Origin of the sequence: Methyloferula stellata AR4 (assembly GCF_000385335.1) — a bacterium.
GTDB lineage: Bacteria > Pseudomonadota > Alphaproteobacteria > Rhizobiales > Beijerinckiaceae > Methyloferula > Methyloferula stellata.
Genome location: NZ_ARWA01000001.1, coordinates 1,560,159 through 1,788,925, shown reverse-complemented (window position 1 = coordinate 1,788,925; position 228,767 = coordinate 1,560,159). Strand labels below are relative to the sequence as shown.

The window sequence follows — 228,767 nt, the reverse complement described above, 5'->3', positions numbered from 1 at the left end:
TGCTTGCGATGTCCCAGGTGTGGAAAGCCGCCGGCGGAGGAGACTATATCATAGCCGCCAAGGGCGCTCCCGAGGCGGTCGCCGACCTGTGCCATGTGAGTGGCGACACGCTCGATAAGATCCGGCAGGACATCGCCGCTTTGGCCGCCGGAGGCTTGCGCGTGCTTGCGATCGCCGAAGCGCAGTTCTCTGGCTCCGCCTGGCCGGCAGAGCAGCACGGCTTCGATTTTACTTTCGTCGGATTGGTCGGCCTAGCCGATCCGCTGAGGCCTGGCGTCCCCGACGCCGTGGCCGCCTGCGCCGCCGCAGGCATTCGAGTCGTGATGATCACGGGAGACCATCCGACCACAGCATGTGCGATCGCTCATCAGGCAGGCATTGCAACCGGCAATGTCATCACGGGACAGGAGCTTGCCGAACTCGCCGATGAACCTTTACGCAGGAGCCTCGAAAACACGTCCGTCTTTGCACGCATCATGCCTGAACAGAAGCTTCGTCTCGTCCAGGCCTTCGTCGCCAATGGCGATGTGGTCGTGATGACGGGGGATGGCGTGAACGATGCGCCATCGCTGAAAGCCGCTCATATCGGTGTCGCAATGGGTGGCCGCGGCACGGATGTCGCCCGCGAAGCGGCCGCCTTGGTCCTGCTCGACGATGATTTCACCAACTTGGTCACTGCTATCCGCCTAGGCCGAAGGATCGATGACAATCTCCGGAAGGCGTTTGGCTATATCCTCGCCGTTCACGTGCCGATCGCCGGCATGTCGCTCCTGCCGGTGCTTTTCGGCCTGCCTCTCTTATTGGGGCCGATCCACGTGGTTTTTCTTGAGCTCATCATCGACCCAGTCTCCTCGATCGTGTTCGAGGCAGAGCCCGAAGAGAAAGATGTCATGGCGCGCCCGCCAAGAAATCCCAAAGAGCCGCTGTTCGACCGCTCTCTGCTATTTCGCGGCCTGTTACAGGGTGGCGTGGTGCTCGCCGCGGCGCTCGCTGTCTTCCTGATTGGAATCCGCGATCTCCACGGCGATCAGGTCGCGCGTGCCATGGCCTTTGTCACTTTGGTGCTGGGAAACCTCGGTCTTGTCATGACCAACCGCTCGGCCAGCAGAAGCGTCTTTCTTACGGCGTTTCGACCGAACAAGCCGCTTGCTTTCGTTGTCTGCATAACCTTGCTGGCACTTGTTCTTTCCTTATCTATTCCGCAACTGCGTGAGATTTTCGCTTTCGCGCCGCTGAGCATCACCCATCTTGCCGAAGCGACGGGCGCGGCCGTTGCCAGCGTGATCGTCATCGATGTATTTCAACTGGTCATGAGCTGGATACGGGCACGTGCGTGGATGCTCACGCGCAAACCGGCGTCGCTCTGATTTATGGGTGCAGCACCGGACAGGCAGCTTATTTGAAACCAATCGCGATCGCCACGACCCAGGCCGCCGCGATCGAGAGAATAAGACCAGGCACAAGGCGCAGAACGAAGCCGCGAGATCCGGCGCTGATCGCTACGACGATCTTCATCAGCGCATTGCTGCTCATGGCGGCTAAGATCGGCAAGATGGCGGCCTCGGGGCCAAGTTGCCCCGAGGCGACCAGCGACGCGACGGAGATCGCGGCGGAATGGGTATCGACCAGGCCCGAAACGGCCGCACCTATGACGATTCCGGCTTCGCCGAACCAGGTTTTCAAATAGGCGGTTGCAACCAGCATCACGGCCAATGTTGCCGCAAGCCCAAGGGCGGCGGCGGCGCTAAAGGCACGGCCCCCGCCCTCGGCGGTCGGAACCTCGCTCGATCGCAGCGAACGCAAGGTAAAGGCAAGCGCATAAAGTGCAGCGGCTAAGCCGCCTGCAATCAGCGCCGGGGCCATGACGCGCAGCACCGGCGTACTCGTGGCCAAGAGCAACAGGATCATTTGCACGAAGGTCGCGACCGTCGAAAGAGCCGCGCCGGCAACCGCCGCTGCCATCACTGCTATTTCCTTTGCCGCGCGGTTGGCCATCGCGCCGATTGTGGCCGTGCTAGAGACAAAGCCGGACGCGAGACCCGCAATCGGCAACCCGTACCTCGCTCCAAAGGCACGAATCGCGATGTGACCGCCAGCGCCGATCGCCGTCACCAAGACAACAAGTAACCACAAGCTATGCGGGTTCAGCGAATTGAGCGGCCCCATATAGCTATCGGGCAGTTGCGGCCAAATCACGAGCGTAACGACGGCGAAAATGAATCCGTCGTTCATCTCATTATCCGTCAATACGCCCCTTACGAATTGATGGAGCGGCGCTTTCGCGGCAAACACGACGGCGACCGTGACTCCCAGCGCCGATGCCAGCGGCGGATCCGACATGGCAAGGCCGCCAAGAAGAGGCGTGGCCAAAAGGCCGATGGCCGTGGTCAATCCCGGGTCGCCGCGATCTTCGCGCCCGTAGGACAAAGCTGCCAATATCGCAACGGCGCCCGTGACGATGGCGAGAAGCCATGTGCCTCCGACATGCACGGCGACAGCGCCCAACAAGGCAGTGAGCCCAAAGGTCCGAATCCCCGCCGGACGCCGATGCGGTCCCTCGCCTTTGCTGCGCTCGCGTTCCAGCCCGATGAGTAGGCCGATAGCCAGAGCGATCAAAAGTCTAAACCAAGGCGACGCGAGCATAATGCACCCCACTGAAAGCAACATGCCCAAACTGAAGGCGGCGGCGCGCGACTCTTACTGCGGATGACACCTTACCTGTTTTGATACCAATCAAGCGGCTCATATTGCGCGCGGCCTTGGCAGGGGCGAGCCGAGGTTCGTATATATGCCAGCGTGCCCATATGGAGGTCGATGCGTTGCGTGATCCTCACCACACGAACCGCCATGGAGGCTCATGAAGCGCGATCCTCAACTGGGCCGTTTCCTGCGTTCGCTGCCCCACTGGGTTCGTCGCTCATATCTTTGGTTGATCCACCCGCGGGCAAAATGGCTGCGCATCCTCCTTGGATGCGCGTTCATCGCAGGAGGCCTGTTCGGCTTTCTCCCGCTTCTCGGTTTTTGGATGCTGCCGCTTGGCGCTTTGCTGATTGGCAGGGACATCCCGCCGGTCCGGCGTAACATCTTGCACATGCTGGAGCATTTGAGGCACTGGTGCAACGCTCAAGATGGCAAGGAAAGATAAAGAAGCGTTTCCGTAATGGATCGACATATCGAATGATTGATCTGCAGCAAGGCGGCCCGGCGATCTGACGCGGATGCTTTGGTCCGCGTTTGGAGGATCTCATGGCATATCGAACTATTCAGCTGTGCCTCGTCGTCGACGATGAGCCGCTTTCGCAAGTGGTCGCCGATTACGCGCTATCCTTCTGCGACCGCGAAAAGGCACATGTAACGGCACAATTGGCCGTACCCATCCTGGATTTGCCGAGCGCGCGGCTGCTTCCCCTGGTCCACGCCGTCATTGATGAGGTGAATGAAAGGAGACTCAACAAGGCCACCGCTGAACGCGATCGGATCGAAGTGTCGGCGCGCCTCGCAGGCGTAACGATCGACTGCAATATTGTGCAGCAGCCCTATATCCAAATCCGGGACAATTTCGTTGCTGGCGCGCGGCTGAGCGATCTCATTATTCTGCCCAGGCCTACAGCTCTATTGTCGTCTGAACAGGGCATTATCGAGGCTATTCTCTTCGGCTCTGGCCGCCCGGTCCTGGTCGTGCCGCCGGACTGGACGCGGGGCCCCGTCTTTCGTCGGATTGTCGTCGCATGGGATGGTGGTCAGTACGCGGCGCGCGCGATCGGAGATGCGATGTCTTTGCTCGCCAAGGCAGACGAGGTCGAGATCGTTTGCATTGGCCCCGATGCCAACAAGAGTATGGCTGGCGCTGATCTCGCACAGCATCTCGCCCGTCACTGTAAGGTGCCGAAGCTCACCGAATTGCAAATCGAGTTCGGCGATGCTGGAAGAACACTGCGCGATCACCTTGCCACAGTTACACCCGACCTTTTGGTAATGGGTGCTTATGCTCATTCCCGTTTCTTGCAATTCATTTTAGGCGGGGTGACGAGTTCAATGTTGAGCGATGCGAGCCTTCCTGTGTTCTACTCGCATTGAAAAATTTCTTTTGCACCGGCTCGATGAATGATGCCGACGAATGTCGGCAATTGCATTATCGCACTCGCAAAGCGACCGAACCACTTTCGGCGCAAACCAGACCGAACGGAAGTGTTCAACTGGGATTGCCGTCCGCGCGCACCGGCCGCCGTTTCCAGACGCGATCGAAGACGCCTGCGATGCCGTCGCGGAAAAGCAAAACGCAGATGACGAAGATCGCCCCCTCAACGATGGTCACCCAGCCGCCGAGCGAGGCCAGATAGGTCTCCATCGTCTCGACAAGAAGCGCGCCGATGATCGGACCGAAGATGGTGCCAAGCCCGCCGACAAGCGTCATCAGAATCACTTCGCCCGACATCGCCCAATGAACGTCCGTCAGCGAGGCAAGCTGAAACACAAGCGCCTTGGTTGCGCCGGCCAGGCCCGCGAGCGTCGCGGAGAGCGTAAAGAGGATCAGCTTGAAACGCTCCGTCTGATAGCCGAGCGAGACCGCGCGGGGTTCGTTCTCCCGTATCGCTTTCATCACCTGCCCGAAGGGCGAATGGATGATGCGGTTGATCGCAAAGAGCCCGGCCAGAAAGATCACCGCGACCAGAACATAAAGCGCGCGGTCGTTCGTAAGATCGACGAGCCCGAAGAGCTTGCCGCGCGGCACGGATTGGATGCCGTCTTCGCCGCCGGTAAAGGGCGCCTGCAACGAGAAAAAATAGACCATCTGCGCCAGCGCCAGCGTGATCATCGCAAAATAAATGCCCTGCCTGCGGATCGCCAGCGCGCCGAAGACGAGGCCAAGCAAGCCAGCTGCCAATGTGCCGAGCACAATGGCAAGCTCCGGCGTCAGGTGCCAGGACTTGGCCGCATAGGCGCAGACATAGCTTGCCGTACCGAAATAGGCGGCATGCCCGAAAGACAAAAGCCCGCCATAGCCGAGCAGAAGATTAAAGGCGCAAGCGAAGAGCCCGAAGCACAAAACTTTCATCACGAAAACCGGATAGGCGACGAAAGGCGCGATGCAGAGAGCAGCGACGATGAACAGAAAGATCATCCAATCGCGCGAAGCCGCGGGAGCGGCGGCGGATTGCGACAGCGCCGCATCGACGCTCATGCGGCTCTCCCGAAGAGGCCGGCGGGCTTGAACAATAGGACGAGGATCATGATGAAGAAGATCACCGTCGAAGCTGCCTCGGGATAGAAGACCTTGGTCAGGCCTTCGATCAGCCCGAGACCGAAGCCGGTCAGCACGGCCCCGAAGATCGATCCCATCCCGCCGATCACGACAATGGCAAAAACGACAATGATGATGTCGGCGCCCATGATTGGGTTCACCGAATAGATCGGCGCCGCAAGCACGCCGGCGAAGGCCGCGAGCGCTACGCCAAATCCATAAGTCAGCGTCAGCAACAAAGGCACGTTGACGCCGAAAGCCTGGACGAGCGTCGGGTTTTCGGTGGCGGCGCGCAAATAGGCGCCGAGCTTGGTCTTTTCGATGATCAGCCAGGTCGCAAGGCAGACAAAGGCCGACAGAACGACGACGAAAGCGCGGTATTTCGGCAGGAACATGAAACCGAGATTCCAGCCGCCCGAGAGCTCCGGCGGTATCGCATAGGGCAGTCCGGAAACGCCGTAATAGTTGCGAAACAGGCCCTGGATGATGAGCGCAAGACCGAAGGTGAGCAGCAGCCCGTAGAGCGGATCGAGCCGATAGAGACGCGAAATGAACAGACGTTCGATGATGATCCCGAAGAGGCCGACTGCGAGCGGCGCCAGGATCAGCGCCCACCAGAAGCCGACGCCGGCATAATTCAACAGCATCCATGCCGCGAAGGCGCCCATCATATATTGCGCGCCATGGGCGAAATTGATGATGTTGAGAAGACCGAAGATGACCGCGAGGCCGAGGCTCAAAATGGCATAGAAGGAGCCGTTGATGAGGCCCAGCAGGAGCTGACCCAGCAAGGCCTGGAGCGGAACGCCGAACACCATCGCGGTCATAGCGGCACCTTCAGAGCATGATCCCGAAAAGTTGCAGACTTTCTGGATAAGATCATGCGTTTAAACAAACGCAAAGAGCGTGATAACGATTCAGCCAAAGCGATCACGCTCTATTGAGGCTACTTCACCAGCGGACAGGCGCTCTCGGACAGCGGCCTGAAAGCCTCTGCTCCAGGGATGGTTTCAAGCAGCGTGTAATAGTCCCAGGGGCCTTTCGATTCCTCCGGCTTCTTAACCTGGAACAAATACATATTGTGGATGGTGCGGCCGTCGGCGCGGATCTCACCCTTGCCGAAGAGCGGATCGTCGGTCGGCACCGCCTTCATCTTGGCCATCACCAGCGCCGTGTCCTTGCTTTGCAGGGCCTCCACCGCCTTCAGATAATGCAGCACGGCGGCATAGACGCCAGCATGCACCATGGTCGGTTCCTTACCGCCATATTTCGCGGCGAAGCGCTTCGACCACGCGCGGGTATTGTCGTTCAGGTCCCAATAAAAGGCTTCCGTCAGCACCAGCCCCTGCGCCACCGGCAGGCCGATCGCATGCACATCGCTTAGGAAGACGAGCAGACCGGCGAGGCTCTGTCCGCCTTGCGTGATGCCGAATTCCGACGCCTGCTTGATCGAGTTCGACGTATCGCCGCCGGCATTGGCAAGGCCGATGACTTTGGCGCCTGAGGCTTGCGCCTGAATCAGGAAGGAGGAAAAATCGCTCGATGGAAACGGCGATTTGACGGAGCCCAGCACCTTGCCGCCCGCCGCTTTGACGATCTGGGTCGTATCGGCTTCAAGCGTCTTGCCGAAGGCGTAATCGGCGGTGATGAAAAACCAGGTGTTGCCGCCGCGTTTCACCATGGCGCCGCCCGTGCCTTTGGCAAGCGCGAAAGTGTCATAGGTCCAGTGGATCGTATTGGGCGTGCATTGCGCCCCGGTCAGTTCGGTCGAGCCCGCGCCGGACACGATGAAGATCTTGTTCTTTTCCTTCGTGATCTGGCTGACCGCCAGAGCCACGGAAGAGGTCGGCACATCCAAAATCACGTCGACGCCATCCTGATCATACCATTGCCGGGCGATGCCCGCGCCGACGTCGGGCTTGTTTTGATGGTCGCCCGAAACGATCTGGACCTTGATCCCTTTCTCCGCCGCCTTGAAGTCATCGACGGCCATCTGCGCGGCGACGACCGAACCCTCGCCCGCGAAATCGGCATAGACGCCGGAGCGATCGTTGAGCACGCCGAGCTTCACCGCGATCTCGGCCCGCGCGACGCCTGAACCCGCCCCGACGCACGCCGCAACAAGCAATAAGTGTTTGAGCCTCATGCTGTCCTCCCCTTTCAATTTTTCTTCGGACCTCTTCGGATCCTCGATTTGCTTTTATACGCCGAGATAGGCTTGCAGCTTGGAGCCATTCGCCAAAAGATCGGCATTCGGCATCATGTCGATCACCCTCCCCTGCTCGACGATATAGTGCCGGTCCGCTACTTTCGACGCGAAGTGAAAGTCCTGCTCGACGAGGATAATGGTAAAGCCCTTCTGTTTCAGTTGGGCGATGGTCCGGCCGATCTGTTCGATGATCACCGGCGCCAGGCCTTCGTTCGGCTCATCCAGCAAAAGCAGATGCGCGCCGGTGCGCAGAATGCGTCCGATCGCCAGCATTTGCTGCTCGCCACCGGACAGCTTGGTGCCTTGGCTGGCAATCCGCTCTTTGAGATTTGGAAAAAGCGCGAAGATCTCCTCAACCGTCAGGCCGCCCGGCTTCACCCGCGGCGGCAGCATCAGGTTTTCTCCGACCGAAAGAGACGAGAAGATGCCGCGTTCCTCCGGGCAATAGCCGAGACCCAGACGCGCGATGGCTTGCGAGGAGAGCTTGATGGTCTCATGCCCGTCGAAGACCACCGATCCCCGGCGCTTGCCCATGATGCCGATCAGCGCCTTCATCGTGGTGGTCTTGCCGGCGCCATTGCGGCCGAGAAGCGTAACGACCTCGCCTTCCCGCACCTCGAAATCCATGCCGTGCAGAACATGCGACTCGCCGTACCATGCCTCGAGGCCGCGCACGCAGAGTACAGGCTTTGCGACCGATGCTTGTACGGGCGAGACCTCAGGCATGGCCGCCGCCGATATAGGCTTCGACCACGCGGGGGTCGGCAGATACCGTGGCGTAATCGCCCTCCGCCAGCACCTTGCCGCGCGCGAGCACGGTGATGCGATGGCAAAGCGAGGCGACCACCGAGAGATTATGCTCGACCATCAAAATGGTTCTTGTCTTGCCGATGTCGCGGATCAGCTCGGCAATGCGGCTGATATCTTCATGGCCCATGCCGGCCATAGGCTCATCGAGCAGCATCATCTCGGGGTCGAGCGCGAGTGTCGTTGCGATTTCGAGCGCGCGCTTGCGGCCATAGGATAATTCCGCCGCGGGCGTGTCGAGGAGATGCGCGAGATCGACCCGTTCGGCGAGCGCCGCGGCTTCACCGTTGAGATGATCCAGTACCTTTTGCGGCCGCCAAAAAGCATAGGAGTGGCCGGATCTCTTTTGCAGCGCCAGCCTTATGTTTTCGAGGACCGACAGGTGCGGGAATACGGCGGAGATCTGAAACGAGCGCACCAGACCAAGCCTCGCGACATCCGCCGGGTGCATGCCGGAAATATTGCGGCCATTATAAAGGATCGTGCCTGCCGACGGTGTCAGGAATTTGGTCAAGAGGTTGAAGCAAGTCGTCTTACCGGCGCCGTTCGGCCCGATCAAAGCGTGGATCTTGCCACGCTTTATGTTCAGCCGGACCCCATCGACGGCCTTAAAGCCTTTGAACTCTTTCGTCAGTCCATCCGTCCGCAAAATCGTATCGGCGTCGGTCCCCTCACCCCTTGGCGCGGATTCCAAGATCTGATCCATTGCCGGTTTTTGCCTGACGAGGAGGTCTCTAGAAAGCGAGCATCGGCCAGTTTCGGCTTTCCTGCAAGCTCCGCCAAACGTCGAAGCGCAGGCGTCTGCGCCAGCTCAGCCCTTTTGCTCGCTAGCGTCGAGAATCCAGGTCTGCTCACAAAACGAGACGTAAAGCCTCTCCTGGCCCAAGGCGGCGCCCAGTTCGATCGCCAGCTCGTTCAGCATGTCTTCGACATCCTTATCGGATAAATGTCCGAGATAGGCATGCACGGCCTCGCCGGTAAAGACGGCCACCGGCTCACGGTCGGAGCCGACGGTTCCGTCTTCGCGCGGCCAAGCGTAGGTCACTTCGGCGCGCGTGAACATGCCGGAGAGCGCCGGCAGGCCGGCGCTGACGCGCCGTCGCATCCAGGCATGCGCGGTGCGCACGGCCTCGGAAATATCATAGACCCGGCCTTCCGCGTCCCACCCCTCGCGCAGACCGACCGTGATCCTGAAATCGCGGCGCGGTCCATAGGAATTCGGCACCATGACATAATCATCATGCTGGAATCCCTCGCGCTGCACTTTATTGTCCGCCACGCCTCGCCCCTCACGCAGGATCTTTGCGCCAAACGCTTGCAAGCCACGGCTGCTGCTCGCGCGGTACGCCGTCCGGGCGATAATAATGCCCGCGCTCGGTGAAACCAGCCGCCGTCATATAGGTCCGCCAAGCGTCAAGATCGTGATAGGCGCCATAGCGCCCGGCGATCCAGCCTTCCTGGTTTTGCCCGCGCGGGTTCGACGAAAACAAAATGCCGCCCGGCTTCAACGTTGCCTGCAATTGCTTCAAAACGCGCGGCAGCTCCTGGCTCGGAACATGAAACAATGAGGCATTGGCGAAAACACCATCGAAATGGGAGTCCGGCAAGCTGAGCTGAAGGAAATCCTGGTGCCAGACGTCGCATCCGCTATGAGCACGCGCCATAGCGGCGAAATGCTCGGCGCCCTCAAGGCCGATCGCATGATGCCCGCGCTCGGCGAAAACTTTGAGATCGCGTCCGGGCCCGCAGCCGAAATCGAGAATTTTGAACGGATGCGCCGCTTCGATGGCACGCAGCAATGCGTCGATGTTCTGGCTGACATCGTGATCGCAGGTGCCCCGCCAGAATTCCTCGGCATGCTGATTATAATGCCCCAGCGTGACGGCGACCGCCTTTTCCAGATCCTGCGGATTGAGTTTCATGGCCGGCATTTAGTCTCGCGATTGACGGACAGGGTTGGCGCGGCTTTTATCACAGAACGCGCGTCCATGCGCCGTTTTCACCGTGCGGCGGCTCGGCTATGCTCGGCGGGAAGGCAAGATCGCCTTACCTCCTCAGAAAAGAGAGAGCCGATGACTCAAAAAGATTTGATGATCGTGTGGGCGCCGCGCCTGCTCAGTCTGTTGCGCATTGTCGCCGCTTTGCTCTTCATTGAACACGGAACGCAGAAGCTGTTTGGATTTCCACCGTCGTCGCATCCGGCGCCGGCCGTATTGTCACTCCTCTGGATCGCAGCGATCCTTGAAGTTTTCGGCGGCGTTTTGCTTTTGCTCGGGCTCTTCACACGCCCCGTGGCTTTTCTCCTCTCAGGAGAAATGGCCTTCGCCTACTGGCTCTATCATGCGCCGAATAATGTCTTTCCGGCCAATAACGGCGGCGACGCGGCCATTCTTTTTTGCTTCGTCTTTCTCTATATGGCAGCCGCCGGCGGCGGCGCCTTCAGCCTTGATGCGTTCCGAAAGAGTCCCTGACAAACCGCGCCCTGACGACCGGGCAAAGCCCGGTCTTAGAACTGGTAGCGCATACCGGCATTGAAGGCATAGCCGTTGATATTCGGACCGAAGCGATAATCGCCGCGCACGAAGCCGAGGAGGCCCGTGTTCAGGACCTGTGCCGCGACGCCGAGTCCAACCTGCTCGAAAGTCCCGATGCGCGACACCGTGATCGGCACATAGCCCCCCGCTGCCTGGAAGGTCGTCGTCGTATCGCCTTCGAACTCGCGCCACACGCTGCCCGTCAGGAACGGCTGGATCGCCACCGTCTCGAACGAATAATTCGTCCCCACACGTACGCCAAGGCGCCCGATCAGGCTGTTGATCGGATTGAAGCTCAATGTGCCGTACACATTATCCGCCGGATCGATGCCGACCCGCAGCTGCTGGACGCTCAGGTGCGAATAAAGAACCGCCACCGAGGGTTCGACGAAGAACTGACGCGTCACGTCGTAGCGATAGCCGATCGAACCATTGGCCGAAACGCCGTTGCCATTGAGGTTCTGCTGGCTGAGGAAGGCGACCGGATTCGACACCTTCATATTGTAGAAATCTTCGCGCACCTGGAAGTCGGCGAAGAAATTATGTCCGGTCAAAGCGCCGTAAACGCCGACGAAGGGCACGGTGGCCTCGTTCGTATTGGTGCCGCTTTGAAGTTCGGTCGCATCGAGTATGACCTGACCGCCGGTGACGCCGAAATGCAGGTTATATCCGGTGTTCTCGACGTTGAAGAGACCGAGATCCATACCGGTCTGGAAGCCGTTGAAGGTGGTGCGCACCAGCGAATTCGACGTCGTCGCGCCGCCGATATTTTGCGTCGTGCCGACCGAGTTCACGTCGTTGCGGCCGTCGGCGATGCGGATCCACGGACCGCCGCCCCATTGGTTGGGTTTGGGATCTGGCGGCGCCGAGATGAAGGCCGAGGCGTTTTGGAAGAAGCCAACGTTCACCGCCGCCAGCGACGCCGCGATGCTCGTCGCGAAGGCCGGCGCGGCGCCCGGGTTCAGGGTTGCGACGACGTCCCAATTATTGCCGATATGCTGCAGCGAATAATTGACGATGCCAGCCGAACCGAAGCCCGACCCTTGGCTGAAGGTGCCGGCACCGCCGCCCGTCGTCACGATCGGAATCGGCGTCGTGAAAAAGCCCTTGGAACCGACGTCGTTCAGATTGATGACCGTATTGCCGCTCGTCGTACCCGCGACACGAAGCTGATCGGCGGCGCCGCCGCTGACGAGCGTGGCATCGACGTTCAAGGTCGAAGCGCCGCTCGCAACATAATTGGCGGTCACGTTGACGACATTCGTGGGGCTGCCGTTCACCATATTGATGGTGCCGGAGTTGGTGAGCGTGCCGGTGACGTTATAAGTGCCGAAATTGTTCAGCGTGCCGGTATTCGTCAGATCGTCGTTGACGGTGCCGAAGTTCGTGATCGTGCCATTGTTGGTGATGCTGCCGGCATTGAGCGTGGCGCCGGAGTTGACCGTAACGAAACCATTGTTGGTGAAATCATTGGTGAATGAGATTGTGCCTGAGTCGGTGACGGTGCCGGTATTGGTGCTGCCCACGGCCGTGAAGGTCGCCGAGCCCCCTGCATCGACCTGGAACGTGCTGTTGTTGGTCAGCATCGAACTCGCGGCAATCGAGCCGCCGCTCGCCACATCCAACGTGCCGCCCGACACGGTCGTCGCACCCGTGTAGGTGTTTGCGCCAGAAAGTGTGACGGTGCCAGCCGTCGTTTTGTTTAAAGCAGCGGCGCCCGCAAGTATGCCGTTCACCGTGCCGCTTTGCATGTCATGCGTCGTCGATGCGGACACCGTCGCGCCAGCAGCCAGCGTACCGCCCGTCAGCTGATAGGTGCCGACATTCATAGTGCCGTTCTGGACCGTGCCGCCTGATTGGTTCAACGTCGCCTGTGTCTGTGCCGTCGTGCCCAGATCGAGAGTACCGGTGCCCGAAACAGTCGTCGTACCCGCCGCGGCACCGAGCGTGCCGGCGCCTGTCAGCGCAAGCGTGCCAGCTGAGACGTTACTGCCGCCAGTATAGGTGTTTGCGCCGGAAAGCGTGACGGTGCCAGCCGTCGTTTTGTTTAAAGCAGCGGCGCCCGCAAGTATGCCGTTCACCGTGCCACTTTGCATGTCATGCGTCGTCGTCGCGGACACCGTCGCGCCAGCGGCCAGCGTGCCGCCCGTCAGCTGATAGGTGCCGACATTCATCGTGCCGTTCTGGACCGTGCCGCCCGACTGGTTCAACGTCGCCTGTGTCTGTGCCGTCGTGCCCAGATCGAGAGTACCGGTGCCCGAAACAGTCGTCGTGCTCGCGGTGTTACCAAGCGTGCCAGCACCTGAGAGAGCGAGCGTGCCGGCTGAAACGTTCGTGCCGCCGGTGTAATTGTTTGCGCCAGAAAGCGTGACGGTGCCGGCTGTCGTCTTGCTCAGCGCGGCGGCGCCACTCAAGACGCCTGCCACCGTGCCCGCCTGCATGTCGAAGGCAGTGGTCGCGGACACTGTCGCGCCAGCGGCCAGTGTACCGCCCGTCAGCTGGTAGGTTCCGACATTCATCGTGCCGTTCTGGATCGTGCCGGCGGAGTGGTTCAACGTCGCCTGCGTCTGCGTCGTCGCGCCCAAATCGAGCGTGCCGCCCGAAACCGTGGTCGTACCTGTTGTAGCGCCGAGCGTGCCCGCACCGGTGATGTTCAAGACACCCGCCGAGAGATTTGTGCCGCCGGAATAAGTGTTCGCCCCCGTAAGATTCACCGTACCGGCGGTCGTTTTGTTCAAGGCACCCGCGCCGCCCAGCACGCCATTGACCGTGCCACTCTGCATGTCGAATGTGGTCGAGGCATTGACCGTCGCGGTCGAAGCCAAAGTGCCGCCCGTGAGCTGGTAGGTTCCGACATTCATCGTGCCGTTCTGAACCGTGCCAGCGGAATGGTTCAACGTCACCTGCGTTTGGGTCGTCGTGCCCAAATCGAGCGTGCCGCCCGAAACCGTGGTCGTACCCGCTGTAGCGCCGAGCGTGCCTGAGCCGCCCACATTCAACACGCCAGCCGAGAGATTTGTGCCGCCGGAATAAGTGTTTGCACCTGTGAGATTGACCGTGCCGGCGGTGGTTTTATTCAGAGTACCGGCGCCGCCCAGCACGCCGTTGACCGTGCCGCTCTGCATGTCGAATGTGGTCGAGGCATTGACCGTCGCGGTCGAAGCCAAAGTGCCGCCCGTGAGCTGGTAGGTTCCGACATTCATCGTGCCGTTTTGAACCGTGCCGGCGGAATGGTTCAACGTCGCCTGCGTTTGCGTCGTCGTGCCAAGATCAAGGGTGCCGCCTGAAACAGTGGTCGTCCCGGTTGATGCGCCGAGTGTGCCCACACCGGTAATGTTCAATGCGCCGCCGGTAAGCGTCGTGCCGCCGGTGTGAGAGTTCACACCGCTTAAGGTGACCGATTTGCCAACATCGGTCGTGACCGTAAGCGATCCCGGACCGGTGAAACTATTAGAATAGGTCGCGCTGCCCGCCGCACCGGCACCCGCAGTCTGGTTGAGGGTGAGCCCGCCCGTCACACCAATATTGCCGGTGTAAGTGCCACCATTCGTCGTCAGCGAGTTGGTACCGCCGGTGAAGGTGATAGCATTGGCGCTGCCCGCCCCGTTGATCGCGCCCGCATTGACGATGGTGAGACCGGAACCGACCACACCCGCACCGCCCGCCCCCGTGGCGCCAGTAGCGCCGGTGGAAGTGCCAGTGCCGCCCGTGCCCCCGGCGGCTCCAGTGCCGCCCTGGATCGTGCCTGAATTGTTGAGGATGAAATTATTGCCTTCAATACCGTTGCCGCCGGCGCCGCCGGCGCCGCCGGCGCCACCAGCGTTGGTGGTGCCATTACCGCCGTTGCCGCCTGTATTGCCGTTACCGCCAAGGACCGTCACGCCGGAATTAACGGTCAACGATGTTCCAGTATAAGAAAGGCCCGCTCCGCCGCCGCCACCACTACCGCCGCTGCCCCCGACGTTGCCAGGGCCCAACGCACCAGTGCCGCCCGTTCCGCCGTTGCCGCCTGTCGTGTTTACCGTGAGGGTGTCTGTGGGATTCGGGCTGGTGACCACCGCGCCGTAACCACCGGCACCGCCGCCGCCACCGCCACCGCCGAATTGGGTTCCGCTGGACGTCCCACCGGCCCCACCGGCACCGTTGTTTCCGGTGCTGGCCGTCCCGGGCAAGGACGTGCCCGTAAATCCGTTAAGGCCGCCAGCGCCACCGTTGCCGCCGGCTCCGGTAATTCCACTGCCTGGATCCCCTGAGCCACCGGCACCACCGCCGCCTGTGCCGCCGCTTGTGCCGCCCGTGCCCGAAGGACCGCCGCCGCCGCCGCCGCCGCCAACCGTGCCATTTCCGCCGGTCGGGCTGGCCAAGCTTCCGCCACTGCCCCCAGTGGTCCCGCCGCCAGTCTGGCCGCTAATCCCGCCATTGCCACCCACGGACTGTGCGAAAGCCGGGGTCGAGAGTGACAGTACGCCGGCCAAGGCCGTGCCAAGCAGCAGTTGCTTGCGGGCAAGCTGCGTCGTTTCGAAGAATTGCTCTCGCGTGCCCGGCTTTCCCGGTGTCGCGCTCGCGCCCACAAACCAATTCTTCATTGCCGCCCCAAACGTGATGAACAAATTGTAAATTCGTCAAACGCGGAAGTGATACCCGCTTCGCCGAGGCAGACAATATGGTTTCGGTGAGGCTTGGACGGTCCTAAGACGGTTAACAAATACTAAAGATCCGCGTGTCGATTCTAAAAGATACGCAATTTCACCTAGTTATCGCTGTGGTTTGCGCATGGTCTTAGGCGCCGGTGCAGTCTTACCGTCGCCGCTGGATACCGTAATTCCGAAGTCTGTGGCGCATGGGCCACAGAAAATGAGGATTGTCAGCGACGCAGAACTGCTCCGCTGGGCGAATCGAAACGCATCGCCCACGCACGCCCTCTACAAGCGGATGCCGCCGGCCGTAACGAACCGCAGTCGGAAAACGAAACGATAGCAGAACAGAGACACCGCGCGACAAGCGAGCCGATCGCATATTAAGGCGAAGGTATTCCTACAGCCTGTTCAAGCGGCGGCGTTCCGCGCCATGAATCCGCGACGCCTCGGGAGGAGCATATGCTGACGGCTTTTCTGGCATTCGCGCTTTTCGCCGCGGATATGCCGGCGTGCGGTGTGCAGGCGCATCACGCCCATGCAGCGTCCGCCGACATCGTTCTCGCGAACGACGCCGCCCCGGCCAAAGCCCTGCGCGACGCCCTGACGGCGCCGTTGATGAACAAAATCCATTCCATGAACGATGCGGGCGAAGGCATTTTTCAAGTGGATGTGACGTCGATCGTCGCGCCTTACTTTCCGGCTGGGCAAACTTTTGCCGAGACGCAAAAGGTTCTCAAGGAGCAGGATTTGGGCAGCCTGCGAAAATTCCAAGGCATGCAGGACCACCCGGGCACGACAATGTATGTCGCACGATTCAACTTAATGTATGGCGCCTTCACGCAAGTCTATGTCGTGCTCAACTTCGACTTCGCTGGCGGCAGCGAAAACAACATGGTGTTGACGAAGGCCGGCGGCCTTCTCCGCGCCGGCGGGATGTAGCGGGCGGAGACTCATGGAAACCATCACCGTCTACTATTCTCCGCTCGAGGCGACGCGGATCATCGAAACGGTCGGGCTCGGATTGGCGCATCACATAGGGATCGTTTACACGAACAATGCCGGACAGAGTTTCGGCGTGAGTTCGGGACCGTCCATCCAAACCACGCAGCAGACGCCGCCGAACGCGCTGCGCGCCATCCTCAGCATGTCGGAAAATGCACCCTCCGACTTCGGCACGCTCGTCTCCGATCCGCATAATAACACGCCCTTCATGAAGAGCCGGATGGACGATTATTATACGCAGGACTTCGAGGGAAAAGAATTTCCGCACGCACTCGTCACGAAAGGCCCCGACCTTTCGGCGAAATGGGCAACCATCGTGAAGACCTACGCCGCGATCGGCAAAATGCATCTGACCTATTCGCCGACCAGCCAGAATTCAAACAGCATGGCTGGCGAAGCTCTGCGCAGGGCCGGACTTCAAGTGCCTTTCTCAGTCAACGCCAAATTCGCGCCCGCCGAGTTTACCCACCTGCCGGCCTACAAATGCGAGATGGAGGCGCCGACGCCCGCGAGATGCCACGGTGCGAGCGAATGAGCCGAGGCAGGGCTCCATCGCTAAACCGTCATTGCGAGCGAAGCGAAGCAATCCAGACAATGGTTGCTCTGGATTGCTTCGCTTCGCTCGCAATGACGATGCTCAGAGCACCTTCAGATATTCGAGAAGCGCCTTCTTTTCATCCTCGGGCAATTGCGTGCCGTACTCGTGTCCGCAATTGCTATTGCCCGACATGCGATCCTCGCAACCGGTCGTCACGAGCGTAAAATTGCCGGCCTGATCTGGCGCGAGACCAACCGCTTGCGTGTCATAGGCAGGTCCGATCTTGAAGCTCTTGACGCGCTGGCCGGCCGGCTTCAAAAGCTCGGTGAGGCTCGGCACCGATCCGTTGTGAAGATAAGGCGCGGCGGCCCAAATCCCTTGCAGAACACGCGCTTCGTAGACGAATGTGCCCGGCGGGTGCGCCGCTGGATCGGCAGGCTTTTCGTCCGCCGTCTTTTGCACCTTCGGCGGCATGTCCGGCACCTGCATGGTGTTTTGCATGTCCTCATGCGTCATTGGCACCGTAGCGTCCGGGGCGGTCATGCCGCCTTTCGCCGCGTCGGCCTTCGCTTGATCGTCTTTCGCCTTGGCTTCCGGCGGGGCGGCAGCCGGTGCAGCGGCTTGGGCAGCCGCGGCCTGCGCCGCCTGCAGTTCCGCTATGGTCCCGGTGACTGCGGCCTTCAAAATATTCAGCGACAGATCGGTTGCCTGCAACGGTCCGACGACACCGGGCACAGTGGCACCTTCCAGCATTCCCGTCCGTGCCGAGCGAAGCACGATCTGCCATTGGTGGAGGTCGGTGCCCGCGTCCAAGCTCACCGTCCTCCACGAATGGGCATTTGGCGGCCGTGGCTCGCCTTCCGCCACGCCATGACATTCGACGCATCCGCCTTGCGCGGCAGGCCTGTTGAAGATCTCACGGCCGCGTTCCGCCAGTGCATGATCGACGGGAAACGGCCAAACCGGCGGCCCAAGCCGCGCGAGAATGGTCTCGGCCGCCGCGATCCCGGGGATGTTCGATGAATTGGTACTGAGATAGTCGTGGTCGAGCGGCGTCGCGCTTGTCTTGGGGCCCGGATGGAAAGTCGCGAACACGCCAAAGACTTGGCCGAGGTTGCGGGCAACGGCGAGCCCTTCATTGCCATTCGCCGCCCAGGCACCCCATTGCGTCTTGTCCTGACGCCCTGCGTTCCAGAGAAACGGATAACGGGTTGGCGCATCGGCGATGGCCATATTATCGGCGAGCATATAGGTCGGCGCCGGACCAAGATCGAGACCGTTGACGCGATTGTAGATCATGGCGATGGCATCGAGCCGCGAGGGGCCCCAAGGCCGATCGGTCGGGATCTGGCCGACCCAGGTGTGGAAGCGCAGCGACCAGAGCGCGACGGAATCGTGGAGCGCCATGACGGCCGCGGGCTTCGCCGCTTCGCCGCCCAAAACGCCTTCGGCAAAAGATTTGAAGCTGCTGTCGCTTGCCAAGGCCCGCCTGACGGCCGCGTCGAGATCGAGGACAAAGGATTGAAAGTCGGCGAAGGCCGGACCGCCATCGATCCGATAGGTGACCCCCGCGGCCTTGATATCGCGCGTATGGCAGGCCGCGCAGGTCATGCCAACCATCGGCCCCTGTTGCGAATCCGCCAATGAGAACCCGACGGGAAGACGGTCGCCATGCGCCGCTTGCGGGTTCGGCAGAAAGCCGAAGCGCGCAAGCGCGCCTTCAGTGAAGGGCTTGCCATCCGCCTGCGTCAAGGCTTCGAACCAGGCCAGCGGAATGAGCTGAGATCCCTGATCCTGCACATAAAGCGCGGCGCGCAATTGCGGCGTCCATTCACGGCCTTGGTCGGCAAAGACGAGCGGCTGATCCGGCTGCCCTGCGGCGGCGAACCCGCCGACAATCGCCGGAACGCCCAGCAAAACACCGAGCTTCGATAGTTTGAGCTTCATGGCAGCCTCTTCACAGATCCAAAGAGTGTTCGCCACAGACAGAATAAAAGTTACGAACTCAAGACAGCGGCCGGCATGATCGGCGCTCATTGCAGACTATCATGAGCACCCGTCGGGGCGAAGCCATCGACCGGACGAGAATGATTTTTCTTTTTGATCCTACCCGGTTTGAGGGTTGAGGCATGTTTCGTTTCAACCGAAAAGACGGCGCTGATTTTTGGTGTCAGCCCCCCACTTGCCCGCCAGCCCCCGCTGGCGGGCTTTTTATTCGTCTTATTCGTCCCGAGACGACAAACCCCGCCAGTTGGCTGGCGGGGTGAAATCATTCCAGAGCACTATGTGACGGCTCGAGCGGCGCGCGCTAGCGGACCGACACGGGTTGAACCCTGTGGTTCGCCCTGCTGGCTTTCGGCGAAATCTCATCGCCCGTCGCACTCGCGTCGGTAAAGAAGGCACGGCAGCTCGGATTAAGTTGCGCGCGTTTGGCGCTCATGCAAGCCGTGACACGCGCTTCATCCGGCACGGCGTCGCTGCAGAGACGAAACGCATCGCCCATGCAGGCTTCGGTTTCGCGCTGGCGCTGATCCTGCGCACTGGCACCTGCCGCCACCAAAACACTGAAGGCGGCAATCGCTAAAACATAAGGTCTGCGTTTCATGATGAAGAGTCCCCCGCGGCTAGATAACCGTGACATTTCTGCCCGCGCCTAAGATCTTCCCCGACCTCCTAACAAAAAGCCCCAAAAGGTCCCAACCGGCGGGGCATAGGTGTTTGGAAGACAGAAGATAGTAAGCGCTGATTTAACGCAGCCGGGGCCATTTGGTTGCATGGCGCAGCTTTCGCCCGCCTCTGTTAACGCATCTCCGCAGTTTCGCCGGTGGACGTGAAACCTAATCGGTGGTCGAGCGTTAACCGTCCGGAGGCGGCTGCGCGGCTTGGCGCGTCGTGACATGCCCGGAGGATCTTTCATGAAACATTGGCCGGAATATTTGGCGATAGGCATTTGGTGTCTTTTCGTCACCGCCATCGCCGTCGTGGATGACAAGACCCATGTGCCGGGGCCTCTCGTCGCTCAAAACGCGGCAGCGCTCGAGAAGATGGCCAATGCGACTTCAGGCGATCTGGTGACCGGCCGCAGTTCGGCCTATACGAAGACAAGCTCCAGCCCCTATGGCGAGCTCTTTTTCGACCCGTCTTTCCAGAATGAGCCTCCGGCCCTCGACGGACCGAAGCCGACGTCGGCCGATCTCACCGCCAAGTAAGTCTAAGTCTTGAGCGAATAATCTCGCTTCAAAATAAAAAGCCGCCCAAGGGGCGGCTTTTGTTTAAGGCCAGACCTAATCGCCAATAGCGCTTAGGTCAGATTGGCGGCGATGGCGTTGAACTTCGCCGAAAGCTTGGTGCCGACGGTCGTGATCGTCGCAATAATGACAACGGCAATCAAGCCAGCAATCAGACCATATTCGATGGCAGTCGCGCCGGATTGATCCTGCGAGAAGCGGGACAGAAGGTTCTTCATTAACTTACTCCAGATTCGGAAGTCGCGGCGCGCTTCCAATAGGTAACGTGACACCCGGAGATTGGTGCTGACCTCTTGCAAATAGGTAAATCTACTCACCAACTTGCCATTAAATCGCGCAATTAGGCAGTGTAGAGCCCGACGAAAGGCGGGGATGGATAATTGAGCGTTAAGTCCATGCGGCCGATCTGCGGCTCTTTGCCTGCGCGTCTGGCGGGAGAACTGTCTTCCTGGTCAAGACAAGCCTAGAAACTCGCGCCCGCGAGGTTTTTGTCTTTTCTGGTCAGAAACCTGGATCACCAGGCGATGAGACACGCAAAGTGGTCGGAGTGAGAGGATTCGAACCTCCGACCCCCTCGTCCCGAACGAGGTGCGCTACCAGGCTGCGCTACACTCCGACAATGCCGCCGAAATCCTCTCGGCTGCTCCTGGTCAAGACGCGCCTTATAGCTGTCCCCCGGCGGACCGACAAGGCCGGACTGTGCAAGAACCAGCAGGCGCGGCAATTATGTTTTGACGATAGGACGGGATACGGATTCAATCGGACAGGATGTCACGTCACAAAATCGCGCAAAATGAAAGGCGACGAAACGGTTGCAGCCCATGCGGTGGCGCATTATGGTCCGCCCGGCTTTGGGAACTCTGCAATATCCGACTCACGCCGCAGCCGCGAACGTGGAAGTGCCGCGTCCCGCGCGGCCGATATGAGGCGATAGCCTTGTTCTACAGCCGCAATTGGGGCGTCGCCAAGCGGTAAGGCAGCGGATTTTGATTCCGCCATGCGGAGGTTCGAATCCTCCCGCCCCAGCCACGCATCTCCTATTTCGGAGACGGAGCCGCACTTCTTGAAAAAGTCCCGGTATTTCCGGGGCTTTGCAGGAGCGGGTTTGGCACCAGAGATTTTGCTGGTCGAAAAATCGGGCTTTTGAGGCCGAAATCCGGCCGGATTCTCCGGCCGGATTTTCAAATGTCCCGAATTCCGCAGGCGCCGATGCCGAGATTTGGTTCGAACCGGTCCGAGACGGTTCGAAGAACCCTCGTATTGGGCCTGCCTCTCCGAATACGCCCCGGTGATGCACAGATTATGAGTGGATCCGGGCCGATCAGCCGCCGCGTTTCGAGCGGGTCTTTTTTAAGGACCATTCGCCGCCGGCCGTTTTGACGAGCCCACGCTTTTTAAGCGACTGCAGCGCGAAGGAGACGGACCGGTTATTGATGTCCTTGCCGGCGGCCACAACCTGCTCGGCGATCGCCGATGCGGATAGAGCACCATGTTGGGCCAGAACATCGGTGATGGCTGCACCGATCGTCTGCTTCGGAGCGGCTTCTTCAGACGCGGCCTTCTCTGCCGCGGACTCGATCGCCTGCGCTTTTGTCGCGCGCGGCGTCCTCGCCTTGCGAGTCGATGACTTCGACTTCGATACTGCCTTCGTTGATGGTGCCTCGAGCTCTAGCAGTTCGCGTTCCGCGATCTTGAGGCTGTCGAGCCTGGCTTCGAGCTCGGCGATCTTCGCCCGAATGCGGTCGAGTGATGTATCCATGAACTCCTCGTCGCCCGTTCGCGAGACGGCAACATGCCATCGCATCACCTGAATGAGCAGAAGGGAATAGATACGCTGCCATGATGCTAATTGACAACTGCCGGGTGAAGTAAGCTACAGGCAAAGCAACCCGTCAGGCGATGCCAACCACCTGCTCCTATTGCGTCCAGGCATAAGGAATGGACTGAGTCAGCCTGGAAACGGTCAGACCCGCGGGGGCCGAACTATTCTCGATCGCCTCAACGATCTTCGGCGAGAGGAAGGCAAGCTGGGCAAGACGACGCACATAGCGTTCGGCAAGGTGCTCTTCCATAGCGATCTCGTCAAAGGACGTCTTCGTTCCTGAGATAATGGTCTCCATCCAGGCCTGGGCCCGCCCGATGGCGAGGAGCGGCTTTCGCGGGTCTTTGCATCGATCGTAAGAGACGTGTTGCTTTCGTGCGCAATGCCTTTGCGCAATGGATGGTTTGGCGCGAAGGGCATGGATAGCTGAGCAGGCACGCTATCCTCTACCGAACCCTGATCCTCATCCAGGAGGTCGGCGCGGCTTCGATCACGCTGGCGTCCGTGGCAAATGTCTCGCCACTGACCAGCCCCTTACACAAGCATGTTTGCAATACACTCTCGAACACCAGACGAAACGCGTCGCTCTTGCGGAATCTGCCATGTCGGGTTTTGGAAAAGCTCGATCGCTCAGGCACCTCACCTGTGAGGCCCAGCCTGCAGAACCAGCGGTAGGCCAGATTGAGATGGACTTCCTCGACGAGCCGCCGCTCTGAGCGAATGCCATAGAGATAGCCGACAAATTTTGCACCACTGCGGCATGCTAACGAAATCAAGCAATTGCGGGATGCATATGTCTGGTGCGAATGTCTGCTTCATAATCCCAATGATTTTTAATCAGCCTATCTCCTTCCGGCCCATCTGCCGTTCATCACATCAGATCGATGCCGGCCCCTGGCACATTAGTCCACTAAGTTCCCTTCGAGACGGCTCCTGACCTGTGCGCTGCACCTTCTATTTGTGTCGAAAGGCTTCGCTCAACGCCGCTGCAAGAGCGCTTTGCGGTTTGTCGCTTCGGCTTGCCTGGGGCTTGTTATGAGTCCGGTGCGAAGAGTTTGCCGGCTCAGGTGCTTTCGTTGATTGCAGCGTGTCCTGCGCGCGCATGGAAAGGGCGATTCGTTTGCGTTTCACGTCGACCTCTACGACGCGCACTTTGACGATGTCGCCCGCTTTGACGACCGCGCCAGGGTCTTTCACATAGCGGTCCGCGAGCTGCGAAATATGCACAAGCCCATCCTGATGGACGCCAATATCGACAAAGGCGCCGAAGTTCGCGACATTAGTGACGACGCCCTCCAGCATCTGACCTGGAACCAGATCCTTAATGTCATTCACCCCGTCGGTGAAGGTTGCGGTCTTGAACGCCGGGCGCGGATCACGGCCCGGCTTTTCGAGTTCCGACAATATGTCCCTGACGGTCGGCAGGCCGAAGCGCTCATCGACGAATTGAGCCGGATTGAGAGCTTTCAAAGCCGCCGTATCGCCCATGAGCGAACGAAGATCCCGTCCGCAGGCCGCCGCTATCTTGCGGACGACACCATAGGCCTCCGGATGAACCGAGGCGGCATCCAAGGGCTCTGAACCATTCGGGATTCGCAGGAACCCTGCACAGAGTTCAAAGGTTCGCGGCCCAAGACGCGTGACATCCAAGAGTTCCTTGCGGTTCTTAAAGGCGCCTTTCTCGTCACGATGCACGATGATCGCGTCGGCCAGCGAGCTGCTGAGGCCCGAAATGCGGGAAAGCAGCGCCGCCGACGCGGTGTTTAGATCGACGCCGACCGCGTTGACCGCATCCTCGACCACGGCATCGAGAGATCGCGCGAGCCAGACCTGACTGACATCATGCTGATACTGCCCAACGCCAATTGATTTCGGATCAATCTTGACGAGTTCGGCAAGAGGATCTTGCAGCCGCCGCGCGATCGAGACTGCGCCTCGCAAGGAAACATCGAGATCCGGCATTTCGGCCGCGGCAGTCGCCGAGGCCGAATAGACAGATGCACCCGCCTCGCTGACCACCACCTTGATCGGCTTGGCGCCCGGCAAGGCGGCGATGACCTCTCCAGCCAAGCGATCGGTCTCGCGGCTCGCCGTTCCATTTCCGATGGCGATCAATTCGACTTTATGCCGCCGGATCAAGCGGCCAAGCTCAGCCATCGCGCCCGCGACATCATTGCGGGGCTGAAATGGATAGATGGTCGAAGTCTCCAGCAACTTGCCGGTCGCATCGACAACGGCAACCTTCACGCCAGTGCGAATGCCCGGATCAAGTCCCATCGTCGGACGCGAACCGGCGGGTGCCGCGAGCAGCAGATCCTTGAGGTTGCGGGCGAAGACCTCGATTGCCTCTTTTTCCGCGCGTTGCCGCAGCTCATTCATCAAATCGAGCGAGAGATGGAGCGAGAGCTTCACACGCCAGGTCCAACGTGCGGTTTCGAGAAGCCAACGATCTCCAGCTGCGCCTTGCAAAGGGATATCATGACTCTCTGCGACCATCCGCTCGACAGGTTTCAGCGGACTCGCATCCTCAGCATCGACTTCGATATTGAGGGAAAGCACGTCTTCGTTGCGCCCACGCAACATGGCAAGCGCACGATGGCTCGGAACCGCGGCCCAGCGCTCGCAGTGATCGAAGTAATCGGAAAACTTCTCGCCGGCCGTCTCCTTGCCTTCGATCACTTTGGCGCGCAGGATGGCGTGCTGCTGAAGATAGGTGCGCAAGCGCCCGACGAGATCGGCATTTTCGGCGAAGGTTTCGGTCAGAATATCCCTTGCACCTTCGAGCGCTGTTTTTACGTCCGGCACTGACTCGGAGACATAGGCTTGCGCCAATTCCGCGGGATCAGCCGTGCGATTGGCAAAAATCGTATCAGCGAGGCCGCCCAATCCCTTTTCACGTGCAATCTCCGCACGCGTGCGGCGCTTCGGACGGAAGGGCAAATAAATATCTTCGAGCTCGGCCTTTGTCTCGGCCCCTGCGATCTTTATCGCAAGCTGTTCAGTCAGTTTGCCTTGGCCGCCGATCGATTCACTGATGGCGAGGCGCCGGGTCTCAAGCTCGCGCAGATAGACAAGACGTTCATCAAGCTGCCGCAATTGCGTGTCGTCAAGACCGCCGGTCGCTTCCTTGCGATAGCGCGCAATAAACGGGACGGTCGAGCCCTCGTCAAGAAGGGCGATCGCCGCCTTCACTTGCTCAGATTTCGCTTGAATTTCAGACGCAATTATTTGGACTATGCGAGTCGTTTCAGAAGTCATTTTATCTCGTGGACTTTATGTCGGGACGTTCTTACAGCATCAAAGACAAAGACCCGAAAGTGGCATATTGTCCGCTCAACAAAATAAATTTAGCCTTGCGGCGCGCGACTTTCCAAACATGACAAAACGCAATTCAGTGATTCGCGGTCGCATTTGGTACTGAGCGGATAAAGAGCTGATGGTCGTGTGTTGCGGCGCCCCCCGGTGGCCATTGATGGATGAATGCTGATGGCGGCTTTGCTCCGATACTGTTGAATAGTGCCCGGGTCTTTGGTTATGGCCGCTTTATCCGTCGTTCTAACCGAGGTTTGGCTATTTGGCTGGTGCACAAGCAGGAGTGCAGGTCAGATGCTCGTCTCGGCCCTTTATCCGACCATTGCGATGGTCGCCGGCCTGAGCTTCGCGAGCTTTCTTAGATTTTGCGCTGTGGCTGCGAGGAGGAACTCATCCTTCACGCCGTATGGCCCGCGAAGCTGGAGACGTCCAAGCCGAAGGATGCGTTTGAGGTGGGCAAACAGCATCTCTACCTTCTTTCGACGCCGGCACGCTATGTCATACTCTGGTGTCAAGGCATGAGCCCGAGCTATGTCGCGGGCGTCTTCATGCAGATCGCGCGGGACCTTTCGAGCTGGCGCATTCGGGCAGCACCGCATTTTAAGATCGCAAGTGTCACAATACTTCTTGCTGGCACGATAAAGGTGTGTGCCATCGGCGGTGATGCCAGTTCTTGGTTTTGCATATGTTCGATGGAACTGGACGAGTTCCTTACCAACTGGACAGATGTACCGATCGCCCTCAGGATCAAACACGAAGTCGGCGCGTGAAAAAGTGCCGTCCGTACGGTTGGATTTGTCGAACACTGGAATGTGCGGCGTGATCTGCTTCTGCTTGACCAACCAGGCAAGATTCTCGGCCGAACCATATGCGCTGTCAGCGGTCAGATAATTGGGCTGATACCGAAACGATCCTCTGTCCGTTCAATCATGGTTCGAGCCGCGCCGACCTCGGCCTGACGAACGGCGCGGGTGGCTTCCACATCGACGATCACGCCATGGTCTGTATCGATCAGGTAATTGGTCGCGTAAGCAAAGAAGGCTGGCCTTTGTGAGCTCCGGTCCCTTGCGCAGCTGGGTCAGCCGGCGAGATGAACTTTGGCTGCACGGGTGACGCGGCGCCGAATGCTGCATCGTCGTGCCAACAAGCAAAGATCAATTCAAGCCGGCAAATGGAGGCTTGACGAACTGAAGGATAAGGCTGGCCACGCCGTTCGGGAGTATCTTGCGACACTCGCAAATCCGTACGATGCATCTTGTGCGCTGGAACGGACGGGCAGACAGCAGTCGGTCCACTTTGAATCACCGGTACGTCAAAAACGGACATTCGCGCGCGTAGAGTGGCCGATGCTTTTCTATGACGAAAGTTTCCTTATCGCCGATAAGATGCAGGTTGACGATGCCCCCTGAAGAAACACTTCAACTTTAAGTCTATGCCGATCGCCACTAAGTGGATCTAACCTGCAAAACCACTTAGCGCGCCCCAACGCTCACAAGACTATGCAGCGAAGTGTCCAACGTCTTTTGCAAGGTGAGATGGATTCTTGATTAGATAGCGGTCAAACCATTTGTGCTCGAGTTCCCGCAAGGATGCGTAGATCAGCCGATTGGAGCGATCGGCGCATTCTTTGAGCAACTTTGAACGGCTTGGGAACATCGCATATGTCTTTGCCGTTTTGCTGGTGAGGCCAGCCACGATCTCTTCGCAGGACATATGTTCTAATTGATCAATATTCGCATCGGTAATTTCCAAATCGAGCCTTAGCTTCCTCGGTTTGTCTGCGTCAATCTTGTCCTTATATTCTCCGATCCATTCACGCTCCGATAGCCATTGAGTGCCGGCACGCATAGAGATCTCGCCTAAACAGGCGGGCAATTGATCACGCATCGCTTCTGTAATGCGTTCTTCTTCAAGGCGAGTTGCCAGACCTTGGTAGACAAAAGTCGAAAGATACCGAAGAGCCTTAACTGGGATTTCATCGAGCTTATCAATCAAATCGGCGAGCACCGGTAACGTGCTTCTGACCACGAATAGTCTCTGATGGACCCGTAATCCAATTTCAGCCGCTGTCCTCATCGTCTGGAAAAGGAATTCGAAATCACCTTCGCGGCCGTTCCAACGATCATGAGTAGAACCACAACCCGCAAGCGACGCGTGAACGATCTTCAAATTTGCCATGTCGCGCCGTTCCGTAAGCCAGGTTCGCATGTCCGATTCAGAACGCCATTTAAGACCACCCAGTTTGATCCCATCGCTCCCCTCGTTTCGTCCAATCTTGCTTTGAAGCTCGAACAGGGCCTTGAGGATTTCGACGCTGAACTCGTATGAGTCCTCAACGCCCGCGAGAATAGAGAAATTCGATAAGCCGCTTTCGCTTCTCCACTCTATGAAACGCTCGACGATAGCGACAAAACGCGGAAATGCGACGTCAACTATTTTCTTCTGTCCTACTAAACAATAACGACAAGAGTGCGCGCAAGGTGCCGTCTTGGCGAAGATCCTTATGCCCTGAACATCGATCGCTCTCGTCATGTTTTTTTCCTCATAACAGACCATTCAATTCTGGGTTCCCGTCCCTTGGAGAGCGCTCCGTGTGAAACGCGCATAATTTACTGACGAACTGTTCTCTTTCAAAAAGATCGTGGGATCGAACTCGTCGTCGCCGATCGGGAAATTATAAACCTGCTGATATGTACTTTTGAAATCTTCGCGAAATTGACTATCGAGCTGATCGGGATAAAGAAGCTCCGCATACCATCGCAGCATGAGTGGCGTTTCGACAACGCCGTCCATACGGCCTCCTCCGACCGGCTCCTTGTAAATGCGATGTGTGCGCACGGCCTTGAGTGGCTGCATGGAAGGGTCGTCATAGAATGTTTGCGGAACATCATTCACTGCCACGCAGCACGACAAAAAAATGATGTCAGGGTCGAGTTCGAGCAGCTCTTCGCGCCCGATTTGCAGACTGCCGATAGAAATATGCTTTTCGAACGGCAAACGCGGCGGAATGTCGGCGCCAAGATCGACAAGATACTGCGCGTCGCGGTGAGCGCTACCGGCGATGTGCCAAACGTCCGGGCTATTGCGCCAAAGGATGAGCGCACGCTGGCCCTTGCCGCGCGGTAGATCGCCGACCATCTTAATCAGCGCAGCTTTGCTTTGCTCGGAAGAAGCAATCAAACGATCCGCGCGCTGCGGGTCATGGATGAAGCCGCCGAGCTGGCGCCATGATTCGAGCACATCCGTGGATGTGATGCGCTCGAACGAGATGCCAATCTTTTCTAAGCCACCTGTTGCCCATGACCAAACGAGAATGGCGTCCGGTGCAAGCAGAAGAATTTGTTCGGGATCGCCGGGGACTGAGGACTTACGGCCGAGGGTCGCAAGTTTTGGCAAGTCCTCAAGCACCGGAAACATATGGCCGAAAAGGCCGCTTGCGATAAATGACTGCTCGACTTCGGTTATTGCGGGAACATGGGGAGCCCGTCCCTCAACCGTAATGTAGGCTGTCAGAAGCGGGGGATAGATTGCGGGGCGCTGCGGAGCCGAAACAGCGGAATGGGCGGGCCCCTCCTTGAAGGTTGGCGACAAATGCGGAGGGCAGACGCCGATTGAGAAAGCGCCCACAGTCAGTATCGTCCACAACCGAAGAGACAAAAACGCGCCATGACGATTCATCACGCCGGTCTTCAAAAGGTCGTCTGAAACGAGAATGCAATACGACGAGGATCGCCGACGAAATTGGCGCTTTGCCAATAGCTTTTGTCCGCAACATTCGTGATATTGAGGCGTATGGTCAGAGGCAAATTGTTGATTTTGGTCACATAGCGTGCTCCGACATCGCCGATGAGAACCGCCGGCAGCGGCTTTGAATTGGCAGCATCCGCATAGAATGACCCGGTATAATATGCACCGCCAGTGAGCGTGAGACCCGGAATGAAAGGGATGTTATATTCTGCATATACTTTAACCATTTGATCGGCGACGTTCATCGGCCGTTTGCCGTTCAAAGACGTACTGCTGGCCTGTGTCACCTCAGAATTAAAGAAGGTCAGGCCGCCGACAATCGTAAGATCGTCAAAGACCTTACCGGTCGCGGTCAGTTCACCCCCTTTATGGACTTCGCGACCGTCTTGCACATCGGTTGAAGTGCCATTTCCATTGTTACTGGCAAATTGGTTGGCTTTATCGATCTGAAACAAAGCCGCAGTTAGCAACATGCCCCCGACTGTGGCTTTGGCGCCGATTTCATATTGCCTATCCACAACCGGTGCTAAGATTTGTCCCGCATTGGTGAATACGATTGCGCCCGTGCTTGGAACGATCGTGCCTTGTTCAAGTGATTCAATGTAACTTCCATAAGTCGTCAGCCAGGAAACCGGCTTGAAGAGCAACGAGGCTGTAGGGGTCGGCACCGACTTGTCATAGCGGGCCGACAGCGTGCCGTTCGTGGCGAAAGTGCTGAGACCTATATCGGCATAATTGGCACCAGCGATCACCGTAAAGTAATCGTTGATTTTAATAATATCGCCGAGGACGTAGTTCTTGTTGAACGTCGATTGGTCCTTATAGAGCGGCTTCGTTCCGGCAATGATAAGTGGTTGCGCGGCATAGATCGGCGATAGCAGGTTAAATTGACCTGTAACATTGGCGCTTGCCTGCTCGTCTGGATGCTCTTGAAAGACCGACGAATCTCCATAGAAGCCAAACGTCATTTTATGCTCGAGCGCCAAAGTATCGAAACGCGCATCCATAAAGGCGTAGCCATCATAATTAGCCAGCCTTCGAAAGGCTCGCGCCTGATCACTCTGCGTATAGGTATTATTGGTTTGAATGGTGTTGACGATTTCTTGATTCTGATCCGTGTAAGTCGCGTAGCGAAATGCCGAGCGGAAGCTGAAAATATCTGTCAAATCCCATTTTATTTTGACACCGACTTTGTCTGTCTCGACGGCCTGATAAGACCAGGGTTCCGACCAAAGCTGATCGGCGCTCGGAGCGGCTGGATATGACGTTACCTTAGACGCTGTCGACCAACTCGCCGGAAGACCGTTTTGCTTATAATCATAAGCCGTCGCCATCGCCTCGATCGTCAACCGATCATAGACGTGCCAATCGAGTACCCCGCTGACGAGATTGCGGCGCTGGGCCGTAAAATCTGGTCCTTGATCACCGTTCTGGCTCACGAGGTTGAGGCGATAGGCAAACAGTCCGTTTTTATCGATTGGTCCACCAAAGTCGCCGTGCACGTAGTAATTGCCATACCCGTCATTGCTGACCCCCGCATCACCAACGGTGACCGATGCAAAGGGAGTCGGTGTCGGGGTTTTGCTGACGAAATTGATCAGACCGCCTACATTTGCTGGGCCATAGAGAAACCCGGACAGGCCGGACAGAACTTCGACGCTCTGATATTCCTCCATAGCGATGCCCCAGCCATTGGAATCGCGCAAGCCATCCTCTTCGAAGTTCACGATGTTGAAGCCGCGAATGTTGAATGTGGCTCTTCCGTTGAACGAGGTCGGTTGCTGAATCTGGACGACAGGATTCATACGAAGGATCTGATCAGGCTGGGTCGCCTGAACATTTTCGATCAAAGCCTGCGGAACGACATTGATCGAATAAGGCGTATCTTGCAGCGGAAGGCTACCCCAGGGACCCGCTGTCGCTGTGTTCTGCGACCGATATCCGGCAGCAGCACTTCCATCGGCCGGCTGTGTTCCCGACGCGTCGACCGACACGTCTGGCACGGGCGTAAGGCCTTGCGCTTTGGCAATGCCCGCCAGACCGGTGGCGAGTACGAAAGAAAGGCCGCTTCGTACGGCAAAGACATTCAATGAATTGGATTTCGCCATCGTATTGTCCCCCATAATGACAATAAGATTCCGTCCTCCGCCCAGCCGACGGAGCCGTGTGTTTTACAAAGATGTGAGATTTGGCGTGGCGGCATTTTTAGATGACGCCATCATTGCCGCAGCGAATGAGTTCAGCCCGAATCGGCGTAACTGACCGCGCCCTGTCCGCGCGATAAAAGGACCATTACGCGGGCGTTCATTCCGACAGATCCAGCTGTGGAGAGACAGCCCCGATCTTCGATGCCGTCAGGCCGCGCCATGTCGCGTTCACGATGCGATCGATGTCGGCCGCAAAATCGGCAAATCCGCGAAAGCCCCAATAGCCGAAAGGCGCCTGCTTATAAGCGCGTGATGGTACCCAAGCGCAGTAACCTCGCTTGCGGGCTTCGAATTGGTCCCATCCCGTGCCGATCACAAGGTCGGGTTCAGCTTCACGCAGAAGCGCCAGCAAACCCTCATCAGACGGCATTGGGTAGGCGCAAGGCTTGCGGGGTGTCCTCCACGAGCCGTCTTTTTTGGTCCATCCTTTCGCATTTCCAAGCCGCATGCCGAGCATTTGCAAAGGTTCGAGTTCGTCCGCGCCGAGCCCGGAAAACTCGAGCACGAGCCTGCCTTCGAGCGCCGGGCGGTAGCGCGCGATCGTCGCTTCGACCAAAGCCGCATGGGCGCCGATGACATCTTCTGCTTTGGCTTCGATTTTTGCGTCGAAGCGCCGTGCAATGGCGCGCAGCGATTCCGCTGTCGCACGTGGCGAGACGAAGCAAGACCACATCCAGGGAATACCGAAACGCTTCTCCTGCGCGCTCGCAAAAGGATGCCGATCGTACATCGCCGTCATACCGAGCTTCTGTCCGAAGCCGAGCGCCAGTTTCACCTCTTTCAATCGGCCGGCAAAATCTTCAGATGCGCAATGACTTCCGCATGCGACCACGTTAAGGCCGATAGCTGTCAGCAACCGCCGGACCTCGGAGATGAGAGCTGGCCCCGGGCGCGTATAAATCAAAGCGACGTCATAAGGTGTACCCGGCTCCCTTGTGTCGAACATATCGGCGGCACGCCAGGTCGCGGCCTTGCTGTCGCGAAGATAATAGTCGAAGCCGCCTTGACGAAAATGCTCTGCCGGCAGAGCGACCGTCAATTTACGATCCTGCTCCATCTTCCGGTGCGTAACGGCTCGAATATCCGAGTCGAGCTGGATGACGGGATCGAGCGAGAGAACAATCATGCCGCGCGAGAGGGGAAAAAGTTCGTTCGCTTCGTCGATGCAGCGGTCGAGTTTGGCATCGCCACCGGACTCGATGTCATCGGTCGTGAAGTCGCTGGTGATGTTCAAGCTTTCGAAACGGGTCACCCCTGCATGGCCACGGGTGACCATACGGTCATCCAGAGCGAAATAACCGCAGCCTGCGGCCCCATGCGACAGGACAGCCAGATCATGAACCGTCCCCCAATGAGCGTGGATCACTTGCGGATGCTGCGGCCAGCTATGTTTGAGGCGGCCCGCATCGGTATTGGCTTGCGGCTTCCCGACCGGCAATTCTCCCGGCAGTCTCGGCAAAACATGTTGTTCAAGAGTGACTTTGGCGGGCCCTCGATTGCGGTGCCGGATCGGCTTTACCGGCACCAAATGAGCATGCTCATGTACCTTGTTCGCGGGCTTCACGCCTTTCGCGCCTGGACCCAAATCGTCGAACTGACTCACTTGAACGCTCTTGATTTTCCGCAGCCGGGACTGCGATGCATTTCGATATATATATAGTAAACATAGCGTATCTACCTACGTCAAGCGACATAAGTTATGTCTTGAACCCTACATTTGTGTTTTCAAAATAACAAAATTATATAGCGTGTTCCTTTGCTGCATTCTATGATCGGTGATCTCTCAGCCTCAAATGCTCATTACCGAGATAAGGATTGCCCCAGACCAAGTGGCACGGATCAGACAAAAGTTCGCGGCTCGGCGGATGATATGAAACGCGCTGGTTTGGCGCCTCGCACGCAAAGCAAAATTCCGTTGAGCGGGAAGCGACGCATTTGTTTTAGCGGGAATCCATGGGTCTGCTTCCGTCATAAGGACATAGAGTTGTGACCGTCGCCCTTTCTGTCTCGGCACAGCCGCGACACGCCCGCGCGCTTGACCTTTTGCCGCTCCTGCTCGTCGGAGCGCTTATCGTTCTCATCCTCTTTTCGCTGACACTCGGGCGCTATCCCGTGCCCTTCAGCGAAGTGGCGCGGATCGTCTTCACCACTTTCCCGATCAATGCCAAGGGCAACTATACGAATGCGCCTTGGGTCGTCGTCGAGATCGTGCGCATGCCGCGTATCCTGCTTGTCACCTTATGCGGCATGGGACTCGCGATGTCAGGCGCGGCCATGCAAGGCGTCTTCCGCAATCCGCTTGTCGGGCCAGAGATCGCTGGCGTGTCGTCCGGCGCAGCTCTCGGCGGTGTGACCGCGATCATGCTGTCTTGGCCGTCGCTCGGGATTGTGGGGCTTGCCTTCGGATGCGGGCTGCTCGCACTGTTCATTGCTTTCAGTCTTGCCAAGCTCGCCGGGCGCGCAAGCACGCTCGGCCTCGTGCTTTCCGGCGTAATTGTCGGCGGTTTTTGTGGTGCCCTCGTCGGCCTGATGCAGACGCTGGCCGATCCGACGCTCAAACTGCCATCCATCGTCTATTGGCTCCTCGGCAGTTTCGCTGGCGCGACCTACGACAAAGTCGCGATCGTCGCAGCCGCGACGCTCTTTGCCGGCACGCTTTTGATGGCATTGCGCTGGCGCATCAATCTGCTCTCGCTCGGCGAGGATGACGCGCAGGCGTTGGGCGTCAATGTCGAAGCCTTGCGCTGGGGTCTCATGGGCCTCGTGGCCCTATTGGTCGCCGCGCAAGTCTCGGTCAGTGGCGGTGTCGGCTGGGTCGGTCTTATCGTGCCGCATCTTGCCCGCATGCTGGTCGGGCCCGAGCACACGCGTCTCCTGCCGACCGCGGCCTTCCTCGGCGGCATCTATCTTCTCGGCATGGACGACATTGCCCGCAGCGCAACTGAGCAAGAGATCCCGATCGGGCTTCTCACAAGCGTCGTCGGCACGCCGATCTTCGCTTTGCTCTTTTGGAAGACGCAATCGAATGGCTGGGCGCGAGAATAACTAGCGGTAGGCGCTACATCGCCGGGCGCAATGCCTTTGCGCAATGGATGGTTTGGCGCGAAGGGCATGGAGAGCTGAGCAGGCACGCCGTCTTCCAGTAAACCCCGATCGCCCAGACCCTGGTCCGAGAAGTCCTGCTGCTGTTCGGCCGTCTTCAAGGCAATGTCGATCCGCGTCTCGTGGATGGTGATCCGGGCGACGGAGCGATGGACGAGGTCGTGATCGGAGGGAGTCGCCTCGTTGTCTCGATCGTGATGTGTTGGAATCATATGGCCGAGACTCGATTCCTGGTTGCGGCTCTCGTATTGTTGGAGAGCTTAGAGAACCAGCGCTACATCGGGCGCGGCAACCCGCGTGACGGAGCCTTCCTGATCCTTCCTTACCCCGTTTTCTTCCGCATCATGAAGAGCAACAAGGATCGCCCAGTCACCTCGTAGACATGTCCGACCTCGAGGATTTTATCGGATTTTTCGTCTGGAATATTCGTGTCGACGAGCAAATGCCATCCATCTCCCTCCGGCGCTTCCGGCAGCTTGAAGAGCACGACATCTTCCCAGCTATTCATGATGAGCAGCATCGTGGCGTCGAGGCCGCGCTTCTGGATTCCGGTCGACTGCGCTCGCCCATCCATCAACATTCCGAAACATTTGACGAGGCCGTTGCTCCATTCTGCGGCGGTCATTTCGCCGCCGGTAGCGCTGATCCAGGTGATAGCCTTGACGCCTGTCTCTTCGTTCAGGTCGGCGGTCAGAAATCGGCTGTGGCGTAGGATCGGAAATTTATGGCGCAACCCGATGAACTTCTGGGTGAACCGTATCAGCGCCGCGTTCTCGTCTTTGAGGCGCCAATCGACCCAGGAGATTTCGTTATCCTGGCAATAGGCGTTGTTGTTGCCACCCTGCGTTCGGCCAAACTCGTCGCCGGCGACGATCATCGGCGTGCCTTGTGATAGCAGCACGGTCGCCATCAGATTGCGCATTTGGCGCTGCCGGAGCGCGTTGATCTCTGCATCCTCGGTGGGACCTTCCTGACCACAGTTCCAGGATCGATTGTCCGAATTGCCGTCGCGATTGTCCTCTCCATTCGCCTCATTGTGTTTGTCGTTATAGGCAACCGTATCGTAGAGCGTGAATCCGTCATGCGCGGTGATAAAGTTCACGCAAGCATAGGCACGCCTGCCGCTATGATTGAACGAATCCGGTGAACCCAGAAGCCGCGGCGCCAGCGCCGTGATAGGCCCGGTACCGCGCCACGCGTCGCGGACCTCGTCACGAAACCTGTCCGTCCATTCCCACCAGCCCGGCGGGAAACTCCCGACCTGGTAGCCGCCGGGACCAATGTCCCAGGGCTCGGCGATGAGCTTAACTCCGTTCAACACCGGATCTTGGCCGACAGCCTTGAGAAAGCCGCTCTGCCTATTGAAGCCATCCGGCTCGCGCGCCAAGATCGTGCCGAGGTCAAAGCGAAAACCGTCGATGTGCATCTCCTGCGCCCAATAGCGCAGACTATCGGTCACGAGCTGAATCACGCGCGGATGCGAGAGATTGACGGTATTACCGGTGCCGGTATCGTTGATGTAATAGCGTTTCTGATCGGGCAGCAGCCGGTAATAGTTCACATTGTCGATGCCCTTGAAGGAGAGCGTCGGACCGCGTTCATTGCCTTCAGCCGTGTGATTATAGACGACGTCCAAAATCACCTCCAAGCCGGCGTCGTGCAATCCTGCTACCATCTCCTTGAATTCACGCAGGCTGTTTTGTGCATCCGCGGCGTAGCGCGGGTCAGGCGCGAAGAAGCCGATCGTATTATAGCCCCAGTAATTGGCGAGCCCTTTGTCCTCGAGCAAGCTATCATTCACGAATGTATGGATCGGAAGCAGCTCAACGGAGGTAACGCCGAGGCTCTTGATGTAATCGACAACCGCCTTCTGACCGAGCCCCGCGTAGGTGCCGCGCAGTTTTTCCGGAACCGCTGGATGCAGTTTGGTAAAGCCTTTGACATGCGTCTCATAGATGATCGCATCGTCCCAAGGAGCGGGCCTTCGCCCTGGCTCGCCCTTCCAGTCGAAGTCGGGATCGACGATGACGCATTTGGGCATGAAAGGCGCACTGTCGCGCTTGTCGAAACTCGTATCGTCGCCTGTTTCAAGCTTGTACCCGAAGACGGCGGGATTCCATGTGATCTTCCCTGCATGCGCCCTTGCATAAGGGTCAAGCAAAAGCTTGTTTGGATTGAACCGGTGACCTTCTTCAGGAGCGTAAGGGCCGGACACCCGATAGCCGTAAAGCTGACCGGGCATCGCGCCTTCGATATGCCCGTGAAAAATCTGGTCGGTATATTCCGGCAGCTCAACGCGTGCGGTCTCTTTCACGCCGTCTGAATCAAAGAAGCAGACTTCAACTTTCGTGGCGTTGGCCGAAAAGAGGGCGAAATTTGTACCGTAGCCTTCCCAACGCGCGCCACGCGGATGCGGAAAGCCCTCTTTGATGATCATTCTTAAGACCCCTTAAGGAACCGCGGGGATTCGGCGCAGATGCCTTCATCGCGGACGAGCTCAACTTTTCAGGTCGCACATTGTTCAGCCTGTGGAGCAGTTTTTTGCTCCGCTGCGGCGCCATGCTCTAGTCGATCTCGATCCAGACCGGCGCATGATCGCTCGCCTTGTCCCAACCGCGAACCTCGCGGTCGACGTTGGCGGCGACAAGCCGGTCGGCGATCGCAGGGCTGAGAAGCAAATGATCGATTCTTAAGCCGGCATTGCGGCTCCACGCATTCCGGAAATAATCCCAAAAACTATAGATAGGCTCTTTGGGATGAAGCAGACGCAGCGCATCGACCCAGCCACGCGCGATCAGGCGATGAAAGGCGTCTCGCACTTCGGGCCGGAACAAAGCATCGTCCCTCCAGCGCTCCGGCTTATAGACGTCGAGATCGCTGGGCATCACATTAAAATCGCCGGCGAGTACGACCGGTACGCCGAGAGCGAGCAGCTCGGCGGCATAGGCGTTGAGACGTTTGAACCACGCAAGCTTATAATCGAACTTCGGGCCGGGAGCCGGATTGCCGTTGGGGAGATAAAGGCAGCCGATTAAAATACCATCGACAACGGCTTCTATGTAACGGCTGTGGACATCGTCGGGATCACCCGGCAGACCCCGCCGGGCTTCAATCGGTATTTTGCCGCGTGCGAGTATGGCAACCCCATTCCAGCTTTTCTGGCCGTGCCAGATCGCGCCATAGCCAGCGCTATGGATTGCATCTTTTGGGAATTTGTCCTGCATCGCCTTCAGCTCTTGAAGGCAGACAACCTCTGGCTTTGCCTCGGCGAGCCAACGCAGCAGAACAGGCAAACGTCCATTGACGCCGTTGACATTGAACGTTGCGATTTTCATGCATCACCGCGCCAGGCTCACGAAATCAAGAGGCGAATGAACCAAAGCGTAGCTTCGACGTTTGATCTCCGCGGATAGGCCGCGGCATTTAACATGCAATTCACCTCAGGTAGCCTGACAATGGATATTCGAGCCAATCAGCCATGGCACGTCATTTATAAAGACGAAAATGGCAAGCTGCAGCGTACGAGAGATTTTTCGTCTCGCGAGGGCGTTCTCGCAAAAGCGCATTATCTCAGCCGGACCTGCGAAATCATCCAAATTCTTGATGCAGGCGGCGCCTCAATCGAGGTGTCCGAGGCGGCGGATTGGCGCAAACGCAATCTCGATATTTGGGTTCCAGCCTGAAGCTTCATGCGCAGCGGTGAAAGCGGAACCCCTCGCCAATCGGCTTGTAATTCTGCTTTGAGCATCCATATACCATCCATATAGCTGGTTTATGGATGGTAACATGGTCGGAAAACCTGAAGAGCTTCGACCGAAAATCTCAGACAGCGAAAAGATCACGATCAACCTTGGTTACGTCGATCTGGGACACATAGATCTCCTCGTGCAGGAAGGTTTCTACTCAAACCGCACCGATTTCATCCGTACGGCGATCCGTAATCAGCTCGATCGGCATAAAGACGCGCTCAGCCAATCTGTCGCGCGGCATCAACTCGACATCGGCTTACGGCGCTTTAATCGGGCAGATCTTGAGGCCACTGAAGCAGCCGGCGAAATGCTTCACATCCAGGTCCTCGGGCTAGCGATCATCGCAGCGGACGTTTCGCCCGACCTCGCATTGAAGACAATCGCCTCCCTTCATGTGCTGGGTGCTCTGCAAGCGAGCCCAGAGGTCAAAACTGCGCTGAGAGATCGAATTCAATAGGCCAAACCCTCGCCGAAGCTTTGGCAGTATGGCGCGCTCGCTCGAACCGAACAGGATCTGATTTAATGACGATACGATCGAAATTCGACATGATGGAAGCGACGCGCCTTACGCGCGAAGGCAAACTGCAAGAGGCGATGGCTGCTATACGCAAAATGCTCACAGGCAGCGGCCCGTCTTCAGCCTCATCCCACCGTAAGGCCGAGCCCGAAACCGACGGCGATGCGGAGCCTTTTATTGATATGCTGCCGCCATCCCGCGAGACCGGAAGCTCCTGGACCGCACCGCCTTCGGACGAAAGGTCTTTTACCGTCCCGGGCAGCCCGATTGCGGCTCAAAGGTTCAACGGGTTTGCCGACGGCTTGGGGGAACATGATTTTCCAGATTGGCTCGGCGGCCTAATCGACCGCGGCACGCAAACCACACCATCGCATCCGCGAGAAGGGGCCACATTCGAAGAGCATCGCTTTACCAATGCGGCCGGCACTAGGACCTACAAATTATACATTCCGGAGAGCTATGATGGCAGCCCTTTGCCGCTAATCGTCATGCTGCACGGATGCACTCAATCACCGGATGATTTCGCTGCGGGTACGCGGATGAACGAAATCGCCGAGGAACAGAATTTCATCGTTGCCTATCCAGCGCAAAGCCACGCCGCCAATTCTTCCAAATGCTGGAATTGGTTCAATGGAAGCGATCAACGGCGCGGACAGGGCGAGGCCTCGCTGATCGCCGAGATCACGCGTCAGATCATGAGTGTCCTCTCAATCGACGCTACACGCGTCTATGTTGCCGGCATGTCCGCTGGCGGCGCGGCTGCCGCGATTATGGGCAAGACTTATCCCGACCTTTACGCAGCGATCGGCATTCATTCTGGCCTGCCCTGCGGTGCGGCCAGCGATATCACCTCCGCATTCGCGGCGATGAAACACGGTAATAATCGGCTGAAGACGACGCCGGGTAGCGAGGGCGATATAGTCCCGACGATCGTCTTCCATGGCGATGCTGACAGGACCGTCAATTCCGTCAACGCCGACGATATCATTCTGCAATCGAAGCGCGGTCGAAAGTTCAAAACGACAGTCAATCGTGGCCATTCTGCAAAAGGCGTGAAGTACACGCGCATTCTTCAAACTGATACCGAGGGCCAGCCGATGCTGGAACAGTGGCGTTTGCACGGAGCCGGTCACGCGTGGTCCGGTGGCAGCTCAATGGGCTCTTTCACCAATCCGGCTGGACCTGACGCAAGCCGAGAGATGATCCGCTTTTTTTTGAGCACCGCCAATCGTCGCTAGGCATTTCCATCTTAAACTCTGAACTTGTGTCGCTGAATGATCTTCGCATCAATTTCAGCTTTCCCGCGGTCGATCGCAACGACGGCGAGCGCGGCTTCGGAACCTTGAGTCCGGCGCAATTCGATGGTTTGCTTGAGCTCCGCGAGTTCGGCATCGACATGCTGCTTCAGCGGCCCAATCCTGTTCTGCTGTTTTTGATTATCGCGCGTCAGCGGGGAGAGTTCATCGAGCTGCGAAGAAACCGCCTGCAAGGCTGCATTATATGGCTCGAGATAGCGCTCATTATCGGTTAGCAGGAAGCCGCGCTGTCCTGTTTCCGCGTCCTTCACGTTAGATAACAGGCCATCGAGCGTAGTGATGACCTCGTGCGAATGAATAATTTGCTGACTGTCTTCCCTCAGAGTTTGAATATTCCGGTAGGCTACCCAGCCGCTGGCGAGGAAGAAAACAAGCGCAGCTGCAAGACCAAGCCATACATAGGGGTCCATCCCAACTGTTAAGCTGCCTTTCCCCAGGCAGATACGCGATTGATGCCCCAGCGCATCTTGTAACAATTCCGTAACACGGATCTGAGTGATGTTGGAGTACAGCTTCAGAAAATTGAGGACCCGGCTCTTCTTCCCCGATCGTCCGAGAGGATGACAGCGGAAGATGAGCAAACTGCCCAGCGTGAAGGCCCCATGTCGTTAGCAGCAGCTCCCCAAAACCACCAAAGCAACCCGGACGACGCGTCAATCGTATTCTCGAAAAGTGAGCGCATGTTTCCCAATATGTCCTTCGATTTTCAAGACACCGGCGAGGACCGTTCGCTCACGGAGCGTATGATCGCTGACCACCAGATTACCCATCTCCTCATGCCCCACGTCATTGCCGATGCGGACGCCAAACGTGCCACCGCGCACGATTTACAGAATCGATTCAAGTTCGTCTGGCAACTCTCGGGCACGCACCATTTCGAGGATAGGCATCAGTCGCTAACGCTCTCGCCGGGTGAAATGATGATCGTATCTGTCGGCAGAACATATCGCTTGGAGATGGGGGAAAATTGTGAGGCCCTCTTGCTCTTCTTCGACCCGGCGAGCTTTCCGGCGTGGCAGGAGATTGTCCACAGGGATATGTCCAAGGTTATCGACGCGAGCGGCGCGGTCGCCGCGTCCGCGGCAGCTGCGTCAGCATTGCTACATCACGCGCGCGGTGGCAGAGCCGACGCCCTCGCCGTGCGGTCGGTCGTCGAACTCGCCCTTAGTTCTCTTGAAAGAGATGATGAAGCACCGCTGCGGCTACCACTGAGCCTACAGCGAGCCCGTCTGCTGATTGGCCGGAACATCGGAGACGCGACCTATGGACCGGACGCTCTCGCGAAAGATCTGGGCGTCTGCAGACGGTCCCTCTACAGCCTATTTGGTCGCCTCGGACTCTCGCCCGCCGCCTTCATCAAGCGTCAACGCCTCGAACATGCGCGAAATGAAATCCTGAGCGACCGGAACCACCAAATCAGCCTCAGCACGATCGCACTCGGGAATGGCTTTCCTGACAGTTCCAGCTTCAGCCATGCATTCAAGGCTGTTTACGGCGTCTCGCCTAGCGCTTTGCGCTCGCCCCGGAAGCTGATCTAAATCAGCGCACTTCACTTCGTCACCTGCAGATAAACAAATGCACGCCCCGGCAATCGTCTGCACGGGACGACAAGTATAATTGCGGCTTTTGCTTACCATCTTGCACCGATGCGGACAGCAGTTCGCGATCATGCCGCAAGAAAGGTTTGCAATGAGCGAAAGTGCCTATTCAAGACAATTCCCGCCTGGAGTCCGTGGTTCTTCGGACAGGCGACCCATGGGTAAGATGGTCGCCGCACCCCGCTCCGATGATCTCTCTCGCACCCAACAGTCGCATTGTGCGATGAGTCGCGGCAATCGGAAGATTGCTGAAGTAGGATTCTCGCCAATTTTCTCTGAGGAAAACATAGCGCATTCAAGTCCTCAGCCCGTCCGTGTTTTGGTTATTGACGATGATGAACCATCACGGCACTCGCTTGCGAGCTGCCTTGAGCAACATGCCATGCGCGTGGTCACCGCCTTGCAAAAGCGAGACGTGAGGAGAGAGCTCTCGGCCTACGAACCCAGCATCGTCATTTTGGGTCGCTATCAAGGGGGAGATGGTTTCGAACTGCTTCGCGAGATCCGCTTGCGATCCAATGTGCCGGTCATCATTGCAGACGGCCATGGAGGCAATGAGATCGACTGCGTTGTGGGATTGGAGCTCGGCGCAGACGATTATGTGCTCAAACCATTTAGCGGGCACGAACTTTTTGCGCGCATCCGTGCCGTATTGCGCGGACGCCAAAGGGGCAGCCTGGCGATACAAAAGGATCCGGCAAGCCGGCGCTATCGATTCGGCGGGTGGATGCTGGACCGCCGCGCGCGTCACCTAACCAACCCGGGTTGCATACCGGTCGATCTAACAAAAGGCGAATTCGCGCTGCTGATCGCATTCCTCGACGCGCCGCGGCGACCATTGAGCCGCGAATACCTCCTGCAAGCGACCCGCATTCAGCAAGAAGATGTATTCGATCGCTGCATCGATGTGCAGGTTCTTCGGTTACGGCGCAAACTCGAACCGGACCCGAGCGCGCCCCGTATCATCCAGACCGAACGTGGGGTCGGCTACACCTTTGCGCTGCCGGTCGAGACACTGTGAAGCTCCATTCGATCACCAGACAATTCCAACAGTCGCTATCCGAAGGCGATGAAGATCAACCTTTTCCATCGAGAGAGGCACGAATGACCACGCAAGACTTTATTGTGCAGAAGCTCGCCACTTTCGCCGTCGCGGACGGTGGAACTCACTTGCACATGAACTTCGTCTGCGAGGACGCCGGACAGGTTTCTCTTAGCCTTCCGACTGAATGTCTCCAAAGGCTCCTGATGACACTGCCGCTAATGATGGGTCAGGCACTCCAGGTCAGATACCATGACCAGAGCCTTCGCCTGGTCTATCCAGCAGAGAACATACGCATCGAACTTTCTTCCGATCTGAAGACCGTCATCGTGACGTTCGCAACACCAGACGGCTTCGAAGTGTCGTTCAGTCTCACGCTACAACAGATGAGACTATTCAATGCCGCCATGAACGATCTCGACCGCGAGGATTCCGGCACCAAGAAGCCGATTTCCAATTAGGACGCGGACCGGTGGCTTTTGGACGCTTAGAACGAAGAGCCGCTCTTCAGCCAAGCTCTGGAATAAGCCGTGTCGCCGCGCCTCGTCTGGATGCAGGCGACCTTTTGGCATTGATCGTCACACGCGACACCGAGCGGCGTAGCGCATGAGGTTACACGCCGAAAGGGAACTTTGAATTAGCTTTGCCGTTCCTTCCATCGACGAGAGCCTCTGGCGCCCTGCATAGCGATGCGGCCGCTTTCAGAGCAATGCGCGGGCGAGACTGGCATGCCGACTTCCGAAGCGGATTCTCCATTGACAGTGAAGAGCCCATTCAATGGCGCTCGTGCCGACCTCGGACGGCGTGCTCCCGCAACCGACACCATCATCATAATTGTGGCCGTAATCGCTGGTCTCTATTTCGGCCATGATGTCCTTGTCCCCATCACGCTCGCGGTCCTTTTGAGCTTCGTGCTCGCTCCTATCACGGGAATTTTCGAGAAATTATTTTTGGGGCGAGTGGCCTCTGTCTTGTTAGCCGTGACCTTGGCAGTTGCGATCCTCATCGGACTTGGAACAATAATCGGCAAGCAGGTTGCTCAACTTGCCGGCAATCTCCCAGCCTATCAGTTCGTGATCTCTAAAAAACTCCAGACGCTTCGAAGCTCCGATCTCGGGAAAGGCGTCATGGAAAAGGCCGCCAATGCGATTGAAGGGCTCGATTCCAACCTCAATAAACCTGCTGCGGCACCGGCCGAGCCGAACGCTTCGCAATCGAATTTACCGAGATCTCCCGTTGACGCTTACATTCCAGTCGAAGTGCACACGCCGGCGCCGGGACCCGTCCAAATTCTCGAAAGTGTCATCGCGGCCCTACTGCCCCCGCTGGCGACCGTGGGTGTCGTCGTTATTTTTGTCGTTTTTATTCTCTTGCAGCGCCAGGATCTCCGGGATCGCTTTATCGGGCTCACTGGCGCACATGACTTGCACCGGACCACGAGAGCGCTCGATGACGCAGCTTATCGCCTGAGCCGTTATTTCCTGGCGTTGACGGCGATTAATGCGGCATTCGGCGTGGTAATCACAATCGGATTAGCCTTTATCGGCGTGCCAAATCCCATTCTATGGGGCATAGCCGGGGGCGTCCTTCGCTTCATACCTTATATCGGTGCGATCATCGCCGTCGCCTTTCCGCTTGCGCTTGCCGCGGCGGTTGATCCAGGCTGGAGCATGGTCATCGAGACAGCTTTGCTCTTCCTGATCGTCGAAGGGGTCATGGGTCAGGTTATCGAACCGCAGCTCTTCGGACACACAACCGGAATGTCGCCACTGGCGATTATCATCGCGGCCGCCTTCTGGACTTTGATCTGGGGACCCGCGGGACTGCTTCTTTCAACGCCGATAACCGCTTGTCTTGTCGTGCTCGGCCGGCACGTTGAAAATCTCAATTTCATCGAACTCATCTTGGGCGATAAGCCAGGCCTGTCGCCGGTGCAGAGTTTTTACCAGCGTGTTCTAGCAGGTGATCCGGACGAAGTGGCGTTTCAAGCCGAGGGACTCCTCAAGAACATGTCGCTCCTCGACTATTACGAGGATGTCGCTTTGCCGGCGCTCGCTCTCGCCCAGGTCGACGCCACACGCGGTGTTTTGGATAGCAATCGGCAAGCCGAAGTTTGCGCGGCGATCGAGCATGTTGTCGACGATCTTTCCGATCATGTGGTGATAGCTGAATCGCGCGCCGAAGTAACTATTCCACCGGCCGCCGACTCTGCTCAACCTAGAGACGTCTTACAGGATAATGCTACGGCCGGATCGGTGATGTGCCTTGCAGGACAGAGCCTTCTCGATAAAGCCGCATGCGATATATCGGGGCAGGTTTTGGCTGAGAGCAACATACCATCGCGTATTGAAGGACCCAGCGCTCTTACGACAAGCGGAATATTCGGGCTCAATGCGGACGGAGCCAAAGCAATTTGCATTTTTTACATGGATCACCGAAGCAAGGCTGCAATTCGATATTCCGTGAGGCGCTTACGAAAGAAATTTCCGGGGATGCCGATCGCCGTCTGCCTTTGGGGCGCCACCGATCTCGCTTCCATGGTCGAAGTTGCCAAGGCGGACGCCAATCTCGGCTCTCTTAGAGAAGTCATCGATTTCTGCGAGAATGCCATGCATCCGGTCGAGATCACCATACCCACGCGCTCGCCTCCTATCGAAGCTGCCTTCACGCAAGGTTAATTGCCTGACATAGGCGGCGCGCCACACCGGTCCGATCATTTGGAAACAAAGGAGGCTGCCGAGTTGCTTTCGCAATCTACCGCTATCCCACAGCCTGAGACACCGAGGCCCGGAAACGCGACAGCGCCAAGGCAAAGAACAGGCCGCCGACCCCGACGATCACGGCGAGGTTCGGCCAGATGATGTCAACGCCGGCACCGCGGAATAGAATGGCCTGGGCGATCTTGACGAAATGCGTCGAGGGCACGGCTTGCATGGCAATCTGCAGACCCCGCGGCATGCTTTCGAGCGGCGTATAGCCGCCGGAGAGCAAAATCATCGGTAGCACTACGAGGATGAAGAGCAGGCCGAATTGCGGCATGGACCGCGCAACCGTCCCGAGAAGAAGACCCATCGCGGTTGCAAAGAAAAGGTAGAGCATCACGCTCGCCATGAAGAGTGTGAAGGATCCTCCGGCCGGCAGTCCCAGCACGCCGCGCACGATGATCAAGAGCGAAAGCCCGGCGGCGACCATGATAACCAGCCCATTGGCCCAGACCTTTGCCATGGCAATTTCGAAGGGGGACAAAGGCATGACCAGCAAATGGTCGAGCGTGCCGTGCTCGCGTTCGCGAATCACGGCCGCCCCAGAGAGCACAATGGCGAGCATGGTCACGATATTGATGAGCCATGCGACGCCCATGAACCAGGAAGATTCGAGATTGTCGTTAAAGGCGACGCGCGTGCGCAGCGAGACCGGCGGCTCCGGCTGCTTATCGGTACCATAGTAGAATGCATCGGCCTCGTTGGTTATGATTTGTTGAAGGTAACCGGCCCCGATTCCGGCCTGCAGCACAGCCGTGGCGTCGATATTGACCTGGATGGTGGGCGCACGGGCGGCCGAGACATCTGCCTGGAACTTGGGCGGAATATCGAGGACGAATGTATCGCGCCCGTCATCCATCCGCCGGTCGAGCTCTTTCAAGCCGATCTGTTGCGGCGGCTTGAAATAAGGCGGCAGCAGTGCCGCGGCGATATTGTCGGAAAGGCGCGAATGGTCTTCATCAACGATGGAAATCGAGGCGTTGCGCAGCTCATAGGACATGCCCGTCGCCAGGCTATAGATCGCGTAAGAGAAGGCAAATATGATCAGCGCGATCAGCACATGGTCATGGCCCAGGCTGCGGAGTTCCTTAATGCCGAGATTCCAAATGTTCCTGGCCTGGCGCATCAGCGTTCCTGCTTCGGCAAGAAGAAAAGGCTCAACCCGATCAGAACTGGAACAAAGACGGCAAGCTTTAAAAGGTTGGCAGTGAGGTCGGCGAAATCCAATCCCTTTGTGAAAGCCCCCACGCAGATCTTAAGGAAATAAGTCATCGGAAAGCCGTAGCCGATTGCCGCTGCGACGCCTGAGAGCGAAGAGACGGGCACGATCACGCCAGAGAATTGCAGCGCGGGCATGACGGTCAAGATGGCAGTGCCAAACAAAGCGGCGACCTGCGTGGTGGCAAAAGCGGAGATGAGGAGTCCGTAACCGGTCGTCGCGATGCAATAGATGAAGGCACCGAGCGTCAGCGCCAGAAGGCTGCCCTTGATCGGCACCTGGAACAGGAAAACGCCGAGCGCGACCATCGAGACGTAATTCACCATCGCGAGGCCAACATAGGGCAGTTGTTTGCCTAGCAGAAATTCGAGGCGGCTGACCGGCGTTACGTAGAGATTGACGATCGATCCCAGCTCCTTCTCACGCACGATGCTCAGAGACATAAGGGTGGCCGGGATAAAAAGCAGCAACAGCCCGATGACGACAGGCACCATGGTGTAGATGCTTTTAAAATCCTGATTGTAACGGTCACGCATCGCGATCTGAACCGGCTGCCAGATCGTCTGCGCACCGGTCAGGCGCAAATTGAGGTGCGTCAGATAGGTTTGATGGACGCCGTCGAGATAGCCGCGCACCGTTTCCGCGCGGAAAGGCATAGCCCCATCGATCCAGGCCGAGACTTCCGTCGGCGTGCGGCGCTTCACATCGCGGCCGAAGTCGGGCGGGATCTCGATCGCGAAGGAGAGTCTGCCGCTCTTCAGCCCGCGGTTCAGGGCCGCGTAATCGGCAAGAGGTGCTTGCTGGTCGAAGTAGCGCGCATCGGCGAATTCCTCGATATAATTGCGGCTCTCCGGCGTCTGATCGCGGTCGAGCACAGCATATGTCAGATGTTCGACATCCAAGGTAATGCCGTAACTGAAGACCAGCATCAGGAGAACGGTGCCGAAAAAGGAGATCGCAAGGCGGATCGGGTCGCGCAGGATCTGCAGCATCTCGCAACGGGCATAGGCGAAGAGATGCCGCGTGCTGAATCCGAAAGCCGGTTGTAGCGCCGGTTCAAACGTGCGGTTCGAGACGGGCGGCGGTGCGATGACTTCGATCGCCGGAGGAGTTTGCCCTGTCGCCTCCTCGAGATAGGCGATGAACGCGTCTTCGAGCGTGGCTGTTCCGCGTGCCGCGACCAGTGCCGCCGGCGCGGCCGTCGCAAGGATGCGCCCGGCATGCATCAGCGAGACCCGATCGCATCGCGCCGCCTCGTTCATGAAATGAGTGGATATGAAGATCGTGACGCCCTGATTGCGCGAGAGATCGGCCAGCAAGGCCCAGAACTCGTCCCGCGCGATCGGATCGACGCCGGAGGTCGGCTCGTCGAGAATCAACATCTCCGGTTCATGCACGACGGCGACCGCGAGCGAAAGCCGCTGGCGGATGCCGAGCGGCAGGCGATCCGATCGCCCTTCGAGATGCTCGGCCAAGTGGAACGTATCGATCAGCGTTGCGATGCGGGCCTTTGCCTGGTCGTCCGGGATCTGAAAGAGCCGCGCATGCAGTTCGAGATTCTGAAGGACCGTCAGTTCGCCATAGAGCGAAAAGGATTGCGACATATAGCCGACGCGCTGGCGCGTCTCGATATTATTGGCGTCGATCGGACGGCCGAAAAGCAGCGCTTGGCCTTCCGTTGCAGGCAAGAGGCCAGTGAGCATTTTCATCGTCGTCGTCTTGCCGCAGCCGTTGGAGCCGAGGAAGCCGAAAATCTCACCTCGCTCGATGGCGAGGTCGATATGGTCCACCGCGACGAAATCGCCGAATCGCTGGGTCAGGCCATGCGCCTCGATCGCCGGAGGCCCAGGTTGCGGATGCCGCGGCGGAATATCGACGGCGCGGTATCCTTCGCGCGCCGCCTCGGGCAGCAATGCGATAAAGGCCTCTTCAAGGGTCGTAGCGCCTGCCCGCGCCTTCAACGCCGCGGCATCGCCCGTCGCCAGCACGCGCCCGGCGCTCATGGCAACAAGCCAATCGAACCTTTCCGCCTCTTCCATATAGGCGGTCGCAACCAGCACGCTCATTCCGGTGTGCCTCGCGCGCATCACGTCGATCAGTTCCCAGAACTGCCGCCGCGACAAAGGGTCGACGCCGGTGGTCGGCTCATCAAGGATCAAAAGGTCGGGATCGTGGATCAGCGCACAGCACAGACCGAGCTTTTGCTTCATGCCGCCCGACAGTTTGCGCGCTTGCCGGTCGCGAAACGGTGCAAGCCCGGTGCTCTGCAGAAGTTCATCGATCCGCGCCGCGCGTTCTGCCGGGGCCTGGCCGAACAAGCGGCCGAAAAAGTCGATGTTCTCGGCGACGCTGAGCTCCGCATAGAGATTGCTGCCCAGGCCCTGGGGCATATAGGCAATGCGCGGGCAGATGAGGCGCCGGTGCCGCGCGTCGGCAATATCGCCGCCGAGCACGTCCATCGCACCGGTTTGAAACTTGCGCACGCCGGCAATAAGGCCGAGCAACGAGGACTTGCCGACGCCGTCCGGGCCGATCAGGCCGACCATCATACCAGCCGGCAGATCGAGCGAGACATTATCCAGCGCTCGCGTTTCGCCATAGCAATGGGTGACGCCGGTCAGCCGGGCGATGAAGCCGCCATCCGCGGTCATTGCGGCACTTTGACGTGCAGTTGCTCCGGCCACTCGACCTTTGGATCGAACCTTATATAGGCCACTCCGGGCAAGCCGGTCCGCACTTCGGAAATATGCCGTGCCAAAAGCTCGGGCTCGATCCTGACCTTGATGCGGAACATGAGCTTGTCGCGTTCCGAGCGCGTTTCGACCATCTTTGGCGTGAACTGCGACGTCGCCGATACGAAGGTGACATGCCCCGGCACGACCAGATCGGGCAGCGCGTCGAGCACGATTCGGCCTTCATCGCCAAGCGCGATCTTGCCGGTCTGCTCCGTCGGCAGGAACACGGTCATATAGACGTTCGACAGGTCGAGAAGGGTGAAGATTTTGGCGCCGGCGGCGATCACCTCACCGGTATTGACCAGCCGATATTGCACCCTTGCGTCACGCGGTGCCACGAGCACGCCTTCGGCGACAACGATCTTATTATAGGCAACGTCATGCGCCGTCGCCGCTATGGCCTGTTCCGCCTCGGCGATCCTGGCGGTCGCAGCTTTCAGAGCAGCATTGGAACCGTCCAATGCCTGGCGGCGCTGGTCGAGTTGCTCAGTGGTTGAGTAGCCTTTCTGGACTAGGGCCTGTGTGCGATCGAACTGCTGCTGGGCGAGCTTCTGCTGGGTCCTCTGCTGCACCAGGTTGGCAGAGGCTTCTTCCATATAATGCTCTGCCAGCTTCATCTGGGCTTCGGACTTTTGAAGTGTCGCCTCGGTATCGCGCGTATCCATGCGGGCGACGACCTGCCCCGCTTTGACGAGATCGCCTTCATCGACCAGAAGCTCTGCGACGCGCCCGGGATATTTCGGCGTTATGTCGATGTCGTCGGCCTCGACCCGGCCGTTGCCAAAGGCAATGCCCTCAGGGACCCGGAATTGGCGATGCTGCCACCAATACCAGCCGCCAATGCCGCCCAAGATGATGATGAACAGTCCGGCAAGGAAGAACCAACGCCGCGATCGCGACCGCATCACCGGAGTGATCGGCTGCGGCATGAGCGCCAGCGGTTTCGCCACTGGTTGCGCCGCAGAAGGAACCTCGACATTCGACGGCTGAGCCGGTGCGGCCGGATCCTCGCTGCCGGGTTTGACATCCTGCATGAGCGGAACTCCTCGGCTATCAGCTGTCGAAATCGGTCAGCGGGATATTTAGCGCTGCACTATGATGGTGTCTCCACCATGATAAACGGCAGCCCACATTAGCCTTTATGGACTTTTGTATAAGTAAACACATCAAAAACCCGCCGAATTGTTTGATCTATGTCAACGGTTTCTGAGCTGCGAACATAATAGTCGCCGCGATCTCTGTCTGCGAGATTCACTATCAGTCCTAACCGGCTGTAAGGGATGCCTGCATCGGCGGTCGTGAAAGGTAATATCGGTCGCGTTCCCGCACCGCTGCCTTGCTTATAACGCACAAAAAGGTGTCCCATACATAGTCATGGGACGATGATCACAATGCAAGGCGCGAGGCACGCGACTTTTTGCGAAACGCTCCCAAGGATGAGGCCTGCAAGGCGCCCCCGCCCGCGGCGCCCTATAACAACGGCGTCTATGTGCTCGCGCTTAATCGTCTCCAAGATCATATCGGCGGGGTCTCCCATATGCATCTCGGTCTTTATGTTCGTTATGCCGCATTCTCGTGCGCGCGTGCTCGCATGCAGCAATATCCGCCGACTGATGCCCTCAATGGCATCGCCCTCGGTTACGCCAATGATATCGAGTTCGCGCAGCTGATCTTGGGAGAGCCCGTCTTCACTCACCGTCAGGATAAGAAGCTCGCCGCTTTCGACCTTCGCCAATTCGGCTGCGGTAGCGATGACGCGATCAGTACTTTCCAAACCATCGATCGCTACTAAAAATCTTCGCATCCGCGCCTCGCCGACCCTATAACTATGGATCCGATTAATTTAATCGATGAAAGAAATCGTTGATATAAATCAAGCTTTCTAGCTTTCGTCGTGTAGCTTCTAAGCCGCTTCCCATTATTCGGCGGCGGTCTGCAATCGCCGGGCTGGCCCGGCCTTCCTCACACGCAATGCACGTTCGGCCGGCGACGCATTTGCTGCCGCACCAATGAAGAGCGCGGCTCTAGCCGAGCCGCGTCTTGAGCGTTTGAATGATGATTTCGGTATCGACGGGTTTGAGAAACACGCCCATTATACCCAGCTCATGCAAGCCGACTGAGCCCATGAGCGCGTCGCTTGCCGCGCTCACGACATAGCAAGGGATCTTGGCCCCCTTTGCCATCAGCCTCTCGGAAATCGTCGAGCCGGCATCAAGCCCTTCCGTGATCAATTCCGCAAGGATCGCATCGGGCTTGATCCGCAAAGCGGTCCGCTCGCCCTCCCGGTTGTTCGCTGCCTCTCCGACGGAGAAATTCTCGGCTTCCAATGCCTTTCGCAGAACCGTCCTGGCATGAGGGTCGCCATCGATCAGAAGGATCGTCTTGCGACGGTCGCCGAGCCCGATATTCATGATGCCACCTGCCGGTACAAAACCCGAAGTCTCTCGGTCAACATGGCGAGTGCGACACGCAAATTATTGCTCGCGCCCGTCGTGAGCTCTTCGATGAACTCGAATTCATAGCCGCGGATCGCCAACAGGAAGGCCTGTGGCGATCGGCCGAAATGGCGGCGCGCGATAGAAAGAATGACCTCCGGACGCACGACGTGGCTTGTAAACTCAAAGCTCGACGCCGGTGACAGCTCTTGCACGGCATAGGGCTCCGGCCCGGTCTTGGCCGCATCGACGAACCACACGATGTCATGCTCCGCGACATCTATCGCGTCTTCGATATTCAGCTGATAATTGTCTTGCACCTTGAGATGAGGCCATCCGAGCGCCTCTATCCCGGCGGCCGCCGCCGGACCAAGGCCATCATCCTGGCGGCCGGGATTTCCATACCCCAAGACGAGCACGCGTGGGCCGCCGCAGGACGATATCGCCTTCGGCACTGCGACGTTCATTGCTTCACCTTTTCCGCGATGACGGAACCGTCGGCATCTTCCAGAGTAACGATGAGCGGCATGTCGCCAAGCGCGTGGGTCGCGCAAGAAAGGCATGGGTCATAGGCGCGGATCGCGACCTCGATATGGTTCAGCAATCCTTCGGTGATGTCATGCCCCGTGAGATCGTCGATGGCGACCTTCGTCACCGAACGGTTCATGGCTTCATTATTGTTCGTCGTGGAAACGATCAGATTGGCGCCTGTCACCTGATCGTTCTTGTCGACCGTATAATGGTGGATCAGCGTGCCGCGTGGCGCTTCTATAATCGCCATTCCTTCCGGCCGCCGCTGACCCGTGACCAATAGATCTTTTCCTTGAAGCTCGTCGTCGAACAGCAGGTCCTTGATCGTCTCGGCGCAATGGATCATGCAAATCAACCTTGCCCAATGATAGGCAAGGGTCGCATGAACAAGGCCACCGTTTCCGATCGCCATGAACTCCTTCCGCGCGGCCTCGGCGATCGGCGTGCCGATGAAAGCGCAGCAATTCACCTGCGCCAAAGGACCTACACGATACCAGCCGTTCTCGCGCCCGAGCGACTTAATGTGCGGAAACTTCATATAGCTCCAAGGCCGTACTTCCTCGACGAGATAGTCGCGATAGTCGGCTGGGCGGACGCCCTCGAAGATCGGCTGTCCATCCGCGGCGACGGCGCGCAGCGGACCGTCATAGAGATCCATGCCGCCATCCTTGCCGGTGATGCTCATATAGCTTGACGGGAAGCTTGCGAAACTCTCGTGCAGCGCCTCATGGCCATGGACGAAGGATTTATGAAGTTCGAGAGCGTCGCAGCACCATGCGATGATCTGATCCACGTCTTTGCGCAGTGCATCCCTGTGTTCGACCGAAAGATTCTGGTTCACTCCTCCGGGAACGCATAATCTCGGATGAATGCGCCGCTCGCCGCAGGCCGCGATAACCTCCTGGCCGAATTTGCGAATGAAGATCGCCCATTTGCCGACCTCCGGGAAAGCTTCGATCACACCCAAAATGTTGCGCTGCGCGACCGGCGCTTCGAAGCCGAGCAGAAGATCGGGCGAAGCCAGATGAAAAAAATTCACGGCATTCGACTGCAGCACCTGCCCGTAATGCATCAGCCGCCGCATCTTGTCGGCGGTCGGCGTCACCTGATCGACGCCTGCGACAAGATCCATCGCTTTGGCGGCAGCAAGATGATGGCTCACCGGGCAGATGCCGCAGAGACGCTGAACGATGACGGGAACTTCCCAATACATCCGGCCCTGGATAAACCGCTCGAAGCCGCGAAACTCGACGATGTGGAACCGCGCCTGCTCGACTTCGCCGGCCGCGTTGAGACGGATCGTAACCTTGCCATGGCCTTCAACGCGCGTGACGTGATCGATGACGATCTTGCGCGGTTCGCTTTTAAGCGGTTCCTGGCCGGTCTGAACGTCGTTCATGGTCTATCCTTTTGTGCGACGCTCATCATTCGTATTTGAACATTTCGTAGGGAAGCTCCGGCTTCCGACCCATAAGAAGCGCTTTGAGCCCTTCCCAGATGGCGTCGCCAGAGGGTGGACAGCCCGGCAGGAAGTAATCGATCTTGACGACCTCATGCGCCGGATAGACGCGGTCGAGCAGCAATGGCAGGTCTTCGTCGTTTGGGATCACGCCGGCTCCTTCAAGAGTGGCGCCGTGCAGATAGACCGCTTCGAGGCACTCTTTCAGCCCGATCGTATTGCGCATCGCCGGGACGCCGCCATTGATCGCGCAGGCTCCGACAGACACCAGGATCCGGCAATGCTGTCTGAATTCCCGCAGCTCGCGCACATTATATTCGTTCGAGCATCCGCCTTCGACAAACCCCACATCGACCGGCCGGTCGAAGGCCTTCTTGTCGTCGAGAGGAGATATGTCGAGATCAACCAAATCGGCCAATTCAAGGATGCGCTCATCAATATCGAGCAGCGACATGTGGCAACCAAAGCAGCCAGTCAAAGCGCATGTTGCGAGCCTGGGTTTCGGCAATATTTCATTCATGGCTTGCGCTGCCCTCGCCTTGCTTCGATGTCGCTGCCGATCGGCGCTGTGTCGAAGCGGCGGCTGCCATTCGGAATCTGATAATTTTCGCGCTTGATCACGATGCAGGCGACCGGGCAAACACTCGCCGCCTTGTCGATCGCGGCCATTTGGGTTTCGCCGAGGCCACCTTCGGCATCGACATTGAGCCGCATGGCGATGCCGCGCCCTTCGAAACCGAATATGGTCTTTCCGTCCTCCATCCGCGACGCGCGAATGCAGCGCGAACAGAGAATACAGCGGTCGTGGTCGAGATAGATATCGGGGTGCGTCGCGTCGATCTTGCGGTCGGGCCATTGATAGGGTTGCGTGGGTGCGACCATGCCGAGCCGATAGCCGAGCGCCTGCAATTCGCAATCCCCGCTGGCCACACAGTAGGGGCACGGATGATTGCCTTCGACGAAGAGCATTTCAATGAGCATGCGCCGGTCGTCGTTGAGTTGCGGCGTATTGTTCTCGATCACCATGCCATGGGTGGCCGGGGTCACGCAGGCGGCAGCATTGCGGCCATTGATCTTGCATGTGCAAACCCGGCAATTCCCGGAAGGTTCGAGATCCGGATGGTGGCAAAGACGCGGGATATAGAATCCGGCGGCGTCGCAAGCCTCTATAACCGTCTGGCCTTCAAAGGCCTCGATCTCGATCCCGTCGATGGTAAACTGGAAGGTTTCAGCGCCCAAATCAGCTCTCCTGTCGCACGGGTTCGCGCCCCTGAACTTCGATGGCTTCGCGCAAAGCATCGTCGAGCGAGACACGAGGCACGAAGGCCTCGGGCGCCAGCCTTGCTTCATAAAGCTCGGGAAAGTTCTGCATAGTCGTCAGAATCGGGTTTGGCGCTGTCTGCCCCAATCCGCAGCGGCTCATACGCGCGACGGTATTGGCGAGCGCCTCGGTCGCGCGGATGTCCGCAAGGCTCGCACGGCCGCCTATAATTTTTTCCATTCCCTGCTTCAGCAGCGTTGTGCCGACCCGGCAGGGCGTACACCAGCCGCAGGATTCATCGACAAAGAAATCGGTAAATTGCAGGGCAATGTCGAGCACGTCGCGTTGCGGTCCAAAAATCATGACCGATCCGCCGGTCGAGAGGTCCTCATAGGCGATGCGCCGTCCGAAATCCTTTGGCGCGATCGCCTGACCGGAAGGGCCGCTCATCTGAACAAATGCCGCGCCGGACGCGCCAACAAGATCGAGCATTTCGTTGACCGTAATCCCGAACGGCACCTCGTAAACGCCAGGCCTCTCGCAATCGCCGGAAACAGAGATCAGTTTCGTGCCGGTCGATTGCTTGGTACCGTAACTCGCGAACCAGGGCGCACCTTTCTCCATGATCCGAGCCGCGCAAACGAAGGTCTCGACATTATCGACCGCGCTCGGCTCTTTAAGGTAGCCATGCTCGGTCGGAAAGGGCGGCCGGTCGCGCGGCGCTCCACGTTTGCCCTCAAGCGACTCGATCAGCGCGGATTCCTCGCCGCAAATATAAGCGCCGGCGCCAAGCTGGATCCTGATCTCGAAATCAAATCCCTCGCGGCCGCAAATATTGGCACCGAGCAGGCCGAGGCCGCGACGCGTTTCGAGGATGCGCTGAAGCTTCTCCCACAGATAAGCATATTCGCCCCGGAGATAGACGATGCCATGGCGCGCACCAAGCGCGTAGCCCGCAACCGTCATGCCGTCGAAGACAAGATCCGGGAAATCGGATAGCAGCATGCGATCTTTGAATGTCCCAGGTTCGCCTTCGTCCGCATTGCAGAGAACATAGTGCTCGTTGCCCGCCGACTTGCGAGTCAGACGCCATTTCATGGCGGTAGGAAAGCCAGCACCGCCCCGGCCCCGAAGCTTGGAAGCGGCGATCTCCTCGATCACTTTGTCCGGAGTCAAACTGAGAGCGGCTTTGATCCCCTCGGCTCGGCCTTTTAAATCCGTCAACAAGGGCCCTGGCTGAACGAGACCCGACCGCACCGAGGCTTTTGGCAGGCTCGCCGCTTGCGCCGCACGCGGCGGAAAGGGAGGCAGACTGTCCTTATTTCCAGATTGCCGCAGAGCAGCGACAATGCCGGGAACATCTTCCGGGGCAAGCACTGTCACAATCATGTCATTGACCAAGGCGGCGGGCTCTTGATCCGCCATGCCTATATCGCTCGTCCACTCGAGCGTGAACGCATGATCCGCCGATGTTTCGCCAAGCGATATTCCAAGCGCCTCTTCAAAAGCGCGTGCGACTTCTAGCGCGCCTTTCATCCGTGAAATGGGTGTGTTGGAGAGGCGTATGCGGTTGCGGCCGCGCGGTTCCCGGTCGAGGAACGCATAGAACGACACCATATCCTCGACTTCAACAGGATGAATTGCGAGCCCCGCTGCGATGAGCTGGATCGATTCATCGGAGATATGGCCTAAGCGGTGCTGGACCGCCAAAGCTATATCCATCAGACGGCTGCGATCAGCCGCGAATTCCATGACGATTTCGTTCACGGCCTCGGTGGAGCTATTGGTCATCGATTCATCTTAGCCCAAAAGAACTATCGCCGCGAAGATTTTACAGGCATCAAATCTTGTTTGGTCAAGCCTCATGAGATGCAGCTTGGTCGCGCGTTCATAAATGTTGCAACGAAGTGTCGGATTTTTCCGCTTGGACGATTGGAAATGCCGCCAGCGCTCATGTTGATCGAGAAGCGCCTCGAAAAGTGGTTTCGAATTTAAAGGATCCAAACGGGGGCTCGCCGCTCACCCCTCCCAGGGGCTCCCGGTCGAAATCGACGGCGCGTTTTAGCGGGTTACGGTAAAAATATAGCCCTTGCTGGTGGACACGGCCCAGCCATTGGCGTGCTTGGCGATTTCCGTGACACGTCCGGTTTCGCCTAAAGGCGATCCAATGAACACCAGAGACGCCCCGTAATCCGTTTTGAACATGGCTTTCTGGCCATCCGCATAGCTCAGCCTATAAGTCTTGCTGACATAATCCTGCTGCTCCAGGGACGGATGCGGCGGCTTTTCGGTCACGGAAATGAAGGCGCCATAGGCGACGACTCCGGCGGCCGGCAAAAGAGCGGCTATGGCGAGAAACTTGTTCGTCTGTATAAAAACGAGCGGATGCAATTTAGAGTCTCGGCCGGTAGTCAATCCGAGGCGTCATAATAGACAGTCCGGCTCTATCGTGCGAGCGGGTTTACGCCAAATGATGAACGAGCGGTAATAAATCCGCATCGCTTTTTAGCCGCGGCCGGGTGAAAACCGGGGAGCCGGCGAGAGGTGATACGTGACGAGGCAGAGCACCCGGCAAAGCCCAACGGAGACCAAGGCATGCCCCAGTCGCACGGCCGTTTTATCTGGTACGAGCTGATGACAACGGACATGGAAGCGGCGCGCGCCTTTTATGCCGATGTGTTGGGCTGGCGCGCACGAGACGCTTCCATACCCGGGTCGGCCTATCAAATATTGACCGCTGAAGATTCTCCCGTTGCGGGGCTGATGAGCCTGCCCGCGGAGGCAAGTCGCGCCGGTGTGCCGCCGCATTGGATCGGCTATGTCGGTGTCGACGATGTCGATGCCGCCGCCCTGCGGGTCAAGGCGCTTGGCGGAATGGTGCATGTTCCACCTACCGATGTCGCCGACATCAGTCGCTTCTCGATCATCGCCGATCCGCAAGGAACGACGCTCGCCTTGATCAAATGGCGGAAATCCGGCGAAACGCCTCTCGCCCCGCTAACCGCGCCGGGGCGCGTCGGCTGGCACGAATTGCTCGCCGCCAATTGGGAAAAGGCCTTAGCTTTCTACACCGCGCTCTTTGGATGGCAAAAGGCCGAGGCCCAAGAAGGTGCGATGGGCACCTATCAGCAATTCTCCGCCGCGGGCGAGACGAGCGGCGGCATGTTCACCAAGCCGCCGACCCTGCCCTATCCCTTCTGGCTCTATTATTTCAACGTCACCGACGTCGAGGCAGCGGCTCAGCGCGTCGAGGCGGGCGGCGGCGAAATCCTCTACGGTCCAATGGAAGTGCCGGGCGGCTCCCTGATCGTCCATTGCACCGATCCGCAAGGCGCAATATTCGCGCTGCTCGACAGGCGTGTGCGCAAGCCGGTCGGCTATTACGTCCCTGGCTATCCCGACCTGCGCAAATAAAGTCCGCTGCGTCGTGCCCTGCGCAACATCATTTCGCGCCGGCCGCTTGGCCCTGCCCGAAAGGCTTTGCGCCGCGGCCGAGGACGAACTGACCCACCGGACCTTCGACATGGAAGGCGATCCCCGTCATCTTCGCGAAGAGATCGATATCCGCGATCCCGAGTGCGCAGCCGCCGAGCTCCATATCCGTCGCCATCAGATAGAGCGTTTGAATCAAGACGCCGACGTCCTTCAGAATGAGCGAATAGGCTATCGAGCTATATTTCCATGACATGCGGGCGAAGCGCGCAGCAATGGTGATGAGGATTTGCGGCGGCGCTGGCGCCCCCATCGTATATTGCGATCCTGTGAGCAGCGTATCGAGATCGTGCTTCTGCACCGCGATCGGCACCAGCGCATGCATGCCGGCATCGTAATGATAGAAGCCTCGCGCAAGGCCTTCGCATTTATCGGCCGCCAGATAGAGTTCGAGCTCATAGGCGGCGCCCGCTGAGGGATAGGGTCTGACCGCATGGCCGCCGTCGTCGAGGTCGGGAGCGGCCTTCAAGACCGATAAAATACGCGCAGCGCCGTCGAGAAACTGCGAAAGCTCGGCGAGCGTGATCGGATTCGCAGTATCGAACGCGCGCGTCGAAACGCGCCGGCGCAGCAGCTTTGCCAGCGGCGACAGTGTTGTTTCGGACGCCGTCGTGGCTTTGCTCAAATCGATCTTTTTGCCGGGCCAGCGGGGCCGCACGGCCGGCAGCGGAGGAAGGACATCGGCAAAGGGATAGGTGCCGCCAAGCGGATTGGCGTGCCGGCCTTGCGTGCTGCGCGTGTGGAAGAGAAGATCGTGGAAGTCCCAAGGGACGAGGGTCTGATCGCCCTCCTCCATCCGCAGCCCGTTGCCCCCGGCATCGGGCTTGAAAAGAATTCCGCTATCCAGAAGTAGAGCGAAAAGCTCGAGGCCTGGAAAATCCGCCTTAAGGCGCAGATCCTTGATCTGTTGCGGCACCGAGAGCATGGCTAAAGCAGCAGCTATCTTCGGATCGCAGATCTTGAACAAGGCGCCGGCGCGTGGCGACTCAAGCACCAGCTCGCTGCCGCGCCGTCGCATATAGGCAAATCGCGAAAGGACGAGACGATCCGCGGCGCCGATTTGCGCCATGCACGGCCAGTAACCTTGGACCTGCGGCTCGATGACGAGAAGCTCCTCGCCCGTCGCAGTGCACGCGAGGCAATAATTTAATAGGCCGCTTTCGGCGAGACGTCTGACAAGAAGATCAACTTCCTTCTCGATCTTTCGGCCAGTCGCCGAAAAGGAGGCAAACGGCAGACCCTTGCGGAGCTCTTGTGCACGTTCCACGGCACCTGCGCCGAAGCGTCCTATGCTTATCGGATAGCCATCGACATAAGCGAAGAGTTCGCCGCTCGCATGCACTTCGAGTCTTGCATGAGCCTGCAACCGCGCGGCAAGATGCACCGGAACGGTCCGTCGCACTCTCTCTGGTTTGGGAGCGCGCAAGCTTGGACGGCTTTCAGGTATGCGGAAAAATCGGATTGAGATCCTGTTCCTGGATCGGCTTGTCGCGCAATCCGAGTTTCACCGGCACGTCATAAAGCCGGCCTTGCGCGAAACGGCGATAGAAATGCCGCAAGTGCGGGACGATCACGCGCACGACGGGCACTTCGATGTCAGGCCGCGTCTGATCGAGCACAAGGAAATCGAGGCCGGCCTCTTTCGTCAGCGCGACGCAGGCGGCAACCTGCTCATGCGTGTCGAGATGGCCGAACTTCGCGCCGAGGTCCGGCTGCACCAAAGGAACGCCTCCCGGGATCAAATAGGGATATTCCTCGAGGCGCAAAGGATTGATGCCGTCGAGGCTTGATTTCTCCCCAGTCCCACCGCCCAGGAAGCCCAAAGACAGAAATTGATTGAGTTCTGTCAGCGTCCGCATCAAGGCGATGCGTTTGTCGAAATGCGCGCCGGAGCCGAATTCGATGTTCTCCATCCCGTCTTGCATCCAATGCGTGATCGCGATGAAGGTTGGAATGCCGAGATCGTTGGTGAGGTCGAGCACCCAAAGCCTTCGGCCAGTCTGCGTGAGCTGCTTGCGCAGGGCGCGGATATAGGAGTCGTCGAACTGGTCGAGATCCACTTCCGGCCGCTGCAATCTATTGTACCACCAGATCGCATAGGCATCCCGCTCGACCAGTTCGAGAAAGCCTTGGACGATTGCCTCTTCACGCGTATTGCCGGCCGCGCAGCCATTCGAATCGGCGCCGAAGGAAGCTGGCCCGCGGTAGAAGAAATAGAGAATGCTCGTCGGAAGATATTTGAAACGCCCGTCCCGCAAGGACCAGACCGGCGACCAGTCGATCTTGGCCGAGGGATCGAAGAGTTCCGGGGTCGCTTCGGGCTCCATCGCATCGGGCGAACGGTCACGCTCCAATTGCTCTTCGCTGTATAACAAGACGTCGTTGGGGGCTATGGCCTCATCGGGCGCGAAATCGATGAAACGCTTCTTGGCTCTGATCTCGTCGCCCTGGAAAATGCCGGAATAGCGCTCGATCGCCTCCATGAGCGCTGAGGCTTCCGCTTGCTCGGCTGTGCTGCCCTTGCCGTAGCTGCCGCCGCTCAATCCCGCCCGCAGCTCGTGAACCGACTCGGTCGGCCCCGAAAAATTATGCGTGGCATGATAATTCGTGTTCAGGGGCACATCGGCTTGGATCCGCTCGAGGCGCGAGACGACACCCGTCAACGGGCTCACGTGACGCCGGAAGCGCGCAACCGTGGCCGCGGGCGAAACGCTGCGGAAGCCGCTGCTCGTCATCACGCCCTTACCGCCCTTGCCGATCTCGATCGGCGTGGGTGCGCGGCGCGGATCGCGCAGCTTCTTGCTGCCGCACTCCGGGCATTGCGGGCGGGCTGCCACATGATGTTTGACGATGGTCGAGCCGAGAAGATCGAGGCTTACAATGTTCGTGTTCAAATCCGTGCGGAAATCGCTGGCGATCGCTTTTGCGATCTCCAAAGCCGCGAGCTGGATCGCGCTTTGCCCGAAGGAATGCTGGGCCAAGGGAGAGACGGCGATACAATAGGCATCTCTGCGGTCGAGAAGCGCCTTTATCTCGCGGTTCCGTTTCATCCGCTCGGCAATGCAGGTCCAGCAGGCGCCGCTTCCAGGTCTGAGCACCGGCCCGACCAGCGGGAAAATCCCGGAGGGCTGGACGAGCAGCCAAGGTGTGCCCTCCGCCAAATGCTGCCGGTTCACCTCCACCAATTCGGCTTCGAGGTAATCATTGACCAAGGTGATCGTCATGTCGGGCGTGCGCTTGACCACGCGAACGCCGAGCTCTTTCAAAGCGGCTTCGAGTTCGCTTGCGCCATCGACCTCGATCGCTTGAATGCGGACACGGCATTTCTGGAGATTTTTCTCGACCGTCTCCGGCGAGAGGCCGAGGCTCACCCAATAGGCCGCTGCGACGGGAGTCAAAGCGCGCGGCGCGGTCAGGATATAGCGGCGCTCAATGAGCCGTTTTAAAGCTTCGCGAATCGGCTCGGCCGGAAAATGCTGTTCCAGCTCGCGGATGATGTCGCGAAAGCTTCTTCCGCCTTCGCCGATCGCGACGGCAAGCGCGCAATAGAGCTCACCGTGAAGCAGAAACTTGCGGTCTTCGGAATAGAGGCAGACCACATCGGGTGGCAGCAGATAGACGGTGAAATTCGGTGCGAATTGCGCAATAGCCCTGTCGTTGGGCAAAGCGAACCCGTTCTCGCGATCACCTGTCATGAAGTTCGCACGCGCACCGTGGTCTATCCCCCGACCGCCGGTGCAAGCGCAAGGCGGCGTTTCTCAATCGGAAGGAGCCGGGCCCGGCCAAGCGCCATTGGCGTGGCTGGCCCCGGTCATGTCATGCATCTGTCAGCAATCGGAAACCGCGCTGCCTAGCAAGCGTGGCAACCGCCGCGCGATATGCACCAGCCCCAACCGCAACCGCCGCAGCCGCCCCAGCCAATGCCGCAGCCTCTCCAGCCGCCGCCGCAGCCTCTGCAGCCGCCACAGCCTCTGCCGCCGCAGCCCCGGAAGCCGCCGCAGCCCCTGCCACCGCCATGCCCGCAGCCATGTCCACAGCCGCAGCCTCTAGCCATCTGTATCAGGCCGGACTGCGTTTTTGCGAGGCTCTCATTATCGTACAAATGGAAGGTCGCAAGGCTGACGTCAGAAATTTCCTCGTCATCGAGCGTGAAGAGGTGAGACGGCGTGGTGCTCACCGGCACGACACCCGCGACCGAGCCTTCGGCCGATGCAGCGAAAGACATGCCGGCGATTCCGAGCACGGATATGACTTTGCTTGGTTGCTTTCTTTTCGAAGGGCGAGTCGCTTGAGACATAACAGAATACCTCCTCAAATTTCCTTGGCCAGACGCGAAAAAAACTAACGTATAGGCGTATTTATAGCGCTTTTCGTTCTCCTGTATAGCGGGCCTCAGCACGATTTTTTTTAGAGCGAGTGCGATCGCCTGAAACACAAGCTTTAACTGAACAATACCGTCCCGCGCCGTGTGGTTCCTTCATCAAAACTGTCGCCGACCGATGTTCGGTCAGTGGCCGCTTCTGGCGCATGCAGAAGTGCGAAGCCAGAGCGAACCAGCCGCGACGTTGAATAAAATTGTCTAGATAATTTTCGAGGGATTCATCGGTGGGCTGCACGGCGTACGCGATGGGATCGCAGAACGCCGGCGGCATTGACCTCGAAGACGCGGTCGGACTGGTGAACAATCGCCACTTGCCTTCCGCCGTGATCGCCAGCAAAGAGCGAGACTCTGACAGTACGATTGTCGAGCGACATCACCATATATTGATCCTCAATCTCGGTAATGCGCCAGCCTCCAATGTCGTCGCCAAGCCGCGCGGGCGCAATCTTGCCGGAAGGATCAGAGCGCAATAGCGCGCGGGGTCCCTTCTCATCCACGACCACACCCGACAGCGACACTTGCGGCGGAGCCGCGGGCGGTGCGGGCGGGGGCGGCGGTGCATCGGCGACCTTGGGAGGCGCGGCCAGAGGCCGCCGATCCGGCCTGAAAAGCGGCCGCTCCCGCGTTATCGCGAGGCGATCCAAAGACGCGACCGCTGCCGGATTCTCCTTGTCGGGCCGTGGCGCTTGCATTTGCGGCGTGGAGCCGTCCGCCCAAGCGGCCGGCCCGCACACCATGCCGGCAGCAAGAAGAACGTATAATGGATGAAAATGCATCAAGTGGCTCTTCTTATTCATCAGTGCGAGGTGCCGCCTTTGGAGGCTCAATCCACACGTCGCTCTGCTTGACACGTTCGATCAATTCCTTCGGATCGAACTTTTCGTAATCGGCGGGGATTTCGAACAGGCGCTTGTCCTGCGGTCCGAGCTCGATGGTTTTGATATCGATGCCGCTTCCGTCTTGGCTGCGGAACCTCAACAAAAATTTGAGCGCCGGATCTATCCAGGCGGTGATCGATGCCCCTTTAGGCGAAACAGCCCGGTATTTGAACGTCGCACGCCCGTCGAGCACCTCGTCGCCGAGCCGCTCGCAACGCCATGCGGGGCTTGAATCCGGTATGTCCGCGACCTTCGCCATCATCTGCCACTGCGCGCAGGGCGCGTCAGGGTCGACCGGCACCAGAAGCTGTGTCAATTGCGAGGACTGCTTGGCGTCCATGAATACGAATTGCGACGGCCGGACGAAATAGGAAATTTTGAGAGAGGGTTCGAGAATGAAGAAGCCTTGAGGAAGCTCAGGCGCGTCGATACGGACCTTGCCGCTCTCCACAAGAACCTTTCCTGATTTTTCGTCCCGGCCATCGGCATTGACCGTGACCAGATCGGCGGAAAACGATTGCGCCTGAGCCTGCGTGATGCCGTTAAGCGCTCCGAGCAGCAGAACGGCGACAATCTCCATGTGTCTTAACATCGGTGAATCCTCTGATCTTTGCATCCTATTTTCATTGCAATCATATGACGCCGACCGGCTTGAGACGGCCGGTCGGCGCTTGCCGCTTGAGATCACGCGCATGCCCGAGCGCGATGCGCGATCACGCTGCTATTACTCCGTGTAGGACTGGAGATTTGGCGCGGCCGCGAAGTCGAATATTTCGAACAAATCGTCGAGCGCCGGCATATTCGTCGGCACGTAGGGATTTGCCTTCTTCGCGGTTGGGTTGGGAAGATTGTCGCGGCTGCGGTCGGTGAGCGGCTGGAGGCCCCAATTGCGCTCGATGAACTTCAGCAGCGAGACATGATCCGCATAGTTGTGATTGACCGTGCCGCCGGTTGAGTAAGGCGACAAGGCAATCAGCGGAATGCGGGGACCATCGCCGAAGAAATCGAGCGGCTGGATGAAGCCCGAGTCGTAATAGCCGCCGGCCTCGTCCCAAGTAATGAAGACGGCGGTCTCGGCCTTGAGATGCGGATTGGCCTCAAGAGCATCGAGAAGGTTTTGCACATAGGCTTCGAACAGATCGATTTTCGAGCTCTGCGGATGTCCGTCGAGAAGGCCGTCGGGCTTGCCGATGGAAACCGCGGGAAGCGTGTTGTTTTGGATATCGGCAACCAGGTCCTGCGTGTCCTTGATATGGGCCGCGCGCTGCGTGGCATTGCCCATGATCGAGGTTGAGTATTGGAACGGATTGCAGATCTGGCAGTAGGCGACGCCGATGGCATGCGCCGGATCGTTGACCGCCGCCGCCGAAAGATTGGTCGGATTGCTCGGGTTGGCCGCGACTTCATCGTTTGCCAAAGCGACGGCATCATTATAGGCGCCGCCGAAATAGGCCCACGAAATGTTCTTTTCGGTGAGGGAATCACCGATCGTACGCACCGGCGAGGGCGGAATCGACCCGTTGGCTGCCGGGTTTGGCACAACCGTCCCGTTCGGCAGATAGCCGGGGTTCGTATTGTCCAGCATATAGTAATGGCCTTCCTTGCAGTTCGGCTCTGCCGGATAGGGCAATTTTTCGAGATATTTGACGATCGGGAGCACGCCCGGTTGCGTCACGTCGGCGCAAGCGCTGAAGTTGTTGTCGGCTGTATATTGATTGACGGTGCCCGGCTTTGGATTCGGATTGGCGATGAGATTCGACGGAGGCGTCGTGGCGTTTCCGCTGCCGTCGCTCCAGAAGCCCGCATCGCCGGTGCCGAACATGAAGTGGTTGGCGCCCGTGCCGCCCAGAAACGACTGATGGAAATTGTCGCTGATGGCGAAACGGTCGGCAAGCGACTTCAACAAAGACGCTTCCTCTTCCTCGGCGTTGAGGAAACCCATTTCATTGCCTTGGCTTTGGTTGCTGGCCGAATAGGTCGCCATCACGAAGGGGAAAAGATCATTGAGACAGCCGGTCGGGTTATCCGACGTGGCATTGGCGAGGCTGCAGTCTTGTTGCTGGGCCGCCTGATAGAACCGGTGCGTCATGTCGCCGGTATAATCGTCGTCATTGAGGTTGGACCCGAGCAGAACGAAAGGTCCCGGCGGCAGCTTGCCGGCGCCCGGCACGCGCGTGTCGAGCGCACCATGCGGCAGTCCGCTCGCGCCGGTCGTCAGGAGCGCGAGATCGCCGGGCTCGATATCCTTTTCGACGCTCGCAATCGTGGTGCTCGTGAACGGAGCGCCCGTTGTGCTTTGAGCCGTCGGCGTGCCGTTCGTGTTCGGCTGAGGCATCAGGTTCGTTGTGGTATTGTACAGCGTTTTGGCCTTGTTCGGCGCACCGAAATACCAAGCCGGCTGCGCCGCGACCGAATATTGTTGCGCGAGAGAGAAATTGCGGCCGGGCGAACCGTCCGCCTTGACGATGCCCTTGGACAGATAGTTCGAAATCGTCTGGCCTTTTCCCTTCGGCTTGTAGACGCCGAACGTATGATCGAGACCGCGATTCTCGCCGATCAATATGATGACATGCTTGATCGGGCTCTTGGTCTTGAAGGCGTCGGCGGCGTCCTTCGAGGAGCCTCCGCCATTTTTGGAACCTGCGGCGCCTTTGATGTCGCCGACGACAGAATTAATCTCGCTTTGGACAGCGCTTTGAATCGTGGACTCGATACCGGCGGTATCGCCGGCCGTCGAAAACAAGGACAGAGACAATGCAAGCGTCGATGTGCTGAGCGCCGTCGTCAATGTCCATTTTATCGGAAGAGAATGTATGACGTTCATAAGTATCCCCCAGGATGTTGCTGAACGCATGCTCGATAAATTGCGAACATGACCGCCATTATTCGTTCATGTATCGCATCGAATAAAATTATGTGGCACCGCATGCAGTGCGTTGAATTTAAAGCAGCGGATATTTGACGCGTCGGAGTGTCTCATCATCGCCGAATACCACTTGCAAATGATTGGCGGTATTTAAATGTGCATATGCCAGTATCAGCCGCGAAGAAGCGATGAAAACACGTGTCCATAAGGATTCCGAATCGCAGCTTATGTTCTGAACACGCGCTTGGCTTCATATCGGTTTGGTAGTCCTGAAGCTCGCCGTTCGGTACATGGGTCTTGCGATCTCAGTGAGGCCGTTTGGTGCGCTGCTGCCCTGTCATGGCAACGCCCATGGACCGCAGGTCGCTCACCGAGAGCCAAACGATTTGATCCGGCGGTGTTCCGATAAGCTTTTTCGTGACGCTCCTCGGCACCCCGAGCTCTTCGCAAAAGCGCGCCATGGCCCTCGTCGCCGCTTCGGTTTCCTCGGTTATCCGGCCCTGCTTGTCGGCGACGGCATGAATCCCAACACGGCTTGCATAATCGACGAATTTCTGATGACCGGCCGCGAGAACCAGAAAACAAGCGGAGTTGCACGCGGCAGCGCGGCCGACTGCCGTCAGAACCGCATGACTGCGAACGACTCTGGCGAGACGAATACCACCAAGGAGATTTCCGCCGGGAGAATCCAGTTGCACGCCGCTTATTGAACGGCCATCCAAATCGGCTCTTTGAAGCATATTTTCGAGAGCATCCGCGTCCTCGCGTATGATGTCGCCCCTGATTGCGATCCAGACTCCTTTCTCTGTAAGAACGGTCGTGAGAGTCGCCGCGCTTGCGCCCGTACTTGAGATCAAAGCACCGGCTAAAATTATCGCAGCAGCACGGTTGGGCACGGCCTTCTCCGGAACGTCGAGCCATTAGGTCACAGCGGCAATGAACCTATAAAAAAGACAAGCCAAAGGGATGGACACAGAAAAGCACCGAATGGCAGTTTGAGCTTTCCGAATCCAGCCCCGCGCCATTTGAAGGCCAATGATAATAGAGCCGCAGTGGTCGCAAGGCTGAAACAAAAGGGGATGGCTCCCAATGGAAGCCAGGCTCCCACGGCTGCACCGAGTTTAACATCGCCGAGTCCGAGGCCTTCACGGCCTCGAAACCCATCATAAAATTTGCGCAATAAAGCGAGACAGAACGCCGTACCTGCCGCGCGCAGAATGGAAAATGCGATGCTCAGCCACGGATTTGTCGAGTCAAAAGGATCGGCCGATTCGACAAGCGGTGCGGCGAGGATTCCGAGAACGATTGCCCCATAAGTGACGACGTCCGGTAACAGAAACGTGCGCGCATCCACATCCGCGCCAGCTATCATCAGGATGGCGAGCATCGTCGAGGCGACGGGGAGCGGCCACGGAAGATAAATAAAGGAAAGAAGAGCGGCGGCCCCCGTGCCGACGACAAGGATCGTGAAATTCGGACGAAGACTTGCCTCGAGCTGTTCAGCCATGATGGACATCGGGCTACGCTCCGCCCATCATTTTGTGACGACGCGAGGCTTGTCCGGACCGCCAACGTCTCTGCCGCTTATGATCGTCGCGTTGCTGTGCATCGTCGAAAGACCGGCGCGGAAGTCTTCCGCCACGTTTTGAGCATCCAAACCATTTCGAATGACCCGCGGCCGGACGAATACGATAATCTCCGTCCGCTGCTTGCTTCCGTTCGTATTGCCGAACAAATCGCCAATACCTTGGATCTGCCGCAGGAAAGGAATTCCCGTCTGCGTCTTGTCGTCCTCCTCACTCATAAGGCCGCCAAGCAAGACGGTTTGCCCGCTGTTTACAGAGACCGTCGAATGAACGCGGCGTTCCGATATGGTCGGATTGAGATTGGTCGTTGTAGACGTGGTGCCGCCGACGACCGCGGAGACTTCCTGCTCTATTTCGAGGTCAACGACGCCGTTCGCATGCACATGCGGCCAGACCTTCAAAATAACGCCGGTATCCTGCATCGTGATCGTATTCACGATCGTATTCGATGAGGACAAAACGGTAGCGGAGCCGGTCGAGATCGGCACCGAATCGCCCACTTGCAGATAGGCCGGCTGGTTATCGGTTACCACGAGGGATGGCGCCGACAGAACTTTCACACTCGTCAGCGACGATAATGCGCTCAAGATCAGCTTCGGTGCCGCCTGCTGGCCGAGCAGGACGTTCAAGCCGGGAAGGACTTGTGACAGAACAGCACTTGTCGGAGAGGCGGAAAGCGAGATCGAGCCGTTGTTGACGCCGGCTCCGAGATCGGTGCTGCCTATATAATATTGTACGCCATATTGAAGACCATCCGTCAGCGTGACTTCTGCGATGGTGGCTTCGATTGCGACCTGCAATTGCGGACGATCGAGTTCGTGCAGAGAGCGCTCGATAACCTGGTAATCGTCCAGGTTCGAATAAATGACAATCGAATTGTTGCTCGAATCCGCCGTGATGCGAACGTTTTGAAAGACGCCACGCGGCAAGCTGCCGCTGTCTTGCTGGCCGCCTTGGTCTTTTTTATCTCTTCCCGTAAAATCGTCAAAAGAGGTCACAGTCCGGCCGCTTGAGCTGTTTGTAATCGAGCTACCGGATTGAGAGCTCGATTGCGAACTTGCGCTGCTATTCTGGTTGGCGCCATTGGATTGGGACTGGAAACTCCCCGCGCCAATCGAGTCGAGGCGCGATTGGCCGGCATTCGTTCCGGGCGCCACTTGATTGGCAGCGGCATCCGCTGTCGCGCCGCTCCCGCGCCCGACAAAAATGTCATTTAAGATTTTTGCGATCTTAGGCGCGTTACCATGCTCGAGGCGATAGATGCGAATTGTGGTTCCGCTCGCATCGGAATGATCCAGGCGTTTGACCCATTGCGTCGCCTGATCGAGCAATTTCCGGTTATGCGTTACCGCCATGATGGCGTTCATCCGTGCGATCGGCTGGAAATTGATCAGACCTTGTCCTTGCCCGCCTTCCGCGGTCTCAAAGACGCGCTCCAGCTCATGGATCATCGTATCCGGCGAGGTCGACTTCAACGGATAGATACCGACCGATTGGTTACGAAGCCATTCGACATCGAAGCTCGTCACGAGATCGACGGCGCTCCGGCGCTCCTCCAAGGTGCCCTGCACCATCAGCAGGTTCCGTGTCGTATCCGCACGCAAGGCGCCGGGCCTGGCGAGGAAATTTTCGGCCATTTTGACGATCGTCGCCGCTGACGTGTAGCGCAAGGGAACCACGGTCACGCCAAATCCCTGCTCGCTGTGAAGGGTGATCCGACCGGAGCCGCCAGCCTCCGACAACGGGACGATTTTTACGAGATTGCCTTCGCGTACGACCGCCGCGTTCGACATGCGCATCACGCTCTCGAAAGCTCCGAACAGGTCTTTCCGAGCAATAGGCGTGGCTGAGGCAATCGTTACGTTTCCCTGAATGCGCGGATCGATAACGACGTTGAATCCGAGCGTATCGCTGAGAATCGATTTGGCGACAGTCTGGATATCCGCATTGTCGAAATTGACCTCGATACCGCTATCATCATTGCGGCCGGACGAACCCGGAGTTCCGGCTTGAACATCACCCGCTGGAGAGTCGTCGGCCGACCGCATTGGAACGTTGAGTTTGGGGTCTGTCCCAGGAAAGATCTGCGGCCGTAGCGGCGAGCCGGTCAAGAGAGCCTGGCCGCCCGTGTTGGCCGGATAATGTGCGACGAGGTCGGCATTACGGATTGAGTCGGCCGCGTCACCTGGCCCCACTCCGGCCATCTGGAACGGCGAATTGAGAGGCGACATGCAACCACTCAAAGCGCCCAATACGATCGCCGCCACGCCAAACTTCCGCAAGGACTGAACACGCAGCCACACGACGGCAATACTTCGCACTTGCACTACTCCCGTGCCCAAAACGCGCAACCGTCGAGCCTGAACACATCAAGACAAGCGCAGTCGCATTCGGGCGAAAAACGGGCCGTGCTATGACACTGATAAATGACACCGACGCGACATCGCCTGCGTTCATGAGCAGCGCATTCGCAAAAAAAATTGGCCACCGCTGAAATGAACTTGCGTTTTAGAGGTATCGCTTTACGCCCGGTATTGAATCTTCCGACGGTATCGCAATTCGAAATTATAAATTCCTGAATACCATGCACGTGAATCGACAAGCGCATAGCGACATATATGGCAACGCAATTTGCAGTGCATGTCGTGAAACTGACATCTCTTTCGGTCTAGATCGCGCCTGCGCTTTTCCATGCAGAAGAACGTCAGCGTCTTCAGCGCATCGAGTCATCTAGCTCACCGAAGAAGAGCGCGATCAAAGAGACGCCGATCGCGTTCTGGTCATCGGGTAGCAGTGGTGCAAGGCAACAATCGGATCTGTCGTTTTGCAAAGCGATTTTATCGAGCATCTCACGAACAAGGGAATATTGCGCGGCGGGCAGGCGCGCGAAACCCATGTGAGCAGCCGGAGTCTCGACGCGGGCGGCGAGTCCGATTGGATCGGCCTGACAAAGCTATCACCGACTGCCTTCGCCGACGAGCTTGCATCATTCTATGCATGCAACCGCGTCCAACGTGCCGAGCTTATTGGCGATCGCTTTGCCGGAGCCGAATTGTCGCCGCGCTTTCTGCGGGAAGGCCGCCTGTTTCCATATAGCGATGCCGATGGACGGCTGATGGTGGCCGTCGCAACGCCGGTCGATACTGAAACATTGAATGCGATCGAGGTCGCTCTCGGCCGCAAGGTGACGATTGCCGTTGCGACCAATGACGATCTCGAAGCGGCTCTGGCGACCACACAAGATGCCAAATTCACGGCCGAGGAACCTTCAGAGACGATAGCCGCCGCGTCGGACAATCTGGACGATCTACGCGATCTGGCACGCGGGGCGCCTGTCGTTCGCGCGCTCGATGATCTCTTGCGCCTCGCTGTCGAGCAGCGCGCGACGGATCTTCATATCGAGCCTTTTACGGGTGCCTTGCAGATCCGTTTGCGTGTAGACGGCCTTTTGAAGGCGATTCCGGCACCGCCCTTAAGCATGGCCAAGGGTTTGCTCTCGCGGCTCAAAATCATGGCCGGCCTGAACATCACCGAACGGCGGCTGCCGCAAGACGGACGCACCTATATTAATGTCGGCGGGGCGGAAGTCGATCTCCGCGTCGCGACAATGCCGACAACGCACGGCGAAAGCGCGGTCATCCGTTTGCTCCGCAAAGGATCAGGACTCGTCACCTTAAGTCAGACCGGCCTCTTGCCGCGCGACGAGAAAATTTTGTGCGATGCTCTGCAGCTTCCTTTCGGCATGATTATCGTGACGGGCCCGACAGGCTCTGGCAAGACCACGACACTTGCCGCTTCGCTGGCCAATCTCAATCTGCCGACGCGCAAGATACTCACCATCGAAGACCCGGTCGAATATCAAATTCCCGGCATCAACCAGACCCAGGTCCATCCTTCCATCGGTTTGACCTTCGCGTCCGCGTTGCGATCTTTTCTGCGTCAAGATCCGGACGTGATCATGGTCGGCGAGATGCGAGACGCCGAGACCGCGCATATGGGCGTCCATGCGGCTCTGACGGGGCATCTTGTGCTGACGACGCTGCATACCAATACGGCCGCCGGCGCGATCACCCGTCTGATCGATATGGGGATCGAGAGCTTTCTTCTGGCCTCATCCGTTAAGGTGATCATCGGCCAACGCCTCGTGCGCACCCTTTGCGTGGATTGCAAACAATCGCACGAGCTCACGTTGAAGGACCTCGCCGCGGATCAGCGCTACGAGGCCTTGGGGTTTCAGAAGGGCGATGTCGTTCATCATCCGAAGGGCTGCGAATGGTGCGGATTCTCCGGCTTTCGCGGCCGTCAAGGCGTCTTCGAGGTCATGGAAGTATCGGCCGCGGTCAGACAGTCGATCGGTCCGAGATGCGATGCCGCGGAACTTGAAACCGTGGCACGCCGGGAAGGCATGACGACCATGGCCGAAGATGGAATCTCGAAATGCAGGACGGGCCTGACGACCATCGATGAAGTCTTCCGCGTGACGATGAGCCTTTAGAGACGAAGATGCCGCAATTCCGATTTCGTGCCATGACCACCTCCGGCGAAATCGTCTCGGGCGAAGTCGATGCGCCGTCGCGCGATGAAGTGATCAAGCGTGTTGAATATCTTGGTTATTTTTTGATCGACCATCGTCGCGGTCAGCCTCATCGTCGGCACCCTCATCGTTTCCATCATGAGTGCCCTCCTCAGCATCACGGAGCTCGCGTTATGACTACCATGCCTCGGACTGTTTCACCGCGGATCGACCGCATCTTCAGCCGGGCGAGTGCCGGCTATACGCTGATCGAAATGCTGGTGGTGCTCACGATCATCAGCTTGATCCTCGGGCTCGTCGGACCCAGGGTGCTTTCCTATCTGGGCGAGTCAAGGGTGAAGACGGCGAGATTGCAGATTGAGAGTTTCAGTTCGGCGCTTGATCTCTTCTATGTCGATGTCGGGCGCTATCCGACGGACTCGGAAGGCCTGGGCGCCCTTGCGGAGCGCCCCACGGGAGTCGAAATTTGGAATGGGCCTTATGTCAAAGGCGGCCGCGTCCCGATGGACCCTTGGGGCCACGCCTATCAATATCACCTGGCAAACGACCGCATGCCACCCTACGAGATCGTCTCGATGGGTCCCGATGGGCACGGGGGCGGCATGAACACGGCCGCGGACACGTCGCATGTCCAACGCTGAGGCCAGGGCCGGCTTCACCCTCATCGAAATGATGGCGGTGATGATGATCATCGCTTTGGTCGCCGCCCTCGTCGTGACATTTATTCCCGGCACAGGACGGCCCGGACTGAAGGCGGTCGTCATGAACACCGTCAGCCTGCTTCGCCGCGAGCGTCTCGTCGCCATTCTCACAGGCGGCGACCGGCATGTCGCGCTCGATGGCGAGCATCGCGTCCTGGTCGGCGACGGCGGCGATCAGGTCCTGATTCCAAGCGACGTATCGATCGACATCCTTGGTACGGCCGAGGTGTGGTCCGGACTTGTCGCGGTCGCTGTTTTCCATCCGGACGGTGCATCGTCGGGCGGTGCGCTCAAATTTTCCCGCGAGGGGGTCGCCTATGAAGTCCGCATCAATTGGTACACAGGCGGCGTCGCCATCAAGGCGCAATGATCGTGCGGAACGGCGGGCGGGCTTCACATTGATCGAGGCCCTCGTCTCCTTGTCTCTCCTGCTCGCCTTCGCAACCGTTTTGGGGCCGCTGATGTTTCAAAGCCGGCACATTCTGTTGCAGGGCGACGGCCAGGTCAGAGCAGAACTTCTTTTGCGGTCTCTGCTCGAGACGCCTTTCGATCGCGTCAACCCCGAACTGGGTCTGCGGCAAGGCGAAAGTGACGGCCTAAGATGGCGCGTCTTCATCGAACCGGTCACGGCAGAGGCCATGTCATTCGACACGCCGCACGCGGACCCGAAGAAAAAGGCCGAACATAATTGGTCTCTTCTTCGCGTAACGGCGCAAGTGTCCTGGAGCGCCGATAAGATCGTGACGGCGGAAACCAGGCGGCTCGGAGAATTCAACTGACATGAAGGCCGAAGCAAAAAGCACCGCCGGTTTCACGTTGATCGAGACGCTCGCTGCGCTTGCGATCGCGTCCGCGATCATTGTTTCGACGGGCGTACTCATGCATCAAAGCGTTTTTTTCTTCGATCGCGGGACACGCGCCGTCGATCAGAGCGAGCAGCTTGCGCTGGCCATCAATAGTCTCGCCCATGATTTCGGAGCGGCCCGCTTTGTACTGCAAAAGACCGCGAGCGGTCTCGAAGCCGCTTTTTCAGAAGCGCCAGCTGGCCAGAGCAGTGCGAGCGAAGTGGTTTTCGTTACTGGGGCCGGCCTGCACGGCGAAGAGGTCGTCAGCATCGCGGTGGAATTAGGCGACGGCTTTTCGCAAATCGTGCGGCGGCGCGCCGCTTGGCCCGGTCCGCGGCTGCTTTTACGGGATGCGCATCTCGAGGACCCCGTCATCTTGCTCAAGGGGCCGTTTGAAGCTTCCTTCAGCTTTTCAGAACTGACGGAAGACGATCAGCTTGTTTGGCATGGCGACTGGGATGGAAAAAATGGCCTTCCCCATTCCGTGCGATTGAATTTGCGAGACAGCACGGGGGCGGCAATCCTGACCGGCGCCATATTTCCGATTCGCGCCGATGCCCCCGCGACCTGCGCCGGCGGCGAGAAGGAATGTCTTTCGATCGCAACCAACGCGAACCCGGCATCGAAATCAAGAGATCCTCAGCCCAATCCGCGAGGTGCGCAATGAACGGCAGCGATTCGCGTAAAGGATTCATTCTCGTTACCGTGCTTTGGGCAATCGCTTTGATTTCCGCGCTCGCCATGGCTGCGTCGACGAATTTTCGCGGCCTTGCAAATATCGTCGCGCTCGACCGCGATAGAACCAGGGCCGACGCATTGCTCAACGCGGGTCTCGAACTTTCCGGCGGCATCGTCGCGAAATTGGATGACGCGGCTTTGACGGAACGAGACACCCAAATCATCGTCTCGACAGGCTCGGTGCAAATTCATCTCAGCGACGAAGGCGGCCGTATCGATATAAACAAGGCCCCCGTGAAGGTCCTGTCATCACTGCTGCGGTCGGCTGGTGCCGGTCAAGACGCAGACCTCATCGCAAAATCGATCGATGCTCTGCGCCTGCAAGATGCCGGAGGCAAATCGCCGGCCGCTCCGCAACAGACAAATGTTGCTCCCACATCTCCGGGTCAGCCGCCTCAAAGTTCAAGCGCGAAGAACGACAACAGCTTGCGGACTTTCACCGACATCCATCAACTGGCGCAGATCTCCGGAATGACGCCCGCCTATCTCTCGGCGATCATGCCTCTGGCGACAGTATTTGGAAGCGACAAGGTGAATGCGATCACGGCTTCCGCCGACGTCTTGGCGGCTTTGCCGGGTCTGAGCGAAACGCAGCTTTCGGCCTTTCTCGCAGCCCGCGGCAAGTCGTCTGCCGCCGGAGACTGGCTCCAACAGCTTTTGAGCGGCGCGAAAGACTATGTGAGCTGGCAAGGCCGGCCCGTTGCCTTGGCCGAACTGACAGTCACGCTTCCCGATGGTTACACGACAGGTGCCAAGGCGGTCATCGTTGCGGTGCCCGATGATCGGCAACCCTATCGCGTATTGTCCTGGACTCCCGTGCGCGGATCGGAAAGACGCATCGCCCGCATCGGCAACCAATTTTAAGGAAAATGATGCAGCTTCCCATTGTCCTCACACGATGGCTCGATACGCTCGCGGGGCTTGTCGTCGCGTGGCAAGATGTGTCGCGCGCTCGCAAATCCATAATCGTGACGCGGCAAGACACCGACTTTGTGCTTCGCCGCTCCAACGCGACACATGGCGAAATCATCGCCAAGATCGCAGCCGGGACAAAAATGCCGGCAGCGATCGCTCAGGCGTTGCGCAACCACTTCGTCATTTTCGAGATTGCTCCGAGCCAGATTATCCCCCGGCAACTCACGGTTCCAGCTCAGGCGCGCGAGTTTTTATCCGGCATCGTGCGCAATCAACTCGAACGCCTGTCGCCTTGGCCGCTGGCGCAAATATTTTATGGGGTCGATGCGAAGCCCGGCTCCAATGATGCGGGAACCCTTAATGTCACCGTGCTGATCGCCGCGCGCGCGACGCTCGAAACCCTGTGCGACGAATTGACGGCGAGCGGGCTTCCGCCAAATCGCATCGTGGCGCGAAAGGAAGATGGCGGCAAAGGCACCTTGATTACTTTGTGGACACGGCCGGCGGAGCGCGCGAAGGGACAGGCCTGGAGCCCGCAGAGCATGATCGGCGCCGGTCTTGCCGCGATCCTTTTGCTCGCCGCTGGCATAAGTCTATGGGCTCTCTATTCAGCGAATGCGATTTCGACTGAAAGCGCCGACGTCGTCGCGCAAACGCAATCGCTGCAACGGCAAGGTCAATCATCGCGAAAGCTGGATATGACGGGACTGAATCCCCCACAACGCGCCTGGGCCATGAAAGAGAACACGCCCGTCACAGTGCTGATCCTCGAATTTCTGGCGCGGGCGCTTCCAGATAGTGCTTATCTGACCGAGATCCATCTCGAAAACACGACGCTGCGAATCAATGGATTGGCGACGGACGCGCCATCTCTGGTCGGGGCGCTTGAGCGATCGGGCCGCTTTTCCGAAGTGCATTTTTTCGCACCGACGACCAAAGACCAAGGCAGCGCGCTTTTCAGATTTTATATCGAAGCGCGTGTCGATAACCATCCTCAGCCTATCGGGGACTGATCTATGCCGAAGATCGATCGTGAGCAAACTGTCGCGGTTGCCCTGCTTCTGCTTCTGCTTGTCACCGCCATTGCCGTACCCGCGCTGTCATTGACAACGCGATCGAATGCTCAACAGGAATTGGCCGACGCTCAAAATGTCTTTGCGCGGGTGGAAGCCGCGCATCAGCGCCTCGGCACCAAGGGCCGTACTGGCGACGCCATGACGGCCGCTCCCAGCAGCGCTTTTTTCGAGGCGCAAACGTCCGGGCTCGCAAGCGCCCAATTTGAAGCCTATCTCGCGCAGGTCGCGGCGGATCAGCAAGCCAGTCTCGTCTCATCGGCCGTTCAGCCGATCACACACACCGACACTCAAGACGTTGTGCGAATTCAAGCAGCCTTAGGTATCGGCTACGATGCCCTTCAAGAGTTGCTCTATAAACTCGAGACCGGAACACCCTATGTTTTCGTCGATTCTCTGGTTTTACAATCGCCCAATGCGGCGAACGCCCATGCGGCGTCCGCGCCGATGATGAAAGTCACATTGAATTTGAGAGCCCTGTGGCACCAAACGGCGCGTTGAGCTGTTCGTAAAGGCAGCATTTGCCAGCGGTCGAATGGGTTGGGGATTCCTGATGAATTCAAACCACCCTATTGAGCCGCGCCTGCGGTCTTGGGCCGCTCGATTTCATAGCCATCGGTCAGAGTTTTCAGGAAAGCGATGACATCGGCGATTTCCGCATCGTTGAGCGCCGGCTTGTCGCCTGCTTTGCGGTCGAAGGGCGCGTCTGCCACATCGACGTTTTGCTTATATTGCGGCGGAAGATCGTTGTAGACATCGAAGTTGCCGTTCGCGAGCTTCGGATACCATTTGCCCGGATTGGTTTCGCGCTCCACGTAAAAGTGCATGACCTCGTCGAGCGAATGAAAGACGCCATTGTGGAAGAATACTTTGCGTGTCGCCACATTGCGCAAAGTCGGCGTCTTGAACAAGCCGCAGTAAGCGGCGGCATCGGCATAGTCCGTGCGCAGCGGACCACACAGCCCGAGATCGTAATAATGCGAGTCGCTATTGGCTGGAATATTGCGATTGCGGGGCGCACCCAAGGACTCGAATTGGTAGTCGGTGAACGCGGGCTGGAACAATCCGTCGCGCGATGCCTTATCGATGTGGCAAGATGAGCAATTGCCCTTTTTCGGATCTTCAAAGAGCTTGAGACCGCGCGCTTCCGCCTCGTCGAGCACCATCTTTCCGGCGAGATAGGCATCATATTTGCTGCTGTAGGGATGGAAGCTCGGATCTTCCAGCTGGAAACGGACCAGCGCGAAAAGCGCTTCATCCAATGCAAGCGCTGGCTGGCTGAAAATCTGCGCCCCGAACAATTGCTTCATATCATCCGCATAAACGGCATGCTTGAGGCGGTCGAGCACTTCGTCGACATTGCGATTATTCATCTCGTTGGGATCGAGCAATGGCCCGCGCGCTTGGCTTTGGATCGTATCGGCCCGGCCGTCCCAATCGAGGCCGCCCTGCGGAATATTCGCTTCGGCGGCGGCGAGCACGGTGCTGTTGGGGTCAGCCTTGGCGACAGCGGCAACCTTCACGTCGGCGGCCGGCGCGACGGCCTGCTGCAGCTGATCGCTATCGGGCATCTGAGGGTTGGGACCGATCGTGAAATTCGGCGTGTGCTCAAGATAGGTAAGCGACGGCACCGCCCGTACGCCCGCGCTTTTCAGATCGGGGCCGCCAAGTTGCACGGCCAGTCCATTCGCCGGGGCGTAAGCGTTCGCAGGGCTATGGCACGATGCGCAGGCAAGCTGGCCGGAACCGGACAGCGACGGATCGAAAAACATTTTCCGGCCGAGTTGCGCGAGCGCCGAAAGCTCCGTGGATGGGCCGGGCGCCGCCGATGCCGCGCTGGCCGCGGGCCGTTCGATGGATTCTGCCTGACCTGAGGCAGCGGCGGGGGCTGCATGCCTTGCACCGTCGCACACTAAAATGACGCCAGCGAAAGGAATTGCGATGGCCGAGGACACCAAAAGAGCCCGCCGCAGAAACCAAGTGCGGAAGGAGGTCTGCAAGAATTCCGGGAAACGCGTCATCGGACACTTACTGATGATTGAGAGATGTAGGCCGCGACTTGGAGCAGATGGATTGCGCCATCTGCCCCAAGCCTTCATTTAAGACAGTGCGCTTAGCGGATCGTGCCCCAGAAGCGGTCGAGGAACAGTCTCGCGAGCGGGGACTGGTAGAAGTCGAACATATTGTCAAGCGGCCCTGCGATCTTATCATAGGAGCCCTGGCCGATCCGTTGACCGTCCAACCAATTGTCTTCGATGAAGCGCGTGATCGACGCCTGATCTGTCACAGTATGATCGACGAAGTTGTGCTTCGCGAAAGGCGAGATCACGAGCAGAGGCTGACGCGTGCCATAGCCGCAGCGGCCATTGACCGGCAAACCTTTGAGGCCGGGCAGAGCGCTCGCCGGGGGCGTGCCCGGGGTATATGTGGCGCTGCTGTCGAGCGGAGCACAGACGCCCGTTGATTCAAGGGTGTCCTGAGCACTGGTGGATGGGTTGATCACATGGTTGGCGTGATCATACCAGCCGTCGGAGTCGTCATAAGCGACGATGATCGCAGTGTCATCCCAGAACTTGCTCTGCTTGACGGCATTAACAGCGCTGACGATGAAATCCTGCTCATCGAGCGGATCCGAATAGCCGCCGTGCCCATCCTGGAAGGCCGGAGCCTTGAGGAAGGATACCGCGGGCATATTGCCAGCATTGAGGGCGTCGAAGAAGTCATGGCTGTCGTATTGATGGTTGGCGCCACCGTCATTCGACGTGCCGATGGCTGCGACCGAAGATGGCCGAGTATGGGCGAGATTTTGCGTTGACGCATAATATTGGAACGGCTGATGGTGCGGGATATAGTCGGCCGTGTAAGCGTTGTTGAGCGTAGCCGAGGTCGAGCTCCGCTTGCAGCCGGTCGTGCTGTTAGCGTTCGTCAGGGTCAGATCGAAGCCGCCTTCGAACCAACCCCACGTGATGTGCTTGGCATTCAGCAGATCACCGATGTTCTTTCCGGTCATCGAGGTCGTGGCGGCAGTGGTCGAGGAGCAGACGTCGCCGAAGGGATCGCTGTCACCATACATTGTATATCCACCTTGGCCGTCGGCCACGATGTTATTGATGGTGTTGGTCGAACTGCCATTGCTGGGAGCGTGACCCACGGCGCCATTGGTCTGGCCGGAGATGAGATTGATCGCACCGGGCGTGGATGGACCGAATTGCGAACTGTATGAATTATCGTTCATCGCGAAGTGCTGCGCATAGTTCCACAGCGCGGTGACGGTGTTGCCGTCATAATAGCCCATCACGAGGCCCTTCGTGTTAAAGGCGCCCGTGCCGCCGGTTCCGGCGTTACCAGTGTACTTCGGAAACAGATCCATCTTGCCGTCATCGAAGGCCTCTTCTTCAGGCCCGTAAGCGTGGTTCTGGTCTTGCGTGACGGCCTGCGAACGGTCGAGACGGAACGGATTGGCCGCTCCGGTGCCATTAGCGGTATTGGTCAAGTTCGGATTGTTGTTCAACAGCGCCTTGGTAAGCCCGTTGATCTTCGGCGTGGAAGGTTTGGCGGTGAACGTCGGTTCGCCAGCCGGATTTGTCGCGTTCGGGTAAGTGCCGAAATAATGATCGAAGGATATGTTCTCTCCAAAAATGACAACCACATGTTTGATGGGAGTCTTCGTTTGCGGCTTACCTTCATGGCCCGGGAAGCCACCGTCATGGCCGGGGAATCCACCCGGCGGTACAAATGAATCATCGGCGCTCAAAGCCGGGCTGCCGCCATTGGCGGTGAGCAGCATAGACAAAAAAAAGGCGAACGCCGCCTTGTTGGTGTGCCGTCGCATGGGAGTCTCTCAAGGAATGTGAAAGCGAACGAAACATTGCTGTCTGAAACAGAAACGGCATCCGCGAGCGGCGGCGTTTTAGGATTAAGCGGTGACATACGGATGACGATACATAGCGTTTGTCGACTAAAATGCTTTGGGTTCTCCGATATGCAAGTTTACGGTTTTGATCGACGCGCTTATGACACGATCGTCATCGCTCATCATGGCTGCGTCTGAGTTGTTCTCACTATGATTTCGATATCGATTAAACGTTCGCAGATATGGCGGACGGCACGAGATACCTCTTCAACATTGATTGATCAAAAACGGGAGGCCGCGTTCAAAAATCGATACGAAATTACACCGCGTGCGAGGTTTGCGGTATGGCGATACGCGAAGGTGCGGTCGCGAATTCTGCCGAAGGGATTTCCGGATGGGCCCAAAGTCGCGTGCTGGAAGTCTTGCGTCATCGCGTTGGTCCGTCACGACGCAGCCGGTCCTTTTAATCAGCTAGCAAGTCTTCGCGGTCGATCCTGCGCAAAGAGGCTTCCAGTCGCTGCTCGTCGCGGGTGATTTGTTCAACCGTCTCACAGGTAAATTGAATATGTTGAAAGGCGGCAGCTTCCGACCGTGCGCGATCGCCGGATAAAATAGCTTCGCCGATTTCCAGATGCTGCGCCATGAGTTGGTCCCTGACGCCCAAACGGCGATAAAGCTGTTCGCGATGATAGAAGATGCCATTGCGCAACATATCGCTGAACATCCGCATGATATGCAGCACGATGACGTTGTGGGCCGCTTCATAGATCACGAGATGCAAATTCGTGTCGGCTTGGGCTTCCGCATGCGCATCGTCGGATTGATGCGCGAGTTTGATCGCCTCAAGACATTGCGTGATTTGCGCCCGGTCGATTTGCGTTGCTCTGACGGCCGCAAGCCCGCAGGCATGAGCTTCGACCAATCGGCGATATTCGAAGTAATCAGCCGCGACCCTTTCGTCGCCGCTGAAAAGCTTCGATAGAGGATCGGAAAGCGGTGTCAAAAACGCGGTCACGACCGTGCCTGCCTTCGACGTGCTCACCAACCCCTTCTCCTCGAGCTGAGCCAGAGCGTCGCGCAGTGTCGGCCTTGAAACACCCAATTTCTCGGCCAACTCCCGTTCCGAGGTCAGTTTCTCTCCCGGCCTGATCACACCTTCGAGAATCATGGTTTGCAAATGCTGGGCAACAGCATCTGCAATACGCATAACCTTTATCTCCGCCATTCTAACCTCGTTGGATGCGGCAAGATTCCCGCAGGATATATTATTTTACCAGGAGCCGTCGAGGTTGTGCTTTTCAGCGCAATTTCGACCAGCTGGATCGCCTTGTCGCCCAGTGATGGCACTCAATCCCGCTCATCCACAATGATGATGTGAAGAAATCCAGGTCCATGCGCGCCGCGCACCAGCGAGCCCTCGATATCCGTCGTTCCACTCGGCCCTGTTATGAGGTTTGCGTTGCGGGGAACCGCCATATGGCCTGCTTCAATCGCATAGTCTTCAAGGTAAGCCACTATGCGCTTGGCCTCGAGAATGACGATGTGATGGAGCGGCAGAAAGGAAAACAGCGTCGCGCAGTTCGGCGCGGAATGGAAAACAAGCGTGCCTGTTTCGGCAATGCCCCAAAGAGCTTTTTGGATGGCGACCATTTGATCGGGCGAAATCGTGGACGTGAACGTCAAGCCGCCCCAATCGAGGCGCATCAGATCCTGATCTTGCTGCAGGGCAACCGGACCTTCGGCGCCATGTTCTGCGAGATAGGCGCGCACGGCCGCGGGCACCTCGCGAAAATCCTTCACCACGCAGACGGTCGCACCGATCTGGGGAAGCGTGACCCTCGACGCAAAAAGGCTGCGAAGATCGCCGTCAGGCATAGGCGGGCGTCCGAGCTCTGGTTCCAATAAAAGGGATTCGGCAATCGCCGTCACAGAATCGGGACTGACGCCGTCGCGATGCAACGCGCGCCGCACTCTTTCGAGAATGATGTCGCGACTTGTCATACGCGGTCGCGGCGTTGAGCCGCCTTGTATTGTTGCATGAAGGTTTGGGAGGCAGGTTTTGGAAAGTCGCGATAACTCGTCCAACCCTTGATCATTGGCATGGAGCTGATCCAACCGGCCCTTCCAAAAAGCCGCAGAACACGAACGGCCGCAGCCGTTGCCGTCCTGTAGATAGAAGGATGGCGGGCGACAAAGGCCCATAACCAAAGGGCCTGCCTGACGGATTGAGGCTCCAGTCCTTCATGCCAGCTTTTTTCTCTCCAACCGCGCAGAAGAGTCGGCAGCGGAATGTCGACAGGGCAGACTTGCTGGCAATTGCCGTTCAATGTGCAAGCGTGAACGAGATCGCGCGACTCTGCCAGTCCATCGAGTTCGGGCGTGAGCACGGATCCCATCGGACCAGGATAAGTGCCGCCATAGGCATGGCCGCCGATTTGGCGATAAACGACACAGTGATTCATGCAGGCACCGCACCGCAAGCATCGCAGCATGTCGTTTAAATCGCCACCCAGCATATTGGTGCGGCCGTTGTCGACGAGGACGATGTGGAACTCTTCAGGCCCATCCGCATCGCCCGGCCTTTTCGGTCCGCAATGAAACGTCGTGTATTGCGTGAAATCGGCCCCCGTCGCCGATCGCACGAGAAGACGCAAAAGAACCATCGCGTGCCGAAGCGAGGGAACCAGCTTTTCGATACCCGCTGTCACGATATGGACGCGCGGAATCGTCGTCGTTAATTCGGCATTGCCCTCATTCGTCACCGTACAGATGGCACCGCTGTCGGCTATCAGGAAATTTGCCCCGGAGATGCCGACATCGGCGCGCAAAAAAGCTTCGCGGAGCTGACGGCGCGCGCTTGAAACCATCGCCGGAATCTCGTCGCTGTTTTGCGGCGTGCGATGATGCTTGCGGAAAAGCTCGGCGACTTCCTCGCGCGTGCGGTGCAATGCCGGCCAGATGATGTGCGAGGGCCTGTCGCCCGCAAGTTGCACAATGTGCTCGGCGAGATCCGTCTCGACCCTGGTGATCCCGGCCTTTTCGAGGGCCAGCGGAAGGCCTATTTCTTCTCCAAGCATCGATTTCGAACGGGTGACGGATTTCGCATTGGCCGCCTGACAGATATCGACGACGATCTTGCAGGCTTCCTCGGAGGTCGAGGCCCAATGCACCTTCGCCCCGGACGCGAGCGCGTTGCGCTCGAACTCCATCAAATAATGATCGAGATTGGACGTGACGTGATCTTTGATGCGCCGGCCGAGATCCCGCGCGCCGGTGAAATTCGGCCATGTCGAGACGGCCGCCGCGCGTTTCAGCCGTGCCGTGCCGGTCGTTCGCTCAATGGCGACCTTCAAGGTCCGGTTCGCTAAAGCTTCCTCGACCCGCGTCTTGAAGGGCTTGAGGCTGATTTCCGCAGTCAAGACGGGGCTTCCTCGCCAAGCGCGGGACCATCGGCCATGCCAGCGATGACCTCGGCCGCATGGAAGGCGCGGACCTTCGATCCATTTCTATGAAGCTTGCCGGCCATATTCATGAGGCAGCCGAGATCGCCGCCGATCAGGAGATCGGCACCCGTCGCCTCGATATCGCGGGCTTTTTCGTCGACAATGGCATTGGAAATCGACGGATATTTCACACAAAACGTCCCGCCAAATCCGCAACAGACATCGTGCCCGGCCAAGGGCTTTATCGAAAGCCCTTGCACTGTCGAGAGCAGCTGCCGCGGCTGCTTTTCAATTCCAAGCTCCCGAAGGCCCGAACAGGAATCATGATAGGTGGCGACAGCATCGAGCGATAAGCCAGCCGGTTTGTAGGACCGCACGTCGGTCAGGAAACTGAGAAGTTCATAAGTTCGGTCGGCCAAGGCGGTCGCGCGATCGCGCCATGCGGGTTCGTTTTTGAAAAGCTCCTTGTAATGAATCTTGATCATGCCGGCGCAGGAGCCCGACGGTATGACGATATAATCGAACGGCTCAAAAGCTTTGATGAGATTTTTGGCAAGCGCACGGGCGTGATCGCTTGCACCGGAATTGAAGGCAGGCTGACCGCAGCATGTTTGAGCCTTTGGAACCGCGACCTCGCAACCCGCGCGCTCAAGCAGGGCAATCGCCGCGAAGCCTATCCGCGGGCGAATGAGATCGACGAGACAGGTGACGAACAACCCAACGCGCGGTCGCCCGGAAACGCCTGTCTGGGATGAAGGAGAAAACGACATAGGGTCCAGGCTCGGGTAAAGCCTTATTGGTAAAATATATTTACCAGACCATGTCAATTGGCTATAAAGGCAGAGTTGACGGCCTCGACGGACCCGGCAATCATAGCGGCAAGAGGCAAGTTTCTAGTGGTAATGTGATATAACCAAATAGGCGCGGACACCTATATCCACGCAAACGGAATTTGACCAAAGCTTACGGCAAAAGGCTCTGATCGTCTGACGAAGAAGCAGTCGAACAGAAAACAAAAGCCTGCCCACCGACTTCGAAGAAGCTGCACATAAAGCTTCGCGATAAATGCCATAGAGGAGGGATGATTGGCGTCCAAAAAGCCGCGCTCTTTGAGCCTCGTTAGCGATGTGCCTTGCTTCGCCCGGCGCGAGACATTGCAGCTCGCCATGGGGGCTGTCGCAGCCTCGGTCGTAAGGCCCGCGGCTGCCGCAGAGGCCCCCTTTCCCAATCTGGGAGATCACCTCGTTCGCGTAACGGACGAAGGCACCTACACGCCCCTGCGGGTCTCCGATATAGAAAAATCCGCCAAGCCCGTCATTGCCTATCCCTATGATGCGGCGACCAACACCGTTCATTCAGAGTCGCGCTTGAACAAGGTGTTATTGGTCTATTTCGATCCCGCGCAAATGGATGCGGAGACCCAGAAACGCGCCGCTGGCGGTGTTCTCGCCTTCTCCGCGATTTGCACGCATCAGGGCTGCGAAGTGAGCGAATGGGCGCCAGCGCCAGATAGTCGCGACCTTCTCTGCTTTTGCCATTTCTCCAAATATGCGCCGTTGAAAGCCGCCCGCGTCATCTCGGGTCCCGCACCGCGCAGTCTGCCGACGCTGCCGCTTGCATTGAAGGAAGACGAGCTTGTCGTCGCCGGCCATTTCAGCGCTTCTCCCGGAGCCGCGAGAGCCTGAACATCAGCATAATCATCAATGAGAAAATCAAGAGCAAAATAGCTCTGGTGGGAGGAAAGCATGAAACTCAAGCAGCTACTTATGACGGGAGCAATGCTCCTCCCGATGCCAATGACGGCGTGGGCGCAACTTGCCGCTTACACGCCCGTCACGGACGCACGGCTTGCGTCGCCAGAACCGCAAAATTGGCTGATGTATCGCGGCAATTATGAAGGCTGGGGCTATAGTCCGTTAAAGCAGATCACCGACAAGAATGTGTCGAAGCTCGAGGTAGCATGGGCCTATTCCACGGGAGAATTGGAAGGTCACGAAGCGCCGCCGATCGTGAACAACGGCTACATGTATGTTGCCACGCCGAACAATCAGGTCATCGCACTTGAAGCCACGACCGGCCGCGAACTATGGCACTATAAAAAACAGATTCCGCCGGAATTGAGCCAGTTGCATCCGACAAGCCGCGGCGTGTCTCTCTATGGCAATAAGCTCTATCTGCTGACCACCGACGCCAATTTGGTCGCTCTCGATGCGGTGACCGGCGAAGAGCTATGGGTCAAGCCGATCGCCGATTGGCACGATGGATATTACTCGACGCTGGCGCCTCTGATCGTGAAGGGCAAGGTCATGGTCGGCGCTTCCGGCGGCGAATATGGCGTTCGCGGCTTTATCGCCGCCTATGATCCAGATAGCGGCGAAAAGCTTTGGCAAACCTACACGGTCCCGGCGCCGGGCGAACCCGGCGGCGATACCTGGCCGCCGGAAAAATATGAACATGGCGGCGGTTCGATCTGGATCACAGGCTCCTACGACAAGGACACAGGACTTGCCTATTGGGGCACAGGAAACGCCGCCCCATGGCTGGCGGAAACCCGCCCCGGCGACAATCTCTATACAAGCTCGGTGATCGCGCTCGATGCGGAGACTGGGGCGATCAAAGGCTTTCACCAATATCATCCGAACGACGGCTGGGATTGGGACGAGGTCTCAGCGCCATTGCTGGTCAACGTCAAACGCAATGGCCATGATGTGAAGGCACTCGTCCATGCCGGCCGCGACGGCTATCTTTGGGTTCTCGGACGCTCGAAAGACGAAATCAGCTTCCTCGACGCTTGGCCTTACGTGAAACAGGATGTGTTCAAAAGCATCGATCCGAAGACCGGCCGGCCGACTTACGATCCGACGAAAATACCCGGCATCGGAAAGACGGTACATTTCTGTCCGTCGCTGTGGGGCGGCAAGGATTGGGTGCCCGAAGCCTATAGCCCGGACACCGGCCTCTATTATGTTCCGGCAAACAATAATCTCTGTTCGGAGCTCACCGGCGAGACCGCCAAATATACCAGGGGCGAGCTTTATATCGGCGTTTCGCTGCCCAATATTCTGACCAATGTTCGCATGACCGAAGAGTCGAAGACCCACATTGGAGAGGTTCAAGCCTGGGATCTGAACGCGAAAAAGCAGGCGTGGGTTCACACCTATCCCGAGATGAATTGGGGTCCCTTGATGACCACGGCTGGCAATCTCGTCTTTGGCGGCGGCACGAACGACCGCAAGTTCCACGCCTTCGATGCCACCAACGGCAAAATGCTTTGGGAGTTTCCGACGAATTCGGGTGTCGTCGGCGTTCCATCCTCCTTTGAGGTCGATGGCGTTCAATATATCGCAGTGCAAGCTGGATGGGGCGTCGATTCCCAACGCATGCAAGGCGCCTTCGACGCCGTGCTGAATCATAAGACAGTTGTGCCTGAGGGCGGTGTGGTCTGGGTGTTCAAACTTCCAAAAAGCTGATCTGCTCGATCACCTTCTTGCTTCTCGTGCGCCGCCCTTTCCTGACCGGTCAAGGCGGCGCACATTCTTTTTGAGGTCTTGGACCTGAGACTATGCTTAAGCCGGCACCCTCGCCGTCGCCTGGTCGAGCAGCGCCGTCGCTGCCGAGCCGGCCATATCGGCGAGCGCCAAATCACGCGTCACCATGACGGCAACGATCGCGCCGTCCATCAATAATCCGAGTTGATGCGCCACGGTCTCCGGATTGGCGGCCCCGGCGGCAGCCGCGAGGCTGGTGAATTTCTGCAGCACCTCTTTTTTGTGATGTATCGTCAGCGACCGGAGCCGATCGTCTTTCTTGTCATGCTCGCCGACGGCATTGATGAAGGGACAGCCGTAAAACTCATCCTCCGCGAACCATTTGCGCAGCATCGGAAAGATTCGATCGAGCTTGCGCCGCGGCGACTCGTTGCCAGCATCGAGGCCGGACAAAAACCAATCGCGCCATTTGCGCCCCTCCTCTTCGAGCACCGCTTCCACAAGCCGTTCTTTAGAACCAAAGAGCTTGTAGAGAGTCATCTTGGCGGTGCCCGCTTCGCGCAGCACGGCGTCGATGCCGGTCGCGTTGATGCCTTGCCGGCAAAAAAGACGCGTGGCCGCTTCGATCAGACGCGCCCTTGGCGGCTTATCGATCTCTTCGGCCGGTTTCACATTGGCCTTCATGCCTTTGCCCTTTTGAAAATGCTCAAACTCAACGTCGAAGGCGCCCGTGCCACGCAAGAAGCTCGCCGACGCTTGCGTGAACCTCCCGGTGCTTCATTGCCAGCACCGTCTCCCGCATCCGTCCGTCAAAGCGCTGGCAGAATGCCGCTCCCTTGAGCATTATTTCCTTGCCCTCACCGCGAAGCTTCTGACAGCCGAAAAGCTAGTCGTCTGAAATACAGCGTGTTTTACACTCGACGGATCCTGGCATAGCATCTGCTATAGACAGAACGTTCTGTATAGTGCATCAAATAGCGGAGCGGCGCAACTGGGCCGCTGTTTAGCTGGAGAGGGTCTATGTCGCAAAACCAGGAATCGATCGTTTTGACAGGCTGCCTTGCGCCCGAATCGGCCGATACGCCGGCAGGCACGCTTGCGCCTATCAATAAGGAAGGCCTCGACGCTCTGATTGCCACCGGCAAAGCCAATCCGAAAGCCATCAAGACGCTGAAGTGCAAAACCGTGGCCGAGGGCCGCTTCCGTCACGCCAATTATATTCGTAATCTGCCTGCCTATATTGTCGATGAACCGCCGGGCCTTCTCGGCGACGACACGGCGCCCAATCCCTCGGAAGCCTCGCTCGCCGCGCTCGGCTCCTGCATCGCGGTCGGACTGCATGCCAATGCGGTTCATCGCGGCTGGACGATCTCGAAGCTCGAGCTCAATCTCGAAGGCGATCTCAACATTACCGCGGTTTGGGGAACAGGCGACGTGAGCGAAAAGCCGGTTGGCTTCACCGATGTGCGCATCGCGGTGGATATGGAATGTCCTGGTGTGCCGAAAGCGGAGATCGAAAAGCTTGTCGCGCATGTCACCAAATGGTCGCCTGTTGCGAACACCTTCATCCGGCCGGTCAATCTCGCCGTGACTGCCGCCTGACATCGGCTTTCGCTCTTGCCTGATCGCCTTTCCGCAGCTTCATCATGGACAGATTCGCAATGGACGCGTCGAGCTTCTCAGTACAAGAGTCTACGCTGACAAAGGTCCGAACCGTCGCGGCCGAACTCTCTGGCGTCGCCGCGGCGATCGACAAGGGCGAGCTCTATCCAGAAGCGCTCATGCGCCGCTTCGGCGAGGCCGGCGCCTGGGCTTCACATCTGCCGCTAAGCGGCGAGGCAAACCTCTCGGTTGCGATCGAATCCATCGCAGCCATGGCGGAGCGATGCGGCGCGACAGGCTTTCTCGGCTGGTGCCAAAATGCTCTCGTCTGGTATCTCGCCAATACCGACAATGAAGCCTTGCGGGACATGTATCTCTCCGCGCTGGCATCAGGCAAACAACTTGGCGGCACGGGGCTTTCAAATCCCGTCAAGAGCTTTTCAGGCATTGAAGAGCTGAAACTCAAAAGCCGCAAGGTCGCCGGCGGCTATATCGTGCGCGGCGCCCTGCCTTGGGTTTCCAATCTCGGCGAGGATCATATCCTCGCTGCGATCTGCGAAGATCAAGACGTGCCGGGCGCAGCGATGATGTTCGTCGCCGACTGCGCCGCCCCCGATGTGCAACTCACGCCTTGCGCGCCTTTTCTCGCGATGGACGGGACCGCCACCTATTCGGTTCGATTCCGCGATTCCTTCATTCCGGATTCGATGGTGCTTGCGCAATCGGCAGCCCCCTTCGTCCGGAAGATCCGGGCCGGATTCATTTTGCTGCAGGTCGGCATGGCGATCGGACTGATCCGAGATTGCATCAAACTGATGCTGCAGGTCCGCGACGGGCTCGGTCACGTGAATAAATATCTCGAAGAGCAGCCCGAAGACATCGAGGAAGTGCTGACCGCGCTCGAAAAGGAAACGGCGGCTCTCGCCGCAACGCCTTACGATACGAGCGACGATTATTGGCGCCACGTGCTCACCTTGCGCCTGCGTGCCGGCGAAGCGAGCGTCGCGGCGGCTCACGCAGCGATGCTCCACTCCGGCGCGCGCGGCTATGTCATGACGCATCGCGCCCAGCGGCGGCTACGGGAAGCCTATTTCGTCGCCATCGTCACGCCCGCCACCAAACAATTACGCAAAATGCTGGCGGAAATGCCAAGCTGAACATTCATTCGCTTGTCGCCGCCGCGAGCCGGCCGATCGTGGAGTCCTATTGATGTCGATTTTCTCCGATCCTTTCGATTCCCGCTTTCGACTGCGAAAGACATGTTCTTGCGGCGCCCATTCAAACGAAGCCGAGCATCAGGCCGCCTTTAAGGCCGAAGCCGTGGACGCCGTCGCGGGCAGCGAAGAAAAGGCCTTGCGCCGGATCGTGGAAGCCGCGGTGATGCGGGCCATGTTCCCGCACGATCGGATGCGCCGGGCTTTTTTGAAAAGCGTGGGGAGCACCGCCGCGTCGGCCGCCATAGCCGCAGCCTTTCCCTTGGGCACCGCCACGGAAGTCTTTGCCGAGCCCGGCAAGCTTGAAAAGACCTCGCTCAAGATCGGCTTTCTGCCGATCACCTGCGCGACGCCGATCATCATGGGGTCGCCGCTCGGGTTTTATGCGAAGCAGGGCCTTGATGTGGAGTTGATCAAGACGGCCGGGTGGGCTGTGGTTCGCGACAAATCGCTCGATAAGGAATATGACGCCGCGCATATGCTCGCACCCATGCCGATAGCGATTTCTCTCGGCCTCGGTTCGACGGCGAGCCCCTTCCTCGTTCCGGCGATCGAAAATCTCAACGGCCAGGCCATCTGCCTCGCCATGAAACATAAAGACCGGCGCGATCCGAAGGATTGGAAGGGATTCAAATTCGCCATCCCCTTCAACTATTCGAACCATAATTATCTGCTGCGCTATTATCTCGCCGAACATGGGATCGACCCCGACACCGATGTCCAACTGCGTGTTCTCCCGCCGCCGGATATGGTCGCCAATATGCGGGCCGATAATATCGACGGCTTCCTCGCGCCCGACAATCTCGTGCAGCGCGCCGTCTATGACGGCATCGGCTTCATTCATCTTCTCTCAAAGGAAATATGGGACGGACATCCCTGCTGCGCCTTCGCGGTGAGCCGCGAATTCGTGACAGAGATGCCAAACAGTTATGCAGCCTTGCTCCGCGCGATTGTCGGCGCCGCCGCTTATGCCTCGAAACCGGAGAACCGCAAGGAGATCGCGGCGGCGATCGCGCCGGCCAATTACATCAACATGCCGGTTACCGTGCTCGAACAATGTCTGACCGGAACCTACGCCGATGGGCTCGGCAATGTGAAGGTCGATCCCAATCGGGTCACCTTCGATCCTTTCCCTTGGGAAAGTTTCGCAGTCTGGATTCTCACGCAAATGAAGCGCTGGGGCCAGATCAAGGAAGACATCGACTATCAGAGGGTCGCGCGCGAGGTGTTTCTCGCCACGGATGCCTCCAAGGCCATGAAAGACGCCGGGTTGACCCCGCCGGTCGCGACGTCGAAGAGCTTTTCCGTCATGGGCAAGCCCTTTGATCCGGCCAAAGCCGCCGAATATGCGGCGAGTTTCGCTATCAAAAGGAGCTGACATGCGCCTTTCGCTCAATATGCGAGCCGCGGTGCTCTCGACCTTTTTGCTGTTCGTCTTGCTGTGCGGCTGGCAGCTCGCGACGTCGGGCACAGGGCCCACGCAGAAGCTCGATCCGGAATATGCGAAGCTGATGGGCGTTTCGGCGACACAAGGCAAATCGGCCATTCCGAGCCCGCTTGAGGTCGGCGCCAAACTCGTCGCCGATCTGCGCGACCCTTTCTACGATCGCGGTCCAAACGACAAGGGCATCGGTATTCAGATCTCTTATTCGATCTGGCGTGTGGGGCTCGGCTATCTCGCGGCGGTGCTTGTCGCTATTCCGATCGGCTTCCTGATCGGCATGTCGCCACTCGCGAGCCGCGCGCTCCAGCCCTATATCCAGATCCTGAAACCCATCTCGCCGCTCGCCTGGATGCCGCTCGCGCTCTATGTCATCAAGGATTCCGGAGCTTCGTCGATTTTCGTCATCTTCATTTGTTCGCTCTGGCCGATGCTCATCAATACCGCCTTCGGCGTTGCCAGCGTGCGCAAGGAATGGCTCAATGTCGCACGGACGCTCGAAGTCGGTCCCTTGCGGCGTGCCTTCACGATTATTCTGCCGGCCGCCGCGCCGACGATCGTGACGGGCATGCGGATTTCGATCGGCATCGCATGGCTCGTGATCGTCGCGGCGGAGATGCTCGTGGGGGGCACTGGCATCGGCTATTTCGTCTGGAACGAATGGAACAATCTCTCGATCACCAGTGTCATCGTCGCAATCCTCATCATCGGCATTGTCGGAATGCTGCTCGATCTTCTGCTCGCGCGCGCCGCTCGCGCAGTCACCTATCCGGAGTAAGTCCTTGCAGGACAAATTCATCTCCTTCGAAAGCGTAAGCCGCCGCTTTTCCGGTGCCGACGGGAACAAGACCACGGTCTTCGAAGATCTCTGGTTCTCCATGGCGCGCGGCGAGTTCGTCTGCGTCATCGGCCATTCCGGCTGCGGCAAGACGAGCCTCCTCAACATTCTGGCCGGACTCGACCGGCCGGACGACGGAGTCGTCATCGTCGACGGCAGCGAGATCGACGGCCCGTCGCTCGACCGGGCCGTCATTTTCCAAAGCCATGCCTTGCTTCCCTGGCGCAGCGTACTGGGCAACGTCACCTATGCCGTCGCCTCGCGCTGGCGGCAATGGTCACGCGCCAAAATCCGCGCCCATGCAGAAGAGTTCATCGCGCTCGTCGGCCTTTCGGGCAGCGGCGGGAAGCGCCCGGCCGAACTCTCCGGCGGCATGAAACAAAGGGTCGGCATAGCGCGGGCGCTCGCCATCCAACCGAAGATCATGCTGATGGACGAACCCTTCTCGGCGCTCGATGCGCTTTCGCGCGGCACCCTCCAGGATGAAGTCCGCCGCATCTGCCTCCAGACGGGCCAGACCGTCTTCATGATCACGCATGATGTGGATGAGGCGATCTTTCTCGCCGATAAGATCGTGCTCATGACGAACGGGCCGAAGGCAATGATCGCGGAGGTGGTCCAAAACAATCTGCCGCGCGACCGGCAAAGGCATGAGATCCACAAACACCCGCATTTTTACGCACTGCGCAATCATCTGATCGATTTTCTCGTCGCGCGGTCGCGCAATTTCGAAGAAGCTATACCGGCGGATTACGACCGTCGGCACCCGCCGCTCGTCGATCCCGTCTCGCCGCCGCGGCCGGTCATGATCGACCACGCCGAGCCGCATAGGTTTGCTCAAATTTAGATCTATCACTGGAGGTGAAAATGACCCGCGAGCAACTGACCGAAAAGATCCTCGACATCAAGCGCGCCAAGGGCTGGACCTGGAAACACATCATCAACGAGATCGGCGGCGTATCCGAAGTCCTCGTCGTCGGCGCTCTCCTTGGACAGATGAAACTGGTGAAGCCGCTCGCGGCCAAGGCCGCCGCGCTCTTCGGCCTCGACCAGAGCGAGGAGCGCATGCTGAACGAAGTCCCCTATCGCGGCATGCCTATGCCGCCGACGGATCCGCTGATCTATCGCTTCTATGAGCTCGTAATGGTCAACGGCCCCGCCTGGAAGGCGCTCATCGAAGAAGAGTTCGGCGACGGCATCATGTCGGCGATCGATTTCGATATGCAGATGGAGCGCTTGCCCAATCCGAAGGGCGATCGCGTGAAGTTCACGATGAGCGGTAAATTCCTGCCCTATAAATATTACGGAGCCGAACAAGGGCTTCCGGAATATGGCTTCAAGGAGGAATGAAAAGGCCGGGTGCCCGCTGTCGACCCCAAGCAAGCCCTAACCGGCTTCCAGTAAATGGCTTGCCGGTTGCCGCGCGCGTCCGGCATTCTCGATCAGCAGCCCTCCTGCACCCATGCGTTTGATGTCGGCGCTGGTGACGTTCAACCCGGCGAGCATGCGTTGCAACACCCAGTCGAAGCCGCTCTCCTTGGGAGATCGCGCGCAGCCGGGCGCTCCAATCACGCATGTGCCGTCTTGCAACTGCCCGAGAAGCAGGAGATTGCCAGGATCGACAGGCATGCCAAAGTGAACAATGCGGCCGCCGCTCTGTTCGATCGCGGCCGGGATCACATCGCGCCGGTCGGTGATCGCCGAAGCGCCAAAGATGATGATTATATCGCTTAAAGGCGCAATGGCAGCGATCGCTTGCGCGAGCGCGGGAACATCGTGCATCACACGTTCGCTGCCGACGATCTTGGCCGGCGTCATGGCAATGCGCTCGGCGAGCACGTTCAATGTCTTCTCCACCACGCTCGCCTTCAGGCCAGGCAGCAAGGTCGAGACGACGCCAATGCGCAGCGGCCGATAAGCGGAGACCGCGAGCTTCGCTCCCTGCGCCGCATCGATTGCGCAAGCCAATGCATCCTCCGGCACCGAGAAAGGGATGATCTTGACGGTCGCGACCATATCGCCGGCAACGACAGGCTGCATCGGCGGAAGCGTCGCCAGAGTGATACGCTCGTCCACATCGTTGACGCGGTTGGCGAAGGCTTCATCCAAGCCGAAGACGCCATCCTGCATGGCGTAGATATTCACCCGGCCGGTGGCCGGAGCCTCGAGCGTGAGATTGTCCCCTGCGACCGCCTTAGCCAGCGCCAAGGCCGCGGCATTTTCCTCGATGTCGCCTTGTTCCAGTTCCGCGACGACGATCTTGTCGAAGCCGACTGCCTTCAAAGCACCGATATGGTCCAGCTCTATGATCTCGCCTTTCTTGAGAACGAGGCCTTTGTAGCGCACGCCATGGGCGACGATGCCGCCCAGGCTTTTCTCGACGGGAACGGGACCGAATTTCATAAGGCGAAGTCCTCCATGCCGCGCACGATCCAAAGGCTTTGGCTTTTTTAAATCTGGTGCCCGCCAAGCCATTCGCTAGAGCGGACATACCAAAGGCTGAGGCCTTCAATATTTCGCGACGAGCGGTGCCGGCGCGGACGGCGCCCACAAAGGCACGACGAGGCGGCCCCAGAACCGCGTGTCATAGCCGGTGTAATTCCGTTCGGCGACATCGCGGGTCACGTAAAATTGTGTGATCACCGATCCGAAATTATAGCCGACGAGTCCGCCGAGCGCGAATTGCTGCTGCGGATGGGCGAAGCCAAAAGCGTCCATATCCCGCGCGGCGCCGCCGAGATCGGTCGAGCCATAGCCGACAAGTCCGACTTCCCATTTGTCGATATGTTTCGTCGCGGCGAAGTCGACCTGCGCCGAGTCGGGCTGCGTATGGATGCCTGTGTTGTTGTCGTTGAAGCTGTGACCGTAGAAGAAATTGGCGCTTAAGGCCCAACCGTCGTGATTATAGGCGACCGATGCCGATTCGACGAAGGTCCAGAAATTCCCGCCGATGCCGACATTATTGCCGACATCCGTATCGACCGGACCGAAGAAGCCGACATGATCGGCGACGCTCCAGCCGCCGCCGAGATCCCAGGCGAGGCCAGCGAGACCGGCGTAATTATATATGTCGCGATGCCAGCTCGAACCGGCGGGTGAGTTGGGATTGATGCCAACGCCGATTTCCGGGATCGTCGCGATAAGTTCGAGCCTGCCGCCGAGCAATGTCGCGGGCGTCGACCAGATCATGACCGGCAGATTGATGACCGCATCGATCTTCGGCGAGCCGAAGGCTGAGTTCGACCGCTCGAAATAGGTGCCCGTATCGACGAAATAGAGGCCCTGCGGCAAAGGCGCGCCGAGCTGCAGTCCGGCCGTCCAGCCGGGCGGATTGACCGGCGTCGCGGAAGCACTTTCCATCATGATGGCAAGCGCTACCCCGATCGTCAAACTCGCGTATTTGATGGCAGTGAAATGGTTACTTACTTTCGACATTGGAGCCCCCTCCCTGGTTCAATGCCCGGCCTCGATGTCAAAGTGCTTCGCGTGCGGTTCTTTCTTTTAGACTTTGAGCCAGGCAGCAGCCGTCTCGGACTTCTCCTCGTGAAATCCGTGTTTCAGTTCCGTGCATATCGATGCGTTATTCGCAGCCGGCCCTGGCAAGTGTCATCCCTGCCCGGCCTTATGCCGTCCTCCGCAACTTTATTGTGTCAGGGCCGATCATCCGCCGCTTCGCGCCGCAGTAACAATGTGTTTTGATTTATGAACGGCGGATGCGCACCAAGTGGGAGTATCGCCGCACGAACTGCGTGCTTGGTCGATTGTGCTTCATGAATGGCGGCATGTGTCTCGCGCGATTCAGCTTCGCTGCAAGCCGCTTTCACGCGATGCCGCGTTGCATCAAGCCTGGGTTGGGGATGCGGTTTGCGAGGATCGCAACTTGCGGAAAACCTGCGTCAGCTTCCCATAGGACCGACGTATATCACCTGCGCAGACACGTTAGGAAAAATATTTACCAATCGGTATGACGCCGGATTGGTTTAAAAGAAAACGCGCCGATTTAGACGCCATACTGTTGCATCGTCCGATCGGCAGCTTGACGTTTGCTGGTGGAAGCTGCGCATTTTGGTCTTGGTCATGCACAATGACATGGCCGACGCATAAAGAAGACGCCGCATCGATTCGGCGTACAACCATGTACCAATGAGTCAGAAGAGCAAAAGCTCTCGCAAAATTTGGGAGGAAGCCATTGGGGTAACGCACGAACCATGGCTCGTGGCCCTATCGGTCGTGATGGCCGTCCAAGGCGGCTATGTCGGTCTGCAGCTCGCGGACGGCTTGAGGTCTGCGACCGGCGCAAGCCGCAGAGTGCTGCTGGCCGGCTCCGCCATCACGCTCGCGGTCGGCATCTGGTCGATGCATTTCGTCGGCATGCTGGCCGCGTCATTGCCGCATGACGTCGATTTTCTGGTCCTGCCGACGCTGATCTCCTTTCTCACCTGCGTGATCGTCGTCGGCATCGGCGTCGCCGCCGTCAGCCTGCCTGGGTCGCCATGGATGCGCATTACGATCGGGGCCTTCGGCATGGGTGCCGGCATTTGCCTCATGCATTACATCGGCATGAATGCCGTCCACGCGAACGCCTTTTTGGATTATAATTTCATATCCATATTCTTTGCCTTCCTGATCGCCGTTGTCACAAGCGGCGTCGCGCTCTGGATGCTCAATCGCACGACGCGGCCGCTGCCGATCTGGCTCGCGGCCGTCGTTCTCGGCATCGCCGTGTCCGGGATGCACTATACCGCCATGGCCGGGACAACATTCACTCTCTGCGACACGCCGCCGACGGGCGGCTCGCCGGCTTTGTCGCGCGACAATCTCGCGATCATCGTCGCCATCATCGCCTTCTCGGTCTCGGGAGGTTTTCTTCTCTCCGTCGTGCCCGACCGCGGCGCCGGAGCGAACAGCCGGGAAGATAAAGCGCGTCCCGCGTCCCAACCTATGTTCGCCGACGGGTCCAAAGCCGATGAAAGCGAATTCACGGATCACGGCATGCCGCACGTCGACGGCGCGCGTTATACCCCCGCTGCGGCTGGCGAAAACTCGGACAGTAAACGCTTCGCGAACGCGATTCCCGTTGAAAAAGAAGGCCGAGCCCGAAACCTGCGTGTCGACGACATACGCTCCGTGCGGGCCAATGCGCATTACACTTATATTTCCGACGGACAGCAGGAATTCTTCTGCAAATTGCCGATCAGCGCCGTCGAAGCCAATCTCGACCCGCAAAGCTTCATAAGAGTCCACCGCAGTTATATTGTCTCGATCGAACATGTCGAAAGCATCCGCCGTCACGGCGAAAACGGCATTGTCGAGCTCTCCGGCGCTTTGGTGCAATGCGACATACCCGTGGCGCGGGCGCGTCTCTCCGTTTTGCAAAGACGCGTCGCAGACCATATTCGTGCAGCACGAAGCGAGCCGCCGTCCGCCGTTCGTGAATAAGGCCAAGATTATTGACGCAATTCGTGCAGCCAATCCGTCATTGGTGCTGCCTGCCCGTCCCTAAGCCAAAATCCATTGTTGCTGCGCCGCGAAGCGGCCGATGATCCGAAATCATAAAAAGAACGATTTCGGAGGAACGCATGATCCCGGGCTCATTCGCCTATTACCGGCCGAAGACGATCAGCGAGGCCGCGACTCTTCTCGCCGATCTCAGCGACGATGCGCGGCCGCTGGCCGGCGGCCACAGCCTCATCCCGATGATGAAGCTTCGCATGGCAACGCCTCAGCACCTCGTCGATTTGGGCGGCATTCCCGATCTCAAGGGCATCCGTCAGGACGGCGAACGCATGCTGATCGGCGCGATGGCGACGCAAGCCGAGGTCGTCGCCTCGGATCTCCTCGCGGCAACGCTTCCGATCCTGCGCGAGGCCGCGCTTGTCATCGCCGATCCGCAAGTGCGCGCCTGCGGCACGATCGGCGGCAATGCCGCCAATGGCGATCCCGGCAATGACATGCCGGCGATCATGATGGCGCTCGATGCGAATTATGAGATCGCAGGCCGGAATGGCTTGCGCTCGATACCGGCGCGGCAATTCTATCAGGGCGCCTATTTCACCGCGCTAGGACCGGGCGAATTGCTGACGGGCATTTCCATCCCCGTCCCGCCGCAGAAGCATGGCTACGCCTACGAGAAGCTGAAACGCAAGATCGGCGATTATGCGACGGCGGCCGCCGCGGTTCTTCTGGTGATGGACCAGGGCGGGACCGTCACTTCCTGCGCGATCAGCCTCACCAATGTCGGCGAAACGGCGCTTTTGGCCGAGAAAGCCGCCGAGCTCGTGGTGGGCTCAAGCCTCGATACGGCGACCTTGGCGAAAGCCATGGCAGCGGCCGAAGAGATCACCAGCCCAGCAGCCGATGGACGCGGTAGTGCCGCCTATCGCACCAAGATGGCGGGCGTGATGGTCAAGCGCGCGCTGCAACGCGCGGCTGCGCGGGCCTAACACAAAGCCTGCGCGGCGAGGCTGCAACCACAGCCGCGCGAGACCCCGTGTCTGCCGAGGAGACATCATGTCGAAGATCCATGTCCAAATGACCGTGAACGGGGAGCCCGTGGAAGCACTGGTCGAACCGCGCACGCTTCTCATCCATTTCATCCGCGAGCAGCTCATGCTGACCGGTGCCCATATCGGCTGCGATACGACCCACTGCGGCGCCTGTACCGTCGATCTCGACGGCCGGTCGGTCAAATCCTGCACCATGTTCACGGTCCAGGCCGATGGCGCTTCGATCACGACGATCGAGGGCATGGCCGCGCCCGACGGCACATTGCATGCGCTGCAAGAAGGGTTTCGCATGACGCATGGGCTGCAATGCGGCTTTTGCACGCCCGGCATGATCCTGCGGGCGCATCGCCTGCTTCAGGAAAATCCAGATCCGACCGAGGCTGAAATCCGCTTCGGCATCGCAGGCAATATCTGCCGCTGCACCGGCTATCAGAACATCGTGAAAGCGATCCAATACGCGGCCGCGAAAATCAACGGAACACCCTATCAGGAGGCCGCGGAATGAATGAGATGACCCCTCCCCCGCTCACGAAAGAGCAGCGCGAAGCCAAGCTCGAGGGCATGGGCTGCAAGCGCAAACGCGTCGAAGACATCCGGTTTACCCAGGGCAAAGGCAATTATGTCGATGACATCAAATTGCCCGGCATGCTGTTTGGCGATTTCTTCCGCTCCTCCTATGCGCATGCGCGCATCAAAAGCATCGATACGTCTAAGGCCAAGGCCCTGCCCGGCGTGCGTGCTGTGCTGACCGCCGCCGATCTGAAGCCGCTCAATCTTCATTATATGCCGACGCTCGCCGGCGATGTGGCCGCTGTGCTGGCGGACGAGAAGGTCCTGTTTCAAAATGAGGAAGTCGTCTTCGTGGTCGCCGACGATCGCTATATCGCGGCCGATGCGGTCGAGCTGATAGAAGTGGACTACGAAGAGCTGCCGGTGATCATTGATCCGCATGAGGCCATGCTTCCGGATGCCCCACTTCTACGCGAAGACATCAAAGACAAAATGGACGGCGCACATGGGCCGCGCAGACATTATAACCACATCTTCAATTGGCAGATGGGCGACAAGGACGGCACGGACGAAGCCTTCGCCAAAGCGCCGGTGACGATCAAGGAAACCTTCTATTATCACCGCACCCATCCCTCGCCGCTCGAGACCTGCCAGAGCCTGGCCTCTTTCGACAAGATCAAGGGCGAGCTGACACTTTACGGCACCTTCCAGGCGCCGCATGTGGTGCGCACCGTCGCCTCGCTGATCTCGCATATTCCCGAGCATAAGATCCATGTGATCGCGCCCGATATCGGCGGCGGCTTCGGCAATAAGGTCGGCGTCTATCCTGGCTATGTCTGCTCGATCGTCGCCTCGATCGTGCTCGGCAAGCCGGTCAAATGGGTCGAAGACCGGATGGAGAATCTCTCGACCACATCCTTTGCGCGCGATTACCACATCACGTCCGAACTGGCCTCGACGGAAGACGGCCGCATCCTCGCCATGCGCTGCTATGTGCTGGCGGACCACGGCGCATTCGATGCTTGCGCCGACCCATCCAAATGGCCGGCTGGCTTTATGAATATCTGCACGGGCTCCTACGATATGCCCGTCGCGCATCTCGAAGTCGACGGTGTTTATACGAACAAAGCCTCGGGCGGCGTCGCCTACCGCTGCTCGTTCCGGGTGACGGAAGCCGTCTACGCGATCGAGCGCGCGATCGAATGCCTGGCGCAAAAGCTGGGCATGGATTCCGCCGATCTGCGGCTGAAGAACTTCATCAGGCGCGAGCAGTTTCCCTATAAGGCGCCGCTTGGCTGGGAATATGATTCAGGCGATTATCATCTTGCGATGAACAAGGCAATGGAGGCCATCGGCTATCGCCAGCTCCGCGAAGAGCAAGCGCAGAAGCGCGAAGCCTTCAAGCGCGGCGAGACCCGCGAGATCATGGGGATCGGCGTTTCCTTCTTCACCGAGATCGTCGGCGCGGGCCCTTCGAAGAATTGCGATATTCTCGGCATCGGCATGTTCGATTCCTGCGAGATCCGCATCCATCCGACGGGCTCCGTCATCGCCCGCATGGGCACGAAGAGCCAGGGTCAGGGTCACGAGACGACCTATGCGCAGATCCTCGCGACCGAGCTTGGTATCCCGGCCGACGATATTACAATCGAGGAAGGCAATACGGATACGGCGCCCTATGGGCTTGGCACCTATGGCTCGCGCTCCACGCCGACGGCGGGCGCCGCAATCGCCATGGCGGCGCGAAAAATCCGCGCCAAGGCGCAGATGATCGCCGCGCATCTTCTCGAAGTGCATCACAACGATCTCGAATGGGACATCGATGGCTTCCAGGTAAAGGGCCTGCCGGAAAAGCGCATCGGCATGGCGGCGATCGCCTGGGCCTCCTATCACCAGCCCATCCCCAATCTGGAGCCGGGCCTCGAGGCGGTGAATTATTACGATCCACCGAACATGACCTATCCGTTCGGCTCCTACTTCTGCGTGATGGATATCGATGTCGATACGGGCGTCTACAAGATCCGGCGCTTCTATGCACTCGACGATTGCGGCACGCGCATCAATCCGATGATCATCGAGGGCCAGGTGCACGGCGGCCTCACCGAAGCCTTCGCCGTCGCGATGGGTCAGGAGATCCGCTACGACGCGGCCGGCAATGTCATGGGCGCGTCCTTCATGGATTTCTTCCTGCCGACCGCCGTCGAGACCCCGCATTGGGAGACGGATTACACCGAGACGCCCTCGCCGCATCATCCGATCGGCGCGAAGGGCGTCGGCGAAAGCCCGCATGTCGGCGGCGTGCCGTGCTTCTCCAACGCGGTGAACGACGCCTTCTCGTTTCTCGGCACGACCCATATCAACATGCCGCACGACTATTGGCGCATCTGGGAAGTCGGCCAGAAGCTTGGCCTGCACGCTTAGAGCGTGATCAGCGATCACACTCTAAGCTTTTATTTCAACGCATGATCTTATCCGAAAAGTCGAACAACTTTTCGGGATCATGCTTTCAAGAAGCTGCATAGATCATGTCCACCATGTCGCTTGTCCGCACTGAAATCAGCGAGCGCCTCGCCGCGGTCGGCTATGTCGCCGACCGTGACCTCGCGACCGCGCTCTGGCTGATGGATCTGCTGAAGCGTCCGCTTCTGCTCGAAGGCGAAGCCGGCGTCGGCAAGACGGAGGTCGCGAAGGCGCTCGCCGCGCTGCATGGCGCGCCGTTGATCCGGCTGCAATGCTACGAAGGCCTCGATCAGAACGCAGCCCTCTACGAATGGAATTATCAGCGCCAGATCCTCGCGATCAAAGCGCATGAAGGCGAAAAGGCCGACCTCATCGAGGCGCAGATCTTTTCCGAACCCTACCTCCTCGAACGGCCCATATTGGCGGCGATCCGGGCCGAGACCCGCGCGGTCCTCCTCGTCGACGAAGTTGATCGCGCCGACGAGGAGTTCGAGGCTTTTCTTCTCGAAGTCCTCTCGGACTTCCAGGTCACGATTCCAGAACTTGGAACGATCGCTGCGCGATCGATTCCGCGCGTGGTTCTGACCTCCAACGGCACGCGCGAGATTTCCGACGCTTTGCGGCGGCGCTGCCTTTATTATTATGTCGATTTCCCGGATCAGGACCGCGAAGTCGCGATCATCCGGACGCGCTATCCCGGCATCGAAGTGGCGCTTGCCCTGCAGGTCGCACGGCTCATTCAGGCGATCCGCAAGGAAGATCTTCGCAAGGTTCCGGGCGTTGCGGAAACGCTCGACTTCGCCGCCGCCCTGATCGGCATTGGTCAAAGCGATCTCCAGCAAGATCCGGGGAGCGTACATGATCTGTTGATGACGCTGTTGAAGACGCATGAGGATCAGGCGCGTTTGACGAGCGAAGTCGTCGAACGTCTCATCGCGAAAGTGGCGTGAGGCGATGATGGCCCCTCTCGCGCTCGCAGCCCCTTCCTTCGATCTCGGCGAACCCGTGCGTTTGCGCTTCGCTGCTTTCGTGAGGTCGCTGCGCGCCAATGGCTTTACGGTCGGGCTCGCGGAAAGCCAGGATGCGCTGCGGATTTTCTGTGCGATCGAACCCACGAATAGAACGATCCTTTTGGCTGCGCTACGCTCGCTCTTTGCCTCGCGGCAAGCGGATTGGGAAAAATTCGACGCGATCTTCAATGCCTTTTGGTTTGCCTATGGAACCAAGGGTACGACCCGTTTCGAGGACCGGCGGCAGGCGCCGGCCCGATCTCTTCCTCCTGCCGGTCCAGAGGATGGCCCGCCTCAGTCCGGCGCTGGCGAGCGCCTGAAGCGGCCAGACTCGGCCGGTGATCCCGCATCGACTGAGGGCGGCCGTGACCGACAGGGGGGCGCCGCGGCGCAAGAGGCATTGAGTAAGAAGGACTTCCGCCACATCTTGAATCAGGAAGAGCTGAAGCGCGCCTATGCGCTCGCCGACCGGCTCGCCGCGAAAATGCGCACGAGGCTGACACGGCGCGATCGGGCCGCGAAGCACGGCCGCCGCCTCGATTTCCGCCGCGTGATTCATCGCAGCATCGCGCGCGGTGGCACGCCCATCGATCTGGTGTTCCGGCGCCGCAAGACGAAGCCGCTGCGGCTCGTCATGCTGCTCGATACATCGGGTTCGATGAGCGCCTATACGCCAGCCTTCGTGCGCTTCATGCATGGCATGCTCGGCTCGTTCAAATATGCCTCAACCTTTCTGTTTCACACGCGCCTCGTCGATGTGACGGGCGCCATGACAGAGAAAGACCCGCAGCGCGCGATCGACCGCTTCAGCCTCATGACCGAGGGGGTCGGCGGCGGCACGAAGATCGGCGAAAGCCTCGCGACCTTCAATGCGCGATATGCGGCGCGCAGCATCCGGTCGCGCACCGCCGTCATGATCATTTCGGACGGTTTCGAAACCGGCGATCCGGATCGTCTCGCAAAGGAGATGAGCGCTTTGCGGCGGCGCTGCCGCCGCATCGTCTGGCTCAACCCGATGGCCGGCTGGCAAGATTATGCGCCGGAGGCGGCGGGCATGAAGGCCGCTCTGCCCTTCGTCGATCTCTTCGCGCCCGCCCATAATCTCGAGAGCCTCGAAGCGCTCGAACCCTATCTCGCAAGGCTTTGAAAAACAGGATTTGGATGAACAGGATTTGGAAGAGGAGGTGATCATGACAGTCGCGTCCGACACATTAACGATGATGCAAAACATGCAGAGCCAGGAGCTTCCCTTCGCGGTGGCGACCGTCGTGCGCACGGTCTCCGTCACCGCGGCCAAAGCCGGTGCCAAAGCTTTGATCCTTGAAGACGGCACTGTCGTCGCCGGATGGATCGGCGGCGGCTGCGCCAGGGGCGCCACGCTGAAAGCCGCGCGGGACGCCATCGCTGACGGGCAGCCGCGTCTGATTTCCATCCAGCCGAAGGACTTGCTCGCCGATCTCGGCATTTCTGCAGGCGAGACGAAGGAGGGCATTCGCTACGCCAATAACATGTGCCCGAGCCAAGGCACGATGGACATATTCGTCGAACCCATACTGCCGCGCCCCGAACTCGTCGTGATGGGCGCGTCGCCCGTCGCGGTGGCCCTGACCGAGATCGCCGGCGCATTCGGTTTCGATGTGACGGCTGCGGCGCCAATCAAGGATCACGCCGCGCTGAACGATGCCGATCATCGGATCGACGGCTTCGATCTGCCGCCGGCCAAACGTCAGCGTTTCATCGTCGTCTCGACGCAAGGCTCGGGCGATGAGCTCGCACTCTCCGCCGCGCTCGCAGCGGAGGCCAATTACGTAACCTTCGTCGGGTCGCGCAAGAAGGCAGCCGCCTTGACCGCGGCGCTGCGCGAAAAAGGTGCAGACGAGGCGCGGCTCGCCGCGCTCAAGGCGCCAGCCGGGCTCGACATAGGCGCGATCACGCCGGAAGAGATCGCCCTCTCCATTCTGGCCGAACTGGTCCAAGTTCGGCGCAAATCCAAAGCCATGCCCAACCCATCAGTTTAAAAAGGAAGATCCAACATGGACATGAACGGCGAACAACGTATCGAGGCTCGGCGCGAAGCCGTGTGGGCCGCGCTGAACGATCCCGAAGTCTTGAAACAATGCATTCCCGGATGCGAAAGCATTGTCAAAACTTCCGATACGGAAATGGAGGCTGCATCGACCCTCAAGGTCGGCCCCATCAAGGCCTCGTTCAAAGGCAAAGTCACATTGTCCGAGATCGATCCGCCGAATGGCTATCGCATTTCAGGCGAAGGCGCGGGCGGCATGGCGGGCCACGCGAAAGGCGGCGCCAAAGTCACGTTGGAAGCAGACGGCGATGCCACGATTCTTCATTATGAAGTCAAAGCCGAGGTCGGCGGCAAACTGGCGCAACTCGGCTCGCGGTTGATCGATGTTACAGCCAAAAAATTGGCCGGTGAATTTTTCGAGAAATTCGGCAAAGTGGTCGCTCCAGAGCCGGAACCTGTTGCGGCGGAAGAGCCCTCCGCTGAGGGCGAAGCCAAGGAAAAGAAGGGTTGGCTTGGCGGGCTTTTTGGCAAGTCCACTGCAGCCCTGATTCTCGCTCTGGGGCTCGCCATGCCGACTTGCTGCCTCGATGGCTCCCATCATGCGGCGGGAGAGATTCTGTTTCCGATCTGCGCCGCTTTGCGCTGACGGTTCAAAGACGCAAGCTGCGCGGGGATCGCATCGACGCAAGATTGCTTGGCAATATCGTTCAAGTCTGTCGCCGACTTTCAGGATTTGGAGGAACCACTGGTTTTTTTCTGAGTTCGCGATCCAGGTGCCGCCCGCATAGGCGGGCTGGCGCGGCCAGAACGAAAGGAAACGGCATGAGTTGGTTTTCGAAGGACATCAAGACGATGGACGATCTCTTCGTGCATACGTTGCGGGATATCTATTATGCCGAAAATCAAATCGTCGACGCCTTGCCTGTGATGATCGATAAGGCGACGGACCCCCGGCTGAAGCAGGGCTTCCAACTGCATCTTATCGAGAGCAAGAATCAGATCAAACGGCTGGAACAGGTGTTCGACATGGTCGACGTAGACGTTCAGAGCGTCAATTGTCCGGCGATCGACGGCATCATCGATGAAGCCAATGATATAGCCGGCGATATCGCCGACAAGGCCGTGCTCGATGCAGCTCTGGTCGCGGCGGCGCAGGCGGTCGAACATTATGAGATCAGCCGTTATGGCACCTTGATCGCCTGGGCGAAGCTTCTCGGCCGGCCCGATTGCGCCGCAGTCTTGCAGCAGACGCTGACTGAGGAAAAAGAGACGGATGCCAAGCTGACATTGATGGCCGAAACCACCATCAATCGAAAGGCCGCGTAAAGCCTAAAGGGATACGTGGGCCGCCGATAGTTTCGCGGCCCACGCATATCAAGGCGTGTGGACAAGCTTGACCACTAAAAATCAATAATTTTATTGAGGGAACCAAAGCTACCGCCACGCTCTTTTAGTGCGAGTCCCTGGGAGCTTGTCGAGTCATGGAATGGAATAAAAGGCCTGCATGGCACGCTGCTGTCTTCATAGCGTCACTTTTTACTTCATCGGCATTTTTCAGCGCCCAGGCGCAGACGCCCCCTACCTTCACAAACACCAACGACGACAAAGAGTGGACGATGCCGGCGAAGAATGTCGCCAGCACGCGTTACAGTTCATTGGATCAAATCAATTCGAAAAATGTCAAAGATCTGAAAGTGGCCTTTACCTTTTCGACCGGCACTGACAAGGGCGCCGAAGGCGCGCCGCTGGTCGTCGGCGACACGATGTATGTCGTAACACCTTATCCAAATACTCTTTTCGCGTTGGATCTCAAAAACAGCGGCGCCTTGAAGTGGCGCTACGACCCGAAACCCAGCGCCGCGGCACAAGGCGAGGCCTGCTGCGACGTAGTCAATCGCGGCGCAGTCTTTGCTGACGGCAAGCTTATCTATAACACGCTCGATGATTATACCGTCGCCGTCGACGCCAACACCGGCAAGGAAGTGTGGCGCACGAAGATGGGCGAAATCAACATGGGCGAAACCATGACCATGGCGCCTTTGCTGATGAAGGACAAAGTTCTTGTCGGAGATTCGGGAGGCGAGATGGGCGTGCGCGGCTGGGCCGCCGCGCTCGACGTCAAGACCGGCAAAATCGTCTGGCGCGCTTATAGCACAGGCCCCGACAAGGATGTTTTGATCGGCACGGATTTTAAACCCTTCTATGACTCGGAAAAAGGCAAGGACCTCGGCGTCTCGACATGGCCAGCCGATATGTGGCGACACGGCGGAGGCACGGCCTGGGGCTGGGCCTCTTACGATCCCGATCTCAACCTTGTCTATTATGGAGTCTCAAACCCGGGACCGTGGAACGCGTCGATTCGGCCGGGCGACAATAAATGGACTGCCGGCATTTTCGCCCGCGATGCCGACACTGGGCAGGCGCGCTGGTTCTATCAATATAGTCCGCACGATCATGACGACTATGACGGCGTCAATGAAGAAATTCTCCTCGACATGGACTGGAAGGGCCAGCCGCGCAAAGTGCTGGTTCACCCGGACCGCAACGGCTACGTCTATGTGATCGACCGCACGAACGGCGAGGTTCTCTCGGCCAATCCGTTTCAAGATATTACAAGTTCGACCGGCGTCGATTTGAAAACAGGCCGCATCCAATATGTAGCTGCCAAGCTGCCAAAAGTCGGCGAGACCGTGACCGACATCTGCCCTGCCCCGCCAGGTGCGAAGGATTGGCAGCCATCGGCCTTTTCGAACAAGAGCAAGCTTCTCTATATCCCCCACAACAATCTTTGCTTCGACACAAAGGAGCAGGATGTCGGATATATCGAAGGCACACCCTATGTCGGGACCGAGATCCATATGCATGCGGGCCATGGCGGCAATCGCGGCGAATATGCGGCTTGGGACATTGCCAATGGCAAGAAGGTTTGGGCGATCAAGGAAAACTTTCCGGTCTGGAGCGGCACGGTCGTAACGGCCGGAGACGTCGCCTTCTACGGCACGATGGACGGCTGGTTCAAAGCGGTAGACGCCAATACGGGCGACCTCCTCTGGCAGTTCAAGACAGGCTCGGGAATCATCGGTCAGCCGGTCACCTACCTCGGCCCTGACGGCAAGCAATATGTCGCCATCCTTTCCGGTGTCGGCGGATGGTCGGGCGCCATCGTGTCCGGCAAAATCGACAAGCGCGATGGTACGGCGGCGCTCGGCTTCGTCAATGCCATGAAGGATCTGCCGGATGTCACAACCGCCGGAGGGACGCTCTATGTCTTCGCGCTCCCTTAGAACCGGCTTGCTCGCAGCCGCCGCGCTTATCGCCCTGCCGCTCGCGGCGGCGGCACGCGATCTCCGCGTCTGTGCCGACCCGAACAACATGCCCTTTTCCAATGCGAATGGAGATGGCTTCGAAAACAAGATCGCGGAATTGATCGCCGCCGATATGGGCGCCGAGGTCAAATATTACTGGTTCGCACAAAGGCGCGGCTTTCTTCGCAATACGCTGAATGCGCATAATTGCGACGTCGTCATCGGCATCCCCATTGACATACACATGCTGCACACGACGAAGCCCTATTACAGGTCCGGTTATGTGTTCGTTCAGCGCGCCGACGCGGCGCCGATCACCGGCTTTGACGATCCGAAGCTCACGCAGCTGAAAATCGGTGTTCAACTCACCGGCAATGACGGCGTCAACACGCCGCCCGCGCATGAACTCGCCGATCGCGGCATCGTCTCGAACGTGCACGGCTATATGGTCTATGGCGACTATGCGAAGCCCTCGCCTCTGAAAGATATCATCGACGGATTGGCGGCGGGCGACATCGATGTCGCCGCCGTCTGGGGGCCGGAGGCTGGCTGGTTCGCCGCCAATCAAAAAGTGCCGCTGCGTCTGACGCCTGTTACCAATGCGAGACTTCCACTTCCCATGAGCTTCGATATCGGGATGGGCGTGCGCAAGGACGATACGGCGCTGGCGCAGGAGCTCGAAGCCTCAATCGAGCGGCATCGCTCGGATATCGACTCCATTCTGACCGACTATCATGTGCCGCGCTTGCCCCTGCCGACACAAAAAGCGGAGACCGCGCAATGAAATATGTCGCCCTTTTGGCATTCTGCGCCGGCTTTATCCTGGCAGCCATGGCGCAGGCCCAGGAAACCAATCCGCCAAGCGGCACCGATAAATATGCTCTGCCGCCCGTCTCCTTAGTGCCGATCGCGCCCGGTGGCGGAACGCCGGTCGATCAGGCCAGCAAAATTGGCGAGGAATATGCCAAAAGCCCTGAACATATCGAAGCCGGCAAGCAACTCTTTTCGGCGATGAACTGTAATGGCTGCCATTCGAGCGGCGGCGGAGGCATGGGCGCCAACCTGATGGATAAGACCTGGATTTACGGCGGCAGCATCGAGAACATCGCGGCCTCGATTGTCGAAGGCCGGCCGAACGGTATGCCGACGTGGCGCGGGCTCATCCCGATGCAACAGGTCTGGGAGCTCGCAGCCTACGTCAAAACCCTGTCGGAGAATCCAACGGAGAAATAGGATGGCAAGTCATTATGTCCCCTATTGCGGGCTTCCGCCGGGGCCCGGCTCCGTCGCCTGGAACCTCGACCCGATCCTGATCTCGGTTCTCGCCGTGGGCGCCGGTCTTTATATCTTGGCGATGCGGCGCTGGCCTCTCTCGATGCGCGGCGAACCCGCACCCGGGCCTTTGGGTTTCGCCGCGGGCTGGCTGGTGCTCGCCGGCTCTTTCATTTCGCCGCTTTGCAATCTGAGCGTAGCGCTGTTTTCCGCACGCATTGGTCAACATATGATCCTGATCTTGGCGGCCGCGCCTTTGCTTGTGCTCGGCGGCGCCGATATTCTGTTTGCGCGCGCCTTCGGCTTCGATGCAAGCCGCCGCAATAAAGCGGAAACCTTCGCCGCGCCTTTGCTCTTTGCCTTCGTGCTCTGGTTCTGGCACATGCCTGAGCCTTACGATGCAACTCTGCAGAGCCACATCGTCTATTGGAGCATGGAAATCAGCCTGCTTGCCACGGGCGTGATGCTATGGCGCTGCCTGTTGCGTGACCTGTCCCGCAATCCTGGCCCTGCCATCGCAGCGAGCCTTTTCACGGGCTTGCAGATGACCGGCCTCGGCGCTTTGCTGGTCTTTATGCCGCGCGCGGTTTTCGCCGCGCATTTCACAACGACCGAAGTTTGGGGACTGTCGCCGCTGCAAGACCAGCAGCTCGGCGGCCTCATCATGTGGCTGCCCTTCGGCCTGATCCTGACCGTTCATCTGGTCGGCGCGGTCGGTGCCTTCATGCAGGCGCTGGAGCGCAAGGCGGAAGCGATTTAGAGGCGCTTACAACCCTCCCCGTGGGGAAAAGGTGGCTTGCGAAGCAAGCCGGGTGAGGGGGTACGCTCCCTCGATCCAAAGATCGTACCCCCTCATCCGACCCTGCGTCGCCGGGCCGCCTTCTCCCACAGGAAGAAGGTCCGCACACTCCCTAAAATGGTGAGTAGCTCACCGCAGCGTCTCCAGATAGGCCGCGATCTTCCCTGCGGAGGTATCGCTCATCGGTATGTCCGGCATGACGTTGCCCGGCACGACCTCTTGCGGATGCAAGATCCAATGCTGCAAATTCGTGGGGCTGTTGGGCAGCATGCCCGCGATATAGACCTGCGATCCGATATGTTCGAGCGAGGGTCCGACCTTGCCATCGGCGCCGGTCACGCCGGGTATCGAATGACAGGTCCCGCAGCCCAGGCTCGACATCGCAGCGATGGCCTCGCGCGCATCGGAGGATGCTATCGCCGGATGCGCACTATCGCAACCGGCAGAGGCCAACGCCAACCCACAAGCCGCAATCGCGGAAAAGAAGCGCATCATTTTCCGCATGCCGTCACCACGATCGCCGCGAATGTATCGAAGAGGATGGCCACGAAGAACACCGTGCTCATCATGATTCCGCCAAGTGCGACGAAGCGCGTGCGCCCTTCGCCCACTTCGGCTGCATGCTGCTCTGGCGTTGTGCCCGACGCCCGCGTGTCGGCACCTTCATGCCGCGTCGAGCGCCAGGTCTGCGTCGAGACGTAGAGAGCGGCGAGCGCGACCAATGCCGCAACAGCATCGATCACCAAAAGCGTCGCATGCGTCGACGCCGATGGACTCATCGCAGTAGACGCACAAGCCCGGCTGGCAATGGTCACATTCGCTAAAAAATGCACGCCCCAAATGACCGGCGCGCCCATGAGTCCAAAGGCAAGCAGGCCGATATCGACTTCGTGCCGCGCCGGGGCTGGATGTTCGGCATGAGAGCCTATGGTTTCATCTTGCGCCATATCTAACTCGCATAAGGTAGAAGGATCATGGTCGCGAAAATCGACAGCCAGACGATAACGACAAAGTGCCAGTAGGCGGCAACGATCAAAACGTAGGAGGTTCTGATCCCGACGATGCGGCCTTCGATGGTCCACGTGAGCAAAGCGACGAGCGCAATAACGCCTACGGCGACATGCAGAAAATCGAGACCTGCCAGCAGCACGTAAAAGGAATTATAGGTGCTGGCCGAGATCGCTGGAACTTTCTTGGCGAGGTCGAGCGCCTGGAGGCTCAGAAAGACTGCGCCGAAGATGACCGCGAGCCCGATGCCCGGGACGGGCCGAGGCTTGGCTTCCTTGAAAAAGCTCCATTGGCTCCATGCCAGAGCGATGCTGCTTGCTACCATGAGAAGCGTGCTGATCGCTGCCAGCGTAAGCGGCGGCGGGCCGCCGACCGGCCATTTCACGCCGGCCTGTGCGAGACAATAATAATAGCTGAACAGAAGGTAGGCGAAGAGCGAGCCTTCCGTCACAATAATGAACCTGACACCGTACCAGCCGGAGACGCGTCCAAGGTCGCCTGTTCTCCTACGCGCAGTCATCGCGGCAGGATCGGCCTCGGCTATTTTGAGTGCGGCGGCATCAGACATGCGCGGCCTCCTCGATCGGAATAAGCGGCGGCAACGAGTCCGGCTGCAACCAGAGAATTAGAACGATCGCGCAGGCGACGAGTGCGATGCCGGCAAGCCACCAGACATGGATCAGCATGCCGATGAAGATGAATGTCAACGCGAGGCCCAAAAGGAACGGCAGCCAGCTATCGCCAGGCATCCGCAGCACGGCATCTGGCTCGCTGTCGAGCATGCTGGTGCCGAGCGTCTCGCGGCCCTCGTCGAAGGCAAAGCCGCGCGCGACGGACGATGCACCGGGATCGCCGAGCCGGTCTTCCCAAAGCGGATGTCGGCTGCCGATTTCCGGAATGACTGTGAAATTATAAGGCGGCGGCGGCGAAGACGTCGCCCATTCGAGCGTGCCGGCATCCCAGGGATTGGGACCCGCGATGGCGCCGCGCCGCAAACTGACGGCAATATTCACGATGAACAGCAACACGCCGACGGCAAAGAGGAAGGACCCGAGCGTCGTGATGAGATTGAGCGTGGACCATCCCATGTCAGGCGAATAGGTATAGATGCGCCGCGGCATGCCGAGCAGACCGGAGATATGCATCGGGAAGAAACCGAGATTGAAGCCGATGAACATGAGCCAGAAATTCCATTTGCCCAGACGCTCGTCGAGCATGCGGCCGCTCATTTTCGGAAACCACGTGTAGAAAGCGCCGATCACCGGAAACACATTGATGCCGATCAGCACATAGTGGATATGCGCGACGACGAAATAGGTGTCGGTCAATTGCCAATCGACCGGCACGGAGGCCGTCATGAAACCGGAGACGCCGCCGATCACGAAAAGCGCAATCATGCCCGCGTAGAAATGAAAGGCCGCGGTCGCCACCGGCCGGCCAGCCCAGATCGTCGCGATCCAGCAGAAAACCGCGATGGCACTCGGCACTGTGATAACGAGCGATGCGCCGCTGAAGAAGGAGAGCGCGACGTCGGAAATGCCGGTCGCGAACATATGATGGACCCAGACGCCGAAACCGAGCGCCATGGTGGCGACGGTCGACAAGGCGACGAGCGTATAGCCGACCAACGGCCTTCGGCAGAAGATCGGCAGCCCGTCGGAGACGAATCCCATCGCCGGTAAAACGATCGCATAGACCCAAGGGTGGCCGAACATCCAAAAGAGATGCTGCCAGAGAATCGGTTGCCCGCCGTCGCCCACGGTGAAGAAATGCGTGCCGAAATTGCGATCGAGCCAAAGCATCAGAAAGGCAAGGCTGACCGAAGGCACGACGAGAATATTCGCAAGCGACGCGGTGAGCGTGCCCCACACCATCACCGGCATGCGATTGATCGACATGCCGGGCGCACGGGTGCGCATCAGCGTCACGACGAAATTGATCGAGCCGACCGTCGTCGAGATGCCGAGGAAAATCATGCCCAGCGCATAGAAGTCGATGTTAATGCCCGGGTTGGCGGCCTTGGCCGTATAAGGCACGTAGTTGAACCAGCCGGCATTCGGTGCCACGCCCATGATGAAGGCGGCATAAATAAACAGACCGGCGAAAAGAAAGGTCCAATAGGACAGCGCATTGACTCGCGGAAAAGCCATGTCGCGCGCGCCAAACAAAAGCGGCCAGAGATAATTGCTGAAGCCCGAGAGAACCGGCATGGCATAAAGAAAGATCATCGATATGCCGTGCATGGTGAAGAGCTCGTCATATTGCTCCGGGGTCAGGAGCCGCATGTTCGGCCCTGCCAATTGCAGGCGCATCAGCAAGGCCTCGCAACCGCCTAGAATCAGAAAGGCGAAGGCCGTGACGATGTAGCGGATGCCGATCTCCTTATGATCGACGCTCATGAAGAAGCCGCGCAAGCCCGGAGCCGTTTCCCACAGCGCCTGCAGCCGCGCCGCGAGCTCCGGCGACGGCGCGACCAGCGGCGGTAGTTCCGTTAAACTCTCCCGGGCCATCAGGTCTTGGTTTGCCATCGCGCTTTCCTGGGAGGTTTGTGGAGCCTTAGTTCAATGTTGCGAGATAGGTGGTGACTGCGTGGAGCTCCGGGCCCGAAATATCGAGAATGGGCATTTTGGCACCGGGCTTGACGTGTTGCGGATCCGCGATCCAACCGGCGAGCCAGCCGGGCTTATTCGGCAAAGTGCCTGCCGCGATGGTCGAGCGGCTCATGATATGAGTAAGATCGGGGCCGACGATGCCGCCGGCGCCCGTGCCACGGACCGTATGACAAGCGCCGCAATGAGTTGTGAAGGTCTGGCGGCCATCGGCTATGGGCGATGGATCGTTCGCTTGCGGTGCGTCGCCTCTGATTTGCGTCAACCGCCACGCTTCGAACTTTTGAGCCTCGTCGGCAATCACGGTGAAACCCATGTGGGCGTGCTGCTGGCCGCAATATTCCGTGCATTGGCCGCGATAGGTGCCGGGGCGGTCGGCCTGCAGCCAGATCGTATTCACCTGGCCCGGAATCATATCGGTTTTGCCGGAGAGCGCCGGCACCCAGAACGAATGGATGACGTCGGCCGACTTCAGATTGATGCGAATGGGCTTGCCGACCGGAATGTGAATTTCATTCGCTGTATTGAAGATATTCGACGGGTGATTCTTGTCGAGGTAGCGCACCTCCCACCACCATTGATGGCCGGTAACATCGAGTGAGAGTGCGGGCTCATCCTTGGGATTTACCACGGCGGCGACGGTGGTCATGGTCCAGACCAGAACGCCGAGCAAAACAGCGACCGTCAGCCCGGTGCCGATATAGATCCAGCGCAGCGGCGTCACATCCTGGACGAGATCCTGCGGGCCGCCGGCGGCCCTGCGGCGGAATATGGCCGTGAGGATCAAAGCGGCGATAATGACAATGACAACCAGCGAAATCGCGGTCACGCCTTTCGTCAGCGGCAAAATGGCGGCCGCCTTGGTCCCCTCACTTGTCACATAGTTTAGAGGGAACCCATGCATGCGATCGGCGCTCCGTCGGAAGGCGGGCTTGTAACGCCGCTATAGACGGTTGGTTCCGGCCAATGGCTCCGCTATGCGAAGCCGGATCAGAGGATGTTTGCGAGACTTCTCGCCCGTGGCGATCGATGCTGAGCCCTTGCAACGCTTCCGCGCTGATCTCGCCGCCCGTGGCTTTCAGCCTTATCCTCGCGGATGAGCGCCGTCAGCTCCCGAAGAAGGGCCGGAGAATGCAGCCAAGACCTCATCTCAGGCAGCGCGACCGCTCAGGCGGCACTTTGATTGATCGCCGCCTTCGGCATAAAACGGAGCCTTCCAACTCTGGAGGCGCCGGATCGTTTCATTGGCTTACCGCGTTTTGATCCAGACAGGTGCCGATACAGGCTTTCAGACGAACCAGCAGATCGGGTTCGGCGGCCGTAAAACGGCACGTCTCAACGCATGCACGGGCCGGAACATTCATGGCCGCTGCCGGCACGCAACGGTCCTGACATGGTTTGTCGGACTTGGCGCAGCCGGCCAAACATTGCGAAATCCCGCCAGCATCCTGAGCCCGAATCGGGCTTATCGAAAATGCAACCGCCAGCGTAGAGATCAAGACCAAAGACATTCCGCGCATATCGCTCTCCCTTCGACCGGTTACCGAAGATAGAGACTGGCGTCACGGGCGCTTTGATATGCCTCAAATTTTTCTATGAAAGATTCCCCTGCTCTCCTGTGGCAAAGCCCAGGAATCGTTGAAAAGAGCGCTTTCTGCCGTCGCAGCCATCACGCCGAGCTGGCCGGGTCTCGGCGATTGAGGGAAAGCCTATGAATTCGTGTTGGCGACTGCGAGCATGGAAGTGCTTTCACATTCGCGGCGCGACTTCTGGACCTGCCCCGGCTTGATCCATCCAGTGATCAGCTTCTTCACGCAGCCCCGGCCGTTGCAAATTCCTCGAAAGCGCTTTCGACCAAAGTCATATGATGCAGCATGGCGGCATGCGCCCCCGCTGCATGCCCGGCAAGGATCGCAGCAACGACGGCGCCGTGTTCCGCGTGCGAGCGCGGCAGCCGCCCGGGCGTGCGGAATTGCGCCCGGCGATAGGGCGCAAGCCTGCGGCGCAAGCCGGCCGTCATCTCGGCCAGAGCGCGATTATGCGTGCCCGCATAGATTTGCGTATGAAAATCGAGGTTTGATTCGGCGAATGCCTCGGGCAGATCGCCGGTGACGTAATCGGCCATTTTATCGTGCAGGGCATTCAGGCGGCGGCGTTCGATCGGCGTCATGCTCAGTGCCGCGAGACGTGCGCAAGCGGCTTCCAATTCGCCCATCGCGACAAACAGCATTTCGAGATCGTTTTTGTCGACGCTGGCCACCGCCGCGCCGCGCCGCGGCCTGATCTCGACAAGCCCGCTCGAGGCGACATGGCGTAGTGCCTCGCGTACCGGTGTGCGGGAAACGTTGAAACGCTGCGCCAGCATTTGCTCGTCGAGCTTTTGGCCCGACGCGAACTCGCCCGACAAAACCGCATCAGCGATCTCGATGGCGAGCTGTTGCGTCAGCGTCTTGTCTGTCCTCGTCGCCATTTATCGCTCCATCCGACGGCATGAGCGCTTTCGCCATCTCAGTCATGATCCCGCGTCAGTCGCGATCCCGGCCTCTGCGGCGGCCATCGGACCAAAGAGATTGTATGTATTCTCTCAAAATTGTATACAAAAATTGCTCATCGCATACAAGATGAATTGGCCATAGGCGTCTGAAGTTTGAAGGCAGGGATTCAGAACAGCTCAGCCGCCCTGGCTCATCAGGCTGGCATTGCCGCCGACCGCCGCTGTATTGATCGAGACCGTTTCTTCGAGCATGAAGCGCTTCAGGTAATTCGGACCTCCCGCCTTTGGTCCCGTGCCCGACAGGCCGAAGCCGCCGAAAGGCTGGGTGCCGACAACGGCGCCGATCATGCTGCGGTTGACATAGACATTCCCTGCCAGACGCCGCGCAATAATATGCTCGATCGTCGCGTCAATGCGCGAATGAATGCCGAGTGTCAGGCCGTAGCCTTTGGCCGCGATCGCATCGAGCAGCGCATCGAGTTCGGCAGCCTTGTAGCGCACGACATGGAGCACGGGGCCGAAGACTTCGCGCTCCAGTTCGGCCACCGAGGCCAGCTCGAAAATATGGGGAGCGACATAAAAGCCGCGCGCGGGCGCGCCCGCCGGCACGCTGCCCGCGAAATGCACGCGCGCCGATTGCTTCATCGCTGCGATATGGGTTTCAAGCGCGTCCCGCGCGGCCGCATCGATGACCGGGCCGACGTGAGTGGACAGATCGCGCGGATCGCCGACCACCAGTTCCGCCGCCGCGCCCGCGATCATGGTGATCACGCGATCGGCGACATCCTCCTGCACGCAAAGAAGCCGCAAGGCCGAGCAGCGCTGCCCGGCGGAACGAAAGGCAGACGCAATGACATCGTCGGTGACTTGCTCGGGCAAAGCCGTCGCATCCACGATCATCGCATTGATGCCGCCCGTCTCTGCGATGAAGGGCACGATCGGCCCATCTTTGGCGGCGAGCGCGCGATTGATCGCAAAGGCCGTCTCCGTCGAGCCGGTGAAGACGACGCCTGCGATATGCGGCGATGCGACGAGAGCGGCGCCAGTGGAGCCATCGCCCGGCAGGAGCTGCAAGACGGCGCCCGGCACGCTGCAGCGATGCAGAAGCAAAGCCGCTTCCGACGCGATGAGCGGGGTCTGTTCGGCAGGCTTTGCTATAACCGCATTGCCGGCAACGAGGGCGGCTGCGACCTGTCCGAGGAAAATCGAGAGAGGAAAATTCCACGGGCTGATGCAGATGAAAGTGCCGCGGCCGAAATGCGTCAGCCGATTCTCTTCACCTGTCGGCCCCGGCATGATCTCCGACGTAGAGAAAAGATGCCGCGCACACGCCGCGTAATAGCGGCAAAAATCCACCGCTTCGCGCAGCTCGCCCAGCGCATCATCGAGCGTCTTGCCCGCTTCACTTTGCAGAAGCGCGAGGAAGCGCGACCGCTCGGCTTCCAACCCATCGGCCATGCGATCGAGACAGAGAGCACGCTCTTCGACCGGACGCGCGGACCAGAGCTTGAAGGCGTCTTGAGCGGCCCGCATCGCGCGATCGATCAGATCGGGCGAGCTTTCGCCGACCTCGCCGATCATGCTGCCGTCGATCGGCGAAAGAACGGGCCGGGAAGGTCCTTGCTGCGTCGCGCCGCCCGCGACGATCGACGCGACGCTGTAGAATCCCGGCGCCTCGCCCACCGCCTTGCAAAGCGCATCGAGCTCCTGCCGCGCGCCAAACTCGAAACCTCGCGCGCTTTTGCGCGAAAGTCCGTGAATATCCTCCGGCAGCGGCAATGCGCGGAAAATCCCGGCACCGATTGCCGTCTGCGGATGTCGCAACAGTATATCGAGGGGAATCGAAGGATCGCCGACTTGCGCGACGAAGGACGAATTGGCGCCGTTCTCCAGGAGCCTGCGTACGAGATAAGCGAGGAGATCGCGATAGGTGCCGACCGGCGCATAGATGCGGCAGGCCGCATCGGGAAAGTCCAAGCGCAACGCTTTGAAGAGATCGGCACCCATGCCATGCAGGCGCTGAAACTCATAGCCATCGACGCCGCCCGCATATTCCACGATGCTCGCGACAGTCAGCGCATTATGCGTCGCAAATTGCGGGAAGATATGGCCGCGCGCGTCGAGAAGCTGGCGCGCGCATGACAGATAGTTGAGATCGGTCATCGGCTTGCGCGTAAAGACCGGATAATCGGTGAGACCCCGCTCCTGCGCGCGCTTGATCTCCGTATCCCAATAGGCGCCCTTCACGAGGCGCACCATCAAGCGCCGGTCATGGCGCCGCGCCAGATCGAAGACGTAGTCGAGCACCGCGCCTGCGCGCTTTTGATAGGCTTGCACGGCAAGGCCGAAACCGTCCCAGCCCGCCAAGGCAGGATCGGCGAGAACAGCGGCGAACACGTCCAGCGAAAGTTCGAGACGGTCGGCCTCTTCGGCATCGACCGTGAAACTCAGGTTGTGGTCCTTAGCAAGCCGCGCCAGGCTGCCTAGACGCGGCACAAGCTCGTCCATGACGCGCAGACGCGATAGAAGCTCGAACCTCGGATGCAAGGCCGAAAGCTTGACCGAAATGCCGGGGCGTTGCGGCAGAGACGCAGTACCTGACTCACGCCCGATCGTCTCGATCGCATGGCGGTATGCATCCATATAATGCACCGCATCGGCGCTCGTGCGCGCGCCTTCGCCAAGCATGTCGAACGAATAGCGATAAAGCCTGCCGTCGCCCGAGGCGCTATGCGCGAGCCCCTCCTCGATGTTGCGGCCGAGAATGAAATGCGCACCCAAAATCTGCATCGCCTGACGTGCCGCAGGGCGCAGCGCGCTCATTCCGATCCGCCGCACGAGCGAAGCCACGATGCCTTGTGCCGTCTCGCCCTTTTGCAACATGCGCGCGGTAACACCGAGCGCCCAGGCGGAAGCCGAGACGAGAAGCGCATCGGAAACGGCAGCGTGGCGTGCAAAGGTCGCATGCGTGAGCTTGTCTTCGATCAGCCGGTCGGCAGTCGTATCGTCCGGCACGCGCAGCAGCGCTTCGGCGAGCACCATCAGCGCCAGGCCTTCATCGGTCGAAAGCGAATATTCGCGCAAAAAATCTTCGAGCGCGCCGAGCCGTGGCGATTGAGACCGGATCGCCGAAACGAGCCGTGAAGCCAAAGCATCGACCCGCGCGAGTGCCGCGGCGTCCATATCCGTCGCCGCAAGGAGCCTCGGCGCAATGGCCTCATCCGCCTCGGCGTAAGGCGCGGCAAAAAGCGGCATCGCTCGATCGCGGTCAATCTCAAGCGGCTTCGACAAGGCGGCACTCCATTCGGGGCGCCTTGCGATCCTCAATCGAATCGTGCGCCCTGCGCAAGGCCATATGATCGGCCGCGGTCTGAGCCTATATTTAGATTGCGACAGGCCGGAATACACCGCCTGACAGCCACGGCACGCCCAAAACCCGATGACAGCACCTTATTGGGCCGTTGCGCTGATTTCAGCTATGATGGGCGATGCTCGATCGGCCCACTCGGCGCCGCTTTATCCATCGGAAGTGCAAATGCCCGTCATCAATCATCACGCACGCCTCTACGACGAGGCCGTACCGCGGATCTATTTTTATGTGACCACCAAAGAACTCCGAGAGGCGCAACTGCAACTCGATCGGCTCTGCCCGAATTTATGGAGCGCCAAACCGGTGAAGGACGAAGCGGCTGACGCACCGGAGGGAGATGCCAAGCGCTATGGATTTTGGATCGATCCGCAAATCGATTCAGGCTTGGTCGCAGACTGCCTCGATTCAATCGGAGCAACGCCTGAACCGAGGTAGACCGCAAGCCGTGGCAAGGCTGGAACCAAATCGCGTCTCATGAAATGGGACGTGATGGATGCATTACAGCAAATCAAAGCCGAGGTGGACGACAGGCAAAACGCGCGGCGAAGGCTGATTGCAAGAGCTTTGCGCGCCATTCGGCGCTTTGTCAGCGCCAGGACGAAAACCATGACAGCGTACCGAGACGGCCTGTGAAATCCCGGTCCGAGCGGCTCCCGGCCTCCCGGCTTGACCAGAACCTTCTCATCGGTCGCGCGTTAACCACTCAATCGCAACCGTAGTTAAAGAGTTCAAGGATCGAAATGATGGCTGTATCGAAAATCGCCTTAGCAGGTGCCGCCGCCCTCGCTCTCACCAGCGCCGCCGCCCTGCCGGCCTCGGCTCAACAGAGGTCCGCGGACCACCGCGCCGCCTCGATTCGGATAGCCGAGTTTGCCGGGCCGGCCGCGGTGGCGGCTGAAGCCAGGACATTGTCCACGGTCGTCGGCGTAGCCTATTGACCGGGCGGCCGGATCGCATCCGCCCGCGCTCCGTCGCCTCCGCAGAGTGGCTTCGACGGAAGACCGTTGCAACCTGATTTAAACTTTACAGGTTCGGTCGAGACAAATTTTGAGAATTTCTGCGCATTGATTCATGTGGTTCGTTCGGGAGGCTCACATGAATCGGCCGTTGCATCTTCGCATCATCGTTTTTTATAGCGAGGGCCGCTGGATGGCGCAGTGCTTGGAGCACGATATCTGCGTCGAAACGAAAGACTTCCACTCGCTGCAAAAACTCATGGAAGCAGCGCTTCGCGTCGAGCAGAACGCGCATCGCGCCAGCGGGCAGCATGGCTTGGACGGCCTGCCGCCCAGCCCTCAGCTTTTTCTCCAGATGTGGAACGAGCGCTCGATCTTCAATGAATTGGGCAAGGCCGCCGGCGTAAGTTACGAGATGGCTTTGTATGTGGAGCCCTCGTCTCCGGCGGATAACGCCATGTCGGCCTCGGTGTAAATCATTGGCTCAGCGCTGCATCTGCATCAACTGATCCATCGGCACCATGTTCTGGTTCAAATGCGCCATGATCCACAAGGAGCCTCCAATCACCAGAAAAACGATCAGGACACCGAAAAACAGCGCCATGACGTTGTTGGTGTTTTCCGGTCCCGTGGTGATGTGCAGGAAGAACACGAGATGCACGCCCATCTGCGCGATCGCGAGCACGACGAGCGCCACGGGTATGCTCGGCCCCCACACGAGATTGGTGCTTGCCACATAGAAAGAGGTGACGGTCAACAGGACCGCGAGCCCAAGTCCGACGAGATAAGTCCGCACGGCACCGGCAACGCTGCCGGCGTCGGCTTCGTCGTCGCCTGGGACAGTATTGAACCCTTCGCTCATCCCGTCACTCCCATCAGATAGACGACCGTAAACAGCGCCACCCAGATAATGTCGAGCGCATGCCAGAATAGCGCGAAACACAGGATGCGCCGCTCGATATCGGCGCGAAAGCCTTTGGCGAAGACTTGCGCCATCATTGTCAGAAGCCAGAGAATGCCAGCCGAGACGTGCAGGCCATGGCATCCGACGAGCGTAAAGAATGCCGACAGAAAGGCGCTTCGAGTCGGGCCCGCGCCTTGCTCGACAAAGTTTGCAAACTCCGTCACCTCAAGCACCAGGAAGCCCGCACCGAGCAGGCCCGTCACGGCCATCGCGCCGTAGAACCAGCTTTTGCTGCGGTGCTCCGCAGCGATGCTCGCGAGCCCGCATGTAAAGCTCGACGCCAGAAGAAATGCCGTTTCAACAGCGGCATTATTCAGATCGAAGAGCTCTTTTCCCGTCGGCCCGCCCGCCGTCTGATCGACCAGGACGGCATAGGCCGCGAAGAAGGCCGAGAACATGATGATGTCGCTGAGCAGGAAGATCCAGAACCCATAGCCCGTGACGACACGTTTGAAGGCCAGGCCACCATGGCCATGGCTCACCGCATGGCCGCCTTGATAGGGGCCACGCTCTGGGGCGGCGCGGTAGGGATCGGCGTCGCCGGATGCGTAAGGTACAGCGGTCATGACGTTGGGCTCAATTCGTGGGTCAAATCTTGGAATGCCGCGGCGCGGGCCTGCCGGTTGGGGCGATCGATCTCCGCGACGGTTTCGGCCGGGATCAGATATTCATCGTGATCGCGCCAGGCGAAGACCACGAAGGTTGCGTAAGCGCCGACCGCGCTTGCGATGACCAGCCACCAAATATGCCAGATCAGCGAGAAGCCCATGATCGTCGCGAAGAAAGCGCAGATAAATCCGGTCGCCGAGTTTCGCGGCATTTCAATCGCTTCGTAGATCGGCTCTTCGGCGGGCTGTGCCTGCTCGCGCTCAAGCTGCTTCATACGCCAGTAGGCGTCCTCGCCCGTGACCACCGGCAGGAAGGCGAAATTGAATACGGGCGGCGGCGAAGCCGTTGCCCATTCGAGGGTGCGGCCATCCCAGGGATCGCCGGTAACGTCGCGAAGCTCCTCGCGATGCTTGATGCTATAGGCAAGCTGGAGGATCTGGAAGATGATTCCCATCAAGATCAATAGCGCGCCGAACACGGCGACGATCGTCCAGGGATGCCATTCCGGCACGTCATAATGCTGCATCCGCCGCGTCATGCCGAGAAAGCCGAGCACATAGAGCGGCATGAAGGCGACGTAGAAGCCGACGATCCAGCACCAGAAGGCGGCATGGCCGAGGCGCTCGTCGAGCCTGAACCCGAAAGCCTTCGGGAACCAATAGGTGTAGCCCGCGAAGGCGCCGAACAAAACGCCGCCGATGATGACGTTATGAAAGTGAGCGACGAGGAACAGACTGTTGTGAAGCAGGAAATCGGCCGGCGGGACAGCGAGCAGCACGCCTGTCATGCCGCCCAGAATGAAGGTGATCATGAAACCGATGGACCACAGGATCGGCGTGGTGAAACGGACGCGGCCACCGTACATCGTGAACAGCCAGTTGAAAATCTTCACGCCGGTTGGAACCGCGATGATCATCGAGGCTATGCCGAAGATCGCATTGACATCGGCACCTGCGCCCATCGTGAAGAAATGATGCAGCCACACCGTGAAGGACAAGATGCAGATCACCATGGTCGCGGCGACCATCGAGCGATATCCAAACAGCGGCTTTCTGGAAAATGTCGCGATGACTTCGGAGAAGATTCCAAAGGCGGGCAGGATGAGAATATAGACCTCCGGGTGTCCCCAGGCCCAGATCAGATTCATGAACATCATCATGTTGCCGCCGGCTTCATTGGTGAAGAAATGGAAGCCGAGATAGCGGTCGAGGATGAGCATCGCCAAAGTGGCGGTCAGGATCGGGAAGGCCGCGACGATGAGAAGGTTCGAGGCAAGCGTCGTCCAGCAGAACATCGGCATGCGCAGATAATTCATGCCCGGCGCCCGCAATTTCAGTACGGTGGTGACGAGATTGATGCCTGCCACCAAAGTGCCGACGCCCGAGATTTCAAGCGACCACAGATAATAGTCGACGCCGACGCCGGGCGAATAAGTGAGTTCCGACAGCGGCGGATAGGGCAGCCACCCGGTACGCGCGAACTCGCCGATGCCGAGCGATATATTGACGAGCAGCGCGCCGGTTGCGGTCAGCCAGAAACCCACCGAATTCAGCGTCGGAAAGGCGACGTCGCGAACGCCGAGCTGCAACGGCACGACGAAGTTCATCAATCCGATCACGAAGGGCATCGCCACGAAGAAGATCATGATCGTGCCGTGCGCCGAAAAGACCTGATCATAGTGCTCCGGCGGAAGATAGCCCGGAGAATTGAAGGCCAGCGCCTGTTGCGACCGCATCATGATGGCGTCGGCGAAGCCGCGCAGCAGCATCACCATCGCCAGCAGCGTATACATGACGCCGATGCGCTTGTGATCGACGCTCGTGATCCACTCGCGCCACAGATAGGGCAGATAACCTTTGAGGGTGATCCAGGCCAGAATACCGATGATCCCGAACGCGATAACGGCCGATGTGATCATCGGGATCGGCTGATCCAAGGGAACCGCCGCCCAGCTCAACTTACCAAACATACTAGCCTCCGCTTCGCGGCGATACGGACGCCGTCGGCTGCTCAAGATCGGGGCCTGGCCCCGGCGGCAATGTCTGAGTCACGATCTCATGAAACAGATTGGGGTTCTCTAATCTGAACGTGAACGGCGTGACATGCATGGTCTGCTTCGACAGCTCTCCATAGCTCTGATCGTCGAGGGCGAGCATGCTGCCGGCGGCCTTTTGAGCCCAGACGGAAAACTCAGCCGCGCTCACGACGCGCGTGTCGAAGTGCATGTCCGAGAATCCGTCACCATTGTAATGCGCAGACAGGCCATGGAAGATGCCGATGCGATCGGCCTGCAGATTGAGCTGCGTCGTCATACCATTCATCGTGTAGATCATGCTGCCGAGCTGCGGGATGAAGAAGGCGCTCATCACGCTTGCGGACGTCAGGGAGAAATGAATGGGAGTGCCGACCGGCACGACGAGCTCGTTGACGCTCGCTATCTTCTGGTCCGGGTAGATAAAGAGCCATTTCCAATCGAGCGAGACGACCTGTATTTCGACAGGCTTCGTCGAGGAGGCGAGAGGTTTGGCAGGATCCAAATCATGCGATCCGATCCACGCCACGCCGCCGAGCAGCATGATGACAAGCAGAGGGATGCCCCAGACCACCATTTCGATGCGGCCGGAATATTCCCAATCCGGAAGGTAGCGGGCCCGCCCGTTGGAGGCACGATACCACCAGGCAAAAGCAATGATCGCAACAATCGTCGGCAGGACGATGGCCAGCATGATGCCGAGGGAGTCGATCAGGATCGATTTTTCAGCGGAACCAACGGGGCCGACCGGATCGAAAATGCCGGTGTTGCATCCCGAAAGGCCGATCGCACCGGCCGTGACGAAGGCGATGCGCCCGCACCGATTCCATATAATCCCAAAATGCGACCGAAGCGGATCTGGGGGAATGATTTTATAATTTCGCTCGCGCATTACGCCGGCCCGATGTTCCGTGACGATGTCCACAGATCATCTGAACTTTCAAAAGCTCAAATGTCAAAAGCTCTGCGATTGCGTAATTGGCACAATGCGGATTCCCACACAGTGAGGCAAACCGACGCGCGATAAATGCGCCTGGAGCATCTCGATGGCATGCCGCGCTCGAACGCGAATGCAAGCATCTGGTGAGAAATGGTTTGCCGGTCAGGAGAGATGCGGTCCGAAAGATCAACCGGCCTGAAGCGCGACGGATTGGCTCAAGTTCACAAAGACGTTTTAAAAAAATGTTTTCAAACGACGAACTGGACGGGCTCGACGCCCGTCCAGGCAAGAAGCCGCTACCAATAACCGCGGTAATAACCATAAGGATAGCGATAGCCGTAGGGATACGGGTATCCGTAGGGATAGCCATAGTAGTAGGGATAGGCCGGATAAGCGGCGCTGGCCGCTATGGCGCCGAGCGCGAGGCCGGCACCTAGTCCGCCCAAGCCCCAGCCCCAGCCGCCGCCCCAACCGCGGCCACCCCAACCACCGCCGTAAAAACCGCGGCCGTAAAAACCGCGGCCGCCCCAACCGCCACCCCAGCCGCCGCGGCCAAATGCATCGGCGGGAGTTGACATCGAGATCGTGCCTGCGGCGAGCATCAGCGCGGCAGCACTTACCAATCCGATTTTCTTCAGTGACGGTCTAATCATGCAACTCTCCTCTGATCAGTCCGATTTGCCAAACGATTCAAAACCGCGACAGTTCCCGATCGAGGATCCGCGTCGGCAGCATGAAAAAGCCCCGGTTAATTACACCAGGGCTTTTTAAATTATTTGCTGCACCGCAAGATTATGCACTTCTGTGCGTGAGCTGCATCAGCTCGACTTCTTAACCGCGTCGCGCGCAGCATCCTTCATGCCGCCGACAGCATTTTGCACCTTGCCAGCAGCCTTGTCGGCTTTGCCCTCGGCCTGAAGTTTGGCGTCGCCGGTCACCTTACCAGCGGCGTCCTTGACAGCGCCCTTGGTTTCCCGGGCCAAGCCTTCGATACGATCCTTGTCCATTGTGCGTTCCTTTTCAAAGTTGCGAATGCCAACGTCGCCGACGCGCGCTTGTTCCGCATTTAATCGAAGATCAAGCGCAGCGTTTAGGCATGCTGTCCGTGCAAGAACCACAGATAAATCACGCCCAAGGCGACGATGGCCAAGGACAGCGATATCCCGAGAACCCAACGCATATGGCCAGTGGTCTCGCCCTGTCTGGCTTCGACGAGATTTTTCGTTGGCTGCGGATGTGTTTCCGGCTGCGAATGTGTCTGCAAATGTGTCATGGCCTTCTCATCAGTTTGAGTTCCGCCGTGGGTGAACCGACGGGAGAACCGGACGCTTTGCTTGAAAGCGTCCGTCGCCATATCGGCGTCTTTATCGACGCCAATCGGATTCCCCCCGCACGGGTTCCCTGATTTGGGTGCGATGCTCTAGTGATGCAGAAATGCGAGAAGAATAATGATCGGAATCGGCACGCCAAGCAGCCAAAGCAAAATACCGCGACCCATGTTGACTCTCCTTCTTCGGTTAAAATGTAGGTCCATAACCTCGGCCATGACTCTAAGTTCCATTGAAACGAAGAATCGATTCTTCGCGTCTGCCAAACATCGTGAAACATGCGTAACACCTCGATTGCGCTGGAACTTCCGAAGACGGTCACGGTTGTGACGCGAGAACGTTCTCGCGTTCGAATCCGCGCGATGCGCAAACGGATTTGTTTATCCCACGACCTGAGGCAACAATGGCAGCACAAGCGAAAGACCTGAACGATCTTTTCCTCGAAACGCTCAAGGACATTTACTTCGCGGAGAAGCAGATTCTGAAAGCGCTTCCCAAAATGGCAAAGAAGGCACAGTCGGATGAATTGCGGCAGGCCTTCGAACTGCACCGCGAGCAGACCGAGGGTCAGATCGAGCGCCTCGACCAGGTGTTCGAACTGATCGGCAAGGCGCCACGCGGCAAGACCTGCGACGCCATCATGGGCATGCTCAATGAAGGCAAGGAAATCATGGAGGAGTTCGGCGGCACGGAGGCGCTCGATCCTGGCCTTATCGCCGCGGCTCAGGCCGTCGAGCATTACGAGATCAGCCGCTACGGCACGCTGAAGAAATGGGCGCAAGAGCTCGGGCACAGGGAGGCCGCACGGCTTCTCGATGCGACCCTGGCCGAAGAGAAGCAGACCGACACGCTGCTCTCCAAGCTTGCGAGCAACAAGATCAATCTGAAAGCCGCGTGAGCTAAGCGTCCAAATGTCGGGTGCGGTCGGTTCGAGAGCTGGCCGCACTCGCAACTATGGGAATAATGCGCAAGGAGCGGGATTAGCGCGGCGGATCTTCGTTGCGCCTAGCGGCTTATCGACCACGGTCTTTCATCGTTCCAAGGTCACTTCCATGCCCACGTCATTGCCGACGCAAGCAGCGCACAGGCAAGCCGCCGGATTGCCTCTCTACGAAATCGGTCAGCGCCTCGAGGCCCTTGGTCCCGCTTTCATTTCGACGGCTTTGGTCTTGCTTCCGCCGGCCTTCGCTCTTCTTTTCATGGCCGCCTTTTCCGGACATGGACATATTTCATTCGAGTCCATCGTTTCCGTCTTGAAGGCCGCCAGGGAGGCGGATTTTATATAGCTGAACCTGCCAGATCGGCGCTTGCTCGCCGCTTCGTCGAGACTCCTGAAATCTGATGGGCCGTGCCGCGAGAGCTCGATTTAAGCTCTCGCGGATCGTGGTCTCTTATGGGGTTGCGCTTCGATCTCAACCAAAGTTGGCGGAGGTGAAGGCGCCGACCTGTGTTGGCGTCAAGGCAGCGACCTGCGATGACGTCAATGCGCCGACCTGCGCGGATGTCAGGCTGGCGATCTGCGCGGTCGTCAGGCTGCGCACTTCGCTTGTCGTCAGAGCCTGGATATCCGTCGTCGTCAGACTTTGCACGGCACCGGTCGAGAGCACTGCGACCTGTGCCGTCGTCAGGATTTGGAGCTGGGCTGTCGACAAGGCCCCGACCTGAGTCGAAGTCAGGTTGTGGACCGCGGCGGTCGAGAGCGCGGCGAGGTCCGCCGTCGTCAGATTGGCGAGCTGTGCCGTCGTCAGGGCCGCGCCTTGTGTGCTCGTCAGGCTGTGCAGAGCCGCGGTGGAGAGAGCGTTCAGTTCCGTTGTCGTCAGGGCCTGGACCTGCGTCGTCGTCAGGGCGGCGACTTGCGTGCCCGTCAGATCCGCGAGCTGAGACGTCGTGAAGGTGCCGACCTGCGCCGTCGTCAGATTTTGCACGACGCCTGTGGAGAGCGCCGCGACCTGCGCCGAGCTCAAGAGCTGCACCTCGGTTGTCGTCAAGCCGCCGAACTGGGCAGAGGACAGGGCATGAACATCGGCGGTCGAAAGCGCCGCGAGACCGGCCGTCGTCAGATTGGCGAGCTGGGCTGTCGCCAAGGCCGCGGCCTGTGCCGTCGTCAGACTATGGAGAGCCGCTGTGGAGAGCCCATTCAGTTCCGCCGTCGTCAGACCTTGGACCTGCGTCGCCGTCAGGGCGCTGACCTGCGCCGTCGTCAGAGCCGCGAGCTGAGATGTCGACAGAGCACCGATTTGCGCCGTGGTCAGGGCCTGGACAGCCGCCGAGGAAAGCGCCACGAGACCCGCCGTCGTCAGATTTTGAATCTGCGCCGTCGTCAGGGCCGCTGCCTGTCCCGTCGTCCCGCCCGTCAGACTATGCAGAGCCGCCGCGGAAAGCGCGTTCAGTTCCGTCGTCGTCAGAGCTTGGACCTGCGCCGTCGTCAAGGCATTGATTTGCGTCGACGTCAGATCAGCAAGCTGAGACGTCGTGAAGGTGCCGACTTGAGCCGACGTCAGATTTTGCACGACTCCGGTCGAGAGCGCCGCGACCTGTGCCGCGCTCAAGAGCTGCACTTCGGTTGTCGTCAAGCCGCCGAACTGGGCCACGGACAGGGCATGGACATCGGCGGTCGAGAGCGCCGCGAGACCCGCCGTCGTGAGATTGGCAAGCTGCGCCGTCGACAAGGCCGCCGCCTGCGCCGTCGTCAGGTTGTGCAGCGCCGCTGTTGAGAGCGTATTCAGTTCCGCCGTCGTCAAGGCTTGGACCTGCGTCGTCGTCAGGGCACTGACCTGCGCCGTCGTCAGATCGGCGAGCTGAGATGACGTGAAGGTGCCGACCTGCGCCGTCGTCAGATTTTGCACGACGCTCGTCGAGAGAGCTGCGACCTGCGCCGAGCTCAAGAGCTGGACGCTGGCGGAGGTCAGGGCTCCGAACTGGGTCGAGGAGAGGGCATGGATATCAGCGGTTGCAAGCGCCACGAGACCAGCCGTTGCCAGATTGGCGAGCTGGGCTGTCGCCAAGGCCGCGGCCTGTGCCGTCGTCAGACTATGGAGAGCCGCTGTGGAGAGACCATTCAGTTCCGCCGTCGTCAGACCTTGGACCTGCGTCGCCGTCAGAGCGCTGACCTGCGCCGTCGTCAGAGCTGCCAGCTGGGATGTAGACAGAGCACCGATTTGCGCGGTGGTCAGGGCTTGGACAGCCGCTGAAGAGAGGGCCACGAGACCCGCCGTCGTCAGATTTTGAATCTGCGCCGTCGTCAGGGCTGATGCCTGTCCCGTCGTTCCGCCCGTTAGACTATGCAGAGCCGCCGTGGAAAGCGCGTTCAGTTCCGTCGTCGTTAGGGCATTGACCTGCGCTGTCGTCAGGGCACCGATTTGTGTCGACGTCAGATCAGCAAGCTGAGACGTCGTGAAGGTGCCAACCTGCGCCGTCGTCAGACTTTGCACGACGCCGGTCGAGAGCGCTGCGACCTGCGCCGAGCTCAGGAGCTGAACGTCGGCTGTGGTCAAAGCGCCGAACTGGGTCGAAGACAGGGCGTGGACATCGGCAGTCGAAAGTGCCGCGAGACCGGCTGTCGTCAGATTGGCGATCTGCGCCGTCGTAAGGGCAGCCGCCTCAGCCGTCGTCAGGCTGTGCAAAGCCGCCGTGGAGAGAGCGTTCAGTTCCGCCGTCGTCAAGGCTTGGACCTGCGTCGTCGTCAGGGCGCTGACCTGCGCCGTCGTCAGAGCCGCGAACTGCGATGTCGACAAAGCACCGATTTGCGCCGTCGTCAGGGCCTGGACGGCCCCCGAGGAGAGCGCTGCGACGCCCGCCGTCGTCAGATTTTGAATCTGCGCCGTCGTCAGGGCTGCTGCCTGTCCCGTCGCCCCGCCCGTCAGGTTGTGCAGGGCCGCCGTCGAGAGCGCGTTCAGTTCCGTCGTCGTCAGGGCTTGGACCTGCGCCGTCGTCAGGGCATTGACCTGCGCAGTGGTCAGATTAGCGAGCTGAGATGTCGTAAAGGTGCCGACCTGCGCCGACGTCAGATTTTGCACGACGCCGGTCGAGAGCGCCGCGATCTGTGTCGAGGATAGCAGCTGGACTTCGGCCGTCGTCAATCCGCCGAATTGAGCCGAGGACAGGGCGTGGACATCGGCGGTTGAAAGCGCCGCGAGACCCGCCGTCGTGAGATTGGCAAGCTGCGCCGTCGACAAGGCCGCCGCCTGTGCCGTCGTCAGGCTGTGCAGCGCCGCCGTGGAGAGAGAGTTCAGTTCAGCCGTCGTCAGCGTGGTGATTGGCAGGGCGCCGATCTGCGGCGACGTCAGAGCCGCAAGCTGAGAGGTTGTGAAGGTGCCGACCTGCGCCGACGTCAGATTTTGCAACACACTGGTCGAGAGCGCCGCGATCTGCGTTGAGGTCAAGAGCTGGACGCTGGCCGACGTTAAGGCTCCGAATTGAGTCGAAGACAAAGCATGGATGTCGACGGTCGAGAGCGCCCCGAGAGCTGTCGGCGTCAGATTGGCGAGCTGTGCCGTCGACAAGGCCCCGGTCTGTGCCGTCGTCAAACTATGCAGGGCGAACGTGGAGAGGCTGTTCAGTTCCGTCGTCGTCAGAGCTTGGATCTGCGCCGTCGTCAGGGCGCTGACTTGCGCCGTCGTCAGGAGCGGGAGCTGGCTCGAGGTCAAGGCGCCGATCTGGTCCGAAGACAGGTTCTTGACCGCGGCGGTCGAGAGCGCCACTAGGCCTGCCGTCGTCAGATTGGCAAGCTGCTGCGTGGACAAAGCCCCGCCCTGCGTGCTCGTCAGGCTATGCAGGGCCGCCGTCGAAAGCGCGTTCAATTCCGTTGTTGTCAGGGCTTGGACTTGCGTCGTTGACAGGGCATTCACCTGCGCCGTCGTCAGAGCGGCGAGCTGAGATGTCGTGAAGACGCCGACCTGTGTCGGGCCCAGATTCTGGATGACGCTCGTCGAGAGCGCCGCGACCTGGGCCGAGCTCAGGAGCTGTACGTCGGCTGTCGTCAAGGAGCCCAATTGGGTCCAAGACAGAGCGTGGACAGCGGCGGTCGAGAGCGCTGCGAGGCCGGCCGTCGTCAGATTGTTGAGCTGAGACGTCGTCAAGGCAGCCGCCTCTGCCGTCGTCAGGCTGTGCAGAGCCGCCGTGGAGAGCGCGTTGAATTCCGCTGTCGTCAGACCTTGGAGCTGCGTCGTCGTCAGGGCATCAACTTGCTTGGTCGTCAAAGCCGCGAGCTGAGATGTCGTCAAGGCCGCGAATTGAGCCGTCGTCAGGCTTTGAGCAGCGGTGGTCGAAAGGGCTGCGACTACACCGGTCGAAAGGCTCTGGAGCTGCGCCGTCGACAGGTTGGACACGACAAGCCCGAGAAGCGCCGTGACGGAAAGCGAATTCAGTTGCGTCGAGCCCAGTCCGTTGAGCTGCGCCGTCGAAAGGCCGCCGACTTGCGTCGAGGTCAGCTTGGAAACTTCCGCCGTCGTTAGATTGTCAACGTTTGTCGAGAGCGCGACGATCTGGCCGAGAGAAAGGCTGCTGATGACGTTCGGCGAAAAAGCCGCGACTTGGCTCGATGACAGGGCCGCCACATTCGCCGTGGAGAGGGCCTTGATCTCGTTGGATGTTAAGGCCGATGCCTGCGATGTGCTGATGGCGGCGATATCGGCTGTGGTGAGTCCCGCGATCACGTTCGTGGAGAGAGCTGCGATCTGAGTATTCGACAACGACGAAATAATGGAGGTCACAGTTTAACTCCTCACCAGGGGCATGTGGCGGACGATAACGTCATGGACGGTGTGGTTGCGTTTATGGACGTTGAAGCTGGTCCGGGACCGGCTTCAAAAGGCCATACACGCGTTGCTAATGCGTGCCGGACACCGTCGCGCCATACATGGCCGCTGGAGAGATCGTGTGATCTTCCAAGGTCATCGGCAGTAGATCATCTACCCCGATCTGTCGCGAATGCTCGATCGAACTAAGAGTCGACCTCACGTGACCTAGTCTCGCTCCATCTCTTTAACAAAACGTAAACTATCGGTCTTTTCGGGGGGATACCCTGCGGCGCCCCAGCTTCGGACCAGCTCCGTTTGAAAAATTCCGCTTGAGCCGAGTCGGACAGACTCCGGGGCAAGCTTCGTCGCGCCCAAAAGCTGGCGAAAGAGCGGATTGGTATGGCCAGATCTCAAGCAACGGCGCACCCGCGAAAGATCGCGCCGGCCGACAAGCTTTTCACCAAGGCGATCGATCATCATCGGGCCGGGCGCCTACGAGACGCCGAGAAGCTCTATCGACAGATCTGCGAGCTGCAACCATCCCATGCCGAGAGCTGGTCCAACCTCGGACTGGCGCTGCTCGCGCGCGGCGTTCCGGCCGAGGCCGCCTTCGCCTGCCGCCGCGCCATTTCGATTAACCCTCTCTACACCGACGCCCATCTCAATCTTGCGGCGGCCCTGCAAATGTCGCAGGCATTCGACGAAGCGGCGGACGTCTATCGTCAAGTCATCCCCTTGCTGCCCGCTCGCGCCGATCTGTGGAACAATTTCGGCCTGATCCTCACGACACAGGGGCGGCTGGCGCAATCCATCCTCGCATTTCGGGAAGCGCTCGTCCTCAAACCCGATTTCGCCGAAGCCTATTTCAACATGGCGCGCGCGCTCGCCACTTTGGGATGGACCGAGGAAGCCATCAGAAATTACCGGCATGCGGTCGCGTTGGACCAAAATCATGCCGCGGCTTTTTCCAATCTGGGGACTCTGCTCGCCGCCGCCGGACATTTCGCCGAAGCCGCCACGATGAGCCTGCGCGCCGCCGCTCTGGCGCCCGACAATGCGGAGATTCTTTGCAATCTCGGTGTCGTGCTGCAAAGGCAGGGCAAGGTCAACGAGGCCGTCGCCGCCTATGAGAAGGCGCTCGCGATCAAGCCCGACTATGCGGCGGCCCTGGGCAATCTCGCAGCCGGGCTGCAGGAGCAATTCAAGTTCGACGAAGCCGCCGCCGCCTTGAAACAGGCGATCGCGATCAAGCCCGATTTCGACAACGCCATCGTCGAACTCGTCAAGATAAGGCGGCATATCTGTGATTGGAGCGAGTATGACGCGGATCATCACAAGCTGATCGATTTCATCGCGCAGAAGAAAGAGGCAATCTTCATGCTGCTGTTGATGAGCTTTCCGTCGACACCGGCGCAGCAGCTCGATTGCGCAAAACTGGCGATGAAGCGTCTCAACGAGAGCAGCGGGCGAATCGGCACCGAGATCGAAGCCACGCCTGACGCCAAACCCTCGGGCAAGATCAGGGTCGGTTATCTCTCCACGGATTTTCGCGATCATCCCGTCGGCCGCCTCCTGCCGGAGCTCTTCGCCCGGCATGACCGCGCGAAGATCGAAGTCATCGGCTATGCGCTTGGCGTCGAGGATGCGGGCCTATTGCGCGGACGAATCCGGCAGGCTTGTGATTCCTTTGTCGACCTGCACCACATGCCGGACGCCGAGGCGGCGCGCCGCATCCAAGCGGACAGAATCGACATCCTGGTCGATCTGACCGGCCCGACGATCGGTTCGCGGCAAGAGATCCTGACACTCCGTCCGGCTCCCGTGCAGGTGAGTTTCCTCGGCTGGCCGGGAAGCATGGGCGCCGACTTCATCGATTACGTGATCGCCGATCCCTTCATCGTGCCGCGCGAGCAGCACATGTTCTACTCGGAGAAGGTCGTGCATCTGCCCGACTGCTACCAGCCGAGCGATCCGCAACGGCCGGTGCCCAGCGCCATACCGACGCGGGCCGAATGCGGCCTTCCGGAAGAGGCCTTCGTCTTCTGCAGTTTCAACAATCCGAACAAGATCACGCCGGAGATCTTCGATCTCTGGATGCGCCTGCTGCGTCGTGTCGAAAACAGCGTGCTCTGGCTCTACTGCAAATCGCAGCAGACGATCGCAAATCTCAACCTTCGGGCAAAAGCCCACGGCGTTGCGGCGGATCGGATTATTTTCGCTCCCGTTGCGCAATATGACGCCTATCTCGGCCGTCTGCGCCAGGCGGATCTGTTTCTGGACAGCCATCCCTATAATGCGGGTGCGACCTGCAACGATGCGCTCTGGGTCGGTCTGCCCGTCCTCACTTGCGCGGGCGAAACCTATGTGAGCCGCATGGCCGGCAGTCTGCTCCGAGCTGCGGGTCTGCCAGAATTGGTCACGCATTCGCTCGCGGACTATGAAGCGCTCGCCGTTCGTCTCGCGTCCGAACCGGACCTGCTTGCCGATTTGCAGCATCGGCTCATCAGAGGACGCGGCACCGCGCCTTTGTTCGACATGAGCCGGTTCGCGGCCAACCTCGAACGGGCCTATCGCGAGATTCAGGATATCCGGCTTGCCGGCGAGCCGCCACGATTCATCGCCGTCGAACCGCATGATCCGAACGCCAAACGAAACCGGAAAAACCGGCCCCCACGATCGATGAAGCAGCGAGCCACAGCCTGATGCCGATTTCAATCCAAGACGTCTACGACTCTTTTATCGGCTCGTTCAGGCTCGAGGTGAAGCTCCTCAAAGAATTCTGCAATGTCAGGAATGTGGAATTCCAGCCGAAGGAAGGAACCGGCTTGTTTATCCCGCCGCGCGTCGGCGAAGGGCTTTCAAATGAGGCGCGCGCTTGCGTCGTCCCGCTCGATTATGCGATCGCGCCTTCCGCGATCGCCACGCATAGCTGGGACTATTTCGAAATCGAATTTGCGCGGCGCGTCATCCCGCCTTCGCTCTCGGGCTTTACGCTCATCGATATAGGGGCGAACGTCGGCCTCTTCAGCCGTCAAATGCTTGCGGCTTTCGAACAGATACAAGATGTCTTTCTATACGAGCCGGATCCCGAGAATTTTGCCTATCTGACGCGCAACCTTCAAGCCTTTCCAAATCTGAAAAAGAACAATTATGGCTTGGGCTTGCGCGACGAAAAGCTCGAGTTCTATCGCGACCGGACGAACTCCGGAAATTATTCGCTAAACAAGTCGGCGATGCCGCAGGACGATAGCTTCGACAAAACGACGATCGAAGTCAAAGGGGCCAAGGCCGCGTGTAAAAAATGGGCGGCCTCCGGCCTGCCGATTTTTTACAAGTCGGATACGCAAGGGCACGATGAAGCCATCGCGACATCGACGGACCCAAAAATCTGGAAATCCGTCTTCGCTGGAATCTTCGAACTCTGGCGGATCGAAAAGCCAGAATTTTCTCTGGAGACGTTCCGCGCGATTCTAGATCAGTTTCCGAACAAGGTGTTTCTGCAGGAACCGGCCAGGATGCTGACCACGGACGAGGTGATCGTCTATATTCAAGGCCGCGATGGCCATTACCGGGATCTTGGCTTCTGGAAGTAGCGAAGCCTAGCGCTCTTTGAGCGTCAGATGAACCAGGCGTAGGACTGACGGCGCTCCTGCGGGATGCAGAGAACCAATTCCGGCGAGAGCGGAAACAGCGGCTCGAACGTATAGTTCATCTCGTCCATGACCTGTTTCACATTCTGACGCCGCGCATCATCCGTCCAAACCTCGATCAGAATCACCGGCCGGCTGGCATCGATGGTTTTCCGCGCGCCGCGCAGAACCGGGATTTCGAAGCCCTCGACATCGATCTTGAGCAGATCGACATCGCTCATGCCGCGATCATCCAGCACTTCGACCGGAACCGTATAGCGATCGATGATCGTATGCGCGGCGGCGACTTCGGGCGAAAGCGAGTTCAGCCCGCCTTCGTAACTCAATACGTTCAGCGTGGCTTCGCCGCGGGTGTCGCCCAGCGCGACATGCTCGCAGGCGACATGCGCGTAATCGTTCAAGGCGCGGTTGCGCGTGAGCCAGCCATATTGAAACTTCGACGGCTCGAAAGCGACGACTTTGTCGAAGCCCGGCGCGAGACCCATCGTGTAGAAGCCAATATGCGAGCCGACATCGACGAAGGTGCGGCCACGGCCTGCGAGCGTCCGGAGGAAATTGATCATCGGAAGCTCGGGGATTCCCGGAATGGGGTCCGGCACGTAAAGCAGGTGTTTGAGCGGGATCCGCGCACCCTGGCTGCCGCGATAATCATGGACAGCGCCCAGGATCTCCTGGCGCGGTGCCTGCAAACGCGCTTTGAGATCCGCCGTGGAGATGAAAAATGTGCCGATCTCGCCGTCATCGATGCCGCAAAGCAGATGATAGCCGTCGCGTGACGGCTCCGCGCCCATCGGAAAGATGACGCTGCCGGCAAAATGCCAGCCGAAGCGATGCGCTCCGTTTTTGTAAGGCGCCATCAAAAGCGGATCGAGCGTCATCGACACCGGCGCATAGGGCGGCTTGGCCGTAAACACGCATGCGCCGACGCTATAAAGACGCCGGCTGCCGATGACCTGAGCCGCATGAAAAAACGTAATCAGATGATCGCTATCGTAGGGCACAGGCGAGGTCCCGCCCCGGATCGTTCCGTCTTCCCAGGTGAGACCGGGACTGCGATGGACATTCTGCAGTTGCGGCATTTGCCCCGGTTCGGCGCCGAGCGTGATGACGTCCCAAGGGTCGTGCGAATAGATCAACCCCACATGCGTGTCGTCGATCGCAAAGGGAATCCAGTTCTTCTCCCAGTTCTCGTCCGAGTCCGCGGACTGGACGCCCTGAATGGGACGCTTTGGGAGGCTGAACATGTTTTTGCATGTCCACTGGTCGCGATCGACCGCATATTCCGCCATGGCAACTGAAGAACCAATTGGCTGGCCGGCGGAATCGCGCTCGATCATCGCGAAGAAGATCAAGAGCCGTTCGCCGAGCCTGATGATCCTGGGATCTATGCCTTGGGCGAGAAGAAGAACCGGCGTCCCCGATGGCTGCAGATCAGTGCCGACACGAACGGCCCAGATCGATCCCTGTCCCGGCTGCGGCGGAGTCGCGTAGCGGCAAAAGACGACCCAGGCTTCTTTTGGCCCTAGGCGGACCAGGCTCGGATTCATGTCGAGAAACCGGCCCGGATCGAAGGGCGGCCAAAGCTTGAAGGAGGCGTCGCGGTTCAGCGGCCTCAGCCAGCCGGGGACCAGCTCCACGACCGGAAGCTTCTTGCTTGAAGCGGGAGTCCGGCTCAGCCGGGCAGTAGACGAACGGGCCATCGATGATCCAGCCGAATCACTTTAGGCTACGCTACGATGGAGGCGGTTTGGTTTCCAGCCGTCTCAGCCGCGAAAGCACAATTTTGCTTTCGATGAGATTCGAATTCCACCAAGAGATGGAGCGATTTTGAATCAGTTCGTTTGTGTTGAAGACGGGAACGGGCGTCCGATCTCGTTTTGCAGCATTCCTGCCCCGCGCGCCTTGCTGGCAGCGTGCATCTCGCGGAACACGACGAGCCGGCGGTCTCTCTCATCCCAGAGAACCATGCGGACGGATTTGACGCTCTGCCACAAAGTCAGGCGTCCGATGGCCGCGAGCTGAGGATGATCGCGCAGCACTTGCTGCAAGCGGTAATAGGGAATCCGGCTGCAAAGGTGATGCACATGATGCACGCCTATATTGGCCGTGAACCAGCGCAGGACTGGGGGCAAGGCATAATGCGAGCTGCCGTAAAGCGCCGCCTCATGGAAAGTCCAAGAGCCCTCGCGCGCCCAAAACGTATCCTCGAACTGGTGCTGAACATAGAACAGCCAGACGCCAATCAAACCCGCGAGTAGCGTGATCGGCATCTGCACGAGCAGAAAGGGACCGACCCCGACGAGCCACATCATGATGGCAATCAGAGCGGCGATCGCCGCGTTCGTCCCCATCGTGCTCAGCCAGACAGGCCAGCCTCCGGGTCCGCTGAGCGGAAGGCGATGCCGCAAGACGAACAAATAGATGGGACCAATGCCAAACATCACAACCGGATGCCGGTAGAGGCGATAGAGAAGCCGGCGCCAGCGCGGAAGCGATTGAAACTCACGCACCGTCAGCGTGTCGACATCGCCGGTGCCGCGCTGATCGAGATTGCCGGAGGTCGCATGGTGACCGGCATGGCTGCGCGCCCAACCATCGTAGGGCGTCAGCGTCAGCACGCCGATGAAGCGCCCGACCCAATCATTCGCGAGGCGATGGCGGAAAAATGAGGTGTGGCCGCAATCGTGCTGGATCATGAAGAGGCGCACGAGGAAACCCGCAGCCGGTATGGCGAGCAGAAGACACAGCCAATAATGGCCGGTTTGGAGCGTCGCCCACATCAAAATCCAAATGAAAACGAGCGGCAGCGCGGTGATCGCGAGTTCGAAAATGCCCCGCGCGTAATTCGGCTCGCGGTAGCGGGCGACTATGCCCGCCCATCTGCGCGCATCCAGCGCGCGCTCACTGGGCTTTGCCTCTATAATAGGTTCGCTTTTCTGCATCGAAGACACCTAGACAAACCGCTGGAGCTGTCAATCCTGCGCGCTGTGGTACATGGCTTTATCCAGCCAATAGGACAATAAGTAATACGATTTATGTGGAGTAACGGCACCGAGGCCTAAGCCTTTTGGCAAATGCCAGCAGCTTTGACTCGTCGCAAAGCCTGCGCGCTATCACGTGCAACAATAAAGCCCCGCGACCTTGTTCAGGTGCAGGGCTCATTTTGAGATGTGCAGCCATGGCGCCGGAAGGCGCTCTGATATGCTGCCAACATCGCCACGATCTCTCTGCCGCCAGTTCATCCGTGGTCGACATTATTTGAGAACGAGACGATGCGGCGTGGCGGCGGTCTGCGAGAACGCTAAACCACCGTCAATTCGTCAGGCCAGGACCTTGAGATTGTCGGCCGTCATCTTGCCGCTTTTGCGGTCGGAGACGAGCTCGAAGTCAACCTTCTGACCTTCATGCAGATTGTTGAGGCCCGAGCGCTCCACGGCGCTGATATGAACGAAGGCATCCTTGCCGCCGTCATCCGGCTCGATGAAGCCGAAACCTTTTTCTGCGTTAAACCATTTCACAGTTCCCGTAGACAATGGGAAACCCTTTCACGAACGTAGTCTTGCTCGCCCACGAAGCCGCAGACGGTCGAAATCGCATTTTCAGGCAGGGGAATTCTTGGCAAACCGCGCGACCATGTCAGCGCAAAGCCAAATCATCTAACCGTCTATCGACATCTCTTATATGGCGCATCGCGACCATATTGCAAGCAGGGCAGTGATGAATTCATAGGCGCCTTGCCCTGCCCGGCGTTCGCGGATAGGTTTTTTAACCATGCACGAGATGTGAAGACGTTGTTCCAAAATGGATGAACGATATTTCCAGCCGGTTCTTTTACAGAACGAGGTCAGTGACTTAACCATCTTGCGTCAAGGCACGGATATAAGGACCATCACTCTGGTCAAAGCCGATCACATCGGCGATTTTTTTCTGGCCTATGATGCCTTCACAAGCATCCGCAATGCCTATCCTTCCGCCCATATCACGCTCATATGCGGCCCCTGGAACGAGGCTTTGGCGCGAGAGAGCCATCTCTTCGACGACATCGTCACCGTCAATTTCTTCCAGCAGCAATCGCAACCGGCGGCCAATGGTCTTTCCGGCACCGATGCAAGCAAAGTCGGAAAGCTCACATCGGATGTCGCCATAGATCTGCGCGTCGATCCCGATACGCGAGTGATCCTCGACCTTATTCAGACCGATATCAGGATCGGATATGAGAGCGATCGGAACCGGCTTCCGCTCACCATCTCGCTCACGCGTCCCAATCTCGGCGCCGCGGGCAATATTGCAGTCCACCAAAGCCTGATGATCCTGCAGCTCGCAACGGCTTTCATCGAACTCTGCAAGGCGGGCAAAGCCGAGCTGCCATTCAAGGCGCCTGCCGCCGGTATCGATTTGTCTTTCGCGCAATCGAAAATTCTAGTCGTCATGAACACATCGTCCGGCCGCGACATTAAAAACTGGCCGCTGGAGCGCTTTTGCGAGCTCGCGCGCTGGCTGGTGAAAGAGATGGATTGCTGCGTCGTCCTCGTCGGCGGAAAGGATCAGAGCGGCGATGCCGAGGCCGTCATGGCCGCCTGCGGCGAAGACAGCCGCATCCGCTCTTTTGTCGGAACCATATCGCTTCTTCAAAGTCTCACGGTCTTGGAAGCCGCCGATATTTTTATCGGCAACGATACCGGCCTCACGCATTACGCGGCGCAGAAACACATCAAGACGGTGGCAATTTTTTCAGGCATCGACCCGATCGAAGTCTGGATGCCGCGCGGCCCTGCGACCTCGATCATAAAAGTGCCTGTGCCATGTTCGCCATGCCGCATCGGCGCCCTGTCGCAATGCCCCAACGATCACGCCTGCATTCGTCTCATCACGTATAGCTTTGTGAGGCATGTGGTGCGCGACGCTCTGCTCGGCTGCATTCCGAAGGCGAGACCGGCGATCCAATAATCACGCCTGAGCTTTGGCCTTGTGCGTTCTATATTCGTCGCCAGCCATGATCTCATCGATGATCTCTTGCAGCGGACGTCCTTCAGCGAGTTGCGATCCGAACGATTTGCGCGCCGCATCATCGCAATCGCGGTCAAGCAATCCGCGATAGATCGTATCGAGATAGATTTTTATCTTTTCGCCATCCATCGGAACATGCGGCCGGCTTTCGATCGCAGAAACGCGGCTGGTAAGATCGCGCAACGCGTCTTCCGTCTTGATGCTCTGCTGCCGCCATTCGTTGACGAGCTTCACCGTCTTATCGATGAAAGACTCGCAACCTTCGACCTGCGCCTTTATGGCTTGCAAAGAGTCTTCTGCCGTCCCTATCGCGGGAGCAGCGAAGCGGTCAAAAAATTTTCCCAAAAATGTCTTTGAATTTGCCATTTTGCCGTCCGCGACAACCACGGTCATTTGACCGGCCTCATGCGCGGCTGTCAATCAAACCGCAGACGCCAATTCAATCATTCGTGCCGTAAAAGGCCTCGCCAGTTTCAAGCTTGCCCATGGCGCCCTTGAGAAACTCGAAACGGTTCGAAATCTCGGGCGGCTGCCCCGCCTTCGCCTCGCGCCGGCGCATCGCGATGATCGTGTCGATATCGCTTTCAGCCGCACCACGTTGGATGAACATCAATTCGGCCGCGGCATTGAAGGCGGACCCGTCGAACGCGGGCGCCATTGGCCTATAGCCGGGGCCGGCCTTGTTTTGCTCGTCCACCCGCTCCGCCATGCGCCGCAAGGCATCGATCACCTGCTCGCGCGTCACGACGCCGTGCTTCAGCCAATTGGCGACGCAAAGGCTCGAAAAGCGGACGGCGGAGCGATCCTCCATGCGAATGACACCCTGCGCGTCCGGCACGCGTGAACAGCCGACACCGCGATCGATGCACTGCACGAGATAGGCAAGAGTCCTATGGCAATGCGCCTCAAGCTCGCGCGTGATCTCCTCAGTGGATAGAGTCATTTTGTTTGCCGGCGCACCGAGCTGTTCCATGAAATGGGCACGCATCGCGTCGGCGGTGAGCGCAGCCGCCACATCCTTTTGCCGCTGCAAGACATCGATCTGATGATAGGCCATCGCATAGAGGCTCGCCGCGCGCGGTGACGGCATCGAGACCGTACTGGCGCCTTGGCGGAGATCGTCGGTTTTTTCGGACAACAGCCTTGCCAGATGTTCGGCTTCGGTCCAGCGGCCTTTGGCGATCTGCGCCATACCGCCGAGCCCGCAGACGAGCGCCGTCTCGACATTACCGGCCTCATAGGCTTTTACCCATGGAGCCGTGAGAAGCGCCGCAGCGCCGCCAATGGGGCCTGCTTCCAGCGCCGTGTCGATCTCGTCTCGCGCCCGCTCGAAGGGCGACGTGCCGAGCCAGGCAATACGATCGGCCACAGGATGAATGGATGCCGCGAGATTGAGACTCGTGCGGCGCTCTTCGTCGGTGAGGCCGAGCTTCACCGTGTTCTTCGGAAGATCGAGCATATCTTCGACGAGCGTGAAAATCTCATCGACAAGCGCCGCTTCGGCTGGCCCGTGCAATTTCGGCACGACGATATAGATCGACCCGGCCTCGCTGTTGCGCGGCGGCTTGCTTCGGCGCGTGTCATGCAAACCGGCCAGCGCTGCGACGGCGATGTCGAGAAGCATTTCCGGGATGGGCTCGCCCTCTGCATCGCGGATGATATCGGTCAGCCGCTGCGGTCCCGTCACGCGCACCATCGCAAGGCTGCGCCCGGCAAACAGCAGCGACGGCCCGCCATTCGGCGCCTGATAGCGGTAATCGGCCGAAAACAGCCGGTCGGTGATGCGGCCGTTCTTCTTGAATTGGACGCGCAGACTGCCTTTGACGGTGCCAAGCCAATTTCGATAGAGATTGATCTTGTCCGGCACATCGACGGCAACCACCGTATCTTCGAAATCGCAAATCGTGGTGACGGCCGATTCCAGGATAATATCGGCGAGACCGGCGCGATCCTCACGCCCGACCGGGCTTTTGCGATCGATCTTGAGCTCGATATGGAGGCCTTTGTCGCGCAGCAAAATCGACGACAGTCCCTCGCCTCTGCCCTGATAGGCGGCAAATTGCGAAGGGTCTTTCAAACCTATTCGCTCGCCTCCATCGATAGCCGCCATAAGGGCGCCATTCGCGACGACATAGGCCGTCACCGCGTGGTGGCTGCCGCTGGCGAGCGGCACGACTTCATCCAAAAAGGCGCGGCCGCGTTCGATCACAAGCGCGCCGCGGACCTTATTATAGCTTTGCCCGCGTTCGGCACCGCCCTCCTCGGGGATGACATCGGACGCATAAAGCGCATCGTAAAGGCTCGACCAGCGCGCGCTTATGGCCCGCGTCAGATAGCGCGGATTGGAGCATGGCACGGTGAATTGCGGCGCGGCTATGCGCGCAACGGCCTCATCCACATTCGCGGTCCGGATGGAAAAGGGCGCCGGCGCTTCGACGAGATAGCCGATCGCACGCAAATGCGCTTCATAGGCGGCGGCATCGAAGGGCGCCCCCGCATGGGCGCGATGATAGGCGTCGATCTCCGCCTGCAAGCGGGCACGTTCCTGTAGCAGCGCGCGCAGGCGCGGTGCATATTCCGCGACGATCCGCGCCAAACCCGTCCAGAATTGATGTGCGCCGACGCCAGTTCCGGCCAGAACCTCGAAGCTCATGAAGTCGTAGAGGTCGCCCGCGATGTTCAGTCCATCGATTTCTTTGTTCGGCATGATCTTGTCCTATTGCCACGGGCCCGTCCGACCCGAGGCAAAGAGCGCGAGCAAGATCGCTTAACAGGAAACCGGAACGGCGGGATGTTGGCTTTCGAGACATGATCTAACAGCGCCGGCGCGCAGCCGCAAGCACTGTGAAATGCCGTAGCGAATCATCGGTTTAGCCATACATGAGCTTGTCCGAAAACCGGCCTGACTTTTCGGGATCGTGCGCTTTTCATTCGACGCGTGATCTTGTCCGAAAAGTCTGCAGCTTTTCGGGGTCATCGGCCTTTTCGTTCGACGCATGATCTTATCCGAAAAGTCTGCAACTTTTCGGGATCATCGGCCTTTTCATTCGACGCATGACCTTATCCGAAAAGTCTGCAACTTTTCGGGATCATGCGTTACTCCGCCGCCTGCTTGACCGGCTTGACGCCGCCCTCGGTCTTGGCTTCGACCAGCCGCAAGTGATCGGCGACCGTGCGATCCGCATAAGCCATGGCGAAAGACGCTATTGCCTCGTCGAGCGCTTCGCTCTTGCCTGCATAACCGGCGATCATCGCCGCATCGCCGGTGCGCGCATGCGCGCGCGCCAAAGTGCGGCCGCAGATCCGCACATAATCGTCGAGCGCATCGCCTTCGACAAGCTCGCTGACGGAACCCAGGCGGCGGTTTTTGAGCTGGCGAATATAGAATTGCCGATGGGTTTTCGGGTCTTCCGTCCAGCCGAGGAACAGATCGGCCGCCGCCTGCATCATTCTTTGGCCTTCGACGACGCGCTCACCCTGATGACCAGGCCAGACGAGGTCCGGGCTCAGACGTTCGAGAGCGGAATGTAGCGCTTCCTTGATCTGCAAGAACAGGTGCTCGCCGTCGCCGCTCATGAAAAGACCGATGGCGCAAAAGGTCCCGACACTACCGACGCCGACCACTTTGAAGGCGAGATCCTTTAACTCGTAACGATCATAAAGCACGGCACGTTCGGGCGCGAGCCTCTGCCGATAGGCGTCGAAGACGGTTTTGGTATCCAATTCGTCTTGCGCATCGGCTTCCGGATCGAGATGATAGATCAGCGGCGGCTTGTCCTTGATTTTCGCATCCTTGCTATTGGCGAGATGCGGAAAATTATCGTCCTCTTCCTGCGTCCCGCGCACCTTGGCAACAATGTTCGACAAGTGCTTACGCAAGACGCGGTCCTTGATATGTTCGATCTCGTCTTCGAGCAAAATCTGGCTATGCCAGATTTCAAGCGGTGACAGAGCCGCGAGCTTGATCATATGCCGCCGGTAGGATTCGACCGCCGCGGCCGCGAGCGCATGCGCGGTTTTCTTCGAGGCACGCGACGCGAGCGCAGCGACGGCGGCGCTGGCTGCCAGCCGCTTCAGATCGACAGTGAAATCGACGCCCGGCAAGGTCTCGTCAAAATCGTTGATGTCGAAGAGGATGTTTTCTTCTGGCGTGACGAAGGCGCCGAAATTCATGACATGGCAATCGCCGCATGCCTGGACGGGAATGCCGACCTTCGGCTCCTGTGCGAGATCGACGGCCATGACCGCCGCCGCGCCGCGCAGAAAGGCGAAAGGGTTTTCCATCATCCGGGCATAGCGGACGGGCAAAAGTTTAGCGACGCGGAAAGGATCGCTTTCGGCAAGGATCGCAACCGGATCGCGTTCGGCATTGCTCTGAAGGTCGGCGAGCGATTCGCGCGGCGTTTCATGGCGCAGCGTCTTGCCCTTCTTGAAGCGTTCAGCGCGCGACAGCAATTCCTCGGTCATGAACACCTCCTGTACATTAGCTGCACACCGGAAAATCAAAGCATAACATCAAACTCAAAAATTCCGGCGGCGGAAAGGCACAAGCAGACGGCATCGGCCTCGCCAGCTGGAGCACCGCTTTGGTCTTAAAGCATCCGAACGGCACAATTTTTATAGATTTCATCTATGTCTCGATCCCCGGATGCATCGCATGGAATTATTCCAGAAAGCGCAGAGTTCTTTTTCGCGATCGGCGTCTTCGGCAGCGATGAAATAACCGTGCAAGCAAATGGAACGAGAACTTGGTTTCGGCGCCGGTCACGCTATATTTGAAGCGACATAGCTTTTAACTGTGTCGGCCATTTAGAAATCAGGAGAAAAACGTGAAAATTTCGGGACGAAATTTTATTGCTGGCAAAATCGTCGACGTTCACAAAGGCGCCACAACCGCGCATGTGTCGATCGAAGTCGCACCGGGCATCACCATCCTGGCTTCCATCACCAACGAGTCAGTCGACGAGCTCAAGCTCGAAAAAGGCAAGCCCGCGCACGCACTGATCAAATCCTCCGACGTCATGATCGCCATCGACTAGAGCATGATCCCAAAAAGTTGGAGACTTTTTGGACAAGATCATGCGTCAAAAAAGATTGGAACGTGACAAATGATTCAACTTGGAGCGATCACGTTCCACTAGCGAAAGCCTGCCGCCAGGAGAGCTTCAATCCGCGGCAAGGACGACATGCGAGGTCTTGAAAACCGCAAAGACCTCGGCCCCTTCCTTGGCCCCCACTTCATCCGCGCCCGCCTGGGTGATGACGGCGTCGATGGTCTTGCCGTGACCGATATCGAGTGTGATCTCGGAGTCGACGCCGCCATCAATGCGTTCGACAACCTTGCCTTTGATTCTATTGCGCGCGGAAATGCGCAGGGCCTGAGGGCCACTCGCCAGCATCACCGACGTGCTGTTCACCATGGCCATGACGTTGCTGCCGAGTTTCAGATCGAGCTCCACCAGACTGCGATTGGTCACAAGCGCGAAGATGAAAACGCCGGGCGAGACCTCGAGCTTGATCTCGACGTTCACGGGCGCCGGCTTGATCTCGACGATCTTGCAATGCAGCGCGTTACGGGCCGAGACACGCAATGCGACGCCCCAAAAGAGCATATCTTCCGCATGTTCGAGTCCCTCTTCCGCGATCGACGTCGAAATGCGCCCGAGCTTTTCTTCGAGCTTCCGGAAAGCCGCGATCAGCCGCAACCCTTCCTCGGTAATCTGGGCGCCGCCGCCGCTCGATCCGCCGGTCTTGGTCAGAAAGGCCGGGCGCGGGAGAAGATTATTGATCGCATTCACCGAGTCCCAGGCCGTTTTATAGCTGAAGCCGGCCGCTTCGGCGGCCTTGGTTATGCTGCCATGTTTCGCCACCGCCTCGAGCAGCGCTATGCGCTCACGCCCGACCAGGAGACGGCCATCAGACCTCAAGGCCAATAATGTATCGATTTTACCTTGAGCCTTGCGCGCCATCGTGATCCTGCGGTTGCTGTAATGCTTTGAATTTGAATTCAGTTATCGGGTCCTGCCGATAAGCTGGCCCCTGAAGGGATGTCCGCGTCGAACCTGTCGCAAACGCGACCGGCCCTCACGCAGATTGGGTGTCCAGCGCGAAACGGAAGAGTCTCTATATATCGAATTGCTGTTTCCCGGAAATGAGGGCGGGTCCAAGGCATGTCCGCGCGGCGTCGGAGCCGCCGCTATGGGGCTCGACGGGCGAGTCCGCGGCGTGTCATTGTCGCCCTGCTGCTTCGGGGTGAGTCGGCCCCCGAGGACCCGGCACCGATCTAACGGCGAATACGGATCGAACTTATGGTGGATAGCGACTTCGATAAGCCTTTAGGCCTCGACCGCGCGCCATTTTCGAGACGGCGACGGAGCCCGCCTTACCGGATGATCGCCTTTGCCGGCCTCGGACTGATCGCCGCCGGGCTTTTCGCCTTCATCAGTTTGACCGGCGATCCGATGGGCGGCGAGCCTTATGCCATAGCCGCCATCCACGAGGATATACAAGCCGCGCCGGCAGCTAAGCCGGCCAGCAGCCAGCCCGCAAGTCAAACGCCGCCGGATCCAGCCGCGACTGGCGGCACCCTCAAGGGGGTGACAAGCGCCGAGGATCTCGAACAGCAAAGCGGCGTCAAAGTCATGCGCGGCGGCGCGAGCGCACCTGGCGCGCTCATCATCACCGTGCCGCAGGATTTAGGCATCAGGCTTGCCCCTGCCCCCGACCCGCGTCTCGTCGAAAAGACGCACTTTGGTCCCATTCCCAGGATCGGCAGCGACGGCTCCCGTCCGGCCGAGGTTTATGCAAGGCCGCTGGTCACCTCTTCGAGCCTGAAGGCGGGCGCGCCCCGCATCGCGCTTCTCATCGGCGGGATGGGCCTCGACACATCCGCGACCGAGACGGCGATTGACTCTCTGCCAGGCGCCGTGACGCTCGGATTTGCGCCCTATGGCCGCGATCTCGAACGCGAGGCCGCCAGGGCACGCGAGCATGGCCATGAAATCGTCCTCCAGCTTCCGATGGAGCCTTTCGATTATCCGCAAAACAATCCGGGCCCGCATACGCTCCTGACCTCCGCAAGTGCGGCGGAAAACACCGAACACCTGCATTGGCTGATGAGCCGCTTCACTGGCTATGCCGGCGTTGCCAACTTCCTCGGCGCCAAATTCACCTCGGACGACCAGGCCTTGACTCCGGTCCTGCGCGAGATCGGCGGCCGCGGGCTTTATTATGCCGACGACGGCACCTCGGCCCAAAGCCTCGTGCCCGGGCTCGCACCGGGATTGGATCTCTCCGCCGGCAAAACCGATGTGATCTTGGAAGGAGGCGCGAAACCGGGCACCCTGGAGGCTGCTCTGGTCAAGCTTGAGACCCGGGCGCGCGATAAGGGTATTGCGGTTGGCGTCGCGAGCGGGCTACCTTTGTCCAACATCGATCGGATCGCCCGCTTTGCTCAGTCTCTCGAGGCAAAGGGCATTGCCCTTGTACCGCTGAGCGCCATACTCGGCAAAGACGGAGCGAGGCCGGTCGTCACACGCGAACCGTGAGCTCTGACAGAATGGACTTTGGAAATTACCGTCCCTGCGTCGGTATCATGCTTCTCAATCGCAATGGTCTCGTCTTTATCGGGCGGCGGCGGAACAAAAGACTGCAGGGGCATATCGCGACTGACCATGAATGGCAGATGCCGCAAGGCGGAATCGATGCCGGCGAAAACCCCTATGACGCCGCACTGCGCGAATTGCTCGAAGAAACCAATGTCTCCTCGGCAAGCTTCCTTGCCGAAGCGCAGGATTGGCTGACTTACGATCTGCCGGTGGAATTCGCCAAGAAATCCTGGAAGGGACGCTACCAGGGCCAAAGGCAAAAATGGTTCGCGCTTCGCTTCGAAGGCGACGACAGCGAGATCAACATCCATACGCCGGCCGGCGGCCAGAAACCGGAATTCGACGCCTGGCGCTGGGAGCCCATGCAGCATCTTTCCGAGCTCATCATTCCGTTCAAAAGGCCGGTCTACGAAAAGGTCGTCGAGAGTTTCCGCCATTTGTCGGAAAAGGTGTGAGCGGTTCTTCAGCGCGTCATGCGCGGTGCCCGGATCGAGTCCCGGCATGAGCCGGAAAAGCGCACGGTGACGCGCACAATGTAAGACGGATCTTGCGGAATTATTGGCTCATGCCGTCAAGGCGAAAACGCAACGCAGCCCTTAATGCCTGTCGGCCGCATTGGCTTCGTTGAAAGCGCGGTTGTTGCGCGCCAGCACGGTCTCGCCCGACTCGTCGCCATAGCAAATATGGAATTCCGAGCAGGAATCGCAGGTCGGCGACGGGCACATGCTGAAGCCTTCCGCCTCGCACAGCGAGCGGTACAAGAAGCGCTTCCAGCGCATGTTGCGTGTATTCTTCGTGGCGAGCGGGGCAAAATGCCGAAGCAGGAGTTTCGTCAGGTCCGGCCGTTCCGCGAGCCCTAGATCTTCCCAAAGGTGATTAGGCTCCATGCCGCGTCTGGCGACGACATAGGCGAGCCATTCGCTCACTTGCCGCGGGCCGGAACAGTTTTGCAATAAGATCTGCCGGACCATGACTTCTTCTTCGTCCTCTTCAGCCTGCGGCTCGTGGGAGGGATCAAGAAAAAGGTCCATATGAACGAATTGAGCCGCCGCACATAGGCGGTCGCGATCGAGGCCAAGACGGCGCTCGACAGGCTCGCCGAGGCGCTTCGCCTCGGCGACCGCATGAAGCAGCAGACGTCCGATGATATGGCGATCAAAGCTTTCATCCACGGCGGCGCCAGCGTGTAGCGCACCATCGGCGCCGCGCAAGAGATGAGCTTCGGTCGGCATAGCTGTCGCCATGTCTCAGAGCGCGCCTTCGAGCTCGTTGATCGGCGTATGCGTCTGGCAATCAGTCGGGCAGACGCGCGCACAAGCGCCGCAGCCGATGCAGGCACCAATGTCGTTCATCGCCATGACCTTCTTTTCGAAGTCGTCATCGTCCTCGTTGTCGAGAGGCACGATCTCCCCGTCTTCGGTGAGGCCTTTCAACGTCATGACTTCACGGCCGCAGACCTTGTAGCAGCGGCCGCAGCCGATGCAGGTATCCGGATCAATTGAAGTCAGGAACTCCGGGGTCCACATGCGGCCGTCGCGTGTGGGCTTCGACTTTTCCGTGATTTCCGCCATTTTCGATTCTCCATTGGCCGATCCTCGTCGATCGGCGCAAATGCGTCAGTCTCAACCCATCGCGCTCAATTGGGCCCTCTTGCTTTCAAGAGTCTCGAAAGCCGTGTGAGCGCGTTGGGCAACATCCAAAATCTGCTGCCAATTGATCGGCAATTCCTCGGAGAGGTCGTGCAAATCCATCTTGGCCTGCATAGCCTGCGCGGAGAGTTTCTTGATCTCCGCTTTCAATTTGTCCGCGTCTTCGCTCATGCTCCTCCCCGTCGTGTCAATATTTGGCAACTTCGGGATATTTGTTGATCATCTCGACGCCAGCGGCAACGGCTTTCGTGCCTTCTTCCGCGAGCTTGTCGAGGCTGTCGTAACCATAGCGATGCACGTCGCGGAGCATCTTGTTCACGACGATCAGGCGGCCGGCCATGAGGACCAGACGGCCGAAGCCTTCGTGCGACATCTTCATCATCGGAGACACCATGCAGCCCGTCTCCTTTTCGATCGAAAGGCCGACCGCATTGTAGAAGAGCTCCAAGCGCCAAAGGGTTTCCGGATCGGGATCGCCGATCATCGGGATTTCTTTGCGGCGCTTCTTATCGACGATGTAGGGATCGATCAGGTCGAGATCGGTCTTGCTGTCCCACGCACCGTGCATATCCTGGGCGCGCCATTGCTTAATCAGTTCCTTCACGAAAGGCACATCGACGGCTGCCGGTTTAATCGCTTCTGCCACATCAGACATGGTTCACCTCAATCTTCGAAATCGAATTCTTTTGCTTCGCCGGCTTTTTGCATCGCTTTGCGCAGCCAGGGCGGCGGCGCGGGCGCCTTCAGCACATCTTGCAACTTGACGAGAAGCTCGGCAATCGGCTCCGGCTCCTTCACCTTCATCGGAAAGATGTTATTCGCGACGACGCGGGCCGCGCCCGAACCGCCGATCGCGGCGACATAGAGAATCGCGCAATCCTTCACGGCGTTGATCTTTGGCTCGAGCTTGTCCTCGTTGCCGTCTTCCTGGAGATCGCCGTTGAATTCGATCGTCTCCAGAAATTGATAGCCGTCGGGCTGCACGTCATACAGCATCAGGTTTTTCGCCCAGCCGAAATGCGCGTCCACTCTTTCGAGATCCTGGGTGGCAAATGCTACTTTCATGCAGCCTCCGTTTTTATCTGTTGTGCAGGCATCATTTGCCTCAATGAGTGGTGTGCGGCGTCGCCTGATGGTCACCGTGGGCGTCGCCATGCTGGGCGCCGACCAGTTCAGGATACCACGTGTCCGGCTTAATCGCATGGCCGGTCGAAAACAGCATATTCGCGATATCGAAGATCAGATCGCGAGCGCCGCGATAGCCGACCGCCGTGATATGTCCAGCACCCAGCCGATCGAAGATCGGCAAGCCCATCCTGAACAGCGGGATTCCCGTGCGCTCTGAGGCTTGGCGGCCATGCGCATGGGTGATCATGAGATCGCAGCCCGGCGCCAAGCGTTCAAGGTCTTCAAGATCGCCGATTAGCACGGTCTCGCACTGGACCTTTTCGAGGATCGGCGAATTATTGGTCGAGACCGCCGCAGTGATATGGCAGCCCATTTCGACGAGGAAGCTCGAGAGGTCGTAGAAGAAGTCGGGCTCGAGCCCCATGGCGATCTTCTTGCCGCCGGTGTGGAAATGCCCGTCGAGCATCGCATCGACCAATTGGCTGCGCTGGCGCTTGATCCGCGTCGGCACCGGCTTGCCGCTGATCTCCATCAGATGCGCAATGAAGGCATCGGTAGGTAGAAGGCCGATCATCCGTTCGAAGAGCTTGTAAGGGATGCCGGCCTTTTTCTGCAGAGTGTCCGCCGCCAGCTTCATATGCGAGCCGAGCGCGATGCAATGGGAGGCATTGCCGAGATCGGCGATTTCCTCGAGCGAAATCCCACCGAGCGAGGTCGGCGTGAAATCGTCCGGGATATGGCCGTCGAGCGAGGCGGCAAGATCGGGCAGAAACAAAGGCTCGAAACCGAAGCCCTCGATAATGTCCCGCAATTCGTCGAGATCGCCCGGCGTATATTGGGAGCCTGGCAGCACGACGAGCTTCTTCGGGTCGCGAACGACGTCGGGCTCCGGCGCTTTCACCAGCTTGTCGATGATCTTCGCGACGGTCTTTTCCCAGCCGTCCTGGAAGGCATCCTTGAAGTCGGGCGTCGAGACGTAGACGAGCGCGACATCATCCAGTTCCGGATGCTGCTGGCGCACGAGCGAAATATAGGCGTCGACGTCGTCGCCCTTGGTTTCGGTCACGCCGGTCGAACAGATGCCGATCAAGCGGGCCTTCTGCTTCGTCGAAATATTGACGATCGCCTGCTCGACGTTTTCATAGCCGCCGAGCACGGTCGCCACTTCGCTCATCGCCGTCGTCTGAAGCGGAATGGCTTCCTTGAAATGGCGCACGAAGAGCACGAGCCCGAAGGACGTGCAGCCTTGCGAGCCGTGGAAAAGCGGCATGCTGTCCCTGATCCCCATGAAGGCGAGCGCGCCGCCGACCGGCTGGCTCATCTTCAAGGGATTGACGGTGCAGGCCTTCTTACCGATTTCGATGACTGCCATGGGATCACCTCACTCGGCTGCGACGGCGATGGGCGCCACGATTTCCGACAAAATGTCGTCGATCGTATCGCAGCAGCTTTCGCAACCGCCGCCGGCTTCCGTGGCTTCGGTCACTTCGGCAACCGTCGTCAGACCCTTCGCATGGACGGCGTCTTCGATCATGCCGCGCGTGACGTCTTTGCAATTGCAGATCTTGACGGCCCGGCGCTCTTCCGGCGTCAGTTCCACGGCAGGAGCGCCAGACAGCGTTTCCAAGATACCGCCGATCGTGCCGCGGCAGCTCGTGCAGCCCGAACCCGCATGGGTAATGTCGACGACCTGCTCGACCGTGGTCAGCGAACCGGCTGCGATCGCGTCCTCGATCGTGCCGAGATCGACCGTCTTGCACTTGCAGATCTTCTTCGAGCGGCGCTTGGCCTCGGCCTTCGCCGGATCGGCTGCGAGCTCGGCGGCCTCGCGAGCCGCTTCGGCATCGGCCTTCGCCTGCCAGCTATCGGCCGCGTTCTGCCAGGGTGCAATGGTGCGCACCTGCTCCCAGATCGGGTTGTAGAGCGCCTTGTCGATCTCCTTCACGAGGTCGACCATGCCCTTATAGCCCGAATAGGCGTGGTGACGTTCCTGGTTGATGTCGAGCCAGGGCATATTGGCCTTGAGCGCGATGAACTGCGAACGGCCGCCCGACAGCATGATATCGGCGCGCGCGTCCTTCAGCATCTTGTACATTTCGCGCGGCGACATGTCGTCGAAGGCATGCGCGTCTTCGCCCATCAATTCCTTGATGCGCTCTTTATCTTCCTTGGTCGATTTCTTGACCGAGGTGCCGACGATTTCCATGCCGACTTCCTGCAGCGCCGCGACCACCGACCAGGACTTCACACCGCCGGTGATGAGCAGAACCTTCTTGCCCTTGAGACGAGGCAGATAGGACATGATTTCGTCCCAGGCCAGCTTCTCTTCGCGTTCGATCACGGCCTCGACGCGATCCATGAATTCCGCCGGCGCGCCGCGGTCGATGCAGAGCTGCGCGAGCTGACGGACCGAGTCGCTCATGTCGCCAATGCCGTAGAACGAACCTTCGAAATAGGGGATGCTGTAGAGGTCTTCGAGCTTGCGGGTGATGTTGATCATCGCCTTGGAGCAGACCATCATCGTGGCGCGGGCCCGGTGCGACCGGGCGACCTCGTGATATTTGGCGTCGCCCGAAATGCACGACAGGATGCGGAAGCCGATCTCCTTCAGGAGCGGCTCGACCTGCCACATCTCGCCGGCGAGGTTATATTCGCCGATGATGTTGACGTCGTAGGGCGTCGTGTAGTCTGGCTCTTCGGTGCCGATGACATGGGCAAGGAGCGCCTCGCCAGCGAGCTTGTTGCCGAGATTCTTCGGCCCGACGAAACCAGGCGAATTGACGGGGACGATCGGCTTGCCGAATTTCTTCGTCGCCGCCTTGCAGACCGCGTCGATATCGTCGCCGATCATGGCCGGCACGCAGGTCTGGTAGACGAACACGGACGGCGGGTTGTATTTCTCGATGATCTCTTTGATGGCTTTGTAGAGCCGCTTCTCGCCGCCAAAGACGACGTCCGTCTCGTTCATATCTGTGGTGAAGCCGGTGCGATAAAGCGACGAGCCCGAGGAATAAGCGCCGCGGTTATCCCAGCTATTGCCCTCGCAGGCGATCGGGCCGTGCACGAGATGGGCAACATCGGTAATGGGCTGGAGAGCGATCTTGGCGCCGTCGAAAGCGCAGCCGCCAGCGGCACCGCCGGGCTGCAATTGTTTCGTACAGCCTTTCTTACGTTCCTTTTCCGACTTTGCCGCGTTTTTCGGGCACGCCGGCTCATTGAAAACGTTTTGAATTGTAGCCGAAACTTCGCTCATCCGAACCTCCTCGCCTCAGCCCCATCGGGTCGCTGGGCTCATCATCGCCAGGCAGTTTTAACGCAAATACAGCGCGCTGCCGTGACATGCTTTCTTCATGACAACCTATGAAGCGAAATTCACGCCAATCTAAATTTCGCCACCTTAGCAAAACGGCGGACATTGAACTTTAAGTCCAATGCCCGCCGCCTTATTCACAGCACCATCAATCGGGTATTAGCGAATGATGTCGTAGCTGAAGTCGCTATAGGCAGGAACGATCGTGTTCTTGTCGATTTCCTCGAAGATACGATCGAGGATCCACACGAGGCAGTTCAGACCGCCCTGGTAACCCCACACCGGGTAACGGTGATGGTGATGGCGATCGAAGATCGGGAAGCCGATACGGATCAGCGGGGTGCCCGTGTCACGCTCCAGATACTTGCCGTAGGTGTTGCCGATGAAGAAGTCGACCGGCTCCGTGAACAGCAGCGAACGCATGTGCCACAGATCGCGCAGCGGATAGACGTGGCAGTTGGCGCCGAACGGGCTCGAGTCGAGCAGTTCCTGCACCTTTTCAGCCCACTTCGGCGTGCCGTTCGTCGAGAGAATGTGCGTGGGTTCGCCACCGCATTCCAGGATGAACTGAGCGAGACCGATGCAGAGATCGGGATCGCCATAGATGCCGAATTTCTTGCCATGGATATGGGCGCTCGAGTCAGCCAGGGCGTCGACGAGACGGCCGCGCTCCAGACGGATTTGATCCGGAACAGCCTTACCGGTGAGCTCCGAGATCTTCAGCAGGAACTCGTCGGTCCCCTTCACGCCAACCGGGTGGTTGAAGTAAACGCACTCTTGCTGCCATTCGGTAGCAATGTACTTGAGCGTCTTTTCCGTGCAATATTCCTGCATGGAGATGGTCGCCTTGGCGTTGACCGCCGCTTCCATCTGCTCGATGGTCGTGCCGCCGTCGAACATGCGGAACGTACCGTCGGTGGGCGTGTCCCACACATCGCTATTGTCGGCGATGATCGTGTATTCGAAGCCCATCATGTCGAAGATGCGCTTGATTTCACGCAGGTTGCCGACCGTGTAGGGGTCGAAGCCGCCGATGAAGTTGATGCTCTCGTTCGGGACGCGCTCAAGCTTCTCGGTCGTGCCCGACTTGCCGCCCCAGAAGTGCTCGAAGATGCCCTTGAGGACGTTGTCGTAACCGGTGATGTGGCTGCCAACGAACGCCGGGGTGTGAGCGAACGGGACGTCGTATGCCATCGGCACCGAGCCCTTGTCTTTCGCGGTCTTGATGAAGGCGTTCAGATCGTCACCGATAACTTCCGCCATGCAGGTCGTCGAGACCGAGATCATACGGGGCTTGTAGAGGTTATAGGTGTTGGCGAGGCCGTCGATCATGTTGTTCAGGCCGCCGAACACAGCCGCGTCTTCGGTCATCGAGGACGACACGCAGGAGCTCGGCTCCTTGAAGTGACGCGAGAAGTGCGAGCGATAGTAGGCGACGCAGCCCTGCGAACCATGGACGAAGGGGATGGTCCCTTCGAAGCCGACGCCAGCGAAGACGGCGCCCAACGGCTGGCAAGCCTTAGCAGGGTTCACGGTCAGCGCTTCGCGGGCGAAATTCTTTTCGCGGTATTCCCAGGTCTTGGTCCACTCGACGACGCGCTGCAGCTCTGCATCGGCGACAGGATTTTCGAAATTCTTTTTCTTGTTCGCGAGCATCTCACGATATTCCGGCTGACGGAACAGGTCGAAGTGGTCGAGAACGTAGTCGGCGTTCTGAGGCATGCTGAAGGATCCTTTATAAGTTTGTCTCGGTACACCCCGACAAATGCCCTCCCCTTCGCAGGGGAGGGCACATGAGAGGTTTAGAAGGGAGCCTTGGTGAGACCCCAGACCGGCGAGTTGATCGCCATGTCCATGTCGCGGGCGAAGATGGCGAAGCCATCATAGCCATGATACGGGCCCGAGTAATCCCACGAGTGCATCTGACGGAAGGGGACGCCCATCTTCTGGAAGACGTACTTTTCCTTGATGCCCGAACCAACCAGGTCAGGCTGGATCTTCTCGACGAACTTCTCGAATTCGAAGCCGGTCACGTCGTCATAGATCAGCGTGCCGTCCTTCACGTAGTGAGTCGTGCGCTGATAGTCGTCGTTGTGGCCGAACTCGTAACCCGTGCCGACAACCTCCATGCCGAGGTCTTCGTAGGCGCCGATCACGTGGCGGGGGCGAAGGCCGCCGACGAACAGCATGACCTTGCGGCCGTGCAGACGCGGACGATACTTCTCGATGACGGCGTCCGAAAGGGCGCGGTACTTCTCGATGACGCGCTCAGCGCCTTCCTTGATCTTGTCGTCGAAGTGGCTGGCGATCGTGCGAAGCGATTCAGCAATCTTGGACGGGCCAAAGAAGTTATATTCCACCCACGGAACACCGTACTTTTCTTCCATGTGGCGGGAGATGTAGTTCATCGAGCGGTAGCAGTGAAGGACGTTGAGCTTTGCCTTCGGGGTCGCCTCGAGCTCAGCGATCGTGCCGTCACCCGACCATTGCGCAACAACGCGGAGGCCCATTTCCTCGAGAAGGATACGGGACGACCAAGCGTCACCACCGATGTTGTAGTCACCGATGATCGCAACGTCGTAAGCCGACTGTTCGAAAGTGGCGGGCTTGCCTTCCATCTTATCGAACACCCAGTCACGAATCGAGTCGTTCGCGATGTGATGGCCGAGGGACTGAGACACGCCACGGAAGCCTTCGCAGCGGACCGGAACGATGGTCTTGCCACCATATTCCTTGGACTTCTGCTTGGAAACCGCCTCGATGTCGTCGCCGATGAGGCCGATCGGGCACTCAGACTGAACCGTAACACCATGGTTCAGCGGGAAGATTTCCATGATTTCGTCCATGATCTTGGCAAGCTTCTTATCGCCGCCGAAGACAATGTCCTTCTCTTGGAAGTCCGAGGTGAACTGCATCGTGACGAACGTGTCAACGCCCGTGGTGCCGATGTAGTAGTTACGACGGGCGGCCCAGGAATACTGGCCGCAGCCGACCGGACCATGGCTGATGTGGATCATGTCCTTGATCGGGCCCCAAACCACGCCCTTCGAACCGGCGTAGGCGCAGCCACGGATCGTCATCACGCCGGGGACCGACTTGATGTTCGACTTGGTCGAGCAGTCCTTGGCACCCGTGTTGAACTGGTTCAGGTGCTTGGCGCGGTTCTTTTTGCTCTTCTCGGGATAAGCCTTGAGGGTTTCCTCGATGAGCTCTTTATTCCGTAGCTTAATCTCTTCAATTGTTTCCGGTGCTGACAGGCTCATGCCCTCATCTCCTGAAAATGTTATTCCGAGCAGGGACCGGCCCCTCAGAGCGAGGGGCCGGCGACTTCTTTATATATTATTACGCGGTCAGCTGCGAAGCAGTGAGGCCAACCTGGCTCTCATCGACCTGCTTCATGATGCCGAAGGACATCAGGATGTCCTCGAGCTCGTCCATGGTGATCGGGGTCGGGATGATGCCGTTGCCCTTGTTCGCATGGATCTTGGTCGACAGGGTGCGGTACTCGTCAGCCTGCTTGGAATCGGGAGCGTACTCCACAACCGTCATACGACGGAGTTCGGCGTGCTGCACGATATTGTCGCGGGGAACGAAGTGGATGAGCTTGGTGCCGAGGCGCTTGGCAAGCTCTTCAGCCAGCTCGAGCTCCTTGTCGGTCTGACGCTCGTTGCAAACGAGACCGCCGAGACGGACGCCGCCCGAATTGGCATACTTGAGAATGCCCTTCGAGATGTTGTTGCCGGCATACATGGCCATCATTTCGCCAGACATGACGATGTAGATTTCCTGAGCCTTGTTCTCACGGATCGGCATGGCGAAACCGCCGCAGACCACGTCGCCGAGCACGTCGTAGGAGACGTAATCAACGTCTTCGTAAGCGCCGTTCTCTTCGAGGAAGTTGATCGAGGTGATAACACCGCGACCCGCGCAGCCGACGCCCGGCTCCGGACCACCCGACTCGACGCACTTGATGTCGAGGTAACCGATCTTCATGACGTCTTCGATTTCGAGGTCTTCGACCGAACCGGCGGCAGCGGCGAGGCTGAGGATGGTGTCCTGGGCCTTGCTGTGCAGGATGAGACGGGTCGAGTCAGCCTTGGGATCGCAGCCGACGATGAGGATCTTGTGACCCGCCTGAGCGAGGCAGGCGAGGGTGTTTTGCGAGGTCGTGGACTTGCCAATACCTCCCTTACCATAGAATGCGATCTGGCGCATATATTGATCTCCTTAAGTGCCGTTTTCAGTTTAAACCGTGACCCTTGGCGCTCAAGCGTATGTTCGAGACACCGTGGCGGCGCGGGACACGACACGTCACATACCTTCGCATCGGCGACGTATCCCCGCGCTCTTCTCAGCAATGCTCGTGCCAACCCCCAGTGCCGTCATAAACCATTGATTTATAAGACCTCGGGTTTGGCGCCATCGGCCCGTTCCAGCTTGTTCTGAATCCGACAGGGTGTTTCTGGCTGTCAGGAACTAAACAGCTGGGAGCGACCAAATGACCGCATTTGCCGGCCACCCCGCTTGTGAGGTGCAAATCCATCAGCTAAATCTGGGCCAGCAAGCAGGTCCGCCCGAAAGGTCGGAACAAATTTTGCTTCTTCACGCGCAGCTCACTTGAGCCGCCACGCGCCAGCACTTCATTGCGAGGTCAAAATGCAAATCGGTGTCGATAATGACCGGAGGGTTGAAAACAAGCGCGTTTTCATCATCGACAATGACGGAATGACGGGCTCGATCCTACAGTTCATGCTGGAGGATGATAACGAGACCCATGAGTTCGCCACGGCCGAAGAGGCCTATGCCGCTTCGGAAAAGCAGGTTTACCAAAAGACCGAGATGAGCATTCCCCAGATGGTCATCGTCGGGACGAATGTGCTCCAGGAGAAGGGCATCGATCACCTTAAGGAGATCGCGGCCAAGTTCCCGGATGCCAAAATCGTGGTGGTCGCGGAAAACCCCGACGACAAAATCGGCAAGCAGTGCCTTGCCAAGGGTGGCGGCGCCCACGGCGCCCTGATCAAGCCGCTGACGGTCGAGGTCGTCCGCCGCAAGGTCGACATGCTGCTCGGCCGGCTCAAGGCGGAGTTCGTTCAGCTCGGCGATTTCGGCTGAGGCCTGTCGAGAGCTGCAAAGTTACGGCGACCGTCGCCTCCCGGGAGGCGACGGTCGTTTGATGTGGACGGTACGAATACCGGATGGCGGCTTTCCGACATTGACGTGAAGCGCTTCTAAAGCGCGATACGCAGTAAAAGTTGAATAAATAGCGGGGTTCCCGCGCACAAGATCACGATGATTTTGAATCGGTTCGACCCAAAATCATAACGTGATCGATTTTAATAGCTTAGAGCGGGATGCGGGCGGAAAACCGGTGCCCACTTTTCCTCATCCCGCTCTTGCCCGAATACTTTGCTGTCCGAGAGGTCCGATGACCCAAGTCATCTTCTACGAGAAGCCCGGCTGTTCGAACAATGCGCGGCAAAAGCAGCTTCTGACCGCGGCGGGCCACGAGCTTGAAATCCGCGATCTTCTGACCGAAGCCTGGACCGCCGATCTCCTGCGCAGTTACTTCGCCGGCAAGCCAGTCGCGGACTGGTTCAACAAGGCCGCACCCAAGGTCAAATCCGGCGAGATCAAGCCGGGTGGCGTCGATGCCGACACCGCGCTCGCCTTGATGCTCGCCGAACCGATCCTGATCCGGCGCCCACTGATGGAAGCCGCCGGACGCCGCAATGTCGGATTCGATCCCGCCGAAGTCGAAGCCTGGATCGGGCTTGAAAAGGCCCATGCGGCGCCGGCCGATCTCGAAACCTGCAGGCGCAAGCCCCAAGCCTCGCCCGATTCCCCCACACCTTCCGTCAGCGAAACGACCCCCTCATGACCATAGCGCCAGATCAAGCGGCAAGCGCCGCGGAAACGATCCTCGCCTATCATCAGCGCACCAAACATTCGCTGCAGCGTTATGCGGCGGGTCCCGAAACGCTCGATTGGGATTCGCAGCCCAATCCCTTCCGCGAATATGCCGATGCGCCGCGCATGCTTTTGCCGCTCAGCGCGGCCGCGATCAAAACCACATTCGCCGAGATCTATTCGGGCGAGAACGTCACGCCCGCCGCCATCTCGGCCGATTCTGTCGGCGCCTTGTTGCAACTGTCCATGGGCCTGACCGCCTGGAAGCAATATGGTCCCGACCGCTGGGCTTTACGCGCCAATCCGTCGAGCGGCAATCTGCATCCGACCGAGGCCTATGTCCTGGCGGAGGGGATCGAAGGGATCGCCGACGGCGTCCACCATTACGTCAGCCGCGATCATAGCCTCGAGCAAAGATGCCGGATCGCCGATGGTGCGGCGAAAAAAGCGGCACCCCGCCTCTGGATCGGGCTCTCGTCCATCCATTGGCGAGAGGCCTGGAAATATGGCGAGCGCGCCTTCCGCTATTGTCAGATGGATGTCGGTCACGCGATCGGCGCTTTGCGCTACGCGGCCGGCGCGCTCGGCTGGAAAGTGGACATGGTCGAAGGGCTCACCGCGCGGGATATCGCGGCATTGCTCGGCATCGATCGCGCCGATGATTTCATCGGCAAGGCCGAACATGAGGCCCCCGATCTCATCCTCTCGATCAGCACCGGCGCCACGGTGACGCCATTGTCGCAAACCGATCAAAGCTTCGTCGCGGATCGTCTCGCCGATTGGGCGGGGAAGGCCAATGTGCTCGACAAGCACCCGATGTATCGCTGGCCGGTCATCGACGAAGCCTCGCTCGCCACGCGCAAGACCGGCACCGTCGCGGAAGCGCCCTATCGCGCCAATCATCCGGGCATCGGCGAAGGCTCAAACGAACTCGCAACCAGCGTGATCTTGAACCGGCGCAGCGCCCAGGCCTTCGACCGCAGCGCGCGGATGGGCTCCGGCGCCTTCTATCATTTGATCGATCGCCTGCTGCCGCGCCCGGTCGCGCCTTGGGATGTCTGGACCTTTCAGCCGCGCATCCATCCGGTGTTCTTCATCCATCGCGTCGATGGGATCGAGCCCGGCATCTATATTCTGGTGCGCAATCCCGAAGCCGAAATGCCGCTGCGGCAAGCGATCAATCCCGAGTTCAAATGGCGCGTGCCCGACCATGTGCCGCCGCAACTCGCCTTCTATCAATTGCTCGCCGGCGACATGACCAAAATGGCGCGCACGATTTTCTGCGGTCAGGCGATCGCATCGGACGCCTGTTTCGGCATGGGCATGATCGCCGAATTCGAAGGCCTCGTGCGGGCCGAGCCATGGCGCTACAAGCAATTGCATTGGGAAGCCGGCCTCATCGGCCAAGTGCTTTATCTGGAATCCGAAGCCCTCGGTTTCCGCGGCACGGGCGTCGGCTGCTATTTCGACGATTCCATGCACGAAGTGCTGGGTTTGAAGGATGCGAGTTTCGCCTCGCTCTATCATTTCACCGTCGGCGCAGGGCTGGTCGACACGCGCATTCAGACCGAACCGCCCTATGGCGACCGGACCAAACCAGAGACACAAGACTCAGACAAAAAAGGACCCGCAGCCATGGCAGAAGACACAGGCTTTGAACGCGTGGATGTCGCGTTTGCACGCACGCTCATCAAGGATGCCGATCCCCTCATTCTCGATTCGCGCGACATGGGATCTTACGAGCAAGGCCATATCGAAGGCGCGGAATTCGTGAACGATTCCAACATTTCGAATTTTTTGATGACGACGCCGAAGGACAAGCCCGTGCTCATCTATTGCTATCATGGCAATGCGAGCCAGATCCGGGCGCAGACCTTCACCGATTTCCGCTTCAAGAAGGTCTATAGTCTCGACGGTGGCTTCGAAGCCTGGGTCAAAGGGTAGTAATTGAGCGAACCGCTGACCACCACTCAGCAGACGGGAAAAGATCATGGCACAGGCAGCGGGCTTTCAAAGGATCGATGTCGCCACGGCGCGCGGCATCATGGGCCGCGGCGACGCGCTTGTGCTCGACGTGCGCGACGCAGATTCCTACCGGCGCGGCCACATCGAGGGGTCGGCACTCGCGACGAAAGAGAATTTTCAAACATTCCTGACGAATACGCCGAAAGACAAGCCGCTCATCATCTGCTGCTATCACGGTAATTCGAGCCAGGCCTATGCAAAGCATTTCGCCGATCATGGCTTTGCCGACGTCTACAGCCTCGACGGCGGCTATGAGGCCTGGGCGCATGCCGAAAGCATGGCGCCGAAGCCTGGCGCCGCCGCGTCCGTGACGCTGAGCAAAGAGCTGCAGGCTTTTCTTGCGGAGCACGGTTTTGCGCCGAATGACGTGAATACACATAACAAGGATCAGGCGACGCCTTTGATGCTCGCGGTGCGGCTCGCGCCGCCCGCCTTCGTCAAGGAGCTATTGGCGGCAGGTGCCGATATTCATGCCGTCAATGCCGACGGCAATCAGGCTTTATGGCTCGCCTGCGTCGGCGAAATCACCGAGAACATGCAGCTTCTCATCGATGCGGGCATCAATGTGCAGCACATTAACGTAAATGCTGCGACACCCTTGATGTTCGCGGCCTCTTCCGGCCGCGCGAATGCCGTCGCCACGCTGCTCGCGGCTGGCGCCGACCCGCTTTTCGACACGGATCTCGGCCTCACGGCGCTCGATATGGCATCCTCGGTCGAGTGTCTCAATCTGATGCGCGACGCGATCAAGCGCAAGAAAGCCTCTTAACCTGCTGGAAACATGAGGTTTGAGCTGCCGACTGTAACGAAGTCCAGCGGCTTTCCGAATTGCGGATCGAGGATAGATTTCCACGATCATTCTGCAACCTTTGCAAGATTATTCCGTTTAAGTGACCGTGGCCGCAGCTATTGTTTCGCGGCCTCTAAAGCCCACATTCTAACCGCGCAACTCTCAAATGCCCGTGGCCTTAGGGAAGACCCTCGAGGCGGTTGGAAACGACGCTTACGCCCCCACTATCCTAGACAAGCATCCAACGTTCCCGTCGGAGTTCTCATGGCAAGCCCGTCGAACGCAAAGCCCAAAACCCATGGCCTTCGCGCGGTTCCGGTCGATCTGGACCAAAATCTCCTCACCACACGAAGACTGACGCTGGATCTCGCCGCGCCACTCACCGACGAAGATCAAACCGTTCAAGCCTTTCCGGACGCAAGTCCGACGAAATGGCATCTCGCGCATACGAGCTGGTTCTTCGAGACCTTCGTGCTGCAGCCCTTCCTATCCGGGTACCGGATTTTCGATCCGCACTATAATTACTGCTTCAATTCCTATTACGAGGCACAAGGCGCGCGTCATCCAAGACCAGCACGCGGGCTTCTTTCGCGGCCGAGCGCCGCCGATGTGCGGAGCTATCGCGCGCATGTCGATGCCGGCCTCGCGCAGCTTTTTGCGAGCGGGCAAGCCCATGAACCGCAGATCGCGTACCTTCTTGAGGTCGGCTTGAACCATGAACAACAGCATCAGGAATTGCTGCTGACCGATATTCTGAGCCTGTTCGGTTCCAACCCTTTGCGGCCTGCCTATCGCGAAACGCCATTTGCGGTGTCGGCACAAGATACGCGGCCGTTACGCTGGATCTCGTTCGGCGGCGGTCTCTATACGATCGGGCATGCGGAGCCGGTCTTTGCCTATGACAATGAATCGCCGCCGCATCGGGTATTCGTCAATCCCTTCAAGCTCGCCGACCGCCTCGTCACCAATGGCGAATGGCAAGAATTCATGCGCGACGGCGGCTATGACACCCATCAGCATTGGCTCGCCGACGGATGGGCTAAGATCCATGAAGACAATTGGCGGGCACCAGCCTATTGGGAAGAGCAAGATGGCGTCTGGCATCAGATGACTCTCTATGGTCTCGCCCCCGTCGATCCTGCGGCGCCCGTGAGTCATGTCAGTTTTTACGAGGCCGATGCATACGCCCGTTGGACCGGTAAGCGCCTACCGACGGAGTTCGAATGGGAGATCGCCGCATCGAGCGTTGCCGTCGAAGGCAATATGCTGAATAGCGGCGCCTTGCGGCCTTTGCCCGCCAAGACATCGACCGACATGATGCTGTCGCAAATCTTTGGCGATGTATGGGAGTGGACACAGAGCGCCTATGCGCCCTACCCCGGCTATCGTCCGGCGGAAGGCGCGATCGGCGAATATAACGGCAAGTTCATGTGCTCCGAGCAGGTGTTGCGCGGCGCCTCATGCGTCACGCCCGATTCACACGCGCGTCGAACCTATCGCAATTTCTTCTATCCCCATCAGCGCTGGCAGTTTTGCGGTCTGCGCCTAGCCGACGAGGCCTGAATGTCGCCTGCCATTTCCGCGAAGACCGCCCCCGCCCTGGCGCCGGACGATGAATTTGCTAGCGCTCTGATCGACGGATTGTCGGCGCCGCAAAAATCGCTTCCCTGTCGCTTCTTCTACGATGCGCAAGGCAGCGAACTCTTCGAGCAGATCACGCAACTGCCGGAATATTATCCGACGCGTTCGGAGATCGCGATCCTCGAAGCGCAGGCGAAAAGCATAGCCGCGCATACACCGCCCGGCAGCGTGCTGATCGAATTCGGTTCGGGCTCAAGCCGCAAGACCGAGATCGTCCTTACCGCGATGGCAAGTCTTGCGGCCTATGTCCCGATCGATGTGTCGGGCGATGCGCTTGCTGAAGCAAAGCTGCGTCTGCATGCGCGGTTTCCGACATTACGTGTGCTGCCGGTGATTGGTGACTTCCGCGCGGATCTGACTTTGCCGAGCGAGCTTGCACGGCGCCCGCGTCTCGGGTTTTTTCCCGGCTCGACGATCGGCAATTTCATTCCCGACGAAGCGCGCGCCTTGCTCGCCGCCATGGCGCATACGTTGAAAAATGGCGGACGGCTTTTGATCGGCATCGATCTGCGCAAGGACATTACGAGGCTCGAAGCCGCCTATGACGATGCGCAAGGCGTCACCGCCGCTTTCAACCTCAATATTCTGGCCCGCGCGAACCGCGATCTCGGCGCCAATTTCGATCTCGATGCTTTCGCGCATCAAGCGAAGTTCAACGACGCGGAGAGCCGCGTCGAAATTCACATCGTGTCGAAGCGCGCGCAGACGGTCGACGTACGCGGCAAGAGCTTCGCCTTCGAAGAAGGCGAGAAGATCCACACCGAGAATTCCTACAAATATACGATCGAAGGTTTTCAGGATCTCGCGCGGCAAGCGGGCTGGACGCCGCGTCAGGCTTGGACCGATCCCGACGGCCTGTTCAGCCTGCATGAATTGGTGATTGTCGAAAACTGAAATTAGTCTGCGACCTAACGAGCAAATGGCTTGTGCTTGGACGGCAAGGGTCTTCAATGTCGCCGGCAAATTCTGTTACGACCTTTCTCAACGTCGACTTACTCGTGAGATCCTCTGGAGGTCTGGAAAAGCTTCTTGAGTTTCTTGAGCCGTCCATGTTGGTCCTTAACAACAACGGGCAAGAAGCGGCTCTGGAATTGGGGAAAGATTATAAGTCTCTCGAAGAGACGCTATTCAATTTCATTGGAGTCATTCGATCGCTTGCGCCCGAAGGGAAAATTCTGTGGGACCGATGCGATTTTCGAAGGCTGGACATAGGCATTCAAGGAGGTCGTGAACCTCACGAAGCATCCTTTTCAATATCCAATGAGACGCTTTCCTCGCTCGCAAGTATTCAATGCGAGATCACTTTTACAGTTTATGCATCTCCTTAAAAGGTCATGCGCGTTCAGGTCGGGCAACCGGCATGAATTGGTGAGGTGGAAGGATAATCCCGAAACGTTGGGCGCGTCCTGCGCGGACTTGATCCGCGCATCCAGGCGCACGCAAGATGTTAGGCAATCGCCGCTTACGAGAAGCAACGTTGTTGGATGCGCGGATCAAGTCCGCGCATGACGGCATCGACGGTCGGGATTATTACCGCGGCGCGCGTTTCGCCAGAATGCGCTGCAAGGTACGCCGGTGCATGTTCAACCGCCGCGCGGTCTCCGAAACATTACGGCCGCAGAGCTCGTAGATGCGCTGAATATGCTCCCAGCGCACGCGATCGGCCGACATCGGGTTTTCCGGCAGTTCGGCCTTGTCGTGCCGCGTCGCCATCAATGCATTGAAGATCTCGTCGGCATCGGCCGGTTTTGCCAGATAGTCGAAGGCGCCGAGCTTCACCGCCGTCACCGCCGTGACGATATTGCCATAGCCGGTGAGGATGATGCCGCGCGCATCCGGGCGCTTCGCCTTCAATTCGGAAATCACGTCGAGGCCGTTGCCGTCGGCGAGCCGCATGTCGATCACGGCGAATGCCGGCGGCGCTTTGGCGATCGCGGCCAGCCCCTCGGCCACGGACGAAGCCTGCGAGACGATGAACCCGCGGGTTTCCATGGCGCGCGCGACGCGGGTCAGAAACGGCTTGTCGTCATCGACGATAAGAAGCGATTTCTCCGCGTCGGAGAGCGGCGGGAGCATGGCTTCGCTGGTTTTTGCCTCTGGTGGCGGGTCGGCAATGTCATTTTTCATCGGTTGGCGCCTTTCTTAATTCTATTCTAGCCGTCTGTAGCGGCTTTTGGCACAAAATATGAGCATGATCTGAGGTTTTGGCTAACGGCTTGATGCCAAACCAAAATAGACTTTTACCGCCAAGCCGCCTGAAGCTCCTCCCTCGTCGGAATGCTGCGCCCTCCCTCGAAAACAGCGCGCGGCCAGCGAATCGTGATCTTTGCCCCGCTTTTCGGCGGCGTAACATTGTCCATCTCGACCTTGGCTCCGGAGCGTTCCAAGAGTGTTTTGGCGATAAAAAGCCCAAGCCCAAGCCCGGAGCCCTCCTCGATCTTGGCGCGGCGGTCGGTCTTCGTCGTTACATAGGGTTCGCCGAGCCGCGAGATAACGTCCGGCGAAAAGCCGGGGCCATCGTCCTCGATGACCACCTTCACAGTGCTATTGGTCCATTGCCCGATAATGCGAACCTCGGATTTCGCAAAATCGATGGCATTTTCAATGAGATTGCCGAGGCCGTAAATAAGCCCCGGATTGCGCCGGGAGACCGGCGCGGAGCCTGGGCCATCGCACGAGATCGTGATCGCCACACCGAAATCCCGCTGCGGACCGACCACCTCCTCGAGCAGAAGCCGCAGGCTCATATCGCCGAGAATTGAGGTGGAATCATCGCCGAGAGAGGTGAGCTTGCCTAAAATCGTCCGGCACCGGGCGACTTCCTGGGTCAGCAGAGCCATATCCTCGCGATAGGTCGGGTTGGACGCAAGCTGCTTTTCGAGATCCCTGGCAACGAGCGTGATGGTCGCGAGCGGCGTGCCGAGTTCGTGGGCGGCCGCGGCGGCGAGCCCGTCAAGCTGGGTCAGATGCTGTTCGCGCGCAATGACGAGTTCGGTCGCCGCCAAGGCGTCGGCGAGCTTTCGGGCTTCCTCGGCGACGCGTGAGGCATAGACCGCCGTGAAAGCCGCGCCGAGCACGATCGCCGTCCAAATGCCTGCGAGATAGAGAAATGGCAGGTCGAGCGTCTCGCCCGGAAACCAGGGCAAGGGATAATGATGGAAGGTCAGAGCCGTCGCGGCGGCGATCATCAGCAGGGTCAGCCCGAATGTGCTGCGGCCCGACAAGGATGCCGCCGAGATCATGATCGGCGCGAGGAAGAGAAGCGAAAACGGGTTCTCGATGCCGCCCGTCAGATAAAGAAGCGCCGATAATTGCAACAGGTCATAGGCGAGCATGGCGGCGGCCGGCCCCTCCTGAAACCGGTCGCTGCGGCCGAACCTTAAGCGCAGTCCGACATTGAGCCAGGTGGAAGCCGCTATGACGAGCAGACATAACCCGAACGGCAAGGGAAAGCCCAAGCCGAAATGCGTGATAAACACCGCCATCGTCTGGCCGAAGACCGCGAGCCAGCGCAGCCGGACCGGCGTATCGACGCGCAGACGCCTCGATTTACGGCCGAGATCAATGTCGAGATCATGTGCCATGAATAAAGTGTTCCTTGAGCGGTGTTGCGATGATCCCCGCTTTTGACCCCATCTTGGAACATGGCGGCGCCGCAAAAGTCCATCATCTTTTCGAACGCGCAATGGAGGCAGGATGGAAGGCGCCTTGATGAAACCGGCCGACACCCTGCCTGCGATCAAAGTCGAGGCTTTGTCGAAGCACTTCAAATCCGTCGCCGCGGTGGACAAGATCTCGTTTGCGATCGAGCAAGGCTCGATCACCGGACTGCTGGGCGGCAATGGCGCCGGCAAGACCACGACGATCGGGATGATCATGGGCCTCATCCTGCCGACCTCCGGCAGCGTGCGCGTCCTCGGCCACGACATGACGCGCGACCGCCACAGCGTTCTGGCGCGGATGAATTTCGAAAGCCCCTATGTGGACATGCCGCATCGCCTTACCGTGCGCCAGAACCTGCATGTCTTCGCGCAGCTTTACGGGATGCGCGACATCGAAGCCCGCATTGCGGAACTCGCAAGCTCGCTCGCGCTCGAAGAGCTTCTCGACCGGCAATCGGGCAAGCTTTCGGCCGGACAGAAGACGCGTGTCGCGCTCGCCAAGGCGCTCATCAACGAGCCCGAGATTCTTCTGCTCGACGAACCGACCGCCTCGCTCGACCCGGACACAGCCGACTGGATCCGCACCCATCTCGAAGAGTATAGGCACGCGCATCAAGCGACGATCCTCTTGGCCTCGCATAATATGGCCGAGGTCGAACGGCTCTGCGACCGCATCATCATGCTGAAGAAAGGCAAGATCGTCGGCGATGGATCGCCCGCCGAATTCCTTGAGCGCTTCGGCCGCGATACGCTTGAAGACGTGTTTCTCGACGTCGCCCGCGAACGCGGGCATGCGGCATCGCAGCAAGCCGATACGAAAGTCGATTGATGCCGTCCTCCTATTCTTCTCAGTCTTTCTCGCTGCGGCGCGTCGGCGCCATGATCCGGCGCTATACCTATCTGTTGCGCTCGTCCTGGTCGCGCATTCTCGATCTCATGTATTGGCCCGCGGTCCAAATGGTGACATGGGGCTTTTTGCAGACCTATCTCGCGCATCTGCCGCAGACGCAAACCCTCGCCTCGCGCGCGACGCTGGCCGCCGGAACCTTGATCGGCGCGATCATGCTCTGGGACATATTGTTTCGCGGCCAGCTTGGTTTTTCGCTCTCCTTTCTTGAAGAGATCTGGTCGCGCAACATCGGCAATCTGATGATGAGCCCCTTGCGCTCGTCGGAACTTATCGTCTCCTTGATGGCGATGAGCCTCATCCGCCTCGCGCTCGGGCTCGTGCCCGTCACACTTCTCGCGATCTGGTTCTTCGGCTTCAATCTTTGGAGCCTTGGGGTCGGGCTCGCGCTTTTCTTCGTCAATCTGATCCTGACGAGCTGGTCGATCGGTCTCATCACGGCCGGCCTCGTGCTGCGCAACGGACTCGGCGCCGAAAACCTCATGTGGACCGTGATGTTTTTGATTCTGCCTCTGGCCTGCGTCTATTACCCGGTTTCCGTGCTGCCGGCTTGGCTGCAGCCGATCGCGTGGTGCCTGCCGCCGGCCTATGTCTTCGAAGGCATGCGCGCGCTTTTGCTCGAGCAGCAGCTTCGCCTCGACCTTATGGCGGAAGCCTTTTGTCTGAACATCGTGCTGTTCGGCATCTCGATCGGCGTGTTTTTCGCGCTGATGCAGAGCGCAAGACGGATCGGCAGCCTGCTTCAGACAGGCGAGTGAGCCAATTTGGCAACGCTTTCCTAAGAATGAGTCGATTCACGCAAAAGATGGATTTCCATTCATCGTTTTTGTTTCAGAATTGTTGCAGTTTGAATGCGACAACAAGAACCCTTCGGTTCTGTTGATTTAGAGGTGATTGACCCCATCTATTGTGCAGTGCATGATTTTGCTGCAATGCGGTAAGCGGGTTGCGTGATATCGGAATACCTCGCGGGACTTTTCCCGCGGATTCATAGGTCTCAACCATGACTCCTTATTCTTATCAGCTGCATGAAATTGCCTATCTGGCCCTGGCGCCGGCCCGCGCCATGTCGGATGCGACGCGTCTTTGGTACAAAAACCCGCTCAATCCGATGGCCCATACTCATATCGGGCGCAATCTCGCCGCCTCAGCGGAAATTTTCGAGCGCCTGACCCGCCGTTACGGCAAGCCTGCTTTCGGACTGGACGTCACGACCGTCGCCGGCGAGCCGGTCGAGATCCTGGAACGCATCGTCTGGGAAAAGCCCTTTTGCAAACTCATCCGCTTCGAGCGGCAATGGACGAGCCCGGCGCCGCGCCAGGACAAACTGCTGATCGTCGCCCCCATGTCGGGCCATCACGCTACGCTGCTGCGCGGAACGGTCGAAGCCTTCCTGCCCTATTATGACGTCTACATCACGGATTGGGCCGATGCGCGCCTGGTGCCGCCCAGCGCCGGCCATTTCGATCTCGACGATTATGTCGATTATCTCATCGATATGTGCGGGGCGCTGAGCCGCGAAAACGACGGCATCCCCCTGCATACGCTCGGCGTCTGCCAGCCGGCCGTGCCGCTCATCGCGGCGGTCGCCCTGATGGAAGCCGCCGGCAATCCGCATGTGCCCGCTTCGATGACATTGATGGGCGGCCCAATCGACACGCGCCGCAGCCCGACCGCCGTCAATCTGCTCGCCCAGAAACGCGGCAGCGCCTGGTTCCGCGCCAATTGCGTGCACCCTGTTCCGTTTCCGTTGCCTGGCTTCGGCCGCACCGTCTATCCTGGCTTTTTCCAATTGTCCGGCTTCATGGCGATGAATTTCGACCGGCATGTTTCGGCCCATATCGACATGTTCAAACATCTGATCCAAGGCGACGAGGATTCGATGGACAAGCAGCGCGAGTTTTATGACGAATATCTGGCCGTCATGGATCTCACCGCGGAATTCTACCTGCAGACCGTGGATACGGTCTTCGTCGAGCATCTTCTGCCCAGAGGCGAAATGATGCATCGCGGCACGAGGGTCGATCTCTCGGCCGTCAAGCGCGTCGCCTTGATGACGGTCGAGGGCGAGAAGGACGATATTTCGGGCATTGGCCAGACCTTGGCCGCGCAGGACCTCTGCGAGAACATCCCGGACAAGCGGAAGATGCATTACGAACAGGCCAATGTCGGCCATTACGGCGTCTTCAACGGCTCGCGCTATCGCGCTGAAGTGGCGCCGCGCATCCGCGCCTTCCACGCGGGATTGGTGTGACTCGACGGCGGCCCCCTTCTCCCTGAGGGAGAAGGTGCCGAGCGGATGCGAGGCGGATGAGGGGTTACCGCCCCTCAAGTCTAAGACCGTAACCCCTCACCCGGCTTGCTCTGCAAGCCACCCTCTCCCACCGGGAGAGGGCTGCCGCCCTCCCCAACAGCCGAGCTTAAGCCTACCTACCCTCCCCGAAAAGACATTGCGCCAGCCTGACTATGTCCGGCCGTTTCCCCTTGGCGACTCGGGGTTTGTCTCGTTAATCTCAAGCTATGCTAGGCCTCAAACCCAGACACGCGCCGCGCATCACCGAAGTGAGCTTCATCGATGTCTCACATGCGGGATCGTCCTATCGCGTTTTATTGAAGCGCGTCGCAACCGCGCGGCGTTTCACGCTGCGCGTGCGCGCGGCGACGCGCGATGTGATTCTCACAATGCCGCCGCGCTCGTCGCTCATCAGCGCCAAGACTTTTGCCGAACGTCACGCCGCCTGGATCGGCGCGCGTCTCGATCGTCTGCCCGCGCCGAAACATTTTGGTGCAGGCGAACATGTGCCGCTGCGCGGAACCTTGCACAAGATCGTGCATCGGCCGGCCGTGCGGGGAACAGTATGGATCGAGCCCGCCAAGACGCCCGACACGGTGCCTTTGCTTTGCGTCAGCGGAGAGGCGCCGCATCTCCCGCGCCGCGTGCATGATTATCTGGTGCGCGAAGCCAAGCGCGATATCGAACATGCGGTGATGCGCCATAGCGCGAAGATCGGCGTCAGTCCGCGCAAGATCACGTTGCGCGATACGACGAGCCGCTGGGGCTCGTGTTCATCAACTGGCTCTTTGAATTTTTCCTGGCGGCTCATCATGGCGCCGGGCTTTGTGTTGAACTATCTCGCCGCGCATGAAGTGGCGCATCTGATGCACATGGATCATTCGCCGCCGTTCTGGAAAGTGGCCAGCAAGCTCACGCCCGACGTCGATCGCGCCGAAGCCTGGTTGAAGGCCAATGGCACGAGCCTGTTGCGGTTTTCACCGCCGGGGTGAGGTTGGACACAAGATAGGCAGCATTCCATTTTACCCACAGCCCAGAATCAATTTCCGGCTCTATGTTTGGTCCATCGTCATGGCTCGGACGGCCTGCAGCGGATAAATAGTTGATACCTACGCGAACCAGTTGACACATCGTGTTTCGATACTCATCGTATGTTTTAAGAGGTATCGATTCATGCAGCTCGCGCTTTCAAATGATAATACAGAGCAGCTATTTCGTGATCTTTATTATCATCTGTACTCAAATAGTACGGTATCTCGAAGTGAAAGAATATTATCAGACTTATCTAAGTTAATACTGATATCAATAGGCTATGCCAAACGAAGCATACTTTTAGAGGTTTCACTTTTTACAGCTGGAACCGCCTCTGCAAACTTAATACTATTACCAGCATTAGCTCGGCTGTACCCTACATCTATAACATTAGACGACCGTTTCACCCTCGATGACAGCGCCTTGCGCCATGCTTTCAGCTTACTACAGAAAATCGATCTAGTTTCCTCGCCATCCCATACATTTGGTGATGCATTTCAAGCTCTCATGGGACCTCGACTTAGGGGTGACAAAGGGCAGTTCTTCACGCCGCGGTCAGTCGTCCGATCAATGGTCGATATTCTTGCACCGGAAGCAGGGAGCAGAGTCATCGACCCCGCGTGTGGGACCGGTGGCTTTTTGTCTGCTGTTCTCGATAATTGGAAGCGCAATGGTTCATCTGGGACGGTGATTGGTATCGACAAGGACCATGACCTTTCGCTGCTTGCGTCGGCTCTCTCGACCATTCATGACCAATCCGGGGATGTCCGCGTTCACAACGCCAATTCACTTTCTTTCGATCAGATAAGCGCGAAAAATGTATCATTGGAAAGTTTCGATTACGTTCTGACCAATCCACCGTTTGGAGCAAAAATCGGCGTCACAGATAAGGCGACACTTGAACAATTCGCTCTTGGTCATGTCTGGGACCATACGGCTGATGGATGGCAACAAGCTTCTGTAGTCCGCGCTTCGCAGGACCCGCAAGTGCTCTTCATCGAACTTTGCATTCGGCTCCTTAAGAAAGGTGGCCGCATGGCAATAGTATTACCGGAGGGCATTTTCGGGAATGCTGGAGCCGGATACATCTGGGACTACATCCGGGCCAATGGCCAAATTGAAGGTCTGATTGATTGCCCGCGCACGACCTTTCAGCCAGGTACGGATACAAAGACGAACATTCTTCTTTTCAAGCGCACCCCAGTGCAACAAAAGAACAATAACTGCTGGGTTGCCGTTGCTTACACATGCGGCCACGATAAACGCGGCCGAAGTGTGAAGCTAGACGGACGGCTTGTACAAGATGATTTCGCCGTAATTGCGAATGACTGGCGCGCAGCAGACAAGTATCGCAAAGTATGGAACTTGGCTACGCTTAAAGATCCTTATTATCTTGTACCGCGTTATTACGACCAACGCTTGTCGGAGGATGTTGAGCGCGACGCAGAACAATTGTCGGCTGGCGTAGTGTCTCTTGGCGAACTCGTAGACCTAAAACTTCTCTCGATTCGTAAAGGTCATGAGGTCGGCTCCGATGCTTATGGTACAGGAGATATCCCGTTTGTACGGACGTCTGACATCCATAATTTTGAAGTCTCTTATGATCCTACGAATTGTGTAAGCGAAGAGTTTTTCCTTCAATACGCCAATCAACAAAAGCTCAAATCTGGCGACATTCTTATGGTCGTCGACGGTCGCTACAAAATTGGTCGCTGCGCAATTCTTCACGAATGGTCTGTGCGCTGCATCATCCAAAGTCACCTGCGAATAATCTCCATATCTGCAAAGGCTAAATTTTCACCTATGGCACTTTTGTATAGCCTCTCCCTCCCGAGCGTTCAGCGCGAAATTCGTCGGCTGGTTTTTATCCAGTCAACATTGGGAGGATTGGGCCGCCGCATTAACGAAATTAGAATTCCGGACCCACGCGCGAGCAGCCTTTGGGGCGATACTCTTTCGCGCTTCCAAGAAGCCGTTGCGGAACGCGCTCGCCATTCAGCATATCTTCAAGGCTTCGGTTATGAAGTCGAGCTATGACTTCCCGGGGCCTCAACTTTCGCGTCCGCTCCCGCATCAACTCGGGCGATGATGGTGCGTATCCAATCGTAAAATTGGGAGAGCGAAAGTCCACCTTGGGCTATATTACATTCGCGATGCGCAAAGCCTACATTTTCGGGGTTATGTAAGCGCGGGTTCGAATGCGCGGTTTCAATCAGAGCTCTGCCTCGCTGCGCTCCTTCGAAGCTATTGAAATCAAGGAAATCGCGGCAAACTATACAGCGCGTACTTCCCGGTTCCATTTTACCGAAACGGCCGACTAAATAAGTCTCGATTTCAGGTGGAGGCATGGGCGCATTTAACATTTGGTAGGCAGCCCAAGTCAGTTTAGCGGATACATCCATACAATCTTCATAGGTGGCCGCCTTCTCACGAAGCTTTGCCTGTACCGCTGGTTTCATGGCGACCAAGTCGATAAGAAAATCTTTCTTCAGCGTAGCATCTGGAAGGAGCATTACCCAACGATCGATGCGATTGGGACCGGCGTCTACACTTTTCCATGCCGCCCCGGTCGTTTTGGTTGCATCGCGTTTGATTTTCGCGGCCACACGGGGCGCGACTTTTTCGAAGTGAGACAAATATGCGTACTCAGCGCAAGGACCATTATGGCCGACTTCGCGAGCGCAACATCTTTGGATCAACGCCTCGTATTTGGAACGCCCAGAAATGGGCTTGTTACAAAGCGTCATTTTTGATTACTTAGCTTGGGCAAAATATCGATTGGCTCACACTTGAGAGCACGGGCGATGGTAAAAACTATATCGATAGTTGGATTTCTATCGCCACGCTCGATACCGCTTATATACGTGCGATGAAGACCGGAAATATCCGCAAACACCTCTTGGGTTATACCCAGTTCTGTTCGGCGACGTTTGACCTCAAGACCAAACTGTCTGACGAGTTCATGATTTTTCACGAAGAAATTGTGGTGCGATGTAGTGTATGAGTCGACAGACAATGAGTAACATTTTGCCGCAAATAGACCGCTCTGCGATAGAACCCCAGCGACCAGCGCGGGCGAACTCGTGAGACTCGTCCCTTGAGAGGGTGGCTACTCAGGATGAGGTCTTTGACGGATCACGTCTTTGCGTGTGAAGACCCCGCTCTCACCACGCTTGCACCCCAATCCCGCCTGCTCCGCACTTCCCCCACCCGCTTTCAACAATCATCCGTACAGGCGTCGGGCCATCTATCGTTGAGAGCATTCACGAAATCGGCGACCACGTCGACATATTTCGCAAGCGCCGGGTCGTCTTTCACCAACGCCAGCTTCCCGTGCTCGGTCGTTCAGGGGTTGCCCGTGAATCGCCCGAAACAGACGTTTGATCCGGCAAATTTCAGTTTGTTCGAGCAACCGGGACTTCGTCCCATGGTCGTCATGGAACCGCGCGCCCTGCCGCGTAACGCCGGCCAACGCCGCATCGATGTTGGCCGCCGTTTCGTTGCCTGCGTTCATTAGATCACGTAGGTTGGAGCGGGATAGCAGATAAGTTTACGCAATCTGCGTAACCTTGATTGCTGGGCGGAAAACCGCTCACACTTTTCCACATCCCGCTCTAGCAGATAGGCGATCATGCAAGCTCTATGCGGTCTTGCCGAGCAGCGGATCGAGCAAGCCTTTTTTGTCCATCGCACGCATATCGTCGTAGCCCCCGATATGTTTGCCATCGATGAAGATTTGCGGGACCGTGTCGCCGCCATTGGCGCGCTTGGTCATCTCCTTGCGCAGCTCCTTCGACCCGGTCACGTCGATTTCCTTATAGGTCACGCCTTTCTTTTTGAATAAGGTTCTCGCGTCCGCGCAATAGTCGCAGGTCTGCGTCGCATACATTTCAATTTCAGCCATCACTTGCTCCTGGCTCTCCAGATCGGGGTTCCACCCCCTTTATAAAGCTCCGCCTCCGCCGGGCCAAGCTCCGGCGCGTGTACCGCGGGCCGCGGTTGGGACAACGACGCGGACGTGCATGCAAACGCCATGCGCTTCGTGATCACGTCGCAAGAGATCGCGATGGCCGCAGCCCCATGTCAGATCTCGCCATTCATCCGGCGGCGGAGATTTTCGGCGAGGCGGATCGCTTTGCTCGCCGCCAAGAGATGAATGGCGGGTTTTGAGTTAGCGAGGCACACGCCTCTCAGCCGTCATGCGCGGATTTGATCCGCGCATCCAGGCGCAATGCATGTTTGACAGGGCTTGTCCCGGCCATCCAGGCGTAGATCGCAGGCGTTGGCGCCTTTCGGCGACCCGCGTTCCTGGATGCGCGGATCAAGTCCGCGCATGACCACTCCGGCGAGACCGCGTGGACCTTACCGCTTGGCGCTGAGCCATCCGCGCCCATATGGCCGAGGTCAAGCCCGCCATGCCCCGCCGAAGTTTATGTCCATCCGGCACATCCGCGACGCTCCAGTCACCGAGGCCACCCCGCCCGGACGGGGCCGCATCGCTGGAGGCCCCGGCGGCGTCCCAAAGGCGCCGCTTCGCCTCGTGCCACGCCTCAAAGTCGACACGTCCACGTGACCTAACAGCCACACGTCGCGCTGCATCGAAACGATCATGAAGGCCCAAACTTGCCAATTGGGCCCTGTGACGGCAATCTCAGCTCAGCAAGACGTTCAGTGTATGTGTGAGTATGATCATGGACCATGGAATTGCCGATGCCGGCGAGAATGACGAGGGAGCTCGGCTTCAGCTTCGGTCGGGGCTTCTGAACCGCCGGTCGTTTCTGATCGGTTCCGCAGCCAGTCTCGGCACGCTCGGGCTCGCCGGTTGCGTGTCAGATGATGATCGGCTCCGTGCCGAGGCGGCCAAGCTCTACGGGCCGGTGCCCACCGAGAAATTCCCGATCCCGGCGGCCGATCTCAGCAAGGTCGATCCGAAATATTTTCGGCAGACCGTGCGCTACGCCAGCAATGAAGCGCCCGGTACGATTATCGTCGATCCCAGCCATTATTATGTTTACCGCATCGAAGGCGACGGAAACGCCACCCGCTATGGCGCCAATGTCGGCCGCTCGGGGTTCCTGTGGAGCGGCGAGGCTTATGTCGGGCGCAAGTCCGAATGGCCCATCTGGACGCCGCCTAAGGAGATGATCGCGCGCCAGCCGGAGGCGCGCCAATATGCCGGCGGGATGCCGCCAGGTCTCGACAATCCGCTCGGCGCCCGCACGCTCCACCTCTATCAGAACGGCGTTTACACGCTCTACACGATCTACAGCACCAGCGATCCCGAGACGATCGGGACCAATATTACGAGCGGCTGTACCGGCCTCCTCACGCAGGACATGCTCGACCTCTATCCCCGAACGCCAGTCAAGACGAAAGTGATCGTCCTGCCGGCATAGGCAAGGGCGTCAGCTCGCTGTCCAGGCGCCTCGCGCCTGCGCCACGCTTCCCGCTGCCGCTTTCAACAATCATCCGTGCAGGCGTCAGGCCATCTATCGTTTAGAGGATTGACGAAATCGGCGACCAATAGCTCTCCACTGCGCTTCAACGCGTAGCTTTTCACGCCCGACACGCCAACGGCGATCACGTCGACATATTTTGCAAGCGCCGGATCTTTCACCAACACCATCTTGGCCTGCCGAACATCCGGGGGGTATTTCCCCAAAACCACAACCGTGCCGTCTTTCATCAAAATGACGGCCTGGTAGTAACCAAAAGCCGATGTCTTCATCAACGCAACATTCAAATGGTACATCCGTATTTGGTCAGCCGAGAGTACGCCCGATAGGATGGGATCAGCCGGCGTGAAGCTTTGAATCAAGTCGTTGGCAAGCTTGGTGTCGACATGCAGTTTTTTGTCGACGCTGGCACTCGCCACCAGTTTGAACTGATCGACCGATAGTGTCTTGAATCGATTCCCGAGGCTCGATTGAACGCGCCAAAGTCCAACCAGTTTTTCCGCAAGCTCCGGCTGAAACGTGGCATTGGAATCGTAACTGGCCCGGGCGATCGATTTGACATGATCGGCCGTAAGCGCCGCGTCGATCCAGCTCATATCGGTGAGACGATCGATCCCGCTTTCGTCAATGTCGTTGCGGATGATCGTCATCGCAACCCAATTCACATAAGAACTGACCCGCGTATAGACGTCATATTCATGCGGCCGGGCGCATCCCGTACCGAAAGACGTAATGCCGATCTGGACTTTGCGAGACGTGCCGTCCGCTTGGCGTTGGGTCTGGACAAGCGGGCCGCCGCTGTCTCCCTGGCAGGTGCCTACGCCACCTGCGTCGCGGCCCGCACATAGCATTTCATCGGTGATCGTCTCGTTTTTCTCCGTTTTGCGGCAGATGCTGTTCGAGACGAGCGGCAGTGTGACCTTCATCAGAAGATCGGAGTCTGTCCCATGCTCAGTTGTTCTACCCCATCCTGTAGCAATCGCCTCCCCCGAGAGATCCGCTTGGGAATTGAGCGCGACCGGAGTTTCGGAGGTCAGTGGTTCGGCCAGTTTGATCAAAGCGATATCGTTTTCGTGAAAGACGATAGTGGCGTCGGCCGGATCGTAATCCTCGCTCGGCAGCACTTTGCTGACTGCCGGGTGTATCGCGTTGGGCGAATGAAAGTCATTGGCGCCCATCCTGACGAGGACAAGACTGGGATCGGTCCAAGCAATGCTATGATGACTGGTGAAGTCGTAATCGACGAAGCAATGCGCCGCCGTCAGGATCCAACGGCTCGATATGAGGGATGCGCCACATCTGTAATAGTGATCGCCTTTATCGTCATGTCTCGGACCAAGCGACAGACCGGCTTGGTAGGGAAAGTCGGCGATCTCGGCCGTGGTGCCGCCGACAATCTGCGGCGCGGCTTGCGCTTCCAGGACCGCTCCGCCCGACATAAGCGATGCGATCGTCAGAGCATAAAATAGATTGCCACAGCGAAAATTTTTAAGAAAGCCGTCCCGAACCCTGGCGGCGCTGCCGGTCATCTGGGTCATCAAGCCTCTCCCGTGCGGCCTCTATCCGTCGATCGGAGTAAAGCGCGCGACGCGAAGATTGTCGATCCGATTGTATCGAACCGCCCCAGCAAAGGTCGGAGCGCGATACCCCACGCCCCTCTATTTCAGCACCGTGTTCTTGTTCTCGCCCTCGGTCATGTCGATCACCAGGAGTTTGACGGGCTCTTGTCCGATATTCGCGCCCTGGTGCCATTGATCGACCGATTCCACGATGAAATCGCCGGTCTTATATTCATCGACCTTGCCATTCTCGGTGTTGACCACTTGCAAGGTCCCGGACAGGACATAGCCGTAGCGCGGAAAGGGATGCAGGTGCTCTGGCAGCACCGCGCCCGCCGCGATGTCGTAGACCGACACGCTGATATGCGCATCTTTCTGCGGCAGCACGATCTTTTGCCCGCTCGACGTCTCGGAGGTCGACAGCACCGGATGTATCGTGACGGGGCTGTTCTCCAACGCCCCGCTCGGCGGCGCGAGGAGGATGAGGCCAAGGGTCAGGGCAAACGGCAATTGCTTCATATGTTTCATGAGCGTTCTCCTTGGCCGCGACCATAGAACCGCTACGCTGTCAGACTGTTTCAACCGTCCGCTAAGATGTTACGAATGACATGGCCAAGATGGTAACGGCGCCCGCGCTCGCCCGTCATGCGCATGCAACAAATACCACGCGCGCAGCTCCGCTTTGACCGGGACGCAAAACAAAATTAGATAGGCCGTTCGTTCCCTGAGCCGAGAAGAGGCCTTTTATGCGCTTCAATATTTTTCCCGCTGCGACCGCGTTGAGCACCATGATCTTATTGACAGTTTCTGTTCCAGCCTTCGCGCAAGGCCGGCCGCCGGCTGCGCCGCCGCCCGCCGCCGGGCCGCAAGGCGGACCGCCCCCCGGTGCGCAACCCGAACAACCCGCGGTGAAGCAGATCGCGCTCACCGACAAGCAGATCGAAGATTCGCTCGCAGCCAACGCGGAAATCAGCCCGATCATCGATAAATTGCCTGAGGATGCGGCGCCCGATCCGAAGGTCCTTGCACAGCTCGAAGTCATCGCCAAAAAACATGGCTTCGCCAGCTTCGCCGACTATGACAATGTCACCGCCAACATCAATATGGTGCTCGCCGGCTTCGATCCCGAGACAAAGAAATATGTCGGCCAGGACGTCGTCCTCAAAAAGGAAATCGCCGACGTGCAAGCCGATAAGAAGATGGCTCCCGCTGAGAAAAAAGAAACGCTGTCCGAATTGAACGCGGCGTTGAAATCGGTCACGCCGCTGCAGTTCCAGGGCAATACCGCGGTGGTCAGCAAATATTACGACAAGCTCAGCGAAGTCATGGGTCAGGGTCAAGACAAGCAGTAGATTTCAAACGCCAATCCATATTCCAGGGCCGCGGCGGTCAGTGCCGCGGCCTTAATTTTGACCGAGACAAAAGCCGATGTAGCGGCATGATGAACCGCACAGGCGCCGGTGCGTGGAGCGAAAGACGCCTGAGCATGAACGCAAGCCTCTCGCTCGTACAGATTTTGACCTGGGTCATTGCCGGCGCGGCCACGCTCGGCGTCATCCTTCGGCCCTGGAACCTGCCCGAAGCTTTGTGGGCGGTTCTCGGCGCGGTGCTTCTGCTTGTCTTTGGCCTATTGCCGGCGGAAGCTGCGCTGACCGGTATCGCGAAGGGCACGGACGTCTATCTCTTCTTGACCGGCATGATGCTGCTTGCCGAAGTCGCCCGGCAGGAAGGCCTGTTCGATTGGCTCGCCGCCATTGCGGCGCGAAGCGCCAAGGGCTCGGCGCATCGGCTCTTCTTTTTCATTTACGTGGTCGGAGCGTTCGTCACGGCCTTTCTGTCGAATGACGCGACGGCCGTCGTCTTGACGCCCGCGGTAGCCGCGGCGGTCAAGACCGCCAAAGCCGAAGAGCCCCTGCCCTATCTGTTGATCTGCGCCTTTATCGCCAATGCGGCCTCTTTCGTCTTGCCCATTTCCAACCCCGCCAATCTCGTCATCTATGGAAACCATATGCCGCCGCTGATGGCGTGGCTGACGCATTATGGGCTCGCCTCGTGCCTTTCGATTGCCGCGACTTTCGCGGTCCTGCGCTGGACGCAGAGCAAAAATTTGAAACAGAAGATCGCCACGGATGTTTCCCTGCCGGATCTGTCGCGCGCGGGGAAAATAGCCGCCGTCGGCATCGCGATGACCGCGGCGGTCTTGCTCGCCGCTTCCGCCTTCGACATTCAGCTCGGCCTGCCGACGGCGATCGCGGGCGCGGCGACGGCGGCGGTCGTTCTGATCGGCGAACGAAAAGCCCCTTGGCAGATGATTAAAGACATCTCATGGGGCGTGCTGCCGCTCGTCGCAGGTCTCTTCGTGCTCGTCGAAGCGCTCGACCATACGGGTCTCATTCATGCGCTGAGTACATTTCTGAGTGAGCAAAGCGCGCGCTCCGCCGAGGCTACAGCCTGGGGCTCAGGCATCGCCATCGCCTTCATCAGCAATCTGATGAACAATCTGTCTGCGGGCCTCATCGCCGGCGGCGCAATTCAAAGCGCGCACGTGCCCGATCAGATCACGCGTGCGATTTTGATCGGCGTCGATCTCGGCCCGAATCTTTCGGTGACAGGATCGCTTGCGACAATCCTCTGGCTCACCGCCTTGCGGCGCGAAGGCCAGAACGTCAACGCGATCACATTTCTGAAACTGGGCGTCCTCGTCATGCCGCCCGCGCTCCTCCTCGCACTCGCAGGCGCGATCACTTTTCGTTGAAGCCGCCGGCCGAGGCCTACCTGTTCCCGTCGACAATGTCGCCGAAGAGGCCCTTTACCCCATGCGGCGGCGCGCGCCAATATTGCGGCGGCGCATCGACGGTACCTCCAAGCGCGGCTGCCGCATGCCAGGCCCAACGCGGATCGTAGAGCATGCCGCGCGCCAGCGAGACGAGATCGGCCTTGCCGCTTGCGACGATCTCTTCCGCCTGCTTGGGCTCGGTGATCAATCCGACCGAGAATGTCGTAAGGCCCGTTGCCGCCTTCACGCCTTCCGCCAAGGGCACCTGATAGCCAGGCCCGATCGGGATTTTCTGCAAGGGCGATACGCCGCCTGACGAGACATCGATCCAATCGACGCCGCGCTTTTGCAGCTCCTTGGCAAGGGCGATGGTTTGTTCGAGATCCCAGCCGCCCTCGACCCAATCGGTTCCCGAGACGCGGAAGCCGACCGGCTTCTCGGCCGGGAAAACGGCGCGCACGGCCTCGAACACTTCAAGCGCGAGCCGCATGCGGTTTTCAAGCGAGCCGCCATAGCCGTCGGTGCGATGATTAGCGATGGGCGAGAGAAATTCATGGATGAGATAGCCATGCGCGCCATGGATCTCGAGCGCATCTATGCCGAGCCGCGCGGCACGTTGCGCCGTTGCAACGAAGGCGTCGCGCACCCGTTTGATCCCGGCCGCGTCGAGCGCTTGCGGCAGCAGCTCGCCCTCGCGATGCGGAACGGCGGAAGGCGCATAGGTCACCCAGCCGCCGTCATCGAGCGGGATCTGCTTGCCGCCTTCCCAGGGCTTGTAGCTCGAGCCCTTACGGCCAGCATGTGCGATCTGCATCGCGACAGCGGCCTTGGAGTGCTTGCGGATCGCGGCCAGGATCGGCCGCAGCGCGTCTTCCGTGGCATCATTGTAAAGACCGAGGCAACCGGGCGTGATGCGGCCCTCCGGTTCGACATGCGTCGCCTCGATGCAGAACATGGCGGCGCCCGAAAGCGCCATCGTGTTCATATGAACCATATGCCATGAATTGGCCTCGCCGTTTTCGGCCGAATATTGGCACATGGGCGAGACGGTGACGCGGTTGCGGAGCGTCAGGCTCCGCAACGTGATGGGGGAGAACAATGCGCTCATGACAGCTTCCGTATCGAGGATCGGTCACCCGGATATAGAGCGGCGTTCCGGTTAAGCCACAGGCTCTTCGACAATCAGGACGCGATCGGCATAAAAAGCCAGATGGCCCTTGATCGCCGCGACGGACTCGTAAGGTTGCTCATAGGTCCAGACCGCATTGGCGGCCTTGTCCCCGCCGATCTGCGGGAGGCTGTAATAGGAGGCATCGCCTTTATAGGGGCAATAGGTGGAAAGATCCGTCCGCTCCAGGAGCGACATGTCGGCGTCCTTGCGCGGAATGTAGATAACCGCCGGATAGGTGGATTCGCGCAAAATCAAAGCCTCTTTCGTATCGGCGATCACTTTGCCTGCGACGGAGACGGTCACATGCGCGGGATTGCGCTCGATCGTGATCGGATGATCCGCTCCAGGAAGTTTCATGGTGTTCACCGTCATGCTTTGCCCTCCTTCAACTTAAGATATGAGCGAGCTTTGCCGTGACTTAATATGGCCACCGCTATGAGACGATCAAGCAACCGAGCGGCGTGTCCCGATTCCGGCCGCATTTCGACCTAAACATTCGATCGGGTTTTGCAGGCGTTGCGGCACCAGATACCGCGCGGGGGATCATCAATGAGTTACGGACGTACATGGGTTCTATCAGCTTTCATCGCGCTCTCATTCAGTTCGCCGGCGTATGCGAATAACCCGCTTAACAGCGGGCCCTTGGCCGACTTCCTCAACATCTTTCATCAGCAGGCCATACCGCCGCAGGTCGTCGTCTGGAAACATCCGCAATTCAAGAAAGGCGATATCGTCATCTCGACCACGGAGCGCCGGCTCTATTATGTGCTCGGCGATGGCCAAGCCATCGAATATGGCGTCGGCGTGGGGCGCGAAGGCTTCAGCTGGTCGGGCACGAAGACGGTCTCGCGCAAGCGCGAATGGCCGGATTGGACGCCGCCCGCCGCCATGCTGAAGCGCCGCCCCGATCTGCCGCGCCATATGGCGGGCGGCATGGACAATCCGCTCGGCGCGCGCGCACTTTATCTCGGCTCGTCCGAGTACCGCATTCATGGTTCGAACGAAGAGGACACGATCGGCGCCGCCGTTTCGTCCGGCTGCATCAGAATGACGAACCGCGACGTCATCGATCTCTACAACAAGGTCAAGGTCGGCACCAAGGTCGTTGTGCTGAAGTGATCTCGCGCACACTGAACCGGAGGCATCGCTCATACGACTACCCTGACGGAGACATTGGCTCAGGCCAAACCGTCAGGGAGAAAAGTCATGGCCGGGTTATATGAGGGTGTCGAAGAGATCCCGTTCAAAAAGATCGATGGCGGCTACGTGTTCCAGGCGAACAACGCCTGGTTCTTCGGCCCCAAGCAACGGTTTTTCGTAAGCGAAACACAAAAGCTCGAGATCGCCGCATGTATCAAGGAAACCATGCGGCGGATCAAACCCTTCGTATTTGTCGCGATGGTTTTGATTCCACTCCTGCTGCTCGGCGGAACCTTGTGGTTTGCCCTCCAGGGCGGCACGTTGAACGTCACTCTCACGGATGCAAGCGGCAAGGTCACGAGCTATAGCCAATCGATCGGTTCGACCGGCAGCTCCGGCAGCGTGGCAGGGCCTACCGGCACCTCCGTTCTCTTTCACGTCAATGCACCGCCCGGCAACAACACCACGATCACTTATGCACGTGTCGATGCGAGCGGCAAAATCGGCGTTCCCAGCACCGTCGCCTTTGCCTCTGGCAGTACGAAGCTTAACCTGACCGATTCAAAAGGCGGCATCTTCAACAGCGCCACTTTCGTTGGACGCATCGGCGCGACACCCGGCACCATCATGCTTGACGCGATGCTGCTCGGGCTCGCGCTTTTTGTGCCCTATATAGGCGCGATACACGTCTACAGCATGAGACGGCTGCGCCCCTTGATCGCCGAGCTTCCGCTGACCGATGCGCGCATCACATTGGCAGAAGGAACCAAGAGCTTCGCTGCCAAAATATCGGTGAAGCTGCTCGCCGTTATGGGGCTCGGCGGCGCGCTGGCCTTTGCCGCAAATGCGATCAATTTGATCGAAGGGCTTCTGGCCAATCGCCCTCTCGCCGGCATGGAGATGGTTCTGTTCGGCTTGGGCATGTCGGGCCTTGCGATGGTCTATCCGGCCTGCCTCATCATCCTGAGAATGAGGGCAAAGCGCGCCGCCGCATAATATGGAGCGGCGCTTTAAGCCAATATCATTCAAAGCTTGGACAGACCTGAATATGGTATCGTACCGGCATCTCCACTGACATGCGCCGGAGGATGCTTAATGTCGCGCCAGATCATAAGCCCGCCCAAAGCCATGCCCGCGGCAAGCCTTTTGGCGCTTGCGCTGGGCGCCGCCGCCTTCGGTGCTGTCGCCATAGGCGCGGTGGCGATTGGCCGCCTCGCTATCGGCGGCCTCGTCATCAGGAAAGCGCGGTTCCGCTCGCTCGAGGTCGACGAATTGACCGTGCGCAAGTTGCGCGTCGTCGAAGATGATGGATCGAAGGCGTGAGGCTGCCTAAGGTTGGATCATTCCTCCGAGGTGTGCGCCGGGTGTGAACGAGGCCGGCATTGGCAGCGCCCACGCCCTTCGAGACGGCCCTTAAAGGGCCTCCTCAGGGTGAGGGCTTGGGGCTGGGATGCGCACACCGAAACCCTCATCCTGAGGAGCGTGCGAAGCGCGCGTCCCGAAGGACGAGGGTTTCTCCTTCAGTTGGAGCATCACACTTCGCCATTCATCCAACGGCAGACATTTTCGGCGAGGCGGCATCGCTTTTGTCAATGACGATCCTTCGGATCGCCGCCGGAGGCGGTCGCGAAGCGATCGTTGACAAAAGCGAACCGCTCGCCATGCTCGCCGCCAAGAGATGAACGGCTTACGATATGAATGAGAAGCGGCACGCTGATGGATCGGAGGCGCACGAAATGGTCGCTGGCATTTTTATCGAACGACGGTATGAGCTCAGAGGCTCGGCCGAAGTGATTGTACGTTTCCGGCAGCCAGTGCCTCATGATGACGACTTCCAATGTGATTAGGTCATTTGGCCGGATCGAATTCGCACTTTCCAAGCCATCGGTATTGATGAGGTGCAGGCGCTGATCCTTGCGTTGAAGATGGTGCATGCCGAACTGCTCTATTCACAGGAAGGGAGGCTCGACGAATTACGATGGCTCGGTTCGAAAGATTTAGGATTACCTAACCCACACAATCCGACTTCGGTAGAAGGCTTATAGATTAGTCTCCATCATCCTCGACCTGCACGCCCTCACCATAATCAACCTGCGTCAAATAAAGCCCGTCCGGCGGCGCGACGGGACCGCAGCGGCGGCGATCATGAGCATCGAGCGCCGCTTTCATATCGCGCGCCTTCCATTTGCCGGAACCGACATTTTCGAGCGAGCCGACCATGGAGCGCACCTGGCGATGCAGGAAGGAGCGCGCGCTGAGGCGGAACTGAATCTCCTCGCCATATTTCGACACGTCAAAACGTTCGAGCGTGCGCACCGGGCTCGTTGCCTGACATTGCGAATCGCGGAAGGTCGAGAAATCATGCTCTCCCAAGAGAAGCTGCGCGGCATCGTGCATCGCCTCCGCATTCAGTTTGCGCTTCAGATGCCAGGCGCGGCCGGCATCGACGGTCAAGGGCGCGCGGCGATTGACGATGCGATAGAGATAATGCCGCCGGATCGCCGAGAAGCGCGCGTCGAATGTGTCGGGCACTTCCTCGGCCAAGAGGATGGCGATGGGGTTCGGCCGCATATGGGCGTTCAGCGCCTCGCGCAAGACATCCGGGCGCCATGCGCGAGCAAGATCGGCATGCACCACCTGCCCCAGCGCATGAACGCCCGTGTCGGTGCGGCCGGCCCCGCGCAGACGGATCTCCTCGCCGGTCAGCGCAAGGAAGGCCGCCTCCATGACTTCCTGCACGGAGAGGCCATTCTTCTGCGTCTGCCATCCGACGAAGGGCGTGCCGTCATATTCGACGACGAATTTATAGCGGGGCATCAGAGCGGCATCGCTTCAATTTGAATCATGGCCCCGCCCTGCCTGCAGCTCATTCACATCAGGCCATTCATCTCTTGGCGGCGAGTATGGCGAGCGGATCGCTTTGGTCAATGACGGCCCTCCGGGCCGCCGCCGAAGGCGGTCGCGAAGCGATCATTGACCAAAGCGATACCATCTCGCCGATGATGTCCGCCGTTGGATGAACGGGGAATTGCGAAGTTGGCCATCACTTAAACGCTGTCCCCGCGCTGACCTTCGTGCCACGCAGAAAATCCTCAGCCAGCATCGGCGCTTTGCCGGAGCGCTGCACTTCGATCAATCGCACAGCGCCTTCGCCGCAGGCGATCGTAAGAGCGTCGTCAAGCGCCGTGCCCGGCGTGCCGTGGCCTTCGGCAAGCGTGCTGCGCAGGACTTTCACGCGCTCGATGCCCTTGCCGAAATCGGCCTCGAAAAAAGCACCTGGAAAAGGCGAAAGTCCGCGAATGATATTGTGCACCTCATACGCTGGCTTCGCCCAGTCGATGCGCGCTTCGGCCTTGTCGATCTTATGCGCGTAAGTCACGCCCTCTTCGGCCTGCGGCGTGAAGGTGAGCTTGCCGTCCGCCAGAGCCGAAAGCGCCCGCACCATCAGCTCCGCGCCCAGCGGCGATAATTGATCGTGCAACTCTCCAGCCGTCATGTCAGGCGCTATAGGAATGCGTGCAGTCATACCGACAGGCCCCGTGTCGAGGCCTTCTTCCATGCGCATGACCATGACACCCGTCTCGCTGTCGCCGGCCATGATGGCGCGTTGGATCGGCGCTGCGCCGCGCCAGCGCGGCAGCAGCGAGCCATGAAGATTGAGACAGCCTTTCGCAGGCGCATCGAGGATCGCTTTCGGCAGGATCAATCCATAGGCGACGACGACCGCGACATCGGCCGCATGCTCACGAAAGGCCGCAGCCTCTTCATCCGTGCGCAGCGTCTTCGGCGAGAAAACCTTGAGTCCATGTTTTTCGGCGCAGACCTGCACCGGCGAGGGCGTCAGATCGAGCCCGCGCCGTCCGCCGGGCTTCGGCGCACGCGTATAGACGGCAACGACCTCATGCCCGGCGGCTAAGATCGCCGCGAGCACAGGCACTGAAAAATCCGGCGTCCCCATGAAGATGATGCGCAAAGAAACTGCTCTCAGGAGGCCGGGCGGGTCGCCCTTTGAAGTCTATCTTATAAACGGTTCGGCGCTTTCCGGCAGCCACGCCCCGCGCCATATCTCGCGCGCGCGCTCGATCTCGTCTTGCGGCCGCGACCGCGTTGCATTCATGACCCTCGCGCGCACCGCTTCATCGACCAGCTCGTCATGCCCTTGCGCATCGCAACCGGCACCCGCCGCGCAGAGAAGCGCTGCGGCTTCGCCGACCGCATCCGTTCCGTAGACGGATGTCGCAGCCGGAGCGTAGCGCGAAGGTGTGAGGATCAATCCACAGCCAAACCCATCCTCCACTTCGGCGAGTGCCGGACATGGGCCGGGGCGAGGCCCGAAGACCTTTTTCGCAAGAGCGCAGAGTTCGTCCTGGCAGCATCGCCCGCACGAATTGCAAGGCTGTCCGTAGGCCGGCTTTTCGAGCATGAGGCAAGGTCCAATAATTTCGCGGCCTTGGCCACAAAAATTCGGCCGCATTCCTTCTCCCCTTGCGGGAGAAGGTGCCGAGCGAATGCGAGGCGGATGAGGGGTCAGGGCCATTCTAAGATCACCCCTCACCCGGTCAGCTCCGCTGACCACCCTCTCCCGCAAGAGGAGAGGGTTGAAGTCCCGGCCTTAAGCCGCCGGCATGTCCTTGGGAAGGCCGGGCTTCCTGTCCGGCTTCTCGGACCCGTCGCGCTTCGCCGCCTTCTGGAACTTCTTGATGACGCGATCGCGCTTCAGCTTCGAAATATGATCGATGAAGAGCACGCCATTCAGATGGTCGATCTCATGCTGGAGGCAGGTGGCCAGAATGCCGTCCGCCTCGATCTCGTGACGCTTGTTGTCACGATCGAGATAGCCGACCCGGACACGGGCCGGACGGATCACTTCCTCATAATATTCCGGAATGGAGAGACAACCCTCTTCATAAGAAGACGTCTCTTCCGAGGCCCAGAGAATTTCAGGATTGGCGAAGACCATAGGGTCTGCCGAGGCCGAATCGTCCTTACGCTTGGCGACATCGATGACGATGATGCGTTTGGGAATGGCGATCTGCGCCGCGGCAAGGCCGATGCCCGGCGCGTCATACATCGTCTCCAACATATCGGTCATGAGCGCCCTGACGGCGGAATCGACCTCGGGGACGGGCTCGCAGATGTTGCGAAGCCGTGGATCTGGAAGGGTGATGATCGTGCGCAGTGCCATGCGCTAGGAAATAATCATCAATCCGCGTCAGGTCAATTTCCTTGGAGATTGTCAGGCCCGAAGGCCTCAGGCAGCAGCGCGCCAAGCGTGAATGTCGCCTTGAGACCCGAGGGCCCGGCGACATGGATTTTGGCGTCAGGCCCAGCGAATTCCCGGATTCGCTGGCGGCAGGCTCCGCAGGGCGTCGTCAGCGCGGCCCCATCGCCCAGAACCAGCATTTCGGCGATTTGGCGCTCGCCCGACGCGATCATGGCCGAGATTGCGCCTGCCTCGGCGCAAATCCCCGTCGGATAGGCCGCATTCTCGACATTGGCACCGGAAAATATGGCGCCTGATGGCGTCAACAGAGCCGCACCGACCGCAAAACCCGAATAAGGCGCATAGGCGTGGCGCCGCACGGCGCTCGCCGCCTCGAACAGAGCTTGAACCTTGTCCATGCGTCCTCTACTTCGGGTCTTCTGGAACTTGCTGCTCTATCCTTCTAGAACCAGCGGCAAAAGCGACAATCCCCGCTTCGCAATAGGATCTCGATGAAATTCACCCTTTCATGGCTCAAGGACCATCTTGAGACCGAGGCCTCGCTCGATGAGATCACAGCCACGCTGACGCGCGTCGGGCTCGAGGTCGAACATGTGGAAAATCCGGCTGAGGCTTTGCGGGATTTCACAATCGCCACTGTGATCGGGGCAAAGCCGCATCCCAATGCCGACCGGTTGCAGGTCTGTATGGTCGACACGGGCGCGGGTGCGCCGGTGCAAGTCGTCTGCGGTGCGCCCAATGCGCGGACCGGGCTAAAATCGGTCTTCTCAGCCCCCGGCACCTATATCCCGGGCAAGAAGATCACTTTGGGCAAAGGCGTGATCCGCGGCGTCGAATCGCTCGGCATGCTTTGTTCGGGCGCCGAACTCGGCCTCTCCGAGGATCACGACGGCATTCTGGAACTGCCCGAAGACGCGCCGCTCGGACAGGCCTATGCGGCTTGGATCGGCCTCGACGATCCGATGATCGAAATCAACCTTACGCCGAACCGGCCGGACGCCATGGGCGTCGAAGGCATAGCCCGCGATCTGGCTGCGGCCGGCCTCGGCAAATTGAAGACCCATAAGATCGCGCCGACGCCGGGGCATTTCCCCTGCCCTGTCGCGGTGAAGCTCGACTTCGCACCCGAAGACGCGCATCTCGCGCCGGCCTTCGCGCTGCGCCTCGTGAAGGCTGTGAAAAACGGGCCGAGCCCCGACTGGCTGCAGAAGCGCCTGAAAGCAATTGGTCTGCGGCCGATCAACGCGCTCGTCGATATCACCAATTATCTCGCCTTCGATCGCGCCAGGCCGCTGCATGTCTTCGACGCGAAGAAGGTGCATGGCGATCTTGTCGTGCGCCGCGCCAAGGACGGCGAAGAGATTCTGGCACTCGACGGCAAGACCTATAGGCTCGACGACAGCATGGTCGTCATCGCCGACGATCGCGGCGTCGAATCGATTGCCGGGATCATGGGCGGCGAGGCCTCCGGCTGCGACGAGACGACGACGGAAGTCCTGATCGAATCGGCTTTGTGGGACCCGACCAATATCGCCCGTTCGGGCCGCAAGCTCGGCATCACGTCGGACGCCCGCTATAGGTTCGAGCGCGGCATCGATCCGGCTTTTTGTCCGCCGGGCGAGGAACTTGCGACCCATCTCGTGCTTCAGTTTTGCGGCGGCGAGGCGTCCGAGATCACGCTCGCCGGAAAGATCCCCGAGCCCGATCACCGCATCGATTTCCCCTGGAGCGAGGTCAAGCGCCTCACCGGCCTTGACCTGCCGATTTCCGACATGGCGGCGATCCTCGAAAGGCTCGGCTTCGAGCTTGCGCTTGCCGATGGCAATAGCGACCGCGTAATGGTCAAAGTGCCGTCCTGGCGGCCGGATGTCGAAGGCAAGGCCGATCTTGTCGAAGAGATCGTGCGGATCGCGGGCATAGACAATATCACTTCGGTGCCTTTGCCCCGGCTCGATCAAAAGATCGCCGAGCCTGTTCTGACTTTGTTGCAAAAGCGCACCCGCGCGGCCAAGCGCGCACTGGCATCGCAGGGCCTGGTCGAGGCCGTCACATGGTCCTTCGTCGCCAAGGAACGCGCCCTTCTGTTTGGCGCGGCGCCTCCCGTCGAACTCGCCAATCCGATCGCGGCGGAACTATCCGCCATGCGCCCGAGCCTGCTGCCGGGTCTTGTCGCGGCAGCGCAACGCAATGCCGATCGCGGCCTCGGCGATGTGGCTTTGTTCGAAGTCGGCCAAATCTTCAAAGGGCAGGATGAAAAGGACCAGTTCGTCGCGGCGGCGGGCGTCAGGCGCGGCACGGCGAAGCCGCAAGGCGCCGGGCGTCATTGGGCGGCGCCGGCATCGAATGTCGATACATTCGATGCCAAGAACGATGCCTTGAGTCTTCTTGCCTCTTTGGGCGTGGCTTTGGGCGGTTTGCAGGTCGTATCCGGCGCGCCGGACTGGCTTCATCCGGGCCGCTCGGCTACGCTGCAATTCGGACCCAAAAACATCATCGGCTGGTTTGGCGAATTCAATCCCCGCCTTCTGGCCGCGATCGATGTCGAAGGTCCCCTGGTTGGCTTCGAAATCCTGCTGGACGACATACCAGCGCCGAAATTGAAGCCGACCAAAGCGAAGCCAAAGCTTGACCTGTCGGAGTTCATGCCGCTGCAACGCGATTTCGCCTTTATCGTCGACCGAGCCGTGAAGGCCGGAGATATCGTCAAGGCGGCGCAGGCCGGCGAACGCAATCTCGTCACGCAAGTGACGGTCTTCGATGTTTACGAAGGGCAAGGGGTTCCGGAAGGCAAGAAATCCGTCGCTATCGGCGTTACGCTGCAACCCCGCGACAAGACGTTGACCGAGGCCGAGATCGATGCCGCCGCGGGCAAGATCATCGCCGAAGTCGAAAAGAAAACCGGCGCCAACCTGCGAGGATAGACTCTGTGAGAGATGACGTATTTTCCGGCGAAGCCCTAGATCACGATGACTTTGGATTGAATCAATCCAAAGTCACGAACGCGATCGATTCTAATAGATTAGAGCGGGATGCAAGCGGAAAACCGCTACACACTTTTCCTCATCCCGCTCTGACGTTTTCAACAGCTCAAAATGCCGGCCCGGCAAGCCGGACAAAAAGGCGGCCTTGTTTCGGGCGTACCCCCGTCGCTCTGACTTTGATGTTTGCCATTTTTGCAGCGCTCCCGGTCGCCGCCGAACCACGCACGATCGCGGATTGCGAGAAGATTCAGGCAGCGGACGCCTATAATCAATGTCTCGCCAGCTTCGGCCCCGTCGCGCACAAGCATGGCGTTTCGGCCGATCCGGAAGGTGGAGGCAATGGCGGCGGTGGCGGGGGCGCTTCGACCGCGGCGCATGCGGCCCGACGCGGCCATGGCGCACACGCGGCCCATGCTTCACCACATGGATCACATGGGCGAGGCCGCCATTATCATGCCTCGCGGCCAGGACGCCACGCGACAGGGCATTATGCGGCAAGACATCAGTATGGACATCAATCGTCGAAGCACATGTCTTCGAAGCATCAAGCGTCGGGACATCGAGCTGCGCCCACGCATGCCGGTCGTCATCATATGGAATTCAAGGTCAAGCGCTGAGCCGGACACGACGGCAGGCTCAGGCTTTTATTGAACGCATGACCTTGGTCGGAAAAGTCGAGCCAACTTTTCGGGATCATGACTTTGTCTCAACGCATGATCTTATCCGAAAAGTCTGCAACTTTTCGGGATCATGCTTGTGCGGGAAGCGCGCTCTTTACTTTCTCGACGATCGCCTTGAAGGCATCCGGCTCACGGATCGCGAGTTCCGATAAAACCTTGCGGTCGATCTCGATGCCCGCCTTGCTGAGGCCGTCGATAAAGCGCGAATAGGTGAGACCCAGTTCCCGCACGGCAGCATTGAGGCGCTGAATCCACAAGGCGCGGAAGGTACGCTTCTTCACGCGGCGGTCGCGCGTCGCATATTGCATCGAGTGATCGACGGCCGCTTTCGCGGTGCGGATCGTATTCTTGCGCCGGCCATAAAAACCTTTGGCGGCGTCGAGGGTTTTCTTATGCTTGGCGTGCGAGGTGACGCCGCGCTTTACGCGAGCCATGGCAGAACTCCAAATTCGAGGGAACAGACTAAAAGATCAGACGCGCGTCATCAGCCGTTGGGCAAAAAGTACTTGATGATGTTGTCACCATCGCTCTTGAACAGAACATTGGTGCCGCGCAGATTGCGGATCTGCTTGTTTGTTCTCTTGATCATTCCATGGCGCTTGCCGGCCTGCGCATAGATCACTTTACCTGTGCCGGTGATCTTGAAGCGCTTCTTGGCGCCGGATTTCGTTTTCAACTTGGGCATTTGCTCGTCTCCGTCTGGCGGATGCGACGCGGTTTGCCAGAGGCAACTGCGTCTTAATTATTCGTTCGTTTCCGAACGAGCGAAAGAACCGCCACGGCAGCCCTGAATGGCCGGACGGTTCGGAAGGCGGGTTTATAAGCGCAATGGCGGCACAAAAGCAAGCTTGCGCCAAGCTTAATCCAGGAACGCCAAACTGCAGCGCCCTAGCAAAGAATTAACACCGGAGCACCATTCTGACCCTGCGGCAACACGGCCGCTGGAGTCTTCTAATGTCCATATCTCCCGTCAATTCAGCTAGCCCAACACCGACAACCACCCCTGCTCCAGTAACAACAAATACCCGCGCCGCGGACGGAGATTATAAGGTTCGCAACGCCTCTACTACGCAAGTCAAAGATTCCGATGGCGATTATGCATCACTGCCGAAATCGCCGGCGGCGACAAGTTCAAGCGCGGTCCAGGCCGCTCTGACCAATTTGAAGCCAGGCGGCTAAACCGCGCCATGGCGTAAAAGCACGTGCTTGGATCATGCGCCTCAGGCCTGCCCCAAGCACCCTCTAATAAAGAATTAACGCGAGGGCGCTTACCCTGCCCGTGGCAATAAAGCCCTGGGGTCGCCCATGTTCGTTTCCGCCATCAATTCCATCCGCGGGACCGCTCCCGTCAGAAAGACGGCCAGGATCGCCAAGGTCGGCAAGCGCGCTGCGGCGGAGGCCGAAGATAAGGTTGGCAAAGTTGCGCGGCTGCCAGCGAAGGATACCGGGCGCAATCGCCAGGCGGCGCCAAAATCCGCCGCCGCCATGAGTTCGGCCGCCGTCCAGGCCGCTTTGACCTTTTTGAAACCCGGTGTCTGATTATAAAAAGAAAAGAGCATGATGCGGTGAGGCGATCATGCTCTAACGATTGAACGCAGGTGAAGCTTGAGCTTAACGCGGCGCGAGCACCATCACCATCTGGCGGCCTTCCATCGAAGGCTCGAGTTCGACCTTGGCGGTGCCAAGCGTCTCGGCCTTGACCTTTTCGAGCAGGCGGAAGCCTAGATCCTGGTGGGCCATTTCACGGCCGCGGAAGCGCAAGGTGACCTTGACCTTATCGCCCTCCTCAAAAAAGCGGCGCATGGACTTCAGTTTGGTATCGTAATCATGCTCGTCGATTCCGGGACGGAGCTTGATTTCTTTGATTTCGACGATTTTCTGCTTTTTACGGGCCTCGGCGGCCTTTTTCTGCTCAAGAAAACGGTATTTGCCGTAATCGAGTATTTTGCAGACCGGCGGTTCCGCGGTCGGAACGATCTCGACGAGATCGAGCGAGGCCTCATCGGCCAATGCTTGCGCTTCCGAAATTTGCACGACGCCGCGATTATGACCTTCGGCGTCGATTAATTGGACTTCACGGGCGCGTATTTCACGATTGATGCGCGGCCCCTCTTTCTGCGGGGCCGTAGGGGCTTTCATTGGGCGGCGAATGGCATGCTCTCCTTATGTTGATGATCGAACCCGAAGCGTCCCGCCTGATGTAGCAATTGCAGGCGACATATCCGGACCCGATTAAAAGATCGGTTGTATGGGGCCGGAAGTCAATCAACGCTGAGGTTTTTAGGACGCTCTTTAATATTCGGCCTGTGTTTTCAGACTCTCTGTGCAAGTAAAGCCACATAGGCGGCCAGGGTTTCACTGCACATCCGGTCGACCGAAAAATAGGTCTGCACGAAGGTGCGGCTGCGAAACGCCAGCATATCGCGTGCCGAAGCGCCATAATTTAAGGCCTCGCCGATTACATCGGCAAGCGCGCGCGCATCGTGCGGCGGCACCCGCCAGCCGGTGCGCCCGGACGCCTCGACTTCGGGCGGCGCCAGGACCGTTTCCGATGCGGCACCGAGATCGGTGACGACAACCGGCGTGCCCATCGCCTGCGCTTCGACCGTCACGCGGCCGAAAGCCTCGGGCTCCGTCGATGGCACGACCACGACGGCGGCGGCGAGATGCGCCGCAGGCATGTCGCTCCAATGCCCGACGCGGCGCACGATATTTTGCAGATGCGCCTTTTCGATCTCCTGGTCGATCTCGCGCACATAGGCATTGCGGCCCTGCGGATCGCCCGCGAAAATGAATTTCGTATCGCTGAGACCCGATTCGACAAGCTGCTTGGCCGCCGCGATCAGAAGCTTGTGGCCCTTCCACGGACTGAGGCGCGCTGCGAGCAGCACTATCCTTTCATCTGGCGCTACGCCCCATTCGCGCCGCACCGCCTGAACCCGCATCGGATCGATGGCCGAGGGCGAAAAGGCTCGAAGATCGATGCCGCGATAGATGATCTTGGTCTTCGGCACGGCCTCTGGATAGAGTTTCGCGATGAGATCGGCCGTATAATGCGAATTGGCAATCACCATATCGCCTTGCGCCATGATCGAATTATAGCGCTGCTTCAAGGCCGCTTTGCCGGAATAGCTGCCGTGGAACGTGGTCACGAAAGGGGTTTTGGTCAGCCGCGTCGCGCCATGCGCGACCCAGGCCGGAGCACGCGAGCGCGCATGAACGATATCGACATGCTCCGCCCTGATCAGCTTCGCGAGACGGCGGACGTGAAGGGCCATGGCGATCGGGTTTTTGGTCTTGGCGGGAAACGGCACCCAGATTCCGCCCTTCGCCTGCAATTCGCTGACAAGCCGGCCGCTCTCACTTGCGACGAGCGCCCGGGCGCCGGCTTCGGCAAGCGCGGCGGCTATGTCGATCGTCGTCTGCTCGGCACCGCCAGCCGAGAGTTCCGGCAGGATTTGAAGAATGGTAAAGCCCGCGAGTTGATGCGCGGATCTGTCTGCGAAGGAACTTGAACCTTCGTGCATCGTGTCAGGCCGCGTTCGATGAAAAGCGATGCATAGACCCGCGGTGGGTGGACATCATGAGGCGACCATAAGAATGAACGGGCAAGATCCGCAATTTGAGATCGCCGCAAAGAGCAGTCTTCCACAGTTCATCCGCGTCGGGAAGGCACCGTCCGAACGTCGGATCGCCTATCTGAGCCGTACCGCGCGCAAAGGCCGCAAGAAGCGTCCGGGCGTCATCTGGCTTGGCGGCTTGAAATCCGACATGCGCTCGCTGAAGGCTTCGGCGCTCGATGCCTGGGCCGAGGAGCAGGGCCGCGCTTTTCTCAGATTCGACTATTCGGGACATGGCGACTCCGATGGCCGGTTCGAAGACGCAACTATCGGCGATTGGCTTGAAGAAAGCCTTGCCGTCTTGCGTTCGCAATCGAGCGGACCGCAGATTCTCGTCGGCTCGTCGATGGGTGGCTGGCTGGCGCTTCTTGTCGCGCGCGCCTTGCAGACTGCGGGCGACGAAAAGCGCCTCGCCGGATTGGTGCTCATCGCGCCCGCCGTCGATTTCACCGAACGGCTGATCTGGGCAAGGCTTTCGCCGGAGGCCAAAGCCGATATGGAGACCAAGGGCGTCTGGCTGCGGCAGTCCGCCTATTCGGCCGAGCCCTATCCGATCACACGCAAGCTCATCGAGGAGGGCCGCAAGCATCTGCTCTTCGATTCAATCATCCGGACCTATTGCCCCGTTCATATTTTGCAGGGTCTCAAGGATGAGGACGTGCCGCCATCGCATGCGATGGCGCTGGTCGAACATCTTGTCGGCGACGAAGTCGTGCTGACCTCGATCAAGGACGGCGATCACCGGCTGTCGCGGCCAGAGGATATCGCCCGCCTCATCGCCGCGATCGAGGCGATCGCTTAGCGCGATCGCTGCGGGGCGGTGAGAAGAGGCCGCACCCTTCGCGTCTCGACAACCCGCCGATCCGCGTGTATAGAACCCGGCTTCAACTTAAAACAGCGTGCCGAAACGCCTGCCCGGCCAGAAGGTCAGGGCAAAACGGCAAGGATGACGAAAATGAACATTATCGAGACGCTCGAGGCCGAACAGGTCGCGAAATTCAACGCCATCAAGACCATTCCGGACTTTCAGCCGGGCGATACCCTGATCGTCAACGTGAAAGTGAAAGAAGGCGAGCGCACCCGCGTGCAAGCCTATGAAGGCGTCTGCATCGCCCGCACCGGCGGCGGCCTCAACGAGAGCTTCACCGTTCGCAAGATTTCCTATGGCGAAGGCGTCGAGCGCGTTTTCCCGGTCTTCTCGCCCAATATAGATTCGATCAAGGTCGTGCGCCGCGGCAAGGTCCGCCGCGCCAAGCTCTATTATCTGCGTGACCGGCGCGGCAAGGCCGCCCGTATCGCCGAGAAGAAGGAGACGCCCGCGGCAAAGGCTGCGCGCGAGGCCGCCAAGAAGGAAGCCAAGGCTGAGGCCAAGGCCAAACTGGCAGCCAGCAAGGCATAAGCGCCCGGCGGCGTTTGAGCGCCGGGTCCATTCAGCCGCAAGCGCCATTTGGAGAATGCGGGATGGCGGACAAAGAGGGTGATACCGGCCCAGAAGCCAGTTACACGGGTCCCGAAAGCGAATGGGACTTCGATTTTGCCCGCCGCCTGATGGGCAAATATGTGATGGCTTCATTCAATTATCTGGAGCCCGACGGCGTCACCGTGCGGATGCACGAGCAGGTTCATGGCGTCGTGATCGATGCCACGCGGGACGAGGGATTCACCTTGGCCCTGCGCGGCACGCGCAAGGGCGAGACCGTTGTCCTGCCGCCGAACCCCTCGGCCTTCGTCAAACTCGCACCGGGAAATTATCGTCTGTCGACGACGGACGAGCGGGTGGTCAATCCGGACTATACGAGCCTTTGGAAGATCGTCGACGCCGAACATAAGTCGGATTGAGACCAGGCCCGGGCGCGCCACAGCTCAATGCCGTCGCTGCGCTCGGGAGGCTACTTCAATGGAACGGCTTACGGGCTACCGAGAATGCGGCGCGGCGCTCACGGGTATGCCGCCGCCGCTGCTGAAAAGCTTATAGGGCCACACGCCGTCAGGATCCGGCTTTTCCTGAACGATGATTTCCGTGCCTGGGCTCCATTCAGCCGCGATCTCCAATTGATCCGGCGCTATTTGAAACATGGATTCATCGGCAAGCTTGGCTATTCCGTCCTTACCCAGTTTCACAAGAAGGCTTATACGAGACATCCGCGGCTCCTAAAGGTTTCGACCTTTTTTCAACGCCCTTTCTCGCGTCGAAGAAGCCTCAAAATAATATCGCCGCGCGCCGCCGACAACCGGTTTTGAACGCTAGAGCATGCTGCGAAAAAGTGTCCGCGGTTTTTCGCGCAAAGCATGCTCCAAATGTTAGAATCTAGAGCATCTTGTCTGCTTTTAGGGGAACCACCTAAAGCAGGATGCTCTAGGCGCTCAGCGGCGCATTCAAGATCCAGCGGTGGCCGAAGGGATCGCGGAAGGTCGCGACGCGGGTGCCCCAAAATGAATTCGTCGGATTGGTTTCGCCCTTGGCGCCGAGCTGCGTGGCTTTGGCGAAAATCTCGTCGACCTCTTGCGGCTGCGTATATTCGAGACTGACGGAAGTGGTCGCGAGTTCGCCCGGCAGCGGGATGCGGGTCTGGCCGAATTCCGGAAAGGCATCGGAGAGCATGACCGTGCCGCCATTGATCGCCAGTTCGCAATGCAGGACCCGGAGGCCGTCAAGCGCCGGCATGAAGGCCTTCTGCTCCGCCTTGAACACGGCGGCGTAGAAACCAATTGCCCCGAGCGCGGGCGAAACCGTCAAATAAGGTGCGACCGGCGGGCGCATGCAAGGCTCCTTCGTCTCGATAAACCTGGATAAAGACTACTTTTCTCCCGCGATTCGAGCGAGTAAGAAACCGGATACATACATATATTCTCGTCAGACACCTGTTTTTGCCCGAAAGAGACCCGTAATCCATGACAACGCCTCGGACGCTATATGACAAGATTTGGGACGACCATCTCGTCGATGTGCATGACGATGGGACCTGCCTTCTCTACATAGACCGTCACCTCATCCACGAGGTCACGAGCCCGCAGGCTTTCGAAGGGCTGCGGCTCGCAGGCCGCAAATTGCGCGCGCCGGAAAAGACGCTGGCCGTCGTCGACCATAATGTGCCGACGACCGATCGTTCGGCCGGAATCGCCGATCCCGAAAGCCGTCTGCAGGTCGAGCAACTGGCCGCCAATGCGGCCGAGTTCGGCGTCGATTATTTTCACGAGCTCGATCCGCGTCAGGGCGTCGTCCATATCATCGGGCCCGAACAAGGCTTCACCCTGCCCGGTACGACGATCGTCTGCGGCGACAGCCATACCTCGACGCATGGCGCTTTCGGCGCGCTCGCGCATGGCATCGGCACGTCCGAGGTCGAGCATGTGCTCGCAACCCAGACGCTGATCCAATCCAAAGCCAAGAATATGCGCGTCACCGTCGATGGCATTTTGCCCGAAGGCGTTTCGGCGAAGGACATCGTGCTCGCGATCATCGGCCAGATCGGCACAGCGGGCGGCACCGGGCATGTCATCGAATATGCCGGCGAAGCGATCCGCGCGCTGTCGATGGAAGGCCGCATGACCGTCTGCAACATGACGATCGAAGGCGGTGCCAGAGCCGGGCTCATCGCGCCGGACGAAAAGACCTTCGCCTATCTCGAAGGCCGTCCCCGCGCCCCCAAGGGGGAGGCCTGGAAAGACGCGGTGCGCTATTGGGAAACGCTTCGTTCCGACGAAGGCGCCGTCTTCGACACGGAAATCCACCTCGATGCCGGCAAGCTGACGCCGACCGTGACCTGGGGCACGAGTCCCGAGGACGTCGCCGCGATCAACGGCCATGTGCCGCGCCTCGACGATGTCGAAGGCGAAGCGCAAAAGGCCAAGATCGCCCGCGCGCTCGACTATATGGGCCTCAAGGGCGGCGAGAAGATCACCGATATCGCGATCGATCGCGTCTTCATCGGCTCATGCACCAATGGCCGTATCGAAGATCTGCGTGCCGCCGCCTCCGTCATCGAGGGCAAGCAGGTTTCTCCCAAGGTCAATGCCATGGTCGTGCCGGGCTCCGGTCTCGTGAAACTGCAAGCCGAAGAAGAAGGCCTCGACAAGATCTTCAAGGCGGCGGGGTTCGAATGGCGCGAGCCCGGATGTTCCATGTGCCTTGCGATGAACCCGGACCGCCTCGCGCCCGGCGAGCGCTGCGCCTCGACGTCGAACCGCAATTTCGAAGGGCGGCAAGGCTATAAGGGCCGCACGCATCTCGTCTCGCCGGCCATGGCGGCGGCGGCGGCGATCGCTGGCCATTTCGTCGATATCCGGGAGTGGGCGAAAGCTTGATTCCGAAAAGTGGGAAGCGGACCTGATCTCGGCTTTGGCCGAGATCAGCTTTTGAATGAGGTCCTAACCGGGATCTATTGATGGATCGGGTGCCAGAAGAACCACGACCCGATCGATGAACTGTGCTGCGCTGTCGATCGCCGCCGCAGCTTCTGCCTCCGTCATCACGGCCGTGGCCGATGCCATAATCTCCGAGCTCCTTATATTTGTAGGCCTGCGCCAGAAAGGTCAGCAAAGCTTTGTCGGCATCAGAGCTGTCTTTGAGAAGACGCGCGAATTCCGTGCGGACACCCGAATGCGTCTTGGCGATCTTGCCAGTGCGCTCAATGATAAAAGCCTCCGCCGCGTGAAACGCTGCATAATAGGCCAAACGCGCCGAGACTTTGGCGAGTTGGATCGTCATGATCTTGCGCGCATCGGCCAGATCGCCCCGTGCCTTATCAAGGTAGTTACTGGCTTCCGGCGTCACAGATCGACGCCCTCGCGGCGCAGCTCCTGCATCAGCCCGGTCCGCTCAAGATAGGAACCTGCCTGCAAGGGTAGAGCGTTGATGATGGCGCCAGTATCGAGGAGAATCTTAGTTTCAATCTCAGCGATCTTGCCTGCTTCCGTGCCAAACCCGTGAAGGTCTTTGAGGAACACCGCCACGTCGTAATCCGAATCAGGGCGCGCGTCGCCGCGCGCGCGCGAGCCAAACAGCACGACGCGCTCGATCCGCTCGCCATAGACTTCATTGAGCGCGTCGCGGAAACGGCTCAAAATTGGGTCAGCCCTCATTGCCATAGGAGAATTGTAGCACAGCTCAAAGGGAAAGCTCATCTGAGGCTGTCGTTCATGCGGGTAAACAAAAAGCCAGCCGAAAGGCTGGCTTTTTACATTTGTGCCGGGCGGCTTTTTCAGCAGGCGCGATCGATATGATATCCGTTCGGTCCCGCCGTCCCGCGGATTTGGCAGCCGCCATAGGTCCCTTCAAATCCATAGGAGTTGCGGCCGGTCTTCCAGGTCGAGCCCTCGCCATTGTGATATTTGGCATGGTGTTCATCGACCCTCTTTTGCACTGGCGCGGGCTTTTCATTGGTCAAGAGCTTGTCTTCGGTCTTGGCCTTGTCGTCCGGCATTGAGACCGCCGCGGCCGGAGCCGGAGCCGCCTCTTCCTTGCCGTCGGGCGTCGAAGCCGTCGTCGCCGGAGCCGCGATGGCGGCGGGAGCTGGCTGCATATTCGGGTCCGTGTTCGGCATTTCGCCAGCCAGGGCGGCGGTGACGAAAGCGGCTGAAGCGGCAAGAGCGATCAGATAGGTCTTCATGGCTCGGTCTCTCCTTTAAAGGGCAAGGCCCCAAGTTCTTTAGGGCAGGTCTAAGGTCTTCCTCGTGACTCGCGGCGCCTTGCCGCAACAAGCAGGATCAACCTAGCTCCCGCCGCCTGCAGTTTCTGTGATGGATGTCACAAGTTCTAAAAGGCTGTTCTCAAGCGTGTTTTCCGCGCTCGTTTTGGCCGCGCCGAGGTAAAAAGAAGGGGTTTCCGGCTGGACCGTAAAATTCATGCCGGCTCATGGGGATTGCCCTGCGAAAGCAAGCTTCAACACTGGACTTGCCGCTGAAGTTCATGGCAGAAACCCGGTCTCCAAGCCCCACCGGCAAAATGCGGTGAGGCCCGCCGCGGGCGTGGTGGAACTGGTAGACGCGCCGGACTCAAAATCCGGTTCTGGAGACAGAGTGTCGGTTCGATTCCGACCGCCCGCACCACCTTAAATCTCATTTTAAATAATATGAGGCTGGAGAAGCCTCCTGGCTTGCCTTTCTCCCCAGCGCTGAAATCCCCAGGAAAACAAAGAGGCCTGAGCACGGCTGCACCGGCCTCTCGACAGCAGCCTTTCCCCCCGCGCTACAAGCCATTGTGATCCCTGGCCACCGCCGGTTGGGATACCAGTCGCAACTACCAATAACCCAAGAGTCACAACAGCTTCACCGCCATTCCGACGAGGAAAAGGAGCGGCGGTGAAGGGCTGACTCACACCTATTTCGAGGAGAGTCGAAATGGCGAGAGACTACGCATTTCACGACCTGACGCGGCGGCACCTGCTCGGCGCGGCAGGCATGGGCGGCCTCAGCATGCTGACTGCGCCAGCCTTCGCGCAGAGAATGATCGATCTGCATGCTACGGGCGGCCTCAGCACACGCCCGCTTACCACCGATTTCCCGCAAAAAGGACCGATGATTTTGCAGCGGACGAGCCCGCCCTGGCTCGAAACGCCGTTCGATACGTTCGACAAGGGCGTGTTCACCCCCAACGACCGGCATTTCGTGAGCTGGCACTGGGCGGATTTTCCGAGCGAGCCCGATCTTAATGCCTATCGTCTGACCGTGCGGGGCCATGTCAATCAGCCATTGTCGCTGACCATCCATGAGATCTTGAACGATTTCCCGCGCGTCGAACTCGCCGCCGTCGCGCAATGCGCCGGAAATTCGCGCATCTACATGCAGCCGCGCGTCGCTGGCGCGCAATGGGCGAATGGTTCGATGAGCAATGCGATGTGGACCGGCATTCCGCTGAAGGCCGTGCTCGACCGCGCGGGCGTGAAGGCGGGCGCTCTGCAGGTCCGTTTCGGCGGCATGGACAAGGTGATCCTGCCCGAGTCGCCGGCCTTCTTGAAGTCGATCGACATCGATCACGCCCGCGACGGCGAGCTGATGCTGGCTTTCGGTATGAACGGCGAACAGCTCCCTTTGTTGAACGGCTTTCCGCTGAAGCTTATCGTCCCTGGCTGGTGCGCAGTCTATTGGATCAAGATGCTGAACGACATCGAGGTGCTGGATCAGCCCGACACCAATTATTGGACGGCGAAAGGCTATCGCCTTCCCGATACGCCGTTCGGCAATGTCAAACCCGGCGACAGCAACTTCAAACTGATCCCGGTTACACGCAACGTCCCGCGCTCCTTCATTACCAATATCCGCTCGGGCGATACGATAAAGGCCGGCACGCCGACCGAGGCTCGCGGCATCGCCTTCGGCGGCGATTGCGGCGTGGCGCGTGTGGATCTGTCGCTCGATGGCGGCAAGAACTGGCTTCCGACACAACTTGGAAAAGACGAAGGCAAATACAGCTTCCGGCAATGGCAGACGAGCTTCGCGCTGCCCGCGCGCGGCGCTTACGACTTGATGATCCGCTGCACCAACACGAAGGGCGAGGCGCAGCCTGCTTTCCCGATCTGGAATCCGGCGGGCTACATGTCGAATACGATCGAAACGACCCATGTGTCGGCGGCTTGAGGGAGACAGACGATGCTGCGCGGAGTGCTGTTTCCCCTTGCCCTATCCGTCACGCTTCTGCTGCCGCTTGCCGGCAGCGCCAAGCCGATCACGGATCTGAAGTCGTTCAAGCTTGATATGCCCATTCCCGACCAAATGTTTCCGGAGGGTCCCGGCGCCGATGCGATCAATGCCAATTGTCTCGTCTGCCATTCGGAAGACCACGTGATGAACCAGCCCTCGCTCACGAAGGAAGGCTGGACAGAGGTCGTCGAAAAGATGATCAAGGCCTATAAGGCGCCGATCAGCGAAGCAGATGCCTCAGCGATCGTCGATTATCTGGTCCGCATCAAGGGCAGGAAATAGCGATCCTCTCGGGGAAGCCCGCGGCCCTGGCTTTGTAGACTTGACGTGATGCCACCATATAGGGCCCATCATGCTTAGAGGCGGAGGCGGATAGGCCTCCGCCCTTTGCGGCGATGTCTTCTGTCCTCGCCTCCCGTAAGAAGAGATTTGAATATGCGTAAAGTGATGGCCGCGAAACTGCACGGAATCCGTGTCACCGCGGCGGACCTCGACTATCACGGTTCGATCACGCTCGATCCCGACCATTGCGAAGCGGCGGGCATTTTTCCGCTCGAATTCGTCGATATCTGGAACAAGAACTCCGGCGCTCGCATATCGACTTATGTCATCCTCGGCGAGCGTGGCTCGCGCTGCTGCGTTTTAAACGGCGCCGCGGCGCGAACCTGTCAGGTCGGCGATGAGATCATCATCTGCAGCTCGCATTACCTTGAGGCGGAGCACATTGCCGATTTCCAGCCGAAGATCCTGACCTTCGATCAAGCCAATAATATCGTCGAACGGCTCTCTTACGTCGTCGAACGCGATCAAGACGGCACTCATCGGTTCAGCATCAAGAACGACAGCGGGAACGTCTTGCCCATTCCGTTGAAGACAAAACACAGCTGATGCTTCATCGGCTTTTTTGAGTGCCTGACGGGAAGCCGGAGGCTTCATCGACGAGGCGATAGAGTTCCTGCTCGGCCTTGGTCAGATAGCGTTCCTTGTGCCGCAGCGCCAGGAATTGCCGCTTCGGCAAGGCAAGGTCGAGCGCGACAAGCGCCCCCGATTTGAGCGAAGATCCGACGACCAGTTTCGAGAGGATTGCGGCGCCCGCGCCGTCTTCGACGGCGGTGCGCACGGCCTCGTTCGACGGCATTTCAAGAACGATATTGAGATCCGCGAGGCGCAAACCGAGGTCCGTCATCGCCGCCTCGAAAATCGCGCGGGTCCCCGAGCCCTGCTCGCGCACCACCCAGGCCAAGGCTTTGAGCTCCGCCGATGACACCGCCGCTTTTTTCTCTTGCCAATAGCCGGGAGCAACGACGAGAACCAATTCATCATCGCCGACCGGCTTGATTGCGAGAACGGGGTCGTCGATCGCGCCTTCCACGAAGCCGAGATCGGCAAGACCATCATGCACCATGGACGCGACGGCTTCCGTATTGCCGATGATCAGACGCAGCTCGATCCCGGGATAGATCCCGCGATAGCGATGCATCAGCGCGGGCAGCCAATAATTCGCGACAGTCTGGCTCGCGGCGAGAGTCAGCGATCCACGTTTGAGGCCGGCAAGATCCGCCAGCACCGTCTCCGCCGCGCGTGCCCTGGCAAGCACGGCCCGCGCCTCGGAAAGGAAGGTGCGCCCGGCCTCGGTCAATTCGATGCGCCGCCCCACCCGGTCGAAAAGCTTGGTCGCATAGCGATTTTCAAGCGCCGAAACCGCCGCGCTTACGGCCGATTGCGTCAAATTGAGATCGCCCGCGGCCTTGGTCACGTGCTCGCGCTCGGCCACCGCCACGAAGATCCGGAGCTGTTCCAGGGTCATCGCTTTTCCGTCATATCCTTACCTTGACCGTCCAGACTGGACCTTGCGGGCTCGAACATCAACGTTGCGGCTCCTTGATACGGATCAACGCCGCCCGACTTGAGAAGCTTAGGGTCCGCGTCCTCGCGCAACAACCCGACGCAGGAGCAGGCTATGGCAAATCACCAAGGCAGCGCGAAGCCCGATCGCAGCGAAACCAAAGCCTATCTCGTCGGCGGCGGCATAGCCTCGCTGGCGGCCGCGGCATTTCTGATCCGCGACGGCCATGTGCTGGGCCAGAACATCACGATCTTCGAAGAGCTCGACCGGATCGGCGGCAGTCTCGACGGCGCCGGCTCGCCCGAGACGGGATATGTCTTGCGCGGCGGGCGTATGTTCGAACGCGAATACCGCTGCACCTTCGGTCTCTTCTCGGACATCCCGACGCTCGACAAAAAGCAGACCGTGACGCAGGAAATTCTCGAATGGAACGAGATCATCAAGACCGGATCGAAATCGCGGCTCGTGCGCGCGGGACGGAAGATCGACACGCCCGAGTTCGGCTTGAGCGAGCGGCATATTCTGACCCTCGAACGTCTGGCGATAGAGCCCGAAGCATTGCTCGGCACCAGCAGCATCGAGGATCAATTCGACGCCTCTTTCTTCGAGACGAATTTCTGGCTCATGTGGTGCACGACCTTTGCCTTCCAGCCCTGGCATAGCGCGGTCGAGTTCAAGCGCTATCTCGTCCGCTTCGTGCATATGGTCGACGGCTTCAACCAGCTCAAAGGCATCATGCGCACGGTCTATAATCAATATGACTCGCTGGTCCGGCCGCTGAAGGCCTGGCTCGACGAGCGCGGTGTCGTATTCGTCATGAATGCCAGGGTCACCGATCTCATGTTCAACGAAGAAAGCGCCAGCAAGACCGTCGAGCGCATCTTCCTCCAACAAGGCAATATGACCGAGGAGATCGTTTTAGGGGCCGACGATATCGTGATCGTCACGCTCGGCTCGATGACGGAAGCATCCAGCCTCGGTAGCTCTTCTCGCGCCCCGGAGCTCAGAGGCAAACGTGACGGCGGCGCTTGGGCCTTGTGGGAGAGGATCGCGTTAGGCCGGCCGGAATTCGGCGAGCCATCCGCCTTTACCGACCATATCGAAGAGTCGAAATGGATCTCTTTCACTTCGACGCAGCGCGATCCGGCTTTCTTCAATCTGATGCGGGATTTCACCGGCAATGTTCCGGGCGAAGGCGGCCTCGTCACATTCGCCGATTCGAACTGGCTGATGTCGATCGTCTTGCCGTATCAGCCGCATTTCATCGGCCAGCCCGCGGATGTGAATGTCTTCTGGGGTTATGGCCTTTATGTCGACAGGCCCGGCAATTTCGTCAAGAAGCCGATGGCGCAATGTTCGGGCGATGAGATCATGACCGAAGTTTTGGGCCATCTGCGGATCGAGGTCGAGGCGAAGCGCATCCTCGACACCACGATCACCATTCCCTGCATGATGCCCTTCATCACCAGCCAGTTTCTGCGGCGTGCCAAGGGCGATCGTCCGTCAGTCGTGCCATCCGGCTGGCGCAATCTCGGCTTCGCCGGGCAATTCGTCGAAGTGCCTGACGATGTGGTGTTCACGGTCGAATATTCGATCCGAACGGCGCAGGCGGCAGTCTGCGAACTGCTCGATCTCCCGACCACGCCACCACCGGTCTATAAGGGGGAATTCAATCCCCGCGTTCTGTTCAAAGCCTTCGCCGCGCTGCATGATCTGCGTGGATGAAAGACACAGCCGTATGGGGTTTATTGCGTCATCTCCACCAGCATCAGGCTGAAACAGGCGATGAAGGCAAAGGCGGCGGAGCCAAGGATCAAAGGCCGCAACCCTTTAGCCTTGAGCTTGCGGATATCGGTTTCAAGGCCCATAGCCGCGAGCGCCATGGAAAGCAGGAAGGTCGTCAGCAGAACGAGTCCTGATTGGAGACCGGCTGGCACGGTGATGACGCTGTTCAATCCGACGAGCGCAACGAAGCCGAGCACGAACCAGGGCATGGGTGCTTTTGCCGGCGCATGGCCATGGCTGTCCTTCCGGGCGCTTGCCATGAGGCCAAGCGCGATCACGACTGGCGCCAGCATCGCGACGCGCGAGAGTTTGGCGATGGTGCCGAAATCACCTGCCTGCTGGCCATCCTGATAGGCCGCCGCCACGACCTGCGCGATCTCATGGATCGACGCACCAGCCCAAAGCCCGAAGGCATGCGGCGTCAAATGCAGAAGCCCCGGCAAGAGAGGATAGACGAACATGGCGATCGAGCCGAACACGGTGACGCAGGCAACCGCATAAGCGACATCCTCGTCATGCGCACGCGTGACGGTATTGGTCGCGATCACCGCCGAGGCGCCGCAGATCGACGTGCCCGCCGCGATCAGCTCGGCGAGCTTGCGATCGACGCCGAGCATATGACCGAGCCATTTGGTGAAAACAAAGGTACTGACGAGCGTCAGCGCGATGACGGCGATTCCCGTCGCGCCGACCTCGATCACTTGCGCCGCCGTCAATTGCAGACCGAGCAGAATGATCGCGAGCCGCAGGATCTTGCGCAGCGAGAACATCACGCCGGCTTTGGCCCGCACCGGCGTGCCGATGAGATTATGAAAGGCGATGCCCATGACGATCGCCAATATCATCGGGCTGAAGGTCGCAACGCCCGGCACTTGGCGCAGCGCGAAAGAGGCCGCCGCGATCGACGCTGTGAGAAATATCCCCGGCACAAGGCCCCAAACGGAGGCTTTGCGTGCGGCAGAGTTATGACCGGCCGCCTGCGACGTTAATGGCGTTTGATGGGTTTCTTGCGGGACGATCGCGTGCACTGAGTCGGCTCCTTAAATCATTGAGCCGAATGTGGTTCTGAGCGATCAATCAATCCAATTCATTATACTGCACGAACCGTTCTTATTTTAAGAATGGTTGTGCTGGGCAGGCCCCGGCCCTCCCGTCATTGCGAGGAGCGAAGCGACGAAGCAATCCAGGCCGCTTGCTTAAGCGGTTGCCCTGGATTGCTTCGCTACGCTGGCAATGACAATCGAGTCTCGGAAAAACTCCTGTTGTCACTCCGCCGCGACGGCGCGCCAGCCCAATTGGCGCAGCGACCGGTCGATCCACATCTTGGTCAGCTTCTCTTGCACGCCGTTTTGCGAGAGGCGCTGGCGCAGGCTGGCGAAATCGACCTTGTCCAGCGGCTGATCCTGGTTGAAGCAGGAGAAGACCACCGTCTCGGCGCCCGTTTCCGGATCTCTGTGAAGCTGCAGGCATTGACCGCAGATTTCCTTCATCGCGCATTGCATCGGCGAGTTGATCGATCCGATGGCGCAATGCGACGGCTTCAACAGAGGCTTCAAGACGCCGTGCCGCGCCTTCGCGACGGCATTCATCATGCCGTCCGAGCCGATGGCGATGATGCGATCGACCTGATCGAGGGGGATCGACGGCTTACCGAGCTTGCCCGATCCATAGGCCTCGATCGCTTCCACGATATTGCAGACCGTGGACATATCCTGCGGCCGTGTCGGCTTGAACCCGGGCGCTTCGTCCGAGCACCAGACGATGACATCGGCGGCGCGCTCGATTTCCTCGATCTTGTAGCGGTCGATCAGCCGCTTATAGCCTGCGATATAGATCACTTTCGAACCGCTGGCGCGCAGCGCCTGCCCGATCGAGAACAAGACCGCATTGCCGAGACCGCCGCCGACGAGCAGCACGGTTTCTTCATGCGGCGTTTCGGTCGGCTCGCCGGTCGGCCCCATCAAGATGACGGGTTCGCCCGGCTGCAGATGCGCGCAGAGATCCGACGAGCCGCCCATTTCCAGCACGATCGTCGAGAGCAGGCCCTGATATTTGTCGACGGATGCGCCGGTGAGCGCCAAGCCTTCCATCATCAAGGTCGTGCCGTCGGCGCGCGGCGCCAAAGCCTCGAAATTCTGCAAGCGATAGAATTGGCCGGGCATGAAAGCCCGCGCTGCGAAGGGCGCATGGACGGTAACTTCGACAATGGTCGGAGTCAGCCGCTCGACCGAGCGCACGGTGGCGCGCAGCCCCTCGTTCATCGTCGCGGCGAGAGCCTCCGGCGTCACGGGCGTATGCGCAGTCGCCGCCATCTGCCGGCTGACGACGGGATAGCCGAGTTTCGCGCTCGCCATTGCCTTCACGACATTGCCGGCGAAGCTCGGATGCAGATCGCCGAAGAAGCTGACGGATCGTCCATCCGGCCGCGCGCTCATCAGCACATGGACCGTGTTCGGCTTGCAGGATTTTTCCGGATGGACCGGCGTGCCATCCTCGCCATAGGCCTGGAAGTAACGGCCATCGAGCACGACGTTGAGCGGATCTTCGCGGCCGAGCACCGTGTTCGGCTGAGTGCCCGCCGCCACGATGACGGAGCGCGCGGGCAGCGTCAGTTTCTCGACGACGGCCTCGCCGGTCGCCGCGTCCTTCGAATGACGCGAGACGACCAATGCCTCAGCGACACCATAATGATCAACCTTGACCTCTTCAGGCGTCAGGCCTTCGGCGAAGCGAATGCCTTCCTGCATCGCCAGGGCCACTTCTTCGTGGTTCAGCGTATAGCTCGGCGCATCGATCAGACGGCGGCGATAAGCGATCACCACGCCGCCCCATTGGTCCAGCAGATCGGCGATGCGCGGCTTCAGTCCGGCCGCATGTGCGAGCTTGCGCTCGTCACGGATGGCCTTCGCATGGGCGATGAATTCGTCGGCGACTTCCTGCTCGTGCGGCGTCCAGATTCCGCGCACCCCTGCCTCGCCATGTTCGGCGATGAGCGTCTCGTAGCGGGTGACGAATTTCTCGACCTGCACGGGATAATAGGCGAGCGCCTCCGTCGCTGCGTCGATCGCGGTGAGGCCGCCACCGATCACCACGACGGGCAGGCGGATCTGCAAATTCGCAATCGAGTCAGCTTTGGCGGCTCCGGTCAATTGCAGCGCCATCAGGAAGTCCGAGGCCTGACGCACGCCGGGCGCCAAGCCGTTCTTCATCGGAATGACGGTCGGGCGTCCCGCGCCCGCGCAAAGCGCGATATGATCGAAGCCAAGCTCGAAAGCCTTGTCGATGCCGATCGTGCCGCCGAAGCGAACACCGCCGATCATGGTGAACTGGCTGCGGCGTTCCAGCAGCAGCCGGATCATCTTCAGGAAGTTTTTGTCCCAGCGGACCGTGATGCCATATTCCGCGACGCCGCCGAAGCCGGCGCTGGTGCGGCTCTCCAAAGGTTCGATCAGGCTCTTGACGTCAAAGACGGGCTCGAACGGGACGCGGCTGCCGTATTTGTCGACGCCCGACAAAGCCGGATCGAGCGGTTCAATCTTCAATCCGTCGACCGCGATGACGGTATGACCGTCGTTCATCAGATGATGCGAGAGCGTATAGCCCGCCGGCCCGAGCCCGACGACGAGCACCTTATAGCCGGTTGAAACCTTCGGCACCGGGCGGCGCAGATTGAGCGGGCTCCAGCGGGTGAAAAGCGAATAGATCTCGAAGCCCCAAGGCAGGGACAGAAGATCCTTCAGCGTCTCGGTCTCGATCTGCGGAATATCGACCGGCTCCTGCTTTTGATAGATGCAGGACTTCATGCAATCGTTGCAGATGCGGTGGCCGGTGCCGGCGCACATCGGATTATCGACGGTGGCGATCGCAATCGCGCCGACCACGAAGCCGCGCGTCTTCGTCAGATTCATCTCGGAGATTTTTTCTTCGAGCGGACATCCGTTAAGCGGCACGCCGAAGGCGCTGCCCTTGAACGCGCCCGTCTCCTTATCCTTCAAGCCGGTGGAGCAGCTATCCTTGCCCTGCGGATGGCACCAGATGCAGTAGTTCGCCTGATCGAGCGCGCCGCGCATATCCATGCCGTGATCGGTCAGCGCGAAGCCTTCGCGATGGCGCCAGCGATCCTTCGGCAGACGCGCCTGCGCGACGCCGTCGATGACCTCCGTCTCGATCGGAACGAGATGCGACGCGTCGAGCTTATGCGGCACGCGGAAGAGGACCCAGGATTTATGCGAAGCCTTGCCGGCCTGCGAGAGCGTCGCCCAGGCGGCATAGCGCGCCGCGAGGTCGAGCGCGGCTTCGTCGCCGTCATTGTCGAGCCAGTTCTGGACATGCTTGGCGTAGCTCAATTCGGTGATCGGCTCGCCGAACAGTTTTTCGAGTTCCGCCGTGACCACGGCCCCATCGATTTCCTCGGCCTCTTCGGCCGAGACGCCCTTGATCGCGCGGCGCTGCACGAAGAGCCGCTTCACCGTATAGATCGCAGCCAGCTCATTGTGGCGCGCCTGCATCGCCGAAATCTCGCCGGAGATTCCAAAGAGACGCCCGATGAAATCCTCGACATGCGGCGCCGCATCGACGATCAGCGCGGATTCTTCTTTGTGCTCGAGCGCCGACGGATCGGCACGTCCGGTCACGAGACGATTGTGCAGGGCTGCATCAGCTTCGGCCAGATAGGCGATGAACGCCTGATCGATCGCGGCCAGTCCGTCGACCTTATAGAGCTGCTCAAATGTGAAGCCCATTCCGAGTTGAAGCTTATGCGCCATTTATGATGCCCGTTTTCAAAGAGAGACCGTTCGGTGCGAGACCGAAGGTCCGAAATGCTTCATGGAAGGGGATTTGCGACAAATAGCCCCGTGCTAGGTTGGAATGTATCAAACTCAGTGGTTTCGGTACAAGCCACAAGCACATATGGATTAGGAGATAGCCAGGAATCCGGCCATCTGCACGATTTTTAATCGCCATAGCCATCATGCGGCGCGCTGGGCGCGCGCAGATTGGCGAGAAAGGCGAGACTTGTTGCCGCAAGGCCGAGCAGGCAGACCCCGAGCCATCCGGAGTGGGCCCAGAGAATGGTCGTCAGCAACGACAGGATTCCACCGCTGAAGAACATGCCTATACTATAGACAGCCATGAGCCGCGTCCGGATATCGGGATGCAAGCGAAACAGGATCGTCCGGTTCGAGACATCACTCGCCGTGGCGCCGAGATCGACGAGAATGATCCCGGCGACGATCCCGATCATGTTCGGCAGAAGCGCCATGACCACCCATGCGATGACCGTCAGCGCCAGCGCGAAGCGCAAGGTCACCTGCGGGCCTTTGCGGTCGACGAACCGTCCGGCGAGCGGTGCGGCAAGCGCCGCCGCCGCGCCCAAAAGGCCGAACATGCCGACGCTGTCGCTATGGAGACCGAAAGCCGGACTTTCGAGATAGAGGCTGAGACCAAGCCATAAACTATTGAAAGATCCGAAGTTCAGCGCCTGTGTAAAGACCGTCCGTCGCACCGCCGGCTCGTTGCGGACGAGCTTGACCAAAGACAGAAGCAGATGGTGATAGGGCGTCGTCGTCGGGCGCGCGAGCGGCACCATATAGCGGCGCAACAGCCAAAGCAGCGCCAGCATCGCCAGCGCCGCGAGGAGATAGACGGAACGCCAGCCGATGTAAAAGCCGATGAGGCCGCTGACCGTGCGCGCCAGAAGAATGCCGATGATCCCGCCGCGCGCCAGAAGCCCGATGACGCGGCCGCGCTCGGCGGCAGGCGCGAGATGCGCGACATAAGGCGCCAGCAGATAAGAGGTGATGCCGGTAAACCCCATCACCATGGCGGCGCCGAAAAAAAGGATGAGGTTCGACGCCGTGGCCATCACGAGGAGAGCCACAGCCTGCAAGGCGATGGCGCAAGAGACAAGGCGCCGGTTGTCGATCACATCGCCCAGGGGCAGCAGCAAAAGCACGCCCAATCCAAGGCCGAACTGCGTCAAAGTCGGCACGAGGCCCATGACGGCTTCATTGAGGCCGAAGCTTTTGCCGATATCGACGAGGAGCGGCTGCACATAATAGAAATTGGCAACCGATACGCCCGCCGCGAAAGCGAATGTCCGTAGCGCAGCCGGCGCCAAACTCATATTTTAACCCTCTCGGAGCACCCCCGCCCGCTTATCGCCGCTTTGAACCACGGTTGGCGGGAAAAATCGCGTCAAGCTTTCGCGAAATCGGCTCGACCTCTGGCGTTTGAGCGGCTTTCTCCTTAAGTAGACTGGCGCAGGGTTCAGAGTCCCTCAGCACCTCAGCAGAAGGATCGGAATGACGGACGACCAAACGATGGCGGCGGCAGACGACGGCTGGGCCGACCCGATTGCCACCGCGCTTTTGATTCTCGCCGATGGGACCGTGATCGAAGGCATGGGTTTCGGCTTTATCGGCGAAGCGGTCGGCGAGGTCTGTTTCAACACCGCAATGACCGGCTATCAGGAAATCCTGACAGACCCGTCCTATACCGGCCAAATCGTCACCTTCACCTTTCCGCACATCGGCAATGTCGGCGCCAATGAGGAAGATGTCGAAGGTCTTGTATCGTCCGGCGCCTGTGGCGTCATCGTCCATGCGCCGGTCACAGGGCCGTCCAATCATCGCTCGCGCGAGCATTTCAACGATTGGCTGAAGCGGCGCGGCATCATCGGGCTTTCCGGCATCGATACGCGCGCGCTCACCGCCTTCATTCGCGAGAAAGGCATGCCCAATGCCGTCATCGCGCATTCGCCCGATGGCGCCTTCGATCTTGAAGGTTTGAAGGCCAAAGCCGCCGGATGGCCCGGCCTCGTCGGGATGGATCTGGTGCCCGAGGCCTCGGCCCCCGAACGGCGCGAATGGGAAGGCACCACCTGGCTGCCTGAGATCGGCTATGGACAGAGCGGCCACAACAAATTTCGCGTCGTCGCGGTCGATTACGGCATCAAGAGCAATATTTTGCGGCTGCTCGCAGATGTCGGCTGCGCCGTGACCGTCGTGCCCGCGACGACCTCGGCTGAAGAGATTCTGGCCCTGAAGCCGGACGGCGTTTTTCTCTCGAACGGACCTGGCGATCCTGCCGCGACCGGCGCTTATGCCGTGCCGGTGATCCAAGCGCTGATCGCGCAAAAAATTCCGACCTTCGGCATTTGCCTCGGCCATCAGATGCTGGCGCTCGCCGTCGGCGCGAAGACCATGAAAATGCATCAAGGCCATCATGGCGCCAATCATCCAGTGATGGATTTCACCACCGGCAAGGTCGAGATCGTGTCGATGAACCATGGTTTCGCGGTCGATCCCGCGAGCCTGCCGTCGAACGCAAAGGAAACCCATCGCTCGCTTTTCGACGGATCGAATTGCGGCTTCGAGCTGACGGATCGCCCGGCCTTCGCCGTGCAATATCATCCGGAGGCTTCGCCCGGCCCGCGCGATAGCCATTATCTCTTTGCGCGCTTCGCGGCACTGATGGAAGCGAAGGGCGCGTAGCCGCCCCTCGCCCTTCGAGGCTCGCCAAGCGTGTTGCTTGCGACGGGCGTCGCTTCGCAACACCCTATTGCTCGCACCTCAGGGTGAGGGCAGCTGTGTGCTCGACCCTCAAACCCTCATGCTGAGGAGAGGCCCAAAGGGCCTCGCCTCGAAGCACGAGGGTTTTGCTTTTTCAAGCAAGCTTATGACGCGCCAGCACCTCTTGCACGGCCTCAACGAGTCTCTCCTCCGTCACCGTGAATTGCGCCTTGGCGCGGAGCTCGAGATAATCCGCGCGGTCCTTGGTCGAAGCGGCGAGCTCGGCGCCGAGCACAAGATCGCGGATCGAGACCTCGCCCTTCTCGCGCTCGTTCGAGCCTTGGATGACGGCGCAAATCGATGAACGCTTGTCGGCATATTTCAATTGCGCATTCATGCCCGACGCGCCGAGATAAAGTTCGGACCTTATGCCTGCCGCGCGGAGTTTCGAGACGAAACCCTGGTAGCGCGCGATCTCGGGCTGATCGAGCACCAGCACAATCACCGGCCCCGTCGCAGCCTCGCTCGTGACAATGGGCGAATTGATCGCCCGAAGTGCCGCGAAGAGTCGCGACACGCCGATGGAAAATCCCGTCGCCGGCACATTCTCGCCGCGAAAGCGTCCGACGAGCCCGTCGTAGCGGCCACCGCCGCCGACCGAACCGAAACGGATCGGCTTGCCGTCCTCGCCTTGCACTTCGAACGTGAGTTCCGCCTCGAAGACGGGACCCGTGTAATATTCGAGCCCGCGCACGACGGAAGGGTCGACCATAATCTGGCCTTCGCCAAAGCCGCTCGCCTTGGTGAGATCGATGATGGCTTCGAGTTCGTCGATACCTTGGGCACAGATGGCGTTGTCGCCGAATTTCTCGCGCAACGTCTTCAGCGTGCGCCTGTGATCCGGCTTCGCATAAAAAACCGCGCCGTCCTTCCAGCGATTGAAGACGATATAGTCTTTGATCTCGCCTTCCGGAATTTTATCCGCGGCGATGCTTTCGACTTCCGATGGCGATTCCATCATCGTCAACACGCCTTCGATCTGCTCACCATTGAGCCCGGCGCCCTTGGTGAAATCGCCGCTCTCGTCCTTTCGGCCGGTGCCAAGCAGGAGCCTGACGCCCTCGACGCCGAACTTGTCGAACTTGTCGATGGCGCGCAGCACGGTGAGCCTGCGTCCGGCATTCTCCTCGCCGCCAAGCCCGATCGATTCCAGCACGCCATCGAGCACTTTGCGGTTGTTGACCTTGATGACGTAATCGCCACGCTTAATGCCAAGCTTCTCCAGCGTATCCGCCGCCATCATGCAGATCTCGGCGTCCGCCGCGACGGAGCCGGCGCCAACCGTATCGGCATCGAATTGCATGAATTGCCGGAAACGGCCCGGCCCCGGCTTCTCGTTTCGAAACACATAGCCGGCGCGATAGCTGCGGTAAGGCTTCGGCAATTTATCGAAATTTTCGGCCACATAACGCGCGAGCGGCGCGGTCAGGTCATAGCGCAGCGACAGCCATTGCTCGTCATCGTCCTTGAACGAAAACACGCCTTCGTTCGGCCGGTCCTGATCCGGCAGGAATTTACCGAGCGCTTCGGTATATTCGATAAACGGCGTCTCGACCGCCTCGAAGCCATAAAGCTCGTAGGAGGCCTTGATCACATTCAGCATCTTCTGGGTCGCGGCGAGCTCGGCCGGACCGCGATCGGCGAGGCCGCGCGGCAGTTTTGCGCTGGCGCGCGGATTTATCTTTTTTTGTTCGGTCATGTCATGAAGCCTTGATTTGGCAGATGTCTTAGGGGGGCTTGGCCCCGCCGACAAGTAATCATCACCCTGGCGGGCCTTGGAGCCGCCCAGATCGCTCCCCATATTTTTTCGCGGCGGAATCTCTCCGCCTCTTTAACCGGGAGAATCCCATGTCACCCGAAGAACGGCAGTTGCTGATCGGCCTGTTTGACCGCGTGCGCGGCGCTGCCGCCAATCCACGCGACCGCGAAGCCGAAGCTCTCATCGATGACGCTGTCCGCGCCCAGCCTTATGCGCCTTATCTTTTGGCGCAGACAGTCCTTGTACAGGAACAGGCTTTGCGCGCGGCGAATGACCGCTTGCAGCAGCTCGAAGCGGAAGTACGCGACCTCCAGCAGCAGGCGAGCCAGCCCGCGGGCGGCGGCGGCTTTTTGAGCGGTTTGGGTTCGCTTTTCGGCGGCGGCAACCCGCCGCCGCGGTCGAGCGTGCCGCCATCCGGCAGTCCTTGGCAGCAGTCGCAGGGCTATAATGCGCCTCCTCCCCCACCTCCGCAAAGCCCGTGGGGCCAGCAGCAGCAGCCGCAAGGCGGCTTTGGCGCGCCGCCGGCCGGGCCTTGGGGCGGCCAGCCTCAGGGCGGCTTTGGAGCGCCGCAAAGCGGCGGCTTCCTGAAGGGTGCCTTGGGCGCCGCGGCGGGTGTCGCCGGCGGTGTGCTCTTGGCCGATTCGATCCGGGGTCTGATGGGCGGCCATAATAACAGCCTCGGCATCGCCGATGGGTTGGGCGGTCTCGGCGGCGGTTTAGGCGGCAGCCGCGAGACCGTGGTCAATAATTATTACAACGATGACGGCTCAGCGTTGCGCGCCCAGGATGCGCAGCAGGACGCCGATCAGGATCAAGACGACCAGCAGGACGCCGGAGACTATTCCGACGATTATTCCAGCGACGCTTGATCGCAAAGTGCGGGTGTCCCTTCTCCCGCTTGCGGGAGAAGGTGGCCCTCGTGTCAGCGAGGGTCGGATGAGGGGTCGAGAAGCTCCCACATCCTATATCGTCATAGACCAGCACCCAAAAAACGAGGCGAGGAACGACGTTTTGCGCCTCGCCCCAGCCTACCCTCATCCACATGCTTCGCATGACACCTTCTCCCGCAAGCGGGAGAAGGGGCGCCCCGCGGCCGCTTACATCACGATGACTTTGGTGCCGATCTTCACGCGCGTGTAAAGGTCTTCGACGTCCTGGTTCATCATGCGGATGCAGCCTGACGACACATTGGTGCCGATCGTATAGGGCTCATTGGTGCCGTGAATGCGATAGAGCGACGAGCCGAGATAAAGCGCACGGGCACCGAGCGGATTCTCTGGACCGCCCGCCATATGGGTCGGCAGGTCGGGACGGCGCAGCAGCATTTCGGAAGGCGGCGTCCAATCCGGCCATTCGGCCTTGCGGCTGATCGTCTTGATGCCCGACCATTCAAATCCGGGACGTCCGACGCCGATCCCGTAGCGCAAGGCGCGGCCGCCCGGCTCCACGTAGAATAAGAACTTGTTCGGCGTGTCGATGACGATCGTGCCCGGCCGTTCCTTGCCGGAATAATCGACTTCCTGGCGCTGATAGACCGGATCGATCTCGCGGCGCGGCGCACCGCCTTGCGGATCGGCATAGGCCGTCATCTGCGAGGCCGACCCCGCGGGCGCATTCATCGAACGCGGCCCCGGCATATAGCCCGGCGACGGATTGCGGCCGGTCATCAGCAATTCGAGAAAGCCGCCGCCATAATTGCCGGGCGCGCTTTGCTGAGGCGGCGCGGCCATCTCCGCGGAGGGATCGTTATAAGGCTGGGCCTGACGCGGCCCGAGGCCGGAAATCACATGCGGATCGGCATGAGCCGCAAAGGGCGCCGCCACGAGCGACAGCCCGATGAGAGAGGCAAAAGGGAATCGAGAGAACATGAGACGCTTCCACGCTGTTACGCGAGGCATGGCGTTGAACCGATGCCTCAACTCAAGACGTGGTAACCTTAAGGGAGTAACGTTATCAGGGCCTGACGAGACGTGGTTAGCATCGCCCTAACGTGTTGTTTAAGGTATAGATTTCGACAATTTACAGGGTAAACGCCTGACTTCGAAACGCGGTTAAGGCAAGGTTTTCGCGCGCCAGATCTCGTCCGCATATTCGCGGATCGTGCGGTCGGATGAGAACCATGCCATCCGCGCAATATTGAGGGTCGCCGCGCGCCACCAATGCTCGGGCTCGTTCCAAAGCGCATCGACCTTGCGCTGCGCGTCCCAATAGGCGTCAAAATCCGCCACCACCATGAAAGGATCATAGCCCAGCACTGCATCGAGCAATGGCTTGAACCTGCCTTTGTCGTCGGGCGAGAAAACACCCGCCGCGATCGCATCGAGCGCGCGCGCCAAACGCGGGGAAGCCGCTTTGGCCTCCGCGCCCGTGAATCCCGACTTACGCTTTTGCGCGATCTCTTCGGTCACCGCGCCGAAGATGAAGATATTGTCGGCGGCGACATGCTCGCGGATTTCGACATTGGCGCCGTCGAGCGTGCCGATCGTCAAGGCACCATTCAAGGCAAGCTTCATATTGCCCGTGCCGGACGCTTCCATCCCGGCGGTCGAGATCTGCTCGGAGAGATCAGTGGCAGGAATGATCGCTTCCGCGATGCTCACATTATAATTCGGGACGAAGACGAGTTTCAGCCTGTCGCCGATGCGCGGATCTTTGTTGACGACATCGGCGACGGCATTGGCAAGCTTGATGATCAATTTCGCATGCCAATAGCTTGCCGCCGCCTTGCCCGCGAAAATCTTCACTCTCGGCACAGCAGCGAAGCCGGGCTTATCGAGGATCTCCAGATAGAGCGCGATCGCTTCGATGATGTTGAGAAGCTGGCGCTTATATTCATGGATGCGCTTGATATGCACGTCGAAGAGCGCCTGCGGATCGAGGTGAATATCGAGCCGCGCGCCAATGCGTTTTGCAAGAGCCTCCTTGTTCGCCAGTCGCGTCGCGCGCAATTTTGCATGAAAAGCCGGATCGTCCGCGAAAGCCTCGAGCTTGCGCAAGAGCGAAGGATCGTCGAGGATCGTCGGCGACACGGTCTCGACGAGCAGCTTCGTCAGCGCCGGATTGGCTTCATGCAGCCAGCGGCGAAACGAAATGCCGTTCGTCTTATTGACGATGCGCCCCGGGTAGGCCCGATCTAGATCGTGAAAGACCGTGCGGCGCAGAAGATCGGTGTGCAGAGCCGAGACGCCATTGATCCGGCGCGACCCCACAAACGCGAGATGACCCATACGGACGCGCCGCTCGCCTCTCTCTTCGATGAGGGATAAAGCCGCGATGGACTCCGGCGCCTTCAAACCGTCGGGCAGAGATTTCAGATGATCGTAATTGATCGTGTAAATAATCTGGAGATGGCGCGGCAGCAGGCGCGCCAGAAGCGCGACCGGCCACGTCTCCAAGGCTTCCGGCAAAAGCGTATGATTGGTGTAATTCAGCGTCTGCGACGTGATGCGCCAGGCCTCTTCCCAAGCCACATGATGCTCGTCGAGCAAAAGCCGCATCAGCTCGGCGACGGCGAGCGCTGGATGCGTATCGTTGAGATGAATGGCTGCCTTGTCGGGAAGGCTTGCGATGTCACCGAAAGTCGCGATGTGCCTCTGCAAAAGATCCTGCAACGAGGCCGAGGTGAAGAAGAACTCCTGGCGCAGGCGCAGTTCCTCGCCGGCCGGATTGTCGTCGCTCGGGTAAAGCACATCCGAGATGGCTTCGGCCGTGTCGCGCGCGGCCATGGCGCCTAAATGATCGCCCTGGTTGAAAGTCGCAAGCGCGATCGGCTCTTCTGCCAGCGCCGACCAGAGCCGCAGCGTATTGGCATGTTTGCCGCGCCAACCGACGATCGGCGTATCATAGGCCATGGCGAGGATCGTCTCCGCATAATACCAAGCCCCGGGCTTGGCATGTTCCGCTTCGATCGCTTCGGCCGTGCCGCCGAAATGAATCGGATAGACGATCTCCGGCCGCTTGAACTCCCAAGGATTGCCGAAATCGAGCCAGCGGTCCGGGGCTTCCGTCTGCCATCCGTCTTCGATGATCTGCTTGAACAATCCGAATTGGTAGCGAATGCCGTAACCGAAGGTGGGCAGCGCCAGGCTTGCCATCGAATCCATGAAACAGGCGGCAAGCCTGCCAAGGCCGCCATTGCCGAGCGCGGCATCGGGTTCGAGCGCGCGCAATTCATCGAGATCGACGCCAAGGCTGGAAAGCGCCTCGCGGACCGGCTCGGTGAGACCGAGATTTCCCAGTCCATCGAACAAGAGGCGGCCGATCAGAAATTCAATCGAGAGATAATAGACGCGTTTGCCGCCAGCCTCATCGGTGCGCTGCTCTGATGCCACCCAGCTATCGACGATATGATTGCGAACGGCCAGCGCTGTCGCGAAGAGCCAGTCATGCGGGGTCGCCGAAGCGACGTCCTTGCCGAGCGCATAAGCGAGTTTATCGAGAATTGCCTGCCGGAGCGCCTCCGGCCGCGGCACGACCACGGGGCGGCGCTCAACAGACGGTGGCGCTTTCTCGCGGGTTTTCCTTATCGGTGTCACATCCAATCTCTCAAACCTCTTCATTCCTTGTGGAAGAATAAGCGAGACGCATCAAACGAAATTCAGCGTCGCTGCGGCTCATGGACTTACATCTCATGGCCAAGGCTCTTTATTGGGCTTGTTTTACATGGCCCGCACGGGCCGCCCTGCAAGTGGCATATACTGACTTGACGTCGCAGCTTGATCCAAATCAAACGGCGGCATGGTATTATAATAAAAAGTGATAAAGATTGAGGCTTGGATCGCGTCCTTCTAGAACGATCTGCCACAATCCGTAGTTCTAAGCGAATACAATTGGATAGACATCGCTTACGGTAAAAATGCGATGATAAAATGTCTTCTATTTTAGCACTCCGCGGCCGATGTGCTAAATTGAATGCCAAATGCAAGGCCTCCCGACGAAGGTGGATAGAACCCGATGAGCCAGACCGGAACTCGTGAACAAGATATGCTCAGCGCTTCGCCGCGGCTTTTTGAAAACGACTTGCTCGACAAGTTCTCCCGCGTGCATTGGTCGATGCCGCTTCTCGTCTATACGCCCATCGTGGTTTTGCTCTCTTATCTGAGCGTCCGAGTGCTGTCCGTACCGGTCGCAGCCGGCGCGGTGCTGCTCGGTTATCTGATCTGGACCCTCACCGAATATCTAGGCCACCGTTACCTTTTTCATTATGAGTTTCCGGGAAAGTTCGGCGCGCGCATCCATTTTCTCATTCATGGCGTGCATCACGTTCATCCGAACGATCCGCTGCGGCTTGTCATGCCGCCGCTGCTCAGCGGCCCGATCATGGCAATAGCCTTCGTCATCACCACGCTGGTGTTCGGCTGGCCCTTCGCCTATCCGGTTCTGACCGGCTTTCTCATCGGCTACCTCTCCTATGACATGACGCATTACTATCTGCATCATGCCGAGCCCAAGACGCGCGTCGGCGTCGCCATGCGGCGAGCGCATATGCTGCATCATTTCCGCGACCCTGCGCGCGGGTTTGGCGTCAGTGCGCCCTGGTGGGACACTATCTTCAAGACGGCGTTCGAAGCGCCGGAGCGTAGCAGCAGGAATAAGAGCTAGGCGTAATTAAGAGAGCTCAATATTCCATCGTCATTGCGAGGAGCGCATCGACGAAGCAATCCATGCCACTGCTTGGTGTTACCTGGATTGCTTCGCTCGCTAGCGCCGTTCGCCATTATAGACATGCAGGCACTTGTTCGCCCAGACGACATCGCGCGTCGTCCAAGCATGCAGCCAGGCCATGAGGCTTAAGATCTCGCGTCCCAGAAACGCGAGCGGCGACCAGAAAGAGACTTCCCATCCCTTCACGGCTGCGACACCGATTTCGGCGACGAACCAAAGGGCGAGCGTACCGCCCGCTGCAAGCAGCGGCGATACGCCGATCAACGGCGCGGCCAAGGCTGCGGCGAGCGACGTCACGAGCGAATTATAGATCGGCTCAAGCGGAAAGGTCCAAGGCTCCATCGCGCGGCGGATGACCGCCCAGCGCGCCTGGCGCTCGTAAATCTCATGCAAATTGCGGCGGCCGATTTCCTGCGCCGCCGTCTTGTGCGCGAATCTCGTCTTCAATCCCAGGCTCGCAAAGCCTTTGGCAATCGCGCTATCCTCGGCGATCGTATCGCTGACGGCGTCGATGCCGCCGAGCTTTTCAAGGTCGCTGCGCTTGAACAGCATCACCTTGCCGACGCCAAAGCCGCAGCCGAGCATCGACACCATGAGCAGAACGCGCGCATGTGCGTTGACGATAAGCGCTTCGATCTGCGCCGCGTAATTTTCGGAGCGAACCGCCACAGGCACGGCGCAAACAAGCCCCACGCCCGGCGTGAAACTGCGCATGAAAGCCTGGATCGTATCGGGGTCCAGCGTGATGTTTGAATCCTTGGTGACGATCACATCGTGACGCGCCGCCGCAAGAGGCGCCACGAGATTGTTCATCTTGGGGCTCGCCGCCATATTGGCGGTGGATTGGAGAATGCGCGCCGGCCGCTCGGGGAAATTCTCGATCAGCTCGTGGACGACATCGAGCGCCGGGGACTGCTTATCGGTCGAGCTGAACAAGATCTCATAATCCGGATAATCTTGCCGGAACGCCGAGCGTTGTGCCTGTTCGAATCCGGGATTAAGCAGCTTGACCGGCAAGATCAAGGACACAGCAGGACGATCCGTGCAGGTTGCCCGCCGCCTTTGGACAAAAGGCTGCAGAACGGCGCCGATCAAGGACATGAGAAAAACAACGCAGGAAGAAACCCACCATAACGCGGCAACAATTGAAATAAAGGTCAAGGCACTATCCGGTGTCCACCAAAGACTGGGCAGAGCTTCTCCATTCCTTTCCCCGCGTCAAGCGCGAGAGCCAAAAGAATGAGTCACAGGATCGGCGAGAATTGACAAAGCAATATCTATATTGATATAGCTTTTGAGCTGGGGAGAGTCGTGCTGAAGGGGCTCTCCTCGCAACATTCTTCTGGCGCATTTGCTCTTCCGACGGACTCTCGCCATGCACCGCTCCATTGGCCTTGCTCAAAGACTGCCGCTTCGCCGCCGCCTCGCAGTCGTGCTTGGGACCAATGAGATCGCCTCCGCCGTCGCGGTTTTGCTGCGCAAAACCGGCTGGGACGTCATTCTCTCCTATGATCCTCTGCCGCCCGTCTTGCGCCGCGGCATGGCTTTTCACGATGCCTTGTTCGGCGATCCGGCCCAACTCGAAGGCGTAGCCGCCCATCGCATCGATTTCATCCTGGAGGCATTTCAGGTCTTCGCCCGGCCCGATCGCGTTGCCATTACATGGCTCGGCCTGACCGAACTTCTCGTTCTTGGATCGATCGACATTCTCGTCGATGCCCGCATGCAGAAACATGCCGAAAAACCCGATTTGCGCGGGCTCGCCAAAATCGCGGTCGGATTGGGCCCTGGCTTTTTCGTGCATGGCAATTGCGACATCGCCGTCGAAACCAAGCCGGGCCTCAATGGCACCATATTGACGAGCGGCATCACCGAACCCGCGGATGGCCGCAGCATAAATCTCGGCGATACCGGCGGCGAGCGCTTCATGCGCGCCGATATGGAAGGCCGCTGGCGGACATCGCTCGACATCGGCGTGCGCGTCTATAAGGGCGTCGTGGTCGGGCATCACGAGGGCGATCCGGTTCGGGCGCCGATCGACGGCGTCCTGCGCGGCTTGGTGCGCGACGGCACCGAAGTGCCGGCCTGCGCCAAGCTCATCGAGATCGACCCGCGCAGCGGACGCGCAGCGAAATGGACCGGCATCGACGACCGGCCCCGGCAGATCGCCGCGGCAACGCGGCGGGCTGTTGAAATCTATGAAAACCAGCACGGTCTTGTGCGGCACGCCCCGCTCTATCAATGAACACAGGATTTGCTCAACCTATTCGTGCTAGGTCTTGGATTAGCAAGGCCGGTCCGGCTTTTGCGAGCCTAAGACCATGCGCGCACCTAAGGCATAAAGTGTCAGCGCGACCAAATTCGATGCCGTCACGCTCTCATCTGCAGCGGGAGGGAACATATGTTAAAAAAAGATAGTCCAGAAGTCGCGCATGTCGCCATTCATCTTCATTTGCCGAACGGCGGTTCTTTCACGCCGGAAGATCTGAGCCTGATCGAGGCGATCCGCGTCGAGCGTTCGATCATCGGCGCGAGCCGCGCACTCGGGCTCTCCTATCGCAAATGCTGGCTGGTCGTCGACGCCTTGAACCGCACTTTCGAGAGCCCGGTGATCGCCACCTTTCCGGGGCGTCGCGGCGGCGGCGCGGAGATCACCTCTTTCGGCGAGAGGCTCGTCGCGCTTTACCGGTCGATCGAGCGTCATGCCGCCAATTCGGCTCGCAAGTCGCTCGACGAACTCACGCAGTCTCTTGACTGGACTTTCGACGTAAAGGCCAGGGCCGTGGGCGGGGCGCGAGATCTGGGCTGAGATCGGCGCCGGCAATCGCCGCCGCCTTGATCATCACCCATATTCTGAGGCCGGGCACGAGTGCCAGCCGGTCGACCGATTCGCGCATGATCAAGGCGTGGATCTGCGTCATCCCGAGATCGCAGGTCGCCCGCACATAAGGCGGCGACAAAGGCACCAGTTCGGCGATCCGTCCGGGCAGGCGATTGGTGATCGAGACGTCCATCGGGCGCGACAGCGCGATCGAGACGTCCCGCGCATCGATTCGGATTCGCAGCGCCGAATCGACCGGGCTATCCACCAGCGGCACACGCAATTCGCCATCGGCAAACAGAAGCGTCGTCAAGGCGAGATCGAGATCATGGGTGAGGACGCGCGCGCTTAACGTCGCCCGTAGAACCGGGCGGACAGACCGCGTTTTCGGGATCTCAAGCATGGCTCCTCGCCATATAAAAATAGTTCTAGACTAAGAAGCTGCTTCAAGGCGCACAGCAACGTCACAAGGTTTCGCCCAATATGGCGCCGATGTCACGAGAATATCGGCTCCGGCCGCCGCATAATCGCCAGCGTTGCCTGTATTGACGCCACCTGCCACAGCAACGTGCGGTTTTGACGGGAATTGCCCTAAAGTACGGCACAGAGCAGCGACGTCTTGCACCGAAAATTTCTCGGTCTGAATCACGTCGGCGCCGGCACCCGCCCACAACAAAGCTTCGTCGATCGATCCGACTTCGACGACGATCTTCTTTTCGGCCACCGCCTGGCGCACCAGGGCTATGACCTCCTTCGGCGGCATACCGTCCAAAAAAGCGCGATGTTCGGCGAAGATCAGAATGGTTTCGGACAGGCCGAGACGATGCGGCGTCGCGCCGCCCGCGAGGATCGCCTTCAGCGACACGAGCTTTGTCCCCGGCGCGTTTTTCCGCGTGCAGACGACGCCGATGCCGGGTTTGACGGCCCGGGCAGCGTCAACGATGGCGCGCGTCGCCGTCGCGATGCCAGAGGCCACTTCGACAAGATTTTGCGACACCTTCCAAGCCCGCAACAAGGCCTGCGCCGGTCCGGTCGCAACAAGGATGGGCGCTCCGGCGGTAAGCGCATCGCCGGAGTGCGCTTGAAGGTCTACGGTGCCGCCTGCCCGCATGATGATTCGAGCGGCCTCCTCCGCGCAGGCGACGGTCATCGCATTGCGTGCCGAAAAATGCATAAGGCCGGCCTTGCCGCCAATCGCAAGCACGTGCGTCGTCAAATCAAGAAGTGCAACGTCGTCGGCCAGAAATTCGTCGAGAACGGCATCCGGCAAAAGCGGCAAAATCACGAATGAGATCCTTTTCTTTCGGTTCGACACACATGCAGAATCCGCGCTAAAGATGCTGCATTCATGTCACGCCTCAACCAAGGTCGCGCGGCCATCATGCTTCGGCATCGCTTTTTCATCCTTGCCCTTATTCTGGCCGCGGGCTTTGCGCAAAGCAGCCTGGCAGGTGATCGCACGATCACGGTCGCTTCGACGACGTCGACCGAACAATCCGGCCTGTTCGGCCGGCTTCTGCCCGCTTTTACGCAGAAAACCGGCATAGAAGTCAAAGTCGTGGCGGTCGGCACAGGACAGGCCCTCGATATTGCGAGGCGCGGCGACG

The 228,767-nt window shown here is 59.1% G+C and carries 209 protein-coding genes, 3 tRNA genes and 3 pseudogenes (2 of these 215 cut by a window edge); 93 read left to right on the top strand and 122 right to left on the bottom strand.

Annotation, left to right across the window (positions count from 1 at the left end; genetic code table 11):
- Positions 1–1,367, top strand: partial view of a cation-translocating P-type ATPase gene (locus A3OQ_RS0108770; RefSeq protein WP_020175010.1) — the 3' portion only. 1,231 nt of this gene lie to the left of the window's left edge; 1,367 of the gene's 2,598 nt are visible here — the last part of the coding sequence; its start codon lies beyond the left edge, outside the window; its stop codon occupies positions 1,365–1,367.
- 28 nt (positions 1,368–1,395) lie between these two features.
- Here the strand turns inward: A3OQ_RS0108770 and A3OQ_RS0108765 are convergent, their stop codons facing one another.
- On the bottom strand, positions 1,396–2,643 hold the full coding sequence (locus tag A3OQ_RS0108765) for an MgtC/SapB family protein (RefSeq protein ID WP_020175009.1): 1,248 nt from the start codon (positions 2,641–2,643) through the stop codon (positions 1,396–1,398).
- Between the two features lie 214 nt (positions 2,644–2,857).
- Between A3OQ_RS0108765 and A3OQ_RS24035 the strand changes: the two genes are divergently transcribed.
- Both A3OQ_RS24035 and A3OQ_RS23505 read left to right on the top strand, forming a co-directional pair.
- Positions 2,858–3,145 carry a hypothetical protein gene (locus A3OQ_RS24035; RefSeq protein WP_020175008.1) on the top strand — a complete coding sequence of 96 codons (288 nt, stop codon included), beginning with the start codon at positions 2,858–2,860 and terminating at the stop codon, positions 3,143–3,145.
- Positions 3,146–3,246: 101 nt separating this feature from the next.
- Entirely contained in the window at positions 3,247–4,077 is an 831-nt protein-coding gene (locus A3OQ_RS23505; protein ID WP_020175007.1) for a universal stress protein, read from the top strand.
- Positions 4,078–4,192: 115 nt separating this feature from the next.
- On the opposite strand, the gene A3OQ_RS0108750 is transcribed toward A3OQ_RS23505, so the two are convergent.
- The 7 genes from A3OQ_RS0108750 to A3OQ_RS0108720 form a co-directional block, all read right to left on the bottom strand.
- Positions 4,193–5,182: a branched-chain amino acid ABC transporter permease gene (locus tag A3OQ_RS0108750; RefSeq protein ID WP_020175006.1), complete on the bottom strand. Its 990-nt coding sequence runs from the start codon at positions 5,180–5,182 to the stop codon at positions 4,193–4,195.
- Entirely contained in the window at positions 5,179–6,060 is an 882-nt protein-coding gene (locus tag A3OQ_RS0108745) for a branched-chain amino acid ABC transporter permease (protein WP_425280304.1), read from the bottom strand. Before A3OQ_RS0108745 ends, A3OQ_RS0108750 begins: the two co-directional genes overlap by 4 nt.
- A gap of 128 nt (positions 6,061–6,188) precedes the next feature.
- A complete protein-coding gene (locus A3OQ_RS0108740; RefSeq protein ID WP_026595655.1) occupies positions 6,189–7,388 on the bottom strand; it encodes an ABC transporter substrate-binding protein in 1,200 nt (399 codons plus the stop codon).
- Positions 7,389–7,442: 54 nt separating this feature from the next.
- Positions 7,443–8,177 carry an ABC transporter ATP-binding protein gene (locus A3OQ_RS0108735; protein ID WP_026595654.1) on the bottom strand — a complete coding sequence of 245 codons (735 nt, stop codon included), beginning with the start codon at positions 8,175–8,177 and terminating at the stop codon, positions 7,443–7,445.
- A complete protein-coding gene (locus A3OQ_RS0108730; protein WP_020175002.1) occupies positions 8,170–8,964 on the bottom strand; it encodes an ABC transporter ATP-binding protein in 795 nt (264 codons plus the stop codon). The genes A3OQ_RS0108735 and A3OQ_RS0108730 overlap by 8 nt, the downstream gene beginning before the upstream one ends.
- A 105-nt stretch (positions 8,965–9,069) precedes the next feature.
- Positions 9,070–9,486, bottom strand: a complete 417-nt coding sequence (locus A3OQ_RS0108725) for a hypothetical protein (RefSeq protein WP_051116095.1) — start codon at positions 9,484–9,486, stop codon at positions 9,070–9,072.
- A gap of 61 nt (positions 9,487–9,547) precedes the next feature.
- A complete protein-coding gene (locus A3OQ_RS0108720; RefSeq protein ID WP_020175000.1) occupies positions 9,548–10,189 on the bottom strand; it encodes a class I SAM-dependent methyltransferase in 642 nt (213 codons plus the stop codon).
- 141 nt (positions 10,190–10,330) lie between these two features.
- Here A3OQ_RS0108720 and A3OQ_RS0108715 point away from each other — a divergent pair, with 141 nt between their 5' ends.
- A complete protein-coding gene (locus A3OQ_RS0108715) occupies positions 10,331–10,729 on the top strand; it encodes a DoxX family protein (protein WP_020174999.1) in 399 nt (132 codons plus the stop codon).
- Positions 10,730–10,764: 35 nt separating this feature from the next.
- Here the strand turns inward: A3OQ_RS0108715 and A3OQ_RS24690 are convergent, their stop codons facing one another.
- On the bottom strand, positions 10,765–15,378 hold the full coding sequence (locus A3OQ_RS24690) for a beta strand repeat-containing protein (protein ID WP_020174998.1): 4,614 nt from the start codon (positions 15,376–15,378) through the stop codon (positions 10,765–10,767).
- 510 nt (positions 15,379–15,888) lie between these two features.
- On the opposite strand from A3OQ_RS24690, the gene A3OQ_RS0108705 reads away from it, so the two are divergent.
- Both A3OQ_RS0108705 and A3OQ_RS0108700 read left to right on the top strand, forming a co-directional pair.
- The gene (locus A3OQ_RS0108705) at positions 15,889–16,368 is read left to right on the top strand and encodes a hypothetical protein (protein ID WP_020174997.1); all 480 of its coding nucleotides are present in this window, start codon (positions 15,889–15,891) and stop codon (positions 16,366–16,368) included.
- A 13-nt stretch (positions 16,369–16,381) separates the two neighbouring features.
- On the top strand, positions 16,382–16,966 hold the full coding sequence (locus A3OQ_RS0108700; protein WP_020174996.1) for a hypothetical protein: 585 nt from the start codon (positions 16,382–16,384) through the stop codon (positions 16,964–16,966).
- 102 nt (positions 16,967–17,068) lie between these two features.
- Here the strand turns inward: A3OQ_RS0108700 and A3OQ_RS0108695 are convergent, their stop codons facing one another.
- The gene (locus A3OQ_RS0108695) at positions 17,069–18,916 is read right to left on the bottom strand and encodes a di-heme-cytochrome C peroxidase (RefSeq protein WP_200859997.1); all 1,848 of its coding nucleotides are present in this window, start codon (positions 18,914–18,916) and stop codon (positions 17,069–17,071) included.
- Positions 18,917–19,277: 361 nt separating this feature from the next.
- Positions 19,278–19,574, bottom strand: a complete 297-nt coding sequence (locus A3OQ_RS24840; protein ID WP_020174994.1) for a hypothetical protein — start codon at positions 19,572–19,574, stop codon at positions 19,278–19,280.
- Positions 19,575–19,884: 310 nt separating this feature from the next.
- On the opposite strand from A3OQ_RS24840, the gene A3OQ_RS0108685 reads away from it, so the two are divergent.
- Complete coding sequence (locus tag A3OQ_RS0108685; RefSeq protein WP_020174993.1) at positions 19,885–20,178, top strand: hypothetical protein; 294 nt, start codon at positions 19,885–19,887, stop codon at positions 20,176–20,178.
- 92 nt (positions 20,179–20,270) lie between these two features.
- Here the strand turns inward: A3OQ_RS0108685 and A3OQ_RS0108680 are convergent, their stop codons facing one another.
- Together A3OQ_RS0108680 and A3OQ_RS0108675 are read right to left on the bottom strand one after the other, a co-directional pair.
- On the bottom strand, positions 20,271–20,435 hold the full coding sequence (locus A3OQ_RS0108680) for a Flp family type IVb pilin (protein ID WP_020173596.1): 165 nt from the start codon (positions 20,433–20,435) through the stop codon (positions 20,271–20,273).
- Between the two features lie 321 nt (positions 20,436–20,756).
- A tRNA-Pro gene (locus A3OQ_RS0108675) sits at positions 20,757–20,833 on the bottom strand.
- Positions 20,834–21,171: 338 nt separating this feature from the next.
- Here A3OQ_RS0108675 and A3OQ_RS0108670 point away from each other — a divergent pair.
- Positions 21,172–21,246, top strand: a tRNA-Gln gene (locus A3OQ_RS0108670).
- 292 nt (positions 21,247–21,538) lie between these two features.
- Here the strand turns inward: A3OQ_RS0108670 and A3OQ_RS0108665 are convergent.
- The 5 genes and pseudogenes from A3OQ_RS0108665 to A3OQ_RS24020 form a co-directional block, all read right to left on the bottom strand.
- Positions 21,539–21,976: a winged-helix domain-containing protein gene (locus A3OQ_RS0108665; protein ID WP_161607323.1), complete on the bottom strand. Its 438-nt coding sequence runs from the start codon at positions 21,974–21,976 to the stop codon at positions 21,539–21,541.
- Between the two features lie 157 nt (positions 21,977–22,133).
- Entirely contained in the window at positions 22,134–22,289 is a 156-nt protein-coding gene (locus tag A3OQ_RS24685; protein ID WP_161607322.1) for a hypothetical protein, read from the bottom strand.
- A 232-nt stretch (positions 22,290–22,521) separates the two neighbouring features.
- Positions 22,522–22,779, bottom strand: a pseudogene (locus A3OQ_RS24025) (transposase); the annotation flags it as partial.
- A 214-nt stretch (positions 22,780–22,993) separates the two neighbouring features.
- Entirely contained in the window at positions 22,994–25,297 is a 2,304-nt protein-coding gene (locus A3OQ_RS0108655; RefSeq protein WP_026595650.1) for a Tex family protein, read from the bottom strand.
- 365 nt (positions 25,298–25,662) lie between these two features.
- Positions 25,663–26,488 (bottom strand): annotated as a pseudogene (locus tag A3OQ_RS24020) (transposase); the annotation flags it as partial.
- Between A3OQ_RS24020 and A3OQ_RS24835 the strand changes: the two are divergent.
- Complete coding sequence (locus A3OQ_RS24835; RefSeq protein WP_020174986.1) at positions 26,476–26,760, top strand: hypothetical protein; 285 nt, start codon at positions 26,476–26,478, stop codon at positions 26,758–26,760. The pseudogene A3OQ_RS24020 and the gene A3OQ_RS24835 sit on opposite strands and share 13 nt — an antisense overlap.
- An 88-nt stretch (positions 26,761–26,848) precedes the next feature.
- On the opposite strand, the gene A3OQ_RS0108635 is transcribed toward A3OQ_RS24835, so the two are convergent.
- The 4 genes from A3OQ_RS0108635 to A3OQ_RS0108620 form a co-directional block, all read right to left on the bottom strand.
- The gene (locus A3OQ_RS0108635; RefSeq protein WP_026595648.1) at positions 26,849–27,883 is read right to left on the bottom strand and encodes a hypothetical protein; all 1,035 of its coding nucleotides are present in this window, start codon (positions 27,881–27,883) and stop codon (positions 26,849–26,851) included.
- A gap of 24 nt (positions 27,884–27,907) precedes the next feature.
- Positions 27,908–29,044 (bottom strand): ABC transporter substrate-binding protein, encoded by a 1,137-nt coding sequence (locus A3OQ_RS0108630; RefSeq protein ID WP_020174984.1) that lies wholly within the window; start codon positions 29,042–29,044, stop codon positions 27,908–27,910.
- Positions 29,041–31,206, bottom strand: a complete 2,166-nt coding sequence (locus tag A3OQ_RS21780; RefSeq protein WP_161607321.1) for a TonB-dependent receptor — start codon at positions 31,204–31,206, stop codon at positions 29,041–29,043. The genes A3OQ_RS0108630 and A3OQ_RS21780 overlap by 4 nt, the downstream gene beginning before the upstream one ends.
- A 196-nt stretch (positions 31,207–31,402) precedes the next feature.
- The gene (locus A3OQ_RS0108620; protein WP_161607320.1) at positions 31,403–32,908 is read right to left on the bottom strand and encodes a nitrogenase component 1; all 1,506 of its coding nucleotides are present in this window, start codon (positions 32,906–32,908) and stop codon (positions 31,403–31,405) included.
- 383 nt (positions 32,909–33,291) lie between these two features.
- On the opposite strand from A3OQ_RS0108620, the gene A3OQ_RS0108610 reads away from it, so the two are divergent.
- Positions 33,292–34,350 carry a FecCD family ABC transporter permease gene (locus A3OQ_RS0108610; RefSeq protein ID WP_020174980.1) on the top strand — a complete coding sequence of 353 codons (1,059 nt, stop codon included), beginning with the start codon at positions 33,292–33,294 and terminating at the stop codon, positions 34,348–34,350.
- Between the two features lie 379 nt (positions 34,351–34,729).
- On the opposite strand, the gene glgX is transcribed toward A3OQ_RS0108610, so the two are convergent.
- A complete protein-coding gene (gene glgX / locus A3OQ_RS0108605; protein ID WP_020174979.1) occupies positions 34,730–36,844 on the bottom strand; it encodes a glycogen debranching protein GlgX in 2,115 nt (704 codons plus the stop codon).
- 127 nt (positions 36,845–36,971) lie between these two features.
- Positions 36,972–37,742, bottom strand: coding sequence for an exodeoxyribonuclease III (xth, locus tag A3OQ_RS0108600; RefSeq protein WP_020174978.1), 771 nt, complete (start codon positions 37,740–37,742; stop codon positions 36,972–36,974).
- A gap of 93 nt (positions 37,743–37,835) precedes the next feature.
- On the opposite strand from xth, the gene A3OQ_RS0108595 reads away from it, so the two are divergent.
- The 3 genes from A3OQ_RS0108595 (at position 37,836) to A3OQ_RS0108585 (ending at position 39,911) form a co-directional block, all read left to right on the top strand.
- Positions 37,836–38,090: a hypothetical protein gene (locus A3OQ_RS0108595; protein WP_152428367.1), complete on the top strand. Its 255-nt coding sequence runs from the start codon at positions 37,836–37,838 to the stop codon at positions 38,088–38,090.
- 103 nt (positions 38,091–38,193) lie between these two features.
- Complete coding sequence (locus A3OQ_RS0108590) at positions 38,194–38,613, top strand: hypothetical protein (protein ID WP_020174976.1); 420 nt, start codon at positions 38,194–38,196, stop codon at positions 38,611–38,613.
- Between the two features lie 65 nt (positions 38,614–38,678).
- On the top strand, positions 38,679–39,911 hold the full coding sequence (locus A3OQ_RS0108585) for an extracellular catalytic domain type 1 short-chain-length polyhydroxyalkanoate depolymerase (protein WP_020174975.1): 1,233 nt from the start codon (positions 38,679–38,681) through the stop codon (positions 39,909–39,911).
- A gap of 11 nt (positions 39,912–39,922) precedes the next feature.
- Here the strand turns inward: A3OQ_RS0108585 and A3OQ_RS0108580 are convergent, their stop codons facing one another.
- Entirely contained in the window at positions 39,923–40,570 is a 648-nt protein-coding gene (locus tag A3OQ_RS0108580) for a CHASE3 domain-containing protein (protein WP_200859996.1), read from the bottom strand.
- Between A3OQ_RS0108580 and A3OQ_RS0108575 the strand changes: the two genes are divergently transcribed.
- The 4 genes from A3OQ_RS0108575 to A3OQ_RS21770 all read left to right on the top strand — a co-directional run bounded on the left by A3OQ_RS0108575 (position 40,550) and on the right by A3OQ_RS21770 (position 45,307).
- A complete protein-coding gene (locus A3OQ_RS0108575; RefSeq protein WP_020174973.1) occupies positions 40,550–41,527 on the top strand; it encodes an AraC family transcriptional regulator in 978 nt (325 codons plus the stop codon). The genes A3OQ_RS0108580 and A3OQ_RS0108575 overlap by 21 nt on opposite strands.
- A 217-nt stretch (positions 41,528–41,744) precedes the next feature.
- Complete coding sequence (locus A3OQ_RS0108570; protein ID WP_244427118.1) at positions 41,745–42,608, top strand: winged helix-turn-helix domain-containing protein; 864 nt, start codon at positions 41,745–41,747, stop codon at positions 42,606–42,608.
- Between the two features lie 83 nt (positions 42,609–42,691).
- Positions 42,692–43,090, top strand: a complete 399-nt coding sequence (locus tag A3OQ_RS21775) for a hypothetical protein (protein WP_020174971.1) — start codon at positions 42,692–42,694, stop codon at positions 43,088–43,090.
- 267 nt (positions 43,091–43,357) lie between these two features.
- A complete protein-coding gene (locus A3OQ_RS21770; RefSeq protein WP_161607319.1) occupies positions 43,358–45,307 on the top strand; it encodes an AI-2E family transporter in 1,950 nt (649 codons plus the stop codon).
- 82 nt (positions 45,308–45,389) lie between these two features.
- Here A3OQ_RS21770 and A3OQ_RS0108555 read toward each other — a convergent pair whose 3' ends face one another.
- From A3OQ_RS0108555 to A3OQ_RS0108500, 11 genes are all read right to left on the bottom strand, one after another.
- Complete coding sequence (locus tag A3OQ_RS0108555) at positions 45,390–46,517, bottom strand: ABC transporter permease (protein ID WP_020174969.1); 1,128 nt, start codon at positions 46,515–46,517, stop codon at positions 45,390–45,392.
- A complete protein-coding gene (gene rbbA / locus A3OQ_RS0108550) occupies positions 46,517–49,261 on the bottom strand; it encodes a ribosome-associated ATPase/putative transporter RbbA (protein WP_020174968.1) in 2,745 nt (914 codons plus the stop codon). Before rbbA ends, A3OQ_RS0108555 begins: the two co-directional genes overlap by 1 nt.
- A complete protein-coding gene (locus A3OQ_RS0108545; protein ID WP_020174967.1) occupies positions 49,258–50,379 on the bottom strand; it encodes an HlyD family secretion protein in 1,122 nt (373 codons plus the stop codon). The genes rbbA and A3OQ_RS0108545 overlap by 4 nt, the downstream gene beginning before the upstream one ends.
- Positions 50,380–50,717: 338 nt before the next feature.
- On the bottom strand, positions 50,718–51,149 hold the full coding sequence (locus A3OQ_RS25345; RefSeq protein WP_083931549.1) for a universal stress protein: 432 nt from the start codon (positions 51,147–51,149) through the stop codon (positions 50,718–50,720).
- Between the two features lie 220 nt (positions 51,150–51,369).
- On the bottom strand, positions 51,370–51,756 hold the full coding sequence (locus A3OQ_RS0108535; RefSeq protein WP_020174965.1) for a response regulator: 387 nt from the start codon (positions 51,754–51,756) through the stop codon (positions 51,370–51,372).
- A complete protein-coding gene (locus tag A3OQ_RS0108530) occupies positions 51,753–52,247 on the bottom strand; it encodes a hydrogenase maturation protease (protein ID WP_020174964.1) in 495 nt (164 codons plus the stop codon). The genes A3OQ_RS0108535 and A3OQ_RS0108530 overlap by 4 nt, the downstream gene beginning before the upstream one ends.
- The gene (locus A3OQ_RS0108525; RefSeq protein WP_020174963.1) at positions 52,244–53,710 is read right to left on the bottom strand and encodes a Ni/Fe hydrogenase subunit alpha; all 1,467 of its coding nucleotides are present in this window, start codon (positions 53,708–53,710) and stop codon (positions 52,244–52,246) included. The genes A3OQ_RS0108530 and A3OQ_RS0108525 overlap by 4 nt, the downstream gene beginning before the upstream one ends.
- Before the next feature lie 25 nt (positions 53,711–53,735).
- Positions 53,736–54,290, bottom strand: a complete 555-nt coding sequence (locus A3OQ_RS0108520; RefSeq protein ID WP_040579962.1) for an NADH-quinone oxidoreductase subunit B family protein — start codon at positions 54,288–54,290, stop codon at positions 53,736–53,738.
- Positions 54,287–55,009, bottom strand: a complete 723-nt coding sequence (locus A3OQ_RS0108515; protein WP_020174961.1) for a 2Fe-2S iron-sulfur cluster-binding protein — start codon at positions 55,007–55,009, stop codon at positions 54,287–54,289. The genes A3OQ_RS0108520 and A3OQ_RS0108515 overlap by 4 nt, the downstream gene beginning before the upstream one ends.
- 1 nt (position 55,010) lies before the next feature.
- Complete coding sequence (locus A3OQ_RS0108510; protein ID WP_020174960.1) at positions 55,011–56,822, bottom strand: NAD(P)H-dependent oxidoreductase subunit E; 1,812 nt, start codon at positions 56,820–56,822, stop codon at positions 55,011–55,013.
- A gap of 270 nt (positions 56,823–57,092) precedes the next feature.
- The gene (locus A3OQ_RS0108500) at positions 57,093–57,422 is read right to left on the bottom strand and encodes a hypothetical protein (RefSeq protein WP_020174958.1); all 330 of its coding nucleotides are present in this window, start codon (positions 57,420–57,422) and stop codon (positions 57,093–57,095) included.
- A 204-nt stretch (positions 57,423–57,626) separates the two neighbouring features.
- Here A3OQ_RS0108500 and A3OQ_RS0108495 point away from each other — a divergent pair, with 204 nt between their 5' ends.
- Positions 57,627–58,445, top strand: coding sequence for a VOC family protein (locus tag A3OQ_RS0108495; protein ID WP_051116025.1), 819 nt, complete (start codon positions 57,627–57,629; stop codon positions 58,443–58,445).
- A gap of 28 nt (positions 58,446–58,473) precedes the next feature.
- On the opposite strand, the gene A3OQ_RS0108490 is transcribed toward A3OQ_RS0108495, so the two are convergent.
- From A3OQ_RS0108490 to A3OQ_RS0108460, 6 genes are all read right to left on the bottom strand, one after another.
- On the bottom strand, positions 58,474–59,925 hold the full coding sequence (locus A3OQ_RS0108490) for a SagB/ThcOx family dehydrogenase (protein ID WP_244427116.1): 1,452 nt from the start codon (positions 59,923–59,925) through the stop codon (positions 58,474–58,476).
- A 37-nt stretch (positions 59,926–59,962) separates the two neighbouring features.
- A complete protein-coding gene (locus tag A3OQ_RS0108485) occupies positions 59,963–62,218 on the bottom strand; it encodes a TOMM precursor leader peptide-binding protein (protein ID WP_020174955.1) in 2,256 nt (751 codons plus the stop codon).
- A gap of 155 nt (positions 62,219–62,373) precedes the next feature.
- Positions 62,374–62,748, bottom strand: a complete 375-nt coding sequence (locus tag A3OQ_RS24830; protein ID WP_200859995.1) for a hypothetical protein — start codon at positions 62,746–62,748, stop codon at positions 62,374–62,376.
- Positions 62,749–63,122: 374 nt separating this feature from the next.
- Positions 63,123–63,680 (bottom strand): hypothetical protein, encoded by a 558-nt coding sequence (locus tag A3OQ_RS23475; protein ID WP_152428366.1) that lies wholly within the window; start codon positions 63,678–63,680, stop codon positions 63,123–63,125.
- Between the two features lie 13 nt (positions 63,681–63,693).
- Positions 63,694–64,374 (bottom strand): hypothetical protein, encoded by a 681-nt coding sequence (locus A3OQ_RS21755; protein WP_152428365.1) that lies wholly within the window; start codon positions 64,372–64,374, stop codon positions 63,694–63,696.
- A gap of 132 nt (positions 64,375–64,506) precedes the next feature.
- Positions 64,507–66,606 carry an alkaline phosphatase family protein gene (locus A3OQ_RS0108460; RefSeq protein WP_020174949.1) on the bottom strand — a complete coding sequence of 700 codons (2,100 nt, stop codon included), beginning with the start codon at positions 66,604–66,606 and terminating at the stop codon, positions 64,507–64,509.
- 332 nt (positions 66,607–66,938) lie between these two features.
- On the opposite strand from A3OQ_RS0108460, the gene A3OQ_RS24335 reads away from it, so the two are divergent.
- Positions 66,939–67,358, top strand: a complete 420-nt coding sequence (locus A3OQ_RS24335; RefSeq protein WP_152428364.1) for a hypothetical protein — start codon at positions 66,939–66,941, stop codon at positions 67,356–67,358.
- A gap of 215 nt (positions 67,359–67,573) precedes the next feature.
- Here A3OQ_RS24335 and A3OQ_RS23470 read toward each other — a convergent pair whose 3' ends face one another.
- Positions 67,574–68,035: a prepilin peptidase gene (locus A3OQ_RS23470; RefSeq protein ID WP_244427115.1), complete on the bottom strand. Its 462-nt coding sequence runs from the start codon at positions 68,033–68,035 to the stop codon at positions 67,574–67,576.
- Positions 68,036–68,182: 147 nt separating this feature from the next.
- Positions 68,183–70,555, bottom strand: coding sequence for a type II secretion system secretin GspD (gene gspD, locus A3OQ_RS0108445; protein WP_244427114.1), 2,373 nt, complete (start codon positions 70,553–70,555; stop codon positions 68,183–68,185).
- A 503-nt stretch (positions 70,556–71,058) separates the two neighbouring features.
- On the opposite strand from gspD, the gene A3OQ_RS0108440 reads away from it, so the two are divergent.
- Positions 71,059–72,729, top strand: coding sequence for a GspE/PulE family protein (locus A3OQ_RS0108440; RefSeq protein WP_020174945.1), 1,671 nt, complete (start codon positions 71,059–71,061; stop codon positions 72,727–72,729).
- On the opposite strand, the gene A3OQ_RS24680 is transcribed toward A3OQ_RS0108440, so the two are convergent.
- Positions 72,726–72,908 (bottom strand): hypothetical protein, encoded by a 183-nt coding sequence (locus tag A3OQ_RS24680; RefSeq protein ID WP_020174944.1) that lies wholly within the window; start codon positions 72,906–72,908, stop codon positions 72,726–72,728. The genes A3OQ_RS0108440 and A3OQ_RS24680 overlap by 4 nt on opposite strands.
- A 42-nt stretch (positions 72,909–72,950) precedes the next feature.
- Between A3OQ_RS24680 and gspG the strand changes: the two genes are divergently transcribed.
- Genes gspG through gspM form a run of 7 tightly spaced genes read left to right on the top strand, consistent with a single transcriptional unit; the run spans position 72,951 to position 77,541 of the window.
- The gene (gene gspG, locus A3OQ_RS0108430; protein ID WP_020174943.1) at positions 72,951–73,409 is read left to right on the top strand and encodes a type II secretion system major pseudopilin GspG; all 459 of its coding nucleotides are present in this window, start codon (positions 72,951–72,953) and stop codon (positions 73,407–73,409) included.
- On the top strand, positions 73,396–73,839 hold the full coding sequence (locus A3OQ_RS0108425; protein WP_020174942.1) for a prepilin-type N-terminal cleavage/methylation domain-containing protein: 444 nt from the start codon (positions 73,396–73,398) through the stop codon (positions 73,837–73,839). The genes gspG and A3OQ_RS0108425 overlap by 14 nt, the downstream gene beginning before the upstream one ends.
- The gene (locus tag A3OQ_RS0108420; RefSeq protein WP_152428363.1) at positions 73,787–74,248 is read left to right on the top strand and encodes a prepilin-type N-terminal cleavage/methylation domain-containing protein; all 462 of its coding nucleotides are present in this window, start codon (positions 73,787–73,789) and stop codon (positions 74,246–74,248) included. Before A3OQ_RS0108425 ends, A3OQ_RS0108420 begins: the two co-directional genes overlap by 53 nt.
- Before the next feature lies 1 nt (position 74,249).
- Positions 74,250–74,981: a prepilin-type N-terminal cleavage/methylation domain-containing protein gene (locus tag A3OQ_RS0108415; protein ID WP_020174940.1), complete on the top strand. Its 732-nt coding sequence runs from the start codon at positions 74,250–74,252 to the stop codon at positions 74,979–74,981.
- Complete coding sequence (locus A3OQ_RS0108410; RefSeq protein ID WP_020174939.1) at positions 74,978–75,916, top strand: type II secretion system minor pseudopilin; 939 nt, start codon at positions 74,978–74,980, stop codon at positions 75,914–75,916. Before A3OQ_RS0108415 ends, A3OQ_RS0108410 begins: the two co-directional genes overlap by 4 nt.
- A gap of 8 nt (positions 75,917–75,924) precedes the next feature.
- On the top strand, positions 75,925–76,980 hold the full coding sequence (locus A3OQ_RS0108405) for a PilN domain-containing protein (protein WP_020174938.1): 1,056 nt from the start codon (positions 75,925–75,927) through the stop codon (positions 76,978–76,980).
- Positions 76,981–76,983: 3 nt separating this feature from the next.
- A complete protein-coding gene (gene gspM / locus A3OQ_RS0108400) occupies positions 76,984–77,541 on the top strand; it encodes a type II secretion system protein GspM (protein ID WP_020174937.1) in 558 nt (185 codons plus the stop codon).
- Between the two features lie 68 nt (positions 77,542–77,609).
- On the opposite strand, the gene A3OQ_RS0108395 is transcribed toward gspM, so the two are convergent.
- The 6 genes from A3OQ_RS0108395 to A3OQ_RS0108370 form a co-directional block, all read right to left on the bottom strand.
- Positions 77,610–79,061 carry a cytochrome-c peroxidase gene (locus A3OQ_RS0108395; protein ID WP_020174936.1) on the bottom strand — a complete coding sequence of 484 codons (1,452 nt, stop codon included), beginning with the start codon at positions 79,059–79,061 and terminating at the stop codon, positions 77,610–77,612.
- A gap of 92 nt (positions 79,062–79,153) precedes the next feature.
- The gene (locus A3OQ_RS0108390) at positions 79,154–80,872 is read right to left on the bottom strand and encodes a phospholipase C (RefSeq protein ID WP_020174935.1); all 1,719 of its coding nucleotides are present in this window, start codon (positions 80,870–80,872) and stop codon (positions 79,154–79,156) included.
- Positions 80,873–81,356: 484 nt separating this feature from the next.
- Complete coding sequence (locus A3OQ_RS0108385) at positions 81,357–82,100, bottom strand: FCD domain-containing protein (protein ID WP_020174934.1); 744 nt, start codon at positions 82,098–82,100, stop codon at positions 81,357–81,359.
- Positions 82,101–82,240: 140 nt separating this feature from the next.
- Positions 82,241–82,894 (bottom strand): LutC/YkgG family protein, encoded by a 654-nt coding sequence (locus A3OQ_RS0108380; protein WP_020174933.1) that lies wholly within the window; start codon positions 82,892–82,894, stop codon positions 82,241–82,243.
- Positions 82,891–84,312: a LutB/LldF family L-lactate oxidation iron-sulfur protein gene (locus A3OQ_RS0108375; protein WP_020174932.1), complete on the bottom strand. Its 1,422-nt coding sequence runs from the start codon at positions 84,310–84,312 to the stop codon at positions 82,891–82,893. Before A3OQ_RS0108375 ends, A3OQ_RS0108380 begins: the two co-directional genes overlap by 4 nt.
- Positions 84,309–85,106, bottom strand: a complete 798-nt coding sequence (locus A3OQ_RS0108370) for a (Fe-S)-binding protein (RefSeq protein WP_040579958.1) — start codon at positions 85,104–85,106, stop codon at positions 84,309–84,311. The genes A3OQ_RS0108375 and A3OQ_RS0108370 overlap by 4 nt, the downstream gene beginning before the upstream one ends.
- Positions 85,107–85,421: 315 nt before the next feature.
- Between A3OQ_RS0108370 and A3OQ_RS0108365 the strand changes: the two genes are divergently transcribed.
- On the top strand, positions 85,422–86,021 hold the full coding sequence (locus A3OQ_RS0108365; protein WP_020174930.1) for a QcrA and Rieske domain-containing protein: 600 nt from the start codon (positions 85,422–85,424) through the stop codon (positions 86,019–86,021).
- A 60-nt stretch (positions 86,022–86,081) separates the two neighbouring features.
- Positions 86,082–87,806, top strand: a complete 1,725-nt coding sequence (locus tag A3OQ_RS0108360; RefSeq protein ID WP_026595638.1) for a methanol/ethanol family PQQ-dependent dehydrogenase — start codon at positions 86,082–86,084, stop codon at positions 87,804–87,806.
- Positions 87,807–87,902: 96 nt separating this feature from the next.
- Here A3OQ_RS0108360 and A3OQ_RS0108355 read toward each other — a convergent pair whose 3' ends face one another.
- Entirely contained in the window at positions 87,903–88,565 is a 663-nt protein-coding gene (locus tag A3OQ_RS0108355) for a TetR/AcrR family transcriptional regulator (protein ID WP_244427112.1), read from the bottom strand.
- Positions 88,566–88,844: 279 nt separating this feature from the next.
- Here A3OQ_RS0108355 and A3OQ_RS0108345 point away from each other — a divergent pair, with 279 nt between their 5' ends.
- From A3OQ_RS0108345 to cynS, 6 genes are read left to right on the top strand one after another with little or no spacing between them, the layout of a single operon-like run.
- The gene (locus A3OQ_RS0108345) at positions 88,845–89,426 is read left to right on the top strand and encodes an OsmC family protein (protein WP_020174926.1); all 582 of its coding nucleotides are present in this window, start codon (positions 88,845–88,847) and stop codon (positions 89,424–89,426) included.
- 59 nt (positions 89,427–89,485) lie between these two features.
- On the top strand, positions 89,486–90,583 hold the full coding sequence (locus tag A3OQ_RS0108340; RefSeq protein WP_020174925.1) for an acyl-CoA dehydrogenase family protein: 1,098 nt from the start codon (positions 89,486–89,488) through the stop codon (positions 90,581–90,583).
- Between the two features lie 52 nt (positions 90,584–90,635).
- The gene (locus A3OQ_RS0108335) at positions 90,636–92,018 is read left to right on the top strand and encodes a CmpA/NrtA family ABC transporter substrate-binding protein (RefSeq protein WP_020174924.1); all 1,383 of its coding nucleotides are present in this window, start codon (positions 90,636–90,638) and stop codon (positions 92,016–92,018) included.
- Position 92,019: 1 nt separating this feature from the next.
- A complete protein-coding gene (gene ntrB / locus A3OQ_RS0108330) occupies positions 92,020–92,859 on the top strand; it encodes a nitrate ABC transporter permease (protein WP_020174923.1) in 840 nt (279 codons plus the stop codon).
- A gap of 4 nt (positions 92,860–92,863) precedes the next feature.
- A complete protein-coding gene (locus A3OQ_RS0108325; RefSeq protein WP_020174922.1) occupies positions 92,864–93,766 on the top strand; it encodes an ABC transporter ATP-binding protein in 903 nt (300 codons plus the stop codon).
- A 20-nt stretch (positions 93,767–93,786) separates the two neighbouring features.
- On the top strand, positions 93,787–94,269 hold the full coding sequence (gene cynS, locus A3OQ_RS21745; protein WP_020174921.1) for a cyanase: 483 nt from the start codon (positions 93,787–93,789) through the stop codon (positions 94,267–94,269).
- A gap of 36 nt (positions 94,270–94,305) precedes the next feature.
- Here cynS and A3OQ_RS0108315 read toward each other — a convergent pair whose 3' ends face one another.
- Positions 94,306–95,322, bottom strand: coding sequence for a molybdopterin-binding protein (locus A3OQ_RS0108315; RefSeq protein WP_020174920.1), 1,017 nt, complete (start codon positions 95,320–95,322; stop codon positions 94,306–94,308).
- A gap of 105 nt (positions 95,323–95,427) precedes the next feature.
- Positions 95,428–96,354 (bottom strand): transporter family protein, encoded by a 927-nt coding sequence (locus A3OQ_RS0108310; protein WP_020174919.1) that lies wholly within the window; start codon positions 96,352–96,354, stop codon positions 95,428–95,430.
- A 780-nt stretch (positions 96,355–97,134) separates the two neighbouring features.
- On the opposite strand from A3OQ_RS0108310, the gene A3OQ_RS0108305 reads away from it, so the two are divergent.
- The 13 genes from A3OQ_RS0108305 to A3OQ_RS0108245 all read left to right on the top strand — a co-directional run bounded on the left by A3OQ_RS0108305 (position 97,135) and on the right by A3OQ_RS0108245 (position 110,768).
- Positions 97,135–98,358, top strand: a complete 1,224-nt coding sequence (locus A3OQ_RS0108305) for an MHYT domain-containing protein (protein WP_161607318.1) — start codon at positions 97,135–97,137, stop codon at positions 98,356–98,358.
- A 140-nt stretch (positions 98,359–98,498) separates the two neighbouring features.
- A complete protein-coding gene (locus tag A3OQ_RS0108300) occupies positions 98,499–99,362 on the top strand; it encodes an FAD binding domain-containing protein (RefSeq protein WP_020174916.1) in 864 nt (287 codons plus the stop codon).
- Positions 99,363–99,429: 67 nt separating this feature from the next.
- The gene (locus A3OQ_RS0108295; RefSeq protein ID WP_020174915.1) at positions 99,430–99,930 is read left to right on the top strand and encodes a (2Fe-2S)-binding protein; all 501 of its coding nucleotides are present in this window, start codon (positions 99,430–99,432) and stop codon (positions 99,928–99,930) included.
- Positions 99,927–102,356 carry an aerobic carbon-monoxide dehydrogenase large subunit gene (locus tag A3OQ_RS0108290; protein ID WP_020174914.1) on the top strand — a complete coding sequence of 810 codons (2,430 nt, stop codon included), beginning with the start codon at positions 99,927–99,929 and terminating at the stop codon, positions 102,354–102,356. The genes A3OQ_RS0108295 and A3OQ_RS0108290 overlap by 4 nt, the downstream gene beginning before the upstream one ends.
- Before the next feature lie 104 nt (positions 102,357–102,460).
- Positions 102,461–103,345 (top strand): AAA family ATPase, encoded by an 885-nt coding sequence (locus tag A3OQ_RS0108285; RefSeq protein WP_020174913.1) that lies wholly within the window; start codon positions 102,461–102,463, stop codon positions 103,343–103,345.
- A gap of 4 nt (positions 103,346–103,349) precedes the next feature.
- Positions 103,350–104,552: a vWA domain-containing protein gene (locus A3OQ_RS0108280; protein WP_020174912.1), complete on the top strand. Its 1,203-nt coding sequence runs from the start codon at positions 103,350–103,352 to the stop codon at positions 104,550–104,552.
- A 43-nt stretch (positions 104,553–104,595) separates the two neighbouring features.
- Positions 104,596–105,423 (top strand): XdhC family protein, encoded by an 828-nt coding sequence (locus A3OQ_RS0108275; protein ID WP_026595635.1) that lies wholly within the window; start codon positions 104,596–104,598, stop codon positions 105,421–105,423.
- Positions 105,424–105,438: 15 nt separating this feature from the next.
- Positions 105,439–106,077 (top strand): SRPBCC family protein, encoded by a 639-nt coding sequence (locus A3OQ_RS0108270; protein ID WP_020174910.1) that lies wholly within the window; start codon positions 105,439–105,441, stop codon positions 106,075–106,077.
- 176 nt (positions 106,078–106,253) lie between these two features.
- Positions 106,254–106,757: a YciE/YciF ferroxidase family protein gene (locus A3OQ_RS0108265; RefSeq protein WP_020174909.1), complete on the top strand. Its 504-nt coding sequence runs from the start codon at positions 106,254–106,256 to the stop codon at positions 106,755–106,757.
- 155 nt (positions 106,758–106,912) lie between these two features.
- The gene (locus tag A3OQ_RS0108260; RefSeq protein WP_083931545.1) at positions 106,913–108,715 is read left to right on the top strand and encodes a methanol/ethanol family PQQ-dependent dehydrogenase; all 1,803 of its coding nucleotides are present in this window, start codon (positions 106,913–106,915) and stop codon (positions 108,713–108,715) included.
- Positions 108,696–109,520, top strand: coding sequence for a substrate-binding domain-containing protein (locus A3OQ_RS0108255; RefSeq protein ID WP_026595634.1), 825 nt, complete (start codon positions 108,696–108,698; stop codon positions 109,518–109,520). Before A3OQ_RS0108260 ends, A3OQ_RS0108255 begins: the two co-directional genes overlap by 20 nt.
- The gene (locus A3OQ_RS0108250) at positions 109,517–109,969 is read left to right on the top strand and encodes a c-type cytochrome (RefSeq protein WP_020174906.1); all 453 of its coding nucleotides are present in this window, start codon (positions 109,517–109,519) and stop codon (positions 109,967–109,969) included. Before A3OQ_RS0108255 ends, A3OQ_RS0108250 begins: the two co-directional genes overlap by 4 nt.
- A gap of 1 nt (position 109,970) precedes the next feature.
- A complete protein-coding gene (locus tag A3OQ_RS0108245) occupies positions 109,971–110,768 on the top strand; it encodes a cytochrome c oxidase assembly protein (protein ID WP_020174905.1) in 798 nt (265 codons plus the stop codon).
- 168 nt (positions 110,769–110,936) lie between these two features.
- Here A3OQ_RS0108245 and A3OQ_RS0108240 read toward each other — a convergent pair whose 3' ends face one another.
- The 7 genes from A3OQ_RS0108240 to putA all read right to left on the bottom strand — a co-directional run bounded on the left by A3OQ_RS0108240 (position 110,937) and on the right by putA (position 120,173).
- The gene (locus A3OQ_RS0108240; protein ID WP_244427111.1) at positions 110,937–111,266 is read right to left on the bottom strand and encodes a c-type cytochrome; all 330 of its coding nucleotides are present in this window, start codon (positions 111,264–111,266) and stop codon (positions 110,937–110,939) included.
- Positions 111,267–111,298: 32 nt separating this feature from the next.
- On the bottom strand, positions 111,299–111,754 hold the full coding sequence (locus A3OQ_RS0108235; RefSeq protein ID WP_020174903.1) for a hypothetical protein: 456 nt from the start codon (positions 111,752–111,754) through the stop codon (positions 111,299–111,301).
- Between the two features lie 2 nt (positions 111,755–111,756).
- Positions 111,757–112,383: a cytochrome c oxidase subunit 3 gene (locus A3OQ_RS0108230; RefSeq protein WP_020174902.1), complete on the bottom strand. Its 627-nt coding sequence runs from the start codon at positions 112,381–112,383 to the stop codon at positions 111,757–111,759.
- The gene (gene ctaD, locus A3OQ_RS0108225; RefSeq protein WP_020174901.1) at positions 112,376–114,343 is read right to left on the bottom strand and encodes a cytochrome c oxidase subunit I; all 1,968 of its coding nucleotides are present in this window, start codon (positions 114,341–114,343) and stop codon (positions 112,376–112,378) included. The genes A3OQ_RS0108230 and ctaD overlap by 8 nt, the downstream gene beginning before the upstream one ends.
- 28 nt (positions 114,344–114,371) lie before the next feature.
- The gene (gene coxB / locus A3OQ_RS0108220) at positions 114,372–115,328 is read right to left on the bottom strand and encodes a cytochrome c oxidase subunit II (RefSeq protein ID WP_040579948.1); all 957 of its coding nucleotides are present in this window, start codon (positions 115,326–115,328) and stop codon (positions 114,372–114,374) included.
- Between the two features lie 906 nt (positions 115,329–116,234).
- Positions 116,235–116,894 carry a GntR family transcriptional regulator gene (locus A3OQ_RS0108205; protein ID WP_020174898.1) on the bottom strand — a complete coding sequence of 220 codons (660 nt, stop codon included), beginning with the start codon at positions 116,892–116,894 and terminating at the stop codon, positions 116,235–116,237.
- 201 nt (positions 116,895–117,095) lie between these two features.
- Positions 117,096–120,173: a bifunctional proline dehydrogenase/L-glutamate gamma-semialdehyde dehydrogenase PutA gene (gene putA / locus A3OQ_RS0108200; protein WP_040580775.1), complete on the bottom strand. Its 3,078-nt coding sequence runs from the start codon at positions 120,171–120,173 to the stop codon at positions 117,096–117,098.
- Positions 120,174–120,453: 280 nt separating this feature from the next.
- Here putA and A3OQ_RS0108195 point away from each other — a divergent pair, with 280 nt between their 5' ends.
- From A3OQ_RS0108195 to A3OQ_RS0108180, 3 genes are all read left to right on the top strand, one after another.
- Positions 120,454–120,723, top strand: coding sequence for a hypothetical protein (locus tag A3OQ_RS0108195; protein ID WP_152428362.1), 270 nt, complete (start codon positions 120,454–120,456; stop codon positions 120,721–120,723).
- 308 nt (positions 120,724–121,031) lie between these two features.
- The gene (locus A3OQ_RS0108185) at positions 121,032–121,226 is read left to right on the top strand and encodes a hypothetical protein (RefSeq protein WP_152428361.1); all 195 of its coding nucleotides are present in this window, start codon (positions 121,032–121,034) and stop codon (positions 121,224–121,226) included.
- Between the two features lie 157 nt (positions 121,227–121,383).
- A complete protein-coding gene (locus A3OQ_RS0108180; protein WP_020174893.1) occupies positions 121,384–121,719 on the top strand; it encodes a hypothetical protein in 336 nt (111 codons plus the stop codon).
- 9 nt (positions 121,720–121,728) lie between these two features.
- On the opposite strand, the gene cyoD is transcribed toward A3OQ_RS0108180, so the two are convergent.
- From cyoD to A3OQ_RS24825, 7 genes are all read right to left on the bottom strand, one after another.
- Entirely contained in the window at positions 121,729–122,106 is a 378-nt protein-coding gene (cyoD, locus tag A3OQ_RS0108175; protein WP_020174892.1) for a cytochrome o ubiquinol oxidase subunit IV, read from the bottom strand.
- Positions 122,103–122,774 carry a cytochrome o ubiquinol oxidase subunit III gene (gene cyoC, locus A3OQ_RS0108170; RefSeq protein ID WP_020174891.1) on the bottom strand — a complete coding sequence of 224 codons (672 nt, stop codon included), beginning with the start codon at positions 122,772–122,774 and terminating at the stop codon, positions 122,103–122,105. Before cyoC ends, cyoD begins: the two co-directional genes overlap by 4 nt.
- Positions 122,771–124,786, bottom strand: a complete 2,016-nt coding sequence (gene cyoB / locus A3OQ_RS21740) for a cytochrome o ubiquinol oxidase subunit I (protein ID WP_020174890.1) — start codon at positions 124,784–124,786, stop codon at positions 122,771–122,773. Before cyoB ends, cyoC begins: the two co-directional genes overlap by 4 nt.
- A 1-nt stretch (position 124,787) precedes the next feature.
- Positions 124,788–125,741 (bottom strand): ubiquinol oxidase subunit II, encoded by a 954-nt coding sequence (cyoA, locus tag A3OQ_RS0108160; protein WP_083931665.1) that lies wholly within the window; start codon positions 125,739–125,741, stop codon positions 124,788–124,790.
- 344 nt (positions 125,742–126,085) lie between these two features.
- Positions 126,086–126,442 (bottom strand): hypothetical protein, encoded by a 357-nt coding sequence (locus tag A3OQ_RS21735; protein WP_200859994.1) that lies wholly within the window; start codon positions 126,440–126,442, stop codon positions 126,086–126,088.
- Positions 126,443–126,607: 165 nt separating this feature from the next.
- Positions 126,608–126,796, bottom strand: a complete 189-nt coding sequence (locus tag A3OQ_RS0108150; RefSeq protein ID WP_020174887.1) for a CsbD family protein — start codon at positions 126,794–126,796, stop codon at positions 126,608–126,610.
- Between the two features lie 83 nt (positions 126,797–126,879).
- Positions 126,880–127,062 carry a hypothetical protein gene (locus A3OQ_RS24825; protein WP_152428360.1) on the bottom strand — a complete coding sequence of 61 codons (183 nt, stop codon included), beginning with the start codon at positions 127,060–127,062 and terminating at the stop codon, positions 126,880–126,882.
- Positions 127,063–127,520: 458 nt separating this feature from the next.
- Between A3OQ_RS24825 and A3OQ_RS0108140 the strand changes: the two genes are divergently transcribed.
- A complete protein-coding gene (locus A3OQ_RS0108140; protein WP_020174884.1) occupies positions 127,521–128,015 on the top strand; it encodes a YciE/YciF ferroxidase family protein in 495 nt (164 codons plus the stop codon).
- 514 nt (positions 128,016–128,529) lie between these two features.
- On the opposite strand, the gene A3OQ_RS21720 is transcribed toward A3OQ_RS0108140, so the two are convergent.
- Both A3OQ_RS21720 and A3OQ_RS25190 read right to left on the bottom strand, forming a co-directional pair.
- Entirely contained in the window at positions 128,530–132,828 is a 4,299-nt protein-coding gene (locus A3OQ_RS21720) for a beta strand repeat-containing protein (protein ID WP_152428359.1), read from the bottom strand.
- Positions 132,829–132,943: 115 nt separating this feature from the next.
- On the bottom strand, positions 132,944–133,075 hold the full coding sequence (locus A3OQ_RS25190) for a hypothetical protein (protein WP_280109791.1): 132 nt from the start codon (positions 133,073–133,075) through the stop codon (positions 132,944–132,946).
- Between the two features lie 179 nt (positions 133,076–133,254).
- Here A3OQ_RS25190 and A3OQ_RS21715 point away from each other — a divergent pair, with 179 nt between their 5' ends.
- Positions 133,255–135,558: an O-linked N-acetylglucosamine transferase, SPINDLY family protein gene (locus tag A3OQ_RS21715; RefSeq protein ID WP_020174881.1), complete on the top strand. Its 2,304-nt coding sequence runs from the start codon at positions 133,255–133,257 to the stop codon at positions 135,556–135,558.
- Positions 135,558–136,448: an FkbM family methyltransferase gene (locus A3OQ_RS0108120; protein ID WP_020174880.1), complete on the top strand. Its 891-nt coding sequence runs from the start codon at positions 135,558–135,560 to the stop codon at positions 136,446–136,448. The genes A3OQ_RS21715 and A3OQ_RS0108120 overlap by 1 nt, the downstream gene beginning before the upstream one ends.
- Before the next feature lie 23 nt (positions 136,449–136,471).
- Here A3OQ_RS0108120 and A3OQ_RS21710 read toward each other — a convergent pair whose 3' ends face one another.
- From A3OQ_RS21710 to A3OQ_RS0108105, 3 genes are all read right to left on the bottom strand, one after another.
- Positions 136,472–138,205 (bottom strand): FkbM family methyltransferase, encoded by a 1,734-nt coding sequence (locus A3OQ_RS21710; protein ID WP_083931544.1) that lies wholly within the window; start codon positions 138,203–138,205, stop codon positions 136,472–136,474.
- Positions 138,206–138,337: 132 nt separating this feature from the next.
- Complete coding sequence (locus tag A3OQ_RS0108110; RefSeq protein ID WP_020174879.1) at positions 138,338–139,447, bottom strand: fatty acid desaturase; 1,110 nt, start codon at positions 139,445–139,447, stop codon at positions 138,338–138,340.
- A 378-nt stretch (positions 139,448–139,825) separates the two neighbouring features.
- On the bottom strand, positions 139,826–140,038 hold the full coding sequence (locus tag A3OQ_RS0108105) for a cold-shock protein (protein ID WP_020174878.1): 213 nt from the start codon (positions 140,036–140,038) through the stop codon (positions 139,826–139,828).
- Positions 140,039–140,306: 268 nt separating this feature from the next.
- Between A3OQ_RS0108105 and A3OQ_RS0108100 the strand changes: the two genes are divergently transcribed.
- The gene (locus tag A3OQ_RS0108100) at positions 140,307–141,452 is read left to right on the top strand and encodes a glycosyltransferase family 9 protein (protein ID WP_020174877.1); all 1,146 of its coding nucleotides are present in this window, start codon (positions 140,307–140,309) and stop codon (positions 141,450–141,452) included.
- Here A3OQ_RS0108100 and A3OQ_RS0108095 read toward each other — a convergent pair whose 3' ends face one another.
- The 3 genes from A3OQ_RS0108095 to A3OQ_RS0108085 all read right to left on the bottom strand — a co-directional run bounded on the left by A3OQ_RS0108095 (position 141,453) and on the right by A3OQ_RS0108085 (position 145,979).
- Complete coding sequence (locus A3OQ_RS0108095; RefSeq protein WP_152428358.1) at positions 141,453–141,800, bottom strand: hypothetical protein; 348 nt, start codon at positions 141,798–141,800, stop codon at positions 141,453–141,455.
- Between the two features lie 151 nt (positions 141,801–141,951).
- Positions 141,952–144,219, bottom strand: a complete 2,268-nt coding sequence (locus tag A3OQ_RS21705) for a malate synthase G (protein WP_020174875.1) — start codon at positions 144,217–144,219, stop codon at positions 141,952–141,954.
- Positions 144,220–144,608: 389 nt separating this feature from the next.
- A complete protein-coding gene (locus A3OQ_RS0108085) occupies positions 144,609–145,979 on the bottom strand; it encodes a DUF2252 domain-containing protein (RefSeq protein ID WP_020174874.1) in 1,371 nt (456 codons plus the stop codon).
- A gap of 362 nt (positions 145,980–146,341) precedes the next feature.
- On the opposite strand from A3OQ_RS0108085, the gene A3OQ_RS0108080 reads away from it, so the two are divergent.
- A complete protein-coding gene (locus A3OQ_RS0108080; protein WP_020174873.1) occupies positions 146,342–146,551 on the top strand; it encodes a TOBE domain-containing protein in 210 nt (69 codons plus the stop codon).
- 126 nt (positions 146,552–146,677) lie between these two features.
- On the opposite strand, the gene A3OQ_RS0108075 is transcribed toward A3OQ_RS0108080, so the two are convergent.
- Entirely contained in the window at positions 146,678–147,481 is an 804-nt protein-coding gene (locus A3OQ_RS0108075) for a TOBE domain-containing protein (RefSeq protein WP_020174872.1), read from the bottom strand.
- A 420-nt stretch (positions 147,482–147,901) separates the two neighbouring features.
- Between A3OQ_RS0108075 and A3OQ_RS0108070 the strand changes: the two genes are divergently transcribed.
- Together A3OQ_RS0108070 and A3OQ_RS0108065 are read left to right on the top strand one after the other, a co-directional pair.
- On the top strand, positions 147,902–149,059 hold the full coding sequence (locus A3OQ_RS0108070; RefSeq protein WP_020174871.1) for a divergent polysaccharide deacetylase family protein: 1,158 nt from the start codon (positions 147,902–147,904) through the stop codon (positions 149,057–149,059).
- Between the two features lie 11 nt (positions 149,060–149,070).
- Positions 149,071–149,574, top strand: coding sequence for an RNA pyrophosphohydrolase (locus tag A3OQ_RS0108065; RefSeq protein ID WP_026595626.1), 504 nt, complete (start codon positions 149,071–149,073; stop codon positions 149,572–149,574).
- Between the two features lie 141 nt (positions 149,575–149,715).
- On the opposite strand, the gene A3OQ_RS0108060 is transcribed toward A3OQ_RS0108065, so the two are convergent.
- From A3OQ_RS0108060 to nifH, 10 genes are all read right to left on the bottom strand, one after another.
- Complete coding sequence (locus A3OQ_RS0108060) at positions 149,716–150,351, bottom strand: nitrogen fixation protein NifQ (protein WP_020174869.1); 636 nt, start codon at positions 150,349–150,351, stop codon at positions 149,716–149,718.
- Positions 150,352–150,366: 15 nt separating this feature from the next.
- Positions 150,367–150,690, bottom strand: a complete 324-nt coding sequence (fdxB, locus tag A3OQ_RS0108055) for a ferredoxin III, nif-specific (protein WP_020174868.1) — start codon at positions 150,688–150,690, stop codon at positions 150,367–150,369.
- Between the two features lie 51 nt (positions 150,691–150,741).
- Positions 150,742–150,939 carry a CCE_0567 family metalloprotein gene (locus tag A3OQ_RS0108050; RefSeq protein WP_020174867.1) on the bottom strand — a complete coding sequence of 66 codons (198 nt, stop codon included), beginning with the start codon at positions 150,937–150,939 and terminating at the stop codon, positions 150,742–150,744.
- Between the two features lie 16 nt (positions 150,940–150,955).
- Positions 150,956–151,423 (bottom strand): NifX-associated nitrogen fixation protein, encoded by a 468-nt coding sequence (locus A3OQ_RS0108045; protein WP_020174866.1) that lies wholly within the window; start codon positions 151,421–151,423, stop codon positions 150,956–150,958.
- Positions 151,424–151,431: 8 nt separating this feature from the next.
- Entirely contained in the window at positions 151,432–151,833 is a 402-nt protein-coding gene (gene nifX / locus A3OQ_RS0108040) for a nitrogen fixation protein NifX (RefSeq protein ID WP_020174865.1), read from the bottom strand.
- 40 nt (positions 151,834–151,873) lie between these two features.
- Complete coding sequence (gene nifN, locus A3OQ_RS0108035) at positions 151,874–153,268, bottom strand: nitrogenase iron-molybdenum cofactor biosynthesis protein NifN (RefSeq protein ID WP_020174864.1); 1,395 nt, start codon at positions 153,266–153,268, stop codon at positions 151,874–151,876.
- A gap of 9 nt (positions 153,269–153,277) precedes the next feature.
- Positions 153,278–155,149, bottom strand: a complete 1,872-nt coding sequence (nifE, locus tag A3OQ_RS21700) for a nitrogenase iron-molybdenum cofactor biosynthesis protein NifE (RefSeq protein WP_020174863.1) — start codon at positions 155,147–155,149, stop codon at positions 153,278–153,280.
- A gap of 216 nt (positions 155,150–155,365) precedes the next feature.
- Positions 155,366–156,928: a nitrogenase molybdenum-iron protein subunit beta gene (nifK, locus tag A3OQ_RS0108025; protein WP_020174862.1), complete on the bottom strand. Its 1,563-nt coding sequence runs from the start codon at positions 156,926–156,928 to the stop codon at positions 155,366–155,368.
- An 80-nt stretch (positions 156,929–157,008) separates the two neighbouring features.
- Entirely contained in the window at positions 157,009–158,469 is a 1,461-nt protein-coding gene (gene nifD, locus A3OQ_RS0108020; RefSeq protein WP_020174861.1) for a nitrogenase molybdenum-iron protein alpha chain, read from the bottom strand.
- Positions 158,470–158,548: 79 nt separating this feature from the next.
- A complete protein-coding gene (gene nifH, locus A3OQ_RS0108015) occupies positions 158,549–159,421 on the bottom strand; it encodes a nitrogenase iron protein (protein ID WP_020174860.1) in 873 nt (290 codons plus the stop codon).
- A gap of 441 nt (positions 159,422–159,862) precedes the next feature.
- Here nifH and A3OQ_RS0108010 point away from each other — a divergent pair, with 441 nt between their 5' ends.
- The 6 genes from A3OQ_RS0108010 to egtD all read left to right on the top strand — a co-directional run bounded on the left by A3OQ_RS0108010 (position 159,863) and on the right by egtD (position 166,466).
- Complete coding sequence (locus A3OQ_RS0108010; RefSeq protein ID WP_026595625.1) at positions 159,863–160,321, top strand: response regulator; 459 nt, start codon at positions 159,863–159,865, stop codon at positions 160,319–160,321.
- Positions 160,322–160,634: 313 nt separating this feature from the next.
- Entirely contained in the window at positions 160,635–161,087 is a 453-nt protein-coding gene (locus tag A3OQ_RS0108005) for an ArsC/Spx/MgsR family protein (protein ID WP_020174858.1), read from the top strand.
- Entirely contained in the window at positions 161,084–163,060 is a 1,977-nt protein-coding gene (locus A3OQ_RS0108000) for a SagB family peptide dehydrogenase (protein WP_020174857.1), read from the top strand. Before A3OQ_RS0108005 ends, A3OQ_RS0108000 begins: the two co-directional genes overlap by 4 nt.
- Positions 163,061–163,106: 46 nt before the next feature.
- Positions 163,107–163,910 carry an ankyrin repeat domain-containing protein gene (locus tag A3OQ_RS0107995; RefSeq protein WP_020174856.1) on the top strand — a complete coding sequence of 268 codons (804 nt, stop codon included), beginning with the start codon at positions 163,107–163,109 and terminating at the stop codon, positions 163,908–163,910.
- Positions 163,911–164,195: 285 nt separating this feature from the next.
- The gene (gene egtB, locus A3OQ_RS0107990) at positions 164,196–165,494 is read left to right on the top strand and encodes an ergothioneine biosynthesis protein EgtB (RefSeq protein WP_020174855.1); all 1,299 of its coding nucleotides are present in this window, start codon (positions 164,196–164,198) and stop codon (positions 165,492–165,494) included.
- The gene (gene egtD, locus A3OQ_RS0107985) at positions 165,495–166,466 is read left to right on the top strand and encodes an L-histidine N(alpha)-methyltransferase (protein WP_020174854.1); all 972 of its coding nucleotides are present in this window, start codon (positions 165,495–165,497) and stop codon (positions 166,464–166,466) included.
- Positions 166,467–167,102: 636 nt separating this feature from the next.
- Here egtD and A3OQ_RS0107975 read toward each other — a convergent pair.
- Both A3OQ_RS0107975 and A3OQ_RS21695 read right to left on the bottom strand, forming a co-directional pair.
- Complete coding sequence (locus A3OQ_RS0107975) at positions 167,103–167,648, bottom strand: ActR/PrrA/RegA family redox response regulator transcription factor (protein WP_040580753.1); 546 nt, start codon at positions 167,646–167,648, stop codon at positions 167,103–167,105.
- A gap of 164 nt (positions 167,649–167,812) precedes the next feature.
- Positions 167,813–169,156 carry an ActS/PrrB/RegB family redox-sensitive histidine kinase gene (locus A3OQ_RS21695; RefSeq protein WP_020174851.1) on the bottom strand — a complete coding sequence of 448 codons (1,344 nt, stop codon included), beginning with the start codon at positions 169,154–169,156 and terminating at the stop codon, positions 167,813–167,815.
- A gap of 112 nt (positions 169,157–169,268) precedes the next feature.
- Here A3OQ_RS21695 and A3OQ_RS0107960 point away from each other — a divergent pair, with 112 nt between their 5' ends.
- The 5 genes from A3OQ_RS0107960 (at position 169,269) to A3OQ_RS21690 (ending at position 175,503) form a co-directional block, all read left to right on the top strand.
- A complete protein-coding gene (locus A3OQ_RS0107960) occupies positions 169,269–170,063 on the top strand; it encodes an ABC transporter ATP-binding protein (protein WP_020174849.1) in 795 nt (264 codons plus the stop codon).
- Positions 170,063–170,899 carry an ABC transporter permease gene (locus A3OQ_RS0107955; protein WP_020174848.1) on the top strand — a complete coding sequence of 279 codons (837 nt, stop codon included), beginning with the start codon at positions 170,063–170,065 and terminating at the stop codon, positions 170,897–170,899. Before A3OQ_RS0107960 ends, A3OQ_RS0107955 begins: the two co-directional genes overlap by 1 nt.
- Before the next feature lie 245 nt (positions 170,900–171,144).
- Entirely contained in the window at positions 171,145–172,395 is a 1,251-nt protein-coding gene (locus A3OQ_RS0107950; RefSeq protein WP_020174847.1) for a polyhydroxyalkanoate depolymerase, read from the top strand.
- A gap of 266 nt (positions 172,396–172,661) precedes the next feature.
- Positions 172,662–173,426 (top strand): M48 family metallopeptidase, encoded by a 765-nt coding sequence (locus A3OQ_RS0107945; protein WP_020174846.1) that lies wholly within the window; start codon positions 172,662–172,664, stop codon positions 173,424–173,426.
- A gap of 181 nt (positions 173,427–173,607) precedes the next feature.
- Entirely contained in the window at positions 173,608–175,503 is a 1,896-nt protein-coding gene (locus A3OQ_RS21690; protein WP_083931542.1) for an N-6 DNA methylase, read from the top strand.
- Here A3OQ_RS21690 and A3OQ_RS24325 read toward each other — a convergent pair.
- From A3OQ_RS24325 to grxC, 3 genes are all read right to left on the bottom strand, one after another.
- Entirely contained in the window at positions 175,485–176,102 is a 618-nt protein-coding gene (locus A3OQ_RS24325) for a hypothetical protein (protein WP_210162191.1), read from the bottom strand. The genes A3OQ_RS21690 and A3OQ_RS24325 overlap by 19 nt on opposite strands.
- A 107-nt stretch (positions 176,103–176,209) precedes the next feature.
- The gene (locus A3OQ_RS24010; protein ID WP_083931664.1) at positions 176,210–176,440 is read right to left on the bottom strand and encodes a helix-turn-helix domain-containing protein; all 231 of its coding nucleotides are present in this window, start codon (positions 176,438–176,440) and stop codon (positions 176,210–176,212) included.
- A 666-nt stretch (positions 176,441–177,106) separates the two neighbouring features.
- Positions 177,107–177,370: a glutaredoxin 3 gene (gene grxC / locus A3OQ_RS0107910; protein WP_026595622.1), complete on the bottom strand. Its 264-nt coding sequence runs from the start codon at positions 177,368–177,370 to the stop codon at positions 177,107–177,109.
- 781 nt (positions 177,371–178,151) lie between these two features.
- On the opposite strand from grxC, the gene A3OQ_RS0107900 reads away from it, so the two are divergent.
- Positions 178,152–178,862 (top strand): L,D-transpeptidase, encoded by a 711-nt coding sequence (locus tag A3OQ_RS0107900; RefSeq protein ID WP_020174837.1) that lies wholly within the window; start codon positions 178,152–178,154, stop codon positions 178,860–178,862.
- Between the two features lie 62 nt (positions 178,863–178,924).
- Here A3OQ_RS0107900 and A3OQ_RS0107895 read toward each other — a convergent pair whose 3' ends face one another.
- Both A3OQ_RS0107895 and A3OQ_RS0107890 read right to left on the bottom strand, forming a co-directional pair.
- Positions 178,925–180,460, bottom strand: a complete 1,536-nt coding sequence (locus tag A3OQ_RS0107895; RefSeq protein ID WP_020174836.1) for a serine protease — start codon at positions 180,458–180,460, stop codon at positions 178,925–178,927.
- A gap of 120 nt (positions 180,461–180,580) precedes the next feature.
- A complete protein-coding gene (locus tag A3OQ_RS0107890; RefSeq protein WP_020174835.1) occupies positions 180,581–181,009 on the bottom strand; it encodes a cupin domain-containing protein in 429 nt (142 codons plus the stop codon).
- 218 nt (positions 181,010–181,227) lie between these two features.
- Here A3OQ_RS0107890 and A3OQ_RS0107885 point away from each other — a divergent pair, with 218 nt between their 5' ends.
- Positions 181,228–181,833, top strand: coding sequence for a hypothetical protein (locus A3OQ_RS0107885; RefSeq protein WP_020174834.1), 606 nt, complete (start codon positions 181,228–181,230; stop codon positions 181,831–181,833).
- Positions 181,834–181,967: 134 nt separating this feature from the next.
- Positions 181,968–183,236, top strand: coding sequence for an arsenic transporter (locus tag A3OQ_RS0107880; protein ID WP_020174833.1), 1,269 nt, complete (start codon positions 181,968–181,970; stop codon positions 183,234–183,236).
- A gap of 16 nt (positions 183,237–183,252) precedes the next feature.
- Here A3OQ_RS0107880 and A3OQ_RS0107875 read toward each other — a convergent pair whose 3' ends face one another.
- Together A3OQ_RS0107875 and A3OQ_RS0107870 are read right to left on the bottom strand one after the other, a co-directional pair.
- Positions 183,253–184,365 carry an NADH:flavin oxidoreductase/NADH oxidase gene (locus tag A3OQ_RS0107875; protein WP_020174832.1) on the bottom strand — a complete coding sequence of 371 codons (1,113 nt, stop codon included), beginning with the start codon at positions 184,363–184,365 and terminating at the stop codon, positions 183,253–183,255.
- Positions 184,366–184,416: 51 nt separating this feature from the next.
- On the bottom strand, positions 184,417–184,800 hold the full coding sequence (locus A3OQ_RS0107870; protein WP_020174831.1) for a DUF427 domain-containing protein: 384 nt from the start codon (positions 184,798–184,800) through the stop codon (positions 184,417–184,419).
- 177 nt (positions 184,801–184,977) lie between these two features.
- Here A3OQ_RS0107870 and A3OQ_RS0107865 point away from each other — a divergent pair, with 177 nt between their 5' ends.
- From A3OQ_RS0107865 to A3OQ_RS0107855, 3 genes are all read left to right on the top strand, one after another.
- Complete coding sequence (locus A3OQ_RS0107865) at positions 184,978–185,547, top strand: L,D-transpeptidase (protein ID WP_026595619.1); 570 nt, start codon at positions 184,978–184,980, stop codon at positions 185,545–185,547.
- Between the two features lie 87 nt (positions 185,548–185,634).
- The gene (locus A3OQ_RS0107860) at positions 185,635–186,564 is read left to right on the top strand and encodes a hypothetical protein (protein ID WP_020174829.1); all 930 of its coding nucleotides are present in this window, start codon (positions 185,635–185,637) and stop codon (positions 186,562–186,564) included.
- Between the two features lie 99 nt (positions 186,565–186,663).
- Positions 186,664–186,891 (top strand): hypothetical protein, encoded by a 228-nt coding sequence (locus A3OQ_RS0107855; RefSeq protein WP_020174828.1) that lies wholly within the window; start codon positions 186,664–186,666, stop codon positions 186,889–186,891.
- A gap of 266 nt (positions 186,892–187,157) precedes the next feature.
- On the opposite strand, the gene A3OQ_RS24675 is transcribed toward A3OQ_RS0107855, so the two are convergent.
- Positions 187,158–187,406 carry a hypothetical protein gene (locus tag A3OQ_RS24675; RefSeq protein WP_161607317.1) on the bottom strand — a complete coding sequence of 83 codons (249 nt, stop codon included), beginning with the start codon at positions 187,404–187,406 and terminating at the stop codon, positions 187,158–187,160.
- Positions 187,407–187,418: 12 nt separating this feature from the next.
- On the opposite strand from A3OQ_RS24675, the gene A3OQ_RS25340 reads away from it, so the two are divergent.
- Positions 187,419–187,613: a DUF6968 family protein gene (locus tag A3OQ_RS25340; RefSeq protein WP_425280303.1), complete on the top strand. Its 195-nt coding sequence runs from the start codon at positions 187,419–187,421 to the stop codon at positions 187,611–187,613.
- A gap of 1 nt (position 187,614) precedes the next feature.
- On the opposite strand, the gene truA is transcribed toward A3OQ_RS25340, so the two are convergent.
- The 5 genes from truA to A3OQ_RS0107820 all read right to left on the bottom strand — a co-directional run bounded on the left by truA (position 187,615) and on the right by A3OQ_RS0107820 (position 191,190).
- On the bottom strand, positions 187,615–188,385 hold the full coding sequence (truA, locus tag A3OQ_RS0107845) for a tRNA pseudouridine(38-40) synthase TruA (RefSeq protein WP_020174826.1): 771 nt from the start codon (positions 188,383–188,385) through the stop codon (positions 187,615–187,617).
- A gap of 226 nt (positions 188,386–188,611) precedes the next feature.
- Entirely contained in the window at positions 188,612–189,541 is a 930-nt protein-coding gene (fmt, locus tag A3OQ_RS0107835) for a methionyl-tRNA formyltransferase (RefSeq protein ID WP_020174824.1), read from the bottom strand.
- A 42-nt stretch (positions 189,542–189,583) separates the two neighbouring features.
- Positions 189,584–189,991 (bottom strand): hypothetical protein, encoded by a 408-nt coding sequence (locus A3OQ_RS23465; RefSeq protein WP_152428355.1) that lies wholly within the window; start codon positions 189,989–189,991, stop codon positions 189,584–189,586.
- Positions 189,992–190,180: 189 nt separating this feature from the next.
- Complete coding sequence (gene def / locus A3OQ_RS0107825; protein ID WP_020174822.1) at positions 190,181–190,753, bottom strand: peptide deformylase; 573 nt, start codon at positions 190,751–190,753, stop codon at positions 190,181–190,183.
- Between the two features lie 32 nt (positions 190,754–190,785).
- Complete coding sequence (locus tag A3OQ_RS0107820; RefSeq protein ID WP_020174821.1) at positions 190,786–191,190, bottom strand: cytidine deaminase; 405 nt, start codon at positions 191,188–191,190, stop codon at positions 190,786–190,788.
- A 93-nt stretch (positions 191,191–191,283) separates the two neighbouring features.
- Between A3OQ_RS0107820 and pheT the strand changes: the two genes are divergently transcribed.
- Positions 191,284–193,713 carry a phenylalanine--tRNA ligase subunit beta gene (gene pheT, locus A3OQ_RS0107815; RefSeq protein WP_020174820.1) on the top strand — a complete coding sequence of 810 codons (2,430 nt, stop codon included), beginning with the start codon at positions 191,284–191,286 and terminating at the stop codon, positions 193,711–193,713.
- A gap of 808 nt (positions 193,714–194,521) precedes the next feature.
- Here the strand turns inward: pheT and rplT are convergent.
- Positions 194,522–194,887, bottom strand: a complete 366-nt coding sequence (gene rplT, locus A3OQ_RS0107805; RefSeq protein WP_020174817.1) for a 50S ribosomal protein L20 — start codon at positions 194,885–194,887, stop codon at positions 194,522–194,524.
- Positions 194,888–194,937: 50 nt separating this feature from the next.
- Positions 194,938–195,138, bottom strand: a complete 201-nt coding sequence (gene rpmI / locus A3OQ_RS0107800) for a 50S ribosomal protein L35 (protein ID WP_020174816.1) — start codon at positions 195,136–195,138, stop codon at positions 194,938–194,940.
- Positions 195,139–195,758: 620 nt separating this feature from the next.
- On the opposite strand from rpmI, the gene A3OQ_RS0107795 reads away from it, so the two are divergent.
- The gene (locus tag A3OQ_RS0107795) at positions 195,759–195,992 is read left to right on the top strand and encodes a hypothetical protein (protein WP_020174815.1); all 234 of its coding nucleotides are present in this window, start codon (positions 195,759–195,761) and stop codon (positions 195,990–195,992) included.
- A 72-nt stretch (positions 195,993–196,064) separates the two neighbouring features.
- On the opposite strand, the gene infC is transcribed toward A3OQ_RS0107795, so the two are convergent.
- Entirely contained in the window at positions 196,065–196,592 is a 528-nt protein-coding gene (gene infC, locus A3OQ_RS0107790) for a translation initiation factor IF-3 (protein WP_020174814.1), read from the bottom strand.
- 173 nt (positions 196,593–196,765) lie between these two features.
- Positions 196,766–197,980 (bottom strand): glycosyltransferase family 4 protein, encoded by a 1,215-nt coding sequence (locus tag A3OQ_RS0107785; RefSeq protein WP_020174813.1) that lies wholly within the window; start codon positions 197,978–197,980, stop codon positions 196,766–196,768.
- A 73-nt stretch (positions 197,981–198,053) separates the two neighbouring features.
- On the opposite strand from A3OQ_RS0107785, the gene A3OQ_RS0107780 reads away from it, so the two are divergent.
- The 3 genes from A3OQ_RS0107780 (at position 198,054) to A3OQ_RS0107770 (ending at position 199,912) form a co-directional block, all read left to right on the top strand.
- Positions 198,054–198,875 (top strand): alpha/beta hydrolase, encoded by an 822-nt coding sequence (locus A3OQ_RS0107780; protein ID WP_020174812.1) that lies wholly within the window; start codon positions 198,054–198,056, stop codon positions 198,873–198,875.
- Positions 198,876–199,028: 153 nt separating this feature from the next.
- Positions 199,029–199,472 carry a 50S ribosomal protein L19 gene (gene rplS, locus A3OQ_RS0107775; protein ID WP_026595617.1) on the top strand — a complete coding sequence of 148 codons (444 nt, stop codon included), beginning with the start codon at positions 199,029–199,031 and terminating at the stop codon, positions 199,470–199,472.
- Positions 199,473–199,534: 62 nt separating this feature from the next.
- The gene (locus A3OQ_RS0107770) at positions 199,535–199,912 is read left to right on the top strand and encodes a hypothetical protein (protein WP_020174810.1); all 378 of its coding nucleotides are present in this window, start codon (positions 199,535–199,537) and stop codon (positions 199,910–199,912) included.
- Positions 199,913–199,987: 75 nt separating this feature from the next.
- Here the strand turns inward: A3OQ_RS0107770 and A3OQ_RS21670 are convergent, their stop codons facing one another.
- Both A3OQ_RS21670 and A3OQ_RS0107755 read right to left on the bottom strand, forming a co-directional pair.
- Complete coding sequence (locus A3OQ_RS21670; protein ID WP_020174809.1) at positions 199,988–200,215, bottom strand: hypothetical protein; 228 nt, start codon at positions 200,213–200,215, stop codon at positions 199,988–199,990.
- A gap of 214 nt (positions 200,216–200,429) precedes the next feature.
- Complete coding sequence (locus A3OQ_RS0107755) at positions 200,430–200,834, bottom strand: VOC family protein (protein ID WP_020174808.1); 405 nt, start codon at positions 200,832–200,834, stop codon at positions 200,430–200,432.
- A 131-nt stretch (positions 200,835–200,965) separates the two neighbouring features.
- Here A3OQ_RS0107755 and leuC point away from each other — a divergent pair, with 131 nt between their 5' ends.
- Positions 200,966–202,378 (top strand): 3-isopropylmalate dehydratase large subunit, encoded by a 1,413-nt coding sequence (gene leuC, locus A3OQ_RS0107750; protein ID WP_020174807.1) that lies wholly within the window; start codon positions 200,966–200,968, stop codon positions 202,376–202,378.
- 63 nt (positions 202,379–202,441) lie between these two features.
- Here the strand turns inward: leuC and A3OQ_RS25185 are convergent, their stop codons facing one another.
- From A3OQ_RS25185 to A3OQ_RS24820, 4 genes and pseudogenes are all read right to left on the bottom strand, one after another.
- Complete coding sequence (locus A3OQ_RS25185) at positions 202,442–202,564, bottom strand: hypothetical protein (RefSeq protein ID WP_020174806.1); 123 nt, start codon at positions 202,562–202,564, stop codon at positions 202,442–202,444.
- A gap of 46 nt (positions 202,565–202,610) precedes the next feature.
- A pseudogene (locus A3OQ_RS25035) lies at positions 202,611–202,781 on the bottom strand (HEPN domain-containing protein); the annotation flags it as partial.
- Positions 202,782–202,843: 62 nt separating this feature from the next.
- On the bottom strand, positions 202,844–203,197 hold the full coding sequence (locus A3OQ_RS0107740) for a nucleotidyltransferase domain-containing protein (protein WP_244427109.1): 354 nt from the start codon (positions 203,195–203,197) through the stop codon (positions 202,844–202,846).
- 77 nt (positions 203,198–203,274) lie between these two features.
- Complete coding sequence (locus A3OQ_RS24820) at positions 203,275–203,682, bottom strand: hypothetical protein (protein ID WP_020174804.1); 408 nt, start codon at positions 203,680–203,682, stop codon at positions 203,275–203,277.
- 352 nt (positions 203,683–204,034) lie between these two features.
- On the opposite strand from A3OQ_RS24820, the gene A3OQ_RS0107725 reads away from it, so the two are divergent.
- The 4 genes from A3OQ_RS0107725 to panD all read left to right on the top strand — a co-directional run bounded on the left by A3OQ_RS0107725 (position 204,035) and on the right by panD (position 206,599).
- Positions 204,035–204,121, top strand: a tRNA-Leu gene (locus A3OQ_RS0107725).
- Positions 204,122–204,412: 291 nt separating this feature from the next.
- Entirely contained in the window at positions 204,413–205,648 is a 1,236-nt protein-coding gene (locus A3OQ_RS0107720; protein WP_020174802.1) for a molybdopterin-dependent oxidoreductase, read from the top strand.
- A gap of 12 nt (positions 205,649–205,660) precedes the next feature.
- A complete protein-coding gene (locus A3OQ_RS0107715) occupies positions 205,661–205,993 on the top strand; it encodes a c-type cytochrome (protein WP_020174801.1) in 333 nt (110 codons plus the stop codon).
- Between the two features lie 153 nt (positions 205,994–206,146).
- Entirely contained in the window at positions 206,147–206,599 is a 453-nt protein-coding gene (panD, locus tag A3OQ_RS0107710; protein WP_026595614.1) for an aspartate 1-decarboxylase, read from the top strand.
- Between the two features lie 4 nt (positions 206,600–206,603).
- On the opposite strand, the gene A3OQ_RS0107705 is transcribed toward panD, so the two are convergent.
- Positions 206,604–207,518: a LysR family transcriptional regulator gene (locus A3OQ_RS0107705; RefSeq protein WP_020174799.1), complete on the bottom strand. Its 915-nt coding sequence runs from the start codon at positions 207,516–207,518 to the stop codon at positions 206,604–206,606.
- Between the two features lie 153 nt (positions 207,519–207,671).
- Here A3OQ_RS0107705 and A3OQ_RS0107700 point away from each other — a divergent pair, with 153 nt between their 5' ends.
- On the top strand, positions 207,672–209,282 hold the full coding sequence (locus tag A3OQ_RS0107700; RefSeq protein WP_020174797.1) for an oleate hydratase: 1,611 nt from the start codon (positions 207,672–207,674) through the stop codon (positions 209,280–209,282).
- A 20-nt stretch (positions 209,283–209,302) separates the two neighbouring features.
- Here the strand turns inward: A3OQ_RS0107700 and A3OQ_RS0107695 are convergent, their stop codons facing one another.
- From A3OQ_RS0107695 to A3OQ_RS0107685, 3 genes are all read right to left on the bottom strand, one after another.
- On the bottom strand, positions 209,303–210,370 hold the full coding sequence (locus tag A3OQ_RS0107695; RefSeq protein WP_425280282.1) for a YeiH family protein: 1,068 nt from the start codon (positions 210,368–210,370) through the stop codon (positions 209,303–209,305).
- A 237-nt stretch (positions 210,371–210,607) separates the two neighbouring features.
- A complete protein-coding gene (locus A3OQ_RS0107690) occupies positions 210,608–214,108 on the bottom strand; it encodes an FAD-dependent oxidoreductase (protein ID WP_020174795.1) in 3,501 nt (1,166 codons plus the stop codon).
- Positions 214,109–214,296: 188 nt separating this feature from the next.
- A complete protein-coding gene (locus A3OQ_RS0107685) occupies positions 214,297–215,469 on the bottom strand; it encodes an MFS transporter (protein WP_020174794.1) in 1,173 nt (390 codons plus the stop codon).
- 178 nt (positions 215,470–215,647) lie between these two features.
- Between A3OQ_RS0107685 and carA the strand changes: the two genes are divergently transcribed.
- The gene (gene carA, locus A3OQ_RS0107680; protein WP_020174793.1) at positions 215,648–216,838 is read left to right on the top strand and encodes a glutamine-hydrolyzing carbamoyl-phosphate synthase small subunit; all 1,191 of its coding nucleotides are present in this window, start codon (positions 215,648–215,650) and stop codon (positions 216,836–216,838) included.
- Between the two features lie 172 nt (positions 216,839–217,010).
- Here the strand turns inward: carA and hisS are convergent, their stop codons facing one another.
- Entirely contained in the window at positions 217,011–218,615 is a 1,605-nt protein-coding gene (hisS, locus tag A3OQ_RS0107675; protein ID WP_020174792.1) for a histidine--tRNA ligase, read from the bottom strand.
- Positions 218,616–218,764: 149 nt separating this feature from the next.
- Between hisS and A3OQ_RS0107670 the strand changes: the two genes are divergently transcribed.
- Positions 218,765–219,544, top strand: coding sequence for a DUF2076 domain-containing protein (locus A3OQ_RS0107670; protein ID WP_020174791.1), 780 nt, complete (start codon positions 218,765–218,767; stop codon positions 219,542–219,544).
- 228 nt (positions 219,545–219,772) lie between these two features.
- On the opposite strand, the gene A3OQ_RS0107665 is transcribed toward A3OQ_RS0107670, so the two are convergent.
- Both A3OQ_RS0107665 and A3OQ_RS0107660 read right to left on the bottom strand, forming a co-directional pair.
- Positions 219,773–220,543, bottom strand: coding sequence for a L,D-transpeptidase (locus tag A3OQ_RS0107665; RefSeq protein ID WP_020174790.1), 771 nt, complete (start codon positions 220,541–220,543; stop codon positions 219,773–219,775).
- Between the two features lie 183 nt (positions 220,544–220,726).
- Positions 220,727–223,234, bottom strand: coding sequence for a glycogen/starch/alpha-glucan phosphorylase (locus A3OQ_RS0107660; protein WP_083931536.1), 2,508 nt, complete (start codon positions 223,232–223,234; stop codon positions 220,727–220,729).
- A 394-nt stretch (positions 223,235–223,628) separates the two neighbouring features.
- On the opposite strand from A3OQ_RS0107660, the gene A3OQ_RS0107655 reads away from it, so the two are divergent.
- Complete coding sequence (locus A3OQ_RS0107655; RefSeq protein WP_026595613.1) at positions 223,629–224,276, top strand: sterol desaturase family protein; 648 nt, start codon at positions 223,629–223,631, stop codon at positions 224,274–224,276.
- Positions 224,277–224,375: 99 nt separating this feature from the next.
- Here A3OQ_RS0107655 and A3OQ_RS21665 read toward each other — a convergent pair whose 3' ends face one another.
- Entirely contained in the window at positions 224,376–225,368 is a 993-nt protein-coding gene (locus A3OQ_RS21665; RefSeq protein ID WP_161607316.1) for a glycosyltransferase, read from the bottom strand.
- 346 nt (positions 225,369–225,714) lie between these two features.
- Between A3OQ_RS21665 and A3OQ_RS0107645 the strand changes: the two genes are divergently transcribed.
- Both A3OQ_RS0107645 and A3OQ_RS0107640 read left to right on the top strand, forming a co-directional pair.
- Entirely contained in the window at positions 225,715–226,584 is an 870-nt protein-coding gene (locus tag A3OQ_RS0107645) for a xanthine dehydrogenase (RefSeq protein ID WP_040580741.1), read from the top strand.
- A gap of 156 nt (positions 226,585–226,740) precedes the next feature.
- Complete coding sequence (locus A3OQ_RS0107640) at positions 226,741–227,148, top strand: winged helix-turn-helix domain-containing protein (protein ID WP_020174785.1); 408 nt, start codon at positions 226,741–226,743, stop codon at positions 227,146–227,148.
- Here the strand turns inward: A3OQ_RS0107640 and A3OQ_RS0107635 are convergent.
- Together A3OQ_RS0107635 and modD are read right to left on the bottom strand one after the other, a co-directional pair.
- Entirely contained in the window at positions 227,078–227,563 is a 486-nt protein-coding gene (locus A3OQ_RS0107635) for a TOBE domain-containing protein (RefSeq protein WP_020174784.1), read from the bottom strand. The two genes, A3OQ_RS0107640 and A3OQ_RS0107635, sit on opposite strands and share 71 nt — an antisense overlap.
- Positions 227,564–227,593: 30 nt before the next feature.
- Positions 227,594–228,445: a ModD protein gene (gene modD, locus A3OQ_RS0107630; RefSeq protein ID WP_020174783.1), complete on the bottom strand. Its 852-nt coding sequence runs from the start codon at positions 228,443–228,445 to the stop codon at positions 227,594–227,596.
- Positions 228,446–228,508: 63 nt separating this feature from the next.
- On the opposite strand from modD, the gene A3OQ_RS0107625 reads away from it, so the two are divergent.
- Positions 228,509–228,767, top strand: partial view of an ABC transporter substrate-binding protein gene (locus A3OQ_RS0107625; RefSeq protein ID WP_020174782.1) — the beginning only. 602 nt of this gene lie beyond the right edge of the window; 259 of the gene's 861 nt are visible here — the first part of the coding sequence; the start codon lies at positions 228,509–228,511; the stop codon falls past the right edge of the window.

What these genes read in the sequence shown, in the direction of transcription:
- A3OQ_RS0108765 (WP_020175009.1), bottom strand. Translation starts at nt 2,643, where the DNA reads ATGCTCGCGTCGCCTTGGTTTAGACTTTTGATCGCTCTGGCTATCGGC.
- A3OQ_RS24035 (WP_020175008.1), top strand. Translation starts at nt 2,858, where the DNA reads ATGAAGCGCGATCCTCAACTGGGCCGTTTCCTGCGTTCGCTGCCCCAC.
- A3OQ_RS23505 (WP_020175007.1), top strand. Translation starts at nt 3,247, where the DNA reads ATGGCATATCGAACTATTCAGCTGTGCCTCGTCGTCGACGATGAGCCG.
- A3OQ_RS0108750 (WP_020175006.1), bottom strand. Translation starts at nt 5,182, where the DNA reads ATGAGCGTCGATGCGGCGCTGTCGCAATCCGCCGCCGCTCCCGCGGCT.
- A3OQ_RS0108745 (WP_425280304.1), bottom strand. Translation starts at nt 6,060, where the DNA reads ATGGTGTTCGGCGTTCCGCTCCAGGCCTTGCTGGGTCAGCTCCTGCTG.
- A3OQ_RS0108740 (WP_026595655.1), bottom strand. Translation starts at nt 7,388, where the DNA reads ATGAGGCTCAAACACTTATTGCTTGTTGCGGCGTGCGTCGGGGCGGGT.
- A3OQ_RS0108735 (WP_026595654.1), bottom strand. Translation starts at nt 8,177, where the DNA reads ATGCCTGAGGTCTCGCCCGTACAAGCATCGGTCGCAAAGCCTGTACTC.
- A3OQ_RS0108730 (WP_020175002.1), bottom strand. Translation starts at nt 8,964, where the DNA reads ATGGATCAGATCTTGGAATCCGCGCCAAGGGGTGAGGGGACCGACGCC.
- A3OQ_RS0108725 (WP_051116095.1), bottom strand. Translation starts at nt 9,486, where the DNA reads ATGGTGCCGAATTCCTATGGACCGCGCCGCGATTTCAGGATCACGGTC.
- A3OQ_RS0108720 (WP_020175000.1), bottom strand. Translation starts at nt 10,189, where the DNA reads ATGCCGGCCATGAAACTCAATCCGCAGGATCTGGAAAAGGCGGTCGCC.
- A3OQ_RS0108715 (WP_020174999.1), top strand. Translation starts at nt 10,331, where the DNA reads ATGACTCAAAAAGATTTGATGATCGTGTGGGCGCCGCGCCTGCTCAGT.
- A3OQ_RS24690 (WP_020174998.1), bottom strand. Translation starts at nt 15,378, where the DNA reads ATGAAGAATTGGTTTGTGGGCGCGAGCGCGACACCGGGAAAGCCGGGC.
- A3OQ_RS0108705 (WP_020174997.1), top strand. Translation starts at nt 15,889, where the DNA reads ATGCTGACGGCTTTTCTGGCATTCGCGCTTTTCGCCGCGGATATGCCG.
- A3OQ_RS0108700 (WP_020174996.1), top strand. Translation starts at nt 16,382, where the DNA reads ATGGAAACCATCACCGTCTACTATTCTCCGCTCGAGGCGACGCGGATC.
- A3OQ_RS0108695 (WP_200859997.1), bottom strand. Translation starts at nt 18,916, where the DNA reads ATGAAGCTCAAACTATCGAAGCTCGGTGTTTTGCTGGGCGTTCCGGCG.
- A3OQ_RS24840 (WP_020174994.1), bottom strand. Translation starts at nt 19,574, where the DNA reads ATGAAACGCAGACCTTATGTTTTAGCGATTGCCGCCTTCAGTGTTTTG.
- A3OQ_RS0108685 (WP_020174993.1), top strand. Translation starts at nt 19,885, where the DNA reads ATGAAACATTGGCCGGAATATTTGGCGATAGGCATTTGGTGTCTTTTC.
- A3OQ_RS0108680 (WP_020173596.1), bottom strand. Translation starts at nt 20,435, where the DNA reads ATGAAGAACCTTCTGTCCCGCTTCTCGCAGGATCAATCCGGCGCGACT.
- A3OQ_RS0108665 (WP_161607323.1), bottom strand. Translation starts at nt 21,976, where the DNA reads ATGGATACATCACTCGACCGCATTCGGGCGAAGATCGCCGAGCTCGAA.
- A3OQ_RS24685 (WP_161607322.1), bottom strand. Translation starts at nt 22,289, where the DNA reads ATGGAAGAGCACCTTGCCGAACGCTATGTGCGTCGTCTTGCCCAGCTT.
- A3OQ_RS0108655 (WP_026595650.1), bottom strand. Translation starts at nt 25,297, where the DNA reads ATGACTTCTGAAACGACTCGCATAGTCCAAATAATTGCGTCTGAAATT.
- A3OQ_RS24835 (WP_020174986.1), top strand. Translation starts at nt 26,476, where the DNA reads ATGCTGCATCGTCGTGCCAACAAGCAAAGATCAATTCAAGCCGGCAAA.
- A3OQ_RS0108635 (WP_026595648.1), bottom strand. Translation starts at nt 27,883, where the DNA reads ATGACGAGAGCGATCGATGTTCAGGGCATAAGGATCTTCGCCAAGACG.
- A3OQ_RS21780 (WP_161607321.1), bottom strand. Translation starts at nt 31,206, where the DNA reads ATGGCGAAATCCAATTCATTGAATGTCTTTGCCGTACGAAGCGGCCTT.
- glgX (WP_020174979.1), bottom strand. Translation starts at nt 36,844, where the DNA reads ATGATCATCAAAGAGGGCTTTCCGCATCCGCGTGGCGCGCGTTGGGAA.
- xth (WP_020174978.1), bottom strand. Translation starts at nt 37,742, where the DNA reads ATGAAAATCGCAACGTTCAATGTCAACGGCGTCAATGGACGTTTGCCT.
- A3OQ_RS0108595 (WP_152428367.1), top strand. Translation starts at nt 37,836, where the DNA reads ATGCAATTCACCTCAGGTAGCCTGACAATGGATATTCGAGCCAATCAG.
- A3OQ_RS0108590 (WP_020174976.1), top strand. Translation starts at nt 38,194, where the DNA reads ATGGTCGGAAAACCTGAAGAGCTTCGACCGAAAATCTCAGACAGCGAA.
- A3OQ_RS0108585 (WP_020174975.1), top strand. Translation starts at nt 38,679, where the DNA reads ATGACGATACGATCGAAATTCGACATGATGGAAGCGACGCGCCTTACG.
- A3OQ_RS0108575 (WP_020174973.1), top strand. Translation starts at nt 40,550, where the DNA reads ATGACAGCGGAAGATGAGCAAACTGCCCAGCGTGAAGGCCCCATGTCG.
- A3OQ_RS0108570 (WP_244427118.1), top strand. Translation starts at nt 41,745, where the DNA reads ATGGGTAAGATGGTCGCCGCACCCCGCTCCGATGATCTCTCTCGCACC.
- A3OQ_RS21775 (WP_020174971.1), top strand. Translation starts at nt 42,692, where the DNA reads ATGACCACGCAAGACTTTATTGTGCAGAAGCTCGCCACTTTCGCCGTC.
- A3OQ_RS21770 (WP_161607319.1), top strand. Translation starts at nt 43,358, where the DNA reads ATGCCGACTTCCGAAGCGGATTCTCCATTGACAGTGAAGAGCCCATTC.
- A3OQ_RS0108555 (WP_020174969.1), bottom strand. Translation starts at nt 46,517, where the DNA reads ATGCGCCAGGCCAGGAACATTTGGAATCTCGGCATTAAGGAACTCCGC.
- rbbA (WP_020174968.1), bottom strand. Translation starts at nt 49,261, where the DNA reads ATGACCGCGGATGGCGGCTTCATCGCCCGGCTGACCGGCGTCACCCAT.
- A3OQ_RS0108545 (WP_020174967.1), bottom strand. Translation starts at nt 50,379, where the DNA reads ATGCAGGATGTCAAACCCGGCAGCGAGGATCCGGCCGCACCGGCTCAG.
- A3OQ_RS25345 (WP_083931549.1), bottom strand. Translation starts at nt 51,149, where the DNA reads ATGCGAAGATTTTTAGTAGCGATCGATGGTTTGGAAAGTACTGATCGC.
- A3OQ_RS0108535 (WP_020174965.1), bottom strand. Translation starts at nt 51,756, where the DNA reads ATGAATATCGGGCTCGGCGACCGTCGCAAGACGATCCTTCTGATCGAT.
- A3OQ_RS0108530 (WP_020174964.1), bottom strand. Translation starts at nt 52,247, where the DNA reads ATGAACGTCGCAGTGCCGAAGGCGATATCGTCCTGCGGCGGCCCACGC.
- A3OQ_RS0108525 (WP_020174963.1), bottom strand. Translation starts at nt 53,710, where the DNA reads ATGAACGACGTTCAGACCGGCCAGGAACCGCTTAAAAGCGAACCGCGC.
- A3OQ_RS0108520 (WP_040579962.1), bottom strand. Translation starts at nt 54,290, where the DNA reads ATGAATGAAATATTGCCGAAACCCAGGCTCGCAACATGCGCTTTGACT.
- A3OQ_RS0108510 (WP_020174960.1), bottom strand. Translation starts at nt 56,822, where the DNA reads ATGACCAATAGCTCCACCGAGGCCGTGAACGAAATCGTCATGGAATTC.
- A3OQ_RS0108495 (WP_051116025.1), top strand. Translation starts at nt 57,627, where the DNA reads ATGCCCCAGTCGCACGGCCGTTTTATCTGGTACGAGCTGATGACAACG.
- A3OQ_RS0108485 (WP_020174955.1), bottom strand. Translation starts at nt 62,218, where the DNA reads ATGACAGGTGATCGCGAGAACGGGTTCGCTTTGCCCAACGACAGGGCT.
- A3OQ_RS24830 (WP_200859995.1), bottom strand. Translation starts at nt 62,748, where the DNA reads ATGTCTTTCGCTGCATCGGCCGAAGGCTCGGTCGCGGGTGTCGTGCCG.
- A3OQ_RS23475 (WP_152428366.1), bottom strand. Translation starts at nt 63,680, where the DNA reads ATGCATTTTCATCCATTATACGTTCTTCTTGCTGCCGGCATGGTGTGC.
- A3OQ_RS21755 (WP_152428365.1), bottom strand. Translation starts at nt 64,374, where the DNA reads ATGTTAAGACACATGGAGATTGTCGCCGTTCTGCTGCTCGGAGCGCTT.
- A3OQ_RS0108460 (WP_020174949.1), bottom strand. Translation starts at nt 66,606, where the DNA reads ATGAACGTCATACATTCTCTTCCGATAAAATGGACATTGACGACGGCG.
- A3OQ_RS24335 (WP_152428364.1), top strand. Translation starts at nt 66,939, where the DNA reads ATGGGTCTTGCGATCTCAGTGAGGCCGTTTGGTGCGCTGCTGCCCTGT.
- A3OQ_RS23470 (WP_244427115.1), bottom strand. Translation starts at nt 68,035, where the DNA reads ATGCTCGCCATCCTGATGATAGCTGGCGCGGATGTGGATGCGCGCACG.
- A3OQ_RS24680 (WP_020174944.1), bottom strand. Translation starts at nt 72,908, where the DNA reads ATGATGGAAACGATGAGGGTGCCGACGATGAGGCTGACCGCGACGATG.
- gspG (WP_020174943.1), top strand. Translation starts at nt 72,951, where the DNA reads ATGCCTCGGACTGTTTCACCGCGGATCGACCGCATCTTCAGCCGGGCG.
- A3OQ_RS0108425 (WP_020174942.1), top strand. Translation starts at nt 73,396, where the DNA reads ATGTCCAACGCTGAGGCCAGGGCCGGCTTCACCCTCATCGAAATGATG.
- A3OQ_RS0108420 (WP_152428363.1), top strand. Translation starts at nt 73,787, where the DNA reads ATGAAGTCCGCATCAATTGGTACACAGGCGGCGTCGCCATCAAGGCGC.
- A3OQ_RS0108415 (WP_020174940.1), top strand. Translation starts at nt 74,250, where the DNA reads ATGAAGGCCGAAGCAAAAAGCACCGCCGGTTTCACGTTGATCGAGACG.
- A3OQ_RS0108410 (WP_020174939.1), top strand. Translation starts at nt 74,978, where the DNA reads ATGAACGGCAGCGATTCGCGTAAAGGATTCATTCTCGTTACCGTGCTT.
- A3OQ_RS0108405 (WP_020174938.1), top strand. Translation starts at nt 75,925, where the DNA reads ATGCAGCTTCCCATTGTCCTCACACGATGGCTCGATACGCTCGCGGGG.
- gspM (WP_020174937.1), top strand. Translation starts at nt 76,984, where the DNA reads ATGCCGAAGATCGATCGTGAGCAAACTGTCGCGGTTGCCCTGCTTCTG.
- A3OQ_RS0108395 (WP_020174936.1), bottom strand. Translation starts at nt 79,061, where the DNA reads ATGACGCGTTTCCCGGAATTCTTGCAGACCTCCTTCCGCACTTGGTTT.
- A3OQ_RS0108390 (WP_020174935.1), bottom strand. Translation starts at nt 80,872, where the DNA reads ATGCGACGGCACACCAACAAGGCGGCGTTCGCCTTTTTTTTGTCTATG.
- A3OQ_RS0108385 (WP_020174934.1), bottom strand. Translation starts at nt 82,100, where the DNA reads ATGCGTATTGCAGATGCTGTTGCCCAGCATTTGCAAACCATGATTCTC.
- A3OQ_RS0108380 (WP_020174933.1), bottom strand. Translation starts at nt 82,894, where the DNA reads ATGACAAGTCGCGACATCATTCTCGAAAGAGTGCGGCGCGCGTTGCAT.
- A3OQ_RS0108370 (WP_040579958.1), bottom strand. Translation starts at nt 85,106, where the DNA reads ATGTCGTTTTCTCCTTCATCCCAGACAGGCGTTTCCGGGCGACCGCGC.
- A3OQ_RS0108360 (WP_026595638.1), top strand. Translation starts at nt 86,082, where the DNA reads ATGAAACTCAAGCAGCTACTTATGACGGGAGCAATGCTCCTCCCGATG.
- A3OQ_RS0108345 (WP_020174926.1), top strand. Translation starts at nt 88,845, where the DNA reads ATGTCGCAAAACCAGGAATCGATCGTTTTGACAGGCTGCCTTGCGCCC.
- A3OQ_RS0108340 (WP_020174925.1), top strand. Translation starts at nt 89,486, where the DNA reads ATGGACGCGTCGAGCTTCTCAGTACAAGAGTCTACGCTGACAAAGGTC.
- A3OQ_RS0108335 (WP_020174924.1), top strand. Translation starts at nt 90,636, where the DNA reads ATGTCGATTTTCTCCGATCCTTTCGATTCCCGCTTTCGACTGCGAAAG.
- ntrB (WP_020174923.1), top strand. Translation starts at nt 92,020, where the DNA reads ATGCGCCTTTCGCTCAATATGCGAGCCGCGGTGCTCTCGACCTTTTTG.
- cynS (WP_020174921.1), top strand. Translation starts at nt 93,787, where the DNA reads ATGACCCGCGAGCAACTGACCGAAAAGATCCTCGACATCAAGCGCGCC.
- A3OQ_RS0108315 (WP_020174920.1), bottom strand. Translation starts at nt 95,322, where the DNA reads ATGAAATTCGGTCCCGTTCCCGTCGAGAAAAGCCTGGGCGGCATCGTC.
- A3OQ_RS0108310 (WP_020174919.1), bottom strand. Translation starts at nt 96,354, where the DNA reads ATGTCGAAAGTAAGTAACCATTTCACTGCCATCAAATACGCGAGTTTG.
- A3OQ_RS0108300 (WP_020174916.1), top strand. Translation starts at nt 98,499, where the DNA reads ATGATCCCGGGCTCATTCGCCTATTACCGGCCGAAGACGATCAGCGAG.
- A3OQ_RS0108295 (WP_020174915.1), top strand. Translation starts at nt 99,430, where the DNA reads ATGTCGAAGATCCATGTCCAAATGACCGTGAACGGGGAGCCCGTGGAA.
- A3OQ_RS0108290 (WP_020174914.1), top strand. Translation starts at nt 99,927, where the DNA reads ATGAATGAGATGACCCCTCCCCCGCTCACGAAAGAGCAGCGCGAAGCC.
- A3OQ_RS0108285 (WP_020174913.1), top strand. Translation starts at nt 102,461, where the DNA reads ATGTCCACCATGTCGCTTGTCCGCACTGAAATCAGCGAGCGCCTCGCC.
- A3OQ_RS0108280 (WP_020174912.1), top strand. Translation starts at nt 103,350, where the DNA reads ATGATGGCCCCTCTCGCGCTCGCAGCCCCTTCCTTCGATCTCGGCGAA.
- A3OQ_RS0108275 (WP_026595635.1), top strand. Translation starts at nt 104,596, where the DNA reads ATGACAGTCGCGTCCGACACATTAACGATGATGCAAAACATGCAGAGC.
- A3OQ_RS0108270 (WP_020174910.1), top strand. Translation starts at nt 105,439, where the DNA reads ATGGACATGAACGGCGAACAACGTATCGAGGCTCGGCGCGAAGCCGTG.
- A3OQ_RS0108265 (WP_020174909.1), top strand. Translation starts at nt 106,254, where the DNA reads ATGAGTTGGTTTTCGAAGGACATCAAGACGATGGACGATCTCTTCGTG.
- A3OQ_RS0108260 (WP_083931545.1), top strand. Translation starts at nt 106,913, where the DNA reads ATGGAATGGAATAAAAGGCCTGCATGGCACGCTGCTGTCTTCATAGCG.
- A3OQ_RS0108255 (WP_026595634.1), top strand. Translation starts at nt 108,696, where the DNA reads ATGTCTTCGCGCTCCCTTAGAACCGGCTTGCTCGCAGCCGCCGCGCTT.
- A3OQ_RS0108250 (WP_020174906.1), top strand. Translation starts at nt 109,517, where the DNA reads ATGAAATATGTCGCCCTTTTGGCATTCTGCGCCGGCTTTATCCTGGCA.
- A3OQ_RS0108245 (WP_020174905.1), top strand. Translation starts at nt 109,971, where the DNA reads ATGGCAAGTCATTATGTCCCCTATTGCGGGCTTCCGCCGGGGCCCGGC.
- A3OQ_RS0108235 (WP_020174903.1), bottom strand. Translation starts at nt 111,754, where the DNA reads ATGGCGCAAGATGAAACCATAGGCTCTCATGCCGAACATCCAGCCCCG.
- A3OQ_RS0108230 (WP_020174902.1), bottom strand. Translation starts at nt 112,383, where the DNA reads ATGTCTGATGCCGCCGCACTCAAAATAGCCGAGGCCGATCCTGCCGCG.
- ctaD (WP_020174901.1), bottom strand. Translation starts at nt 114,343, where the DNA reads ATGGCAAACCAAGACCTGATGGCCCGGGAGAGTTTAACGGAACTACCG.
- coxB (WP_040579948.1), bottom strand. Translation starts at nt 115,328, where the DNA reads ATGCATGGGTTCCCTCTAAACTATGTGACAAGTGAGGGGACCAAGGCG.
- A3OQ_RS0108205 (WP_020174898.1), bottom strand. Translation starts at nt 116,894, where the DNA reads ATGGCGACGAGGACAGACAAGACGCTGACGCAACAGCTCGCCATCGAG.
- putA (WP_040580775.1), bottom strand. Translation starts at nt 120,173, where the DNA reads ATGCCGCTTTTTGCCGCGCCTTACGCCGAGGCGGATGAGGCCATTGCG.
- A3OQ_RS0108195 (WP_152428362.1), top strand. Translation starts at nt 120,454, where the DNA reads ATGCCCGTCATCAATCATCACGCACGCCTCTACGACGAGGCCGTACCG.
- A3OQ_RS0108185 (WP_152428361.1), top strand. Translation starts at nt 121,032, where the DNA reads ATGGCTGTATCGAAAATCGCCTTAGCAGGTGCCGCCGCCCTCGCTCTC.
- A3OQ_RS0108180 (WP_020174893.1), top strand. Translation starts at nt 121,384, where the DNA reads ATGAATCGGCCGTTGCATCTTCGCATCATCGTTTTTTATAGCGAGGGC.
- cyoD (WP_020174892.1), bottom strand. Translation starts at nt 122,106, where the DNA reads ATGAGCGAAGGGTTCAATACTGTCCCAGGCGACGACGAAGCCGACGCC.
- cyoC (WP_020174891.1), bottom strand. Translation starts at nt 122,774, where the DNA reads ATGACCGCTGTACCTTACGCATCCGGCGACGCCGATCCCTACCGCGCC.
- cyoB (WP_020174890.1), bottom strand. Translation starts at nt 124,786, where the DNA reads ATGTTTGGTAAGTTGAGCTGGGCGGCGGTTCCCTTGGATCAGCCGATC.
- cyoA (WP_083931665.1), bottom strand. Translation starts at nt 125,741, where the DNA reads ATGCGCGAGCGAAATTATAAAATCATTCCCCCAGATCCGCTTCGGTCG.
- A3OQ_RS21735 (WP_200859994.1), bottom strand. Translation starts at nt 126,442, where the DNA reads ATGATTAGACCGTCACTGAAGAAAATCGGATTGGTAAGTGCTGCCGCG.
- A3OQ_RS0108150 (WP_020174887.1), bottom strand. Translation starts at nt 126,796, where the DNA reads ATGGACAAGGATCGTATCGAAGGCTTGGCCCGGGAAACCAAGGGCGCT.
- A3OQ_RS24825 (WP_152428360.1), bottom strand. Translation starts at nt 127,062, where the DNA reads ATGACACATTTGCAGACACATTCGCAGCCGGAAACACATCCGCAGCCA.
- A3OQ_RS0108140 (WP_020174884.1), top strand. Translation starts at nt 127,521, where the DNA reads ATGGCAGCACAAGCGAAAGACCTGAACGATCTTTTCCTCGAAACGCTC.
- A3OQ_RS21715 (WP_020174881.1), top strand. Translation starts at nt 133,255, where the DNA reads ATGGCCAGATCTCAAGCAACGGCGCACCCGCGAAAGATCGCGCCGGCC.
- A3OQ_RS0108120 (WP_020174880.1), top strand. Translation starts at nt 135,558, where the DNA reads ATGCCGATTTCAATCCAAGACGTCTACGACTCTTTTATCGGCTCGTTC.
- A3OQ_RS21710 (WP_083931544.1), bottom strand. Translation starts at nt 138,205, where the DNA reads ATGGCCCGTTCGTCTACTGCCCGGCTGAGCCGGACTCCCGCTTCAAGC.
- A3OQ_RS0108110 (WP_020174879.1), bottom strand. Translation starts at nt 139,447, where the DNA reads ATGCAGAAAAGCGAACCTATTATAGAGGCAAAGCCCAGTGAGCGCGCG.
- A3OQ_RS0108100 (WP_020174877.1), top strand. Translation starts at nt 140,307, where the DNA reads ATGGATGAACGATATTTCCAGCCGGTTCTTTTACAGAACGAGGTCAGT.
- A3OQ_RS21705 (WP_020174875.1), bottom strand. Translation starts at nt 144,219, where the DNA reads ATGCCGAACAAAGAAATCGATGGACTGAACATCGCGGGCGACCTCTAC.
- A3OQ_RS0108085 (WP_020174874.1), bottom strand. Translation starts at nt 145,979, where the DNA reads ATGACCGAGGAATTGCTGTCGCGCGCTGAACGCTTCAAGAAGGGCAAG.
- A3OQ_RS0108075 (WP_020174872.1), bottom strand. Translation starts at nt 147,481, where the DNA reads ATGGCGCGCAAGGCTCAAGGTAAAATCGATACATTATTGGCCTTGAGG.
- A3OQ_RS0108070 (WP_020174871.1), top strand. Translation starts at nt 147,902, where the DNA reads ATGATCGCCTTTGCCGGCCTCGGACTGATCGCCGCCGGGCTTTTCGCC.
- A3OQ_RS0108065 (WP_026595626.1), top strand. Translation starts at nt 149,071, where the DNA reads ATGGACTTTGGAAATTACCGTCCCTGCGTCGGTATCATGCTTCTCAAT.
- A3OQ_RS0108060 (WP_020174869.1), bottom strand. Translation starts at nt 150,351, where the DNA reads ATGCCGACCGAAGCTCATCTCTTGCGCGGCGCCGATGGTGCGCTACAC.
- fdxB (WP_020174868.1), bottom strand. Translation starts at nt 150,690, where the DNA reads ATGGCGGAAATCACGGAAAAGTCGAAGCCCACACGCGACGGCCGCATG.
- A3OQ_RS0108050 (WP_020174867.1), bottom strand. Translation starts at nt 150,939, where the DNA reads ATGAGCGAAGACGCGGACAAATTGAAAGCGGAGATCAAGAAACTCTCC.
- A3OQ_RS0108045 (WP_020174866.1), bottom strand. Translation starts at nt 151,423, where the DNA reads ATGTCTGATGTGGCAGAAGCGATTAAACCGGCAGCCGTCGATGTGCCT.
- nifX (WP_020174865.1), bottom strand. Translation starts at nt 151,833, where the DNA reads ATGAAAGTAGCATTTGCCACCCAGGATCTCGAAAGAGTGGACGCGCAT.
- nifN (WP_020174864.1), bottom strand. Translation starts at nt 153,268, where the DNA reads ATGGCAGTCATCGAAATCGGTAAGAAGGCCTGCACCGTCAATCCCTTG.
- nifE (WP_020174863.1), bottom strand. Translation starts at nt 155,149, where the DNA reads ATGAGCGAAGTTTCGGCTACAATTCAAAACGTTTTCAATGAGCCGGCG.
- nifK (WP_020174862.1), bottom strand. Translation starts at nt 156,928, where the DNA reads ATGCCTCAGAACGCCGACTACGTTCTCGACCACTTCGACCTGTTCCGT.
- nifD (WP_020174861.1), bottom strand. Translation starts at nt 158,469, where the DNA reads ATGAGCCTGTCAGCACCGGAAACAATTGAAGAGATTAAGCTACGGAAT.
- nifH (WP_020174860.1), bottom strand. Translation starts at nt 159,421, where the DNA reads ATGCGCCAGATCGCATTCTATGGTAAGGGAGGTATTGGCAAGTCCACG.
- A3OQ_RS0108010 (WP_026595625.1), top strand. Translation starts at nt 159,863, where the DNA reads ATGCAAATCGGTGTCGATAATGACCGGAGGGTTGAAAACAAGCGCGTT.
- A3OQ_RS0108005 (WP_020174858.1), top strand. Translation starts at nt 160,635, where the DNA reads ATGACCCAAGTCATCTTCTACGAGAAGCCCGGCTGTTCGAACAATGCG.
- A3OQ_RS0108000 (WP_020174857.1), top strand. Translation starts at nt 161,084, where the DNA reads ATGACCATAGCGCCAGATCAAGCGGCAAGCGCCGCGGAAACGATCCTC.
- A3OQ_RS0107995 (WP_020174856.1), top strand. Translation starts at nt 163,107, where the DNA reads ATGGCACAGGCAGCGGGCTTTCAAAGGATCGATGTCGCCACGGCGCGC.
- egtB (WP_020174855.1), top strand. Translation starts at nt 164,196, where the DNA reads ATGGCAAGCCCGTCGAACGCAAAGCCCAAAACCCATGGCCTTCGCGCG.
- egtD (WP_020174854.1), top strand. Translation starts at nt 165,495, where the DNA reads ATGTCGCCTGCCATTTCCGCGAAGACCGCCCCCGCCCTGGCGCCGGAC.
- A3OQ_RS0107975 (WP_040580753.1), bottom strand. Translation starts at nt 167,648, where the DNA reads ATGCTCCCGCCGCTCTCCGACGCGGAGAAATCGCTTCTTATCGTCGAT.
- A3OQ_RS21695 (WP_020174851.1), bottom strand. Translation starts at nt 169,156, where the DNA reads ATGGCACATGATCTCGACATTGATCTCGGCCGTAAATCGAGGCGTCTG.
- A3OQ_RS0107960 (WP_020174849.1), top strand. Translation starts at nt 169,269, where the DNA reads ATGGAAGGCGCCTTGATGAAACCGGCCGACACCCTGCCTGCGATCAAA.
- A3OQ_RS0107955 (WP_020174848.1), top strand. Translation starts at nt 170,063, where the DNA reads ATGCCGTCCTCCTATTCTTCTCAGTCTTTCTCGCTGCGGCGCGTCGGC.
- A3OQ_RS0107950 (WP_020174847.1), top strand. Translation starts at nt 171,145, where the DNA reads ATGACTCCTTATTCTTATCAGCTGCATGAAATTGCCTATCTGGCCCTG.
- A3OQ_RS0107945 (WP_020174846.1), top strand. Translation starts at nt 172,662, where the DNA reads ATGCTAGGCCTCAAACCCAGACACGCGCCGCGCATCACCGAAGTGAGC.
- A3OQ_RS21690 (WP_083931542.1), top strand. Translation starts at nt 173,608, where the DNA reads ATGCAGCTCGCGCTTTCAAATGATAATACAGAGCAGCTATTTCGTGAT.
- grxC (WP_026595622.1), bottom strand. Translation starts at nt 177,370, where the DNA reads ATGGCTGAAATTGAAATGTATGCGACGCAGACCTGCGACTATTGCGCG.
- A3OQ_RS0107900 (WP_020174837.1), top strand. Translation starts at nt 178,152, where the DNA reads ATGATCATGGACCATGGAATTGCCGATGCCGGCGAGAATGACGAGGGA.
- A3OQ_RS0107895 (WP_020174836.1), bottom strand. Translation starts at nt 180,460, where the DNA reads ATGACCCAGATGACCGGCAGCGCCGCCAGGGTTCGGGACGGCTTTCTT.
- A3OQ_RS0107890 (WP_020174835.1), bottom strand. Translation starts at nt 181,009, where the DNA reads ATGAAACATATGAAGCAATTGCCGTTTGCCCTGACCCTTGGCCTCATC.
- A3OQ_RS0107885 (WP_020174834.1), top strand. Translation starts at nt 181,228, where the DNA reads ATGCGCTTCAATATTTTTCCCGCTGCGACCGCGTTGAGCACCATGATC.
- A3OQ_RS0107880 (WP_020174833.1), top strand. Translation starts at nt 181,968, where the DNA reads ATGAACGCAAGCCTCTCGCTCGTACAGATTTTGACCTGGGTCATTGCC.
- A3OQ_RS0107875 (WP_020174832.1), bottom strand. Translation starts at nt 184,365, where the DNA reads ATGAGCGCATTGTTCTCCCCCATCACGTTGCGGAGCCTGACGCTCCGC.
- A3OQ_RS0107870 (WP_020174831.1), bottom strand. Translation starts at nt 184,800, where the DNA reads ATGACGGTGAACACCATGAAACTTCCTGGAGCGGATCATCCGATCACG.
- A3OQ_RS0107865 (WP_026595619.1), top strand. Translation starts at nt 184,978, where the DNA reads ATGAGTTACGGACGTACATGGGTTCTATCAGCTTTCATCGCGCTCTCA.
- A3OQ_RS0107860 (WP_020174829.1), top strand. Translation starts at nt 185,635, where the DNA reads ATGGCCGGGTTATATGAGGGTGTCGAAGAGATCCCGTTCAAAAAGATC.
- A3OQ_RS0107855 (WP_020174828.1), top strand. Translation starts at nt 186,664, where the DNA reads ATGTCGCGCCAGATCATAAGCCCGCCCAAAGCCATGCCCGCGGCAAGC.
- truA (WP_020174826.1), bottom strand. Translation starts at nt 188,385, where the DNA reads ATGCCCCGCTATAAATTCGTCGTCGAATATGACGGCACGCCCTTCGTC.
- A3OQ_RS23465 (WP_152428355.1), bottom strand. Translation starts at nt 189,991, where the DNA reads ATGCTCGAAAAGCCGGCCTACGGACAGCCTTGCAATTCGTGCGGGCGA.
- def (WP_020174822.1), bottom strand. Translation starts at nt 190,753, where the DNA reads ATGGCACTGCGCACGATCATCACCCTTCCAGATCCACGGCTTCGCAAC.
- A3OQ_RS0107820 (WP_020174821.1), bottom strand. Translation starts at nt 191,190, where the DNA reads ATGGACAAGGTTCAAGCTCTGTTCGAGGCGGCGAGCGCCGTGCGGCGC.
- pheT (WP_020174820.1), top strand. Translation starts at nt 191,284, where the DNA reads ATGAAATTCACCCTTTCATGGCTCAAGGACCATCTTGAGACCGAGGCC.
- rplT (WP_020174817.1), bottom strand. Translation starts at nt 194,887, where the DNA reads ATGGCTCGCGTAAAGCGCGGCGTCACCTCGCACGCCAAGCATAAGAAA.
- rpmI (WP_020174816.1), bottom strand. Translation starts at nt 195,138, where the DNA reads ATGCCCAAGTTGAAAACGAAATCCGGCGCCAAGAAGCGCTTCAAGATC.
- A3OQ_RS0107795 (WP_020174815.1), top strand. Translation starts at nt 195,759, where the DNA reads ATGTTCGTTTCCGCCATCAATTCCATCCGCGGGACCGCTCCCGTCAGA.
- infC (WP_020174814.1), bottom strand. Translation starts at nt 196,592, where the DNA reads ATGAAAGCCCCTACGGCCCCGCAGAAAGAGGGGCCGCGCATCAATCGT.
- A3OQ_RS0107785 (WP_020174813.1), bottom strand. Translation starts at nt 197,980, where the DNA reads ATGCACGAAGGTTCAAGTTCCTTCGCAGACAGATCCGCGCATCAACTC.
- A3OQ_RS0107780 (WP_020174812.1), top strand. Translation starts at nt 198,054, where the DNA reads ATGAACGGGCAAGATCCGCAATTTGAGATCGCCGCAAAGAGCAGTCTT.
- rplS (WP_026595617.1), top strand. Translation starts at nt 199,029, where the DNA reads ATGAACATTATCGAGACGCTCGAGGCCGAACAGGTCGCGAAATTCAAC.
- A3OQ_RS0107770 (WP_020174810.1), top strand. Translation starts at nt 199,535, where the DNA reads ATGGCGGACAAAGAGGGTGATACCGGCCCAGAAGCCAGTTACACGGGT.
- A3OQ_RS21670 (WP_020174809.1), bottom strand. Translation starts at nt 200,215, where the DNA reads ATGTCTCGTATAAGCCTTCTTGTGAAACTGGGTAAGGACGGAATAGCC.
- A3OQ_RS0107755 (WP_020174808.1), bottom strand. Translation starts at nt 200,834, where the DNA reads ATGCGCCCGCCGGTCGCACCTTATTTGACGGTTTCGCCCGCGCTCGGG.
- leuC (WP_020174807.1), top strand. Translation starts at nt 200,966, where the DNA reads ATGACAACGCCTCGGACGCTATATGACAAGATTTGGGACGACCATCTC.
- A3OQ_RS25185 (WP_020174806.1), bottom strand. Translation starts at nt 202,564, where the DNA reads ATGGCATCGGCCACGGCCGTGATGACGGAGGCAGAAGCTGCGGCGGCG.
- A3OQ_RS0107740 (WP_244427109.1), bottom strand. Translation starts at nt 203,197, where the DNA reads ATGAGCTTTCCCTTTGAGCTGTGCTACAATTCTCCTATGGCAATGAGG.
- A3OQ_RS24820 (WP_020174804.1), bottom strand. Translation starts at nt 203,682, where the DNA reads ATGAAGACCTATCTGATCGCTCTTGCCGCTTCAGCCGCTTTCGTCACC.
- A3OQ_RS0107720 (WP_020174802.1), top strand. Translation starts at nt 204,413, where the DNA reads ATGGCGAGAGACTACGCATTTCACGACCTGACGCGGCGGCACCTGCTC.
- A3OQ_RS0107715 (WP_020174801.1), top strand. Translation starts at nt 205,661, where the DNA reads ATGCTGCGCGGAGTGCTGTTTCCCCTTGCCCTATCCGTCACGCTTCTG.
- panD (WP_026595614.1), top strand. Translation starts at nt 206,147, where the DNA reads ATGCGTAAAGTGATGGCCGCGAAACTGCACGGAATCCGTGTCACCGCG.
- A3OQ_RS0107705 (WP_020174799.1), bottom strand. Translation starts at nt 207,518, where the DNA reads ATGACCCTGGAACAGCTCCGGATCTTCGTGGCGGTGGCCGAGCGCGAG.
- A3OQ_RS0107700 (WP_020174797.1), top strand. Translation starts at nt 207,672, where the DNA reads ATGGCAAATCACCAAGGCAGCGCGAAGCCCGATCGCAGCGAAACCAAA.
- A3OQ_RS0107690 (WP_020174795.1), bottom strand. Translation starts at nt 214,108, where the DNA reads ATGGCGCATAAGCTTCAACTCGGAATGGGCTTCACATTTGAGCAGCTC.
- A3OQ_RS0107685 (WP_020174794.1), bottom strand. Translation starts at nt 215,469, where the DNA reads ATGAGTTTGGCGCCGGCTGCGCTACGGACATTCGCTTTCGCGGCGGGC.
- carA (WP_020174793.1), top strand. Translation starts at nt 215,648, where the DNA reads ATGACGGACGACCAAACGATGGCGGCGGCAGACGACGGCTGGGCCGAC.
- hisS (WP_020174792.1), bottom strand. Translation starts at nt 218,615, where the DNA reads ATGACCGAACAAAAAAAGATAAATCCGCGCGCCAGCGCAAAACTGCCG.
- A3OQ_RS0107670 (WP_020174791.1), top strand. Translation starts at nt 218,765, where the DNA reads ATGTCACCCGAAGAACGGCAGTTGCTGATCGGCCTGTTTGACCGCGTG.
- A3OQ_RS0107665 (WP_020174790.1), bottom strand. Translation starts at nt 220,543, where the DNA reads ATGTTCTCTCGATTCCCTTTTGCCTCTCTCATCGGGCTGTCGCTCGTG.
- A3OQ_RS0107660 (WP_083931536.1), bottom strand. Translation starts at nt 223,234, where the DNA reads ATGAAGAGGTTTGAGAGATTGGATGTGACACCGATAAGGAAAACCCGC.
- A3OQ_RS0107655 (WP_026595613.1), top strand. Translation starts at nt 223,629, where the DNA reads ATGAGCCAGACCGGAACTCGTGAACAAGATATGCTCAGCGCTTCGCCG.
- A3OQ_RS0107645 (WP_040580741.1), top strand. Translation starts at nt 225,715, where the DNA reads ATGCACCGCTCCATTGGCCTTGCTCAAAGACTGCCGCTTCGCCGCCGC.
- A3OQ_RS0107640 (WP_020174785.1), top strand. Translation starts at nt 226,741, where the DNA reads ATGTTAAAAAAAGATAGTCCAGAAGTCGCGCATGTCGCCATTCATCTT.
- A3OQ_RS0107635 (WP_020174784.1), bottom strand. Translation starts at nt 227,563, where the DNA reads ATGCTTGAGATCCCGAAAACGCGGTCTGTCCGCCCGGTTCTACGGGCG.